The organism is Sphingopyxis sp. 10G20-10 (assembly GCF_057365075.1).
In genome coordinates this window covers 57,672-283,355 of sequence record NZ_CP195117.1, presented here as the reverse complement: position 1 = coordinate 283,355, position 225,684 = coordinate 57,672, and the positions used below count along the sequence as shown (strand labels likewise).

At 59.7% G+C, this 225,684-nt stretch carries 216 protein-coding genes, 4 tRNA genes and 4 pseudogenes (2 of these 224 running past the window's edge); 101 read left to right on the top strand and 123 right to left on the bottom strand.

Features of this window, described 5'->3' with window-relative positions; all coding sequences use genetic code 11:
- The 4 genes and pseudogenes from ACR3XE_RS01350 to ACR3XE_RS01335 all read right to left on the bottom strand — a co-directional run.
- A protein-coding gene (locus ACR3XE_RS01350) for a tyrosine-type recombinase/integrase (protein ID WP_486186038.1) crosses the window boundary here: on the bottom strand, positions 1-278 show its 5' portion. 652 nt of this gene lie to the left of the window's left edge; the window shows 278 of its 930 coding nt (coding positions 1-278); the start codon lies at positions 276-278; the stop codon falls past the left edge of the window.
- Positions 279-635: 357 nt separating this feature from the next.
- Entirely contained in the window at positions 636-1,109 is a 474-nt protein-coding gene (locus ACR3XE_RS01345; protein WP_473699363.1) for a hypothetical protein, read from the bottom strand.
- Positions 1,106-2,062, bottom strand: a complete 957-nt coding sequence (locus ACR3XE_RS01340; RefSeq protein ID WP_473699364.1) for an RHS repeat-associated core domain-containing protein — start codon at positions 2,060-2,062, stop codon at positions 1,106-1,108. The genes ACR3XE_RS01345 and ACR3XE_RS01340 overlap by 4 nt, the downstream gene beginning before the upstream one ends.
- Before the next feature lie 77 nt (positions 2,063-2,139).
- Positions 2,140-2,961: pseudogene (locus ACR3XE_RS01335) on the bottom strand (IS5 family transposase).
- 965 nt (positions 2,962-3,926) lie between these two features.
- On the opposite strand from ACR3XE_RS01335, the gene ACR3XE_RS01330 reads away from it, so the two are divergent.
- The gene (locus ACR3XE_RS01330) at positions 3,927-4,250 is read left to right on the top strand and encodes a DUF736 domain-containing protein (protein WP_473699365.1); all 324 of its coding nucleotides are present in this window, start codon (positions 3,927-3,929) and stop codon (positions 4,248-4,250) included.
- Positions 4,251-4,306: 56 nt separating this feature from the next.
- On the opposite strand, the gene ACR3XE_RS01325 is transcribed toward ACR3XE_RS01330, so the two are convergent.
- Positions 4,307-4,528, bottom strand: a complete 222-nt coding sequence (locus tag ACR3XE_RS01325) for a helix-turn-helix transcriptional regulator (RefSeq protein ID WP_473699366.1) — start codon at positions 4,526-4,528, stop codon at positions 4,307-4,309.
- Between the two features lie 373 nt (positions 4,529-4,901).
- Between ACR3XE_RS01325 and ACR3XE_RS01320 the strand changes: the two genes are divergently transcribed.
- Positions 4,902-5,822 carry a nucleotidyltransferase and HEPN domain-containing protein gene (locus tag ACR3XE_RS01320; protein WP_473699367.1) on the top strand — a complete coding sequence of 307 codons (921 nt, stop codon included), beginning with the start codon at positions 4,902-4,904 and terminating at the stop codon, positions 5,820-5,822.
- Positions 5,823-6,093: 271 nt separating this feature from the next.
- Here the strand turns inward: ACR3XE_RS01320 and ACR3XE_RS01315 are convergent, their stop codons facing one another.
- Positions 6,094-6,684 (bottom strand): hypothetical protein, encoded by a 591-nt coding sequence (locus ACR3XE_RS01315; protein WP_473699368.1) that lies wholly within the window; start codon positions 6,682-6,684, stop codon positions 6,094-6,096.
- 462 nt (positions 6,685-7,146) lie between these two features.
- Here ACR3XE_RS01315 and ACR3XE_RS01310 point away from each other — a divergent pair, with 462 nt between their 5' ends.
- From ACR3XE_RS01310 to ACR3XE_RS01300, 3 genes are read left to right on the top strand one after another with little or no spacing between them, the layout of a single operon-like run.
- A complete protein-coding gene (locus tag ACR3XE_RS01310; RefSeq protein WP_486185861.1) occupies positions 7,147-7,626 on the top strand; it encodes a hypothetical protein in 480 nt (159 codons plus the stop codon).
- Positions 7,623-8,132, top strand: a complete 510-nt coding sequence (locus ACR3XE_RS01305; protein WP_473699370.1) for a sigma-70 family RNA polymerase sigma factor — start codon at positions 7,623-7,625, stop codon at positions 8,130-8,132. The genes ACR3XE_RS01310 and ACR3XE_RS01305 overlap by 4 nt, the downstream gene beginning before the upstream one ends.
- Positions 8,129-8,395, top strand: a complete 267-nt coding sequence (locus ACR3XE_RS01300; RefSeq protein ID WP_473699371.1) for a sigma factor-like helix-turn-helix DNA-binding protein — start codon at positions 8,129-8,131, stop codon at positions 8,393-8,395. Before ACR3XE_RS01305 ends, ACR3XE_RS01300 begins: the two co-directional genes overlap by 4 nt.
- On the opposite strand, the gene ACR3XE_RS01295 is transcribed toward ACR3XE_RS01300, so the two are convergent.
- Both ACR3XE_RS01295 and ACR3XE_RS01290 read right to left on the bottom strand, forming a co-directional pair.
- Positions 8,392-8,628, bottom strand: a complete 237-nt coding sequence (locus tag ACR3XE_RS01295) for a conjugal transfer protein TraD (protein ID WP_473699372.1) — start codon at positions 8,626-8,628, stop codon at positions 8,392-8,394. The genes ACR3XE_RS01300 and ACR3XE_RS01295 overlap by 4 nt on opposite strands.
- 16 nt (positions 8,629-8,644) lie before the next feature.
- Positions 8,645-8,968, bottom strand: a complete 324-nt coding sequence (locus ACR3XE_RS01290) for a conjugal transfer protein TraD (protein ID WP_473699373.1) — start codon at positions 8,966-8,968, stop codon at positions 8,645-8,647.
- Between the two features lie 173 nt (positions 8,969-9,141).
- On the opposite strand from ACR3XE_RS01290, the gene traA reads away from it, so the two are divergent.
- Positions 9,142-12,117, top strand: a complete 2,976-nt coding sequence (traA, locus tag ACR3XE_RS01285) for a Ti-type conjugative transfer relaxase TraA (protein WP_473699374.1) — start codon at positions 9,142-9,144, stop codon at positions 12,115-12,117.
- Between the two features lie 10 nt (positions 12,118-12,127).
- The gene (locus ACR3XE_RS01280) at positions 12,128-12,589 is read left to right on the top strand and encodes a DUF6118 family protein (protein WP_473699375.1); all 462 of its coding nucleotides are present in this window, start codon (positions 12,128-12,130) and stop codon (positions 12,587-12,589) included.
- On the opposite strand, the gene ACR3XE_RS01275 is transcribed toward ACR3XE_RS01280, so the two are convergent.
- The 6 genes from ACR3XE_RS01275 to ACR3XE_RS01250 form a co-directional block, all read right to left on the bottom strand.
- The gene (locus ACR3XE_RS01275) at positions 12,586-13,809 is read right to left on the bottom strand and encodes a tyrosine-type recombinase/integrase (RefSeq protein WP_473699376.1); all 1,224 of its coding nucleotides are present in this window, start codon (positions 13,807-13,809) and stop codon (positions 12,586-12,588) included. The two genes, ACR3XE_RS01280 and ACR3XE_RS01275, sit on opposite strands and share 4 nt — an antisense overlap.
- A 163-nt stretch (positions 13,810-13,972) precedes the next feature.
- A tRNA-Glu gene (locus ACR3XE_RS01270) sits at positions 13,973-14,047 on the bottom strand.
- A gap of 90 nt (positions 14,048-14,137) precedes the next feature.
- A complete protein-coding gene (gene recJ / locus ACR3XE_RS01265; protein WP_486185860.1) occupies positions 14,138-15,907 on the bottom strand; it encodes a single-stranded-DNA-specific exonuclease RecJ in 1,770 nt (589 codons plus the stop codon).
- The gene (locus ACR3XE_RS01260) at positions 15,904-17,412 is read right to left on the bottom strand and encodes a PH domain-containing protein (RefSeq protein WP_486185859.1); all 1,509 of its coding nucleotides are present in this window, start codon (positions 17,410-17,412) and stop codon (positions 15,904-15,906) included. Before ACR3XE_RS01260 ends, recJ begins: the two co-directional genes overlap by 4 nt.
- Entirely contained in the window at positions 17,409-17,936 is a 528-nt protein-coding gene (locus tag ACR3XE_RS01255) for a PH domain-containing protein (protein ID WP_473699378.1), read from the bottom strand. Before ACR3XE_RS01255 ends, ACR3XE_RS01260 begins: the two co-directional genes overlap by 4 nt.
- Positions 17,937-17,976: 40 nt before the next feature.
- The gene (locus ACR3XE_RS01250; RefSeq protein WP_473699379.1) at positions 17,977-19,938 is read right to left on the bottom strand and encodes an alkyl/aryl-sulfatase; all 1,962 of its coding nucleotides are present in this window, start codon (positions 19,936-19,938) and stop codon (positions 17,977-17,979) included.
- 95 nt (positions 19,939-20,033) lie between these two features.
- Here ACR3XE_RS01250 and ACR3XE_RS01245 point away from each other — a divergent pair, with 95 nt between their 5' ends.
- Entirely contained in the window at positions 20,034-20,537 is a 504-nt protein-coding gene (locus ACR3XE_RS01245) for a flavodoxin family protein (RefSeq protein WP_473699380.1), read from the top strand.
- A 39-nt stretch (positions 20,538-20,576) separates the two neighbouring features.
- Here the strand turns inward: ACR3XE_RS01245 and ACR3XE_RS01240 are convergent, their stop codons facing one another.
- Complete coding sequence (locus ACR3XE_RS01240) at positions 20,577-21,272, bottom strand: cation efflux transmembrane domain-containing protein (protein ID WP_486185858.1); 696 nt, start codon at positions 21,270-21,272, stop codon at positions 20,577-20,579.
- A gap of 12 nt (positions 21,273-21,284) precedes the next feature.
- Positions 21,285-22,256 carry a class II fructose-bisphosphatase gene (gene glpX, locus ACR3XE_RS01235; RefSeq protein ID WP_473699383.1) on the bottom strand — a complete coding sequence of 324 codons (972 nt, stop codon included), beginning with the start codon at positions 22,254-22,256 and terminating at the stop codon, positions 21,285-21,287.
- Between the two features lie 84 nt (positions 22,257-22,340).
- Here glpX and ACR3XE_RS01230 point away from each other — a divergent pair, with 84 nt between their 5' ends.
- A complete protein-coding gene (locus tag ACR3XE_RS01230; protein WP_473699384.1) occupies positions 22,341-22,769 on the top strand; it encodes a hypothetical protein in 429 nt (142 codons plus the stop codon).
- A gap of 3 nt (positions 22,770-22,772) precedes the next feature.
- On the opposite strand, the gene ACR3XE_RS01225 is transcribed toward ACR3XE_RS01230, so the two are convergent.
- Entirely contained in the window at positions 22,773-24,092 is a 1,320-nt protein-coding gene (locus ACR3XE_RS01225; RefSeq protein WP_486185857.1) for a homoserine dehydrogenase, read from the bottom strand.
- A gap of 115 nt (positions 24,093-24,207) precedes the next feature.
- Positions 24,208-24,942, bottom strand: a complete 735-nt coding sequence (locus ACR3XE_RS01220; RefSeq protein WP_473699385.1) for a hypothetical protein — start codon at positions 24,940-24,942, stop codon at positions 24,208-24,210.
- Between the two features lie 423 nt (positions 24,943-25,365).
- Between ACR3XE_RS01220 and ACR3XE_RS01215 the strand changes: the two genes are divergently transcribed.
- The 6 genes from ACR3XE_RS01215 to ACR3XE_RS01190 all read left to right on the top strand — a co-directional run bounded on the left by ACR3XE_RS01215 (position 25,366) and on the right by ACR3XE_RS01190 (position 30,138).
- The gene (locus ACR3XE_RS01215) at positions 25,366-26,013 is read left to right on the top strand and encodes an energy transducer TonB (protein ID WP_473699386.1); all 648 of its coding nucleotides are present in this window, start codon (positions 25,366-25,368) and stop codon (positions 26,011-26,013) included.
- Between the two features lie 64 nt (positions 26,014-26,077).
- Positions 26,078-26,884: a MotA/TolQ/ExbB proton channel family protein gene (locus tag ACR3XE_RS01210; RefSeq protein WP_473699387.1), complete on the top strand. Its 807-nt coding sequence runs from the start codon at positions 26,078-26,080 to the stop codon at positions 26,882-26,884.
- Between the two features lie 146 nt (positions 26,885-27,030).
- Positions 27,031-27,549, top strand: a complete 519-nt coding sequence (locus ACR3XE_RS01205) for an ExbD/TolR family protein (RefSeq protein WP_473699388.1) — start codon at positions 27,031-27,033, stop codon at positions 27,547-27,549.
- Between the two features lie 34 nt (positions 27,550-27,583).
- Positions 27,584-28,009: an ExbD/TolR family protein gene (locus ACR3XE_RS01200; RefSeq protein WP_473699389.1), complete on the top strand. Its 426-nt coding sequence runs from the start codon at positions 27,584-27,586 to the stop codon at positions 28,007-28,009.
- A gap of 161 nt (positions 28,010-28,170) precedes the next feature.
- Positions 28,171-29,481, top strand: coding sequence for a UDP-glucose dehydrogenase family protein (locus tag ACR3XE_RS01195; RefSeq protein WP_486185856.1), 1,311 nt, complete (start codon positions 28,171-28,173; stop codon positions 29,479-29,481).
- A gap of 78 nt (positions 29,482-29,559) precedes the next feature.
- Complete coding sequence (locus ACR3XE_RS01190; protein ID WP_473699390.1) at positions 29,560-30,138, top strand: superoxide dismutase family protein; 579 nt, start codon at positions 29,560-29,562, stop codon at positions 30,136-30,138.
- 32 nt (positions 30,139-30,170) lie between these two features.
- On the opposite strand, the gene ACR3XE_RS01185 is transcribed toward ACR3XE_RS01190, so the two are convergent.
- Entirely contained in the window at positions 30,171-31,742 is a 1,572-nt protein-coding gene (locus ACR3XE_RS01185) for a spinster family MFS transporter (protein ID WP_486185855.1), read from the bottom strand.
- Positions 31,743-31,836: 94 nt separating this feature from the next.
- Between ACR3XE_RS01185 and ACR3XE_RS01180 the strand changes: the two genes are divergently transcribed.
- Positions 31,837-32,328 carry a low molecular weight protein-tyrosine-phosphatase gene (locus ACR3XE_RS01180; RefSeq protein ID WP_473699391.1) on the top strand — a complete coding sequence of 164 codons (492 nt, stop codon included), beginning with the start codon at positions 31,837-31,839 and terminating at the stop codon, positions 32,326-32,328.
- Here the strand turns inward: ACR3XE_RS01180 and thpR are convergent.
- Positions 32,214-32,783 (bottom strand): RNA 2',3'-cyclic phosphodiesterase, encoded by a 570-nt coding sequence (thpR, locus tag ACR3XE_RS01175; RefSeq protein ID WP_486186037.1) that lies wholly within the window; start codon positions 32,781-32,783, stop codon positions 32,214-32,216. The two genes, ACR3XE_RS01180 and thpR, sit on opposite strands and share 115 nt — an antisense overlap.
- A gap of 228 nt (positions 32,784-33,011) precedes the next feature.
- Here thpR and ACR3XE_RS01170 point away from each other — a divergent pair, with 228 nt between their 5' ends.
- Positions 33,012-33,740 carry a Bax inhibitor-1/YccA family protein gene (locus ACR3XE_RS01170; RefSeq protein ID WP_473699393.1) on the top strand — a complete coding sequence of 243 codons (729 nt, stop codon included), beginning with the start codon at positions 33,012-33,014 and terminating at the stop codon, positions 33,738-33,740.
- Between the two features lie 84 nt (positions 33,741-33,824).
- On the opposite strand, the gene ACR3XE_RS01165 is transcribed toward ACR3XE_RS01170, so the two are convergent.
- Positions 33,825-34,460 carry a glutathione S-transferase family protein gene (locus ACR3XE_RS01165; protein ID WP_473699394.1) on the bottom strand — a complete coding sequence of 212 codons (636 nt, stop codon included), beginning with the start codon at positions 34,458-34,460 and terminating at the stop codon, positions 33,825-33,827.
- A gap of 105 nt (positions 34,461-34,565) precedes the next feature.
- On the opposite strand from ACR3XE_RS01165, the gene ACR3XE_RS01160 reads away from it, so the two are divergent.
- Entirely contained in the window at positions 34,566-35,324 is a 759-nt protein-coding gene (locus tag ACR3XE_RS01160) for a competence/damage-inducible protein A (RefSeq protein WP_486185854.1), read from the top strand.
- Here ACR3XE_RS01160 and ACR3XE_RS01155 read toward each other — a convergent pair.
- Positions 35,300-36,544 carry an MFS transporter gene (locus ACR3XE_RS01155; RefSeq protein WP_473699395.1) on the bottom strand — a complete coding sequence of 415 codons (1,245 nt, stop codon included), beginning with the start codon at positions 36,542-36,544 and terminating at the stop codon, positions 35,300-35,302. The two genes, ACR3XE_RS01160 and ACR3XE_RS01155, sit on opposite strands and share 25 nt — an antisense overlap.
- A 274-nt stretch (positions 36,545-36,818) precedes the next feature.
- On the opposite strand from ACR3XE_RS01155, the pseudogene ACR3XE_RS01150 reads away from it, so the two are divergent.
- The 7 genes and pseudogenes from ACR3XE_RS01150 to ACR3XE_RS01120 all read left to right on the top strand — a co-directional run.
- Positions 36,819-37,385: pseudogene (locus ACR3XE_RS01150) on the top strand (integrase core domain-containing protein); the annotation flags it as partial.
- A gap of 234 nt (positions 37,386-37,619) precedes the next feature.
- Positions 37,620-38,336: an acetyltransferase gene (locus ACR3XE_RS01145; RefSeq protein ID WP_473699396.1), complete on the top strand. Its 717-nt coding sequence runs from the start codon at positions 37,620-37,622 to the stop codon at positions 38,334-38,336.
- Positions 38,337-38,567 carry an acyl carrier protein gene (locus tag ACR3XE_RS01140; RefSeq protein WP_473699397.1) on the top strand — a complete coding sequence of 77 codons (231 nt, stop codon included), beginning with the start codon at positions 38,337-38,339 and terminating at the stop codon, positions 38,565-38,567.
- Positions 38,560-39,318 (top strand): SDR family NAD(P)-dependent oxidoreductase, encoded by a 759-nt coding sequence (locus ACR3XE_RS01135; RefSeq protein WP_473699398.1) that lies wholly within the window; start codon positions 38,560-38,562, stop codon positions 39,316-39,318. Before ACR3XE_RS01140 ends, ACR3XE_RS01135 begins: the two co-directional genes overlap by 8 nt.
- 3 nt (positions 39,319-39,321) lie before the next feature.
- Positions 39,322-40,704, top strand: coding sequence for an AMP-binding protein (locus tag ACR3XE_RS01130; protein WP_473699399.1), 1,383 nt, complete (start codon positions 39,322-39,324; stop codon positions 40,702-40,704).
- Positions 40,701-41,780: a LuxE/PaaK family acyltransferase gene (locus ACR3XE_RS01125; protein WP_473699400.1), complete on the top strand. Its 1,080-nt coding sequence runs from the start codon at positions 40,701-40,703 to the stop codon at positions 41,778-41,780. Before ACR3XE_RS01130 ends, ACR3XE_RS01125 begins: the two co-directional genes overlap by 4 nt.
- On the top strand, positions 41,780-42,997 hold the full coding sequence (locus ACR3XE_RS01120; protein WP_473699401.1) for an acyl-CoA reductase: 1,218 nt from the start codon (positions 41,780-41,782) through the stop codon (positions 42,995-42,997). Before ACR3XE_RS01125 ends, ACR3XE_RS01120 begins: the two co-directional genes overlap by 1 nt.
- Positions 42,998-43,206: 209 nt before the next feature.
- On the opposite strand, the pseudogene ACR3XE_RS01115 reads toward ACR3XE_RS01120, so the two are convergent.
- The 7 genes and pseudogenes from ACR3XE_RS01115 to ACR3XE_RS01085 form a co-directional block, all read right to left on the bottom strand.
- Positions 43,207-43,841: pseudogene (locus tag ACR3XE_RS01115) on the bottom strand (IS630 family transposase); the annotation flags it as partial.
- A 336-nt stretch (positions 43,842-44,177) separates the two neighbouring features.
- Entirely contained in the window at positions 44,178-44,381 is a 204-nt protein-coding gene (locus tag ACR3XE_RS01110; protein ID WP_473699402.1) for an Arm DNA-binding domain-containing protein, read from the bottom strand.
- A 142-nt stretch (positions 44,382-44,523) separates the two neighbouring features.
- Positions 44,524-44,597 (bottom strand) — tRNA-Gly (locus ACR3XE_RS01105).
- Positions 44,598-44,618: 21 nt separating this feature from the next.
- Positions 44,619-45,728, bottom strand: a complete 1,110-nt coding sequence (locus ACR3XE_RS01100; protein ID WP_473699403.1) for a tyrosine-type recombinase/integrase — start codon at positions 45,726-45,728, stop codon at positions 44,619-44,621.
- A gap of 240 nt (positions 45,729-45,968) precedes the next feature.
- Positions 45,969-46,412, bottom strand: a complete 444-nt coding sequence (locus tag ACR3XE_RS01095; protein WP_473699404.1) for a hypothetical protein — start codon at positions 46,410-46,412, stop codon at positions 45,969-45,971.
- Positions 46,413-46,485: 73 nt separating this feature from the next.
- Positions 46,486-46,821: a hypothetical protein gene (locus ACR3XE_RS01090; protein WP_473699405.1), complete on the bottom strand. Its 336-nt coding sequence runs from the start codon at positions 46,819-46,821 to the stop codon at positions 46,486-46,488.
- A 417-nt stretch (positions 46,822-47,238) separates the two neighbouring features.
- A complete protein-coding gene (locus ACR3XE_RS01085; protein ID WP_473699406.1) occupies positions 47,239-49,374 on the bottom strand; it encodes a bifunctional DNA primase/polymerase in 2,136 nt (711 codons plus the stop codon).
- Positions 49,375-49,669: 295 nt separating this feature from the next.
- Here ACR3XE_RS01085 and ACR3XE_RS01080 point away from each other — a divergent pair, with 295 nt between their 5' ends.
- Positions 49,670-50,182 (top strand): hypothetical protein, encoded by a 513-nt coding sequence (locus tag ACR3XE_RS01080; protein WP_473699407.1) that lies wholly within the window; start codon positions 49,670-49,672, stop codon positions 50,180-50,182.
- A 457-nt stretch (positions 50,183-50,639) separates the two neighbouring features.
- Here ACR3XE_RS01080 and ACR3XE_RS01075 read toward each other — a convergent pair whose 3' ends face one another.
- Positions 50,640-50,915 carry a hypothetical protein gene (locus ACR3XE_RS01075; RefSeq protein ID WP_473699408.1) on the bottom strand — a complete coding sequence of 92 codons (276 nt, stop codon included), beginning with the start codon at positions 50,913-50,915 and terminating at the stop codon, positions 50,640-50,642.
- 127 nt (positions 50,916-51,042) lie between these two features.
- Between ACR3XE_RS01075 and ACR3XE_RS01070 the strand changes: the two genes are divergently transcribed.
- Genes ACR3XE_RS01070 through ACR3XE_RS01055 form a run of 4 tightly spaced genes read left to right on the top strand, consistent with a single transcriptional unit; the run spans position 51,043 to position 53,483 of the window.
- Positions 51,043-51,990: a CsgG/HfaB family protein gene (locus tag ACR3XE_RS01070; RefSeq protein ID WP_473699409.1), complete on the top strand. Its 948-nt coding sequence runs from the start codon at positions 51,043-51,045 to the stop codon at positions 51,988-51,990.
- Positions 51,991-52,009: 19 nt separating this feature from the next.
- Positions 52,010-52,327 carry a hypothetical protein gene (locus tag ACR3XE_RS01065; RefSeq protein WP_473699410.1) on the top strand — a complete coding sequence of 106 codons (318 nt, stop codon included), beginning with the start codon at positions 52,010-52,012 and terminating at the stop codon, positions 52,325-52,327.
- Positions 52,328-52,338: 11 nt separating this feature from the next.
- A complete protein-coding gene (locus tag ACR3XE_RS01060; protein ID WP_473699411.1) occupies positions 52,339-52,737 on the top strand; it encodes a DUF4810 domain-containing protein in 399 nt (132 codons plus the stop codon).
- Positions 52,734-53,483 (top strand): GNA1162 family protein, encoded by a 750-nt coding sequence (locus ACR3XE_RS01055; RefSeq protein ID WP_486185853.1) that lies wholly within the window; start codon positions 52,734-52,736, stop codon positions 53,481-53,483. The genes ACR3XE_RS01060 and ACR3XE_RS01055 overlap by 4 nt, the downstream gene beginning before the upstream one ends.
- 194 nt (positions 53,484-53,677) lie before the next feature.
- Here ACR3XE_RS01055 and ACR3XE_RS01050 read toward each other — a convergent pair whose 3' ends face one another.
- From ACR3XE_RS01050 to ACR3XE_RS01040, 3 genes are read right to left on the bottom strand one after another with little or no spacing between them, the layout of a single operon-like run.
- Positions 53,678-54,310, bottom strand: a complete 633-nt coding sequence (locus ACR3XE_RS01050; RefSeq protein ID WP_473700270.1) for an SOS response-associated peptidase — start codon at positions 54,308-54,310, stop codon at positions 53,678-53,680.
- 57 nt (positions 54,311-54,367) lie between these two features.
- Complete coding sequence (locus ACR3XE_RS01045) at positions 54,368-54,619, bottom strand: hypothetical protein (RefSeq protein WP_473699413.1); 252 nt, start codon at positions 54,617-54,619, stop codon at positions 54,368-54,370.
- Positions 54,616-55,860 (bottom strand): Y-family DNA polymerase, encoded by a 1,245-nt coding sequence (locus tag ACR3XE_RS01040; protein WP_473699414.1) that lies wholly within the window; start codon positions 55,858-55,860, stop codon positions 54,616-54,618. The genes ACR3XE_RS01045 and ACR3XE_RS01040 overlap by 4 nt, the downstream gene beginning before the upstream one ends.
- A 121-nt stretch (positions 55,861-55,981) precedes the next feature.
- Between ACR3XE_RS01040 and ACR3XE_RS01035 the strand changes: the two genes are divergently transcribed.
- Positions 55,982-56,599 carry an SOS response-associated peptidase gene (locus ACR3XE_RS01035; protein WP_473699415.1) on the top strand — a complete coding sequence of 206 codons (618 nt, stop codon included), beginning with the start codon at positions 55,982-55,984 and terminating at the stop codon, positions 56,597-56,599.
- A gap of 656 nt (positions 56,600-57,255) precedes the next feature.
- Positions 57,256-60,354, top strand: a complete 3,099-nt coding sequence (gene putA, locus ACR3XE_RS01030) for a bifunctional proline dehydrogenase/L-glutamate gamma-semialdehyde dehydrogenase PutA (RefSeq protein WP_486185852.1) — start codon at positions 57,256-57,258, stop codon at positions 60,352-60,354.
- On the opposite strand, the gene ACR3XE_RS01025 is transcribed toward putA, so the two are convergent.
- Positions 60,351-61,277, bottom strand: coding sequence for a tetratricopeptide repeat protein (locus ACR3XE_RS01025; RefSeq protein ID WP_486185851.1), 927 nt, complete (start codon positions 61,275-61,277; stop codon positions 60,351-60,353). The two genes, putA and ACR3XE_RS01025, sit on opposite strands and share 4 nt — an antisense overlap.
- A 159-nt stretch (positions 61,278-61,436) precedes the next feature.
- On the opposite strand from ACR3XE_RS01025, the gene gdhA reads away from it, so the two are divergent.
- From gdhA to ACR3XE_RS01000, 5 genes are read left to right on the top strand one after another with little or no spacing between them, the layout of a single operon-like run.
- The gene (gene gdhA, locus ACR3XE_RS01020; protein WP_486185850.1) at positions 61,437-62,792 is read left to right on the top strand and encodes an NADP-specific glutamate dehydrogenase; all 1,356 of its coding nucleotides are present in this window, start codon (positions 61,437-61,439) and stop codon (positions 62,790-62,792) included.
- A gap of 52 nt (positions 62,793-62,844) precedes the next feature.
- Entirely contained in the window at positions 62,845-64,284 is a 1,440-nt protein-coding gene (locus tag ACR3XE_RS01015) for a multiheme c-type cytochrome (protein ID WP_473699418.1), read from the top strand.
- Positions 64,285-64,286: 2 nt separating this feature from the next.
- On the top strand, positions 64,287-66,275 hold the full coding sequence (locus ACR3XE_RS01010) for a heme-binding protein (RefSeq protein WP_486185849.1): 1,989 nt from the start codon (positions 64,287-64,289) through the stop codon (positions 66,273-66,275).
- Entirely contained in the window at positions 66,275-68,233 is a 1,959-nt protein-coding gene (locus ACR3XE_RS01005; protein ID WP_473699420.1) for a hypothetical protein, read from the top strand. Before ACR3XE_RS01010 ends, ACR3XE_RS01005 begins: the two co-directional genes overlap by 1 nt.
- Complete coding sequence (locus tag ACR3XE_RS01000; RefSeq protein WP_473699421.1) at positions 68,233-72,501, top strand: LVIVD repeat-containing protein; 4,269 nt, start codon at positions 68,233-68,235, stop codon at positions 72,499-72,501. The genes ACR3XE_RS01005 and ACR3XE_RS01000 overlap by 1 nt, the downstream gene beginning before the upstream one ends.
- Before the next feature lie 107 nt (positions 72,502-72,608).
- Here ACR3XE_RS01000 and ACR3XE_RS00995 read toward each other — a convergent pair whose 3' ends face one another.
- On the bottom strand, positions 72,609-74,702 hold the full coding sequence (locus ACR3XE_RS00995) for a RelA/SpoT family protein (protein WP_473699422.1): 2,094 nt from the start codon (positions 74,700-74,702) through the stop codon (positions 72,609-72,611).
- Between the two features lie 176 nt (positions 74,703-74,878).
- Positions 74,879-75,217, bottom strand: a complete 339-nt coding sequence (locus ACR3XE_RS00990; protein ID WP_473699423.1) for a CC_3452 family protein — start codon at positions 75,215-75,217, stop codon at positions 74,879-74,881.
- A 126-nt stretch (positions 75,218-75,343) separates the two neighbouring features.
- Here ACR3XE_RS00990 and ACR3XE_RS00985 point away from each other — a divergent pair, with 126 nt between their 5' ends.
- From ACR3XE_RS00985 to ACR3XE_RS00975, 3 genes are read left to right on the top strand one after another with little or no spacing between them, the layout of a single operon-like run.
- The gene (locus ACR3XE_RS00985; RefSeq protein WP_473699424.1) at positions 75,344-75,865 is read left to right on the top strand and encodes a winged helix-turn-helix transcriptional regulator; all 522 of its coding nucleotides are present in this window, start codon (positions 75,344-75,346) and stop codon (positions 75,863-75,865) included.
- A 55-nt stretch (positions 75,866-75,920) separates the two neighbouring features.
- Positions 75,921-77,045 carry a sensor histidine kinase gene (locus ACR3XE_RS00980; RefSeq protein WP_486185848.1) on the top strand — a complete coding sequence of 375 codons (1,125 nt, stop codon included), beginning with the start codon at positions 75,921-75,923 and terminating at the stop codon, positions 77,043-77,045.
- On the top strand, positions 77,042-77,848 hold the full coding sequence (locus tag ACR3XE_RS00975) for a LytR/AlgR family response regulator transcription factor (protein WP_473699426.1): 807 nt from the start codon (positions 77,042-77,044) through the stop codon (positions 77,846-77,848). The genes ACR3XE_RS00980 and ACR3XE_RS00975 overlap by 4 nt, the downstream gene beginning before the upstream one ends.
- 115 nt (positions 77,849-77,963) lie before the next feature.
- Here ACR3XE_RS00975 and ribA read toward each other — a convergent pair whose 3' ends face one another.
- The 4 genes from ribA to ACR3XE_RS00955 all read right to left on the bottom strand — a co-directional run bounded on the left by ribA (position 77,964) and on the right by ACR3XE_RS00955 (position 83,248).
- Positions 77,964-79,019: a GTP cyclohydrolase II gene (gene ribA / locus ACR3XE_RS00970; protein ID WP_486186036.1), complete on the bottom strand. Its 1,056-nt coding sequence runs from the start codon at positions 79,017-79,019 to the stop codon at positions 77,964-77,966.
- A 5-nt stretch (positions 79,020-79,024) separates the two neighbouring features.
- Positions 79,025-79,816 carry an exodeoxyribonuclease III gene (locus ACR3XE_RS00965; protein ID WP_473699427.1) on the bottom strand — a complete coding sequence of 264 codons (792 nt, stop codon included), beginning with the start codon at positions 79,814-79,816 and terminating at the stop codon, positions 79,025-79,027.
- A gap of 322 nt (positions 79,817-80,138) precedes the next feature.
- The gene (locus tag ACR3XE_RS00960; RefSeq protein WP_486185847.1) at positions 80,139-80,813 is read right to left on the bottom strand and encodes a LolA family protein; all 675 of its coding nucleotides are present in this window, start codon (positions 80,811-80,813) and stop codon (positions 80,139-80,141) included.
- Positions 80,814-80,935: 122 nt separating this feature from the next.
- Positions 80,936-83,248 (bottom strand): FtsK/SpoIIIE family DNA translocase, encoded by a 2,313-nt coding sequence (locus tag ACR3XE_RS00955; RefSeq protein WP_486185846.1) that lies wholly within the window; start codon positions 83,246-83,248, stop codon positions 80,936-80,938.
- Positions 83,249-83,408: 160 nt separating this feature from the next.
- Here ACR3XE_RS00955 and ACR3XE_RS00950 point away from each other — a divergent pair, with 160 nt between their 5' ends.
- Complete coding sequence (locus ACR3XE_RS00950; protein WP_486185845.1) at positions 83,409-84,638, top strand: UbiH/UbiF/VisC/COQ6 family ubiquinone biosynthesis hydroxylase; 1,230 nt, start codon at positions 83,409-83,411, stop codon at positions 84,636-84,638.
- Between the two features lie 28 nt (positions 84,639-84,666).
- Here ACR3XE_RS00950 and ACR3XE_RS00945 read toward each other — a convergent pair whose 3' ends face one another.
- Both ACR3XE_RS00945 and ACR3XE_RS00940 read right to left on the bottom strand, forming a co-directional pair.
- On the bottom strand, positions 84,667-85,317 hold the full coding sequence (locus ACR3XE_RS00945; protein ID WP_473699430.1) for an LON peptidase substrate-binding domain-containing protein: 651 nt from the start codon (positions 85,315-85,317) through the stop codon (positions 84,667-84,669).
- The gene (locus tag ACR3XE_RS00940) at positions 85,317-86,228 is read right to left on the bottom strand and encodes a tetratricopeptide repeat protein (protein WP_473699431.1); all 912 of its coding nucleotides are present in this window, start codon (positions 86,226-86,228) and stop codon (positions 85,317-85,319) included. The genes ACR3XE_RS00945 and ACR3XE_RS00940 overlap by 1 nt, the downstream gene beginning before the upstream one ends.
- A 173-nt stretch (positions 86,229-86,401) precedes the next feature.
- On the opposite strand from ACR3XE_RS00940, the gene ACR3XE_RS00935 reads away from it, so the two are divergent.
- A tRNA-Gly gene (locus ACR3XE_RS00935) sits at positions 86,402-86,476 on the top strand.
- 39 nt (positions 86,477-86,515) lie between these two features.
- Here the strand turns inward: ACR3XE_RS00935 and ACR3XE_RS00930 are convergent.
- The 5 genes from ACR3XE_RS00930 to ACR3XE_RS00910 form a co-directional block, all read right to left on the bottom strand.
- A complete protein-coding gene (locus ACR3XE_RS00930) occupies positions 86,516-87,985 on the bottom strand; it encodes a S41 family peptidase (protein ID WP_473699432.1) in 1,470 nt (489 codons plus the stop codon).
- A gap of 97 nt (positions 87,986-88,082) precedes the next feature.
- A complete protein-coding gene (locus ACR3XE_RS00925; protein ID WP_473699433.1) occupies positions 88,083-88,448 on the bottom strand; it encodes a hypothetical protein in 366 nt (121 codons plus the stop codon).
- Complete coding sequence (locus ACR3XE_RS00920) at positions 88,438-89,130, bottom strand: RlmE family RNA methyltransferase (RefSeq protein WP_473699434.1); 693 nt, start codon at positions 89,128-89,130, stop codon at positions 88,438-88,440. The genes ACR3XE_RS00925 and ACR3XE_RS00920 overlap by 11 nt, the downstream gene beginning before the upstream one ends.
- Positions 89,127-90,218: a Ppx/GppA phosphatase family protein gene (locus tag ACR3XE_RS00915; protein WP_473699435.1), complete on the bottom strand. Its 1,092-nt coding sequence runs from the start codon at positions 90,216-90,218 to the stop codon at positions 89,127-89,129. The genes ACR3XE_RS00920 and ACR3XE_RS00915 overlap by 4 nt, the downstream gene beginning before the upstream one ends.
- Before the next feature lie 211 nt (positions 90,219-90,429).
- Positions 90,430-90,858 carry a glycine zipper 2TM domain-containing protein gene (locus tag ACR3XE_RS00910; protein ID WP_473699436.1) on the bottom strand — a complete coding sequence of 143 codons (429 nt, stop codon included), beginning with the start codon at positions 90,856-90,858 and terminating at the stop codon, positions 90,430-90,432.
- A 168-nt stretch (positions 90,859-91,026) separates the two neighbouring features.
- Between ACR3XE_RS00910 and ACR3XE_RS00905 the strand changes: the two genes are divergently transcribed.
- The gene (locus ACR3XE_RS00905; protein WP_486185844.1) at positions 91,027-92,043 is read left to right on the top strand and encodes an esterase-like activity of phytase family protein; all 1,017 of its coding nucleotides are present in this window, start codon (positions 91,027-91,029) and stop codon (positions 92,041-92,043) included.
- 23 nt (positions 92,044-92,066) lie between these two features.
- Here the strand turns inward: ACR3XE_RS00905 and rpmB are convergent, their stop codons facing one another.
- Positions 92,067-92,363: a 50S ribosomal protein L28 gene (gene rpmB / locus ACR3XE_RS00900; RefSeq protein WP_473699438.1), complete on the bottom strand. Its 297-nt coding sequence runs from the start codon at positions 92,361-92,363 to the stop codon at positions 92,067-92,069.
- 259 nt (positions 92,364-92,622) lie between these two features.
- Between rpmB and ACR3XE_RS00895 the strand changes: the two genes are divergently transcribed.
- The gene (locus ACR3XE_RS00895; protein ID WP_473699439.1) at positions 92,623-93,081 is read left to right on the top strand and encodes a nucleoside deaminase; all 459 of its coding nucleotides are present in this window, start codon (positions 92,623-92,625) and stop codon (positions 93,079-93,081) included.
- A gap of 114 nt (positions 93,082-93,195) precedes the next feature.
- On the opposite strand, the gene ACR3XE_RS00890 is transcribed toward ACR3XE_RS00895, so the two are convergent.
- Entirely contained in the window at positions 93,196-93,900 is a 705-nt protein-coding gene (locus tag ACR3XE_RS00890; protein ID WP_473699440.1) for an NAD-dependent deacylase, read from the bottom strand.
- A gap of 452 nt (positions 93,901-94,352) precedes the next feature.
- Here ACR3XE_RS00890 and dapB point away from each other — a divergent pair, with 452 nt between their 5' ends.
- The 5 genes from dapB to ACR3XE_RS00865 all read left to right on the top strand — a co-directional run bounded on the left by dapB (position 94,353) and on the right by ACR3XE_RS00865 (position 99,405).
- Positions 94,353-95,081 (top strand): 4-hydroxy-tetrahydrodipicolinate reductase, encoded by a 729-nt coding sequence (gene dapB, locus ACR3XE_RS00885; RefSeq protein WP_473699441.1) that lies wholly within the window; start codon positions 94,353-94,355, stop codon positions 95,079-95,081.
- Positions 95,082-95,139: 58 nt separating this feature from the next.
- On the top strand, positions 95,140-95,925 hold the full coding sequence (locus ACR3XE_RS00880) for an ion transporter (protein WP_473699442.1): 786 nt from the start codon (positions 95,140-95,142) through the stop codon (positions 95,923-95,925).
- A gap of 58 nt (positions 95,926-95,983) precedes the next feature.
- A complete protein-coding gene (locus ACR3XE_RS00875) occupies positions 95,984-97,168 on the top strand; it encodes a M48 family metallopeptidase (RefSeq protein ID WP_473699443.1) in 1,185 nt (394 codons plus the stop codon).
- 115 nt (positions 97,169-97,283) lie between these two features.
- Positions 97,284-97,946, top strand: a complete 663-nt coding sequence (gene nth, locus ACR3XE_RS00870) for an endonuclease III (protein WP_473699444.1) — start codon at positions 97,284-97,286, stop codon at positions 97,944-97,946.
- Between the two features lie 85 nt (positions 97,947-98,031).
- Positions 98,032-99,405, top strand: coding sequence for a M20/M25/M40 family metallo-hydrolase (locus ACR3XE_RS00865; protein WP_473699445.1), 1,374 nt, complete (start codon positions 98,032-98,034; stop codon positions 99,403-99,405).
- Between the two features lie 4 nt (positions 99,406-99,409).
- Here ACR3XE_RS00865 and ACR3XE_RS00860 read toward each other — a convergent pair whose 3' ends face one another.
- A complete protein-coding gene (locus ACR3XE_RS00860) occupies positions 99,410-100,006 on the bottom strand; it encodes a TetR family transcriptional regulator C-terminal domain-containing protein (protein WP_473699446.1) in 597 nt (198 codons plus the stop codon).
- 33 nt (positions 100,007-100,039) lie between these two features.
- Between ACR3XE_RS00860 and ACR3XE_RS00855 the strand changes: the two genes are divergently transcribed.
- The 3 genes from ACR3XE_RS00855 to ACR3XE_RS00845 are packed head-to-tail and all read left to right on the top strand — an operon-like array spanning position 100,040 to position 104,017.
- A complete protein-coding gene (locus ACR3XE_RS00855) occupies positions 100,040-101,212 on the top strand; it encodes an aromatic ring-hydroxylating oxygenase subunit alpha (protein WP_486185843.1) in 1,173 nt (390 codons plus the stop codon).
- Positions 101,205-102,416: an FAD-dependent oxidoreductase gene (locus tag ACR3XE_RS00850; RefSeq protein WP_473699447.1), complete on the top strand. Its 1,212-nt coding sequence runs from the start codon at positions 101,205-101,207 to the stop codon at positions 102,414-102,416. The genes ACR3XE_RS00855 and ACR3XE_RS00850 overlap by 8 nt, the downstream gene beginning before the upstream one ends.
- Complete coding sequence (locus tag ACR3XE_RS00845) at positions 102,413-104,017, top strand: phytoene desaturase family protein (protein ID WP_473699448.1); 1,605 nt, start codon at positions 102,413-102,415, stop codon at positions 104,015-104,017. The genes ACR3XE_RS00850 and ACR3XE_RS00845 overlap by 4 nt, the downstream gene beginning before the upstream one ends.
- 65 nt (positions 104,018-104,082) lie before the next feature.
- Here the strand turns inward: ACR3XE_RS00845 and ACR3XE_RS00840 are convergent, their stop codons facing one another.
- The 5 genes from ACR3XE_RS00840 to ACR3XE_RS00820 all read right to left on the bottom strand — a co-directional run bounded on the left by ACR3XE_RS00840 (position 104,083) and on the right by ACR3XE_RS00820 (position 114,256).
- Entirely contained in the window at positions 104,083-106,467 is a 2,385-nt protein-coding gene (locus ACR3XE_RS00840) for a TonB-dependent receptor (RefSeq protein WP_473699449.1), read from the bottom strand.
- 144 nt (positions 106,468-106,611) lie between these two features.
- Positions 106,612-108,201 (bottom strand): sulfotransferase family protein, encoded by a 1,590-nt coding sequence (locus ACR3XE_RS00835; RefSeq protein ID WP_486186035.1) that lies wholly within the window; start codon positions 108,199-108,201, stop codon positions 106,612-106,614.
- Between the two features lie 239 nt (positions 108,202-108,440).
- Entirely contained in the window at positions 108,441-110,060 is a 1,620-nt protein-coding gene (locus tag ACR3XE_RS00830; RefSeq protein ID WP_486185842.1) for a DsbA family protein, read from the bottom strand.
- 54 nt (positions 110,061-110,114) lie between these two features.
- The gene (locus tag ACR3XE_RS00825; protein ID WP_473700271.1) at positions 110,115-111,467 is read right to left on the bottom strand and encodes a M48 family metalloprotease; all 1,353 of its coding nucleotides are present in this window, start codon (positions 111,465-111,467) and stop codon (positions 110,115-110,117) included.
- A gap of 137 nt (positions 111,468-111,604) precedes the next feature.
- Positions 111,605-114,256, bottom strand: a complete 2,652-nt coding sequence (locus ACR3XE_RS00820; protein ID WP_473699451.1) for an Rne/Rng family ribonuclease — start codon at positions 114,254-114,256, stop codon at positions 111,605-111,607.
- 676 nt (positions 114,257-114,932) lie between these two features.
- On the opposite strand from ACR3XE_RS00820, the gene ACR3XE_RS00815 reads away from it, so the two are divergent.
- The 4 genes from ACR3XE_RS00815 to ACR3XE_RS00800 all read left to right on the top strand — a co-directional run bounded on the left by ACR3XE_RS00815 (position 114,933) and on the right by ACR3XE_RS00800 (position 120,660).
- Entirely contained in the window at positions 114,933-116,141 is a 1,209-nt protein-coding gene (locus ACR3XE_RS00815) for an N-acetylmuramoyl-L-alanine amidase (protein WP_486185841.1), read from the top strand.
- Positions 116,142-116,216: 75 nt separating this feature from the next.
- Complete coding sequence (locus tag ACR3XE_RS00810; RefSeq protein ID WP_473699453.1) at positions 116,217-118,730, top strand: penicillin-binding protein 1A; 2,514 nt, start codon at positions 116,217-116,219, stop codon at positions 118,728-118,730.
- Positions 118,731-118,804: 74 nt separating this feature from the next.
- The gene (prfB, locus tag ACR3XE_RS00805; protein WP_473699454.1) at positions 118,805-119,932 is read left to right on the top strand and encodes a peptide chain release factor 2; all 1,128 of its coding nucleotides are present in this window, start codon (positions 118,805-118,807) and stop codon (positions 119,930-119,932) included.
- Positions 119,932-120,660 carry a class I SAM-dependent methyltransferase gene (locus tag ACR3XE_RS00800; RefSeq protein ID WP_473699455.1) on the top strand — a complete coding sequence of 243 codons (729 nt, stop codon included), beginning with the start codon at positions 119,932-119,934 and terminating at the stop codon, positions 120,658-120,660. Before prfB ends, ACR3XE_RS00800 begins: the two co-directional genes overlap by 1 nt.
- Positions 120,661-120,669: 9 nt before the next feature.
- On the opposite strand, the gene ACR3XE_RS00795 is transcribed toward ACR3XE_RS00800, so the two are convergent.
- The 9 genes and pseudogenes from ACR3XE_RS00795 to ACR3XE_RS00755 form a co-directional block, all read right to left on the bottom strand.
- Positions 120,670-121,044 (bottom strand): DsrE family protein, encoded by a 375-nt coding sequence (locus ACR3XE_RS00795; RefSeq protein WP_486185840.1) that lies wholly within the window; start codon positions 121,042-121,044, stop codon positions 120,670-120,672.
- A complete protein-coding gene (locus tag ACR3XE_RS00790) occupies positions 121,023-121,784 on the bottom strand; it encodes a HesA/MoeB/ThiF family protein (protein WP_473699457.1) in 762 nt (253 codons plus the stop codon). Before ACR3XE_RS00790 ends, ACR3XE_RS00795 begins: the two co-directional genes overlap by 22 nt.
- Before the next feature lie 89 nt (positions 121,785-121,873).
- A pseudogene (gene dut, locus ACR3XE_RS00785) lies at positions 121,874-122,341 on the bottom strand (dUTP diphosphatase); the annotation flags it as partial.
- The gene (locus ACR3XE_RS00780) at positions 122,319-123,632 is read right to left on the bottom strand and encodes a bifunctional phosphopantothenoylcysteine decarboxylase/phosphopantothenate synthase (RefSeq protein ID WP_486186034.1); all 1,314 of its coding nucleotides are present in this window, start codon (positions 123,630-123,632) and stop codon (positions 122,319-122,321) included. The pseudogene dut and the gene ACR3XE_RS00780, both read right to left, overlap by 23 nt.
- Positions 123,633-123,634: 2 nt before the next feature.
- Positions 123,635-123,931, bottom strand: a complete 297-nt coding sequence (locus tag ACR3XE_RS00775; protein WP_473699458.1) for a CcdB family protein — start codon at positions 123,929-123,931, stop codon at positions 123,635-123,637.
- Positions 123,931-124,176, bottom strand: coding sequence for a type II toxin-antitoxin system CcdA family antitoxin (locus ACR3XE_RS00770; protein WP_473699459.1), 246 nt, complete (start codon positions 124,174-124,176; stop codon positions 123,931-123,933). The genes ACR3XE_RS00775 and ACR3XE_RS00770 overlap by 1 nt, the downstream gene beginning before the upstream one ends.
- A gap of 58 nt (positions 124,177-124,234) precedes the next feature.
- The gene (locus ACR3XE_RS00765; RefSeq protein WP_473699460.1) at positions 124,235-125,722 is read right to left on the bottom strand and encodes a SulP family inorganic anion transporter; all 1,488 of its coding nucleotides are present in this window, start codon (positions 125,720-125,722) and stop codon (positions 124,235-124,237) included.
- 83 nt (positions 125,723-125,805) lie between these two features.
- On the bottom strand, positions 125,806-127,362 hold the full coding sequence (ubiB, locus tag ACR3XE_RS00760; RefSeq protein ID WP_486185839.1) for a 2-polyprenylphenol 6-hydroxylase: 1,557 nt from the start codon (positions 127,360-127,362) through the stop codon (positions 125,806-125,808).
- A gap of 151 nt (positions 127,363-127,513) precedes the next feature.
- Positions 127,514-128,251: a class I SAM-dependent methyltransferase gene (locus ACR3XE_RS00755; protein WP_486185838.1), complete on the bottom strand. Its 738-nt coding sequence runs from the start codon at positions 128,249-128,251 to the stop codon at positions 127,514-127,516.
- A 94-nt stretch (positions 128,252-128,345) separates the two neighbouring features.
- Between ACR3XE_RS00755 and mutM the strand changes: the two genes are divergently transcribed.
- The 3 genes from mutM (at position 128,346) to dnaA (ending at position 131,486) form a co-directional block, all read left to right on the top strand.
- On the top strand, positions 128,346-129,158 hold the full coding sequence (gene mutM, locus ACR3XE_RS00750) for a bifunctional DNA-formamidopyrimidine glycosylase/DNA-(apurinic or apyrimidinic site) lyase (RefSeq protein ID WP_473700273.1): 813 nt from the start codon (positions 128,346-128,348) through the stop codon (positions 129,156-129,158).
- Between the two features lie 177 nt (positions 129,159-129,335).
- Complete coding sequence (rpsT, locus tag ACR3XE_RS00745; protein WP_473700274.1) at positions 129,336-129,599, top strand: 30S ribosomal protein S20; 264 nt, start codon at positions 129,336-129,338, stop codon at positions 129,597-129,599.
- Positions 129,600-130,127: 528 nt separating this feature from the next.
- Positions 130,128-131,486, top strand: coding sequence for a chromosomal replication initiator protein DnaA (gene dnaA, locus ACR3XE_RS00740; RefSeq protein ID WP_473699461.1), 1,359 nt, complete (start codon positions 130,128-130,130; stop codon positions 131,484-131,486).
- A 121-nt stretch (positions 131,487-131,607) separates the two neighbouring features.
- On the opposite strand, the gene ACR3XE_RS00735 is transcribed toward dnaA, so the two are convergent.
- The 4 genes from ACR3XE_RS00735 to secB all read right to left on the bottom strand — a co-directional run bounded on the left by ACR3XE_RS00735 (position 131,608) and on the right by secB (position 135,537).
- On the bottom strand, positions 131,608-132,297 hold the full coding sequence (locus ACR3XE_RS00735) for a DUF4136 domain-containing protein (protein WP_473699462.1): 690 nt from the start codon (positions 132,295-132,297) through the stop codon (positions 131,608-131,610).
- A 97-nt stretch (positions 132,298-132,394) separates the two neighbouring features.
- Positions 132,395-133,393, bottom strand: coding sequence for a tryptophan--tRNA ligase (trpS, locus tag ACR3XE_RS00730; RefSeq protein WP_473699463.1), 999 nt, complete (start codon positions 133,391-133,393; stop codon positions 132,395-132,397).
- Positions 133,394-133,396: 3 nt separating this feature from the next.
- A complete protein-coding gene (gene murJ, locus ACR3XE_RS00725) occupies positions 133,397-134,989 on the bottom strand; it encodes a murein biosynthesis integral membrane protein MurJ (protein ID WP_473699464.1) in 1,593 nt (530 codons plus the stop codon).
- Between the two features lie 23 nt (positions 134,990-135,012).
- Entirely contained in the window at positions 135,013-135,537 is a 525-nt protein-coding gene (gene secB / locus ACR3XE_RS00720) for a protein-export chaperone SecB (protein ID WP_473699465.1), read from the bottom strand.
- Positions 135,538-135,786: 249 nt separating this feature from the next.
- Here secB and ACR3XE_RS00715 point away from each other — a divergent pair, with 249 nt between their 5' ends.
- The 3 genes from ACR3XE_RS00715 to ACR3XE_RS00705 are packed head-to-tail and all read left to right on the top strand — an operon-like array spanning position 135,787 to position 138,375.
- Positions 135,787-136,455, top strand: a complete 669-nt coding sequence (locus ACR3XE_RS00715; protein WP_486185837.1) for a Tim44/TimA family putative adaptor protein — start codon at positions 135,787-135,789, stop codon at positions 136,453-136,455.
- A gap of 5 nt (positions 136,456-136,460) precedes the next feature.
- Positions 136,461-137,780: a murein transglycosylase A gene (gene mltA / locus ACR3XE_RS00710; RefSeq protein ID WP_473699466.1), complete on the top strand. Its 1,320-nt coding sequence runs from the start codon at positions 136,461-136,463 to the stop codon at positions 137,778-137,780.
- 7 nt (positions 137,781-137,787) lie between these two features.
- Positions 137,788-138,375: a Smr/MutS family protein gene (locus tag ACR3XE_RS00705; protein WP_473699467.1), complete on the top strand. Its 588-nt coding sequence runs from the start codon at positions 137,788-137,790 to the stop codon at positions 138,373-138,375.
- On the opposite strand, the gene dapE is transcribed toward ACR3XE_RS00705, so the two are convergent.
- On the bottom strand, positions 138,372-139,505 hold the full coding sequence (gene dapE / locus ACR3XE_RS00700; protein WP_486186033.1) for a succinyl-diaminopimelate desuccinylase: 1,134 nt from the start codon (positions 139,503-139,505) through the stop codon (positions 138,372-138,374). The genes ACR3XE_RS00705 and dapE overlap by 4 nt on opposite strands.
- Before the next feature lie 49 nt (positions 139,506-139,554).
- On the opposite strand from dapE, the gene ACR3XE_RS00695 reads away from it, so the two are divergent.
- Positions 139,555-140,025 carry a cupin domain-containing protein gene (locus ACR3XE_RS00695; RefSeq protein WP_473699468.1) on the top strand — a complete coding sequence of 157 codons (471 nt, stop codon included), beginning with the start codon at positions 139,555-139,557 and terminating at the stop codon, positions 140,023-140,025.
- Positions 140,026-140,075: 50 nt separating this feature from the next.
- Positions 140,076-140,591, top strand: coding sequence for a hypothetical protein (locus tag ACR3XE_RS00690; RefSeq protein ID WP_473699469.1), 516 nt, complete (start codon positions 140,076-140,078; stop codon positions 140,589-140,591).
- Positions 140,592-140,635: 44 nt separating this feature from the next.
- Here ACR3XE_RS00690 and ACR3XE_RS00685 read toward each other — a convergent pair whose 3' ends face one another.
- The 17 genes from ACR3XE_RS00685 to ACR3XE_RS00605 form a co-directional block, all read right to left on the bottom strand.
- A complete protein-coding gene (locus ACR3XE_RS00685; RefSeq protein ID WP_473699470.1) occupies positions 140,636-141,307 on the bottom strand; it encodes a glutathione S-transferase family protein in 672 nt (223 codons plus the stop codon).
- 157 nt (positions 141,308-141,464) lie between these two features.
- The gene (gene yihA / locus ACR3XE_RS00680) at positions 141,465-142,112 is read right to left on the bottom strand and encodes a ribosome biogenesis GTP-binding protein YihA/YsxC (RefSeq protein WP_473699471.1); all 648 of its coding nucleotides are present in this window, start codon (positions 142,110-142,112) and stop codon (positions 141,465-141,467) included.
- Positions 142,109-143,890 (bottom strand): membrane protein insertase YidC, encoded by a 1,782-nt coding sequence (gene yidC / locus ACR3XE_RS00675; RefSeq protein WP_486185836.1) that lies wholly within the window; start codon positions 143,888-143,890, stop codon positions 142,109-142,111. Before yidC ends, yihA begins: the two co-directional genes overlap by 4 nt.
- A gap of 45 nt (positions 143,891-143,935) precedes the next feature.
- Positions 143,936-144,148, bottom strand: a complete 213-nt coding sequence (gene yidD / locus ACR3XE_RS00670; protein ID WP_473699472.1) for a membrane protein insertion efficiency factor YidD — start codon at positions 144,146-144,148, stop codon at positions 143,936-143,938.
- Positions 144,145-144,492, bottom strand: a complete 348-nt coding sequence (gene rnpA, locus ACR3XE_RS00665; RefSeq protein WP_473699473.1) for a ribonuclease P protein component — start codon at positions 144,490-144,492, stop codon at positions 144,145-144,147. Before rnpA ends, yidD begins: the two co-directional genes overlap by 4 nt.
- 47 nt (positions 144,493-144,539) lie before the next feature.
- Positions 144,540-144,674 (bottom strand): 50S ribosomal protein L34, encoded by a 135-nt coding sequence (rpmH, locus tag ACR3XE_RS00660; RefSeq protein WP_473699474.1) that lies wholly within the window; start codon positions 144,672-144,674, stop codon positions 144,540-144,542.
- 101 nt (positions 144,675-144,775) lie between these two features.
- Entirely contained in the window at positions 144,776-145,126 is a 351-nt protein-coding gene (locus tag ACR3XE_RS00655; protein WP_473699475.1) for a PGPGW domain-containing protein, read from the bottom strand.
- 89 nt (positions 145,127-145,215) lie between these two features.
- A complete protein-coding gene (locus tag ACR3XE_RS00650) occupies positions 145,216-145,998 on the bottom strand; it encodes an alpha/beta hydrolase (RefSeq protein ID WP_473699476.1) in 783 nt (260 codons plus the stop codon).
- Positions 145,999-146,087: 89 nt separating this feature from the next.
- Positions 146,088-146,558, bottom strand: coding sequence for an SRPBCC domain-containing protein (locus ACR3XE_RS00645; RefSeq protein ID WP_486185835.1), 471 nt, complete (start codon positions 146,556-146,558; stop codon positions 146,088-146,090).
- A gap of 23 nt (positions 146,559-146,581) precedes the next feature.
- Complete coding sequence (locus ACR3XE_RS00640) at positions 146,582-147,235, bottom strand: glutathione S-transferase family protein (protein WP_486186032.1); 654 nt, start codon at positions 147,233-147,235, stop codon at positions 146,582-146,584.
- Positions 147,235-147,717, bottom strand: coding sequence for a VOC family protein (locus ACR3XE_RS00635; RefSeq protein ID WP_473699479.1), 483 nt, complete (start codon positions 147,715-147,717; stop codon positions 147,235-147,237). The genes ACR3XE_RS00640 and ACR3XE_RS00635 overlap by 1 nt, the downstream gene beginning before the upstream one ends.
- A 22-nt stretch (positions 147,718-147,739) precedes the next feature.
- Entirely contained in the window at positions 147,740-148,519 is a 780-nt protein-coding gene (locus ACR3XE_RS00630) for a VOC family protein (RefSeq protein WP_473699480.1), read from the bottom strand.
- A gap of 4 nt (positions 148,520-148,523) precedes the next feature.
- Positions 148,524-148,895 (bottom strand): DUF1428 domain-containing protein, encoded by a 372-nt coding sequence (locus ACR3XE_RS00625; RefSeq protein WP_473699481.1) that lies wholly within the window; start codon positions 148,893-148,895, stop codon positions 148,524-148,526.
- A gap of 20 nt (positions 148,896-148,915) precedes the next feature.
- Entirely contained in the window at positions 148,916-149,590 is a 675-nt protein-coding gene (locus ACR3XE_RS00620) for a glutathione S-transferase family protein (protein WP_486185834.1), read from the bottom strand.
- A 5-nt stretch (positions 149,591-149,595) separates the two neighbouring features.
- Positions 149,596-149,814, bottom strand: coding sequence for a DUF4287 domain-containing protein (locus ACR3XE_RS00615; protein WP_473699483.1), 219 nt, complete (start codon positions 149,812-149,814; stop codon positions 149,596-149,598).
- Positions 149,811-150,242: a VOC family protein gene (locus ACR3XE_RS00610; protein ID WP_473699484.1), complete on the bottom strand. Its 432-nt coding sequence runs from the start codon at positions 150,240-150,242 to the stop codon at positions 149,811-149,813. The genes ACR3XE_RS00615 and ACR3XE_RS00610 overlap by 4 nt, the downstream gene beginning before the upstream one ends.
- Positions 150,230-150,874, bottom strand: coding sequence for a TetR/AcrR family transcriptional regulator (locus ACR3XE_RS00605; RefSeq protein ID WP_473699485.1), 645 nt, complete (start codon positions 150,872-150,874; stop codon positions 150,230-150,232). The genes ACR3XE_RS00610 and ACR3XE_RS00605 overlap by 13 nt, the downstream gene beginning before the upstream one ends.
- Before the next feature lie 176 nt (positions 150,875-151,050).
- Between ACR3XE_RS00605 and ACR3XE_RS00600 the strand changes: the two genes are divergently transcribed.
- Positions 151,051-152,559, top strand: coding sequence for a YifB family Mg chelatase-like AAA ATPase (locus tag ACR3XE_RS00600; protein ID WP_473699486.1), 1,509 nt, complete (start codon positions 151,051-151,053; stop codon positions 152,557-152,559).
- Between the two features lie 48 nt (positions 152,560-152,607).
- On the opposite strand, the gene ACR3XE_RS00595 is transcribed toward ACR3XE_RS00600, so the two are convergent.
- On the bottom strand, positions 152,608-153,390 hold the full coding sequence (locus ACR3XE_RS00595; protein ID WP_486185833.1) for a helix-turn-helix transcriptional regulator: 783 nt from the start codon (positions 153,388-153,390) through the stop codon (positions 152,608-152,610).
- Positions 153,391-153,468: 78 nt separating this feature from the next.
- On the opposite strand from ACR3XE_RS00595, the gene ACR3XE_RS00590 reads away from it, so the two are divergent.
- On the top strand, positions 153,469-154,227 hold the full coding sequence (locus ACR3XE_RS00590) for a class I SAM-dependent methyltransferase (protein WP_473699488.1): 759 nt from the start codon (positions 153,469-153,471) through the stop codon (positions 154,225-154,227).
- Positions 154,228-154,230: 3 nt separating this feature from the next.
- Here the strand turns inward: ACR3XE_RS00590 and ACR3XE_RS00585 are convergent, their stop codons facing one another.
- Together ACR3XE_RS00585 and ACR3XE_RS00580 are read right to left on the bottom strand one after the other, a co-directional pair.
- A complete protein-coding gene (locus ACR3XE_RS00585; protein ID WP_473699489.1) occupies positions 154,231-154,641 on the bottom strand; it encodes a bactofilin family protein in 411 nt (136 codons plus the stop codon).
- A gap of 1 nt (position 154,642) precedes the next feature.
- Entirely contained in the window at positions 154,643-155,851 is a 1,209-nt protein-coding gene (locus tag ACR3XE_RS00580; RefSeq protein WP_473699490.1) for a peptidoglycan DD-metalloendopeptidase family protein, read from the bottom strand.
- Positions 155,852-156,118: 267 nt separating this feature from the next.
- On the opposite strand from ACR3XE_RS00580, the gene ACR3XE_RS00575 reads away from it, so the two are divergent.
- Positions 156,119-157,477 (top strand): methyltransferase family protein, encoded by a 1,359-nt coding sequence (locus ACR3XE_RS00575; RefSeq protein ID WP_473700276.1) that lies wholly within the window; start codon positions 156,119-156,121, stop codon positions 157,475-157,477.
- A gap of 33 nt (positions 157,478-157,510) precedes the next feature.
- Here ACR3XE_RS00575 and ACR3XE_RS00570 read toward each other — a convergent pair whose 3' ends face one another.
- The 3 genes from ACR3XE_RS00570 to ACR3XE_RS00560 all read right to left on the bottom strand — a co-directional run bounded on the left by ACR3XE_RS00570 (position 157,511) and on the right by ACR3XE_RS00560 (position 161,769).
- Positions 157,511-158,884 carry a glutamate--cysteine ligase gene (locus ACR3XE_RS00570; RefSeq protein WP_473699491.1) on the bottom strand — a complete coding sequence of 458 codons (1,374 nt, stop codon included), beginning with the start codon at positions 158,882-158,884 and terminating at the stop codon, positions 157,511-157,513.
- Between the two features lie 49 nt (positions 158,885-158,933).
- Positions 158,934-160,934: a proprotein convertase P-domain-containing protein gene (locus ACR3XE_RS00565; protein WP_486185832.1), complete on the bottom strand. Its 2,001-nt coding sequence runs from the start codon at positions 160,932-160,934 to the stop codon at positions 158,934-158,936.
- Positions 160,935-161,007: 73 nt separating this feature from the next.
- Positions 161,008-161,769: a 16S rRNA (uracil(1498)-N(3))-methyltransferase gene (locus ACR3XE_RS00560; RefSeq protein ID WP_486185831.1), complete on the bottom strand. Its 762-nt coding sequence runs from the start codon at positions 161,767-161,769 to the stop codon at positions 161,008-161,010.
- A 205-nt stretch (positions 161,770-161,974) separates the two neighbouring features.
- Between ACR3XE_RS00560 and ACR3XE_RS00555 the strand changes: the two genes are divergently transcribed.
- The 4 genes from ACR3XE_RS00555 (at position 161,975) to ubiA (ending at position 166,197) form a co-directional block, all read left to right on the top strand.
- Positions 161,975-163,954 (top strand): TadE/TadG family type IV pilus assembly protein, encoded by a 1,980-nt coding sequence (locus tag ACR3XE_RS00555; protein ID WP_473699493.1) that lies wholly within the window; start codon positions 161,975-161,977, stop codon positions 163,952-163,954.
- Positions 163,951-164,544, top strand: coding sequence for a TadE/TadG family type IV pilus assembly protein (locus ACR3XE_RS00550; RefSeq protein ID WP_473699494.1), 594 nt, complete (start codon positions 163,951-163,953; stop codon positions 164,542-164,544). The genes ACR3XE_RS00555 and ACR3XE_RS00550 overlap by 4 nt, the downstream gene beginning before the upstream one ends.
- Complete coding sequence (locus tag ACR3XE_RS00545; protein ID WP_473699495.1) at positions 164,535-165,206, top strand: TadE/TadG family type IV pilus assembly protein; 672 nt, start codon at positions 164,535-164,537, stop codon at positions 165,204-165,206. The genes ACR3XE_RS00550 and ACR3XE_RS00545 overlap by 10 nt, the downstream gene beginning before the upstream one ends.
- A gap of 82 nt (positions 165,207-165,288) precedes the next feature.
- A complete protein-coding gene (gene ubiA, locus ACR3XE_RS00540) occupies positions 165,289-166,197 on the top strand; it encodes a 4-hydroxybenzoate octaprenyltransferase (RefSeq protein ID WP_473699496.1) in 909 nt (302 codons plus the stop codon).
- A gap of 5 nt (positions 166,198-166,202) precedes the next feature.
- Here ubiA and smc read toward each other — a convergent pair whose 3' ends face one another.
- The 4 genes from smc to ACR3XE_RS00520 form a co-directional block, all read right to left on the bottom strand.
- Complete coding sequence (gene smc / locus ACR3XE_RS00535) at positions 166,203-169,646, bottom strand: chromosome segregation protein SMC (protein WP_486185830.1); 3,444 nt, start codon at positions 169,644-169,646, stop codon at positions 166,203-166,205.
- A 136-nt stretch (positions 169,647-169,782) separates the two neighbouring features.
- Positions 169,783-170,535: a thioredoxin domain-containing protein gene (locus ACR3XE_RS00530; RefSeq protein ID WP_473699497.1), complete on the bottom strand. Its 753-nt coding sequence runs from the start codon at positions 170,533-170,535 to the stop codon at positions 169,783-169,785.
- Positions 170,536-170,577: 42 nt separating this feature from the next.
- Positions 170,578-171,306 carry a thioredoxin domain-containing protein gene (locus ACR3XE_RS00525; RefSeq protein WP_473699498.1) on the bottom strand — a complete coding sequence of 243 codons (729 nt, stop codon included), beginning with the start codon at positions 171,304-171,306 and terminating at the stop codon, positions 170,578-170,580.
- A gap of 20 nt (positions 171,307-171,326) precedes the next feature.
- On the bottom strand, positions 171,327-171,908 hold the full coding sequence (locus ACR3XE_RS00520; protein WP_486185829.1) for a DUF721 domain-containing protein: 582 nt from the start codon (positions 171,906-171,908) through the stop codon (positions 171,327-171,329).
- Positions 171,909-171,979: 71 nt separating this feature from the next.
- On the opposite strand from ACR3XE_RS00520, the gene ACR3XE_RS00515 reads away from it, so the two are divergent.
- The 3 genes from ACR3XE_RS00515 to nudC are packed head-to-tail and all read left to right on the top strand — an operon-like array spanning position 171,980 to position 175,148.
- The gene (locus ACR3XE_RS00515; protein ID WP_473700277.1) at positions 171,980-172,993 is read left to right on the top strand and encodes an A/G-specific adenine glycosylase; all 1,014 of its coding nucleotides are present in this window, start codon (positions 171,980-171,982) and stop codon (positions 172,991-172,993) included.
- Positions 172,990-174,276, top strand: coding sequence for a serine hydrolase domain-containing protein (locus ACR3XE_RS00510; RefSeq protein ID WP_473699499.1), 1,287 nt, complete (start codon positions 172,990-172,992; stop codon positions 174,274-174,276). The genes ACR3XE_RS00515 and ACR3XE_RS00510 overlap by 4 nt, the downstream gene beginning before the upstream one ends.
- Positions 174,276-175,148: an NAD(+) diphosphatase gene (nudC, locus tag ACR3XE_RS00505; RefSeq protein WP_473699500.1), complete on the top strand. Its 873-nt coding sequence runs from the start codon at positions 174,276-174,278 to the stop codon at positions 175,146-175,148. Before ACR3XE_RS00510 ends, nudC begins: the two co-directional genes overlap by 1 nt.
- A gap of 30 nt (positions 175,149-175,178) precedes the next feature.
- Here the strand turns inward: nudC and ACR3XE_RS00500 are convergent, their stop codons facing one another.
- The 3 genes from ACR3XE_RS00500 to ACR3XE_RS00490 all read right to left on the bottom strand — a co-directional run bounded on the left by ACR3XE_RS00500 (position 175,179) and on the right by ACR3XE_RS00490 (position 177,890).
- The gene (locus ACR3XE_RS00500) at positions 175,179-175,619 is read right to left on the bottom strand and encodes a DUF2497 domain-containing protein (protein ID WP_473699501.1); all 441 of its coding nucleotides are present in this window, start codon (positions 175,617-175,619) and stop codon (positions 175,179-175,181) included.
- A gap of 76 nt (positions 175,620-175,695) precedes the next feature.
- Positions 175,696-177,192 (bottom strand): TolC family outer membrane protein, encoded by a 1,497-nt coding sequence (locus ACR3XE_RS00495; RefSeq protein WP_486185828.1) that lies wholly within the window; start codon positions 177,190-177,192, stop codon positions 175,696-175,698.
- Positions 177,193-177,227: 35 nt separating this feature from the next.
- Entirely contained in the window at positions 177,228-177,890 is a 663-nt protein-coding gene (locus ACR3XE_RS00490; RefSeq protein ID WP_473699503.1) for a protein-L-isoaspartate O-methyltransferase family protein, read from the bottom strand.
- A 255-nt stretch (positions 177,891-178,145) separates the two neighbouring features.
- On the opposite strand from ACR3XE_RS00490, the gene ACR3XE_RS00485 reads away from it, so the two are divergent.
- Positions 178,146-178,219, top strand: a tRNA-Cys gene (locus ACR3XE_RS00485).
- A gap of 334 nt (positions 178,220-178,553) precedes the next feature.
- Here the strand turns inward: ACR3XE_RS00485 and ACR3XE_RS00480 are convergent.
- Positions 178,554-178,814, bottom strand: coding sequence for a hypothetical protein (locus ACR3XE_RS00480; protein ID WP_473699504.1), 261 nt, complete (start codon positions 178,812-178,814; stop codon positions 178,554-178,556).
- Between the two features lie 196 nt (positions 178,815-179,010).
- On the opposite strand from ACR3XE_RS00480, the gene msrB reads away from it, so the two are divergent.
- Together msrB and msrA are read left to right on the top strand one after the other, a co-directional pair.
- Entirely contained in the window at positions 179,011-179,460 is a 450-nt protein-coding gene (gene msrB, locus ACR3XE_RS00475; RefSeq protein WP_473699505.1) for a peptide-methionine (R)-S-oxide reductase MsrB, read from the top strand.
- Positions 179,457-179,981 (top strand): peptide-methionine (S)-S-oxide reductase MsrA, encoded by a 525-nt coding sequence (gene msrA, locus ACR3XE_RS00470; protein WP_486185827.1) that lies wholly within the window; start codon positions 179,457-179,459, stop codon positions 179,979-179,981. The genes msrB and msrA overlap by 4 nt, the downstream gene beginning before the upstream one ends.
- A gap of 71 nt (positions 179,982-180,052) precedes the next feature.
- Here the strand turns inward: msrA and ACR3XE_RS00465 are convergent, their stop codons facing one another.
- The 3 genes from ACR3XE_RS00465 to ACR3XE_RS00455 all read right to left on the bottom strand — a co-directional run bounded on the left by ACR3XE_RS00465 (position 180,053) and on the right by ACR3XE_RS00455 (position 182,756).
- Positions 180,053-180,829 carry a putative bifunctional diguanylate cyclase/phosphodiesterase gene (locus ACR3XE_RS00465; protein ID WP_486185826.1) on the bottom strand — a complete coding sequence of 259 codons (777 nt, stop codon included), beginning with the start codon at positions 180,827-180,829 and terminating at the stop codon, positions 180,053-180,055.
- A gap of 37 nt (positions 180,830-180,866) precedes the next feature.
- The gene (locus tag ACR3XE_RS00460; protein WP_473699507.1) at positions 180,867-181,430 is read right to left on the bottom strand and encodes a carboxymuconolactone decarboxylase family protein; all 564 of its coding nucleotides are present in this window, start codon (positions 181,428-181,430) and stop codon (positions 180,867-180,869) included.
- A gap of 108 nt (positions 181,431-181,538) precedes the next feature.
- Entirely contained in the window at positions 181,539-182,756 is a 1,218-nt protein-coding gene (locus tag ACR3XE_RS00455) for a CaiB/BaiF CoA transferase family protein (protein WP_473699508.1), read from the bottom strand.
- Between the two features lie 101 nt (positions 182,757-182,857).
- Here ACR3XE_RS00455 and ACR3XE_RS00450 point away from each other — a divergent pair, with 101 nt between their 5' ends.
- Complete coding sequence (locus tag ACR3XE_RS00450; protein WP_486185825.1) at positions 182,858-183,589, top strand: ThuA domain-containing protein; 732 nt, start codon at positions 182,858-182,860, stop codon at positions 183,587-183,589.
- 6 nt (positions 183,590-183,595) lie between these two features.
- Here ACR3XE_RS00450 and ACR3XE_RS00445 read toward each other — a convergent pair whose 3' ends face one another.
- A complete protein-coding gene (locus tag ACR3XE_RS00445; protein WP_473699510.1) occupies positions 183,596-184,243 on the bottom strand; it encodes a TetR/AcrR family transcriptional regulator in 648 nt (215 codons plus the stop codon).
- 104 nt (positions 184,244-184,347) lie between these two features.
- Between ACR3XE_RS00445 and ACR3XE_RS00440 the strand changes: the two genes are divergently transcribed.
- The 6 genes from ACR3XE_RS00440 (at position 184,348) to ACR3XE_RS00415 (ending at position 190,846) form a co-directional block, all read left to right on the top strand.
- Positions 184,348-185,103 carry an SDR family oxidoreductase gene (locus ACR3XE_RS00440; RefSeq protein WP_473699511.1) on the top strand — a complete coding sequence of 252 codons (756 nt, stop codon included), beginning with the start codon at positions 184,348-184,350 and terminating at the stop codon, positions 185,101-185,103.
- 227 nt (positions 185,104-185,330) lie between these two features.
- The gene (locus ACR3XE_RS00435; protein WP_473699512.1) at positions 185,331-186,092 is read left to right on the top strand and encodes an SDR family NAD(P)-dependent oxidoreductase; all 762 of its coding nucleotides are present in this window, start codon (positions 185,331-185,333) and stop codon (positions 186,090-186,092) included.
- 13 nt (positions 186,093-186,105) lie between these two features.
- Positions 186,106-187,440 carry an aromatic ring-hydroxylating oxygenase subunit alpha gene (locus ACR3XE_RS00430; RefSeq protein ID WP_486185824.1) on the top strand — a complete coding sequence of 445 codons (1,335 nt, stop codon included), beginning with the start codon at positions 186,106-186,108 and terminating at the stop codon, positions 187,438-187,440.
- Positions 187,440-188,411, top strand: coding sequence for a thiamine pyrophosphate-dependent dehydrogenase E1 component subunit alpha (locus tag ACR3XE_RS00425; RefSeq protein ID WP_473700278.1), 972 nt, complete (start codon positions 187,440-187,442; stop codon positions 188,409-188,411). Before ACR3XE_RS00430 ends, ACR3XE_RS00425 begins: the two co-directional genes overlap by 1 nt.
- A gap of 11 nt (positions 188,412-188,422) precedes the next feature.
- A complete protein-coding gene (locus tag ACR3XE_RS00420; RefSeq protein ID WP_473699513.1) occupies positions 188,423-189,433 on the top strand; it encodes an alpha-ketoacid dehydrogenase subunit beta in 1,011 nt (336 codons plus the stop codon).
- Positions 189,434-189,436: 3 nt separating this feature from the next.
- Positions 189,437-190,846: a 2-oxo acid dehydrogenase subunit E2 gene (locus ACR3XE_RS00415; protein WP_473699514.1), complete on the top strand. Its 1,410-nt coding sequence runs from the start codon at positions 189,437-189,439 to the stop codon at positions 190,844-190,846.
- Between the two features lie 20 nt (positions 190,847-190,866).
- On the opposite strand, the gene ACR3XE_RS00410 is transcribed toward ACR3XE_RS00415, so the two are convergent.
- From ACR3XE_RS00410 to ACR3XE_RS00395, 4 genes are read right to left on the bottom strand one after another with little or no spacing between them, the layout of a single operon-like run.
- A complete protein-coding gene (locus ACR3XE_RS00410) occupies positions 190,867-191,406 on the bottom strand; it encodes a nuclear transport factor 2 family protein (protein WP_473699515.1) in 540 nt (179 codons plus the stop codon).
- A complete protein-coding gene (locus tag ACR3XE_RS00405; RefSeq protein WP_473699516.1) occupies positions 191,403-191,705 on the bottom strand; it encodes a putative quinol monooxygenase in 303 nt (100 codons plus the stop codon). The genes ACR3XE_RS00410 and ACR3XE_RS00405 overlap by 4 nt, the downstream gene beginning before the upstream one ends.
- Before the next feature lie 59 nt (positions 191,706-191,764).
- Positions 191,765-192,052 carry a putative quinol monooxygenase gene (locus ACR3XE_RS00400; protein WP_473699517.1) on the bottom strand — a complete coding sequence of 96 codons (288 nt, stop codon included), beginning with the start codon at positions 192,050-192,052 and terminating at the stop codon, positions 191,765-191,767.
- Positions 192,052-193,419, bottom strand: coding sequence for an aromatic ring-hydroxylating oxygenase subunit alpha (locus ACR3XE_RS00395; protein WP_486185823.1), 1,368 nt, complete (start codon positions 193,417-193,419; stop codon positions 192,052-192,054). Before ACR3XE_RS00395 ends, ACR3XE_RS00400 begins: the two co-directional genes overlap by 1 nt.
- 178 nt (positions 193,420-193,597) lie before the next feature.
- On the opposite strand from ACR3XE_RS00395, the gene ACR3XE_RS00390 reads away from it, so the two are divergent.
- The 5 genes from ACR3XE_RS00390 to ACR3XE_RS00370 are packed head-to-tail and all read left to right on the top strand — an operon-like array spanning position 193,598 to position 200,135.
- Positions 193,598-196,084 (top strand): TonB-dependent receptor, encoded by a 2,487-nt coding sequence (locus tag ACR3XE_RS00390; RefSeq protein WP_473699519.1) that lies wholly within the window; start codon positions 193,598-193,600, stop codon positions 196,082-196,084.
- Positions 196,084-197,988, top strand: a complete 1,905-nt coding sequence (locus ACR3XE_RS00385) for an outer membrane protein assembly factor BamB family protein (protein ID WP_486185822.1) — start codon at positions 196,084-196,086, stop codon at positions 197,986-197,988. Before ACR3XE_RS00390 ends, ACR3XE_RS00385 begins: the two co-directional genes overlap by 1 nt.
- A gap of 9 nt (positions 197,989-197,997) precedes the next feature.
- On the top strand, positions 197,998-199,158 hold the full coding sequence (locus ACR3XE_RS00380) for an acyl-CoA dehydrogenase family protein (protein WP_473699521.1): 1,161 nt from the start codon (positions 197,998-198,000) through the stop codon (positions 199,156-199,158).
- A gap of 1 nt (position 199,159) precedes the next feature.
- Positions 199,160-199,489, top strand: a complete 330-nt coding sequence (locus ACR3XE_RS00375; protein ID WP_473699522.1) for a Rieske (2Fe-2S) protein — start codon at positions 199,160-199,162, stop codon at positions 199,487-199,489.
- Positions 199,482-200,135, top strand: coding sequence for an FMN-dependent NADH-azoreductase (locus tag ACR3XE_RS00370; RefSeq protein WP_473699523.1), 654 nt, complete (start codon positions 199,482-199,484; stop codon positions 200,133-200,135). The genes ACR3XE_RS00375 and ACR3XE_RS00370 overlap by 8 nt, the downstream gene beginning before the upstream one ends.
- Here ACR3XE_RS00370 and ACR3XE_RS00365 read toward each other — a convergent pair.
- Positions 200,108-200,566, bottom strand: coding sequence for a MaoC/PaaZ C-terminal domain-containing protein (locus tag ACR3XE_RS00365; protein ID WP_473699524.1), 459 nt, complete (start codon positions 200,564-200,566; stop codon positions 200,108-200,110). The genes ACR3XE_RS00370 and ACR3XE_RS00365 overlap by 28 nt on opposite strands.
- Positions 200,567-200,747: 181 nt before the next feature.
- On the opposite strand from ACR3XE_RS00365, the gene ACR3XE_RS00360 reads away from it, so the two are divergent.
- The 3 genes from ACR3XE_RS00360 to ACR3XE_RS00350 all read left to right on the top strand — a co-directional run bounded on the left by ACR3XE_RS00360 (position 200,748) and on the right by ACR3XE_RS00350 (position 203,848).
- The gene (locus ACR3XE_RS00360; RefSeq protein WP_473699525.1) at positions 200,748-201,272 is read left to right on the top strand and encodes a VOC family protein; all 525 of its coding nucleotides are present in this window, start codon (positions 200,748-200,750) and stop codon (positions 201,270-201,272) included.
- Positions 201,273-201,398: 126 nt separating this feature from the next.
- Entirely contained in the window at positions 201,399-203,036 is a 1,638-nt protein-coding gene (locus ACR3XE_RS00355; protein ID WP_473699526.1) for a class I adenylate-forming enzyme family protein, read from the top strand.
- Between the two features lie 11 nt (positions 203,037-203,047).
- Positions 203,048-203,848, top strand: a complete 801-nt coding sequence (locus ACR3XE_RS00350) for an SDR family oxidoreductase (RefSeq protein ID WP_473699527.1) — start codon at positions 203,048-203,050, stop codon at positions 203,846-203,848.
- On the opposite strand, the gene ACR3XE_RS00345 is transcribed toward ACR3XE_RS00350, so the two are convergent.
- The 3 genes from ACR3XE_RS00345 to ACR3XE_RS00335 are packed head-to-tail and all read right to left on the bottom strand — an operon-like array spanning position 203,845 to position 206,517.
- Positions 203,845-204,375 carry a VOC family protein gene (locus ACR3XE_RS00345; protein WP_473699528.1) on the bottom strand — a complete coding sequence of 177 codons (531 nt, stop codon included), beginning with the start codon at positions 204,373-204,375 and terminating at the stop codon, positions 203,845-203,847. The genes ACR3XE_RS00350 and ACR3XE_RS00345 overlap by 4 nt on opposite strands.
- Positions 204,376-204,403: 28 nt before the next feature.
- Positions 204,404-205,309, bottom strand: a complete 906-nt coding sequence (locus ACR3XE_RS00340) for an SDR family oxidoreductase (protein ID WP_473699529.1) — start codon at positions 205,307-205,309, stop codon at positions 204,404-204,406.
- Positions 205,306-206,517, bottom strand: coding sequence for an aromatic ring-hydroxylating oxygenase subunit alpha (locus tag ACR3XE_RS00335; RefSeq protein WP_473699530.1), 1,212 nt, complete (start codon positions 206,515-206,517; stop codon positions 205,306-205,308). The genes ACR3XE_RS00340 and ACR3XE_RS00335 overlap by 4 nt, the downstream gene beginning before the upstream one ends.
- A gap of 255 nt (positions 206,518-206,772) precedes the next feature.
- On the opposite strand from ACR3XE_RS00335, the gene ACR3XE_RS00330 reads away from it, so the two are divergent.
- The gene (locus ACR3XE_RS00330) at positions 206,773-207,633 is read left to right on the top strand and encodes a sugar phosphate isomerase/epimerase family protein (RefSeq protein ID WP_473699531.1); all 861 of its coding nucleotides are present in this window, start codon (positions 206,773-206,775) and stop codon (positions 207,631-207,633) included.
- Positions 207,634-207,682: 49 nt separating this feature from the next.
- Here ACR3XE_RS00330 and ACR3XE_RS00325 read toward each other — a convergent pair whose 3' ends face one another.
- Both ACR3XE_RS00325 and ACR3XE_RS00320 read right to left on the bottom strand, forming a co-directional pair.
- A complete protein-coding gene (locus tag ACR3XE_RS00325; protein ID WP_473699532.1) occupies positions 207,683-208,063 on the bottom strand; it encodes a Zn-ribbon domain-containing OB-fold protein in 381 nt (126 codons plus the stop codon).
- Positions 208,064-208,102: 39 nt separating this feature from the next.
- Positions 208,103-208,870, bottom strand: a complete 768-nt coding sequence (locus ACR3XE_RS00320; protein ID WP_473699533.1) for an SDR family oxidoreductase — start codon at positions 208,868-208,870, stop codon at positions 208,103-208,105.
- A 74-nt stretch (positions 208,871-208,944) separates the two neighbouring features.
- On the opposite strand from ACR3XE_RS00320, the gene ACR3XE_RS00315 reads away from it, so the two are divergent.
- On the top strand, positions 208,945-210,090 hold the full coding sequence (locus ACR3XE_RS00315) for a thiolase (protein ID WP_473699534.1): 1,146 nt from the start codon (positions 208,945-208,947) through the stop codon (positions 210,088-210,090).
- 25 nt (positions 210,091-210,115) lie between these two features.
- Here ACR3XE_RS00315 and ACR3XE_RS00310 read toward each other — a convergent pair whose 3' ends face one another.
- From ACR3XE_RS00310 to ACR3XE_RS00300, 3 genes are read right to left on the bottom strand one after another with little or no spacing between them, the layout of a single operon-like run.
- A complete protein-coding gene (locus ACR3XE_RS00310) occupies positions 210,116-210,223 on the bottom strand; it encodes a DUF2474 family protein (protein ID WP_473699535.1) in 108 nt (35 codons plus the stop codon).
- On the bottom strand, positions 210,223-211,221 hold the full coding sequence (cydB, locus tag ACR3XE_RS00305) for a cytochrome d ubiquinol oxidase subunit II (protein ID WP_473699536.1): 999 nt from the start codon (positions 211,219-211,221) through the stop codon (positions 210,223-210,225). Before cydB ends, ACR3XE_RS00310 begins: the two co-directional genes overlap by 1 nt.
- A complete protein-coding gene (locus ACR3XE_RS00300) occupies positions 211,218-212,624 on the bottom strand; it encodes a cytochrome ubiquinol oxidase subunit I (protein ID WP_473699537.1) in 1,407 nt (468 codons plus the stop codon). The genes cydB and ACR3XE_RS00300 overlap by 4 nt, the downstream gene beginning before the upstream one ends.
- A gap of 367 nt (positions 212,625-212,991) precedes the next feature.
- Between ACR3XE_RS00300 and ACR3XE_RS00295 the strand changes: the two genes are divergently transcribed.
- Positions 212,992-213,567 carry a VOC family protein gene (locus ACR3XE_RS00295; RefSeq protein WP_473699538.1) on the top strand — a complete coding sequence of 192 codons (576 nt, stop codon included), beginning with the start codon at positions 212,992-212,994 and terminating at the stop codon, positions 213,565-213,567.
- Positions 213,568-213,637: 70 nt separating this feature from the next.
- On the opposite strand, the gene ACR3XE_RS00290 is transcribed toward ACR3XE_RS00295, so the two are convergent.
- The 6 genes from ACR3XE_RS00290 to ACR3XE_RS00265 all read right to left on the bottom strand — a co-directional run bounded on the left by ACR3XE_RS00290 (position 213,638) and on the right by ACR3XE_RS00265 (position 221,163).
- Positions 213,638-214,804, bottom strand: a complete 1,167-nt coding sequence (locus ACR3XE_RS00290) for an MlaA family lipoprotein (RefSeq protein ID WP_473699539.1) — start codon at positions 214,802-214,804, stop codon at positions 213,638-213,640.
- A 987-nt stretch (positions 214,805-215,791) separates the two neighbouring features.
- On the bottom strand, positions 215,792-217,126 hold the full coding sequence (locus ACR3XE_RS00285; RefSeq protein WP_473699540.1) for an MFS transporter: 1,335 nt from the start codon (positions 217,124-217,126) through the stop codon (positions 215,792-215,794).
- The gene (locus ACR3XE_RS00280) at positions 217,123-218,367 is read right to left on the bottom strand and encodes an acetyl-CoA hydrolase/transferase family protein (protein WP_473699541.1); all 1,245 of its coding nucleotides are present in this window, start codon (positions 218,365-218,367) and stop codon (positions 217,123-217,125) included. The genes ACR3XE_RS00285 and ACR3XE_RS00280 overlap by 4 nt, the downstream gene beginning before the upstream one ends.
- The gene (locus ACR3XE_RS00275; RefSeq protein WP_473699542.1) at positions 218,364-219,197 is read right to left on the bottom strand and encodes an HpcH/HpaI aldolase/citrate lyase family protein; all 834 of its coding nucleotides are present in this window, start codon (positions 219,195-219,197) and stop codon (positions 218,364-218,366) included. The genes ACR3XE_RS00280 and ACR3XE_RS00275 overlap by 4 nt, the downstream gene beginning before the upstream one ends.
- Positions 219,194-219,649 (bottom strand): MaoC family dehydratase, encoded by a 456-nt coding sequence (locus ACR3XE_RS00270; RefSeq protein ID WP_473699543.1) that lies wholly within the window; start codon positions 219,647-219,649, stop codon positions 219,194-219,196. Before ACR3XE_RS00270 ends, ACR3XE_RS00275 begins: the two co-directional genes overlap by 4 nt.
- Positions 219,646-221,163 carry an acyl-CoA dehydrogenase family protein gene (locus tag ACR3XE_RS00265; protein ID WP_473699544.1) on the bottom strand — a complete coding sequence of 506 codons (1,518 nt, stop codon included), beginning with the start codon at positions 221,161-221,163 and terminating at the stop codon, positions 219,646-219,648. Before ACR3XE_RS00265 ends, ACR3XE_RS00270 begins: the two co-directional genes overlap by 4 nt.
- Before the next feature lie 151 nt (positions 221,164-221,314).
- On the opposite strand from ACR3XE_RS00265, the gene ACR3XE_RS00260 reads away from it, so the two are divergent.
- From ACR3XE_RS00260 to ACR3XE_RS00235, 6 genes are all read left to right on the top strand, one after another.
- Positions 221,315-222,304, top strand: a complete 990-nt coding sequence (locus tag ACR3XE_RS00260) for a thiamine pyrophosphate-dependent dehydrogenase E1 component subunit alpha (protein ID WP_473699545.1) — start codon at positions 221,315-221,317, stop codon at positions 222,302-222,304.
- Entirely contained in the window at positions 222,301-223,320 is a 1,020-nt protein-coding gene (locus tag ACR3XE_RS00255) for an alpha-ketoacid dehydrogenase subunit beta (protein WP_473699546.1), read from the top strand. Before ACR3XE_RS00260 ends, ACR3XE_RS00255 begins: the two co-directional genes overlap by 4 nt.
- Complete coding sequence (locus tag ACR3XE_RS00250) at positions 223,317-223,559, top strand: biotin/lipoyl-containing protein (RefSeq protein ID WP_473699547.1); 243 nt, start codon at positions 223,317-223,319, stop codon at positions 223,557-223,559. The genes ACR3XE_RS00255 and ACR3XE_RS00250 overlap by 4 nt, the downstream gene beginning before the upstream one ends.
- Positions 223,556-224,257 (top strand): 2-oxo acid dehydrogenase subunit E2, encoded by a 702-nt coding sequence (locus ACR3XE_RS00245; RefSeq protein WP_473699548.1) that lies wholly within the window; start codon positions 223,556-223,558, stop codon positions 224,255-224,257. The genes ACR3XE_RS00250 and ACR3XE_RS00245 overlap by 4 nt, the downstream gene beginning before the upstream one ends.
- Positions 224,254-225,126 (top strand): SDR family NAD(P)-dependent oxidoreductase, encoded by an 873-nt coding sequence (locus ACR3XE_RS00240; RefSeq protein WP_473699549.1) that lies wholly within the window; start codon positions 224,254-224,256, stop codon positions 225,124-225,126. The genes ACR3XE_RS00245 and ACR3XE_RS00240 overlap by 4 nt, the downstream gene beginning before the upstream one ends.
- A gap of 84 nt (positions 225,127-225,210) precedes the next feature.
- A protein-coding gene (locus ACR3XE_RS00235) for an acyl-CoA dehydrogenase family protein (protein ID WP_473699550.1) crosses the window boundary here: on the top strand, positions 225,211-225,684 show its start. It continues 693 nt past the right edge of the window; the window shows 474 of its 1,167 coding nt (coding positions 1-474); it begins with the start codon at positions 225,211-225,213; the stop codon falls past the right edge of the window.

Below are 225,684 nucleotides of genomic sequence, written 5' to 3'. Positions count from 1 at the left end.
TCGGTCCAGAAGCGCTCGGCATAGTCGCGCATCAATGGCGATTGCTTTGCCTTGGACTTACCACCACTCTTGCGCGTCGGCAGGCCGTCCAACGCAACCTCGGCCAGTTTCTGTCGCGCCAGTCGCCGCGCCTCGAATGCCGTGATCTGCTTCGCTGTGCCGAGTGAGGTTCGCCGCTGCTTGCCACGCTGGCGGAACATTACGAACCATGTCCGCCTGCCCGAAGGATGCACCCGCAACCCGAAGCCGGGCAGCTCGTTATCCCAATACTCGATCATCTGCTTGCCGGGTGCGCGGCGAGCGATATTGCCGTTCAGTTTTACGTGCCTGTCGGTCCGTCCACCCCTTCTCTCGCGCGTACTCGAAACTGCAGTGACTGATTGATTCGGGCTTGATTTTTCTGGCAGCACATGGCCATTCGTATCCATCGATTTGCTCCTCGTTTCCGAGCAACAAAATCGCGCAAACTACTGGTTAATAATTACTTTCTGCAGCCAAGCTGCGTACGGTGCGCGCCCTAGCTTCCCACATTGCGAGGGCCGATCCGGTCACTGGGCCGGGTCGTTCAACGCAGACCTCTCGCCGATAGCCAGAAGTAGGTCCCCGACTTGCGATCAGATAACAAGCCTTGCGACCTAATCAAACAAATGAGGAAAGTCGGATTTAAATTTCTTGGAAAAGATGCCATCGCATGAAGACAGGGAATACTCCGCGCCGCCAACTTCAAAGTGCGTGACCTCGTCTGATTGCTCAGTTGCCGTAGCCCGGTTCGCGGATTTACGGGAAGGCAACGAAAGGTCGAGTTGAGTTGTTTTCACTCCGCCATCGGCATTTTCAAATCGTACAATTCTACCTGTTGGATCGCCGCCAGCGATCGTCCCTCGGTCCTTCAATGGACGTGACGTTTCCGACAAGAAGAACGTTTGCTCGTCATCCTTCGATTCAAGTGGGATTAGAGTTGCGAAGTACCGGTCCTCGCCGCTGCGAACCTCGTATTGATAGGGCAGAAGCGAGGAATCACACCCAGGTGCCACATCGGTATTTCCAGGGACGCAAGCCACAGCAGTGACGAAGAAATTGAGCGCGAATAACGTCGATAGCTCTTTCATCGCTTAGGCACCTTGATACCAAAAAGAATTTTAGCAGCGTTCTTGAAACTTCGCTGGTGCGCCGGATTAAATTCACGATCGTCCGATAGGCCAACAGCTCTGCCTATTCGTCCGAACATTCCCCCTCTGTCCTCGTAAGCACTGCGCAGCTCGCGATTAGCATCGGTGGTATGAGCACCTTCGTGGATGATCGTGCGAGCTAGCCCAGTGTCATTTTGCGCAACTCCGTTCCCATACAATGTGATGCTACCGCCATCGCGCGAAGTCGCGGCATTCCAACCATTGCCCCCATCGCTTTGTTGGTAGGTAACATCCGCATTTATGAGGCCATCGGCGATCTCACCTGCCGTCGTTGTCTGGGTAATCGTATTGCCATCGCCGTCGGTAGCCTGAAGCTCCACCTCTCGTGATGGATCGACCATTAGGCGATTGACCGCGCGGGTATATACCTGATTAGCTCGATCTAAATCCTTTCCCTTGAGTTCGCCTGGGTTATCGACTTTGCAAGTGTAGCCTTTCCCGTCTGAATTGCCTTCACAACTCAATCCCGTCGGATCGACCCCGTTGATCGGATCGTTTGCGACATAGGCATAGAGATTGACCTGATCCTTATACCCGATCGGATCGGTTTGCAAAAAGCGCCCGAGCGTCGGCGAGTAGATGCGCGCTTTGTAGTAGTACATGCCGAGCTCGGGGATCCAGGCCTGCCCGGTGTACTGGAACCGGCCCAGGTTGGTCGCCGCCGGGATGCCCCATTCGTCATAACTGTTGGCGTTGATCAGATTGCCCGCATTGTCGGCCACCGCGACGATGCTGCCCTGCCAGTTGGCGCGCAGACGGCGTAGCGCGCTTGTCGCGATGCCGCTGCCTTCATACCAGACCAGCGGGTCATCGACGCTCGCGCCATGGACATAGCGGCGCAGCCTGGTGCCGGTGCTGCTATATTCCGCCACCTGCTCGTCGCCATCATAGAGGAAGCGTATGGCGGTTTAAACCTTGAGAGTCAGATTCAAAATTAACTGCTGCCCTTTCATAATCTTGCGATGCGTCGAGTGAAGAGCTGGATCGAGGCGATGAAGAGCCATGCGGTTGCCGATGCGATGGTTTGTTCCCAGTCCTTGGCGAGGCGGCGGTTTCGACCCAGCCATGCGAAGGTGCGTTCGACGACCCATCGTAGGGGCAGTATCTCGAAGCCCTTGGCGGTGTCGGAGCGCTTGATGATTTCGATGGTCCATTTGTCGATCCGGCGTAGCGCCTGCCGGAGCTTCTCCCCGGCATAGCCGCCATCGGCGAAGACATGGCGCAGCCACGGGAAGCGGCGAATGATTTCGGCCAGCACCAGTGGCGCGCCGTCGCGATCCTGGATATCGGCGGTGTGGATCACGGCATGAACGAGGTTGCCATCGGTGTCGGTGAGGATGTGGCGCTTGCGTCCCTTGATCTTCTTGCCCGCGTCATAGCCGCGAGACCCGCCACTTTCGGTGATTTTCACGCTCTGACTGTCGATCACGCCAGCACTGGGCGATGCTTCGCGGCCCACAGCCTCGCGTCCGATCAGCAACAAGGCATGATTGACCGAGAGCCACAGGCCGTTGTCGCGCCACAAGTAGAACCAGCGCTGCACCGTTGAGACTGACGGAAAGCACGGTGGCAACATCCGTCATGGCAACCCGCCGCGCAGCAAATACAGGATCGCCTCAATGATCCGCCGCAGCGGCCATTTGCGTGGTCGACCCACGAACGAAGGCGGGGGAAAGAAGGGTTCCAGCACCGCCCATTCAGTATCTGTCAAATCACTTGGCAAAGTCAGTTCGTAACGGGCATATTGCGCCCGAGTGGCGTCGGTCCACATCGCTGATCTCCTTCGGTCTGTTGCAAAACCGCAGAATCAACGACTTGGGCGTCCGTCAAAGATAACCCGCTGACACCACTCAACTTAATTTCGGATCAGGCTCTAAGGCTATTGGCCTGAACTCAGGCGGTCTCGGTGCTGGGTCATACGGACGGCAGAACAACCGCAAGTGGCATATAGTCGCCATGCCCATATGGTGAATAATCCGGGGACCGGTCCCCCCCCCCTATATTGACGCGCCGTCCCTGCGGGCAGGGGCGGTGTTGTTTGTTTGCGCGCGTCGCTGTCTGACCTGTGGCGATATGGAAGGCCGAAAGAAGAAGGGCGGCGCGAAGTGTCCTTCGCGCCGCCCTTCAACGACGAATGTATCGCAAAACATCGCCCCCCTTCTGCCAAACGGTCATGCCGGGTCGCAATCAACACCCGTTCGGCAGAAGATTATGTTGTGCTTGCTATGCCGCTCGCCAGTCTGGCAAAATTGTACAAACCCGACAAAACAGGAGCAAGGCTCTGCAATTCATCGTATTTTCGAGAGGTGCCGGGCGTTCGACTCCGGAAGGCCACCATATTATGACAGGGTAGGGGCAGGGCTGATCTGGTCTGGCAGTGCCTCAGCCTCGCTGCTAGCTAATGGGCCTCCTGCCTGATCCATATTATCCCGCGATGCTGCCTTCGACCAAGGCGCTGCGCAACGTCTCCATCCCAGCAACCGATGACCATCCCCGGCGACGGGCGAGTTGACCTGGACCGGTGCCGCGCCCCGCTAAACCATCGGGGCTGCGATTATGTCCCCGCCTGCATTGCAGGCTCCTCGCGGACCGCTGCGCTTCACATAATAGCAGCCCCTCAAGTCCTCCGCTTGCGCTGCGGCCCTGTCGGGTTCGCGGGGATCGCCTCAAGCACCGGCCCTTGGTCCGCCCATGCCGCGGGAATGGTCTCGCGGGCAAACTTCAAGGAGACGAACAATGGCAGCTATCGGTTTAGTGAACGGCACCATCGAAGAAGGATTTGTGGGCCAGTTGAAGACGCTTTCGATCCGCGCAAGCATCGAGATCCGTCCGAACCGCAGCAAGACGGGCGATGTCCAGCCTGATTACCGCGTCACTTCCGAAGGCGTCGAGATCGGCGCCGGATGGATCCGCACCGGAGAAGCTTCGGGCAAAGACTATGTGTCGCTGAGCCTCGCCGCTCCCGAGTTCGGGCCGCGTCGGCTTTATGCCAATTTGGGCCGCGCTGCCGGGCACGACGGCGAGGACGGCTATGCGCTGATCTGGAACCCCGCCGACTGAGGCGGCGACCCCGCGCCACTTCGGCGGCGCGGGGCTTTTAGTGATCGAGCTTTCGGTCAGGCCGTTTCGCGCGGAAGATCGGCGAGGGTGAAGCTGATCGGATTGTGGAGCCACACCTTGACTTCGGACTCGCGCCAGCCGCAGCAGCGCTCGGCGAGCTTAACTTGCGCCGGGAAGGTTCCGGCCTGAATCTTCCGGTAGAGTGTCGCGCGGCTGAGCCCTGTGCGGTCGAGCACGGTGTTGAGCCTGAGGAAGCGATCGGGTGCTTGGGATGCCATGGTGATATTCTCCATTTGCTGACGTGGATTGTCGCCGCAGTGAATAAGAGAATGGGAAGCCTATCGCTGCCGTCAATCCCTTGAGAATTGGGGCTTTTGCGGAGCCTCGCGGTGTGGCGCGGTGTGGCGCGGTGTGGCGCATTTTGGCGCGCCGAAGCGTAGGCAATATTATTTTTCTCGCGCGTGCGTTTTTGTCTCAATCGCGCGAAGATGAGACCGTCTGCGACCGTCGCGCCCAGATTTCTGCACGCGGGCGGCGCGATCATCATTGGAGGAGCGGCTTCACTCGCTCCCCCAATATTTTACCCGATGCAAAACGCCGACCAATCTGTTCTTGCCAAAGCGAGCGAACTACCCGAAGATTCTCCGACACATGCGCACCGATCTCGATCCTTTACCTGCCGCGAAGCAGCGCGAGCTTGAGCGCGTCGTCGAAATATTGTTCGACGAGTTCGGCCAAGCGACCGAAAATGCGACCGGGCGCCGTAAGGGTGCCCGCATCCTGAAAATCATATTGTTCGGCAGTCATGCGCGCGGCGATTGGGTCGATGCACCGCTGTCGGCGAACCAGTATAAATCCGATTATGATATCCTTGTCATCGTCAGCCAGAAGGAACTGACCGACCGCGCCGCCTATTGGGGCAGGTGCGAGGAACGGCTGATCCGCGCTTATACGATCGAGAAGACGCTCCGCACCCCGGTCAACTTTATCGTTCATTCGCTGCACGAGGTGAACGACGGGCTGGCGCACGGACGCGTCTTCTTCATGGAGGTCGCGAAGGATGGGATCGCACTTTACGAAGCGGACGATCGCGAACTGGCCAAGCCCAAACCGAAAACGCCGCAGCAGGCACTGGAGGCGGCGAAGGAATACTTCGAAGAGTGGATGCCGCTAGCGACAAGCTCGCAGAAGATATTCCTCTTTTGTCGTTCTCAGGGTGAATATCGCGACGCGGCGTTCAATCTGCATCAGGCAACCGAGCGGCTGTATGCCTGTCTCCTGCTCACTCTGACCTATTACGTACCTTACAACCATAATATCGCCTTCTTACGCTCGCTCGCCGAAGGGCTCGACCGTCGCCTTCATGGCGTGTGGCCCGAGGCCAATCGCAGTGAACGCGCGATGTTCCAGAAATTGAAAGAGGCCTACACCAAGGCCAGATATTCAAAACATTATAATATCAGCGAGGAAGAACTGGCGTGGCTCGGCGCGCGCGTTGAGGAATTGGGTCGCGTCGTACATCAGGTCTGCACCGATAAAATCGCCGAGCTTGGAGATACGACGCACGTATAGGCGTTCGAGCGGGACAGGGGTATCCCCATGCGTCGCTATTGCGGTTCACTTTTCCGCGCTTTCCGCATTCGGGACATTCGAGGTCATTCGTGTTGAAGCCTTTGTCGTGGTCGATGAAGCCTGTAACGGTGCGCTGGAACCATTCGGTCGAAAAGGGCGCATCATTCTCCGCAGTGCGCAACATGCTTGTATGTCCACTGACGCAAAGCAGCAGCGTTTCTGTGCGGTGAGTCATTCTATTCCCCTCGAATTTCAGAGCGGCGTCAGACGTTTAAAATATTGGCATCGCGTCAGGGTGATCTTGGCCAACTCGTGTTGAAATGCTGACCCGCGTCACGTGTAGCCGGGGCGCATATCGCTTTTCTGCGAAATGTCGCGCCCACTCCTTTTCATCGTCGATTGGCGCAAGGTGTAACGACAATTCAACTGGCTTTTTTGCCAACAGGCCAGTTTGGATGGCACTTGTCAGCTTAAAGACCTCATGTTCGTAGCGCACGTAAACTGCGAAATCTACGAATGGGTGCTGCCTACACTCTACGTTCACATACCCGACGAAACCCGTGTCAATCTCTGATGTTTTGCCAGTCTCGATTACGCCTTCAGCGCGAATCCTCGGAACATAGACCATGCCATGTATATGCGCGCTGCTATCAATGAATTCCTTACGGACAAGATATGACTCTTGCTCAGGCGTCGGTTCAAACGCATCGCCATTAACTTGCACCGCCTGATTAACCCCCGTTATCAAGAAACTGAGGCGTGGATATTCTCCCGTAATGGACTGCAACATTACATCAAAATCTCGCTGCTTCCACGAATGAACCATTGGCTCTGTCTGCGCAGCCTCTTTCTTGCCCCACATCGACTCTATGCTCCTTGCCTGTCGTTTCAACAATGATACGGACAATAGCTTGCTGATGGGTTGATGACGGGCATTCGCATATTCGCCGCCATCGTTTGATGCAAAATTAGGTGGCTCGGACTTTTTCTGACCGTCCTCGGTATCGCATCGATCATGTTGGGATTGATCGAGTTAGGTCACGTCCTCATTTCTGCAATTGATCGATTTCGAACGAGCAACTTTCGGGTGAAGTCCCGTCAATCTGCAGAGCTTGTCGTGATACCCCGACTCTGGCATAACCCCGCTCACGGGATGGAGCGACTGGCGGCCATCCCGAGGATTATCCTGCCAGGCATCATGTAGGTCCGACCAAAGAGGCCGGGCAGTTGCTGAACGCCGTAACGGCGCCCCAGCGGACACCGCTTGCACATCCGCGCATTTATGCGCGGACCGCTGGTGTGCGAGCTTCCCATGACTACCCCAATGTACGACGTTTACGCGCGCGAGGTCGTGATGGCGCGCGTCGGCCATCTTATCCGCCGCAAACAGCGCGAGATCGAACGCATCACGCGGATCCTGCGTGCCTGCTTCGACCCAGAACAAGTGCAAGCCCCGAAGCCGGGGCGTATCAAGCTCATCATCCTGATCGGCCCCTATGCGCGGCGAAGTTGGTATGAAGACAAGCGGACGATCGGCTTTTCCGATTACGAGTTCTGGGTCGTCGTCAACCATACGCTGTTCACCGACGAGCGCTGCTGGAGTCGCGCCCGCGATGTCATCGGACGCGAGCTCGGCGACCGCTGCGCGGTCGATCTCGAAGTCTATGCCAAGTCCGACATCCGCATCGCTAAAGCCGGGCGCGACACCTTCATCCTCGACCGGATGGAGGCAGGCATCACCCTCTATCGCGCTTCGCGCGATGCCCCTTTGTCCCCGTGCGAACGCAAGGGCGCACGGTCATGAGCGCGCCGTCACCGTTCGCGGCGTTCGAGGAGGTCTATCGAGCCGAGCATAAGCGCCTGCTGCACAAGCTCAGAAGAAGGGTCGGCGCAGATGAGGCGCCAGACCTTGCGCAGGAGGTGTTCGCCCGCCTGCTCAGCAGTGGGGCATTGGACCGCATCGAAAATCCCCAAGCCTATTTGTCGCGGATTACCCGCAATCTGTTGATTGATCGCGTGCGCCGCAAACAGCGGGGCCAACCAATCGTCTTTCCACTCGACGAAGAACGCAACGCACCGACACCGCCGGAGCAGGCATGGCGGATCGAGGCGATGGATTTACAGCGCCTCTATCGGCACACCGTTCATGCGATGCCGCCCAAGACCCGGCGCGTGTTCGTGATGCATCGGATACAGCATCTGACCTACAAGGAAATCGCCGCCGAACTTGGCATCTGCATCCAGACCGTCGAATATCATATGATGCGCGCACTGACGTTGTGCCGCGCAGCGATAGCCGCGCAAGGATGATGCGGTGGCGCATTGGGCCGCGAGGCGACCGGCGGCGCAGTTGCGCTTGTTCGGCGGCACCCGACGATGCGCGCATCGCGCGCGCCGAGGAAGCTATCGCGCGGCTTCCTGAACGCACCCGCGCGGTGTTTTTCCTGCATCGCGTCGACGACCTAAGCTACGACCGCATCGCGCAGCGGCTCGATATGGGGGTCAAGGACGTCGAGGCGCATATCGCGGCCACGCTTCGTGCCTTGCGCTGCGCGCTCAAAGACTTGGACTAGCAGTGCGACACATCGCGAGGGCGCGCTGCCACGTCCATCTTGAAGGCGCGTGCCCCCCGCCTGCGCCAGAGCGCGGAGGCATGAGCGCCATCGTCGGCACGCAGCTTGTTGGCCATCCATAGGAACGCGCCATAAAGCATGGCACGGTCGTCGTCGGTCAGATCGACAAGACCTGCTTTCACAACGAGACCGCCGAGCTCAATCAGATGGCGCGTGCGTTCGCGCCGCTTCACTTGCCAGTCCTTCGTGTCATGCCGCGCCCGCTTCGCCTGAAGGCGATTGCGCGCTTGCACCGTCCGCCGCAGCGCCGCCCGAGTCGCGGCCAGTGCCTTTGCGAGCGCGGGCGCTGCTGCCGCGAAAGAAGGCCGCGCCGCTTTTGCGCCACGCCTCCTTTCGTCCAGCGTCCGCGCCAACGGCATCAAGCAGAGCACCGGCAAGTTGTTCGATCGACAAGGTATCGGCACCGGTAGCAAGAACGAGCTCACCGAGCTGGCTCTGCTTTCGCACCTTGAGTGCCTTTGCTTTGTCGGTGAGGGCCTGGAGTTCGGCGTCATAATCGCGGGGTTTGCGCATGGTATGTCCTTCCCGTTTGCGTGGACTGGACAGCTCAGGTATCGCGAGTCTCATTCCCGTTCAAGCGCTTGAAATCTCTTGCGACTTTGTGATCCCGATCGCGATGAAATCGTGGGAGGGCGCGCTTATACGTCGTGCCGACGTATGCTTTTTGCTGTAGATGGTATGCCGTCATGGCAATCTACCACTTCTCGGCAAAAGTCATCTCGCGAGCCGTAGGCTCGTCCGCTCTTGCGGCGGCGGCCTATCGCTCGGCATCGTGCCTGCACGACGAGCGGCTCGGGCGCAGCCACGACTTTTCGAACAAGGCGGGCGTTGTTCACAGCGAAGTGTTGCTGCCCGAGAATGCGCCCGAGGAATGGAGCGACCGCGAAAAGCTGTGGAATACCGTCGAGGCCGCCGAGATCCGCAAGGATGCGCAGCTCGCCCGCGAGATCGAGTTTGCGATCCCGCGCGAGATGACCCAGCAACAGGGCGTCGAGCTCGCGCGGGATTTTGTGGTTCGCGAGTTTGTCGACCGCGGGATGGTCGCCGATCTCAATGTCCATTGGGATATCGGCGCCGACGGTCTTGCGCGACCGCACGCGCACGTCATGTTGACGATGCGCGAAGTGGCGATCGGTGATGATGGCGAAGCCGGGTTCGGCGCCAAGGTCCGCGAGTGGAACCGCACTGAGCTGCTCACCCACTGGCGCGAGGCCTGGGCCGATCATGTCAACACCCGGCTGGCCGCGCTCGATATCGACGCCCGCGTCGATCACCGCACGCTAGAGGCGCAGGGGATCGAGCTTGAACCCCAGCACAAGATCGGGCCTGCGGCCTCGCGCATGGCCGAGCAGGGGTTCGAGGTCGATCGTGCCGAAGAGCATCTGGAGATTGCGCGGGCGAACGGCGAGAAGCTGATTGCCAATCCCGCGATCGCGTTCGAGGCGATCACGCACCATCAGGCCACATTTACCGAGCGCGACCTCGCGATGTTCGTTCACCGCCACAGTGCCGGTACCGATCAATATACCGAAGTGATGTCTGCGGTGAAAGCATCGCCCGAACTGATCGCGCTCGGCAAGGACGGGCGCGGTCACGATCGGTTCACATCGCGCGCGATGATCGACACCGAGCAGCGGCTCGAGCGTGCGACCGCGACGCTCGACGCCCGCCGCAATCACGGTGTTGCCGATCGACACCGCGAGCTTGCCTTGGAGCGCGCCAGCAGTCGCGGGCTCGATCTGTCGCCCGAGCAGCGCGGCGCGTTCGAGCATGTGACGAGCGCGCGCGGCATCAGCAATGTCATCGGCTATGCCGGGACGGGGAAGAGCGCGATGCTCGGTGTCGCGCGCGAGGCTTGGGAATCTGCCGGCTACCAGGTGCAGGGCGCGGCATTGTCGGGCATCGCGGCGGAAGGCCTCGAATATGGCTCGGGTATCGGATCGCGGACGATTGCCAGCCTCGAGCATCAGTGGGCGAATGACCGAGAGCGCGTGACCAGCAAACATATCCTCGTCATCGACGAGGCCGGGATGATCGGGACGCGCCAGCTGGAACGCGTCGTGACCGAAGCGGAGAAGCAGGGCGCCAAGGTCGTGCTGGTCGGCGACCCCGAGCAGCTCCAGGCGATCGAGGCGGGTGCCGCTTTCCGTGCCGCCGCCGAGCGCCACGGTGCCGTTGAGATCACCGAAATCCGGCGTCAGCATGAAAGCTGGCAGCGCGATGCAACGCGCGAGCTTGCCACCGGACGCACTGGTGCGGCGATCGGGCGTTACGCCGAGGCGGGCCATGTTCACGCTGCCGATACCCGCGAGGCAGCGCGCGCGGAGCTGGTTGATGCGTGGGATCGTGATCGGCAGGCGCTACCGAATGCCAGCCGGATCATCCTGACCCACACCAATGATGAGGTGCGGCAGCTCAATACCGATGTGCGCAGCCGCATGCGCGCCAGCGGTGCGCTTGGCGGGGATGTCGCGATCACCGCCGAGCGCGGCGAGCGGATGTTCGCCGACGGAGACCGAATCATGTTCCTCAAGAATGAACGCGGCATGGGGGTGAAGAATGGGTCGCTTGGGACGGTTCAGAATGCCAACCCGCAGCGCATGGCGGTCAAGCTCGACGACGGGCGCAGCGTCGCCTTTGATTTGAAGAACTATGCCCATATCGATCATGGCTATGCGGCGACGATCCACAAGGCGCAGGGCATGACGGTCGATCAGGTGAAGATGCTCGCGACACCGGGGGTAGACAGTCATTCGACATATGTCGCCCTGTCCAGGCATCGCGAGCATGTCGGCCTATATTATGGGCGCGATGACTTTGCCAATCAGAGCAAACTCGTGCGCGCCGCTTCGCGCGAGCGCGGCAAGGATATGGCCAGCGATTATCGGGTTCAGCAACTGGCGGAGCCGGCCCAGCCAAAACGCGGTATGTTCGACGGGCTGAAGCTCAGCGTTTCACGCAACAAGGTGCTCGGGGAGAATGCACATGTGAGACAGCTCCCGGTCAAACTTGCTGAGGTCCGCGTCAGCGCCCGTTCGCTTGATCCCACGTCTGCGCGTTCGCCGCTCGACAAGGCGGTCGAGCGCTTTGCGCGCGTGACGAAAGAGATTGTCGATGTGCGCCGCGCTGGCGGAAAGGAACTGCCGCACGAGCTCGATAGCTACCGCAAGGCCCGTCAGGACCTGGATGCCCTGCGCCCCGGTGGTGGGAGCGATCTGCGCGAGGCGTTCGGGAAGAGCTACAAGCTTGCCAGTGAGGCATCCCAGGGACGGACGGCGGGGGCGATCGCGGCGATGGAACGGCAGGACGCGGCGCGGACCGCCGAGCGGGTGGCGGCCGAACGTGCGGCGCGCGAGCGCGTGCACCTCACCGCCGAAACGAAGAGGCTCGCCGCCGAGACCGGGAAGCGCGCCGACCTGTTCGTCGCGACGTGGAAGGCCGAAAACACGCGGGTTCGCGAGGCGCCGACCTATGCAGTTCGCGACGAGGCGCGCGCCAACCTCACGAGCATGGCGAAGAGCCTTCACCGCGATCCGCAGCTCGAGTCGCTGCTCCGCAACCGGCGTGCCGAGCTGGGCCTGAAACCTTCTGCGACAGGATCGCTGTCTTACGACCTCCAGCAATGGCTCGGCCGCTCGCGCGGGATAGGGATATCGATGTAGCCGGGCAGGCATGACACTAGGACCAACGCGCTCCGCCCGACCGTCCCATGATGCTGCCGAAGCTTTTGAGGAGCTGCGACGGGAATCATCGCTGACGCGCATGGCTGTCGAGGGGTTGACCTCGGCCAAAGAAAAGATACCCGACTACGCGCCCACGCTCCGTGAAATACTCACTCGTCTCGATCACATCGATCAGGAAATCGAAAGTATCCACGACAAGCCCGCGATGCGGCTCACGCCGTTGACCCTTGCAGCCGAAAGTCACGAAGCATCGACATCCTACGGCGCTGAGGATCGCAAATCCGTCGGCGAGGCCCGGGAGGCGCTGGCAAGGTTACTCGGCCGCGTCGAAGGCATGATCAAGCAGCGCCGGTCGAACGATGAGCAGGACTGGTGGGTGACGTGGGCGGCCACCGGCGGATTTTTAGTCGGAACGTTGCTGGCGCTTATCGGTGTAGCGCTAACCGGTTAAAACGTTCTTCTAAAGTTGCCGTGCATCACTTTCGCGCCATCACGAAGAAAATCAAGATAGTCGGACCAGTGCTGCATCATGCGGACGCGTTCGTCCCAATATTCCCCTCGCGCATAGGCGCGTCGTACTGCGTTGTTGTCGCAATGGGCAAGTTGACGCTCAATCGCATCGGGATGCCAAAGACCCATCTCGTTAAGCAGTGTAGCAGCCGTCGCCCTGAATCCATGACCTGTCATCTCATTCTGAGCATAGCCCATGCGGCGAAGTGCGGCATTGATCGTATTCTCTGACATGGGTCGATCGACCGATCGCAGCGAAGGGAACAAATAGCTGCTATAATCAGCATCATGCTCAATCGTTTCAAGGATGGCGAGTGCCTGGCGCGATAGAGGAATGACATGCGGCCGTCGCATCTTGGTTTTGTGGCGAGGAATGGTCCACAGCGCTCTATCGAGATTGATGTCCGCCCATTCGGCGTGTCGAAGCTCGCTAGGGCGCACAAAGACGTGCGGAAGTAGTCGAAGGGCCACACATGTGCTCGGCAGACCGTCAAAAGCTTCTATAGCGCGGAGCAGTCCCCCTACGGCGCTGGCATCGGTAATTGCAGGGCGATGGACGGGTTGCGGCGCAATGAGCGCGCCGCGCAAGTCTGCCGCGACATCGCGATCAGCGCGCGCCGTGGCAATGGCATAGCGAAATATCTGGGAGCAGGTGCTGCGAAGCCGCTTGGCGGTTTCATAGCGTCCCCTGCTCTCCATCTTGCGCAGCATCACGAGAAGTTCCTGTGCGGTGATAGACGCAATAGGTCTTGTCCCGATTGCTGCCTTGATGAAATCGGTTAGCCACCGGAGCTTCTTCATCGTGACAGGAGAACGGCCTTCGCGCTCCATCTTCGCCAACCATTCGTCACAGACGGCCGTGAAGCTATTTGCCGCTGCCACGGAGGCCGCGATCCGATCAAGTTTCAGCTGCTCGCTTGGGTCACCACCTCGCGCGAGAAGTTTGCGGGCAGCGTCTCTCTGCTCTCGTGCATCAGCCAGACCAATGTCCGGCCAGACCCCGAAGGATAGTGTCTTTTGCTTGCCGAGATAGCGGTAGTTCATGCGCCAATAACGTGAACCGTTCGGCATCACGCTCAGGTAAAGCCCGTCAGTGTCGGCAAGTTTGTAGGGCTTGTCCCGACCCTTGGCGGATTTAATTGCAACGGCGGTTAAGGCCATGATGGTATCTCCCGAATCGGGAACGACTTTATACCAGCAGATATACCATCGGATTGTTGGTATGCAGTGGCATGTCGCCGCTCTGTCTGAGAATGCTATACCAGAAAAAGCCACCGAAAACAGCCGTTTATGAGACTGTTTGAAACCCTCTGCGAGAGAATTTTGGTGACCCCTACGGGAATCGAACCCGTGTTTCAGCCGTGAAAGGGCCGCGTCCTAACCGCTAGACGAAGGGGCCGTCGATCGGTGAAGCGGCGCATTAGACGGGGATGCCCTAGGGGTCAAGCCTTCGCATCTATCGACCGCAGAAAAGCTGGCCTGACCATGGCTATTCTGCCCAGGCCGCATCCTCCAGATGCAGTTCGGCGGCGGGGCGGCTGCCCCAATCGTCGCGCTTGGCACGTCCGGCGAGCCATAATTTGCGTCCGCCGCGTGCGTTGAGCAGGGTTTGCCCCAATTCGCTCGTCGCGTTGCGAAAGGCGATGGCCTTGAACCGCCCGCCATCATCGCCCGCAACGATCAGGCGGACATGGTCGGTGCCGACGATTCCCGATTCGATGATACGGACTGGACCCGTCGCAACGCGCGGTGCGGGCCAGCCCGAACCATAGGGGCCTGCCGACTCAATCGCTTCGCACCATAGCGGGCTGATCCCGCGCGGCGCGAGCACGGCGTCGATCAGCAAGGATTTTTCGCCGCTCGCCCGCTCGACATCGGCGGCGAGGCGGTCGTTGAGAAAAGCGCCGAGCGCGTCGATTTTGTCGCCCGCGACGGTCAGCCCCGCCGCCATGGCATGGCCGCCGCCCGCGATCAGCAGGCCGCTTTCCTTGGCGGCAAGAATCGCCGCGCCCAGATCGACGCCGCTGATCGAGCGACCCGACCCCTTGCCGGTGCCGTCTTCATCAAGCGCGATGACGATGGCGGGGCGGTGCAGTTTCTCTTTGAGTCGTCCGGCGACGATGCCGATGACACCGGGGTGCCAACCCGCGCCCGCGACAATCGCGACCGGCGCATTGGCGGTGCCGCCGCTCGCTTCCATTGCCTGTTCGAGCACGGCGGCTTCGATGGCCCGGCGTTCCTCGTTCAGGCGGTTGAGTTCCTGCGAAATGTCGGCGGCTTCCTGCGGGTCGGACGTGGTGAGCAGGCGGACGCCCAGATCCGATTTGCCGACGCGCCCTCCCGCGTTGATGCGCGGTCCGAGCGCAAAACCCATGTCGCTGGCCCCCGGTGGGCGGGTCAGCCGCGCCGCATCCATCAGGGCGGAGAGGCCGACATTGCCGCGCCGCGCCATGATTTTAAGGCCTTGGGTGACCAGCGCGCGATTGAAGCCGGTGAGCCGCGCCACGTCGGCGACGGTGCCGAGCGCCACAAGGTCGAGCAGGTCAATGAGCGCGGGTTCTTTGCGATCCCTGAAAAAGCCGCGTGCGCGCAAGGTGCGGAGCAGCGCCGCGCCGAGCAGAAAGGCGACGCCGACGGCGGCCAAATTGCCATGCGCGGCGGCCTCGGGAACTTCGTCGAGCCGGTTCGGATTGACCACTGCAAAGGCGTCGGGAAGTGTCGTCGCGCATTGGTGATGGTCGACGATGATCACCTCGACCCCCGCCGCCTTGGCCTCTGCAATCGCGTCGAACGCCTGCGCGCCGCAATCGACGGTGACGACCAGCCGCGACCCCGCTTCGCCAATCTTGACCAGCGCCGCGCCCGACGGGCCATAGCCTTCCATCAACCGGTCGGGGATATAGGCGCCGACGGGCAGACCCAGATCGCGGAGCAGGCGGACGAGCAGCGCGGCAGAGGTCGCGCCGTCGACGTCATAATCGCCGAAAATCGTCACCGCTTCACCCGCCACAACGGCATCGGCGAGCCGCGCGGCGGCGGCGTCCATATCCTGAAACAGCGCCGGATCGGGCATGAAGCCGCGCAGCGTCGGGTTACGCTGTCGCTCCAGATCATCGCGCGTGACCCCGCGCGCGAGCAATAATTGGGTGACCAGATCGTCGGGCGCCAGATTTTCCTGCGCCATGTCGGCGCTGGCCCGACGCCAATGCCAGGGCTGGCCGCTGATCGACCGGTCAATGCCCAGCGCGGTGTCGCTCATTTGTGTGTCTCCGTTCGTGCGCTTAGCATCTGATCGCGCAGCGCGACGGCTTGGGCATATGGCATGGCCTCGACCCTATGCGCGCCAAGGCCGCTGCCGCCGGGAACCCCGAACACCAAAGTTGCAAGGCCGAACGGGCGCAGGATGAAATTGCTTTTGAGGTCGATGCTTTGCACCGATGCGTGCGGCAACAGGGTCAGTTTGGGCGTCCAGAAACCGCGTCCGATGACCAGCTTGTCGGCTAGCTCCGCCCAGCGGTGATGCCGTATCTCGAACAGCGCGAATCCCAAAACCAGCGGCGCGGCAAACAGAGCGATCCAGCCGAAACCGGTGCCGAGCCATAGGGCAATCAGCCCGCCCATGGCCGTCATAATGGCGCCGATGATGCCGCCCAGTGCGATGATCGGATGGCTGTGGAACCATGTTGCGTCCGCCTGTGGCCGCGCGATTCCAATCTCGGCCAGCACCGCATCCATATCGGCAAGCTGGCCAAAGGGGACGACCTGATGATCCTTTTCCTTGGCACTGTCGCTCGCCAGACTTTGCAGCCGCAGTTCGTGCCAACCAAAACGCTTGCGCAGCCAGCCGGTGACCATGATCGCGGCCTGAACACGGCGCAGCGGGATGGCGACATCGGTGCGGGTGGTCAGCCCCCGCGTCCGGCGCAGCGCGCGTGGCTCGCGGGTCAGGCGAAAATCCCAATTGGTCAGAAATGTCGTCGCGATGCCGGTACCAAATCCGATCAGCAGTAACGAAATCAGCGCCCCCAGCGCGGCGATCCACTGATGCGCGATCACCCAATTCCCGAAACCATATTCCGCCGCGATATTGATCCAATCATAAGGATTGAAGAAATTAAACGGCAGCCAATTGTCGAAAAACTGCGCGCCAGCGGCGACGACGGCAAGCGCGGCGAGCGAGAAGTTGAAGAGTCCGGCGCGCAGCAACTGGCGCGGCCCCATCGCAAACAGCAACCGCTCTTCCATGGCGGGCGTTGCGGTCGTGCCTTGCCCGTCGGTTGCCGGGGTTGCGGCCAAATCGGTGCGGTGGGCGCGGATGACTGCGCGCAATTGCTGCGCCTCGGTCAGCCCGATGGCGTTGAGATTGGCATCATCGCCCTTGCCCTTGCTGCTGGCCCCCGTTTCGAACCCCACCTTTGCAATGCCCAGTGCGCGCGCGACAAGCCCTTGTTCGATGCTGACATCCTGAATGCGGTCAAAGGGGATGGTCCGATGCTGACGCGCAAAAATTCCGCTTTCGATCGCCATCTCGTCCGCGCCGATATAATAGCGAAACCGCACCCAGCGCAGCCAGGCAGTGACGAGCGACGCGAGCAGGAAAAACAGCAGCGCCGGAACGACGTAAATCCATTTACCCGCAATGCCGATCGCCGCCAGCGCCGGAATCATGTTGAGCGATTGCGGCCCCAACCGGACGATCGCCAGCGCCAGCGAGAGCGGGTGAAGTCGCTGCCATTTTGGGTCGCCGGCGATGGTGTCGGTCATGCAAAATCGGTCTGGATATGGTGGCGGATCGTCTCGCGCATCGCCGCCGCCAAATCGCCGTGCAGCCCAGGCAGGGTGACGGTGCTATTGTGCGTGCCCGATGTGTGGACGACAAGATGCGACAGGCCAAACAGGCGCTCGACCGGACCCTGGCCGACATCGATATGCTGAACGCGGACAAAGGGGACGATGGTGTCGGTGCGTACCAACCAGCCGCGCGCAACGCGAATCTGGTCGGAGGACATGTGAAAGCCCCAACGCTGCGCCCGGCGCGAGGGGATGGTCACAATGGCGATAATCGCCAACAGCCAGCCCAGCACGCTCAGCAGGCCAAAGGGGCCGCCTATCCGTTCAATTACCATATTGTCGAGCACGGTCGCCCCAATGGCCAGCGGGATCGCGTTGAGCGCGATATGGATGCGCAGCACATGGGCAAAGGCCGGATCGATAGGCTCCAGCCCTTCGGACGGCAAAAAGTCCGAAAGATCATGGGGGTCGGGGAAAGCCGGTGCGCTGTCTGTCATGCCTATCTGTTATGCCGAACCGGCCTTGGGAACAACCGGATTAGGGAACAACCACGTTAAACCGCGGGTCAACTGGCGGGTGTAGTGCAAACCATGACAGGAAAGCGGCCTTGTCGCCCTCGACCTTGATGGCGCCCGATTGCAACAGTGCCGGAAAACTCGCCGCGCCCAGCATAACATCGTCAAGCGTCGCGCGGTTGACGGTGATGACGGCGGTCGGTGCGGGGTCGCGCTGGCCATAGCGGGGGAATTCGACCCCGCCCTCGACCACCACCGCGACCTGCTCCTTGCTGTCGGGCAGCAGGAACTGGAAGGTGCCCGCAAGCTCCTTGCCCTTCGCCGCGTCAAAGCGCATGGCAAGCGCATCGAAGAAGGACGGGGTCGGAATGGCACTGATAAAGCTGCGGCTTTGCCCGTTGCGCGAAATATTCTGCGTCTCGGTGCCGCGCAGCGTGGCGGCGGCGGCGAGATAATAGTTGCGCCACGATCCCGATTCCGCCTGATAGCCCAACTGGTCATAGGCCGATGCCAGCGCCTCCCTTGCTGCGCTGTTGTCGGGCTGGGCAAAGACCAGCTTGTTCAATAATTCAGCGCCCCACCGATAATCCCCGCTGGCATTGGCGGCCCGTCCGGCGGCCAGCAATTTGTCGGCACCGCCTGCGAGTGCGACATATTTGACTGCGCTTTGCTCGGGGGGCAGCGGGTTGAAGGTGGCGGGATTGCCGTCCCACCAGCCGAAATAACGCTGATAGGTCGCCTTCATGTCGTGGTTGAGCGTGCCATAATAGCCGCGCGTTGAAAAATCATGGCCCTGCACCGGGGCTTCGGGGGTCTGGTCGGCCAGTTCGTGCAGGGTGGCCCCGCGATTTGCCGCGAACAGGGTCCGGTCGTGAACATAGCGATAGACATCGCGTTGGTCGGTGAGCAATTTTTTGACCGCCGCCTGTCCCCAGGTCGGCCAATGATGTGACCCCAGCGCCACCTCGGCCTTATCGCCCCAGCGCAGCAAAATGGCATCAATGACTTTGGACCAACGCAGCGCATCGCGGACCTGCGCGCCGCGCATGGTCAGGATATTGTGCAGATTATGGGTGACAACCTCGGTCGTGTGCAGCGTCTTATAGGCGGGAATATAAAACACCATTTCGGCGGGGGCTTCGGTCCCGCCCGCATCCATGACCTGAAACTCCAGCCCGTCGATAGTGAGATTGCCGCCGGTTGCAGGAACAGTCTCGGTCGGCTCCATATAACCGATGGTTCCGGCGGACAGGCGCGGCCCCAATCCGGTGTCGACCTGTCCGGTTGGTCCCGGGGGGATGATCGAACCGAACATATAGAGCGCGCGGCGGCTCATCGCATTGCCGGCGAGGACATTTTCGGCGATCGCTTCTTCGGAAAATCCGTGCGGGGCGATGATGCGGATATGCTCTTTCGCCACTTGCTCGGGCGTCACGATGCCGCCGACGCCGCCGAAATGATCGCTGTGGCTGTGCGAAAAGATGATGGCGCGGATCGGCCGCTTGGGGCCTGTGGGTTCGATGGTGCGCTCGAATAGCGCCCAGCTTGCCGCTGCCGTTTCCTCGCTCAGCAAGGGATCGACAATGATCCAGCCGGTCTTGCCGCGAATCACCGTCATTACCGACAGGTCATAGCCGCGCAATTCCCACACCTTGTCGGGCACCACTTCGAACAGGCCGTGGATGGCGTTGAGCCGCGCCTGTCGCCAGAGCGAGGGATTGACCGTCGCAGGCGCCTTCTCGGATTGCAGGAACGCATAGGGCCGTGAGTCCCACACAATCGCGCCGTCCTTGCCGGTGATCAGGCCATCGGGGATCTCGGCCAGCTTGCCACGCGATGCGTTGGCAAAATCTTGCGGATCGTCGAGCGCCAGTCGCGCCGCGACGGCGGCTTGCGAAGCCTTTGTGGCGTCGCTGGCGACGTCTTGGGCCAGTGCCGTTGTCGAAAGCAGCAGGGCTGGCAGCAGGGCCAAGGTGCGATACATGATAATCTCCCCAGTTATTTCGGCCAAGTCTGCGCCGTGACCTGATGTTTGGCAAGCGGCTCGACAGCGCGCGGCGGGCGTGCTGTTGTGTCGGCATGAGTAATGCGCCCCCCGTTCTGCTGATCATCTGGCACAGCCGCACAGGCGGCAGCCGCGCGCTGGCTGATGCGGCGACCAAGGGAGCCAACGACACCAGCGATGTTGAGGTGCAACAGGTCGCGGCACAGGATGTCACCCCCGATCATCTGATCGCTGCCGCCGCCTATCTGTTCGTCGGCCCCGAAAACCTCGCCGCGCTGTCGGGCGCGATGAAAGAGATGTTCGACCGCTGCTATTACCCCTGCCTCGGCCAGATCGAGGGACGCGCCTATGCCACGATTATCTGTGCAGGCTCCGACGGCGAAAATGCCCAACGCCAACTCGACCGCATCGCAACCGGCTGGCGACTCAAGCGCGTCGCTGATCCAATCATCGTCAACACCGACGCGCAAACGCCCGAAGCGATATTGGCAGACAAGGTGATTGCGAAGGACCGGCTGGCCGAGGCGCGTGACATGGGTGCAGCGCTGGCCGAAGGGATTAAGGCGGGGATATTCTGAGAGCAAGCGCTCGCGCGCGAAGGGCTGAGCGCGCTGCAGTTATGCCAAGCCGAAGCTGGGCAGCGACTGGCGAATGACGCGCACGGCTGATCTGAGGAACAGAGCAGCGATGATGCCGCCAACGATGATGTCAGGCCATGGCGATGCTGTCGCTGCAACCGCACCCGCCGCCATGAGCACGCCGACATTGGAAATCACGTCGTTTCGCGAACATTCAAATGTGCTGGACATGTTCACATCCTGCGCCCGGAAACGCCACAACAAGCGAAGGCAGGTCAAATTGGCGATCAAGGCAATTCCGCCGAATATCATCATGAGCGACGAAGAGGGGGGCACGCCTGTCTTCATCTTGATGGCGATATCAACAAGGATGCCGACCCCGAACGCCAGAATGAAAACACCCTTGGCGAGGGCCGCCCCACCTTTCCACCGATCACTGCGAGAAATGGCAAAAATGCTTAGGCCATAGACAAGGGCGTCACCCAGCATATCGACGCTGTCGGCAATCAGCGCCGTCGATCCGGCGATGATACCGGCGGAAAATTCTGCCACGAACATGACGGCATTAATCGCGAGCACAATCAAAAGAATGCGCCGCTGATCGGCTTGCCTGACAAGTCGTTCGAGTTCCCTGCCTTTACTGGCGCAACAATCGTCAGCCATGAATCCACTTATCTCTTCATTGCCGATGCCAGCAACTGGATCGTCGGCGATCACGTCGCTCGCGCGCTGCACGCAGCCTCCGCCTCATCCTAACCGGTGTTCGCCTTTGACCCAGCGCACGGTGCCGGACGAGGCGCGCATGACGACGCTTTCGGTGGTCATCATGCCGTCGCGGCGGATTTTGACGCCGTCGAGCAGGCTGCCGTCGGTGACGCCCGTCGCGGCGAAAATGACATCGCCCTTGGCCAGATCGTGCAGGTCGTAAACGCGGTTGAGGTCTTCGACCCCCCATTTGGCGGCGCGGCGGCGTTCGTCGTCGTTGCGAAAGATCAACCGGCCCTTGAATTGTCCGCCGACACAGCGCAAAGCCGCCGCCGCCAGCACGCCTTCTGGCGCGCCGCCGCTGCCCATGTAAATGTCGATATTGGTGTCGGGGTTGGTCGTCGCGATCACGCCTGCGACGTCGCCATCAGGGATTAGCGCAACGCCGCAGCCGATGGCGCGCAGCTCGGCAATCATCGCCTCGTGGCGCGGCCGGTCGAGGACGCACACCATGATGTCGGCGGGCGAGCAGCCGCGTTCCTTGGCGACGGCCTCGACATTCTCGCGGATGCTGTTGCCAAAATTGACGATGTCGGGCGAATAGCCCGGCCCGACCGCCAGCTTGTCCATATAGACGTCGGGGGCGTTGAGCAGGCATCCCTCTTCGGCAATCGCTAGTACGGCGAGCGCATTGGGGCCGGATTTGGCGGTGATCGTCGTGCCTTCCAGCGGGTCGAGCGCGATATCAATCTTGGGACCTTTGCCGGGCGCGTTGCCGACTTTCTCGCCAATATACAGCATCGGAGCTTCGTCGCGTTCGCCCTCACCGATGACGACGGTGCCGTCCATATACAGGTTGTTAAAGGCAGCGCGCATCGCTTCGACGGCGGCGGCATCGGCGGCTTTTTCATCGCCGCGACCGATCAGCTTGGCTGCGGCAATCGCTGCCGCTTCGGTTACGCGTACCATTTCCAGCACGAGCACCCGATCAAGGTTGCTATCGGTCTTCGCCATATTTGCTCTCCGTCTTTACTTACTGCGCCCGCTGGGCATGATGCGCGCCATATGGTTGTGCGCGTCACTTGTCGAGCGAGCTTGATGCCATTTGGTGCAAAGCTCGCAGCCTGCGTCATGCTGACGACACCGGCGTCAGCTGTTGTTGCCCAGACCGTTTCGCCTCCTGCACGGGATGCCGAAACGGCGATTGCACGAAGCCATCAACTGACCGATCCCGTCCGCCGATGTCAGCCCTCCAGCGACGGGGCCATTGTGGTGTGCGGGAACGATACAGATGAAAATCGGCTGTCGTCCGAACTGCGTGCGATTGCCGGTATTGGGCAATCGACCAAGGACAGCATCCCGCCAGCCCCGCCTGCTAACGCGGCCACACTTAGTAAATTACCGTTTAACTGGCACTCGATGGGTGGCCACTATGGCTCTCCGCCCGAATTTAATCCGCTTTTCGAACTGTCGAAAAAAATGACCGATCCCGACCGTGATGGGACGACGGAGCCCGATGAACGATAAGGTTTAGAGGGCCAATATCGGCATCTGCATCGGCGCGCCGATGACATGGTCTGATGCCGCGAGGGCGTCCAGCGCCGCCTGAACCGCGCGTGCCGGGCCTTCGTGGGTAACGAGGACGATGGCAACGCGGTCATCGTCGCCATTGCCCCGCTGGATAAAGCTTTCGATCGACACATTGGCGTCGCGCATGGCGGCGGCGATTTCGGCGAGCACCCCGATGCGATCTTCGACAATCAGGCGGACATAATGTTTGCCGACCCGCGCTCCGCCGTCGGCGGCGGGGGCCTGATCGAGCGAATCGACGGGCATGGCAAAGGCGGGACCATATTCGTCGCGCGCAATGTCGATGATGTCGGCAACGATGGCTGATGCCGTCGGCCCCGCGCCTGCACCTGCGCCCTCAAAGAACAGGCGACCGACGAAATTGCCCTCTGCCACCACGGCGTTGAGCGATCCGGGAACATAGGCCAGCGGATGATCGGCGGGGACGAGGCAGGGCTGAACATGCTGATAGAGCGCGTCGCCCATGCGTTCGGCCATGCCGATCAGGCGAACGCGATGGCCCAGCGCCTCGGCTTCACGAATATCGGCGGCAATCACTGCTTCGATTCCCGTTGTCGTCACCGCATGAAAATCGAGGCTGGTGCCAAAACAGAGCGCGGCCAGAATCGACAATTTGTGCGCGGCATCGATGCCGCCAATGTCGAAACTCGGGTCGGCTTCGGCAAAGCCTTCGGCCTGTGCGGCGGCCAGCGCGTCGTCGAAACTCGCCCCCTCGCGCTCCATCAGGGTCAGGACATAATTACAGGTGCCATTCAAAATGCCATAAACGCGCGCGATCTGATTGGCCGAGGCGCCTTCGCGAATCGCTTTGATGACCGGAATTCCGCCCGCGACAGCGGCTTCATATTTCAGGGGCGTGTCGGCCTGTTCGGCGATTCGCGCGAGATCGAGCCCGTGATGGGCGATCATCGCCTTGTTGGCCGTGACCAGCGCCTTGCCCGCGCTTAATGTCTGTCGCGCCAGATCGAGCGCTGCGCCATCGGCTCCGCCCATCATCTCGACCACAACATCGACGTCATCGGCGGCGACCAGCGCCGCCATATCATCTTCCCAGCGATAGGCGGACAGATCGATGCCGCGATCCTTGTGTCGGTCGCGCGCAGCCAGTGCGACAATTTCGATAGGCCGCCCGGCCCGCCGGGTAATCAAGGCGCGATTCGCCTCGAGCAGACGGACGACTCCGCCGCCGACAACGCCAACACCGGCCAGAGCTACGCGAAGCGGCGGGCGGGCAGGGGACGAGGGCGATTGGGGGGACATGTGGGCGCTCCGATGGTCAATTTCGCAGGCGACGGCCCGCGCTCCTCCGCGCCCCTATCGGCTTTTGGCACTGAAACAAGCCCGCAATGCGCCGAATCGTGATGGCGCACACCCGCTATTGGGCGGGTGGCGGGGTGCGGGTGCGTGGACAGTCGCCCAGCGCGGCGAGGACATAGCTATAGTCATCGGCGGCCTTGGCCCGGTCGGGCGCCGCCGTTCCCCCCAGTTTGGATAAGGGCAGCTTGCGCGGCAAACCGCAGGCGAGTCGATACCAGGCAAGCGTATTGCGTGCTGGTGCTGCGGCCGATTCGTCGACAATCTCGCCAAAGGCAGCGGTCCAGTGCCGCGAGCCGTTCGCCGCAGTCAAAATGGACAGCGACATGGGTTCGTTGGTCGCCGTGTTGAAGAATAATTGCGTCTCACCCTCGCCGGGCAAGGTGCCAGCGACATGAAAACCGTTGGCGATTCCTGTGATTGCTGGCGGCGCGCCCGGCTTGACCAACTCGGCCAATATAGCGCGTAGTCGCGCTTCGGTCGCCGGGTCCCAGATCAACTGGGCGTCAGGCGAAATCAGCCGCACCGCCCCGGTTGCGGCCGATCCGGGGCCGCTGGCGGGGGCAGGCCGGGCAAACAGCAATACGGGCTGCTTTTTCTTCAGCTTCGGGGGCTTTCCGTTCGGAAGGCGTGGCAGGTCCACCAGATAGGCAATCGAGGCGGCCAGCGGACCGCGTCCACGAATCAGGCTGATGACATCGGCCTCAATATAGAGCCTTGCGAGCGCTGGAGAGAGGCCAGGCGTTCTTTCAGGCTTCAACGCCACCGCCTTGCGGATGCGCGCGTGAATGGTCATCGGGGCTGCAGTCGCCAGGTCGGCGATGTCGGCATAACTATAGGGGCTGGCTGTTTCGGTCGCAAAGCTGGGGGCGGTTTGCGCAAAAGAAGGCGTTGAAAAACAAACGCCTAACCCAAGTGAGCAAGCCAGAACTACAGAGGGGAGCCGTCGCATCAAATACATACTTTCCTTATGGGGCGGCCGATATCGGCTCACAGACATGCTATCATGGGATAACCTACATTAACCAATGATAAAGGGTTTGCGAACTCGCCTCCACCGCGATAGGACGGCGTTAAGTGGTCGATCAGAATATAATCAAGTCGACCGCAAGCCGCCGGGTCTGCACAGAGCATCGGAAATTATCCGAGCCTGCTGGGCAACCTTTCCCGTCGGTTCGGATTGGTGACAGGATGATCTAGCAAGGAGCGTCGTCCCTGAATGGCTTATGGTGATACGACAGACCCTAAAAACAGGGTAGTGGCCATTGTCTTGGTTGGCTTGTTCACGGCAACATTGGGCTATGGCCTGGTGAACGGCCTGAACATCAGCATCGTCAAGAAAATTGCCGAAAAATTAGCTGTGGTGGATGTGGAAGAACCACCTCCACCCGAAGAGCCGCCGCCGCCGCCGCCGCCGGAGAACAAGCTGCCGCCGCCACCACCCGTGGTGACGCCGCCGCCCAAGTTCACGCCGCCGGTTAGTGCGCCAGCTATTCAGTCGATTCCGACGCCGCCACGCAATCCGCCGGTTTTTGTGCCGCCGGCTCCGCCTGCGCCGCCGGCTCCCGATCTGAGTCAGTCGGGTACCCCCAGGGGCAACCCGGGCCGCTGGGCGACCAATGACGATTATCCCGCCCGGGCTCAGCGCGAAGAGCGCGAAGGCACCACGGGATTCAGGGTGACCTATAATACGGATGGTCGTGTGACCTCTTGTACTGTGACCTCATCGAGCGGCCATTCCGACCTTGATGAAACCACATGCAAACTGATTACACGCCGCGCCCGCTTCAACCCGGGCAAGGATCGCAATGGCAATGAAACTGGTGGCACGTACAGCAACCGGATTCGTTGGCAAATTCCACGGTAATCAGGCGGTTTTTGGAATTTTATTGAATTTTTGTATTCAGAATTTTTGAGAGGGAATAGCTACAATGATGAATTTGATCGCAACCGCAGCCGCTGCTCACGGTGGCGAATCGGGCGGCCTCAGCCTTATTCCGTCAGCGATGTGTGTCGTGAAGGAAGGGGATAGCCCCTATGGTCTGGTTCCTGCGCTTTGTCAGGGCGGGATCGTGTCGCAGGTGACCTTCTTGGTCCTTCTGATCATGTTTGTTGGCACGCTCTACATCCTGTTCACCAAATTGTTCGAACAGAATAAGGTGATGAGCCAGGGCAAGGCCGTGGATGCCAATTTCTGGCGCGCCCCGACGCTCGCCGACGGCATGGCCAAACTCGAAAAGAACAGCGCCTATCGTCAGGTTGTCGAAGACGGCCTGCGTGCAAATACGGAACATGACAAGCTGACCAACCCGGTCGAAGCGCATGACTGGATGCACGGCACGCTCGAACGGTCACAGAACCACATCAATTCGAAACTCAATGGCGGACTGGCCTTCTTGGCAACCGTGGGTTCAACGGCTCCGTTCGTTGGTCTGTTCGGTACGGTTATCGGTATTCTGCGCGCCCTTGTGAAAATTGGTGCGTCGGGTCAGGCTTCGATCGATACCGTTGCTGGTCCGGTTGGTGAGGCGCTGATCATGACCGCTATTGGTCTGATCGTGGCGGTTCCCGCTGTGCTTGCCTTTAACTGGCTGCAAGGCCGCAACAAGGCGATTGCCCGTAACCTTTCGACCTTCTCGAACGATGTGCTCGGTTCGATCATGTCGAACGGTCAGGTCAAGCCTGTGACCACGGCTGCGCCTGCCAAGGCGCCTGCTGCGGCTCCGAAAAAGGCCTGATGACAGGCGCGGGGTCTGGCACGGCATCGCCCTTGACGGCGGTGACATGCCGGACTCCTGCCTGGTCAGACCGGACAAAGGAACAAATTCTTTGCCGGGAAGCGCAGGTGAAATGATGCAATTTTATGTGACAGGATGCTGATCCGATGGCGATGAGTGTAGGCGATAAGGGCGAAGATGCCCCGATGTCCGACATCAACACGACCCCGCTCGTGGATATTATGTTGGTGCTGTTGATCATCTTTCTCATCACGGTCCCCGTGGTGTTGAAGACGGTGCCATTGAAGCTGCCCGATGTGCAGTTCGAACCGACAACGACAAAGCCAGAGAATGTGCTGTTGTCCGTGCGGTCGGCCGATACCGATGGCGATGGCCAGCCCAATCCAGAGAGCACGGCGTGCGAAGTCTATTGGGGCGACACGCGTGTCGATTCCAAACAGCTGCTCAGCCGTGGCACGGCCAAGCTGGAACAGCTGGTCAAAGATGTTGGCGGGGCCGAGAATCTGACCGAGGATAATTTCCCTGAAGTGCATATTCGCGGCGATATTTACACGCCGTATCAGTGCATCGGCGGGGTGATTTATACCATGCAATTTGCGGGTTTCCAAAAGATCGGCTTTATTTCCGAACCGGCACCGGGTTCGGCAACGCTGGGCCGCATCTAAGGGCGCTGCCCGATTGAAATGAAGGAATATACTCATGTCCATGGCTGTAGGCACAACTGATCCTGACCAGCCGATGATGGAAATGAACACAACGCCGCTCATCGACGTGATGCTGGTGCTGTTGATCATGTTCATCATCACCTTGCCGGTGCAGACGCACGCGGTGAAGATTGATCTGCCTATCCCGACCGACAATCCGAACGATGTCGATCCAGAGAAGAATAAGGTGATGATCGACGACAATGGCGTCATCACCTGGAACGGCACGCCGGTGGATTATGCCCAGCTGGCCTCTAATCTTGAGGCTACAAAGGCTTTGCCGGTCGAACCGGAACTGCAGGTTCAACCGACGCCCTATGCGCGCTATTTCATCGTTGACCGCGTGATGGCAACGATCAAGCGGAGCGGAGTGGGCAAGTTGGGCTTTGTTGGTAACGAACAATATGCCCGCGCCTTCTGATCTTTGATTGGCGATTGCGTGAATAGAGGAAGGGCCGCGAGTGATTCGCGGCCCTTTCCCTTTGGGCTATTTCGCTCTAAATCCCCGGCCCGTTTGACAGAATCGTTGGACCCGCCCATGCGAGCGTCCACTCCTCCCCCTGCAAGAAAAGGTCTGCACAGATGAAAATCGCCATGATCGGAACAGGCTATGTCGGCTTGGTTTCCGGGGCCTGCTTTTCCGATTTTGGCCACGACGTCGTCTGCGTCGACAAGGATGCCTCAAAGATCGCGGCGCTGCACGCCGGTCAAATGCCGATTTTTGAACCAGGTCTCGATGCGTTGGTCGCTGCCAATGTCGCCGCTGGCCGCCTGTCTTTCACCACCGAACTGGCGCCGGCAGTCGCCGATGCCGATGCCGTGTTCATCGCGGTCGGAACGCCGTCGCGGCGCGGCGATGGCCATGCCGACCTGACCTATGTGTTTGGCGCGGCCCAGGAACTCGCTGAAACACTGGACCATGATTGTGTCATCGTCACAAAATCGACGGTCCCCGTCGGTACCGGCGACGAGGTTGAGCGCATTTTGCGCGAAGGCGCGCCTGACCGCTCACACCGGGTTGCCTCCAATCCCGAATTTCTGCGCGAAGGGGCGGCAATTGGTGACTTCAAACGCCCCGACCGCATCGTGCTTGGTGCAGAGGATGAGCGGGCAGAAGCGGTGCTCCGTGAGGTGTACCGTCCGCTTTTCCTTAACGAAGCGCCGATTGTCGTGACGCGCCGCCGCACGGCCGAAATGATCAAATATGCCGCCAATGCGTTCCTTGCGACCAAAATCACCTTCATCAATGAAATCGCCGATCTGTGCGAAGCCGTTGGTGCAGAGGTGCAGGATGTGGCGCGCGGTATCGGGCTTGATAACCGCATCGGCGGCAAATTCCTCCACGCTGGACCAGGCTATGGCGGAAGCTGTTTCCCCAAAGATACATTGGCCTTGCTCAAAACCGCGCAGGACAATGATGTGCCGCTGCGTCTGGTCGAGGCAACCGTTCTCGCCAATGACCTGCGTAAACGCGCGATGGGGCGAAAAATAGTTCAGGCACTAGGCGGAAACGCACGGGGTAAAAGCGTCGCGCTGCTCGGTCTGACCTTCAAACCCAACACCGATGACATGCGCGATTCGCCCAGCCTGGCGATTGTACAGACGCTACTCGACGCAGGGGCGACTGTGACCGCTTATGACCCCGAAGGCATGGAGACCGCTGCGCCGATGATGCCGCAGGTGGTGATGAAAGACAGCGCTTATGATGCGGCAGAGGGGGCCGACGCGGTCGCCATCGTCACCGAATGGGATGCTTTTCGCGCGCTTGATCTGGAACGGATTGGCGACAGCATGGCCGATCGCGTGCTCGTCGACCTGCGCAATATTTATCCACATGACGAAGTCATTCGTCATGGTTTCAAACATATCGCTATTGGAACCGCCGCCGATTAGGCGCATTCTTCTCCCTGCAATATCATCGCGTAGGGCGACGCCATCGCGATTCGCACGCCGTTATAAAAGGGGAGCCGCATGACCAGTTTTCATCATCTTTCGAACCGCCTGACTTTGGGCGGGATCGGCGTGGCCGCAGCGCTCGCGCTGTCCGGCTGTGCGGGCTTTGGCGGCGGACCCAAAACGAAACTGCCGGTCCCTGATGCCGTTGCTCAGCTTGTTGATGCACGCGGCGCGGATCGCGGTCATGTGGACATCTTCAAGGACAACAGCGGCCTGCGGGTCGAAGTCGTCGCGCGCGGCTTTGCTGCGGGCAGTTATGGTATGCACATTCACACCACCGGCCAATGCGTCGGCCCGACTTTCTCCAGCGCAGGTGGGCATTGGAACCCGACCGGTGCGCAGCATGGTCGCGACAACCCGCTTGGCGCCCATCATGGCGACCTCCCCAATCTGGAGATCGCTTCCAACACCATCGGCCGTGCATCATTCAGGCTGGTCGGCACGCCGCTTTCTGGTCCCGAAGGACTATTAGATGCCGACGGTGCCGCCATCGTCATCCACGCCGGTCCCGATGACATGAAGACCGACCCCAGCGGCAACAGCGGCGCGCGGGTGGCGTGCGGCGTGATCACTTTGCCGCCGGTAGACGGTTAGAGACCCTAACGCAGGCGCTCCGCGCAGAAACCCTAAATCTGCTCACCCGCGGCGCGGGCGCGTTCGACAACGCTTGATGCGGCTTTGGGGACCAAGCGATAGGCGGCCATCAACAAGACTGTCCCGATGGGGGCTGCGATCAATATCGACAAGACGCCGGTCGACAGGCTGCCGGTGGCGGCGGAAACCTGTCCCGCCAGATAGGGGCCAAGCGCCAGCCCGATGAGGGTTGTCGCGAGAAAGAAGGTGGCGGTCGCGATCCCGCGCATACGCGGCAGCACCAGATCCTGACTCGTCGCCGCCGCCGCCCCCAGCGCCGAGCTGGCGAATAGCGATATGAAGAAATTGAGAATGTAAAAGAGCAGCACATTGCTGGTCGTAAAGGCGATGACCAGCGGGATGACCGGCGCAAGCAGCCCGAACATCACCACCAGCAAGCGCCCCGCCTCGTTACGTTTGCGCAGCCTGTCGGCCAGCGCGCCGCCCATGATGACGCCCAGGAACCCGGCCAGCGCGCCCGGTCCGCCCAGAACAAAGCCTACCAGCGCGGGATCCTGTCCCAGCACGCGAATGGCATAGGGCGGTGCCCAGAAAGCGACCGAATAGGAAAGAAAGGCGACCATGCCATAGCCAAGGATAGTGGTCAGAAAGGCAGGGCTGCCCCAAATCAGGGCGAAGGCGGGGGGGTCGCGATGGCGCAGGCCGGTGGCCCAGCTGAAAATGGCATAATAGCCAATCCCGATGGCCGCCCATTGCTGGCCGTTTCCGGTCACGCGGTACAGCAGCCAGGCCAGAGCTGTTATGATGGCCGCCCCGCCGATATTGACCAGCAGTGCGCCAAAGCCACGCCGGGCCGCGCCGACGAAGGTAAAGGGCGGAATGATCGCGAATAATTCCTGCGCGAAACCGCGGAACGGGTCAGGTGAGGGCGGTGTAATCAGCCCTTCCGACTGGCCGCGGATGGGTTCGCGTAAGGTGAAAACCAGCACCGCCAACAGCAGTCCGGGCAGGCCGACCGCCATAAATGCCGCTTGCCAGCCGACGAGGCCTAATGGCCCTCCATCGGGGAAATGGCTGTTCCAGTTTTTGACGATCAGCCCGCCAATCGCGAGCGAAATACCGCCACCCAGATAAAGCCCCGACGAGTAAATGGCGAGCGCGGTGGCGCGCATACGCTTGGGAAACCAGTCCGAAATCAATGAATAAGCGGCAGGGCTGGCGGTCGCCTCGCCGATGCCGACGCCGATCCGCGCCACCGACATGGTCCCGAAACTGCGCGCAAAGCCCGACAAGGCGGTCATCGCCGACCAGATCGACAGGCCCAACGTCATCAACCGCACGCGATGCCAACTATCGGCGAGCTTGCCGAGCGGGATGCCGAACAGTGCGTAAAAGACCCCGAAGGCCGTGCCATAGAGAAAGCCAAGCTGGCTATCATCAAGGCCCAGATCAGCCTTTATATCCTCGGCAAGGATCGACAATATGTTGCGGTCAACGAAATTGAGCACATAGATGAGAACCAAAACCGACAGCACATACCACGCATAAGGCGACGCCTTTTCTATGGATTCGGAAGGCAGAATTTCTGTCGGTTGACTGGCCATCGGCAAACTTCTCCCTGTGCGGGCAACTGGCCCGGGCGGGCTGTCGCTTTCTGCCTGACCTTGCTAGCAGAGCAGTGCATGAAAGGAAGCCTTGATGCCCGCACCGGCCATTTTATTCGTCTGCCTTGGCAATATCTGTCGCTCGCCGATGGCCGAAGGCGCGGCGCGCGCGGTCTTTGCCGCTGCCGGTTTGAAGGCGCGACTTGATAGCGCCGGAACGGGAGACTGGCACATCGGCGATCCCCCGGACGAGCGGGCGCAGGCCGAAGCGCGGCGGCATGGCGTCGACATCTCCGCTTTGCGCGGGCGGCAGGTTGATCCTGATGATTTTCATCACTTTGACCTCATTTTGGCCGCCGATCATGAAAATCTGGACGATTTGCGCGCGCTACGCCCCGCCAAGGCCCCGGCAAAACTGATGCTGATGCTTGATGTGGTGCCGGGCCGCGAAGGAGAGCCGCTCGCCGATCCTTATTTTGGCGCTGCTGATGGATTTGCCGCGACCTGGGCCGATGTTTCCTCAGTCGCGGCGGCGCTGGTCAAAGACGAGCAAGCAGGCGCTTCACCCTCGGGATCGAGCGGATAGCGCGCGACCGGATGATAGCGCGACCCGCCATGCGCGAGCTCGCTTTCATACAGCGTCACATGGGAAAAGGCGAAGCTTGGGCTCGTCAGGTCGTTGTGAAGCGCAATGAACGGTGCGACCGGCCCCGATCCGCGATTGAGCCGCGCCAGCGTGATATGCGGCAGGAAGGCACGGGCATCGGGAGCCACACCGACCCGCCTCAATATCTGGTCAACCTTGCGGTGGAGCGCGGTCAGCGGCGCAAAAGGCTCGACTTTCGCCCACACCATATGCGGACGCCCGCGTCGCTCGAACATATCGACCCCGGCGATCTGCGCCGTGATAGCAGTCGAGTGGAGCGCGCCGAGCGCGGCGGCAATATCCTCGGCCTGATGATGGTCAACCTCGCCAATGAATCGCAGGGTCAGGTGCAATTGATCGTCATTCTGCCAGCGTCCGCCGGCAAGGCCGTGCATCGCGTCCAAAAGCAGTTGTCGAATCGCGCGCGGCGGGCGCAGGGCGACGAATAGGCGGTGGGTCGACATGACAGCGGCAGCATAATGGGTGCCACGTCAGATGTCATGGTCATGTGCCGTCGCGGGACGGGGAGAATCGAATTTGTCCGGTTTCGCTTGAAAGACGCGATGAAAATGCCGATATTGACCCTATGGTCGGTATGGGCCGACCCCTTTTGGAGACTTAACATGGCTAATTGGAACGATCCGCGCAATGCGGCATCCGGTTTTCCGACCAACGCAGGAGCGATGGACGCAGCCGTTGATGCCGGCCTGCGGTCGTACATGCTGTCGGTTTACAACTATATGGCGTCGGGCGTGCTGCTCACTGGCGTCGTGGCCTTGCTGGCATTCCGGTCCGGCTTTGCCACCTCGCTGATCGGCAGCCCGCTGATGTGGGTCGTGGCGTTGGCGCCGCTGGCCTTTGTCATGGTGCTCAGCTTTGGCATCAACAAACTGTCGACCCCGGCCGCTCAGGCGATTTTCTGGGGCTTTGCTGTGGTGATGGGCCTGTCGATGTCGACGATCTTCATCGTCTATACCAGCACCTCGATCGCGCAGACCTTCTTTGCGACCGCCGCAGCCTTCGCGGGGCTTAGCCTCTATGGCTATACGACCAAAAAGGATTTGTCGGGTTTCGGCACCTTCCTGATCATGGGCGTTGTCGGCATTTTGGTTGCGATGGTCATCAACATTTTCGTGCAGTCGAGCGCTCTGTCGCTGGGCATCAGCATATTGGGCGTGCTGATTTTTGCGGGTCTGACCGCCTATGACACGCAAAAGATCAAAAGCATGTATTTCCATGTTCGCGGCACCGATTTTGTCGGCAAGTCGGTGGTGATGGGGGCGCTCAACCTCTACCTCGACTTCATCAACATGTTCATGTTCCTGTTGCGCCTGTTCGGCAGCCGCAACTGATCGCACCCGCGATAATCACATTGGAAAGGCCCGGCGGAGCGATCCACCGGGTCTTTTCATTTGGGGAGGGGCAGACCCGCTCGCTTAAGCTGGTGCTGCTGCTTCCATTGCCGCGATCAGGCCATTGTCGATCTCCTTGGCGCGCTTATACGCCGCGCGCTCGCGCAACGGCGCGACATAGGCTTCAAATTCGGGGCGGCTGGGCATGGTGCCAAATTGCAGGCCCCAATCGATCTGGCTGCCGATATAGACATCGGCGGCGCTAAAGCGGTCGCCCGCGACAAAGGCTTTGCCGTCCACCGCGCCCGCCAGCGCATCAAGCGCGGCCTCGAGCGTGCCAAAGCCTGCCATCCGCTGTTGCTCGCCCTTGGGTTCCAGTCCGAAATGTTTCGACGTGACCGCTTGCTCGACCGGCCCCGCTGTAAAAAACAGCCAGCGATAATAATCGGCGCGATTGGCGGGGTCAGGGGCCAGACCGGCGGCGGGGAAGGCATCGGCCAGATAAGCACAGATCGCCGCACATTCGGTGACCACGCGCCCGTCATGGGCAATCGCGGGCACCTTGCCCATCGGATTGACCGCCAGATAAGCGGCGTCCTTCATCGTCGTGTCATAATCGAGCAGATGCTGCTCATAAGGCTCGCCGACCTCTTCGAGCATCCAGCGGACAATCTGGCCGCGCGACATGGGGTTGGTATAGAAAATCAGGTTGCTTGGCATGATGACGTCTCCTTGGTCACGAGTCGGATCGAACATAGCATGAACATTATTATGGGAGCCAGCCACGATACTTGTTTTGTTATCGCGGCGGGCTAAGGCAGGGGCATGACACAGGACCGCATCTGGACCGCCGCTCTGGTGGTGATCGGCGACGAGATTCTCTCGGGCCGCACGCAAGACAAAAATGTCGCTCAAATTGCCAGCTGGCTCAATGTGCAGGGCATCCGCCTTGCCGAAGTCCGCATCGTTCCCGATATCGAAAGCACGATTGTCGAGGCGGTGAACGCTCTGCGCGCGCGCAACGACTATCTGTTCACCACCGGCGGCATCGGCCCGACGCATGACGATATCACCGTCGATGCCATTGCGGCGGCGCTGGGTGTGGGTGTGGTGCATCACCCCGATGCGGTCGCGATGCTCGAACGCTATTATGCCACGCGCGGCGGCGCGACCGAGGCGCGGCTTCGCATGGCGCGCGTCCCAGAGGGCGCCGACCTCATTCCCAACCGCATGTCGGGCGCACCGGGGATTCAGATCGGCAAGATTTTTGTCATGGCGGGGGTGCCGCATATCACCGCGGGGATGCTCGATTCGCTGACCGGCAAGCTGGAGGGCGGACTGCCGCTCCATTCGGTGACCCTCGGCGGATGGGTCGCCGAAAGCGAAGTCGCGACACTGCTTGGCGAGATCGAACGCGCGCACGACGGCTGCTCGATCGGTAGCTATCCTTTTTTCCGCGAAGGCCGGGTGGGTGCAAATTTCGTCGTCCGCTCAACCAATCTGGCCGCCGCCGAAACCTGCGCCGAAGCGATTAGCGCCGGATTGGCGCTGGCGGGGATTCAGGTGACCGCAGGCGGCATCTGACCGGGGTCGTCGGCGCTGCGCGTGATGCGCGGCAAGCGGCGTAGCATCATGATGGCCAACAGGCCGAACAATGCTGAAACAATAAAGGCCGCGCCGGGGAATTGCACCGGTGCTCCGTCGCCGGTGAACCACGCCATCGTGCCCGTCAAAAGCAGCGGCGCGACAAGCGAGCCCAGCCCCATCGCCATCGCCGATATGCCTTGCACCTCGCCTTGCGTCTCGGCCTGCGCGCGCCGTGACATCAGCGCCATGATCGAAGGCTGGATCGCCGATTGCACGACGAAGGGCAATAGCAGCAAAAATGCACCCCAGGTTGTGGTGACAAATGCAAAACCAAGATAGGTTGCGACTGCGATAATGATACCAATGGTCGCTGTGTCGCGCTCGCCAAAATGCGCCACCATCGGCCCGACAACAAACATCTGCCCCACGACCATCATTATTCCGACAGCGGCCAGGCTGGCGCCGATCATCCCGGGCGTCCACCCCAGCTGTGCGATACAGTAAAAACTCCATGTCAGCGGATAAACCAGGCTGGCCATCTGCCACAGCAGCAACACCGTAGCGATGCCACCCATCCCCGGCAGGCCGCGCATTGTGCGCCACGCGCCGAGCGGATTGGCGCGGCGCCAGTCAAAGGTGCGCCGCCGCTCCAATGGCAGCGTTTCGGGAAAGATCATCAGGCCATAAAGCAGGTTGGCGGCCGCGAGAAGCGCCGCCGCAACAAAGGGCGCGCGTGGACCAACCTCGCCCAGAAAGCCACCAATGGCCGGACCAGCTATAAAGCCGACGCCAAAGGCCGCACCGACAAATCCGAAACTGCGCGCGCGTTCTGCCGGCAGGGTGATGTCGGCGATGGCGGCTTGAGCGGCGGCATAGCTGCCACCGAAAACGCCCGACAAGGCGCGGGCAATAAACAGCCATGGCAATGTGCCTACCACGGTCAGCAGCGCATAGTCGATCGTCAGCCCGCCCAGCGACAACAGCAACACCCGCCGCCGCCCGAAACGGTCGGATAAATTCCCCAGAACAGGCGAGGCAAAAAAGGTCGCAACCGCCATGACAAAGCCAATCCACGCCCCCACCGTAATCGCCCCCGGCAAATCAAGCGCGCCGACCTCCATTACCAGTTGCGGCAACACGGGCATGATGATCCCGAAACCGACCGCGTCGATAAAGATGGTGACAACGATAAAGGGGATGGTGCGCGAAGGGGTCACAGGTGTTCCGGCAGCTGGAGGGAACCAAAAATACTAATCAATTTATGATTTTGCTGGGACAAATAACATCAATGATCGATATGGCCCCAATGCGGCCCCCAAAGCGTGATACGAAGACAGAAAGTGAGGCAAAGTCGAAGCACGCCCAAACTACACCATTTGCAGTCAGTAGAGCGCCCGTAAGTTTTTCATACTGCGACATCGACTTCGCTGCCTTACCGAAACTGGGCCGGTGCACGAACCGCTTCGCGGAGAGGCGCAGGTGGCGAAGTTGAAGCACGGCAGGCTCTGGCTGAACGACGGATCGTGCATCCGGCTTCGACCGGAGTATCCCGGACACATGATGGGCGCAAGTATCGGATCCTATCGATCATGGACGAGGCGAGCCGGGAAAGTGTTGCGCTGCCGGTGGTCTGCAAGCTCAAGTGCGATGACGAGCTTGCGGCGTTAGCTGAACTGTAAGTCAGGCGCGGACCACTGGCATATATCCGGTCCGACAATAATGGCCCAGATTCTATCGCGGCCGCAGTGCAGGAATGGCTGGCGAGAGTCGGCGTGAAGACGCTCTACTTTACGCTGCGATGACCATGGGAGAATGGTTACTGCGCAAGCTTCAATCGAGCACTGCGTGATGCAATGCTCAACAGCGAGATATTCTTCTCGCTTTCCGAGACTCAGATCCTATCGAAGCTTGGCGGCGGCATTACAACATCGTCCGGTCGCCCAGCTCACTGGGTTCCAGCTACCGGTATCAGAAGATGCTCCATCGCCAGTGCCGCCCTCCGGTTCTGCTTCGCTCCACATACGGTCAGCACTATCGATGGACGTGCGAATGCATTAACAATCAATGCGGATCACTCGGTGGGGTGGACAGTCCCTTTAGTGGGAGACGGTTTGCAGGCGCCTCGCTTGCGTTAAATTTGCGGACATTTTATGAAACAAAGGATGAAATTTCGACAATACGGCCAGTCACTATGCAGAATGAACAGGCATATAACTTCTCTTTAATTCAATAATTTTATTACAATAAGAAAATTGGAATTTATAAATTTAGTTAGGAAAGATGTATTTATCTATGACGGTAAATTATGTTCTTTGTGGTGGAGGGGACTTTGCAGTAGAGGTTGCAACTTATCTAACAGAAATTGATTGTTGGAACCGACTCGCCATTCATGATGATGGGGTTTCTAAACCGCGCGTTAGTGACATATTGTCGACCAGTATTCCACGAGAGGAAGATTTTGTAAAAATATTATCTCATTTGCCGAAAATACACTCTTCTATAGATACTATCGAGGATATAGATAAGAAGATATTTCTGGTTTGTGTTGGTGACGCTGTGCTTAGGCACAAAATTTTTAACGACCTGAGAGACAAAGGCGTTCGCTTTGGCACTTTAGTTCATCCCACTGCCGTTGTCGCGAACACGGCGGTAATTGGAGCGGGCAGCATAATATGTCCGCTAGCATTTGTGGGTCCGTTCGCTTCAGTTGGTGAAAACAGCGCAATTAATGTAGGCGCCATAGTCGGGCACGATGCAGTCATAGGAGTTTCCGCCGTGTTGTCGCCCGGTGCGAAAGTAAATGGTCGGGCGAAAGTGGGTGAGGCCGCCTTTTTGGCATCTGGCGCTATTTTACACCCAGGAGCGGTGTTGGGTGCAATGAGCAAAATTTCGGCAGGTTCCGTCTTAAATGCATTGACCGGCGATGGCTTCCTTATGCATGGCAATCCGGCAAAAGGCCGCCAGATGTTCAAAATCGATAACTCCACTGAAAGCAGTTTAGGTAAATAAATGAGCGTAGAAGAAAAAGTCGATCAGGTGTTTTTGGCCGTTATCGGCCTTGATCCGTCGTCGAACAAAGACAAGTTGATATACAACGAGATTCCAGGTTGGGATTCTGTGGCGCATATGGCCTTGGTCGCTGGGTTGGAGGATGCGTTTGATTGCATGCTCGACATGGATGATATTCTGGATATGAGTTCATACGACAAAGCTATCGAAATCATGACAAAATATGCTTGATTATCTCGATCTTAGCGGTCGTGTTGCGGTTGTCACCGGAGCGTCGCGTGGGATCGGTTACAGCGTTGCCGAAACATTGGCTGCGCATGGTGCCGATCTTGTTTTGGGCGCCCACAAAGCCGCTGATGAACTGGCGGATGTCGCGCAAAAGCTTGCAGATATGCATGGGGTGAGGGTGCAATCATTAACCGGTGATATTGCCGATCCTCTAACGTCTGCAGCGCTGGTAAAGCTGGCATTTTCTACTCATAAACGGCTTGATATTTTCGTGAATAATGCTGGTATTTTGCGCGATGGTCTTATTGGTATGGTTTCGCCTGCCGATATCAATACTACGATCGGTATCAATCTTTCGGGTGTGCTGCATGGCATTCAGGCGTCGGCTCGGCTGATGGAGCGTGGCGGCGGTGGTTCGATCATAAACATGACTTCGATTATTGGCCGTTTCGGTAATCGCGGTCAGCTTGCCTATGGCGCTTCCAAAGCGGGTGTCATTGGCGCAACACTTTCCGCAGCCAAGGAACTGGCGCCAAAAAATGTCCGCGTCAATGCAATCGCGCCAGGCTTTATTGATACCGCTATGGTGCAGCAAATTCCACCTGCCATGTTCGAAGAGCGGATGCAGTCGATTGGAATGGGGCGCATCGGAATGCCGGAAGATATTGCACATACCGCGCTTTTTCTTGCATCAGATCTTTCCCGTTATGTGACAGGGCAGGTGATTGGCGTTGATGGCGGTATGGTTATCTGACCAATGGCAGGCCCGCGTGAAAATGTCCCTTTTCTGTATGGAATAGACAATGATCGGCTTGCATTGCAGGACGATGCCGGCGCTAGTTGGATTAACTATGGCGCACTGAAGGAGAGAGCGGAGGAGTGGGCCGACCGATTGGCTGGAGAGCGGGGGCTAGTCTTTTTATTTGCACGCAACGACGTAGAAACCGTGGCAAGTTTTTTTGGCGCGCTTGCTGGCAATCACGCCGTTGCATTGTTCGATCCGGCGCTGTCCGATGACATGCGCAAAGGGTTGGCAGATGTCTATCGCCCGCAATGGATCATCGACACAGCGGCTGAGCCTGCCGCTCAATCGTGCGTCAATAAATCAGAGAGTATCGACAAGAATCTTTCGGTACTGCTCTCGACATCGGGATCGACAGGGAGCCCGAAACTCGTCCGGCTGACACTGGATGCTGTTCAATGCAATGCGCGTGCGATCGGCGATGTATTGAGAATCGGCGCTGATGATGTCGCCTGCGGGCACCTGCCATTGCATTACTCTTTCGGACTGTCCGTGTTGACCAGTCATTTGCTGCGCGGTGCCGCTATTCGATTGACAGAGATGGGATTTACGGACCGGGCCTTCTGGCCTGCAATGCGTATGGCAGGCATTTCGCATTTGCCGGGCGTCCCGTTTCATTTCCAGATGTTGCAAAAGCTAAACTATCGACGATTGAATATCCCCTCGCTGAAGTGCTTGACTCAGGCGGGCGGTTTTCTGGATGTTGATGCTCGTCAGCAGGCTTATGATTTTATGGAATCTGTCGGTGGTCGCTTTTATGTAATGTATGGTCAAACAGAAGCATCACCGCGCATGACGACTTTAGCGCATGAAGATTTTCCGTTTGCGCCTAGATCTGTAGGCACTGCGCTGCCGGGCTGCGAAATATCTATTGTTGACCCTGATGATCAGGGCCGTGGAGAAGTTGAATTCAGCGGACCGAATGTCATGATGGGATACGCCGAAAGTCGCGCTGACCTTGCTCTTGGCGATGACTTGAAAGGTCGGTTGGTAACCGGTGATGTCGGGTCACTTGACCACAACAAAATTCTGACCTTGGTTGGCCGATCAAAACGGTTCAGCAAGATATACGGCTTTCGTGTCAATCACGACGAAATCGAGACTTTTGCCAATCAGTTTTGTAATGCGGCCGTCACTCAAGAGGGCGACAATCTTCTCATTCACACAGAACAGACATCGAACGCGCAGGCCGATGAGCAAACACGGTATAATTTGCTGGCAGCTTTAAAAGAGCGCTACACTCTTCCAGCTAGTTGTTATAAAATGGTTTCCTTGCCTGCTATCCCTAGAACGGAGCGTGGTAAAATTGATTACACCGCACTATCTAAGACGCTATGAATAGTGATCTAACTCAGGCCATTTCTGCCGTACCCTATTCTGTGAGTGTGACCGAAAGGGAGGATCTGCTCCTGCGCGGTCTCAACGGACTAACTGCCCATCACTATGAACATTGCGATGCCTATCGCCGTATCATTGACGGAGCATGGGATGGCAGAACAAGGTCAGACAGTCTTGCCGACGTGCCCTATCTGCCGGTTTCGCTTTTTAAGACACAAAAACTACTTTCCGTTGCGGACGCAGACGTGCGAGTAACGCTTACCTCCAGCGGCACCACGGGGCAGGCGGTTAGCCGGATTTTCCTCGACCGGGACGCATCTGCAAATCAACAGCGCGCCTTGGCCAATTCGTTGATGCACGTACTCGGAAAAAAGCGCCTGCCCATGCTGGTGATAGATACCGATGCGGTGTTCAAAGATCCGAAAATGATGAGTGCGCGAGGGGCAGGGGTCTTAGGAATAATGCGCTATGGCCGCGAACATTGCTTTGCTTTGGACAACGAACTTGCGCCTGATTTTTATGCAGTCGAGCAGTTTCTGACCAAATATGCAGGCCAGCCATTTTTCATTTTCGGTTTTACATTCATGGTCTGGATTAATTTTTACGAACAATTCAAGAATGCCGGTCTGGATTTATCGAACGCTGTTTTGATTCATTCCGGCGGATGGAAAAAAATGGTCGAGCGGTCGGTGGACAACGCTACATTTCGTGCCGCCTTGAAACAGGCCTTCGGTCTTGAGCGAGTCCATAATTTCTATGGCATGGTAGAGCAGATAGGTTCCATTTTTCTGGAGGGGCCGGGTGGGTTGCTCTATCCGCCGAATTTTGCAGACGTTATCATACGTGATCCGGTGACATGGAAGCCCATGGAGGTCGGCGGAACAGGCGTTATTCAAACGCTATCGTTGCTGCCCAGCAGTTACCCGGGGCACAGCCTGCTTACCGAAGACATCGGCTCGATTGAAATGATTGATCCCGGCACGGACGGCTGGATGGGCAAGGGGCTTCGCATCGACGGACGTGTTGCAAAGTCCGAGTTGCGGGGGTGCAGCGACGTGATTGCAACGGCCGCATAGTGGCGGGGATCTGGCAACCACATTGGGTGTTGTGTGAACCCGATGCGATAGTCGCGCGCGCGGCGGCCATGACCTATCGATCCCGTGAGCCGTTCTGCGATACGGCGCTTGCCTTGCTGGGCGATATTTCAAGGAAAATCCTCAAAGACCCGGCGTTTCGCCGTGCTCCTCAATATGTGGCGTTGGCCTATTGGCTCCGCACCGCTTCGCTCCAAAAGCTTCGCGAAACTTTTGCCAGTGATGGAATCGGCGAGGGGCGGCAAGTGGCGCGCGGAGTCGCATTGCACTTGCCTCCTACTAATGTCGACACGATCTTTGTCTATAGCTGGGCGCTGTCCGTGCTGGCCGGAAATTGCAATATTACGCGTCTTACCGAAACGCTGTCCCAGGACGCGCAATGCCTAGTGACTGTGATAGCGCAAACGGTGCTGGAACATGGCGATGCCGACAGACAGATTTTCTGCTCTTACCCCTATGGAAACGAAACAGAACAACAGCTGTCGGCCCATTGCGATCTGCGCATGATCTGGGGCGGTGATAAAAAGGTCGGCATTGTTTCGCGCACGCCGATCCGCCCTGATGGTTTGAGCATCGGATTTCCCGATCGCAAATCCCTCGCGATGGTTTCAACTGAAGCCTATAAAATGGCAAGTGTCGCGGTACGAGACGAATTGGCGTTGCGGTTTTTTAACGACATATTCTGGTTCGACCAAATGGGCTGCGGATCGCCGCGGCTCCTGATCTGGCTGGGTAAGAACGATGGTGTTTCCGATGATTTCTACGATCGCCTCGGCAAGGTGATTGTGAAGAAGAATATGACCGTGGATCCGGGAGTGGCGATCGCCAAACTGGCGTTGGGTAATGACATGCTGGCCGAGGGCGTGTCGCAGAAGCAGTCGGTGTATAGCAATGAATTCATCGTCAATCGCGCGATAGAACCGGACCGTGCTTTGCAACAATCGCAAGGTGGGGGCTTTCTTAGTGACTGGGTCATTAGTGGTATTGAAGAAATTTCGCCGGTAGTGACCCGTAATGTGCAGACAATTACCCATTTCGGCTTGGATGGCGATGATTTAGACCGGCTAACCTGCGCTATCGCTGGCAGAGGCGGATATCGTATTGTTCCGATTGGCCAAGCGTTGCAGTTTGAGCCGACTTGGGATGGGGTCTCTCTTTTTCAGCACATGACCCGAAGAATCGTAGTTCGACAAAATTGAAGACGGTCTGGGACCACTCAATTTTACGTGACGGGCAATAAGGAAAATCAAATTGAGACTTCAAACAAAACCGTTGTGTGCCCAGCCTGTCATCGCTTTAACTGTGAGGTAAAGGCAATACGCCCAAGCATCGAGGTTCACCAATGCCTTGATTGCGAGCTGGAATTCGTCCCCGTCATGGTTGAGGATGTTATACCAAGTCCCATTGATCAGAACTCATGTGTCCATGGACGGAGACCGATGGACATGATTTTCCAGGGTTGATCGACGAGTTTGTTCCAGGCGAAGCAGCAGTGATCGACGATATCGTCGTAGGATTTGAAGATGCGGTTGGAGAGCCAGTTGTCGCGCATGAACTGCCAGACATTCTCGACCGGGTTCAACTCGGGGCATCTGGGCGGCAGCGGCATGAGGGTGATGTTGGCGGGGACGACCAGTTCGGCCGAGCCATGCCACCCTGCCTGATCGAGTATCAAAACAGCATGCGCACCCGGCGCGACGTGGAAGGCGATCTCCTCGATATGCAGGCTCATCGCCTCACTGTTGCAGCGGGGCAAGACGATGCCAGCCCCCTTGCCCTCGGCGGGGCAGATCGCACCGAAGATCCAGGCCGAAGCTCTGCGTTGATCTTTGGGCGCTGAGGGCCGAGTTTTGCGCTTGGCCCAACGGCGGGTGAGCTTGGTCTGCTGACCGATCCGCGCCTCATCCTGCCACCACAACTCTATCGGTGTCCCTGGGGGGAGGCTTTTGCGGATTTGTGCCAAACGGGTGGGAAAGTCTTTTTAAAAGCGGCAATATCCTCAGGGCGCTGCCCCTGATGGCGTGGCCTGGCCGACAGCTTGCGACACTGAATCAGAAAATCAGCAAAATAGGAATCCCCTCAGCGAGTCAACATCAATGGGACTTGGTATAAGGCATCGTCAGCGACTGACTTCCCTTGCCTTCAATTTTACGGACCGCAGCCAGCACGTCGGTCGGTTCTCTCATTGATTGCAAGCTGTCCGATAGACCCGTTCAACAGCGACAAAAGATACTCGCTGCGGCTTGGGGTTGCCGGTGCCATGCTTTTTGTCCGTCGCGCCTCCGTTGGGCGCAATATTCAGCGGCAATGGCGGTGAAGCTATTTCCGGTATCGATTCGGACGCGCACCTTGTCACGCTGTTTCGCGCGCGAGGGGTCTTTACCGTTTCGCGCGCGAGGGGTCTTTACCAGCTGCAAGCAATTCGCGCGCTTCGTCGCGCCGCCTACGCACCTCGCTCAAGCTGACATCGGGATAGGTGCCAAAGCCCAGCTTTTTCTCGCGACACTCGATGCGATATTTTGGCCGCCATAATTTCCCGCCGGAAGGCTGGACCAACAGGAACAGGCTAGGGACATCGGCCAATTAATATGGTTCCGTCTTGGGCTTCGCATCCCGAATCGCAATATCAGCCAACACCAAGAGTTATGCCATTCCCGCTTGATATGTCCTCCACTGTGGCCACCAAAACAATGTCACATCACGCGAAAGTCAACGAACGGGGAAATGGAGCGGGTGAAGGGAATCGAACCCTCGTCGTAAGCTTGGGAAGCTTCTGCTCTGCCATTGAGCTACACCCGCATTTCAATGGCTTAGCCATTATCATGCGATTTGTTTTGCTTTTTGTTTTGCCGCGATGCGTTGGGCCAATGCCATGCGTGACCGAGACTCGTCAACATAGACCTTGCGGATTCCGCTGACGCGCTCTTTGGACCATGCCATTATTTCGGCTGCCTCCTCATCGGTGAGCGCACATTCTGTGAGCAGCATAGTGCAAAAAGTGCCACGGACATCGTGCAGATGTTTTGATCGGACCAGACCATCTTCATCGACATGGACGATATTAGCCAAATTTCGGATGCGATTAAATGAACCACCGAAACCACTTTCGCTCCATGGCCGACCGTAGCTATTTACAAGCACATTATTCACATCTTCACAGCGATAACGTCCGCGAAGCTCTTCCAACAATTCAGACAAAGCTGCTGTGATAGGAATTATTGCTCGCCGACGTCTGCCCCGACTTTTCTTCAGCGCAGTCTTGTTTATTGCGCATTCGTCGATGTGATCAAAGGTCAGTGTAACAAGATCTGCCAGCCTGAAGCCTGTAAGCGCAGCCAAACGGAGGCCATCTGCTATCCAAGGCTTCCCATCTGACGTGGCGACTTCAAGAAATCCATTCATGTCCTCGGGCAGCCAGATGATCTCCTGTCTGTTTCCGCCCCGGTAAAGATGTGGGATGCCTGATGCTACGTTGATCGATATGTCCTGGCCGTTGAGAATAGCCCATTTCAGAAGCGAAGAAAGCACTGTGATGCCAATGTCGGCAGCACGTGGAGTATCTTTGCGGCTGTTTCGCCACTTGACGATCTTTGCCTTCATGCGCGGGTCATTCCAGACGGCAATCGGGGCATTCCCCCATTTGGCTTCGATGAGGTCGAGGTGAGAGCGCCAGAGCTTTTTAGTCGATGCTGCGAGTTGACTCCATTCTGGGCTGGCTTGCCAGCTACGGATGACTGACAAAAACTTGCCAGTAGCGGGTGGATTTTCTCGCGCTGCCAGCGCCTCAGCGAGTTTTTTAGAAGCCATGGCGTCCAGAGATGGTTTTCTAGGCCCAATGTGTTTCATGATGCAGGGGCCGCCCTTGTAGGCATAGACATACCAACTGATCGGCTTTCCGTGTCTTGCTCGCTTTATGAATTGAGCAGCCATCAGAGCCGTTCTTCCCAACGATCAAAATCGTTCGCGATCTGGGCAGGCTCTCGGGCTTCCCAAACACGGATATTTCCTTCCGGAGATACTTCTATGCCACAAATGTCGAGGCCGCATTTCCGTGCAGCGTTTACCGTCTGCTCGATTTTTGCTTTGGTTGCATATTGTCGGTGTTTCATAGAGAAATTTAATCGCAACTATGGGGTGCAGCGTCGACAGCGTTTGGAACGAGTAACAATGTTACGGCTGCGGATTTCTCTGAAGTTCCTGCATGCAGGCGCGCTTTTCGATTTCCGCATCTAGTACGGAAATAGCCTCAGGCGGTAAGATCCGATGATCCAGGATGGTCCACTCAAAAGGCTGCTCGTCCTTGGTCCAGATCAAAGTATGCAACATTGATTGCACATGACCTGCAATGCGTGGGTTAGCGCCAGAGTGGTCATCGGGGTTGTCAATCAGGTTCGCGGTCCACGTCAATCGACAGGGGCTGCTGTGGCAATGGCCGAATGCTCCAACGGTCAGGTTGAAGTCGATCTCTCCGCTGTAAGTAAGCCGGCTGTGCAACTCGCGAGGTAAAGGCGGCAAAGGATCGGTAGGCTCGAGGCCGAATGCTCGCGCTAGTTCTTCGGCATTATCGAGTGGCAGTCGACGGACGAGTTCATTTATTATGTAATCTGGAAGCATGGGTGTTCCTTTACGCGTGCGCTGAGAAGCCGCCACAGATAGACGGGCTTCATTGCGACAAATGTGGGTGAGATCAGCGTGCGCTGAGTGTGACTTGGTCGGCGACCTCGGGTAAATATTCCAACGTGAGGTTTAGGACGCGCAAGTCGTCGATCAGCTGTCGTTTTTCTGATCCATCGCGATCAGGCTTTTCAAGATCAGCCTCGAACATAATCTCGAGCTTCTGGATCACGGCTGCGATTGTCGGAGCCTCAAGCTCCAGCAGTAGGTCCTGTTGATCGGCAATCTCGTGACGGATTGCATCGACTTCACTGGTCGGCGCTTGGGCCAGTTTCAGGTTCAAATTACAATATGTGTTGAAAGCAAATTCCCATGCACGGGCACGGGCGCTAAGGGGCTTGGTAGCCATCGACTCGATCCTCCTATGATCAGTTGGTGTGTTAGGGCTCGAGTGCAGTTGGCGCTGCATTCGGGTCCGTTACTTAGTTAGTTGGCGAGGAATCTTGAATCAAGTCCGCGCATCTTAAAAGCGGCTTGGTAACATTGTTATGCTGCATAAAAGGCCGCTAATACGGCAGAATTTCAGTGCACCATCGCATTTTGATCTAATTGTCTATCTACTAACTATTGATTGGAAAATATATATAAAAATGCAGATAGAAAACCAAGACGCTCCATCTTAATGGACCATCTTGGTGAGTTTTATAATAGACTATCTAGACAGTCAGACATTTTTATTCATTCGTGCTGAAATCATATTATCTTAGTTCATAAGTCATGCCAGTTAATGATATTTAATCACCTTTTCATATAGTATAATTATACATTAGTTATGTGTTGAAATTCTCATAGGCGAAACCCCTATGGTTGTTGGCAATAGAGGCAAATCCGCGAGCCAGCTCTTCTCCGCCAGATATTCCTCAACACGCTTATGTGGGGATACCGCTTGCCAAAATTCAACGTGGCGAATAGCCCACAAGCTTGGACGTTCGCTAGTTCCAACAAATCGAAAATGTCCAGTCAATCCTTGCCTGATGCGGTGTTGACCAAGATCAACAGCCCCAATTTTGCGCAAAGCACTCTGGACAGCATTGCGGTTCGTTTTCGGTAGGCGGCTATTTACCGCATCAATTACTTGCGCGAGTGACACCAAATCCACTGTGAACGGGGCCACGCGCTCATCAATCATGGCCAACAGCTCCTGAACAACTGGCGTACGGCTGCTTGCTATGAGTGCCGCCTTTGCGCCGGTCATTGGTGGGCGCGCGGACGCGTGGAAACCATCCAGATCAACCGTGTCCAGATATGACCGGATAACACCGAGATTTGCGCGCCACCATTCGCTAAACTCGCAGTAGTAGGAGGCGTCACGGGGTACAGCGTTGCTGTTAATAACGAAGAAGCGGCGGTCTTCATTATCGATGAGCAGCGGGACATCTAAGTTAGTAAGGAACACGAAGGTTGCCATGTTAGGGACTTCGCGAACATCTTGATACAAACGCCGGACGGGTGTGACAGGGGATGTGATCATATCCTTCATAGAATTATATGCCTTGCGGCCTACACCGAAGTTAATTTCTTCCACCAAAACAAGCAGCTTGCCTTCAATATAGGATTGGTAAGGGCCCTCAATCTCCTGCGTCGTTGCTTTACGACAATTGCTGGGTCCGATGAGATGGAACAGGATTTCCAGCAAAGTAGACTTTCCGATCCCATGAGCCTCGCTCCCGAAAAGAAGGGCGTGATTCAGCTTCACACCAGGCTTGCGAACGAGGTGAGTCATCATTTTGAGAAGATGACGCCGCTCATCGACATGGGGCACAAGATATTCGACGAATTCCTTAAAAGGCGTCGCGTCGCCCTCTTCGGCAACAACATCTGAGGGGTGATAAGTGTTTAACCAGCTGCGACCATCAGCAGTGAAAATCCCTGGCGGTTGAAGTGGATCGAAACCAACGTTCTGGATTTTATCGATATAGTTAAAATCAGTGAGGAATCGGGTGATATTCCCCTTCTTGAGTGGCAGCAGATGGTTAAACTCTGTACGAAAAGCTTGCTGGCTCAGCCACACGCCGCTTTCGAGGTGAAGAAACTGATCAGCCCCCGAAACGTAAATCCAGTCCTGCGCTAGTTTAATCCATAGTGTGGGCGTCTCTTTCCCGCTGTGCCAAGCACTCTCAAGTGTCGCTGCGATTTCTCCGTCATTCAAGCCAATCGCAATAGCTACGGTGGTGAGCTCTTGAGCATATGGAGCCCAATCCTCATTGGCTGCGGAGACGTCGCAGGCCAGGCATGCGGCGACTTTGAAGAGGCTGTCATTTCGCTCACCCTCCACTGCGGATCCTAGGTCGGCTTTTGCGGATTCTAAATGTGTTTTTATCCAACGCCCAAAGCGGGAGTTCGTCACGAAACCGGACTTCGAACGGACTCCCGTGTCCCGTATGTGGCGGGGCTTTTCGCTCGTAAGTAGTTTACGGAGCACTTCTGGCATCGGTGCGAATGGCGTCTCGACCGGGGACACGATCCATTCATAAGTCGTGCCGCCCGGGTGGATAGATCCAGCTCCGACGACATATCCTCGGTCGCCACGGACATCCAATTTTTTGCCTCCAACTTTCACGGCGTTGCGAAGACCAAATGCAGGTCGCTGGAAGTAGTAGTGGCGCCCGCGGTGAGTTCGGACGCAAGGTGTGGGAGGCAAGTCTAGAGTATCGACAAATTCCTGAGCCTCAAGGCTGTCTACATCCAGGACTACAACACCGCTCGGTTCGCCACAGGCGACGCCGATATTAAAATCGCTCGCATCCCATGCTGCTAACTCGTCAGCCGTGGGTTTGCGTTCGCAATATGCTGTCCAAGATTTTACCGCAGGAGTCTTGTCGCGAGATTTTACAGGAAAGACACGTAGGCCGTTAGAGTGCAGTTCGGTAAATCGTTTGTTGTCTAGGTTATTGGTATTCAACTTCTATATCCTCATAGTGTTTACAGAGGATGTCCATTTACTATTTACGCATGTAATATCCACATCACATTGGTAGTTAAACATTGTTATACTGTACTTCACTCCTCCCACACTTTTCTGCAATGTTTGGAGTACGGCGCGATTGGTCGATCCGGGGACAGATATCGACCGTAGGTCGTTTGCAATGCCGCGGGTCGAAAATCGATGTGTGTTAGTAGGTATCTTCCACGCAAAGACTGCGCCACAGGTCCATACTTCGGAGATGTTGCAGGCGTTAGCTGATCGGGAAATCCACATGCCCGCCCGTTTTGACAAGTACCAACTCGATATTGCGCTAAAGCAGACTGGTGATCTCCAGTCGTTGGGTCGGATGGTATGGACACACCGCGACGGCGAGGGATCGAGTGGCCGGGTTGATATCAGGCAAGCGGTAGTGGCCATCGTGAAGGATGCAGGCGCGCCGATTACGACATCGGAATTACGCCAACGGCTGATCGCGGTTCGTGGCATTAATGAGGGAATGCAATTCAGTGTGGTTGATCCACTAATCAAGCTTGATGCTCAAACTTGGGGGCTTAATAACAGGGACATAGATCTAAAGCGCACCGAACAGACAGAATTTCATGAAACCGTAGTTCAGGCACTGAGGGATCGAGCCGAACCCCTTGGATTTCAGGAAGTTGTCAACCTTTCTCCTAAGCCAGTGCCGGAAAGGGCGCTTCGCTGCCTTCTCTACCTTGACGATCGGTTGCGGATTGACGGTTCTAGGCAGGTCTCGCTGACTGAGTGGAACGAGTTAAGGACGTAGTAAGATCGATTAGGGTGGCGACCCACGGAATGTTTGACTGAAAATCCTCATCCTATCGATCTAATAAGGATTATTATGAAAACAATTCGCAAAAAATCTTTATAATTTGGCGGATTATTGAATTTTATGAAGCTGAATTATCTCACCTAGGGCTCGTGTGCCCGTTCTCCATTATCAGTGCTCCGAGTTGTCTAGCGACGAATGCATCGATCAGCCACCGCATCAGCCTGAGTCATTTTGCAGACTTTGGATCACTGAAAAAAGTCGGCTCAGAGGCTGTTTTAACTGCATTGAGAAGGGTACGACCCTTTAAAGACATTCTGGTTGGAGATGATGGATAACAGTTGCCGGCTTCTTCCATGAAAAATTTCGTGATTCTTACAAAACAAATCGAATTTTAATCAAAAAATCGCGCGTGAGCGTTCTTGCCGCGAACAAGGCTCTGATGCGTGTTGTCTCAAGGACCCGGACAGTGAACTGCTTCAGAAAGACTCACTCGTAGAAGCTGCTGGTGTCGACCTTCGCTCGAACGTCGTGAGCGGTCACCCTCAACGGATCGTTTACGCTCAGCTAAAATCACTTTCGATAACACGAGCACTTCGTCTACTTCAGTTCCCTCAATCCCAATTTTGCTATGGCCGAAATCAAAATCGAACAGCGCGAACTTATCCAACATAAAACCTTCAAGCATGGGCGTTTGCGTCACCGTATGTCCGCCGCGCCAAATCAACAAAATGAGAACTCCATAGCCCCGTCTGTTTCAAGGCATCACGTGTAATAAAATTTTTGACGGTGGACTCTAAATGACTTGCGATGTTTAGATTGTCTCGATACTGGGATAGAAACAACTTGGGGGTAATATGAAATACTTGGCTCGTTTGGCAGCATATCTTTTGCCGATGGCTTCTCTTGTTGGGCCTATCCCAACGGCTGATGCGCAAACCTCGGTGGCTCCAGTCGAAGTTGCAGTCAATCCAGCTTTGGAACAGGGGCACGCCAAGGCACTGAAGACTAAAATAGCGGTCGGCCGCTTCTCTAACGAGACCCGTTATGGCCAAACGCTACTTAGGGATTCCGACCTTGACCCGCTTGGGAAGCAAGCATCTGACATTTTGACGGCATATCTTATAAAAACTGGGAAGTTCCTAGTATTTGAGCGCCCAGACCTGTCGAAAATTGAGCGTGAACAACAGCGTGTTGGGGACGCAGACACCGTCGCAGCGGACACGTTGATTGTTGGTTCTATTGTAGAGTTTGGCAGAACCGAAGATGGCCAACGTGGGTTATTTAATAAAAAGCGTGTTCAACGTGCCCGAGCGAAGGTCGCCATTCGATTGGTCGATGTTCGAACCGGGCTTGCCTATTTTTCTGCCACTGGATCAGGTGAAGCGGATACTGAGAGTAAGACTACTCTCGGCCTCGGCAGCACATCCAAATATGATGGAACCTTAACTGATAAGGCCCTCTCCGCTGCTGTTGAGGACATGTTAGAAGAGCTGGTAAATCAACTTTCAGCTCGTGAATGGAAGACAGACATCTTATCAGTGCAAGATGGCCAAGTATTCATTGCCGGTGGGTTACATCAAGGATTGTCCGTAGGCGATCGGTTGAAGATTGTGTCTCCTGGCAAGACTGTGAGGAGTAGTCAGACCGGCTTCGACATACAACTGCCATCCACTACGGTTGGAGAGCTCGTAGTGACTTCCCTGTTCGGTAATTCAGAAACCAATGAGGGAGCAGTCACGAGAGTCGTAAGCGGATCGATCGCAGACATTGATCCTAAGAATCTGCTGGTTGTAGCCGAATAAAAAATTTACGGGGGCGATAATGTTAAAATTCATACGTGTGCCGATTGTGGCGTCTGCGATGATTGTATTGATGGGTTGTGGCGCGATGCCGCATCATTCTGTCGTTAGAGCAGATGCGCCATCATCGCTGTCATTCTCGGATGTGCCGTCTGGCGCCGCTGTTGTTATAGATGGACGTGATCCAATCTTCCTTTCAGAACAGAACTCATCACTCATAGTGACAGATGGAGTTCACGACGTGATGGTGACGGTGGGGACGCAGTCGATTTATCATCAGAAAGTCTTCGTTCAAGACGGGACCAAAAAAATCATCAATCTAGACGATACAACGCCGTAAATGGGGGCATTATGAAATTTTCTATACTACTATGTCTAGCTACGGTGACATTATCTGGCTGTGCGACCAATCATACAATGTATGAATGGGGAGACTATACTCATTCCTTGCTCAGCTATTACAAAACCCCTGCTCAGGAGCTGCAATTCTCTCAGAAGTTAAAAGCTGACATCGATAAAGCCGAAAAAGATAAAAAGGTTCCACCTGGTCTCTACGCGGAATATGGATACACACTCTACGATCTCCAAAAGCCAGAGGAGGCATTGGTTTATTTCCAGAAGGAGCATGATGCTTGGCCCGAGTCACGCTTCCTGATGGAGAAACTGATCCATCGTATTAGCAATCAGCCACCGGCGGAAACTATCACCGATACAGCGATATCCGCAGAAACCTCAGGGGATGGGAAATGAAAAAGTGCATTTTGTTGGCCCCTCTAGTCATTCTAATGTCGGCATGCGCCACCATTCACGTTCCTCCGAAAGATTACACAGCGTTTGAAGCAGCGGCCCCACGTTCAATTTTGATTGTCCCGGTAATCAATCACTCCAATGAGACGCAAGCTGCTGATCTTTTTTTAACAACCTTGGCAGCTCCCTTGGCTGAAAGGGGATATTACGTCTTTCCGACCAATATGTCGAAACAGTTGATTGAGGGGGAGGGCTTGGCGGATCCGGGATTAGTGCATGCTGCCCCGACGCCAGCCATGGCGTCCTTGTTCGGAGCCGACAGCGTTCTCTATGTAGAAATTCTTAATTGGGAAGCGGACTATAAAGTAATATCTTCATCAACAAAAGTAAAATTCCTTTATACATTAAAGGAAGGTCACACCGGAGCATTGTTATGGCAAGATGAACAAGAATATATTTACGATGCATCCGCAAAATCTGGAAATATACTTGCCAATCTGATCGCAAACGCCATCACTTCTATGGTGAACAATGGGCGGTCTGATTATACTCCTGTAGCTATTCAGGCAAATTCTTTAGCTCTATTTCCTGCTGAGCAAGGCATTCCTTTTGGTCCATACTCACCAAACATAAAGCAAAACCGCAAACTCTTTCCTGAAACAGGGTCAGGGAAAGTTTCGAATGCCGAAGATGTGGCAGTGTCTTATCCAGTGCAGGCATCCAGTTCTGAAGGTGGTGATGGGAAGTAGTCACATTTTTGAATTACCAGTGGATTACTACTGATAAAATTGCCTCTCTATGAGTTCGTTCATAGAGCACTGTGCAACTCTGCCTAAAGCCTCATTTTGCGTTACGAGGGGTCTCTACGGGCATGTTAGGGGCTATCGGGATTTTAGCTATCTCAGCATGTTACGGGCGAACCTGAACCCGAGAATCTTTGGCTTCACCTCCAAAGAGCAGTTGTGCGATCAACCTCCAGTTGCGTAGCCGGATATTGTCGAACCAAGGCCATGGCGTCGTCGGCAGGCGCATGCAGCCATGCGTCCTGATCAGCAGCATGAAGTATAACCGGCATACGGTCATGCATGTCCCTAAGCTCCTTGGTCGCATCGACCATGACGCCGGTGAAGCAATCGCCCCATTCATCTGATGGACGCCATAACCCCGCCCATGCAGGTAGCTCCTGATCGGCCACGCTGATCCATGTGCGGGTCATCCGGCCCTTCTCCCCTTCGGCCTCGGCAAAAGCGGTAAAAGGGATGAGGCAACGCTGCGCAGGCGTCTCAAACCAATGTTTCCACATGCCGGTGCGCAACTTGTCATCGCGGGCGTTGTTGACGGGTCGCGGCTTGGCAACCTTCCCCTTCGCCTCGGCGCGTATACGCGCCTCTGCCAGAACCAGCGGAAATCCCCAGGTCATTTGTTGCACGATGCGCTCGCCGTCTTGCTCCCTGACCACCAAGCCGGGGTATTGGGGATAGACCTCAGCAGGCGCGTTTATGCCAGACGCGACCTTGGCGCGGAATGTCTTCGCCACTTCTGCGGCGCTGCGGTCGGCCAGATAGAGATTGCACATCAAGCAATGATGCGCGCTCACCCAAGAGAGTCAATCGTGACCAATCGATTAGCCCCCTCAGGCAATGCCGCCAACGAAGCCTGCCGTGTCATGATCGGCCGGCATGGCCATGCGCATGGTGCCATTGCACCCGCGCTGACGGCAGCGTGCGCGCCGTTCGACATCGCCGAGCGTGAGCCGCAGCGACCGTTTGCGTGCCAGAAGTTCCTCTCCGGTCAGCCAACGCAGATGGCCGCATTTCCGACAGGTCAGTTCGATGCGCTCACCCGGTTCAAGGTCGAGTATCTGGATATTGGTCCGCCAGTTCACCAGAAGTCCTCCCCGCTCGGAATACGGGTGAAGCTGATTTTGCCGCCGACATTGCCTCCCGGCGGCGGTTGCCAGAAGCCGACGCTGGCGACGGTCTTGCCATATTTTATATTCAGCCGGTCGAGCGCCATCCCCAGCCGCTCCCATCGTTGCCGTTCGCTGTCGTCATCCAATAGAAAATCTAGCTGGCGTGCATTGGCGGGGGTCAGATCACCTAGCGTGACGCCTACCCTCATGACCTTGGTCTTGCCGCTGGTTTTCGCCATCACACGGTCCCACAGCGTCATCAACGCACGCAGCACCGCCTGATCGTCGTTCACCTGCGGCAAGGTAATAATCTCGAACCAGCTGCGATCGAATCCTTGCAGCCAGAGTGACAGCGAGGCGCAATAATAGCCCGCACGACGCACCCGCCTTGCCGCCTTGACCAGCAACAGCCGCGATATGGTGCGGGCATCGCTTAGCGTCCGGGCATCGGGCGGCAACACGCGGGCATGACCAAACATGCCGCGCTCGGTTGGTGGGGCCTCTATGTCATAGCCATGCAGCGCATACCAAAGCCGCTCGCCGGTCACATTGCGCCAAAGCGCGCGGGCATGTTTGGGCTGCATGGCCAGAAACGCCGCCGTGTCGGTTATCCCCGCACGTATCAGCCGCTTTTCCATCCTGCGACCAATGCCCGGTATATCCTCCAGCGGAACGCGCAGCAGCGGCCCCGGCATATCGCCCGGTCGCCAGATCGTGAGGCCGTCGGGCTTTTGCGTGCCGCCCGCTATCTTGGCGAGGTGGCGGTTTGCGGCAAAGCCAATAGAACAGGTCACGGCAGCGCCGATATTATAGCGGATCGCGCGCTTGATCGCCGCTCCTATCGCCGCAGGGTCGGCGCGCTGATCCTCATCCAGTCGGCAAGACAGTTCATCAATCGACTTCACCTGATCGACCGGAACAACGGCGTTGATTTCCGACACCAGCGCATTGTGGGCGCGCCGGTATAGGTCGGGCTTTTGCGGAACCAGCACGATGTCGCGGCATATCCGCTGCGCTTCATCGACCATCATAATATTCTTCACGCCGCGCGCTTTGGCCTCGCGCGAACAGGCGATGATACAGCTTCGCCCGCCGACATAGGGCACGACGCCAACAGGCCGCCCGCGCAATGACGGGTCGCGCAACTGCTCGACCGACGCAAAGAAACCGTCAAAGTCCAAATAGAGGTGCTCAATGGTGGCTGGCTGTCGCATGGCTCGATTCGCAAAGGGAGCCTCTAAGTGGAACATAAGAGGAACATTGGTCAAGCGTCATGCGACAAGCGAATGGCGGCAGGTGCGTTGACAGACGAGCCAAGCGCGTCATCATCGCTGCATGTGCAATCTTTACGCCAACAAGAATAGCGCGCAGGAAATCGCCGATCATTTTCGGGCAAGCGTGCCGACCGGCATCAACGCCCCCGGCGAAACCTACCCCCAATATCCCGGCTTGGTCGTGCGCGAAGCAGACGGAAAACGCATCTTGCAGCAAATGACCTGGGGTTTCCCATTGCGCCTCAAATCGATGAAGCCGGACAGCAAGCCGAAGCCGGTCAACAATGCCCGCGATGACAAGCTGCGAAGCGGGATGTGGCGGCATTGGTTCGAGACACCGGCCCAGCGTTGCCTCATCCCCTTTTCCGCTTTTGCCGAAGCCGAAGGCCCAAAGGGCAAGATGACGCGCACGTGGATCAGCGTTGTTGATCAGGAAATAGTAGCTTGGGCCGGACTTTGGCGACCGACCGACGTGTGGGGCGATTGCTATACCGGCGTCATGGTCGATGCGACCAAAGAGCTATGGGATATTCACGACCGAATGCCGGTCATTTTGCACACCGACGATCACGATATATGGCTCAATGCGTCCGCTGATGAGGCGATGGCGCTCGTCACTCAATATCCCGCCGATAGATTGGCCGTCGAACGCACCAGCGAGGCGTGGCGGCGAGTTTAGAGCAGCGATCAGCTTGAGATGTCTATACCGCCTCTTGGGCCAGGAGGAAACTGTCCGGTATGCGGATCCGGCACAGTTATTCCGGCCATTCAGCAAACGACCCAATTGCTGTCATCGCGTTCGAACTATTCGATACACTCGCGACAAGCCGTCCAAGCGCGAATGACCGACATGAGGCGTGAAGCAATTATAGATGTGTTGCCGATTTAAAGAGTCCGGACCCAGTTTGCCGATCTTAATTTTCTGACATCCGTTTTGCGAGCGAAGCTCACAAAACGCTCTGATCGACATATATCCTGCGAATTTTGGACAAGCGCATCGAACATGGTCATGTCTTGCCTCCAGTTCCAATAAGTTTTGCCCTAAATACACAACCCATTGAAACAATTTGGAAGTTTCAGTATCAGTTTTGCTGAGAAAACGTTGAAAACCAGCCAATTACAGAAGCTTGGGAAGCTTCTGCTCTGCCATTGAGCTACACCCGCGCGGGAAGGGCGCATGGCATAGGGGTTGCGGGGGGTCAATTACCAAAGCACGGTCTGACGAACACAATGTCCTGACCAAGCAATATTGTTACCCGAATCCGCTAGCCGGGCTCTGCTGCAGTTGCTATGGAAAGGAGCCTTTATGGCCCTCCCTCTTCGAAAGCTTGCGCTATGTCCGATTTCGCCACTGATCGTGCGGCTATCCGCGCCCTTGCCCGTCGCAGCGAGGAGGTGATTGTTGCCGATCTGCGCGCCACATTAACGCGCGTTCCGGCATCGGTTGATGCGGTGACGCGGCGCGGGCTGGCGTTGATCCGCCATGCCAAGGCTGATGGTGAGCGCGAGACGCTCGTCGCCTCTCTGATGAATCGCTATCGGCTGTCGACCGAAGAGGGCGTGGTGCTGATGTGCCTCGCAGAGGCGCTGTTGCGGGTTCCAGACAATGCCACCGCCAACGCGCTGATCCGTGACAAAATTGCGGGGCGGGATTGGGCCGAAGAGGATGGCGCCGAAAGCCCGCTGATCGTGTCCCTGTCGTCGCGCGGGCTGTCGCTGGGATCGGCGACGCTGATGCTCGATGCGATCGGCAGCAAGGCCAAGCCGCTGACGCTGCTGAAAGCGATGGTCCGCCGCTCGGGCGAGCCGGTAATCCGTCAGGCGGCGCTCGCCGCGATGCGGCTTTTGGGTCAGCAATTTGTGATGGGCGAAACGATCGAGGCCGCGGTCAAGCGCGCCGAAAAGAACAAACAGGAACTCGCCAGCTTTGATATGTTGGGAGAGGCGGCGCGGACCTCGGCCGATGCGGCGCGCTATCATGCCGCCTATACCGCCGCCATCGCGCGCATCGGGCGCGATGCCAAGCGCGGTGACCCGCAAGTGAATCACGGCATTTCGATCAAGCTGTCGGCGCTTCATCCGCGCTATGAATATCTTCAGTCGGCCCGGATCATGAGCGAACTGGTGCCGAGCGTGCTGACACTGGCGCGCGCCGCGCGCGCCGCGAACATCCCGATGATGATCGATGCCGAGGAAAGCGACCGGCTGGAACCGCATATGGATGTGTTTGCCGCGTTGATCGACGCCGGGATTGCCGATGGTTGGGATGGGCTGGGCATCGTCGTCCAGGCCTATCAGAAACGCGCCCCCGCCGTGGTCGAATGGGTGATCGCGCACGCGCGCCGCCGCAAGGTTAAGGTTGCACTGCGGCTCGTCAAAGGGGCCTATTGGGACACTGAAATCAAGCGCGCGCAAGTGCTGGGGCTCGATGATTTCCCGGTGTTCACCGCCAAGACGCACACCGACCTCAATTATCTCGCCTGCGCCGCGCTGCTCCGCGATGCGCAGGATTCTATCTTCCCCGCCTTTGCCAGCCATAACGCGATGACGTTGGCATTCGTGGCCGAGCTGTTTGCCGGTGCCGATTATGAACTGCAACGGCTGCACGGCATGGGCGAGGGCGCGCATGACGCCTTTGTCGCTTTGTCGCCGCCGCCGCGTCCGGTTCGCGCCTATGCGCCCGTTGGAACCCATCGCGACCTGCTCGCCTATCTCGTCCGTCGTCTGCTCGAAAATGGCGCGAACAGCAGCTTCGTGCATCAATTTTCCGACCCCGATGTGACCGCCGAGGAACTGGCGATCGATCCGCGCAATGTTGCAAGTCCTGCCAAGCCGGTGATCGCGACCGGAGCGGAGCTGTTCAATCCCCATCGGCGCAATTCTCGCGGCTATGATTTGGGCGAACCGGGCATTGCCGAAGCGTTGATGGCCACCATCGCTGCCGCACGCGACACCACGCGCGTTGCGACCCCGATTGTGTCGGGGCGGGCGTGGCCGGGCATTGTTGAACCTGTGCTCAACCCCGCGACCGGCGCGCTGGTCGGTGCTTTTGAAGAAAGCGACATGGAGGCGATCGATACAGCGGTCGCCGCTGCGCGTGCGGCACAACCTGATTGGAGCCTTGCCGGCGGAGCCTTTCGCGCCGAGCGGCTGGAACGCGCCGCCGACCTGCTAGAGGAACGCGACACATTGTTCCTTGGCCTTGCGATTGACGAGGCGGGCAAGACGCTGGCCGATGCGGTCGCCGAAGTGCGCGAAGCGGTCGATTTTCTGCGCTATTATGCCGCACAGGCGCGCGCCGATTTCACCCATCCGGTCCTGCTTCCGGGTCCGACGGGCGAACGCAACGAGCTGATTTTAGAAGGCAAGGGCGTGTTCACCTGCATCAGCCCTTGGAACTTCCCGCTCGCCATTTTCATCGGTCAGGTTGCCGCAGCACTGGCGGCGGGTAACAGCGTTCTCGCCAAGCCCGCCGAACAGACCCCGTTGATCGCCCACGCCGCGACGCAATTGCTCCACGAAGCGGGCGTGCCCGGCGACGTGCTGCACTTCCTGCCGGGACGCGGTGAGACTGTGGGTGTGGCCTTGACCAGCCAGGTCGATGTCATCGGCATTGCTTTCACCGGCTCCACCGATGTCGCCAAGGCGATCAATCGCGGCATCGCGATGCGCGAAGGGCCGATTGGCACGCTGATCGCCGAAACCGGCGGCGCCAATGTGATGATCGTCGATTCAACCGCGCTGCCCGAACAGGTGGCGCGCGATGCGGTGGCCGGGGCGTTCCAGTCGGCAGGCCAGCGCTGTTCGGCGCTACGCTTGCTGTGCGTACAGGAAGACGTCGCCGACGCGATGATAGAGATGGTTGCGGGCGCGATGGCCGAATTGAACGTCGGCGATCCGTCCAAATTGTCGACCGATGTCGGACCGATCATCGACGGCGAGGCGCAGGCGACTATTGCGGCCTATGTGGATATCGCACGGGCAACAGGCCGCCTGATGGTCGAGGCCGAACGCTGCGAGCTGCCGGGCGGTGGGCGCTTCATCCCGCCGGCGGTGATCCGGTTGGAGGCCGTTACCGATATGCGCCGCGAAATTTTCGGCCCGGTTCTGCATATTGCGACATGGAAGGCCGGCGAGCTTGACGACCTGATCGATGCGATCAACACGTCGGGCTTTGGCCTGACGCTGGGCGTCCACACCCGCATCGACAGCATCGCCGCGCATATTGCGGCGCGCGCCGATGTCGGCAACGTCTATGTCAACCGCAACCAGATCGGCGCCATCGTCGGTTCGCAACCCTTTGGCGGGCGCGGCCTTTCGGGCACGGGGCCAAAAGCGGGCGGTCCGCATTATCTGTACCGCTTCGCCGACGAAAAGACGATCTCGACCGATATTACGGCGGCGGGCGGCAATGCGGCGTTGATGGCGGGTTAGGCCCCCGGCACGCCCAGCATTTTCGCCTGCGCCTGCAATCGCGCTGACGCCTCAGGATTCGCGGCAACCGCATCTTTCAGCGCCTTCGCCGCCTTGCCCGATTCGCCCAGCGTCATGCGGCTGCGCATCAGCATGATCCAGCGGTCGACATTGGCGGGGTCGGCCTTCAGCTTGGTTTCCAGACCGTCGACCATGCCCGCGATCATCGCGTCCTGCTGACCTTTGGGAAGCTGCGATGCGGCCTCCATGTCACTGCGCGAGGGGCCGGGGATGGCGCGCGCGGCGACGGGCAATTCCTCGGGTTTCAAGGCGCGTTGCTTCGTTCCCGCCAGCTTGTTTGCGACCTCGATCTTGTGGATCTGTCCGACCTGTTCGATGGTGCGGCGCAGGTCCGGTTCCCACGGCGCGCCTTGCGGCGTATCGGCCAGCAGCGCCAGCCAGTCGTTGATCGCGCCCTGATGATCGCCGTCGACATCTTTTTTGACCGCAAGGAAGTAACGTGCACGCGGATCCTTGGCATTCAGACCCTTGGCCTTGTTGAAATCGGCGAGCGCTGCGGGCGGCATCGGGTCGCGTTTGCTGTCCATCACGCGCGCTTCGCCCAGCGCCGACCACAGCCCCGCCGACTTTGGGGCTAGGCTTGTTGCCTTTTCATAGGCGGTGACGGCACCGGCATAATCGCTCATGTCAAACCGCGCCGCGCCCAGCGCCTGCCACGCGGCGGCGCTGTCGGGTTCAGCGCGGGTGCGCGCCTCTAATGTGGCAAGCTGGCCCGAGGGGCTGGGCGGCGTTTCGGCGATGACCGGAGCCGGTGATTCAGCGGAATCGCGCCAGACCGCATAGCCTATCGCACCGATCAACAGGATCAGGGCCGCGATTAAAATAGTGCTGTTGGTCCGCGTCATGCTATTGGCGTCGCTCATTTTTGTCCTTTCGGGTCGGGATAGAAAAAATCCCGGTGTCGGGCACTGCCCGCTTGCCTTTGTTCGTCGATGGTGTAGCCTTTAAGGGGCAAGGTCGGTCAACGATTAATTACAAATAGGGTCGCACCGGCTTTCCCATAAAAACCAGGGGAGGGGTGCATGGCAGTATCAGATCACGTCGATTTCGCGACGTTCATGGAAGGCGTTCAAAAGCGCAATCCGGGGCAAACAGAGTTTGTCCAGGCGGTTCAGGAGGTGTCGGAAGATATTTTCGACTTCATCGCCGACAAAGAAGAATATCATTCGCAACAGATTTTGCGCCGCATCGCCGAACCCGATCGGGTGGTGTCTTTCCGCGTTTGCTGGGAAGATGACAATGGCAATGTCCGCGTTCAGCGCGGCTGGCGGGTCCAGAACAATAATGCCATTGGCCCCTATAAGGGTGGCATCCGCTTTCACCCCTCGGTAACCGAGAGTGTGCTCAAATTCCTCGCCTTTGAACAGACGTTCAAAAATGCCCTCACCGGCCTGCCGATGGGCGGCGGCAAGGGCGGCTCGAACTTCAACCCCAAGGGCAAGAGCGTGCGCGAGATCATGCGCTTTTGCCAAAGCTTCATGACCGAACTTTATCGTCACATTGGCGCGAACGTCGATGTGCCGGCGGGTGATATCGGGGTTGGCGGACGCGAAATCGGGTTCATGTTCGGCCAGTATAAGCGGATTACCAATGAATTTACCGGCGTGTTGACCGGCAAAGGTCTTGAATGGGGCGGGTCGCTGATCCGCACCGAGGCGACGGGCTATGGCGCGGTTTATTTCCTCGCCAATATGCTGGCTGCCAAGGATCAGGATCTCGTTGGCAAGACCGCCGTCATCTCTGGCTCTGGCAATGTCGCGACCCATGCGGCGGAAAAGATCACCCAGCTTGGCGGTAAGGTGCTGACCCTGTCCGATTCGGGCGGGTTTATCCATGACCCCGACGGCATTAATCAGGAGAAAATCGATTGGGTCAAAGCGCATAAAACCCATCGGCGCGGCCGGATCGAGGATTATGTCAACGAGTTTAAGGGCGCGAAATTCGTCGCTGGCAAAACGCCGTGGGGTGTCGAATGTGACGTGGCCTTGCCATGCGCGACCCAGAATGAGCTGCTGGGCGAAGATGCGCGGACGCTGATCAAAAACGGCTGCATTGCGGTTAGCGAAGGCGCCAATATGCCAACCGATCTGGAAGGCGCCCACGCGTTCCGGGCCGCGAAAATCATGTTCGCGCCGGGCAAGGCGGCCAACGCCGGCGGCGTTGCCGTGTCGGGTCTCGAAATGAGCCAGAACAGCGAACGGCGCAGCTGGAAAGAAGGCGAGCTGCAACAAATGTTGAAGGACATCATGGATGGCATCCACGCCAGTTGCCTGACTTATGGTGATCAGGGCGGCGGTCATATCGACTATGTGAAAGGCGCGAACATCGCGGGCTTCAAGAAAGTGGCCGATGCGATGCTGGCGTTCGGAGTGGTCTAAAAGGCTTGGCTTGCGACCCGTAACGATAGGCCGGGCATGAAGGGGTACAGGGATGACGACGCACGCTGGGGATGAGCGCGGCGATCGATCGTGGACAGCGGCAGGAGCGCTGGCGTTGATGCTGGCGATGCTCCTCGCCGCTGTGCTCGTCATCGCGCCGCCCGCTCGCTCACAGGACAAAGAGGGTGGACGCTTTTTGGGCGTTGCCTCTTGTGCCGGTTCGACCTGTCATGGCCGGATGGAGGGCGATGGCACCATCGTGCGTCAGGACGAACTGATGAAATGGCAGGAGCCGTCGACCCCCGGCGGTGCCCACAGCCGCGCTTGGGCGGTGCTCGGCAACAGCCGCAGCCAGTTTATCGCCCGCAATCTGGGGATTGGTGATCCGGCAAAGGCGACTATGTGCCTTGGCTGCCACAGCAGCACGGTCGCCAGCCGCGGCACCGCGCCGCTCGACGATGGGGTCAGCTGCGAGGCGTGTCATGGCCCGGCGGGCGGCTGGATCGCCAGCCATTATGCCGGGATCGGCACCAACGCCAATCCCGGTGCCGAAATGCGCGCCAAGCATCAATCGAACCTCAACGACGGGCTGCGGAAGCTGGAGGATCCGGTGGTTCGCGCCGGGGTCTGCGTCGATTGCCACTTTGGCTCGGCGGGCGAAGGCCAGTTCGTGACCCACAAGATCATGGCGGCGGGGCATCCGCGTATCAGCTTTGAGCTGGATCTCTTTTCGTCGCTGCAGGCGCATCATCACGAAGATGAGGATTATGGCTGGCGCAAATTCGGCGCTCCAACGGCGCGCACCGACCATATTCAGATGTGGGCGGTGGGACAGGCGACCGCACTCGAACGCAGCCTGTCGCTGTTCCAGACCAAGCGCGGGACAGAGGGCATGTTCCCCGAATTTTATTTCCTCGACTGCCACAGCTGCCACCGCCGCATTTATGATCAGGCCAAGCCGGTGAAGACCAGCATGGACAATCCGGGCCGCGCCGCGCTGCCCGAAGGGATGCCGCCCTATAATGACGAAAATCTGATCATGCTGGCCGCCGCCGCGCGCATCGCCGCGCCGGGGCTCGCCGACCAGCTTTCGGCGCGCACGGCGGCTTTCCATCGCGCCATCACCATCGACCGCAGCAACGCGGTCGCGGCGGCGGCGCAGTTGGGACAGACGGTCGCCGCGCTCAAAAACGCCTTTGCCTCGCGCCACTTTGCCAGCACCGACGGCTTTGCGCTGGTCGATGCGATTTCCGCAAAAGCGATCAGCGACCGCCTGACCGATTATTCGGGATCGCAACAGGCGGTGATGGGGGTTGATACGATGTTGAATGCGATGGTGTCGTCGGGCCGTATCACGGTCGGCGCGGCGGCGGGTATCCGCGGCGACATTGATCGGGCTTATGCAGCAGTCAAAGACCCCAACGCCTATCGTCCCGGCGATTTTCAGGCCTCGTTGGGTAGCGCCGTGCGCTCCATCCGGGCGCTGCGTTAAGGATGCGTAGCCGGTCCGCCTTGTTTCGTTCTGCGGCGCTGTCAGCCATCGGCGCGCTTGTTCTGGCGTCCTGCGGCGGCGGCGGTAGCGGCGGAGGCGGCGGCAATGCCCCGGCGCCCTCTCCGGCTCCCGTTCCGACGCCGACACCGGCGGGCAGCGCCTTTGTTACACCGGGCAATGAATCGCTGAGTATCGCCGATGTGCAAAAGGTGATGGCGCAAGCGATTGCCGAGGCGCAGGCTCAGGGGCTGCCGTCGGTGATTGCGGTGACCGACCGGTCGGGCAATGTGCTGGGTGTGTTCCGCATGAACGGCGCGCGCGCGACCGCGACCACGGCGGCTGCGCCCAATGGCATGAATATCGACGCGCAAAATGTGACATTTCCTGCGGAAGGCGGCGCGATCGCCAAGGCTATTACCGGCGCTTATCTGTCGAGCGCGGGCAACGCCTTTACCACCCGCACTGCCAGCCAGATTGTGCAGGAACATTTCCCGCCCTCTCCGACCACCTCCGGCCTTGAAAGCGGCCCCTTGTTCGGGGTGCAGTTCAGCCAGCTTCCCTGTTCGGACATGAGCGCACAATTCGGCGCACCGGGCGGCGCGGCGCTGATCGGCCCCAAACGCTCACCATTGGGATTGTCGGCGGATCCCGGCGGCATCCCGCTCTATAAAAACGGCACGCTCGTCGGCGGCATCGGGGTGATGGGCGATGGTGTCTATGGCAGCGACCCCAACATCCTCGACACCGACAATGATGCCGAGGAGAATATCGCGCTGGCTGGCACGCGCGGTTTCGAGGCACCGAGCGCGATTACCGCCGACAAGATTGCCATCGACGGCACGACGTTGCGCTTTTCGGACGCCACCTATGGCGGATTGAAGTCGGCAGCGGGAGCGAGTTTTGCCAGCTTTAACGGCAGCGCGGGCAATCTGGTTGCGGTTATCGGCTATGCCAATGCCGCGATCATCGCAGGCACCATCTATGGCACCGAAGCTTCGGGGATGCGGCCTTCGACCCCTGTCGAATTTTCCAATCCCGATGCCTATGTCCTCACCGATGGCAGCGGAACCAATCGCTTTCCGGTGCGCGGTGGAACCGACGCTGCGACCAACAGCGCGCCTTTGACTCAGGCCGAAGTGCGCGCGGTGATGGAAGAGGCCTTTACCGTGGTCAGCCGCGCGCGCGGCCAGATTCGCCGCCCGCTCGACAGCCGCGCCGAAGTGTCGATCAGCGTCGTCGACACCAATGGCGCGATCCTCGGCATCATCCGCGCGCCCGACGCCCCGATTTTCGGCACCGATGTCAGCTTGCAAAAGGCACGCACCGCGACCTTCTTCTCGGGCGCGCAGGCGGGCGCGCAATTGAGCGCGAACAGCAGCGCCGATATTCGCGCCTTTGTGCCCAAGGTCCGCACCTTCCTGAATGATCCGACCGCGCTCACCGGCACCTTTGCCTTTGCCGACCGGTCGGGCGGCAATTTGTCGCGCCCTTATTTTCCCGACGGCGAAGTCGGACGCCCGAACGGTCCGCTGTCGCGCCCCATCGCTCAGTTCAACCCCTTTTCCACCGGACTGCAATCGGCGCTGATTATCAGCAATCTGGGCCAGCATCTCGCCTTTGTGTCGGGGGCATCGGCGACCGACACGCCGCAGCGTTGCACCACGCTTCCTGATGTCGCGGCGGGGCAGAACCGGTTGCAAAACGGCATCCAGATTTTCCCCGGCTCGGTTCCGCTTTATCGCGGCAATCAATTGGTGGGCGGCATCGGCGTATCGGGCGACGGCATCGATCAGGATGATATGATCAGCTTCCTCGGCGCGCATAATGGCGGCGCACGGGTCGGCACCATCGGCAATGCTCCGCCCGCCATTCGGGCCGACCGCATCGTCGTGACCCTTGCGGATAATACAAAGGTGCGGCTGCGTTATATCAGCTGTCCCTTTGCGCCTTTCCTCGACACGAATATGCAAAATGTCTGCGACGGGCTGTAGTGAGCGCGCTGGGGACCAGTCTTTGGCCGATTATCGCCAGCCTCGCCGCGCAGGGCGCGCCCGATGCTGCCGCGCCAGACGCCGATGCGACCATAGCCCCCGAACCGCAAGTGGCCCCCGACGCCCAGCCGACGGCAGAAACCAAACCCGCCACTGATCCAGCGCTCGACACGCTTGTCCCGCCACCACCGCCGGTCGACTGGCAAGATATGCTCAAGGATGATCTGGTCACCCAGATTATCGAGGGCCGCCGCCGACCGGGCTATCGCCCCGACCTGCCCGACCAGCTGACACAGGATAATGAAGGCGCGCTGCGTCCGCCGCCGCCCGAAGCGTTTCCGGGGATGCAGGACCAATTGCCGATCCCTGACCGCTGGCGGCTGGTCGAAAGCCTGGGGGTGGTCAAGGAACGCTGGTTCGATCCCTATCACCAGAATACATTAAAGGGTGATCGCCCGATCGACCGCGCCAAAGTGCCTTGGTTGCCGATCAAGGGCGATGACTGGTTTTTTGTCGCCAATGCGGTGTCCGACACGGTGATCGAACCGCGCACCTTTCCGATTCCGGTGGGGGTGCAGACGACCGAACGCCCGGGCAGCCTTGATGTGTTTGGCAAGAACCGAAGTTTGGTGCTCTCGCAAACCTTTATCGGCGGCGTGGCGCTGATCAAGGGATCGACGGCGTTCAAGCCGCCCGACGTCGAATATCGCGTCACGCTCGCCTATAATCTCAACTATGTCGACGTGCCCGAACGGCGCGTCCTCGACGTGCGCCCGTCCAAGGCGAGCCACCGCTTTGACCATTTTGTCGGCGTGCAGGAATTGTTCGTCGACAAGCATCTGGGCAACGACAGCGACCGCTATGATTTCCACTCGATCCGTATCGGTATCCAGCCGTTTCAGTCGGACTTCCGTGGTTTTCTGTTCAACGACAGCCAGCTCGGCATCCGTTATTTCGGCAACCGCGACAACAACCGCTTCCAATATAATCTCGCGGCCTTTTGGCGGCTGGAAAAGGACACCAATTCGGGGCTGAACGACATCACCCAGACGCCGCGCAGCGACTGGTTATTTGTTGCCAATCTCTATCGTCAGGATCTGCCCGTTGTCGGGCTGACCAGCCAGATTACCGTCGCCTATAATATGAACCGCGAGCGCGATGATATTCAGATCGACCATAACGGCTTTCCGGTGCGTCCGGCGCTGCTCGGCGATTTGCGCGGGCGCGCTTATGATGTCGTTTATCTGGGCTATAATGCCGATGGCCGCATCGGTCGGCTCAACCTGACCGCCAGCCTTTATGCGGCAATTGGCGAAGACCGGAACAGCATTTTCACCAGCAAACCGGCGAAGATTCGCGCGGGCTTTGCCGCTGCCGAACTCAGCTATGATCAGGACTGGATGCGCTTTCGCCTGTCGGGTCTTTATGCCACCGGTGACGGTGATCCCTATAACAACACCGAAGGCGGCTTTGACGCGGTGTTCGAAAATCCGATCTTTGGCGGGGCCGACACCAGTTACTGGATTCGCCAGACCATCCCCTTTGCCGGCGGCGGGCGGGCGATTGCGATTAACGGACGTAACGGCATATTGAATTCGCTGCGCTCGTCGAAAGAGGAAGGCCAGTCGAACTTCAACAATCCGGGGACGGTATTCATTGGACTGGGCGGCGATTTCGACCTGTCTCCCGAAACGCGCGTCAGCACCAATTTCAACCATCTGTGGTTTGCCGACACGTCGGGGCTGCAAGTGCTGCGCAGCGAAGGCTCTATCCCCAAGGATCTGGGCTGGGACCTGTCGGTTGCGGGCATCTGGCGGCCCAAGGCAACACAGAATATCGTCGTTCGCCTCAGCGGAGCGGCTTTCCTGCCGGGGAGCGGCTTCAAGGATTTGTTCGAGAATAAGACCCGGCAAAACGCCTATTATTCGATTCTGGCCAATGTGATTTTGAGTTATTGATGATGATACGCAGGTTCTTCGCCTTCTTCGCTTTCCTTTTGATGTGCGCCAGTTTTGGCGGCGTCGTCGGCCATGCGAGCGAGGGGGAAAAGCCGGTCAAGGTCGATTATCGTTTCACCCCGCCCGCGCCGCGTGAGCAAAGCGTGGCCGATGTCGCGGCGAAATCGGATGGCTGTTACAGCTGCCACACGCGTACCGACGAACCGTCGATGCACAAAAGCCCGGCGGTGCGGCTGGGCTGCACCGATTGTCACGGCGGCGATGCGACGGTCATGGGCGATGCCAAGCTCGGCTATCAGGACCCCGCCAACCGCGCCGCGATGGCGCGCGCGCATCCGCAACCGACGCTGCCCGGCGAATGGCATGACAGCTCGGCAAACCCCAAACGCAGCTATACCTTGCTCAACCGCGAGGCGCCCGAATATATCCGCTTCGTCAATCCCAGCGACTATCGCGTCGCGCGCGAAGCGTGCGGCTCTTGTCACCTCGAAGTGATCGAGGCGGCGGAACGGTCGCTGATGTCCACCGCCGCGATGTTCTGGGGCGGGGGCGCCTATAACAACGGCATCCTTCCCTATAAAAATTACATCATGGGAGAGGCCTATACGCGTGCCGGCGATCCGGCGTGCATCTTGTCGCCGACGACGACGCTGTCCGCCGAGGAATATAAGAAGGCGTGCGACCCCAAATTCGGTTTCGACAAGATTTTGTCGGATAAAGAGAAAAAGCGCGGCGCGCTGTCCAAACTCTATCCGCTACCGGCCTGGAACGTCATGCCGCCGACTGATGTTTTCCGCGTCTTTGAACGCGGCGGGCGCACCATCAACACGCAATTTTCCGAAATCGGCCTGCCCAACCCGACCGGCAGCATTCAGCGGCTCGAAGAACCGGGGCGCCCCGACCTCAAACAGTCAAACCGTGGCCCGGGCACCGGTCTGCGCATCGCCATCGCGGTGCTCAACCTGCACAAAACGCGCCTCAACGATCCCTATATGTGGTTCATGGGCACCAACGACCAGCCGGGCGATTATCGCCAGTCGGGCTGTGCGGGCTGCCATGTCATCTATGCCAATGACCGCGAACCGCGCCACAGCCTGACCTATGCGAAATATGGCCGCGACGGACAGACGGCGACCGTCGACCCGACGATTGCCGAAAAGATGGAAGCTGTCGGTGGCGAACATGGTGGGGGTCATGGCGGGTTGATTGATCCGGCGCACGCCGACGATGCCCATGCCGCTGACGATCATGGCGCGGCGACCGACAAAAATATCCGCAAGGAATCGGGTCACCCGATCAGCCACAGCTTCACCCGCGCCATCCCGACCGCCCAGTGCATGAACTGCCACATGCACCAGCCCAATATCTTCCTGAACAGCTTCCTTGGCTACACCATGTGGGACTATGAATCGGATGCGCCGCAAATGTGGCCGGGGCCGGAGAACACGCGCCCCAAACCGCCGGGGATGAGCGACGCGGAGTATCAAAAAACCTATAAGCAACAGCATTATCCGACCGCCAAAGAGGTGCACGAGACACTTGAGCGTAATCCCGAAGGCGCGGCGCCCAAGGGGCTATGGTCCGACGTCGAATTTTTGCGCGATGTTTATGACGTCAACGAAAGCAACAAGGACACCCAGTTCGCCGATTATCACGGCCATGGCTGGAACTTCCGCGGCGTTTTCAAGCGCGACCGTGACGGCAATTTGCTCGATGCCGATGGCAATATGTCGACCTATGGCACCGACAAGGCGCATATCGTCGATCCCAAGGACCCCGACAAATGGCGCAAAAGCTGTTCAAGCTATAAAGATGCCAAACAGCGCGAATTATGCCTGACCACCGCGACCCCCGATGGCCGCGAGGGCAAATTTGTGCCCGCCGGACTCAACCCGGGCAAATCGGTGCATATGATGGACATCCATGCCGAAAAGGGGATGCAATGCGCCGACTGTCACTTTGCCCAGGACAGCCACGGCAACGGCTATATTCAGGGCGAAGTCGCCAATGCGGTCGAGATCGGGTGCAAGGATTGTCATGGCACCGCCGACGCGCTGCCCAATCTGCTGACCTCTAATGTCGCGGCGCGGCCGCAGGGCACCAATTTGGCGCTGCTGCGCAATCCCGACGGCAAACGCCGGTTCGAATTTCAATATGATGATGACGGCAAGGTGACGGGACTTATCCAGCGTTCGATTGTCGATCCCAAATTGCAGTGGCAGGTCAGCCTCGTCAAACAGAGCGTCACCAAAGGCCCGCATTTCAACGCCCGCGCCGCGCGCGCCAAGCTGATGTCCCGGTCGGGGGCAGAGGATGGCAGCTATGCCTGGGGTCCGGGCATAGCCAAGAAAGATCGCGCCCACGGCGAAAACACAATGACCTGCTTCACCTGCCATTTGTCATGGACGACAAGTTGCGGCGGCTGTCATTTGCCGATCGAGGCAAACTGGAAAACCAACTCGCACCATTTCGAAGGCGAGGAATCGCGCAACTTTGCGACCTATAATCCACAAGTGGCGCGCGACGAGATGTTCCAGTTGGGCCGTCATATGCTGACCAAGCCGGGTGAGCCCGATGCGGAGGGCAACCCGCGCGGGATTATCACGCCGGTCCGATCAACCTCGGCGCTGGTCCTGTCATCGACCAATATCAACCGCGAACGCATCTATATTCAGCAGCCACCGATTTCGGCGGCGGGCTTTTCCAGTCAGGCCTTTGCTCCGCATTTCCCGCACACAGTGCGAAAGCAGGAAACCAAGCAATGCAGTGATTGTCATATCTCTGACGCCGACGACAATAATGCCATCATGTCGCAACTGATGTTGCTCGGTACCAATTTCGTCAATTTCGTCGGGCTGAATGTCTGGTCAGGGATGGACGAAGGCTTTCAGGCCACTCGTGTCACCGAATGGGACGAGCCGCAGGCGGTGATCGGCAGCTATCTGCAAAAATATGCCTATCCCGACTATTATCGCCTGCACGTCGAACAAAATGGCCGCGAGCTTAAAAATTGGGTGCGCGGCAAGACGTTCGACAAAAAGGGATCGGGTGAAACCCACGCGCTCGAAGAATTCGCCAACATTGTTCAGGACACCAGCGGCCAGGTCAATTGCCTGCAACAGCGCGGCGAATATATGTTCGTTGCCGAGGGCAAGGGCGGTTTCCGCGTCTATGATGTGTCGTCGATCGGCAACAAGGGCTTTTCCGAACGCATCACCCGCGCGCCCTTCTCTCCGCTCGGCCATGACACGCATGTCAAAACCACCAATGCGACCTGTATGGCGATTGGCACCGATCAGCCGATCAGCATGAAACGCAACGAAGATATCCGCGCCAACTTCCCCGAAAATCTGGAACAGGAACTGCACCCCATCTACCGCTATGCGGTGATCACCGACAGCGTCGAAGGGCTGATTTTGGTCGATATCGACACGATGGCCGATGGCGAGTTCCGCAATAACAAGCTGAGCCGTGCGCTGACTTGGAACCCGGACAATGTCCTTGCCGGTGCGCGCCACATCACGCTGGCGGGCAATTATGCCTATATCACCACCGATGCGGGGCTTGTCGTCGTCGACCTGACGGTGCCGCTCCAGCCCAAGGTCACGGCGCAGCTGCCGCTTACCGATGCGCGCGCCAGTGCGCTGCAATTCCGTTACTTGTGGGTGACCGATGCAGACGGGGTCAAATTGTTCGACGTCACCCATATGGCGCAGCCGGTTCCGGTGCCATCGGGAACAGTGCATCTGGCGAACGCCCGCAAACTCTATGTCGCGCGCACCTACATGTATGTTGCGGCCAAAAATGACGGGCTGGTCATTGTCGATGTGACCAAACCACGGGCGCCTATCGCATGGCCGGGCATGACCTTTGATGGCAAATTGACCGATGCAGAGGATGTCATCGTCGCGTCGACCAATGCCTCCTTGTTCGCCTATGTTGCCGACGGTCGCCAAGGCATCAAAGTGCTGCAATTGACCAGCCCGAAAAATGCCGGTTTGTACGGATTCTCACCCAAACCGACGCCCGAACTGATCGCCTGGGCCAAGACGCCATCGCCCGCGCTTTCGTTGTCCAAGGGGCTGGACCGTGATCGGGCGGTTGATGAGACGGGCGGCCAGATTGCGGTCTTCGGCCGCCTCGGCTCGCGTCCCTTTACCCGGCCAGAGATGGAGAAGCTGTTCCTTACCAGCAAGGGCGCCGTGTTCAAGGTCAGCGACGAGGTTGATGAATCGGCATGGCGTCCGCCGCTCAAGCGGGACAACTAGCCCGTTTTCCGGTCGTGTCGAGCGCAGTCGAGACACCCATCACAGCTGCGCCATGCCGAGGGGCATCTCGACTACGCTCGATGAGAACGGGTTTTAGGAAGGCTGGCCTAAAGCCGCTCGGCCTGCACCACCTGGTCGGACGCGCGCAGCGCCGATAACAGCCGCATGACATGGTGGACGTCGCGGACTTCGACGACAATATTATAGGTGTGGAATCCGCCTTCGCGATTGGTCAGGCGCAAATTGGTGATATTCGCCGAATTGGCGGCAAGGATGCCGGACATTTCGGCGAGCGTTCCCGCTTCATTGACCAGGACAACGCACAGGCGCGCATTGCCGCCCTCGCTATCTTCTTGCCAACGCAGGTCGATCCAGTCAGCGTCAACCCCGTCGGCCAGCGCGGGACAATCGATGACATGGACCACGATCCCCTGTCCCTCTCGCGCCAGCCCGACGATACGGTCGCCGGGGACCGGATGACAGCAATCGGCAAGTTGAAAGGCGACGCCGGGGGTCAGCCCTTCGATCGACACGGCGCTGCCCTGATTAAGCTTTCCGGGCTTTGATTTCATTTCGGCGGAGATGCCGGGGACCAGCGCTTCGAGCACCGCATCGTCCGAAAGCTGGCGCTTGCCGATGGCGACATAAAGTGCGCTGTCATCCTCCAGTTTCAGCCGCTTGATCGCCGCCTTGCGCGCCTTGTCGCCAATCGTGCCGGGCAAGCGCGCGATAATCTCGTCGTAAATTTTAACGCCCAGTGCGGCGATATCGACCTTTTCCTTGGACCGCACATGGCGCCGGATCGCTGACCGCGCCTTGCCGGTAACGGCAAAGCCCAACCAAGCGGGTTGCGGGACCTGTTTGTCCGACACCAATATTTCGACCGTGTCGCCGTTAACGAGCTGGGTGCGCAGCGGCACCAGCCGCCCGTTGACCTTTGCCCCGACCGTCCGGTCGCCCAGTCCGGTGTGGACGGCATAGGCAAAATCGACCGGCGTTGCGCCTTTGGGCAGCTGATAGAGAGCGCCCTTGGGCGAGAAAGCGAAAATCCGGTCCTGATACATCGCGATCCGGGTGTTTTCCAACAACTCGTCGGGATCATGTGTCTGTTCGAGGATTTCGATGAGGTCGCGAATCCATCCGGCCTGCCCGTCCGGCCCCTCGCCCTTTTGCTTATACGCCCAGTGCGCGGCATAGCCGAATTCGGATTGCTGATGCATTCCCAGACTCCGGATCTGGATTTCAATCCGCATATTTTGTTGGTGCATGATGGTGGTATGGAGCGAGCGATAGCCGTTGCGTTTGGGCGTCGAGACATAATCCTTGAACCGGCCCGGAACCATTTTCCACTTGCGATGGATCAGCCCCAGTGCGGCATAGCAATCGGCATCGGTCGGCGTAATGATGCGAAACGCGATGATGTCGGTGACTTGTTCGAAACTGACATGCCGCTCCTGCATCTTGCGCCAGATCGAATAGGGATGCTTTTCGCGCCCCGAAATATCGGCCTCTATGCCCGCGCTGGCCAGCAAGTCCTTAAACTCGCGGGTGATGGTCGATACCTTGTCCTTGCCGCCCGCCGCCAGCTTTTCCAGCCGACCGGTGATCGTCGCATAGGCCTCCGGCTCCAACTCGCGAAAGGCGAGCAACTGCATCTCGCGCATATATTCATACATGCCAATCCGCTCGGCCAGCGGGGCATAAATATCCATGGTTTCCTTGGCGATACGCCGCCTTTTGTCCTCATTCTTGATGAAGTGCAGCGTGCGCATATTGTGCAACCGGTCGGCCAGTTTGACCAGCAGCACCCGAATATCATCCGACATGGCGAGCAGAAATTTGCGCAAATTCTCTGCGGCCCGCTCATTTTCGGTCTGGGCTTCGATCTTGGACAATTTGGTGACGCCGTCGACGAGCCGACCGACATCGGCACCAAACAGGCGCTCAATCTCCTCGGCGGTGGTCAGCGTGTCCTCCAGCGTATCGTGGAGCAGTGCAGTGACGATGGTTTCGGTGTCGAGATGCAATTCGGTCAATATGCCGGCAACCTCGACCGGATGGCTGAAATAAGGGTCGCCCGACGCGCGTTTCTGGCTGCCATGTTTCTGGACCGAAAAGACATAGGCGCGGTTGATCATCGCCTCGTCGGCGTCGGGGTCATAGGCGCGGACCCGTTCCAAAAGTTCATATTGGCGCAGCATCGCCCTCAATGTCGTGCAAAGTCGCGTAAATGCAATGCGAATCTTGCGAAAGCGGCGACGCATGACCCGCCTGAACAAATGGCCGCGCCGTCCCGTCGAGGGGCGGCGCGGCGGATGCGGCCCTGTGCGGACCTGGGCGGACGGCCTAGAGAGGGGAGGATGCCGTCCGCCTTTGTTTATGCCTTGCCGTTGCAGGTCGCGAGGTCAGCGGCGTCGAGTGCCTTGTCGCCGGCGACAAAATTCGTCACCGGACCAAGTTTGCGGACAATCGCCGCACAGATGATGACCGGCCGGCTTGTGCCTTTGCCAGCGACACAGGTGGAATCGGTGCATTTCCACACGATGTCGCGCGCTACAAATCGGGTCTGCGCAGGGGGATTGGCAAGATCGGCGCGGTAATAAATACCTCCGGTGGCGGCGGTCGCGGTGGTCGCCCAAAAGGTAAGGACGCCGATCAGCACGGCAAAGGTCATCGAGGCAAGATGGGTGAGGGGAGAAAGTTTGAGATCGGGCATGATGAGCTCCTGTTTTTACACAACAAAGTAAGTTGCAAACAGAAATCTAATCAGTAAGTTGCAAAATGCAACGTGGCGCCCCATATTTTTTTGGCACAGGGCCAATTTTTGCGTTAGGTTGAGCATATGGGAGAATTACGCGAAGCATTAAATGATCTGGAGGGCGGCAATTGTGCGCTCCCGATCGCGTTGGAAGCGATGGGTGAACGCTGGTCGTTCATGATCCTGCGCGCGGCCTTTAACGGCGTCCATCATTTCGAGGATTTCCAGCAAGCGCTGGGGATTGCCCGCAACATCTTGTCCAACCGGCTGTCCCGGCTCGTCGACCATGGCATCATGGAACGCGAAGTGATGGCCGAGGATCGACGCAAGGTGCGCTATCAACTGACCGAAAAAGGGTTGGAATTGCTCCCGGCGATGATTGCGCTCCGGCAATGGGGCGAAAAATGGGGCGCCGGGGTGCCCTCGACGCCGGTTCTGGTCGATATTCGCGATGAGCAACCCATTGGTCCGGTGACGATCACCGCGCATGACGGGCGCCCGATCGGCTATAAACAATTGGTGTGGAAACACCGGGCAGAGCTGCAGCCCATGGGTCAGCCGCGCGCGCGGACCGCCGAATCCCTCGCCCCCGTCGCGGCTGAATGATCATGCGCTCCGGCCGGTTCGTGCTTTGGCCCTGACCCCCAAGATCGATCGCCCCATGCCCCTGTTCGGACTGTCATCCCCCGGCCCATTTTTCGACAACAAGGTGCGGGCCTTTTGGAATCTTCAGCTTTTGGGCTGGCTCGGGTGGCTTGGCCTGCGCGGGGCTTCGGGTCTCGCCTTTGGCCAGTCGCTCGCCTTCCTGATACCACAGACCCTGTCGGCGATTACCGGCTTTTCGCTCTCGCTGATCCTGTCGGTCTGTTACCGCCGTTTGATCAACAGCCGCCCGGTCGTCATGTGGGGGGTCAGTTTTGGCCTCACCATCATTGCGGTCGCGCTCTGGGCCTTCATCGATGCCTGGGTGTTGCAGATTCAGAATCCGAACAGCGAGACGGGGTTCACGGGGCTGCTCCTTGGCTCCATTTACATCGCAGCAACGTCGCTCGGTGCTTGGTCGGCGCTCTATTATGCGATCAACTATTTCCTGAAGCTGGAGGAACAGAATGACCGCATGATCCGGCTGGAGGCGCAGGCCGCCTCGGCTCAGCTTGCGATGTTGCGCTATCAGCTTAATCCGCATTTCCTGTTCAATACGCTCAACAGCATTTCGACCCTGGTGCTGTTGAAACAGACCGAACCGGCGAACGCCATGCTGTCGCGGCTATCGGCCTTTTTGCGCTATACGCTGGCCAATGAACCAACGGCGCAGGTGACTTTGGCGCAAGAGATTGAGACGTTGAAGCTTTATCTCGAGATCGAAAAAATGCGCTTCGAAGAGCGGTTGCGCCCCCATTTTGCCATCGACCCCGCAGTGTCGCGCGTGCGTTTGCCCTCGCTTTTGCTACAGCCGCTCATCGAAAATGCCATAAAATATGCGGTTACGCCGCAAGAAGATGGTGCTGATATCACGCTGTCGGCGCAACTGGCCGGTCAAAATGTTCGGATTACCGTATCCGATACCGGTGCGGGATTGTCAGCCGACCAAGGCGCGTCCACCTTGGCGCGTGCAACGGAATCGACCGGCGTGGGTTTAGCCAATATAAGGGATCGCCTTGCGCAAGCCTTTGGCGACCAGCATCGCCTTGAGGCGCGACAAAGTGATGAGGGCGGATTTACCGTAACGATCGAATTTCCGTTCGTTCAGGACACAGATACAATGATTGGAACCCAGGCCGCATGACGATCAGAGCCATATTGGTGGACGATGAGAAACTGGCGATTCAGGGGCTGCAACTGCGGCTGGAACCGCACGGCGATGTAGAAATTGTCGATACGGCGCAAAATGGCCGCGAAGCGATACGCAAAATCAAGACGCACAAACCTGATCTGGTGTTTCTGGACATCCAGATGCCGGGCTTTGACGGCTTTTCGGTCATTCAGGGGTTGATGGAGATCGAACCGCCGCTGGTCGTCTTTGTGACCGCCTATTCGGACCATGCCATTCGCGCGTTCGAGGCACAGGCGATCGACTATCTGGTCAAACCTGTGGAGCCTGAGCGGCTGGCCGATGCGCTCGAACGGGTGCGCCAGCGGCTCACCGAAAAGCGCGGCGTTGCAGAGGTCGAGCGCTTGAAGGGCGTGCTGGCCGAAGTCGCCCCCGATGCGGCCGGTAATTATGACAGCGAAGCGCAGGGCGAAACCCACGCCGCCGACCGCTATGAAAAGATGATCAATATCAAGGATCGTGGCCAGATTTTTCGCGTCGATGTCGATACCATCGAACGCATCGACGCGGCGGGCGATTATATGTGCATCTATACCGCCGACAACAGCCTGATCCTGCGCGAAACGATGAAGGATCTGGAAAAGCGCCTCGACCCCAGAAACTTCCAGCGCGTCCATCGTTCGACCATCGTCAACCTCAGCCAGGTCAAACAGGTCAAGCCGCACACCAATGGCGAATGTTTCCTTGTCCTCGGGTCGGGAACGCAGGTCAAGGTCAGCCGCAGCTATCGCGACGTCGTCGCGCGGTTCGTGCACTGAGGCGCGCCAACCGGCCCCGCCAACACTCCGCCATTGCGAACGTAGCGAAGCAATCTAGAGCTGCATAACCTGCCCTAGATTGCCGCGTCGCTTCGCTCCTCGCAATGACGAGCCGCTAAAGCTGATGCCCGGTTCGGTCGCGCTTGGTCGCCAGATATTGTTCGTTGTGCGGATTTTTCGGCAGCGTCAGCGGAAGCCGTTCGACCACTTCGACGCCTTCGCTTTCCAGCCGCGCGACCTTTTCCGGGTTGTTGGTCATCAACCGGATACGCGGGATATGGAGCTGCGCCAGCATATGCGCGGCAATCGCAAAATCGCGCGCTTCGACCGGAAAGCCGAGGCGCAAATTGGCGTCGACCGTGTCAAATCCCTGATCTTGAAGGGCATAGGCGCGTAGCTTGTTGACCAACCCGATGCCCCGCCCTTCCTGCCTCAGATAGAGCAAGACCCCCCACGACGCCCCGGCCATGGCGTCGAGCGCGGCGTGAAGCTGTGGCCCGCAATCGCATTTCAGGCTGCCCAGCACATCGCCGGTCAGGCATTCGCTGTGCAGACGGACCACCGGCGGCGTCGCGTCGCGCTGGCCGACGACCAGCGCAATATGGTCCGATGCTTCTTCGGGAGACCGAAAAGCGATGATCTCGGCACTCTCGCTCGCCGCGACGGGCAGGCGCGCGCGCGCCGCAATGATCAACCGTCGCGGATCGAGCAGCATCGCCACATCCTCGGCCTCGCACATTGTCTCGGCTTCGACGCTGGCGGCGCGCACGAAAAAGGCGGGCAGCAGCCCGGCATGGCGCGCCATTGTCATCGCGGCTTCGGCAGCGCGATCACCGCCGGTTGCGATGCTTTGAAACGGACCTTTCAACGGGTTGGCAAGGTCAAGCGCGGGGTCTGCGATGGCCAGCGCCGCCGAAACCTTATTCGCCGCACCGCGCAGCCGCACTGGCCCCGGTGTCGCGGCGGGACGCTGGTTGGTGAGCTTCAACGTCACCGCCCGCTCGCCTGAAATCAAGAGATCGGCGGGTTCGTCTGCAGCAAAATCGGTTAGTTCTGCATCGCTGGCGCTTTCGACAGCCAACAGGTCGATTGCCCCGTCAGTCCCGCTCACGCATACGGGCCAGCCGCGCCGCAGCGCGTCAATGGCGCGCGCCGCGCGGCGGGCGCCGATATCGCTCAAAAGGCAAAGTCCGTGACCAGCGGGATATGATCCGAGGGCTTTTCCCAACTGCGCGCCGGCTGGACCACGCGGTGGGTCTTTGCTGTATCGACCAGATCGGGCGTGACCCACATATGGTCGAGGCGGCGGCCGCGGTTCGACGCCAGCCAGTCCTTGGCGCGATAACTCCACCAGGTGAACAAGGGTTCGGGTGCGGCGATGAATTGGCGGCCCAGATCGGTCCAGTTCGATGCCGCCTGCAACCGCGCCAAAGTTTCGACCTCGATCGGCGTATGGCTGACCACATCCAGCAGCGCCTTATGGTTCCACACATCGCTTTCCAGCGGTGCAATGTTGAAATCACCGGTCAATATGGTCGGCACGTCCAACGCCCCCGACCAGTCGATCATCCGGCCCAGAAAGTCGAGTTTCTGTCCGAATTTCGGATTGACCGCACGGTCGGCCACATCGCCGCCGGCGGGGATGTAGACATTATCGAGCCGCGCCCCTGACGGCAGCGTGACACCGACATGGCGGGCTTCGCCATTCGCCTGCCAGTCATATTTGCGCACATCGTCCAGCGGCACGCGGCTGACGATCGCCACGCCATGGTGCATCTTTTGCCCGTTGGTGACGATGTGGCGATACCCCAGATCCTCGAACATCGCTTTGGGGAAAATGTGGCATTCGACCTTGGTCTCTTGCAGGCACAAAATGTCGGGTGCTTCCTCACGCAGGAATTTCTCAACGATGCCGATGCGCGCACGCACGCTGTTGATGTTCCAAGAGGCGATGCTGATATTTGTCATGGCTGCGGCTCTATCGACGCAGCGCGCGCTTCGCAATCATGTTGCGGCACCAGCCGCGTAGCCGCAGAAAAAAGCGAAGCCTGCGAATCATAAACCCCCGCTCCAGGGGCGGTGGAACGGGGGCTCAAGGTCAGCGTTCGTCACGCTCTTGAAAGAAGACACCGGACAATCCGGAAGGGGCAACAGGGGGAAACCCAAATACCGGAAGTCAAATGGCGTCTTCAAGGACCGAAATAATGTCCCTTCCCTGTCGCCAAGCTGAACGAAATGGGCGGGGGTGAGAGGGGAAGTGGTTTTTCGTCGGCGAACCGATATTTTGTCCCTACCGCTTATTGCGTCGCGGTCGTGGGTCGGTCCAGCGAAAGGCCGAATCGGCGACCGGCACGTTGAACTTCTGATTCTCCAGGTCGATCCGCGTGCGGTTGTTCTGCGCATCCAGCGCGACCCATCCGCGCAGGCGCAGTCCTGCTGGCGCGCTGGCATCGCGGGTGAACACCATCGTGATCGTCCCATATTCGGGGCGCTTGCTATCTTTGACCTCGACGCTCAGCACATTGTCGCTGCCGGTCGGCACAACCTTGGCATAGCGGGTGAGGTCGCGTTCGGGGTCGAGCAGCGCACCGAGCGGCGAATTTTTCACCGGCCAGCGTTGCACCTGTTTGACCTCATAATCGATCATGGTCAGCGACTTGCCATCGCCGACGATCAGCAACGGCACGCCCTTTTGATATTGAAAACGGATCTTGCCCGGGCGCTTGAGGGTCAGCTTTCCGGTCACGCGTTGGCCGTTGCGGTCGGTCTGGGTGAAATCGGCAACCATCGAACTGGTGGCGCGCAAATGTGCCTGCACCGACGCCAAGGTGCTCGATGCGGACTGGGCGGTGGCCGGAGCGCTCATCATGACAACAGCACCCGCGATGGGAGCAAGCGCCAAAGCGGCGGCGCGGCCAAGCGAAAGGCGGCGGCCAAAAGACAGAGGGGGGAGCTTCAACGTCATAATGATCTCATTTTTTGAAAATCGATACGGTCCGATATGGCGGCTCGGCATTGAACCCGCGCTGAACCCGTCCGTTAGACCTCATTCAAGTCCCCGCAGCGTCTTTGGTTCCCGCCCGCGCTTCAACGCGGCTGGCCATATTGGTCGGACATCACGTCGCGGCGACCGACATGGTTGGGCGGGCTGACCAGCCCTTCCTCCTCCATACGCTCGATCAGCCGCGCCGCGCTATTATACCCGATACGCAATTGCCGTTGCAGCCAGCTCGTCGAGGCTTTCTGGCTTTCGACGACGATCTGGCACGCCTTGGCATACATGCGATCCTCGGCGCTGTCGCCGCCAACCGGCGCACCTTCCATCGCAAAGCCGCCGTCCTCGGGGTCTTCGGTGACGCTTTCAATATAGTCGGGTTGGCCCTGCGTGCGCCAATGGTCGGCGACCGCGCGGACTTCGTCGTCCGAGACAAAGGGGCCGTGGATGCGGGTGATCTGTTTGCCGCCGGGGACATACAGCATGTCGCCCTTGCCCAGCAATTGCTCGGCCCCCGCTTCGCCCAAAATGGTGCGGCTGTCGATCTTGCTGGTGACGTGAAAGCTGATTCGCGTCGGCAAATTGGCTTTGATGACGCCGGTGATGACATCGACCGAGGGGCGCTGGGTCGCCAATATCAGGTGGATGCCCGCGGCGCGCGCCTTTTGGGCCAGCCGCTGGATCAGGAATTCGACCTCTTTGCCCGCCGTCATCATCAGGTCGGCCAGCTCGTCGACCACCACCACAATCTGGGGCAGCGGCGCATAATCCAGCGTTTCTTCTTCATAGACCGGCTGGCCGGTTTCGGGGTCATAGCCGGTCTGGACCCGCCGACCGAGCGACTTGCCCTTGGCCAGTGCGGCGCGGACCTTGTCATTGTAACTCGCAAGGTTGCGAACCGACAGCGACGACATCATCCGATAGCGGTCCTCCATCTGTTCGACCGCCCATTTGAGCGCCCGAATCGCCTTTTTGGGTTCGGTGACCACCGGTGACAACAGGTGCGGAATGCCGTCATAGACGCTGAGCTCCAGCATCTTGGGATCGATCAGGATCAATCGGCACTGGTCGGGACCCATTCGATAGAGAAGCGACAGGATCATCGCGTTCAGCCCGACCGACTTGCCCGACCCCGTGGTGCCCGCGATCAACAGGTGCGGCATGGGTGCCAGGTCGGCGATGACTGCATCACCGCTGATATTCTTGCCGAGGATGATGGGGAGCGCGCCGGTCTGTTCCTGAAACAGCGCACTGCCGATCATTTCGTGCAGCACGACCGCGTCGCGTTTGGCATTGGGCAGTTCGATGCCGATGACAGTGCGCCCCGGTATGGGGGCGATACGCGCCGACAACGCCGACATGTTGCGTGCAATATCGTCGGCGAGGTTCGATACGCGGCTCGCCTTGGTGCCCGGGGCCGGTTCCAGTTCGTACATGGTGACCACCGGTCCGGGGCGCACGGCGGTGATCTCTCCTTTGACCTGAAAATCCTCCAGCACCGATTCGAGCAGCCGTGCGTTGCGCTCCAGCCCCGCCTTGTCGATCTGTCCGGGCGGGCTCGGTGGCGGCGGTGCCAGCAGGTCGATCGATGGCAACTGATAGTTTGTGAACAGCTCGCTCTGCGGTTTGGCCTTGGGCTTCGAAGGCGTGCTGCGCGCGGCGGGATCGGTAATCTCTGGCGGGGCACGGTCGCTGGGTTCGGCCCGCGCGCGCGGGCGAATGACGCGCGACACCAGATTGGGCGCTTTTTCCGATTCGAGCGCAACGCCTTCCGGTTCGGCCACTGTCGACCCTTCGGCCGCGGGCAAATGAAAGCGCGACCACCAGTCCTTTTCCAACCGCAAGGCGCGCCAGCCCAGCCACAGGCCGGAAATGGCCAGAACCAAGATCGTCGCGAAACGGATCAGCGCCGCAGCCGGATCGCCTGCCTGAGCAAATAGCGGTGCCACCGAAGAGCCAACTATCAACGCAATGATTCCCCCCCATCCGGCCGGCAACGGGGCGTTGCTGTCGGACGCCCACAGCTGCGCCGCCAGCCCGGTTAACAGGATGGCGACAAAGGCAAAGGCCAGTTGGCGTTTCCAATAAGGTTGCGGCGTTCCGGTCCACATCCGCCACGCGAGCAGGCCGAGCAACGGCAACAGCAGGGCAATCGGCGCTCCGCCTATGAACAGACCCATATCGGCAACCCACGCCCCGGCGTGCCCCATCCAGTTGGCGGCGTCGCCTCCTGCTGCGGTGTTGATCGACGAGTCGTTGCTGTTGTGGGTCAAAAGCGCGAGCGTCAGGAACAGCGTAAAGGCACCCAGCACCGCCGCCGCCGCAATCACCAGCGACCGTGCGATGCTTTGCCGGAAAACGGTGCGCCAATCGGCTTTCTTTGTCGCGGCCTTGCGGCTTGCCATGCTCTTCCTGTCCCCCACAAAATGTCTCCTCCCGATATGCACATGCGGGCGAGTCGCCGTCAAGCGTGGCCCGGCGGCGGCGCGGCAATTATCCCGCATTTCGCGGTCATCGGCTGCTGGCTGCTTTTCATCCGATGCGTGAGCCGCTACGGCCAGTTGGATGAGCAATGTTCAGCACAGCGATGTCCTGATTTCGGGCGGCGGGCTCGTCGGACAGGCGTTGGCGCTCGCGCTCGCGCACCATGGTCTTTCCAGCCATATTGTCGACCCCGCCGATCCGCTGACGGCCATCGCGCCGGGCTTTGATGGCCGCGCCTCGGCGATTGCCAGCGCTACCTGGCAGATGTTCGAAGTCATCGGGCTGGCCCAGCGCCTCGCGGGTCATGGTTGCCCGATCCGCGCGATCAAGGTCAGCGACGGCGGGCAACAGGGCGAGCTTGATTTTGTCACCGGCGACGCCGATGCACCGCTCGGCACGATGGTCGAAAATCGCCAGCTTCGAATCGCGCTTGCCGCCGCCGTGCTGGACCAGCCGCTGATTCAGCGATCAATGCCCGCGCAAGTGACCGACCGGGATATCGGCCCGCATGGCGTTGCGCTGACCTTGGCCGATGGCACCCAATTACAGGCGCCGTTGCTGATCGTGGCCGAGGGGCGGCGCTCACCGACCCGCGATGCGGCGGGGCTGGTGATTGCCAATTGGTCCTATCATCATCATGCGCTGATCGGCGCGGTCGCGCACAGCAAGCCGCATGATCGCGTCGCGCACGAGATTTTCTTTCCCTCCGGGCCTTTCGCCCTGTTGCCACTGGTCGATGATGAGCAGGGACGGCACCGTTCGGCCTTTGTCTGGACGGTGGCGGAAAAAGATGGTCCGGCGCTCGCCAAGCTGGGGGAGCGCGGTTTCGTTGCCGAACTGGCCAAGCGCGCGGGCGGGCTTCTTGGCGAGATGGAGCTGGTCGCGCCGCGCATGACCTATCCGCTCGGGTTTCACCACAGCGCGCAGATTGTCGCTGATCGGCTCGTGCTTGTCGGTGATGCGGCGCATGGGATTCACCCCATCGCGGGACAGGGGCTCAACCTTGGCCTGCGCGATGTCGCGGCGCTGACCGAAGTTTTGGTCGAGGGGTCGCGGCTCGGTCTGGATCTTGGTGATGCGGCGCTGCTCGCGCGGTATCAGCGCTGGCGCGGGCTCGACAATCTGATGGTCAGCCTCGCGACCGATGGACTGACCCGCCTGTTCGGGATCCCGGGTCGCACCGCATCGGCGGTACGCCGCGCGGGCCTCAGCGCCGTGCAGCGCCTGCCGATGCTCAAACGCTTTTTCATGGACGAAGCGCGCGGCGAAGCGGGCGATCTGCCGAAATTACTGGCTGGCACAGAGGTTTAGGGGCGTCCGGCTGCTGGGGTGAACGGGGTTATTGCAACGTAACGCGCCCGTCGTCGCCATCGAACCGGCCAAAAAATTGCATCAGCTGGATCACCAATTCGGCGCGTTCGTCGAGCGCTATGGTTTCCAGCAGCGCCTGTTTGGCTGCGGCATCAAAGGGCGCGACCTGCGCGATGCCATTGACCAAAGTTGTATCGTCCAGCTGCCCGACCGCGTCCCAATCGACGACATAGCCCTGCGCCTCGGCATAGCGTTTGGCTTCGCGTTCCAGCCCTGCGCGTTCGATACTCGACAGCGCCGCCATCTCTCCGGCCTCGGCCTCAATCTCGGCCTCGACCTGCCGGAATGGTGTGGTGACGTCGAGCTCGCGGCGCATATGAAAGCGTGCGACACCTTCCAGCACCAGATTAAAGCGCCCTTCGTCCAGTGCTTCGACATCGATAATCCGCCCGACGCATCCGACATCATAAAGCGCGGGCGGTTCGCGATCTTCTTCGCCGGCAAACTGGCGCGGCTGGATCATCCCGATCTGCCGGTCGCGCGCCAGCACCTCTTGCACCATCGCTGAATAACGCGGTTCAAAGATGTGCAGCGGCAGGTGCAATCCGGGGAACAGCACCGCACCGGGAAGCGGAAAGATGGCAATCCGCTGAATGGTCAAGGGCGCAGCTTCGGTCATCAGCCGAACAGGATCAATGACAGACGGCGGCGTTGCGCGGCGACCCACGGATCTTCCAAACCCACGGCTTCGAACAGCGACAGCAGCTTGGTGCGGGCCGCGCCCTCCTGCCATTCGGTGTCGGCGGCGATGATGTGGAGCAAATTATCGGCGGCTGCATCGCGCTGTCCGCCACCAATTTGCGCCGTTGCCAGATCGAACCGGGCTTGATGATCGTCGGGACTCGCCGCAACCGCCGCTTCCAACGCTATGGTCTCGCTGGCGTCGGGCGCATCTTTGACCAGCGCCAGCGCGCTACGCGCCTGGGCTATGGCGCCATCTTCGGCCAGCTCGGCGGGCACCGCATCCAGCGCCGCCTGCGCCGCGTCCAACTCGCCTATTTGCACCAGCGCGCGGATCAATCCGCCATGCGCTGCGCCATTGTCGGGCGCCATTTCGACAATCTGTGTGAAGATTCCCAACGCCCGCTCGGCGTCTCCTTCGGCAAGCACGGTTTCGCCCATTTCGATCAGCGGCGCGATCTCGACCTCGCGGTCGCCCGCTTCGCTCTGGATCGGCAATTGCTTGAGCAGTTGGTCGAGCATCGTCTTAAGCTGGCTTTCGGTCCGCGCATTGGTCAGATTGGCGACCGGCTGACCCTGAAAAATGGCATAGACGGTCGGGATCGACTGAACCTGAAACTGGCCGGCGATAAAACGATTCGCATCGACGTCGATTTTGATGAGCAGGACGCCCTTGTCGGCATAATCGGCGGCAACCTTTTCAAGGATCGGACCGAGCTGTTTGCAGGGACCGCACCATTCGGCCCAGAAATCCAGGATAACCAGCTTGGACATCGAAGGTTCGACGACATCGCGGCGAAAAGCCTCGACGGCGTCCTTGTCGGCGGGGTTCATGCCCAATGTGGCCACGGCTATGCTGCTCCTTGTTGAATTGGTTCACCGCTTATGTGGCATCTCTTGCCGCAAAGCCAACCCCCGTGACGAATTGGCGCAAGCTTTGTCGTTCAGGGCTTGCCGAGCAAGAAAGCCGATGCTAAGCGCCCGCCTCACCCGTCCGGAATTACCCGGACCAAGGCGCCAGAGCGGGCGTAGCTCAGGGGTAGAGCACAACCTTGCCAAGGTTGGGGTCGAGGGTTCGAATCCCTTCGCCCGCTCCAGTTTTTCCAATATATCACCGGTTTGACCGGCCCGGACTGTCAGAACAGACCGGGCATCTGACGTTGGGCGGCCGTGGGGTCGGCGGGTTCCAGCATCTGTATTTCGGGGATTTTGCGCACCGGGGTGGCCTGTGCCGAACTTGCGCCCACTTCGGCGCTGGCAATCCGCGATGTGGCGCAGGCGCGACCGGCCAGAAAGTCGATCGCTGCCTTGATCGACGTCTCGCGCGCGTCGCCGAGAGGAAAAGCCAGATCATCGTCTGCGGCGCAGCTGTTGCTGATCTTGGGGGCCAGTCCGTCAAAATAATCGCCAGCGGTCAATGCATTGCCGGTGGAAAAGGCAATGATGCGCATACGGTCGTCACATTCGGCCTTGTCGAGCGCGATCTGGCCCACCGGTTTGCCGAATGTATTGCCGCCAACCAGCGTCATATTGGTGCCAAGATAAGGCAGCATCCCGTTGATCACCAGCTCGCTGGCCGATGCCGTCGCGCCGGTGCCGATAAAGGCGATGTGCGTCGGCGCGATTGATTCGGGTTGGGTCTGAAAGAAATGCCGATCATTATTCACTGATTTTTCCGCACGAAAGTTGGTCTGCGAAAAAAGATCGCTTGCCGAGCGGTTGCGGCCGAGCAAATCGCCGAACAATTCCGCCGTCGAAACCAGCCCGCCGCCATTATAGCGCAGGTCGATGATGATGTCGGTGATACCCTGATTGCGAAAACCCAGCATCGCGGTGCGCAATTGCGGGTCAGCCGACGATATGAAGGTGCGCAGGTTGATATAGCCATAGGTTTTGCCGCCATCGCTGATCGTCGTGGCGCCATAACGGTCCGATACCGGGTCCAGATCATAGGCTGCCTTGGTCACCGTCACATTGCGCGTGCCGCTGGCGTCGGTGATCCGCAGCACCCGCTGGATGCCCGCGTCGTTGGGGCCAAGAGCGTTGGTGACGCCTGCAGTGCCCTCGCTGGCGATAATGCTGCTGACGGTACGCAAATTGCTGGCACTGGTGCCAATGGCGATGATTTCGGTTCCGCGATCTATCCCGGCGGCAAGGGCTGGCGCGCCTTCATAGGCTTCGGCAATCAGGATGCGCCCGGATGCGGCGTCATAGGCCAGACGCACCCCGAAACCGGCGCTCGACCCGCTGGTGAAAAAAGCATCCTCGGCAGCGATTGAGGTCAGATAGGTGAAAAACCTGTCCTTGCCTTTGGCGCGGGCTGGCGCGACCAGCGCGTCGATATAGGATTGCACCGTCGAATAGTTCGCCGGATTGACGTTTGTCGCGACATCATTCGGGAACAAATACCATTCGTCGATCACCGATTTGACAAAGCTTTGGCGCGCCGACAGCGCACAGTTGGCAGACGATGGCGTCGGCGAAGGTGTCGGGGTAACCGCTACGGGAGGCGCTGCGCCCCCGCCGTTGCCCCCGCCGCCGCAACTTGCAAGCGCAAAGGCGGACAGCGTGACACAAGCGACAGATTTGCGAAGAGTGCGGCGCATCGAATTCCCCCCCGATACCAAGCTGACTGACACGAGGGCATGTCGGTCATGTCGGGGCTATCATAGCCATGCTGTCTGGGCGATGAAAGTGGTTCGGTTATTGCGGTTTGCCGATGCTCGCGGTCCGACTGCTCGATTTGTCAGACGATATGCGGTCGGACGGTTCCAGATAGTCGGGATTGCCAAAGCCGGTCGTCAAGGGATCTTTGACGACATGGCCGACGGTCCAGTCGGCATCGCCCTCCCAGATCATCCAGTCCGCCAGCGAATCGCGCCAGTCTTTGGCTCTGCCCTGCTTTTCCGCCTTTTGCGCTTTGTGTGGCGGCGGTTGGGGAATGGGCGGCGGAGGGGGCGGCATGGGCGGGGGAGGCTGTGGTGCCGATTGCGCCTGCGCCATACTGCCCATCATCAATCCCAGCGCGGCGGTTGCAATGATCAGGCCGCACGCGCGGCTAATCTGCATCGCTGCGTCCCTTGAATCCCTGCGCCACAACATAAAGCTCGGGCGATCCTTTGCGGCTGGCGGGGGGTTTGGCGTGCTTGACCGTGGTGAAATTCTTTTTGAGCAGCATCAGCAGCGCATGATCGGCACCGCCGGCGAAAACTTTGGTCACAAATGTGCCGCCGGGCGTTAAAGTGCGGATGGCAAAATCGAGGGCCGTTTCGGCAAGACCCATGGTACGCAGATGGTCGGTTTGCTGATGCCCGACGGTGTTGGCGGCCATGTCGGACATGACAAGATCGGGCGCGCTGTCCAGCGCCTTCAGCAGGGCATCGGGCGCGGCATCGTCCATAAAATCCATCTCAAGGATCTCGACGCCTTCAATGGGTTCGCAAGCCAGCAAGTCGATTCCCACCACCCGCGCCCGTGGGTTGACCTTGCGCGTAACCTGCGACCAGCCGCCCGGTGTGATGCCAAGATCGACAACGGCGCGCGCTTTTTTGAGGAAGGAAAATTTCTCGTCGAGCTCGATCAATTTATAGGCGGCACGGGATCGATAGCCCTCGGCCTGCGCGCGATGAACATAGGGGTCGTTCAGTTGCCGTTCCAACCATCGGGTCGAGGATGCCGACCGCCGCTTCGCCGTTTTGACGCGCTGATGAAGTGCTCCGCGGGCTTTGCCGCTCCCTCCGCCGGCGCTCATTGGCGCGGCCCCGGGCGGGTGACGGGAATATTGCCGCCCTGCGCCGCCAGCGTGCGCAAAATGCCTTCGCGGATACCACGGTCGGCGACCCCGACGCGTTCGGCGGGCCACAGGTCGAAAATACTCTCCAAAATCGCACAACCCGCGACCACCAGATCGGCCCGTTCGCGCCCGATACAGGCGATGGTCGACCGCTCGTCGATGCTGGCATCAGCCAGCCGCTGGCTGATGTCGCGCATCGCGTCGCTGGGGACGATCAGGCCATCGACCGCCCGCCGGTCATAGCGCGGCAGGTCAAGAAACACGCTGGCGAGTGTGGTCACTGTTCCACTGGTCCCGAGCAGGCGCAGCGGTTGACCCGCCATCGCCTGCGCGCGCGCTGCAAAGGCGGCAAAAGCCTCGGCAGTGACGCTACGCATTTGGGCATAGCTGGTCTGACGCGCGCTCAATGTATCGGCGTCGACTGGCACATGTTCGGTCAGCGATACGACGCCCCATGGCACGCTGATCCAATCGTGAATCCGGACATCGTCGTCCGACAGATCGATATGCATCAATTCGGTCGATCCGCCGCCAATATCGAAAATCAGCGCCGGACCATCGCCGGGTTCGAGCAAATTATGGCATCCGAGCACAGCGAGTCGGGCCTCTTCCTCGGATGAAATGACGTCAAGTACGATACCCGTTTCCAGACGCACCCGTTCGGTCAGCACCGCGCCATTGGTGGCGCGGCGACAGGCCTCTGTCGCGACGGCACGCGACAGGCTGACATGACGGCGACGCAATTTGTCGGCGCAGATTGACAGCGCGGCCACGGCGCGATCCATGGCCTCATCGCTGATTTTTCCGCTGCTATGCAGTCCTTCGCCCAGTCGCACAATGCGCGAAAAGGCGTCGATAACGACAAGTTCGCCGTCCTGCGGACGCGCGATCAGCAAGCGGCAATTATTGGTTCCAAGGTCGATTGCGGCAAAATTACGCGGGCGCGGCGCATAGCTGGAACGGGAAGCGGTTCCCGCTTTTCCGCGTTCGACCGCTGGCGCATGGCGCCGCACCGGTCGCCCTGATGGCGCTGCCATTTGTCGCATGGCTATTACTTACCCGTCTTTGTTCACAGGACCGCAAAAGGGCGACCTGCACTTGGTGCCAGATTAGGCGGGTCGCGCGGGATTGGCAAGTTATGCGGGTGAAGCGGCCTATGCCGCTGCCTTCGCCCTTTGTGCGATGCAAAGCGTAAAAATCCCCGCCCGGTCATCGACCAGGCGGGGTTCAAGAGCGACGGGGGTTGGGAGCGGCTGTCTAGCGACGGCAGCCGTCATTTCCCTTGTCGATGGCGCGGCCGGCGATGGCGCCTACGGCACCGCCTAGGATGGTGCCGACGGTGCGGTCACCGCGACCGGCGATTTCATGGCCGGCAAGGCCGCCGGCAATCGCGCCGATAATGGTGCCGCCGGTGCCATTGTCGCACTGGCGTCCGCGATAGTTGCGCTGGCCGCGATAATCACGCTGATCGCGATAGTTGCGGTTGCGATAGTCGCGGTTATGGCGACGCTCGTAACGACGCTCGTAACGACGCTCGTAACGACGGTCGTTACGGTCATAGCCGCTATAGTGGCTGCTATAGCCGTCGCGGTCGTAATAGCCGTGTTGAGCAGCGGCGGGAGTGGCGATGCCCAGCGTCGCAGTCGACATCAGGGCGGCGAGGGAAAGGGTGATAGTCTTGTTCATTGTCTTTCTCCATGTCCGTGTCAGGCCCTTGCTGGGGCGGTGGGTCGGTTTGCCTCTTTTGGACCCGTTCGATTGAGCCAAGCCTGAATGGGCTTGTTGGCTGCGGTTCAGAATTGCGGTGGCGTTGGTGCTTGCACTGTGGGCGTCTTGCTGCCTAACGCAGTGGCAATGCGCCGCCTTTCCCTTGCCTTTCTGCTCTTTGTGACGCTTGGCCCACTGCCCGGTCGTGCGGTGCGTTATGCCGTCGAGCGCGACGATCAGGTGGCGCGCGCCATTCCGGTTCATTTTTACGGAGGGCAAGCGGGCGCGATGCGATTCGTGCGCGGATGGCATCTGGTCAGCCCCAACACCCGCTTTGGCGGCTTTTCGGCGCTGGCCCGAATCGCGCCGGGGCGGTTTCAACTGGTCGGCGACAATGGGGTCTGGACGCGCATGACACTGGCCGATGACGGCGCGATCAGCCAGCTTGCCATCCATCCCTTACCGCGGCCCTTCCATTATCCGACGGGAAAATTTTATCGCGATTCCGAATCGCTGATTTTTGACCCCAAAGGCGGCAAGAGCTGGATCGGGCTGGAAGGCATCAACCAGATCTGGCGGTTGAACGCTAACATGACGCGTGTCGAATCGCGGTCGCGCCCGAAACCCATGGCGCGCTGGCCATCGAACAGCGGGCCAGAGGCGATGGCGCGGCTTGCCGATGGGCGCACCATCATCTTTTCGGAAAAGGCCGACGCCGATCCGCGCGGAACCGAGGCGCTGCTTTATCACAGCGATCCGGCGGTTCCCGGCGAAACGCCTCTGCGCTTTTTCTATGATGCACAGGGGAAGGGGCTGGTCAGCGATGCCGCCCCGTTGCCCGATGGCCGCATTTTGATTGTTCACCGCCGCCTGGGACTCAATCCCTTTTTCACGACGATCATTGCTATTGCCGACCCTGCCGAAATTCAATCTGACGGCGTTCTGCGTTCACGCCCTATCGGACGCGTGCCGTTGGCGCTGGCCGACAATTTTGAAGGGGCGGCAGTCGCGGCCAAAGGTGGCCGGACCTATCTTTGGCTGGTCTCGGACAATAATTTCAATGTCTGGCAGCGCAGCCTGTTGCTGCAATATGAACTCGTCGGCCTGCCGCCGCGAAAAAGGACGGACAGCAAAAAGGCGGCGCCGTTACCGGGCCGCCCCTAAGCGATTCGAAAGACGCGACGCGATTAAGCGGCGGCGGGTGTCGCCAGCTTCTTCGCCACTTCTTTTTTCAATTTGCGGGCGTTGGCCGACAGCTGGTCGTCGCCAGCCTTCATCAACCAATTGTCGAGACCGCCATTATGCTCGACCGAGCGCAGCCCGTGCGTCGAAACGCGCAGCTTTACGCCCTTGCCGAGCGCATCCGACAACAAGGTCACATTCTGCAGATTGGGCAGGAAAGTGCGCTTGGTCTTGTTGTTGGCGTGGCTGACGTTGTTGCCAACCATGCGACCCTTGCCGGTCAGCTCGCAAATGCGCGACATGATGTTCGTCCTCGTATTAAAATAACAGGTCGGCGTCCGGGCTCTCCCCGTAAAACGGGCAAGGCAGGTCCGGATGGGCCGGGAAAGGCGCGCGCTTATCGGCTTGCCGCGGATTCGTCAAGGGACTAGAGCTGTTTTCCACTGACGTGGAACGGCACCAGCCCGCTCCCCCACCCGGCCTCCCTAAGGCTATTATCGTCTGGGAGGCCGGGTGGGGGAGCGGGCTGGTGCCGCACGTTTCCGCCGATCGGAAACAAATATGCCCTCACAATTTCCACTTCCCGCCCCCATGCGCCGCGCGCTGGATCTGGCCAAAACCGCCGCTTTGGCGGGCGAAGTGCCCGTTGGCGCGGTCGTCGTCAAGGATGGCGTCATTATCGGCGAAGGGCATAACCAGCCGCGCACCACAAACGACCCGACCGCACATGCCGAGGTGGTGGCGATTCGCAATGCGGCGCGCGCGTTGGGCAGCGACCGGCTGGAGGGGTGCGATCTTTATGTGACGCTGGAGCCTTGCGCGATGTGCGCGGGCGCAATCGCCCATGCCCGCATCGCCCGCCTCTATTATGGTGCCGATGATGCCAAGGGCGGCGGCGTCGTTCATGGCCCCCGCTTTTTTGCGCAAGAGACCTGCCACCACCGGCCGGAAATTTACGAAGGCATGGGTGCGGGCGAGGCAGCCGGGATGCTCAAGGCGTTTTTCGCGGCGCGGCGTTAGCCCGTGCCCCCTGCGAAGGCAGCGGGTCCATCATCGAAACTATCGGCCTGACATCACCCTGTCTGAAAATGTGACGGCAGGTGATAGGCCCTGCCTTCGCAGGGGCGCGGCTTTTTATAGGTGCAAAATTTCCTCCACCCATGCGGGAACGACCTCGGTCGCGGGGCCATGCCGTGTCGCGTCGAACCAGTGTGACCCCTGACTCGGCTCCATGTTCAGCTCCAGCGTTGCTATGCCCTGTTCGCGCGCTTCGCGGACCAGCCCCGCCGCCGGATAGACCGCGCCCGATGTGCCGATGCTGACGAACAGGTCGGCGCGGTTGAGCGCGGCGTATATCTTGTCCATGCCATAGGGCATTTCGCCGAACCAGACGACATCGGGGCGCATCTGTCCGGTCGCGCCACATGCGGGGCAGTCGGGGCGGTCGATCAACGGGCCGTTCCACATGTTGCGGCCATCGCAGGCGGTGCACCACGCTTTCAGATGTTCGCCGTGCATATGGAGCAAGCGCGTCGCTCCGGCGCGTTCGTGCAGATCATCGACATTCTGGGTGACGATTAACAAGTCGCCCGGCCATTCGGCATCGAGCCGCGCCAGCGCGGCATGGGCCGCATTGGGCTGCGCCTTCTGGATCGATTCGCGCCGCATGTCATAAAATCGCAGCACCAGATCGGGGTCGCGGGCAAAGGCCTCTGGCGTCGCGACATCCTCGACCTTGTGCTGTTCCCACAATCCGCCGGCATCGCGAAAGGTGCCGATCCCGCTCTCGGCGCTGATCCCCGCGCCGGTCAGGATGACGATGTTGTGGAGTGGGGACATGCGCTCTTTTATCCGCCTGCATCGAGCCAAGCCAGTCCTGAGCTTTGTCGAAGGTCGATTTTCTTTGTGCCTTCGCGCGAAAAGCCTGTCCTACATTATCGCGTTATGCTTCATCCTGTCCGATGAAACCCGGCTACCCCTTTTGTCCAATCCGCTGCCCGCTGCGCCGCTGCGCTTTGCCCGTGCGAAGAGGCGAAACAAGGGGGGACCTAGTGTGACCTTTGTGACCTTTCGACGAAATTTCGGGGACATGATCAGAGCATCGCGAAACATGCCGGTGCCTATCGACGCTCCTTCCCGCGCGGGTCAGGAAATGATGGTGTGGATGGGAGCCAATTCCGGATTTCCGTTCGCCCCATGCTTGTCGAAGGACCGTCATTGCTCCTATTGGTGGCTGGGACACAAGGGCAGTCCATCGACACGCTCTGGGCGAACGGGGTAATTGGCAAGTCATGACCAGGATCGGCATTATCGGCAGCAAGGGGCGTATGGGCAATGCGCTCGTCCTCGCCATATCGGACGCGGGGCAGGTCAATGCCGGCGGCGTCGACAAGGATGGCGATGTGGCGCCGCTGGCCGCGACGAGCGATGTGCTGGTCGATTTTTCCGCCCCTGCCGCGCTGGAGGCGACACTCGATGCCTGTATCGCGGCAAAGACGCCGATTGTGATCGGCACGACGGGGCTGGAGGAACGGCATCATTATCTGATCGACAATGCCGCGCAGGATATTGCGGTGCTGCAAACGGGCAATACCTCTCTCGGCATCACCATGCTCGCCCATCTGGTTCAGGATGCGGCCTCGCGCTTGGGCAGCGACTGGGACATTGAAATCGTCGAGATGCACCACCGGCACAAGGTCGATGCCCCCAGCGGCACGGCGCTGCTGTTGGGCCAAGCCGCTGCCGAGGGGCGCGGCATTGACCTTGATATGTGCAGCGAAAGGGCGCGCGACGGCACCACCGGCCCGCGCAAACATGGCGTGATCGGCTTTGCCTCGCTGCGCGGCGGCAGCGTTGCGGGCGATCATGATGTGCTGTTCGCGGGTGAAGAGGAAATTCTGACCCTCTCGCACCGCGCCGAAAACCGCATGATCTTTGCGCGCGGAGCGGTGCGCGCGGCGCTGTGGCTGACGCGGGCACAGCCGGGGCGCTATGACATGAACGCGGTGCTGGGGATTTAACCAGTTCCTTTTGGCGTTTGGCGTCAATCGGATTACATTGTCGCGCAAGGGGATGGATATGGCCACGCGCGCGACATGGGGGCAGCGACTTTATCATCAGCTCGATCCGCTGGATTGGCCCAGAAACGGCCTGTCGCCGATAAACTGGACAATCATTATCCTGATCATCGTCGGGACGATCATTTCGATCCTGTCGACCGAACCCGCGATCGAACAGCGCTGGCACGGTGCGATCCGTGCTTTTGATGACCTGTTGTTTGCCGTGTTTGCCGTCGAATATTCCGCACGGCTCTATGCGGCGGGCTTTGCCGAAGGCCCTGAATCGACCGCGACCAAGCGATTGCGTTTCGTCGTGACGCCTTGGGCCATCGTCGATTTTCTGGTGTTGATGGCGGCGGCGTCGACGCTGTTCGGGGGCGATGTGGTGATTTTTCGCCTGCTCCGTTTGGCGCGCATCATGGCGCTGGCCAAGCTGGGCCGCATGTCGGTTGCATTGCACCATCTGATGTCGGCGCTGGGGACCCGTAAATATGAATTGCTGATTGCCGCCGTTCTCGCGGGTATATTGCTGCTGTTCGGGGCCACCGCGCTCTATTGGGTGGAGGGCGAGATCCAGCCCGAACAATTCGGCAGCATTCCGCGCGCGTTGTGGTGGGCGATCATCACGCTGACCGCGGTCGGATATGGCGATGTCGCGCCGATCACGCCGCTGGGTAAGGTCTTTGGCGGGATTGTTGCGATTGCCGGGGTGGCGATGGTGGCGATGCCGACCGGCATTATGGCGGCGGCCTTCAGCGATGCGATGAAGCGCCATCGCGCCGCCCAAGAGGATTGCGAAGACTGATATTGCATCATCACTGCAAAACTGTATCACCAAAGCAATACACATAAGAGGGGGTCTGATGTTTAATCCAGCCGAAGCGACGGCCACATATATCAACAGTCTGGGTCCGGTGGCGCTCGAAAAGGCCGCCGCCTATACAACAGGCAATCATTGGCTCCAGCTGTGGGGGCTGCTCGTCGCGGCGCTTGTCACCGTCATTTTCGTGCGGTTGAAAATCCTCGACCGACTCGATGCGCGGCTGGCGAAGCGAAGCTGGGCGTTGCGGACGTTTCTGTTGTGCGCGGGGTTTCTGTTGCTGTCGGCGATCCTGACCCTGCCGTGGGATGTCTATACCGGCTGGTGGCGCGAGACGCTTTATGGCCGCACAAGTCAGCCGCTCGGTGACTATCTGGGCCAATCGGCGCTCGATGTGGTGTTAACCGCGCTGCTTGGCGGGCTTTTCTTCTTTGGCATTTATGCGTTGATCCGGCGGGCCGGCACGCGCTGGTGGCTGTGGTCGGGCGGGCTCGCCGCCGCCGCCATTTCATTCTTTTTACTGATTTCGCCGATCCTTATCGAGCCGCTGTTCAACGATTATCAGCCGGTTCCCGCGGGACCGGTCGATGACGCACTGATTGCGATGGCCAAGACTGCCAATATCCCGACCGACCATATTTTCATGTATGACGGGTCGCGCCAGTCGAATAATTTCACCGCCAATGTGTCGGGCATTGGTTCATCGGCCCGCATCGCCATTTCGGACGTCGCCATGGACAAGGCCTCGCTTGACGAGGTGAAGGCGGTGACAGGGCATGAAATCGGCCATTATGTGCTGGGTCATATCTGGCTTGGCGTGTTCCTATTCTCCGTCCTGGCGATCCTGCTCTTCTTTCTCGCCGACCGGCTGTTCGCTCGGCTCGCCCGGATGTTCGGCAGCGACGCCACGGTTGGCGATCCGCGCGGTTTTCCGGTGATGATCTTCTTCCTGTCGCTGTTCGGTCTGCTCGCCCAGCCGATTACCAACAGCCTTAGCCGCTATGACGAGGCACAGGCCGACGCCTATTCGATGAAGACCCAGAACCTGCCCGATGCCATGGCCGCCGCGCTGGTCAAGACCGCCGAATATCGCAATCCGCGACCCGGCAAACTCGAAGAGATGATCTTTTACTCACACCCTTCGGTCGAGCGGCGCGTGCGCGCGGCCATGGATTGGAAGGCCGTGCATCCGGCGGGGCCTCCCAGCAAGGACAAGGGCTATCAATAATCGCGACGGACGGGGCTTTTCGCGCCATGGAGTCAATTGAAGTGGCGGGTTCATCGCTGGACGCGGCGGGCTGTGTCCGGCAAGTCTGATCGGGCTGACGACAGAGGAGTTTGGCGTGAAACGGGCCGATATTTTTGAATTCTATAGTCGGCTGGCCGAGGCCAATCCTGCCCCCGAAACTGAGCTGCAATTTGGCAATCATTATCAGTTGCTTGTCGCAGTCGTCCTGTCGGCGCAGGCGACCGATGTCGGGGTGAACAAGGCGACGCGGCGGCTGTTCGCCGAGGTGGAAACGCCGCAGCAGATGGTGGAACTGGGCGAAGAGGGGCTGAAACAGCATATCAAGACGATTGGCCTGTTCAATGCCAAGGCGAAAAATGTCATCGCGCTATCGGACATATTGGTGCGCGATTTCGGCGGCGAAGTCCCCGCCGATCGTGACGCACTCGTCGAGCTTCCCGGCGTCGGGCGCAAGACAGCCAATGTCGTGATGAACTGCGCCTTTGGCGCCGAAACCTTCGCGGTCGACACCCATATCTTTCGCGTCGGCAACCGCACCGGTCTCGCACCGGGCAAGACGGTGCTCGCGGTCGAAAGGGCGCTGGAGAAAGGAACGCCCACGCCGTTCCGCGTCGGTGCGCATCACTGGCTGATCCTGCACGGCCGCTATATCTGCAAGGCGCGCACCCCCGAATGTTGGCGCTGTCCGGTGGCTGATCTGTGTCGCTTCAAGCCCAAGACGGCGGCGCCAAAAGCCAAGGCGAAGGAACCGGTTTAGCCAAAGCCGCGCCCTCCGCGTCCCTGCGCGAATCCCGTTTTGCTTTTAGTCTTGCGAAGCCAAACGAACGCGGCATAGTCCTGCCATGCGTTTCACGACTGCCCCGCTCGCTCTCGCCGCCGCCATGTTCGCCGTCGCGCCCGTCCACGCCAAGCCCGCCGACAGCGACGTGGCAAAGACGATCCTCAAGGATAGTGTTGCGATCCCGACTGTCGCGGGGCGCGGAAAGGTGCCCGAACTCGCGGCTTATTATGCGGGCGTGCTTAAAGCGGCAGGCTATGCCGACAGCGACATCGTCATCACGCCGATGGGCGAAACCGCAACCTTCGCCGCGACTCTTGCGGGAACGACCAAAGTCAAGCCGATCCTGCTGCTCGGCCATATGGATGTGGTCGAGGCCGACCCCAAGGACTGGACGCGCGATCCCTTCACTCCGATCGAGGAGGATGGCTATATTTTCGGGCGCGGGTCAGAGGATAACAAGTTCGACGTTGCGATGATGGTTGCGACGCTGGCGCGGCTCAAAAAAGACGGCTTCAAACCCAAACGCTCGATCATCCTGCTGCTTTCGGGCGACGAGGAAACATCGATGGTCACGACACAGGCGCTCGCCGCCAAATATAAGGGCGCCGAAATGGCGCTGAACGGCGACGGCGGTGGCGGGCTGATCGGTGAGGATGGCAAGCCGCAATATTATGGGCTGCAAGCGGGCGAGAAAACCTATGCCGACTTCGTTCTCGAAGTCACCAATCCCGGCGGTCACAGTTCGCGCCCGTCGCCGGTCAATGCGATTGTCCAGCTGTCGACCGCGCTCACCAAGATCGGTGCCTATCATTTCGCGCCACAGCAAAATGAACTGACCAAGGTTGGAATACCGATTGTTGCCGATCAGGTCGGCGGCGAGATTGGCGCGGCGCTCAAGGCTTTCGCAGCTAATCCCACCGACAAGGATGCGGCAGCACAGATCATGGCCGATCCCGAATATGTCGGGCAGATCGGCACCACCTGCGTCCCGACGCTGGTGTCAGGTGGACACGCCGAAAATGCGCTGCCACAGCGCGCCACCGCCAACATCAATTGCCGCATCTTCCCCGGTGTCGCCGTAGAGGCGGTGCGCGCCGAACTCGAACGCATCATTGCCGATCCCGCAATCAAGGTGAACGATGACCCTGACGCCACCGCCAGTGATGCCTCACCGCTGCGCGCCGATGTCATGGCGGCGGTGAGCAAAGCGGTTCATGCGCGCGCGCCCGGTCTGCCGATTATCCCCTCGATGAGCGCCGGTGCGACGGATAGCGTCCACTTCCGCGCTGTTGGGGTGCCAAGCTATGGTGTCGCAGGTCTGTTCAGCAAAGCGAGCGACAGCTTTGCCCATGGTCTTAACGAACGCATCCCCGTTTCCGCGATCGCCCCGGCGCTCGCGCATTGGGACAGTTTGCTGCGCGATTTGTCCAAATAGAATTTTAGACGAGCGCTGCTACGGCCTGCTCAACCATCGCTATGGCCGCTTCGGCGCCAAAGCTTGCGTCGTCGAGTGACAGTTCGAGCCACAGACCGTCGACCATTGCGGTCAGCATCACCGCCAGTCGTTCCGCTTTGATGGCAGAGGCACCGCACGCGAGCAGCAATGCGCCCAGCCGCACGCGATAGCCTGCGTAGCTTTCGGTATGAATCTGCGCCATCCGCGCATCGCTGCGCGCCAGCGCCCAAAAGGCTGTCCAGGCACCCAATAGCTGGGGGTCAGTGACGGGGGGACGGAAACTGGCGGTGAGATAAGCGAGCAAGCGCGCGCGCGGATCGACCGCTGCTCCAGCCACTGCGGCGGCAAATATCGCGTCCATTCGCTCGCTTGTCGCTTCATATGTGGCGGCGATCAGATCGTCGATGCCCGCGAAATAATGCCGTAGCAATCCCGGCGAGACACCCGCGCGCTGGCAAATGGCCCGAACATTGGTGCCCGCCAGCCCCTGTTCGGCGAGGCAGGCAGCTGTCGCGTCGATCAGGGCGGCGCGGCGGGCATCGGCGCTTTCGCGCGTAAAGGCTTGGCGAGTGGCTTTCATATTGCTATACAGATGTATAACAAGGATGCAGATATGGCAACAGCGCTGGATACTGATTCGCACCGCGACCCGCAGGATGGCTGGAGCCTTCCCGCGTGGACCTATAGCGATCCCGACTTTTTCACTGCCGAACAGGCGCGCATTTTCCGCCCGAGCTGGCAGGTCGTCTGCCATGTCAGCGACATGCCGAACCGCGGTGACTGGCACAGCATTGATTATTGCGGAGAGAGCGTCATCGTCGTGCGCGATGAGGACGAGCATCTGCGCGCCTTTACCAATGTCTGTCGCCACCGTGGGTCGCGCTTGCTCGATGGGGCGAGTGGTTGTGCAAAAAAGCTGGTCTGTCCTTATCATGCCTGGACCTATGCCCTCGACGGGCGCCTGACCGGGGTGCCTGACAGCGCCAGCTATCCGACACTGAACCGCGCAAAATCGGGATTGGTGCCGGTCGATCTGGAGCTATGGCGCGGTTTTATCTTTGTGCGGCTGAGCGTTGATGGCGGTCCGTCGGTGGCCGATATGATGACGCCCTATGAACCCCAGATCGCCCCCTATCGGTTCGAGGAGCTTCGCGCGCTGGGCCGCGTCACGCTGCGTCCGCGCGACGTGAACTGGAAAAATGTCGGCGACAATTATTCGGATGGTCTCCACATTCCGGTTGCCCATCCCGGGCTGACCCGTTTGTTCGGAAAAAGCTATGGCGTCGAGGCCGAGGATCGGGTCGACCGCATGTGGGGCGATTTGATCGATCGCCCGTCGCTCAACTGGTCAGAGCGCATGTATCAGCGCCTGTTGCCCCCGGTCCCGCACCTGCCCGAGGCGAACCAGCGTCACTGGCTCTATTTCAAACTGTGGCCCAATGTCGCCTTTGACATCTATCCCGATCAGGTCGACTTCATGCAGTGGTTGCCGGTCAGTCCGACCGAATGTCTGATCCGCGAAATCAGCTATGTCCTGCCGGATGACCGCCGCGAAATGCGCGCGGCGCGTTATCTCAACTGGCGCATCAACCGTCAGGTCAATGCCGAGGACACAATGCTGATCACCCGCGTCCAGCAGGGCATGGCCTCGCAAAGCTTCACCATGGGGCCGCTCAGCGACAAGGAAGTGTGCCTCAAGCATTTCTGCAAGCGGATGCGTGACCTGATCCCAGAAGCGCGACAGGAGATGGCACCGCCAATGGGGTGGAGCAAGGCACGTGGATGATGTGGTCATCGTTGGCGGCGGCCCCGCCGGAATGGTCGTCGGTTTGTTGTTTGCGCGCGCCGGAGTGGCGGTGACGGTGCTGGAAAAACATGCCGATTTCCTGCGCGATTTTCGCGGCGACACGGTGCATCCATCGACGCTGGAGATATTTCACGACATTGGATTGCTCGACGCATTGCTAAAGGTTCCGCACGCGCGCGTTGATACGGCGACGCTTGACCTGCTTGGTTGGCGCTTCACCATCGCTACGCTCAAACATTTGCCGGTCGCCGCTCCCTATATTGCGATGATGCCACAATGGGATTTGCTCGATTTCATAGCCGCGCAAGCCAAGCGTTTCCCAACCTTCACGCTGCGTATGTCGACCGAGGCGACAGGACTATCCTATGATGATGCAGGCCGAGCCAATGGCGTGATTCTGGCCAGCGGCGAAACGCTGCCCGCTCGGCTGGTCATCGCCGCCGATGGTCGCCGGTCTGTGTTGCGCGATGCCGCCGAATTGCCGCTCGAAGATTTGGGCGCGCCGATGGATGTGCTCTGGTTCCGTATCCCGATGCCCGATGGGGAGGAGACTATGGATGTCCCACTGGGCAGCATCGACAAAAAGGGCATGGTCGTTGCCATCCCGCGCAGCGGATATTGGCAATGCGCGCGGATCATCGAAAAGGGCGCGTTTCCGGCCATCGAGGCCAAGGGCATTGCGGCGTTTCGCGACGATGTGGTCGCGCTTGCGCCAGGTCTGCGGGCGCAGATCAACGCCGTCGCCAGCTTTGGCGATGTGAAGTTGCTGACCGTTGCGTTGGACCGGTTGACGCGCTGGCACCGGCCGGGACTGCTTGCCATTGGTGATGCAGCCCATGCTATGTCGCCTGTCGGTGGTGTCGGCATCAACCTGGCGGTGCAGGACGCGGTGGCTGCCGCCAATGTTCTAGCTGCGCCACTTGCCGCTGGCGCTGATCCGGACCCGTTGCTGGCCCAAGTGCAGGCGCGGCGCTGGACACCGACACGGCGGATGCAGGCGTTGCAGCGTGCGGCACATCTGCGGGTGATCGAACCGATGCTGCGCGGTAAGGTCGACCATGTTCCCTTTGCCATCCGCCTGCTCAACCGCGTTCCGTTGCTCCGCCGCATCCCGGGCCGCATCATCGGTCTCGGCTTTGGCCGACAGCATGTTGAATCTCCGCTTGCCAAGGAATTTTTATGACCAAAAGCTATGACGCCCTGATCATCGGGGCGGGGCATAATGGCCTCGTCTGCGCCTTTTATCTGGCGCGTGCCGGGCTGAAGGTCCGCATTGTCGAGCGGCGTGATGTCGTCGGCGGAGCCGCGGTGACCGAGGAGTTTGCCCCGGGATTCAAAAATTCGGTGGCGAGCTATACGGTCAGCCTGCTCCAGCCCAAGGTCATCGCCGATATGCGGCTCGCCGATCATGGCTATCGCGTAATCGAGCGGCCGATCAGCAATTTCCTGCCGCAAGAAGATGGCGGCTATCTCAAGCTCGGCGGCGGCCTGGAACGCACACAGGCGGAGTTCCGCAAATTTTCGGACCATGATGCCGATGTGCTGCCCGCTTATTATGCTGCGCTCGAAAATGTTGCCGAAGTGTTGCGCGATCTGGCGTTGCGGGTTCCGCCAAATATGGGAGAGGGCCTGCGGACGCTGGTCGATGCGGCGCGGCAGGGGCGGAGGATGGCGGGGCTCAGCGTCGAACAGCAGCGCGATGTGCTCGACCTGTTCACCAAATCGGCGCGCACCATGCTCGATAGCTGGTTTGAAAGCGAAGCGGTCAAGGCGGCCTTTGGTTTTGACGCGGTTGTCGGCAATTATGCCAGCCCTGACACGCCGGGCAGCGCTTATGTCCTACTCCACCACGTCTTTGGCGAAGTGAACGGCAAGAAGGGCGCGTGGGGCCATAGCATCGGCGGCATGGGTAAAATCACCGATATCATGGCCAAAGTCTGCCGCGATCTGGGCGTCGAGATCAGCCTCGAAGCGCCGGTCGACAAGGTGCTTGTCGACGGCGGGAAGGCGGTTGGGGTCAGGCTGGAAAGCGGCGAGGAAATCGCGGCAGCGCGCGTCATTGCCAATGTCGGGCCCAAACTGTTGTACGAGCGGATGATGGACGCCACCGATCTGCCCTCCGACTTTCAGCGCCGGATCAAGGGCTTCAAGGCGGGCAGCGGCACGTTCCGGATGAATGTCGCGCTGTCCGAATTGCCGCGCTTTACCTGTTTGCCAGAACCCGGCGAGCATCATCAATCGGGGATCATCCTCGCCCCGACGCTTGATTATATGGACCGCGCGTTTCTGGATGCGAAGCAGTATGGCTGGTCGAAGGCACCGATTGTCGAGATGCTCATCCCCTCGACCGTCGATGACAGCCTGGCGCCCTCCGGTCAGCATGTGGCGAGCCTGTTTTGCCAGCAATTCGCGCCCAAGCTGCCTGATGGTCGCGACTGGGACGATGAAGAGGAAGCCGCCGCCGATTGCATCATCGACACGGTCGAACGCCACGCACCCGGCTTTCGCGCCAGCATCGTCGGCCAGACGCGGCTCAGCCCCAAGGAGCTTGAGCGCAAATTCGGGCTTGTTGGCGGCGACATCATGCACGGCAATATGACGCTCGACCAACTATGGTCGGCGCGGCCCGTGCTCGGCCATGGCGGTTATCGCGGGCCGGTGAAGGGTCTGTATATGTGCGGGGCGGGAACGCATCCAGGCGGCGGCGTGACCGGCGCGCCGGGGCATAATGCGGCAGAGGTTGTACTGCGCGACCGGCGATGGTTTGCCCCCAAATGGCAATAGGCGCATGAAAAAGGGACCGGACGTTTCCGCCAAGCCCCTCATTTACATGTTGTCGTGTCGGTCGATCAGAATTCGCGACTGACCTTGACCCCGATCAGCCGCGGGCGGATGACATTGTCATAAAAGACGCCGCCGGTGCCACTGACATTGCCGGGGTCGCCACAGATGGACTCGCCGCACTGGACGGCGCTGTTGATCACCCCATTACTGTCGAACAGGTTGGTGGCAAAAACCTCACCCTTCCAGCCTTCGCCTTTGACCCCGATGCTGAGGTCGACCGAATTATAGGCGCCGAAACTGCCGACGATGCCATTTTCAAAGATACGCAAATCCGACCGCCGCTTGCCGACACGATTGCCAGCGAGTTGGATATGGCCCTGCATCGTGCCGATGGGGAATTCATAGCGCGCGACCGCATTGCCCTTGAACTTCGCGGTGACGGGCAGGTCCGTGCCGGCGGGGGCTAGCAGCGAATTGGTCTGCCCCGGCGGGTTGATCGTGCAATCAAATTGCGGATTGGCAATGGCGCAGAAATCGCGACGGATCGTGGCGTCATTATAGCTGCCGCCGACATTGAGCGAGAAGCCACCCTGCCGGAAACCGACATCGAATTCGATGCCTCGGATGCGGGCGATACCCGCATTGCGAATTTCGGTCAGACCGTTGGCTCCCAGGAAGGAAAGCTGGATATTGTTCCAATCCTCCTGATAAACGGCGCCGTTGAACCGCACCGGACCAAAATTGGTTTTCCAGCCAAATTCATAATTGTCGAGCGTGTCGGGGCCATAGGGCGGCAGCGATCCGCGCCGGTTAATCCCGCCCGGACGGAATCCGCGCGACCAGGTGGCATAGATCAGCGCGTCGTCGTTGATCTTATAGGTCAGGTTCAGCTTGTGGATGAAGCCGGTGTCCTTGGTCCGCTTGTCGAGGTTGGTGCAGGGTGATCCCGCCACTTGCGCAGGGCCGAAACAGGCGGCTTCGCCTGTCCCGCTGCTGAAGCCAGCCGAATAGCCGAAAAAGCCGACAAGGCTGTTGTCGAATTTATACAAGCGCCCACCGCCGGTCAGTGTCAGCTGGTCGGTGATATCAAAGCTGAGTTCGCCAAAGGCCGCATAATCGCGGTCGACGCGCTTTTGCTTGGTCAGCCAGATATTGCTGTCGGTTCCGGTCACGGTGATCGAGTCGGCGATATTGTCGACGATGTAATTTTGTTCGATTAGGTGCGACTGACGCTGATAAAACAGCCCGCCAATGAAACGAATGCGGGCATCAGAAGGCGATGCAATCCGCGCCTCGGCGAAGTTGCGGCGATAGGTGTCCTGCCCGTCAATATATTGGTTGGGCGAAACCAGCGTGCCGTTATTGTCGTAAAAATAGGCACCATAGCCATAGATCGCATCATAGAAAAAGGCATAGTCCGAATAATCGAGCTGGGTTTCATCATGGCGCCGCAAATGGCCGCCGGTGACGGTCAGGTCCCAACTTCCGATCTTGCCCTCGATGGTCAGCGCCGCCTGTAGCCAGGCATCTTTGCTAGTTTCGGGGTTATATTGGACGGTCTGCAGTTTGCCGTTGACCGCGCTCGACCGTTCCTGAGCGAAACTGCCATCGGCCTTTTGAATTTGCCCCATCAAGGTCGGGCGCAGTGTCCAATTGTCATCAAGCTCGATCCCCAGAGCGAGGCGCGCGCCATAGGTGTCGACCTCATTATAATTTTTCTCGACAAAGGCGTCGTTATTCTGGGTTATGCCCGATGTCGGATAGGTCCGTGACCCCGCAACATTGTCGATAAAGCCCGCGTCATGGCGATACCAGCCGACCAAGCGGAGCGCCGCGCGCTCGCCCAGCGGGGCGTTGATAAAGCCTTCGGCCACGCCGCCAATGCCGCCATGGGCGACGCTGTTGAGTTCCAGCCCCATCTCGCCATAGGTGCTGCTGTAATCGGGCTTGTTGGTGATCAGCTTGAGCGTACCCGCCATCGAACTGGCGCCATAAAGCGTGCCCTGCGGTCCGGCGAGTGCCTCGACGCGCGCCATGTCATAGGTGTGAATGTCGAGCGCGCCCTGAATCGTCGTGATCGGCATTTCGTCAAGATAGGTGCCGACGGTCGGCAGCGAGGCCGAGTGGTTGGCATTCTCTCCCGATGCAACGCCGCGGAAATAAATCTGGGAAAAACCAGGGGAAATTGTCTGGATCGTCACCGACGGCAGGAATTTGACGACGTCGGAAAACTCGTTGACTTGTAACTGGCTCAGCTTTTCATTGCCGATGGCGGTGATGGCCAAAGGCACATCCTGCAAATTCTGTTCGCGCTTGCTTGCGGTGACGACGATGTCCTGATCATCCTTGGCCGCCGATGACTGTGCCAGCGCCGTGCCGGATGTGCACAATATCGTGCTTCCCAGCAATATCGTACCGGTGCGTGCCGCTATGTGCCTGAAGTTTCGCATGAGCCCCTCTCCTATATATCTTTATAAGAGCATCTTGCCGTGCTGTCGGACAAGAACAAGCTATGTTCGCCGATAGGAGAGGCTGTTAGTCGAAAATTTCGCCCGCTGTTGCCAAAAAGCAACGAAATTCGAAGAATATGATCCTTAAAGACCTGCCGGAACGACCGGATAGGCGTTGAGTACCGGCCCCAACGCGGCGCATAGCGGGCTAAGCCAGTCCTCATAGGGCTGCCACTGGCCGACGCCATCGCGATTGATCGGGCGGCGCACCTGTTCGCTTGATGCGGTGCGTACCGCGCGTTCATTGGCGTAAAAGCTAAGGCAGGCTTCCTCGAACGGCTGGTCCAGATAGGCCAGCATCGCCCGCACTTCGGCTTCGGGGTCGTCGAGCAGCGCTTCGTGGATGACGCGGTGTATCCGCCCGGGCTGCACCGCATCGACATGCGCCATCAGGCGGACATAGTCGCGATAATAGCGCCCCATATCCTCCAGCCGGTAACTGAATGCCTGTCCCTTGGCATAATGCTGGCGGAAATTGGAAAAGCAGCAATCGAGGGGATGGCGGCGCGCGTCGATGATTTTTGCATTGGGCAGGATTAACCGGATGAGTGGCACATAGAGCCAGTTGTTGGGCAGTTTATCGAGATAAAAGGGCTTGTCTGTCTTGCGCTGCACCTGCGTCCGGCGAAGAAAGGCCGCGCCCATTTCTGCGAGCCTTTCGGGGGGAGCTTCGGCAATCGCTGCGACCCAGTTGCGTCCATGGCCCTGTGTTTCGCGGCCCAACCCCAGCGCAATCGCAGGGATATCGGGCAACTCCATCGTCCCCTCTATCGCCGAATGGCTCGCCAATATTTGCTCGACCAGCGTCGACCCTGCGCGCGGCATACCGAGGATGAAGATGGGATCGGGCGTCGGATTGCCCTGGTTCACGCGGTCTGCAAAAAAGGCGGCGTCGGCGGTTGCAATGACCTGATCGACCTGTGCGCTGGTGTCGTCAGCGCGATAGTCGAGCTGGCGGGCGCGGATGGCATTGCCTGCGGCATAATGATCGAAAGACGCGGCATGTTCGCCGGCATTGCCGAACGCCTTGCCGAGTGCGAAATGCAGGTGCAGCCGATCCTCATCGCGAGCGCTGTCATCGCTGTCGATCTTGTCCAGCGCCTCAAGCATCGCTGCGCGGTCAGACTCGTCAAAACGGATCGTCTTCAGATTGGCGAGGCTCCACCACAATTCACCAAGACCGGGCTCGTTTGCTAGCGCGTGGCGATAGGCGGCGATGCTGTCATCAAGGCGGCCCACGGTTTTGAGCATATGGCCATAACTCATCCACAACTTGGCATGATCGGGGAAGCGTTGGGTCAGTTCGGCATAGAGCGCAATTGCTTCGTCATAGCCGCCAATGCGGCCCAGCGCGGCGGCTTTCAGATTGGCGTGCGCGGGGTTGTCGGGATCATCGCCCAGCACCTGATCCAGCGTTTCCACGGCTTCTGCATGGCGGTTTTGCTTATAATATACCGTCGCCAGATTGGCGCGTGCGGCACCGAATCCGGGTGCCAGTTCCAGCGCGCGACCGAGCAGCTTTTCGGCGTCGCCATAGCGCCCGATGCGCCCCGCGACTTCGGCGAGCATACGGATAGCGGCGACATCGGTCGCGTCGCTTTTTAGCCGCGCACGCAGCGCCGCCTCGGCATCTGGGATGCGGTTTTCGGCCAGCGCGAGTGCGGCAGCGATCATGTCTTCATCATAAATGGCGGCGCTGACAGCGGCCAGTGAGGCGGCCTGTGCTTCTCTTTCACGCCCCAGCTTGCGTAGCGCGTGCGCCGCCAGCCGATGCGCCTCGGCCAGCGTCGGGAGCGTTTCGATAATCGCTTGCGCTTGTGCCAGCGCGGCGGCGGGCTGATCTGCCGACAAGCGGCGCGTATTGCTCAGCGCAGCGTCGGGTGTGACACCCGCGTTCGCAGCGTTCGTGTCGTTCACCCTTTCGCCCGCGCTTTGGCGACGGCATCGCGCAATCCGGCATAGCCCAACTGGCCTTGCATCAGTTGATCACCGATGATCCAGGTCGGCGTGGCATTGAGCTGCAACTGCTGGGCGATGGCGATATTGCTGTCGAGTTCGCGTTGCAGCAGCGCTCGATTGCCGGTGGCATCGGCGCTGCCGTCGGTCACTACGCCCACCTTGGCGGCTACCGCCTTGATCGCGGCGCTATCAAGCGACGGACTTGCGAACATGGCATGGTGAAAGGCATCATATTTGCCCTGTCGTGCTGCCGCCAGCGCCATCAACGCGGCATCGCGGCTTTGCGGCGCGATGATCGGTAGTTCGCGGAAGATGACTTTAACGCGCTTATCCTCGCGCAGCAGCCGGTCGATATCGGGGACGCTAGCGCGGCAGAATACGCAGGCATAGTCGGTAAACACGACGACATTTACATCGCCATTGATGTTACCCGCCCACGCCCCGGCATAGGGCTTTTCGAGCGCTGGACGAATGGCGTCGATTGCCTTGGCTACTTGATTGGCCTGATGTGCCTCAAGCGCCTGCGGAATAATTTCGGGGTGATCATGAATATAGCTGGCCACGATCGTCTCGACCTCGCCGCGGTTCATTCCTCCACCAAAGCGGCCCCCGAGCCAGAAAGAGCCGGCGATCAGAACCAGCATCCCGACAATCGTGGCGGTCCAGCGCAACGCCGACATTTGCGGGATTGTAAATGTCGCAGATCCTGTGATGGCGGGCTGTGCAGCGGCATGACTGGCCACAGCAGCACGTTTCGCAGATGGCGGCGCGGCTTTCACCGTCTCGGGTTCCGAAACCGTTTTGGCGGTGGATTTTGCCGCCGGTGTAGACGGGATGCCACTCTCACGCGTGAACAGCGGCAGGTCCGGCGCAGCGGGTTTGGTAGTGGCTGAGGCTTGCTCGCGTTCCAGAAGTTGATCGAGTCCCGATTGCGGGGGTGTCGGTTCTGCCGGGCGTAACTTGCTTGCCGCTTCTTCCAAATTACTCTTGCCTGCCTCGGCGAGTGTGCCAATCCCGGTGCGTGTCTTGTCCGCGACGGCACCCATGCCACGACCAAGCCCGCGTTTTGTGTCCCCCGCAACCTTTGCAACCTTGTCGCCCAGCGCCATTTTCTGCCACAGACTTCTGCTTGCCGCCCCAATGCTACGCCCCCCCCGCGCTGTCATGCGCCCAAGGGTGACGGCGGTTTCTTTGGTCAGCGCAGCGCTCCGCTGAGCCACGACGCCAGTGCGGCGGGGAATTTCCAGCGCGGCCACACGGCCGGGCACATCAGCGCGATCACCGATGCGGATCGTCCAGTCGGCAAAAGCACTGCTGATTTGGCGCAGATTCTGCCACAGGCTTTTCGCTCCCGATTTCAGCTTCTCTGGCGAAGGCGGGCGCGGCTTGGTTGTCGCTTCATCGGCGGGATAGCGCGAGACATCGATGCCGATCGGTGGCTGGTCATCAGGCTTGGCCAGGCCTTCGCCAGGCTTGGCGTCGCTTGCCGTCCCTTTTTTGGGTGCAACCGGATGCGATGCGGAGTCGGGATCGCGCAACCATGGCTGGTAATATTCGTCGCTCTTGTCGTTCACTGTTGCCCTCGCACGTCGCCCGCAATGCAATGCGGATCGAAACATGCATCGACTCTACCGCCGTTTGCGTTCCTGTTCCACCTCGGTGCGGGCGACCATGGAAATATCCTGTGCACGGATCCAGTCGGGAGAGCCTTCGGGTAAGCCGCGCATAGCCATATCTGCATTGCGCAGCGCCAACGACGCCTGTCCACCCTCCAGTTGGTAGCGTTCAGCCGAAGCGAGCGCCGCGCGCGGTTGATCGCCCTGTTGGGCATAGACGATGCCCAATTGATACCAGGCAAAGGGATTTTCATTGTCGAGCGCGACGGCGGTTTTCAGCACCCGTCCCGCTTCAGCGAAGTTGGCGGGGTCTTCGGTCGCGATCAGCGCATGGCCCAGCAGGGCACTAATCAGCGGCTGCGAGTGCGAATTGGCGACCGCCTTGCGCAAAGGTGCGATGGCGTCCTTTGGACGTCCCGATTCGAGCAGGACCTGACCGTCAAGCTCCAGAAAATAAGGGTCTTCGGGGTCAATCGCGATCAGCGCATTGACCTCATCAAGCGCCTTCTGCGGGTACGCGCTTTTGTGCCAGGCATAGGCGCGGGCATAATGCGCGGGCACGCTCTGGTCGCTTTCGGGATAGGTCCGCAATGTCTTGGCGGGCTCTGCAACAAAGCCGACCAGCTTGGCTTTGACACGTTGAAACCGCTTTTCCAGTGCTGGGTCACTTGGTTTGTCCCATGCCGGATCGACGACATAAACCTCGCGCAGCGCCTGAATGCGGTCGCCCGATAGGGGATGAGTCCGGCTATAGGTCTCGTCATCATCCTGTTTCACCGCATAGCGGAATTCCAGATTTTGCAGTTTTTTGAAGAAGGCGAGGCTGCCTTTGCCGCTGATTCCAGCTTTGGAAAGATATTGTGCCCCGGCGGCGTCGGCGGTGGCCTCTTGCACTCGTGTAAAGGCCAGAAACTTGCCCATCGCTGCCTGTTGCCCCGCCATCATGATGCCCATCCCGGCTTCACCTGCGCCTGCTGCGGCGGCGGCGGCACCAAGTAGCAAACTGAGCAGGGATATGCCGGTGGCCTTTTTGGCACCCTCGTTCACACGAATGGCATGGCCACCCATGATATGACCGAGCTCGTGCGCCAAAACGCCTTGCACTTCATTGGCGCTGTCCGCGGCCTCGATCAGACCGCTGTGAACATAGATATCTTGGCTGCCAGCGACAAAGGCGTTGATACTGGGGTCGGCAAGCAGATGGACGCGGACCTGTCCGGCACGCAGTCCCGCAGCCACCGTTATCGGGTCCATCATGTCCTGGAATAGCGCTTCGGTCTCTGCATCGCGCAGGATGGATTGCGCCATCACCGGGCGTGCCGCCAAGGCAAACACGGCAAGGACCATCAATATCATGCGCGACATCAGGCGCCAGCCGCCGGTCTGAACGACAGTATGCGAAGAGGTTAATCTCATGGGCTGATATGTGGTGCCGTGCGCCTGAACCGCAAGTGAAGCAGCAATGAAGCTTGCAGGGTCAGGCACACGGCATCGCGCATCACTTAATCGCCAAAGGTTCGCTGCCACCAGCCACGTCGGGGTGACCCATCGCTGTCGGCTTCGTCGCCGTTGGCATCGCTGGCTACGGTTTCGGCCTTGCGCTTCGGTGCGCGAGCGGCCTTCGCTTTGGTTGGTGCGGATGGAGCGGTTTCGGTCGCCGGTTCGGCTTTAGCCATGGTCTCGGCTTCTGGTTCGGCGACCTTGCGGCTCCGGCTTGCGCGCTTGCGCGGAGCGGGTTTAGCCTTCGCTTCAGCCACATCGTCCGCAGGGACCTCGGCCTCAGCGGTAGGACTGGCTTCGGCCTTCGCTTCGGCGGCGGCATCCTCGGTACTTGCCTTGGCCTTGCGCGGCGCGCGGCGGCGCTTTGGCTTTTCCTCGGCGGCCGGAGCGTCGGCCTCTGTCGTTGCTTCGGTTGAAGCGTCAGCAGGGGTGACGGGCTCGCTTGCTTCGGGTGCGTTTTCGCTTTCACCCTCTGCAGCGGCCATGCTCTCGCCTCTTGGCTTGCGACCGCGGCCACCACGGCGGCGGCGCGGCTTGGCGGGCGCTTCGGCTTCGTCGCCGTCGGTCGTGCCGTCGACGCCATCGGACTTGGCGGGCGCCTCGGCTTGTTCCCCGGACCGGCCATCTTCGCCAGCCTCATCGGTGCCGCTTGCTTCGCCATCGCGGCGGCCACGGCGCCCGCGCCGACGGCGCTTGCGCCGTTTGCGACCGTCGCCTTCACCGTCACTATCATCGCCGTCCTTGCGTCCGGAACGCTCTGTCGCCTCTTCTTCTTCCTCATCATCGACGATATCGTCATCATCATCGTCTTCTAGGGCAACGATAGGGGCAAAGTTACGGGCGGCCACAGGTGGGGGACCCGACACTTCGACAGCCATCCGGGCACCTTCGATCTCGCCATCGGGCAAGATTTCGACGATCACACCATAAAGATCTTCAATCTCGCGCAATTCGCGGCGCTTTTCATTGAGAAGATAGAAGGTCGCTTCCTGGCTGGCGCGCAATGTGATGCGGCTGCCCTTGCCGCGTGCGGCCTCTTCCTCGATCAGGCGCAGCGCCGACAGACCTGCCGAAGAGGCGGTGCGGACAAGTCCAGTGCCTTCGCAATGCGGGCAGGGCCGGGTCGATGCTTCGAGCACGCCGGTGCGTAGGCGCTGACGGCTCATTTCCATCAGACCAAAGCCAGATATGCGACCGATCTGGATGCGCGCGCGATCATTTTTCAGCGCGTCTTTCATCGCCCGTTCGACTTTGCGGACGTTCGAGCCATGATCCATGTCGATGAAATCGATCACGACCAGTCCGGCCATATCGCGCAGGCGTAATTGACGGGCGATTTCGTGCGCGGCTTCCAAATTGGTATTGAGCGCGGTCTGTTCGATATTATGTTCGCGCGTCGACCGGCCCGAGTTGATGTCGATCGAGACCAAGGCTTCGGTCGGGTTGATCACCAGATAGCCGCCCGATTTTAGCTGGACGACCGGATTGAGCATCGCGGCCAGTTGGTCTTCGACGCCATAGCGTTGATAGAGTGACACCGGATCGGCATATTGTTTGACCCGCCGCGCGTGGCTCGGCATCAGCAATTTCATGAACTGCTTGGCAGCGCGATAGCCATCTTCGCCTTCGACCAGCACTTCTTCGATCTCGCGGTGGTAAATATCGCGGATCGCACGTTTGACCAGATCGCTATCGGTATGGATCAGGGCAGGCGCGCTCGACCCCAGCGTATTATCGCGAATCTCGTCCCATAGTCGCGCCAGATAGTCGAAATCGCGTTTGATTTCGGTCTTGGTGCGCGACATGCCGGCGGTGCGGACAATACAGCCCATCGTTGGCGGCAGATTCATCTCGTCGATCATTGCTTTCAGCTTGCGACGATCGGCGCCATTGGAAATCTTGCGACTGATGCCGCCACCATGCATTGTGTTGGGCATCAAGACGCAATAGCGTCCGGCGAGGCTCAGATAGGTGGTCAGCGCCGCGCCCTTGTTCCCGCGTTCTTCCTTGACGACCTGCACCAGCATCACCTGACGGCGGCGGATCACATCCTGAATCTTGTAGCGGCGGCGCAGCGACATGCGATTGTCGCTGTTTTCATCGTCGCGGCGTCCGCGCCCGCGGCCGCCCTTGCGCCCGTTGCGCTGGCCACGGCGACGGCGTCCGCCGCGCTCGCCCTTATTGTCTTCTGTTGCGCTGTCTTCGGACGATTCTTCGTCACCGTCATCGCTGCCATTGGTTTCGGCGTCGCCATTGTCATCGCTGTCACCATGATCGTCATCGTCATGATCATGGCCTTGCACATCCTCGACATCGCCTTCCAGCTCGTCGAGGTCATCTTCGGCGCGCATCGCGGCTTCGGCCGCATGTTCGGCCTCTTCGCGCAGCAAAGCGTCGCGATCCTCCTTGGGAATCTGGTAATAGTCCGGGTGAATTTCGCTGAATGCCAGAAATCCGTGGCGATTGCCGCCATATTCGACGAACGCCGCTTGCAGCGACGGTTCGACGCGCGTGACTTTGGCCAGATAGATATTGCCCTTGAGCTGCTTTCGCTCAGCGGACTCGAAATCAAACTCCTCGATGCGGTTTCCTTTGATGACGGCAACGCGGGTTTCTTCCCGGTGCCGCGCATCGATCAACATGCGCGTGCTCATTATGATAACTCCTAGCGCGCCCTGGCGCGCCAATTAAACGAGCCGCAGCCGTCCCGAACGGAAGGCTGCGGTCAAATGTGGTGAATCGAAAAAATGCGTTATTACCGCGCAAAGACTGCCCCCGACGACGCTGATATGCGTCTGAATCTCGGGCGCGCATACGGTCTTCTGTCACAGCGACCATGTGGGCAAAGCTGCCCGCGTCGCGGAATGAAGAGAGCATGGCAAGCCTCATGCGGCATCAACCTGTTACGGGGTGACCGGACTGCAACAGAGCCCCTGAATCGGAAATCTCTGCCGCACCCGATCATCCGGGTGGGCTGGCGGCAGGTTGCCATTTCCATCTGTCCGGCACCAAGGCTGTCGCATATCCCACGTGGATTTGGCGACTGTCCCCTCAAAAGGCCGGCGCAGCATCAAACGACACCGTCAGCGATGTGGTGCTAGCATCGGCAAGGTCAGACGGCAACTAAAACAACCGCATGACGCCGTCAGTATGGATGCACAGGCAGTCGGTGCCGGTCTAATATGGTGAATCTTTCTTTAACCACGCCGATTGACGGGCGTTTGATACCCGATGGCTAACAGCATGTTCACCGCATTTTTTCGCGTTGGAGCCTGCATGTTTGCGAATCTTTACTGGACCAGTCGCTGTATTTCTCGGCATAAAGGCCTCATGACCGGGCTTTTGTTCCTGCTGTTGTCACTGCTGTCACCTTCGGCTGCGCTTGCCGGCAACATCGGCGCCATCGAAGTGCGCGATTCGAAAGTCATTGTGCACTTTGATGATCTTGTGGCGGGCGCGTCGGCGATCATGCTGGCTGGGCCTAACCGGGTTGCGGTTGATATTTCGGGGGCGCGCAAGGGGCCTTCGCCGATCGCTGGCGGACTTGTTCGTGCGGTTCGTCAGGGGCAGCGCGATCACGATACCGCGCGCGTGGTCCTCGACCTTGACCGGCCCGCCGTTATTTCGGACGGACATTTTGCCGCCGACGGGCGCAGTTTGACGCTGTCGTTACGCGAAGTGTCGGCGGACGAGTTTCAGCGCGCGGCGCGCACCCCCCGCCTGGAATTGCAGCCTCCGGCGCAGTTTCGTGCCAAGCCACCCGCTAAACATTATAGCGTAACGGTCCCGATCGGAGCGCCCAAGTCGGCGTTACCACTGCCGCCGATCCAGGGGCCGGACAACAGCCGCTTGCCACTGGTGGTCATTGATGCCGGGCATGGCGGGCATGATCCGGGGGCAATCTCGCCGCAAAGCGGCCGGCAGGAAAAGAATATCACCCTCGCCATTGCGCGCGCGATTCGCGACGACTTGCTCGCTTCCGGTCGGGTGCGTGTTGCGCTCACCCGCTCCGATGATCGCTATTTGGTGCTCGAGGAACGATTCGGGATCGCCCGCCGGTTAAAGGCGGATCTGTTCATTTCGATCCATGCTGATTCCGCCGAGAATCTGGATGCCCGGGGCGCTTCGGTTTATACTTTGTCCGAAGTTGCCTCTGACCGTGAAGCCGCAAAACTCGCGTCGCGAGAGAATAAGGCGAATATTATCAATGGGGTCGATCTGGGCGCGCACAGCAGTGACGTGTCATCGATTCTGCTCGACCTTACCCAGCGCGAAACCATGAATGTGTCATCCGATTTCGCCCGACTGCTTCAGCGCAAAGCGGGTTCGGCGGTGCATTTCAGGACCGACGGACACCGTTTTGCGTCCTTCGTTGTTCTCAAATCGCCCGACACGCCGTCCGTCCTGTTTGAAACCGGCTTTATCTCCAACGTCGACGACGCCGACTTTCTGGCATCGCGCGCGGGGCAGAAAAAGGTGGCGCGCGGGGTCAGTGATGCCGTGCAAGCTCATTTCGCGAGACAGATAGCCGGACGGTAACCTGTCGCGCTTCACCGCACTGCTTGTGATCCGACGCTTCCCTTTCCCATAGACAGGCTTTAGAGGCGGGCAACTATGGTCGCCGATACCCCGACATATTTTCGATTGCGCCTGCGCCGCGATGGCACGGCGGTGCGCCATTGGTTCGCCGACAGCTGGGCGAAGCGCTGGTTCCGCTGGATCGTCTGGCTGGCGCTCGCGGGGCTGCTCTGTTTGGCCCTTCTGTGGCTGATTTTTGCCCGCGACCTGCCGTCGGTCGATCAATTGCGCACCTATGAGCCGCCGCTGCCGACGATGGTGCGCGATGCCACCGGTGTACCTGTCCACAGCTATGCGCGCGAACGTCGCGTCCAGCTGGAATATAGCGAATATCCGCAATTGCTTGTCCGCGCCTATCTGGCTGCCGAGGACCGCACTTTTTTTGAACATGGCGGGATCGACTATCCGGGCATTGCCAGCGCGATCTGGAGCAATTTGCGCAACGATGGCCGCCCGATCGGGGCATCGACCATCACCCAGCAAGTCGCCAAAAACCTGCTGCTGACCAACGAGGTCAGCTATACCCGCAAGATCAAGGAAGCGATTCTCGCCAAGCGGATCGAGGCGGCGTTGAGCAAGGAGCAGATCCTTGAGCTTTACCTCAACGAGATTCCTCTTGGTCGCCGCAGCTTTGGCGTTCAGGCGGCCTCGCGCGCCTATTTCAACAAGGATGTCGATCAGCTGAAGCTGCACGAAATGGCGTTTCTGGCCATTTTGCCCAAGGCGCCCGAAACCTATGGCCGGTCGCGCAACGCTGCCAAAGCCATGACACGGCGCAATTTTGTTCTGAACGAGATGTTCCGCAACGGGTGGATTACGAAGGCACAGCGCGATGCCGCCCAAGCGCAGCCGCTAGGCCTGTCAGAGAGCGGCAATCGCGCAGTGGCACAGGTTGGCGGCTATTATATGGAAGCGGTGCGGCGTCAGTTGATCGCCGACTTTGGCGAAACCGCCGCCGATGGGCCGCACAGCGTTTATGCCGGCGGGCTTTGGGTGCGCACCCCTTATGATGGCAAGATGCAAAAGGCAGCGGCCAATGCCCTGCGCCGCGGCCTGATCGGTTACGACCGGGGCAAAGGTTGGTCTGGACCGATCGCGACGATCGAGGCCGATGACAAATGGCAAAGCCGTCTCGCCTCCAGCTATATCGGGGTCGATTATGACGGCTGGCGGATCGCCGCTGTTCTGTCGAAAACCGGCAGCGACGCGCGCATCGGATTTTCCGATGGCAGCATCGGTCGTCTGCCCGCGAGCGCCGCAACCATGGGCTATCGCAAGCGCGGCACCAGCGCCTTTGTTGCGATGAAGCCCGGCGACCTGATTGCGGTCAAGGCGATCGGCAAGGGCGTTTATGCGCTGCGTAACATTCCCGAAGTGTCGGGCGGGATGATGGTCGAAAGCCCCCATTCGGGCCGCGTCTATGCGATGCAGGGCGGATTCGACGTGCGCCTGTCATCATTCAACCGCGCCGTGCAGGCAGAGCGCCAGCCGGGATCGACGATCAAGCCTTTTGTTTATGCGACCGCGCTCGACAATGGCATGACCCCCGCGACGTTGATCGTCGATGGACCCTTTTGCGTCTATCAGGGCGCAAGTTTGGGCAATAAATGTTTCAAGAATTTCGGCGGCGCGCGCGGAACCGGTGAACATACGATGCGCTGGGGCCTCGAACAGTCGCGCAACCTGATGACGGTCAAAGCCGCCAGCCAGATCGGCATGGAACCCATCGTCAACACGATTCGGACCATGGGAATCGGCGAGCATCCGCCCTATTTGTCGACCGCGTTGGGTGCCGGATCGACGACAGTCGAGCGGCTGGTCAACGCTTATGCGATGCTCGCCAACCATGGCCGCGAGCTCAAACCGCGGATTATCGATTATGTTCAGGACCGGCGCGGCAAGGTGATTTTGCCAGCCAATTGGAAGCCTTGTGAAGGGTGCAACAGCGAAGATTGGGATGGTCGTCCGATGCCGCGCTTTACGCCTAGCGGCAAACAGCTGATGGATCCGATGACCGCTTACCAAGTCATCCATATGCTCGAAGGCGTGGTGAAACGCGGGACGGCGCAGCGCCTGCGTGACCTGAATGTCCCGCTGTTCGGCAAGACCGGCACGACCTCTGGGCCAAAGGATGTCTGGTTCATGGGCGGCACGCCCGATGTCGTCGCCGGTGTCTATGTCGGATATGATACGCCGCGCAATATGGGCGGCTATGCCCAAGGCGGCAGCCTCGCCGCCCCGATTTTCAAGCAATTTTTCCTCGATGCGCTGGCCGACCGTCAGCCGATTCCCTTTACCGCACCGCGTGGTATCCGCATGGTCCGCATCGATCGCCAGTCGGGCCGCCGCGTGTATGGCAGCTGGCCGAGTGACGAACCCAAGGCTGCGATTATCTGGGAAGCTTTCAAGCCCGAAAGCGAACCGCGCCGCACGATCCGCGAAGATGAAATCAAGGATCGCAAGCCTGCCAAGGAGGAAGGGCCGGCGAAGAAAGGCCCCGCACGGCGCAGCGACAGCGAGTTCCTGGAAGACCGGGGCGGCATCATCTGATTGCCGACCCAGCGCTTTCCCTTCGTGCCGTCAGGCTTTAGGGACGGACTCAAGTAATTTTAGGAGCATCCAACATGCGCGCCGAAGCGCAGGAAAGCATTGACAAGATTGGCGCCGCACTGGCGCTGCTGCGCCGGTTTCTCGATTGGGATCGCGCGGTGCGGCGGCTCGACGAGCTGAATGCCAAGGTCGAAGACCCGACGCTGTGGGATGATCCGCGCGCGGCGCAAGAGGTGATGCGCGAACGCCGCCGTCTCGACGAAGCCATCACCTCGACGCGGGCCATCGAGCAGGAATGCGGTGACATCAGCGAGCTGATCGAACTGGCCGAGATGGAAGAAGATACGGCCTTGGTAGACGAAGCGGTTGCATCGTTGGCCAAGCTGTCCGAGCGGGCCGAGGAAGACAAGGTTCGCGCGCTGCTGGCGGGCGAGGCCGACGGCAATGATTGCTATGTCGAAGTCCATGCCGGCGCGGGCGGAACCGAAAGCCAGGACTGGGCCGAAATGCTGCTTCGCATGTATCAGCGCTGGGCCGAACGGCGCGGGATGAAGGTCGAGCTTGTCGATCATCATGCGGGCGAACAAGCCGGAATCAAATCGGCGACGCTGATGCTGAAAGGCGAAAATGCCTATGGCTATGCCAAGACCGAAAGCGGGGTCCACCGGCTGGTGCGGATCAGCCCGTATGACAGCTCGGCGCGCCGCCACACCAGTTTCTCGAGCATCTGGGTGTTCCCGGTCATCGACGACAATATCGCGATAGAGGTCAATGACAGCGATCTGAAGATTGATACCTATCGTGCATCTGGCGCTGGCGGCCAGCACATCAACACCACCGACAGCGCGGTCCGCATCACTCACATGCCCTCGGGCATTGTCGTCGCCTGTCAGAACCAGCGCTCGCAGCACAAGAATAAGGCCGAGGCGATGAACATGCTCAAGGCCCGGCTGTACGAGGCCGAGCTGCAAAAACGCGAGGCCGAAGCGACCGGCGAATATCAGGCCAAGACTGAAATCGGGTGGGGCCACCAGATCCGGTCTTATGTCTTGCAACCCTATCAGTTGGTGAAGGATTTGCGGACCGGCGTGACATCAACGGCACCACAGGATGTGCTCGACGGCGCGCTTGATCCGTTTATGGCGGCGGCCTTGTCGCAAAAGGTGACCGGCGAGACGGTCGAGGTGGAGGATATCGACTGATGCGGCGGGTGGTGCCATTGGCGGTGGCCACCGCCTTGTTGATGCCGATGCTTGGCGGTTGCGATAAATTATTCTCTTCCGATGATGACCGGATAGAAACCGCCCGGAAATTTCCGCCTGCCGACCGTCCCGTTGCCCCGACTGTTTCGACCAAATGGTCCACCGAAGAGGCGCGCGACCGGCTGAAAGAAGCCAAGGGCGTGATGGACACGGCCGATGTGGCGCCGGGCATGACCGTTGCCGATATTGGTGCGGGTGATGGCTATTACACCGTCCGTCTGGCCCAGCGTGTGGGATTGCGCGGACGGGTGCTGGCGCAGGATATCCAGCCGCAGGTGATCGAGCGGCTGGCTGATCGTGTGTCGCGCGAACGGCTCGATAATGTCTCGCTCAAGCTGGGCGCGGTCGATGATCCCAGACTGCCCGCCGACAGTTTCGACCGCGTTTTCATGGTCCATATGTATCATGAGATTGGCGAGCCTTACGCCTTTTTGTGGCGGCTGCGTCCGGCGTTGCGCGCGGACGGTCAGGTTGTGGTTGTCGACGGTGACCGCCCGATTGCCCAGCACGGCACCCCCTTTCGTTTGCTCGTCTGTGAATTTGAGGCGGTGGGATATAAGCTGGTTGCGTTTAACGATGAAGAGACTGCAGGCGGTTATCTTGCGCGCTTTGCGCCCAAGGGCAAACGCCCCGCACCCAATGCGATCACGGTATGCAAGAATCCTTAGGCGAAGAGGCTAAAAAACAATCACTTCATCGCTCGGCGCAACCTCCGCCAGAAAGCTGACGAGGCCTATCGTCTTGACGCGGGCATCAATATCTTTCGCGGTCATGCCGACCATCGCCATGCCGGTCTGGCACGCCGCCAAGGTCACATCCATCGCGCCCGCTTCCTCGATCATCCACGCCAGATCGGGTTGGCCCGCCGCCTTGCGCGCGTCATCCCCGGCGTAATGGATGGGTTCGCGGAGCAGCGCCACCGCTTCGCCTTGCAGAAAGATGCGCGCCGTCCGGCCAAGCGCTGCCCAGGCAATCGCCGCCTCCAGCGCGGCATAGAAGCGCCGTCCGTCGGCGGTCGCAACGATGATGTTCACAACCGACATATCGCGCATCCCGGATCCTTTGCGACACTGACCTCGCGCCAGCGCCGGTCCATCATATCGACCAACGTCAAATGCCCCGTCAACGGATTTCCCCAGCTAGTGAGCGCCCGAACCGCCTCGAGCGCCGCCATGGTGCCGACCATCCCCGCGAGCGCGCCCATCACGCCAGCTTCGGCACAGTTCATCCCCTCTTGGTTGGGGTCATTGCCGACGAGGCAGGCATAGCAGGGGGCGTCGGCGCGCCAGCCTTCGTAGAGCGCGACCTGTCCTTCAAACGCGCCAATCGCGGCGCTCAGCAACGGAATGTGCAGTGCAACCGCAGCGGTGTTGACGGCAAGGCGGGTGGCGAAATTGTCGCAGCCGTCGAGGATTAGATCGGCTCCATCGAGCAGCACGGCCGCATTGTCGCTGGTCAGTCTTTCGACTTTGGCCAAGCTTTCGACATGCGGATTGATCCGTTGCAAGACTCGCGCTGCGATTTTGGCCTTGGGTGCGCCCACGTCGGCATCAGAAAACAGCGGCTGGCGGTGGAGGTTCGACAGCTCGACAACATCATCATCGATGATCGTCAGCTTGCCCACGCCAGCGGCGGCCAAATAGGTCAGCGCCGGACACCCAATCCCGCCAGCCCCGATGACGGCAATATGCGCGGATTTCAGTTTAGCCTGACCCGCACCGCCGAATTGCGGCAGGATGATCTGGCGCGCGTAGCGATCAAGCTCGGCATCGGACAGCGATGCGCGGGCCATAATTATTCGCCCGGCCGCCGCATCTTCATGCCAGACAAAGAGGCAAGCTTTGCAGTGCTTGCTATGTCTTCGGGGCTTTCGCTCTCGACACCGGTCGAGCCGAAACCGCCCGCACCGCGCGCCGTGTCGTCCAACGCATCCACTTCGGCAAAACTGGCGCGTTGGACAGCGGCGGGCACCAATTGCGCAATGCGATCGCCACGATTCACCGGAAAGGCTTCGTCGGACAGGTTGGCGAGGATGACTTTCACTTCGCCGCGATAGTCGCTGTCGATGGTGCCGGGGGTGTTGAGGCAGGTGATGCCATGTTTGAGCGCGAGGCCCGAACGAGGGCGAACCTGCACCTCATATCCGGGTGGAATCGCCATCGCAAAGCCGGTGGCAATCGCGTGGCGGGTGCCAGGGCGCAGCGTGATGGTTTCGGCCGCGACCACGTCCATCCCCGCTGCGCCGCTACTGGCATAAGCGGGCAAAGGCAGGCCACCGCCATTGGGCAGCCGCTGGATGGCGATGCTGATGTCTGCCAAAGGATGATCAGTCACGGGTTGCGAGCTCATTCGCGATTTTCTCCACCAATTTGCGGGCGACGGCGTCTTTCGACAGTCTTTCCCAACTGTCTACGGCGTCTTTGCTAATAATATGTACGCGATTGTCGTCGCCGCCCATCTTGTCGACCGCGACGTCATTGGCGACGATCCAGTCGCACGCCTTGCGCGCCAGCTTGGCCTTTGCATGGGCGATGACATCGTTGGTTTCGGCAGCAAAGCCGATGAGGAGTGCGGGGCGGCGCGGGTCGGTGGCCAGTCCTGCCAATATGTCCGGATTTTCGGCGAGCTCCAGCGGCGCGGGTTTGCCCTTGCCGTCCTTTTTGATCTTGCGGTCGGCGGTATCGGCGGCGCGCCAGTCGGCGACGGCGGCGACCATGATCGCGGCGTCGACGGGCAAGCCCTGTTGGACCTCGTCGGCCATTTCGCGCGCGGTTTCAACATCGACGCGGATCACCCCCGGCGGGGTGGGCAGCGCCACCGGCCCAGCGATCAGCAGCACCTCTGCACCTGCGGCGGCGGTGGCGGCGGCAATGGCAAAGCCCTGCTTTCCGCTCGACCGGTTGGCGATATAGCGCACCGGATCAATCGGCTCATGCGTTGGACCGGCGGTGATGAGGATGCGTTTGCCGTAAAGCGGGCGGTGGTGTGTCGGTGCGAAGGCGGGTTGGGCACTCAAGTCCCCCTCCCGCTTGCGGGAGGAGCTGTCACCAAGGTTGGAGCTAACAAGCCCTCCCCCGACCCTTTCCGCATGCGGGAGGGGAGAAGAAAGCGCCGTATCAATCGCCGCTTTGATCGCCGTTGGTTCGGGCAAGCGCCCCGGCCCATATTCGCCGCACGCCATCTCGCCCTCGTCGGGATTGATCACCGTCACGCCGTCGCCGCGTAGCGTGGCGACATTGCGCTGGGTCGCGGCGTGCAGCCACATGCGGACATTCATCGCGGGCACAGCGAGCACCGGCTTGTCGGTGGCGAGCAGCAGTGTCGTCGCCAGATCATCGGCGATTCCTGCCGCCATTTTGGCTAGCAAATTAGCGGTCGCGGGACAGGCAACGACAAGATCAGCCTCGCGGCTGAGCTGGATATGCCCCATCTCGACCTCATCCTTCAGGTCGAACAAGTTGGTGTGGACGATATTTTCCGACAAGGCGGCGAGCGTCAACGGGGTGACGAACTGGCTGCCGCTTTGGGTCAGCACACATCGCACCACCATCCCACTTTTGCGCAGCAGGCGAATGAGCTCGATGCTCTTATAGGCCGCAATGCCACCGCCGATGATCAGCAGGATTCGGGGTGCGGTCATCATCAGACGCCCGTCAGCAACACGTCGAGCGCGTTCATAATCTCAAAACTGCGGTCTTCTAACGTCATGACCTTCTCGCCAATCTGGTTGACCGGAATCGCCGATGCGAACTGCGTGTACATCACATGTTGAACGCCATCGACCATGAAAAGCGGATTGAGGCGCCCCGCGACGACCTCGAATTGATCGGATGTGAGCAGGGGGACCACGACCCTCGTGTTGAGATGGTCGAGAAGCTCCGATTGGCAATCGATCACCAGATCGCCATCGGCGGTGCGACACACATCAAATTGCGCCATCAAAATTGGCGATATTTGGCAAGCGGCAGTCCGTTATTGCGGACATAGTCGTTCGAGGCTTCGATCGCCGCGCGATTCTCTTCCTTCCATGCCGCTTCACGTGCTTTCTTGACCTCGACAGCGAGTCCCGACTGGCAAGCCTCACTGACGTTGATCCCCAGGCTTTTGGCCTCATCGACAAGACTGGCGCTGAGCGACACATTGGTTGCCTTTTTCGGGCTGTCGATTCGTGACGGACGGTTCACCACCCTCTCCTTTGCGCATATGTTATGCGCATTCAGGGTGCCGGTCAATCGCCGCCGATCAATGCCCCACCATGCCCAGACTTGCGAACGGCTTTTGATGCTCGCCATATTTGTCGACGAGGGTTGAGCTGGCTTCGTTCAATCCGATAATTTCGACCGTCTTGCCCTCGGCGCGCAGCCGCAGCACGATCTTGTCGAGCATCCCGGTCGCCGAAATATCCCAGAAATGGGCATCATGGACGTCGATAATGACAGAATCGATACCGGCTTCGTTAAACTCCATCGCCTCATAAAGCATGTCGACCGAACCAAAGAATATCTGTCCGGCAAAGACATAATGATGCGTCGTGCCCTCGACCCGATCGCTGAGGGCGACCAATTGGCGCACCTTCCAGGCGAAGAAAATGCCCGACAGCAGCACGCCGGTTAGCACGCCAATCGACAGATCATGCGTCGCGACGACCATCGCCACGGTGGCGATCATCACCACGTTCGACGGCCAGGGATGATGCAGCGTTTCAACAAAGCTTTTCCAGCGGAAGGTGCTGATCGAAACAAAGATCATCACCGCGACCAGTGCCGGCATCGGGATTTGCGCGACCCATTTGCCCAGCGCGACAATCAGGATCAACAGCGACACACCCGCGACAAAGGTCGATAAACGTCGCCGTCCGCCCGATTTGATGTTTATAACCGACTGGCCGATCATTGCGCAGCCGCCCATGCCGCCGATAAAGCCGGTGACGAAATTGGCGATGCCCTGACCATAGGTTTCGCGCTTCTTGTCGCTGCGCGTTTCGGTCATGTCATCGACGATCGACGCGGTCAGCAGGCTTTCGAGCAGGCCGACCGCCGCCATGGCGAGCGAGAAGGGCGCGATGATACGCAGCGTTTCCCACGTGATCGGGATTTGCGGGATGTGCAGCCACGGCAGGCTGTCGGGTAATTTCCCCATATCACCGACAGTGAACACGTCGATGCGGAAATATATGGAGACGGCTGCGATCAGGGTGATGGCGACCAGCGGTGCCGGAACGGCGGTGGTCAGGCGCGGTAGGCCGTAAATGATCGCGAGGCCAGCGGCGACCATCGCATAAGTCGCCAGTGTCATCGCCTCGCCGGTTAGTTGCGGCAATTGCGCCATGAAGATCAGGATCGCGAGCGCGTTGACGAAGCCGGTAATCACCGAGCGCGAGACAAAGCGCATGAGGAGGTCGAGCCGCAGCAGCGCGGCGATGGCTTGGAATATTCCCATAAGGATCGTCGCCGCGAACAGATATTCAACGCCATGATCGCGCACCAGCGGCACCACCAGCACAGCAATCGCGGCGGTCGCGGCGCTGATCATCCCCGGTCGTCCACCGACCATCGAAATGATCACAGCAATCGAAAAGCTGGCGTAAAGCCCGACGCGCGGATCGACCCCGGCGATGATTGAAAAGCCGATGGCCTCTGGAATCAGCGCCAGCGCGACGACCAACCCCGACAGAAATTCGGTACGCGGGTTCGCCAGCCAGTCGCGGCGAAAATCATTATGCAGGGCCATATCGGGATCAATCTCTGTTGGCGCTTGACCCGATAAAGCCGGTCAAGCGACGCATGGTGTTTCGTATCGCGTAGGTGCGACGCCTAGGGATGTGCGAGAGGAAGCCAGAACATGGCCGCGCCGCCCGCGGCCGCCCCTATAAGCGCGACCAGCGCATAACGCCACCAGTGCGAGCTTTTGCCGCTTTCCCACATGATCGGCACGTCGGTCAGTGGTGGGGCAGGCGGCGCGGCTCCCTTGCGCGGGAGTTGTTCGTCAAGGCGGCGGATGATGTTGGGAATCAGCGCCAGCGTTTTGCCTTGTTCGCGCAAACCATCGGCCAGCGCGGCTTCGGGGCCAAGCTCGTCGCGAATCCATTCCTTCACAAACGGTCCCGACACGTCCCACATATTGATCTTGGGATTCAGCATGGTCGCCACACCCTCGACCATCACCATGGTCTTTTGCAGCAGCAACAGGTGCGGCTGGGTTTGCATGTCGAAATCGCGGGTGATGGCGAACAATCCGTCGAGCATCTGCCCGACGCTGAGTTCGGCCACCGGCTTGCCGCGCATCGGTTCGCCGACCGCGCGCAGCGCCGTCGCGAATTCCTCCATGCTGTGATAATCGGGGACATATTGCGCCTCGAAATGAATCTCGGCGACGCGGCGATAATTGCCGGTGGTGAGGCCGTACAGGATTTCGGCGAGCCAGAATCGCGCCTTGCGGTTGATCCGTCCCATGATGCCGAAGTCCACCGCTGCGATGGTCCCGTCGGCCTTCACGAACAAATTGCCCTGATGCATGTCGGCGTGGAAGAAACCCTCGGCAATCGCCTGGCGCAGAAACGCCAGAACCAGATTATTGGCCAGCGCCTCCATGTCGTGGCCGGCAGCGATCAGCTGGTCGCGGTGCGAGATTTTGATGCCGTCGATCCAGTCGAGCGTCATCACGCGGCTGGTGGTGCGGTCCCAGTCGATCGCGGGCACCTGAAACGTCGGCACGCCGGTCATCGCATCGGCAAGCTCGGACGCCGAGGCGGCTTCGCGGCGTAGGTCGAGTTCGCGCAGCGTCCAGCGTTTGAAGTTGGCGATCACCTCGCGCGGGCGCAGCCGGCTGGCTTCGCCGCCCAGCGCCTCCAGATGCGCGGCGGCCCATTCATAGGTTTCGATGTCGCGGGCAAATTGCTTGTCGATGCCGGGGCGGCGAACCTTGACCGCGACCTCGCGCCCCTCGGTGGTGCGGGCGTGGTGAACCTGTGCGATGGAGGCCGAGCCGACAGGTTCGGGGTCAAATTCGGAAAATATGGTTTCGAGCGGGGCTTCAAAGGCGTGCTCGATAACCTGACGAATCGCGTCAACGCCGACGGGGGGCAGCGCGTCCTGCAGGGTCAGCAGGTTATGCGCAGCCTCTCCGCCGACCAAATCGGGACGGGTGGCCAGCGTTTGGCCCAGCTTGACCGCGGCCGGACCAATCGCCTGAAACGCCGCTGCATAGTCGGGACTACGCGGTTGAATAGTCCCCAGCCGTGCGATCCGGCACAGGCGCTTGACCCCCGGCGGCGTTTCGCGCGCTGCCTCTATCCCGCGCAGCGCTCCATGGCGCGCGAGGATGCGGCCCCAGCGTAGCAGGCGGAAAATATGGGTGGCGGGACGGGTCAATTTATGCCCCTCCCCTTCAGGGGAGGGGTTGGGGTGGGGGGTGCCGATCTTGCGCAAGGCCGATGCCCCCAACCCGCTGCGACTAGCCAGCAAGCTGGCAAGTCTCGCGGCCCTCCCCTGAAGGAGAGGGGCTTGATTGAAGCGTGCATCCTCACGCCTTCCACCCGCTGTGAATCGCGACCAGTCCGCCCATGATCGGTTCGACCTTGACCGAGGCGAAACCGGCGGCGCGAATCATCGCGGCAAATTCGGGCATCGGCGGAAAGCGGCGGATCGATTCGATGAGGTAGCGATAGCTGTCTTCATCCTGCGCAATCAGCTTGCCCAATTTGGGGACCAGATGATGCGAATAGGCGTCATAAGCCTGCGCGAATCCCGGCCATTCATTGGTCGAAAACTCCAGACAGAAAAAGCGTCCACCATAACGCAATACCCGATGCGCCTCGGCGAGCGCCTGATCGATATGGGTGACGTTGCGGATGCCGAACGCGATAGTGTAGGCATCGAAGAAATGATCCGGAAAGTTCAGTTTTTCGGCATTTTGTTCGCTCCATACCAGCGAATCGACGCCGCGCTCTGCGGCGCGCTCCATGCCGACGCCCAGCATGTCGGGGTTGATGTCGGCAACGGTGATGCTGGCCCCCGACGGCTCCATGCGAAAGGCGATGTCGCCGGTGCCGCCCGCCATATCGAGGATCGCTTCGCCGTCGCGCGGTTTCACGCGGCGCACAAACCGGTCTTTCCAGCAGCGGTGCAGGCCCGCCGACATGGCATCGTTCATCACGTCATATTTGCGCGCGACGCGGCTGAACACTTCGCCGACCTTGGCCGTCTTCTCGGCTGCGGGCACTTGTTCATAGCCAAAGCTGGCGGTTTCGGTCGGGGTCATGGACAATGCGCCTTTGCGGGGGATGCGAGGATATGCCACGGCCTTTAGCCAAGGCTTGTTGCAGGCGCAAATGGCGCGTAGCACCACAGCCACTATGCCAGAGCTTCCCGAAGTCGAAACCACCGTGCGCGGGTTGGCCCCGCATCTGACCGGACAGCAGCTTGTCCGCGTCACGACGATGCGCCCCGATCTGCGCCGCCCGTTCCCGGTGGACCTGGCGCAGCGGTTGACCGGCGCGACCGTCACCGCGCTGTCGCGGCGCGCCAAATATGGCATTATCGCCACGGATCGCGGTGATGCGATGATCTTTCACCTTGGTATGTCGGGAAGCTGGCGGATTGCGGACGGCGAGCCCGGCAAGCATGACCATTTGTTGATCGATACCGCCGCGGGTCAGCGCTTGTTCCTTCACGATCCGCGCCGCTTTGGCTCGGTCGATCTGGTTGCGGGCGATCCGTTGACGGCGTTCGCTCCCTTTGTGGCACTGGGTCCCGAACCTTTGTCAGATGCCTTTGACGCGGCCTATCTGGCGGCAGCGCTCAAGGCCCGCCGCGCGCCGATCAAGGCGATGCTGCTCGATCAGAGCGTCGTGGCGGGGCTGGGTAACATCTATGTGTGCGAGGCGCTCAATATGGCGCGCATCGCCCCGACGCGCAGCGCAGCCGATGTGTCACGCGCCAAGCTGGCGGCGCTGGTGCCCGCGATCAAGCAAGTGCTGGAAGCGGCGATACGGGTCGGCGGATCGACACTGCGCGATTATAAACAGCCCGACGGCGAGCTCGGCTATTTCGCCAAGGATTGGCGCGTCTATGGTCGCGAGGGCGAAGCCTGCCCGTGCGGCGGCACCATCGCGCGGATCGTCCAGAGCGGTCGATCAACTTTTTTGTGCCCGCGCTGCCAGCGCTAAACTGGCAAAAACCATTGACCTTGGGTGACACTCTGGCTATGCGCGCACCCTTCGAGCAGGGTCCGGCGTGTCCGGCCCAGCCTCACCCGGACATTGATTCGCCATTTCGCGCGATTCGGCTGCTCCGGTGCTGCTGCGCTCGCAATTGATTTGAGCATTTGGAAAACCGAGGAATTTATGGCCAATACGCCGCAGGCAAAAAAGCGCATCCGCCGCAACCAGGCACGCACGATTGTGAACAAGAATCGCGTTTCGCGGATTCGCACGCTGGTAAAGCGTGTTGAACTGGCGGTTGCCGCCGGTGACAAAGACGGTGCGTCGGCAGCATTGAAGGCTGCTCAGCCTGAAATGGCACGCGGCGTTGCCAAGGGCGTGCTCCACAAAAACACAGTTGCCCGCAAATATTCGCGTCTGACCAAGAGCGTCAACTCCATCGCCTAAACGGGTCCGATACGGACCTATCAATCAAGGCCTGCCGGTTGTGACCGGCGGGCCTTTTTGTTGCATGTCGGAGACAGTTTTGTTGCAGCGCGGTAAGTGATTATATTTCCGCGATTCGTTCAGAAGATATGCCCGGAAACACCATAAGCATTTGAAATATAACTATAAAAACTAGCATCCTCGGAATCCCGAGGGCTAGGGTGAGTCAAGAATTTTATTTCAGATTATTTACGACCCCAACCCTTGATAGACACTCGCTGACCTGACTAGACAGGGGTGTCACAGGCCTTCGCCAGTGGCCGCCACATTGACATGATTCGCTCCGCTTTCGGACCCTTCGTCTGGAAAAGGGGACTTGCGTCCTGACGCAGGTGAAGAATTGGCAGGAGGGTCGGCGCTGGCGGTTTTGGGGGATTGGCCCGGGCGGCTTTGGAAAGCGAAGCCACTCGTCTGTGGTTGGGGGTTAAAGGGGCAATCGGCGTGGAATCGAGCGGGAAGCGGCATGACCAAAGCGACAAGGGGAGTCATGTGATCAGCGACGCTGCGTCATTGTGGTCCTGTGTCGCCGAAGGGCTGCGCCGCGATCTGGGCGCGCGCACCTTTGACCACTGGCTCAAGCCCGTGGGCTTTGTTGATTATTGCGCCATGTCGGGTGTCGTCACGCTCGAAACCGCCAGTCGCTTTTCGGCGAACTGGATCAACGAGCGTTTCGGGGACCGGCTTGAACTGGCCTGGCGCCAGCACCTACCTGCGGTGCGCTCGGTTGTCGTGCGCGGCGGGGCCGCCGCGACCGACAGCAAGGCGATTCTCTCGACGCCGCCGCTTCAGAGCTTTGACCCGCCGGTACCGACAAAAAATGCCGCGCACCCATCCTTTGACCCCAAACTCAACTTTGATCGCTTCGTTATCGCGCGCAGCAATATATTGGCGGCCAATGCGGCGCGGCGGATGGCGATGGACGAGGTACCGCAATTTAATCCACTCTATCTGTGTTCGGGAACCGGACAGGGTAAAACGCATCTGTTGCACGCCATCGGCCAAGCCTATGCCGAGATAAGGCCTGACGCTTCGATCATCCTGATGTCGGCTGAAAAATTCATGCTGGAATTTGTCGGGGCGATGCGCGGCGGCGACATGATGGCGTTCAAGGCGCGGCTGCGCGCCGCCGACCTGTTGCTGCTCGACGATCTGCAGTTCGTGATCGGCAAAAATTCGACGCAGGAAGAATTGCTGCACACGGTCGATGACCTGATGTGCGCGGGCAAGCGGCTGGTGTTCACCGCCGACCGGCCGCCAGCCATGCTCGACAGGGTCGAGGCACGACTTTTGTCGCGGCTTTCCGGCGGGCTGGTCGCCGATATCGAAGCGCCCGAGGATGATCTGCGCGAACGCATCATCCGCCAACGGCTGGCCGCGATGCCGATGGTCGAGGTACCCGACACGGTCGTCGCCTATCTGGTCAAGCATTTCACCCGCAATATTCGCGAGCTGGAGGGCGCACTCAACAAATTGCTCGCTTATGCCGCCCTCACCGGCGTCCAGATCGATCTTGCGCTCGCCGAAGACCGGCTGGCGGAAAATGTTCGCAGCGCGCGTCCGCGCATCACCATCGACGAGATCCAGCGCGCGGTTTGCTCGCATTATCGGCTCGATAAGTCAGAGATGGCGTCAAAGCGCCGGGTTCGCGCCATCGCTCGTCCGCGGCAGGTTGCGATGTATCTGGCCAAAGAGCTGACCCCGCGCTCTTACCCCGAGATCGGGCGTCGATTTGGCGGACGCGACCATTCGACGGTCATCCACGCGGTGCGGACGGTCGAGGCATTGCGGATCAACGACAGCGAACTCGACGCCGAAATCGCCGCGATCCGCCGCAACCTCAACAATTAGCCCAGAGTCATTGTTGTAAAAGGGCTGGCGGCTGCTGCCGCGACATTCCTGATCCGACAATCAAAAACGGGCCGCCCACAAATTTGTGAGCAGCCCGTTTTTTTGTCGGTTCTGGCGGTTGTTATTTGCTGGGCGGAGCCACGGTAATCCGCACCCGTTCGCCCGAATTTCCGGGGAAGCCGGTGAACATCGCTTCGACCAGATTGGGGACGATCGCTTGCAGGTCATTGTCGCGTGATCGCGCAGCGGCATGGCCTTCGAACAGGCGGGTGCCGTCGGCGGCGCGGTCGATCTTGAGGTCGAGACCGCTGGTGTAGACGGTGTAGCTTTCGACATCATTATAGCCACCAAAGCCCCCACCATATCCGCCCCACAGGAACGGGTCGCTCCAGCCGTAAAGATAGCGGCGGCCATGGCGTCCCGATACGATCACCGGGCGATAAAAGCCGCGGCCATAATAGCTGCCGTACCAAGGGTCAGCAAATCCGGGGCTCGACCGGATCCGCTCTTTGCCCTTGTCGATGTCATAGGACATGCCGACGACCAGATCCGCCTGTTCGCCGGGCGCGGCGGGGCGATAGCCATAACGGGTCAGTTCGCCCGCAACGAGGCTGGCATATTGGCCAAATTCGATGCCACCAGCGAGCGCCGGATTGTCGGCCTCTATGCGGAAACTCTGGCCTTGCGGTACCGGCAATTGAGTTTGGAAACGCGCGACATCGGCGCGGAATGGCGTGGCACAGCCGGACAAGGCTAACGCAGCGCCTGCCATGGCGGCGAGGCCCATATTCCTAAAGAAAGTTTTCGTCATCACGATTCTCCATGATTCGTTCGCCGCCCTGAAAGGCAGCATTATAGCATAGATAGCTTTTTTCCGCTTAACCTGCGTTGAACCCGCTTTGTCGCAGCTAGCGGCATAGGCCGAGCGCGGCATAGGCCGCGTCAAGCGTCGGCCGGGCAATGGCGGTTGCCCGCGCGGCCCCGTCGTCGAGCGCCTTGTCGATCGCTGCATGGTCCTGCTTCAGATCGGCGAGGCGGGTCGCAATGGGTTGCAGCGTTTCGACCAGCAACTCTCCCAGCGCCGGTTTGAAGGCGCCAAAGCCCTGTCCGGCATGGCGCGCCAGCACGCTATCGACGCTTTCGTCGGCGAGGGCGGCATAGATACCGACCAGATTGCGCGCCTCGGGCCGCTCGGTCAGTCCGGCGGCTTCGGATGGCAAAGGTTCGGCGTCGGTTTTGGCTTTGCGGATTTTTTGCATGATCGTGTCGGCATCATCGACCAGATTGATGCGGCTTGCATCGCTGGGGTCCGATTTGGACATTTTGGCGCTGCCATCGCGCAGGCTCATGATTCGGGCCGCAGCCGGCGGGATGATCGGGTCGGGTGAGGTGAAGGTTTCGGTTCCCGTGTCGAGGTTGAACTTGGCCGCGACATCGCGGGCCAGCTCCAGATGCTGTTTCTGGTCATCACCGACGGGGACGTGCGTCGCCTGATAGAGCAGCACATCGGCGGCTTGAAGCACCGGATAGGCGAACAGGCCGACGCTCGCGCCTTCGCGGTTTTTGCCCGACTTTTCCTTGAACTGGGTCATCCGGTTCAACCAGCCGATACGCGCGGTGCAAAACAATAACCACGCCAGCTCTGCATGGGCTGGGACGCGAGCCTGATTGAAGAGGATAGATTTGGCGGGATTGATCCCGCTTGCCATCAGTGCCGCCGCCATTTCGCGCGTGTTGGCGGTTTGCTCGGTGGCCGGTTTGTGGATGGTGATCGCGTGCAGATCGGCGAGGAAATACAGCTTATCGCCGGGCATATCGTCCTGCATCCGCACCCAGTTGCGAATCGCGCCCAGATAATTGCCCAAATGCAAATTTCCGGTGGGCTGGATGCCCGATACGACACGCATGTTTTACTCCTCGGATGGCGCCGGTTTGGCGCGCCGCCGCGTCAGCATGGCAATCAGATCTTTGTCAAGCGCCCCGACCAGCGCTGCCGTGGCAAAAAAAGTTGTGGCACCGATCAGGACGAGTGCCGTGAGCGACCAGATACGCTCGAACACCGATCCGGCATAATGCGCGCTCCACAGCGGTGTCAGCCACCACAATAGCGCGCCCATCGCTGCCACGGCGATCAATTGCCGAACGATACGTCCCGCAAGCTGAGCCGTGAATCGGAACCAGCGGCGCCGATGCAAAAAATAATAGAGCAGGAGGCAATTGAAGCTCGCTGATACCGCTGTGGCGGCGGCAAGGCCGACGATGCCATAGCGCGAAACGACATAGAGATTGATCGCGATATTGACGATCAGCGCGGCCAGTGCTGTCCAGACCGGGGTCTTCATATCTTCGCGGGCGAAAAAGCCGGGGTTCAATATTTTGATGATGACATAGGCGGGAAGCCCCGCGACCAGCGCCATGACAATATGTGCCATGATCGCGCCATCGGCATCAGTGAACTTCCCGCCAACGAAGAAAGCGGTGACAAAGGCCGGAGCACAAATCGCCAATGCGGCGGCGGCGGGCAGCGTGAGCAAGGTGGCCATTTCAAACGCATTGCTTTGCAGGCGCTGGGCCTCGCTCGCGTCACCGGTTTGAATATGGCGCGCCAGCATCGGCAATATGGCGGTGCCCAGCGCAATGCCAACAATGCCGAGTGGCATCTGGTTGAGCCGGTCGCCCAGTTTGAGCAGGGTCAGCGACCCTTGCGGGAGCGAGGTGGCGAAGAATGTGTCGACGAACTGGCTGACTTGATAAATACCCGCGCCAAAGGTGGCGGGCAGGATCAACAGGCCCAGACGTTTCACTTGGGGTGTTATTTTGGGGAAGCGGATGGCGAGTCGCAGCCCTTCACGCCGCACCGCCCACCATAGATAGAATAGCTGTGCCGCGCCCGCGAGACTGACTGAAACCGCCAGAATCTCTGCGACGATACGGTCGTCATCACCGGTGCCACGCAACCACCAGCCGATGAGAATGCCGCTGATCAGTGTGATGTTCAGCAACACCGGGGCAAAGGCCCCCGGCGCAAAGCGTGATCGCGCATTGAGCAGCCCCGACAGCATCGCGACGAGGCTGATCAGCGCCAGATAGGGGAAGGTGACGCGGCTTAGAAAGACCGCAAGCTCGAACTTGCCGGGGACATCCTGATAATCGCGCGCGAGCAGCCAGACGATGCCCGGCATAGCGATCATCGCCAGCGCCGAAAAGGCGAGCAGCACCCACAGAAACACCGACAAGACATCGTCGGCGAATTTCGCTGCCGCTTCCTCTCCGCTCTCGCCGTGCAGCGCGCGCGTATACATCGGGACAAAGGCCACCGAAAACGCGCCCTCAGCGAACAGGCGGCGAAAAGTGTTGGGCAGGATGAAGGCGAGCTGAAACGCATCGGCCGCCATTCCCGCGCCCAAAACGCGAGCGAGCAGCATGTCGCGGACAAAGCCGAACACGCGGCTGACCATGGTCAGGCCACCGATCGTGCTGACATTTTTGATCAGGCTGCTCATCTAGGGCTAGCCCGACGTCGCGGTTAGGCTTCGCCGACCGGCGCTGCTTCACCCGGAAGCTCGCCGCCTTCGCCCTGCGCCTGTTGCTGCTGTTGCAGGAACAGGCCGTGGAAATCGATGGGTTCCAAAAGCAGCGGCTGAAAACCGCCGTCGCGCACGGCATCGGCGATGACGCGGCGGGCAAAGGGGAACAGAATGCGCGGCGCTTCAGCCAAAAAGAAGGGCTGAAGCTGGTCTTCGGGGACATTGCGGACGCCGAACAGACCCGCATAGCTGAGGTCCACGATAAAGCCTGCGCCCTCTGTGGAAGAGGATTTGACATCGATTTTCAGCACGACTTCGTGCAGATCATCGCCGACCGACTGCGCGCCAATGTTGAACTGGACATCGACCTGCGGGGCCGACTGCCATTGATAGACCGCCGGAGCGTTCGGATTCTCGAACGACAGATCTTTCACATATTGCGAGATCAGGCCGATCGCCGGGCTCGTGTCTTCGCCATTGGGCTGTGGGGCGGGGTTGAAATCGGCGCTGGTGTCATCAGCCATGGGATCAAGCTTTCATCATGGGTTTATCGAGATTGAAATTTGGCCGACCGTCGGATGGTCCAGGCGGGCGAACAAAGGTTCGCGGGGGCGCTTAGCAGTGGCGGTGCGCCAGCACAATGGGCCAGCTCTGGTTCCGACACTGGTCTTTACATCGCGAGCGGTATGGATGGGTTGGCATTTGAAACATGTCCACTGATAGCCTATGTGTGGTGTAACACCTCCTCTCCCGCTTTGCATTGGAATGCCCTTGTGACTGCCCTTTCCATCGTCCTGCTTGCAATGATCGCAGCCTTTCTGGGCCTGCGCCTCTATTCTGTGCTCGGAAAGCGTACCGGCCACGAACAGGAACCGGTGCTGCCGCGCGCCGACGACCGTCCGACTGCGTTGCCTACACGCACGGACGACGCCAACGGCATGGCCGCCCCGCGCGATGGCGTGCTTCCGGTCACTGGCCTGGTCTATGAACCCGAAGCCGAAGCGGGCGTCCGCGAGCTGCTTTCCGCCGACCGCAGCTTTGACGCCGGTCGCTTCATGGAGGGCGCAGAAGCCGCTTATCGCATGATATTGGAGGCGTTCTGGGTCGGCGACCGCGACGCGCTGCGCGATTTGAGTGATGACGACAGCTATCAAGCCTTTGACGCCGCCATCAAGGCGCGCGAAGAACGCGGAGAGAAGTTGGAAAATCGTCTCGTGCGCATCGAATCGTCACGAATCGCGCGCGCAGAACTGTCGGGAAATCTGGCCCGTGTGACGGTGCGTTATCGCGCCGACATTGTGGCGATCACACGCGATGCCGAGGATAAGATGATCGCTGGCTCACTGAGCGATGCGTCGGAAATCAATGATCTGTGGACGTTCAGCCGCACCATCGGCAGCAATGATCCCAATTGGCTGCTCGACGAAACCGAAGCGAACTGATCGCCATGGCCCGCATTTTACGCCGTCCAGCGCCGGGTCTTGCCGCGCTGGCGATGATGGCGTTACTTCCCGCTTTGTCGGCCTGTTCCTCGATCATTCCGGATGCCGGTGGACCAGTCAGCAGCGCCCCGCCGCCTCCTGCCACCAGCAGCACGCGTCCCACAGCCTCACGCCCGGTAAGCCGCCCCAATGCGGCGGCCGCTCAGCCGATACCGGCGGTTCCCAATCCATCGCTGGCCGCCGCGCCCGCCGACGCCAATGCGACGACAGCAGCGCAAAGCGGGGTTGTTGCCGGACCGGAGGTGTCTAGCTTGGGCCTGTCCGCCAGCAAGGCGGCGACCGCGCTATCCGCTTTTCGTCTCAGCTGCCCCTCGGTGCAGCGCCGCGCCGACAGCAGCGGGCTGACGCAAAATAGCGATTGGGCCGAACCCTGCCGCGCCGCTGCCAGCTGGTCGTCCAGCGATGCTCCGGCTTTCTTTGCCCGCTATTTCGGGACGGTCCAGATCGGTGCGGGCAGTGCTTTTGTCACGGGCTATTATGAACCCGAAATCGCCGGTTCGCGCGAGAAGCGGCCGGGCTATGACATCCCCATCTATCGCCGCCCCGCCGACCTTGTCGATGTCGATCTCGGCCTGTTTTCGGATGATATGAAGGGCAAGAAGATTCGCGGGCGGGTCGATGGCAAAGCCTTTGTCCCCTATTATGACCGCGCGACCATAGAGCGCGGAGCGCTGGCCGGACGCGGGTTGGAGATTGCCTGGGCTGCCGATGCTGCCGAGTTTTTCTTTCTGCAAATTCAGGGCTCTGGACGCCTCCGCCTGCCCGACGGTGGGGTGATGCGGATCGGATATGACAGCCAGAATGGCCGCGATTATGTCGGCATAGGCAAGCTGTTGCTCGACCGCGGAGACCTCGCCCCCGGGCAGGCCTCTATGCAGGGTATCCTCGCCTATTTGCACGCTGATCCGGTGCGCGGCGCGGCGGTAATGAATGAGAATCCCAGCTGGGTCTTTTTCCGCGAAATTACCGGCCCCGGTCCGCTCGGCGCGCTGGGCGTTCCGGTGACCGAACGTGCCAGCGTTGCCGCCGACCCCAAATTTGTTCCCCTCGGTGCGCCCGTTTTCCTGTCGCTCGACCGCGCCGAACCCAATGGACTGTGGATCGCGCAGGATACTGGCGGCGCGATCAAGGGTGCCAACCGTTTTGACAGCTTCTGGGGCGCGGGCGAGAGCGCGCGCGCGATTGCCGGCGGTATGGCGGCGAAAGGGTCCGCGCTCATCCTGCTTCCGCGCACCAGTATCGCGCGGCTCATTCCGCCGCGCTGAGGCGGTGATGGCGGGGCGACGGCTCGATCCCAAGGAACAGGCGCTCTGGAATAAAGTGGCGGCGAGCGTGCGACCGCTCCCCGCGCCGGTGCCGCCGTTGGAGCCGAAGGCCCCGCCGACGGTGAAGCGGCCCAAAGCGCTACCGCTCCCTACCGCGACAGCGCAGCATCCGATCAAACGCGGCACACCCGCTTCGCCGCCAAAGCCGCGCCGCACCTTTCATCAGGCTGCTACCCTCGACGGACATTGGGACCGGCGGTTGCGCAAGGGATTGGTGCGCCCCGATCTCAGCATCGATCTACATGGGCACAGCCTCGCGTCTGCCGAGGCTTTGCTGGACGAGGCGATTGGTCGGGCGCTGATGCGCGGGGCGCGGGTGTTGCTGGTGGTGGCCGGGCGCTTGCGCCCCGGTGCCGACCGTCTGCCGCAAATGCAGGGCTTGCCGCGTCCACGCGGCGCCATCCGCGCCTCGCTTCCCGACTGGCTCGTTGCCTCGCCCTATTCCGATCAGATCGTCGCTCTGCGTCCCGCGCATGTCAGCCACGGCGGCGCGGGCGCGGTCTATGTCATTTTGCGGCGATCGCGCGAGGATTAGGCAAAGGCTGCCGTCAGAATCCGGCGGTAAATCGCACTCAGCCGGTGCAAGTCGGCTACCGCCACCGCTTCGTCCAGCTTGTGCATCGTCGCATTGGTCAGGCCGAATTCGACCACAGGGCACAGCAAATGAAGGAAGCGGGCATCAGACGTGCCGCCAGTCGTCGACATGGCGGCCTCGATCCCCGTTTCGGCGCGAATCGCATCGGCGACAAGTGTCGACAATTCTCCCGGTGGGGTGAGGAAGGCCTCGCCCGATATTTTACCCAACACCTTGGCCTCGGGTTCGACCTCATGCGCAATCCGTTCGATCATCGCGATCAGATCAGCCCCGCGATGCTGATCATTGAAACGGATCGACATGCGCGCACGCGCCGAGGCGGGGATGACATTGGTGGCGCCATTGCCAACTTCTATGTCGGTGAATTCCATATTCGACGGCTGGAACCAGTCGGTCCCCTCATCAAGCGTCACTGCTTCGATCGCCGCCAAAATCCGCACCAGCTTGGGGATCGGATTGTCGGCGAGTTGCGGATAGGCGACATGGCCCTGCGTTCCCGGCACGTCGATCCAGATATTGACCGACCCGCGCCGCCCAATCTTGACCATATCACCGAGCGCGTTGACCGAGGTTGGTTCGCCGACGAGGATCATGTCGGGCGCAAGGCCGCGTCCTTCCATATGTCCCATCAGGGCGCGGGTCCCGAAAATGGCGGGGCCTTCTTCGTCGCCGGTGATGATCAGACTGATTGTTCCGGCATCTACGGGCGTTTCGGCGACCGCCGCGACAAAGGCGGCAATCGCCCCCTTCATGTCGACCGCGCCGCGCCCATAGAGGAGGTCGCCGCGAATCTGCGGATCAAAGGCATCGCTGGCCCAGCCGACGCCTGCCGGAACAACGTCCAGATGACCGGCAAAGCCAAAGTGGCGTGGTCCGGTTCCCTCGCGCACGGCGAGCAGATTTTCGACTGGCCCGTCGGGTTCGACCCCGTCGATAAAGCGCTCGACGCGGAAACCCAGCGGCACCAGCGCCGCCTCCAGCACATCGAACACTGCGCCGGTTGCGGGGGTAATGCTAGGCGCGGCGATGAGCGATTGTGTCAGCGCGACGGGATCAATTGTCGTGGTCATGTCGCTGGCGTAGAAGCGCGGTGTCATTTTGCCAACAAGGGAAATTGCCATGCCCAAAGTCGATCTGGACGCCATTCCACAGGTCAATACCACCGGCTATCCTCCGCCGTTCAATCAACCGGTCCAGGGGCGCTGGTACCGCCGTCTTGCTCCGCCCACCGGAATCAGCGATTTTGCGGCAAGCCATGTGACGCTTAAACCCGGTGCCTGGTCGTCACAGCGACACTGGCATGATGGCGAGGATGAAATGCTGGTGATGATAGCGGGCGAAGCGGTGCTGGTTGAGGATGATGATGGCCGCACGATCATGCGCGCGGGCGACATGGCCGTTTGGCCCAAGGGCAACACCAACGGCCACCATCTGATCAACGAAAGCAACAGCGATTGCGTGTTCGTGGCGCTGGGCGGCGGCAAGAAATATGACACCGGCGGCGGCTATTCGGACATCGACATGCTGTTCACGCCTGACGGCTATACGCACAAGGACGGCACACCCTATCCGGCGACGCGGATTCCCTAGGCGACCGATACCGTTTATTAGAGCAGACTTTCAAACGGGAGACGGGTGCAATGTTTCAAACTGATGCCGACTTTGCGCGCGCCGATTGGACGCTTGTCCGAGATGGTGCTGTGACCCTGTTTTGGCGTCTGGCTATATTTGCAGAGGCGTGTGAGTCGCTCGAGAAAATTGGATATGAAGTTGCTAGAATCAATTGCCGAAACGGCTTGGCTAGTTTTCATGAGCAAGTCTCCGACACCCTGCGTTGGCAAGACCAATTCGGATATGAGCCGTGGAATGGTGATTTAAGCGCCCTTGTCGACGGCTTTCGGAAATTTCCGCTCGGGCAAAACGGGCGCATTGCTCTGGCTTTTGAGGGATTCCATATTCTTACCATGCAAGGCGCTGAATATGCACATGCCCTTCTCGACATCATCGAGTCGGCGGCAAGAGATCAACTGCTATTTGGCAAAATTCTAATCGGTTTGGTGCAGACCGACGATAATGAATATAGCTGTGCGTCTATCGGTGGCCGGTCTGCTCGGTGGAATGGTGCAGAATGGCTGAACTGCAATCGCGGCCTTTAAACGACCGCGACCGTCTTTGCCCGTCACATTATGTGGCCATAATTTTATTGTTGCACCGCGCTCTCGAATTTCTCGATCACCCAATCCTCGGCCTGCGCGCCGCCGATCCATTCCTGCATACAGGGGTGGCTGATCACCGCCTGACAATAGGGCAGGGCAAAGCGCGGGAGCGGGATGGAGTAAGTGATGAAGCGGGTGACCACCGGCGCGAACATCATGTCGACGGCGGACCAATTGCCGAACAAAAAGTCACCTTCGCCGCCAAAGCGCGCGCGGGCTTCGGCCCACAGCTGGACGATGCGCGTGACATCGGCCTGCACCTCGGGCGCGAGGTCGGCAGCGGGGAAGATGCGGCGGATGTTCATGCTGTGTCCACGACGCAGAGCGGCATAGCTGGAGTGCATTTCGGCGGCCATTGACCGCGCCATGGCGCGCGCGGGCAGGTTGTCGGGCCAATAGGCACGCTCGCCGCCTGTTTTCTCGTCGAGATAGTCGATGATCGCAAGGCTGTCCCACACAACAATATCGTCGCCGTCCCACAGGATCGGCACCTTGCCGCCCGACGGCGCAAATTCGTCCCCTTCGCGCCGCTGCGTCCAGGCTTCGTCATACAGAGGAACAGTGATCTCTTCGAATGGCAGTCCGCTATGCTTGGCGGCGAGCCAGCCGCGCAGGCTCCAGCTTGAGTAGGCCTTGTTGCCGATGAAGAGTTTCATGGTCGGTCCTTCTGTTCCCCTCCCGCTTGCGGGAGGGGTTAGGGGTGGGCGCAAGCGGAGCGAGCGTCTGACGCAGAATAGCCCACCCCACTGCGACTAGCGAACATAGTTCGCAAGTCTCATTGCCCCTCCCGCTTGCGGGAGGGGAGCGCCATGGTCAAATCTCAACGGCTTCCAGCACGGCCGTCCGCAATTCGGCAATCCCCATTCCCTTTTCGGACGATGTTACGATCACCTCGGGATGGGCGGCGGGATGTTTGCGGGCTTCGGCGATGGTTTCGGCATGGACAGCCTCCAGCGCGCTGGCCTTGATCTTGTCGCCCTTGGTCAACACCATGTGATAGCTCACCGCAGCGGTATCGAGCATGGCCAGCACATCGCGGTCGACGTCTTTGATGCCGTGGCGGCTGTCGATCAGCACCAATGTGCGTTTCAGAACCTGCCGTCCGCGCAGATAGTCATTGATCAGAAAGCGCCATTTTTTGACCACATCCTTGGGCGCTTTGGCAAAGCCGTAGCCGGGCATGTCGACCAGCCGGAACAGCAGCGGCTCGCCAACCTCAAAATAGTTGAGCTCCTGCGTTCGCCCCGGCGTCACCGAGGTTCGCGCTAACCCATTCCGGTTGGTCAGCGCGTTGAGCAGCGAGGATTTGCCGACGTTCGAGCGCCCCGCAAAAGCGATTTCGGGCACCGTCGGCACCGGCAGATGTTCGAGTGCCGGGGCCGACTTCAGGAAAGAAATCGGCCCGGAGAACAGTTTGCGGGCGCGCTTTGCACGCTCAGTATCTGCGCTGTCGTCCGTCACTTCGCCGTCGCGTTCTTCAGCGCCGGATATTTGCTGTACAGCCACCGCTGCTGGGCAATGGTCAGGATGTTGCTGGTAATCCAGTAAACAAGCAGACCGGCGGCGAACGGCGCCATGATGAACATCATCATCCACGGCATGATCGAGAACACCTGTTTCTGTACCGGATCGGTCGGCGCGGGGTTCAGCCGGAATTGCAGGAACATGGTGACACCCAACAGCATCGCCAGCACCCCGATGCCCAGAAATGCGGGCGGAGTGAAATCGAGCAGGCCAAACAGGTTGAGCACATGCAAAGGATCGGGCGCGGACAAATCCTTGATCCACAGCACAAACGGCTGATGCCGCATTTCGATGGTCAGCATCAGCACCTTGTAGAGCGCGTAAAAGATGGGGATCTGCAGCACCATAGGCAGGCAGCCCATCAGCGGATTGATCTTCTCATCCTTATAGAGCTTCATCAATTCCTGCTGCTGTCGTGGTTTGTCGTCCTTATGCTTTTCCTGCAGCGCCTTCATTTTGGGCTGCATCACGCGCATTTGCGCCATCGAGTGAAACTGTTTTTGCGCAATCGGGAACATCGCACCGCGAATGATGAGTGTTAGCACCATGATCGCGAGGCCGAAGTTGCCGATCTGCCGGAACAGCCAGTCGAGCAGGCGGAATATCGGCTTTTCGAAAAATTCAAACCAGCCCCAATCAATCGCCTTGCTGAAATGGGTAATCTGGAACTTGTCCTGATATTCGGCGAGCAAATTGGTTTCTTTTGCACCGGCAAAAATCTGGCTGACTTCGGTGGCGGTTCCGCCCGCTGCGACAATCGTCGCGTCGCGGGTGAAATTGGTCTGGTATAGGTCGCCGTCACCATGCTTGATTTCGGCACTGGCCTTGGCCTTGCCTTCGGGAATGATCGCGGCGAGCCAATATTTGTCGGTAAAGCCGAGCCAGCGCGCATTGGCGAGTTTCACCAACTGACCGGGCGCCTTGGCGACATCGTCATAGTCCCAGTCATAATTGGCTTTGCCGTCGAACACGCCCATCGGGCCATTATGGTTGGTCCAACTGCTCTTTTCATGCGGGTCGGTCGGCGCGCCGAGGCGGTTGATATAGGCATAGGTGCCAATCTGGACCGGCGCCTCGCCGCCATTGCTCACCGATTGCTTGGCGGTGATCATATAATGTTCGTCGATGCTGTAATCGATGCGAAAGGTCTGGCCGGTCGGGTTGGTCCAGGTCAGCGCGACCGGCGTTTTTGGGGTCAGGGCCGGGCCACTGGCGGTCCAGAGTGTTTTGGTGTCGGGAACCGCAATGTCGCGGCCGGTCCAGCCAACAGCGGCGAAATAGGCCGACTTGGTGCCGCCGGGCGCGAACAGGCGCACGGGCGGCGAATCCTTGGCGATGGTCTGGCGATATTGGGTCAGCGTGATATCGTCGATTCGCGCGCCGATCAGGTTGATCGACCCTTCGACTTTGGGCGTGTCGATCGTGACCCGGTTGCCCTCGGCCAGCACGGCGGCGACGCTTTGGGTCGACTGTGCTTTGATGGCGGGCACGGCAGGCGCAGCGTCATTGCTGGCAGCAGTGGGCGGCGGCAGGCTGGTATCGCCGGTCGCGTTGGGTGCCGGAGCATTGGTCGCGGAGTCGCTCGCCCCGGCAACACTCTTCGTCACGTCGGGCTTATCAGGTGTAGGAAAATATCGCTCCGACAGGAAATTCCAGCTGAGCAATATGGCCACCGACAGCAAAATTGCGGCGATCAGGTTACGCTTGTCGTCCACGCTATTATGTCTCTCTTCACGTCAAATTTTGGGGATATATCGTGGCTAAGGCACCGGATCATGGCCATGCCCACCCCATGGGTGGCAGCGCAATAGCCGCTTTGTCGCCATCCAGCCACCCTTGATCGCGCCATATCGCTGGACCGCTGTAATCGCATAAGCACTGCACGAGGGTGAATAGCGGCAGCTGGGGGGCAGGATGCGCGATGGACCCCATTGCCAAGCGCGCGCGACCCATATCATCAGTTTCGCTATCATGGCGTTGCCGCAGCCTTTTGGGCGACCTTGCGCTGCGCCTTTGCCAGCGCTGTATCCAGCTGTTGGGCCAGGTCGGCAAAGACAATGTCATTGCCGCCCACGCGCCCGATGAGGACATGGTCGGCGCCGGCGATTCCCGAATCGGGCAGCGCGGCGCGGACCAGGGCGCGCAGGCGTCGTTTCATGCGGTTGCGGGCGACGGCGTTGCCGACCTTCTTGCTGACCGTATAGCCGATTCGCAGCATGTCATCGTCATCACCACGCGGGCGGACGAGCAGGACAAAGCCGGGCATGGGAAAACGCAGGCCGCGATTCGCAGCCAGAAAGTCGCTTCTTTTCGTCAAAATGCGCGGCGGCTGGGCCATTGCTGGCACCGGCACGCGCAGGGGCGTCAGGCTGACAGCTTCTGGCGGCCACGCGCACGGCGGTTGGCCAGAACCTTGCGGCCGCCAACGGTTGCCTTGCGGGCGCGGAAGCCGTGACGACGCTTGCGCACCAGGCGGCTCGGTTGAAAGGTACGCTTCATCGCGGTATCCCCAAATTCTCTTTAATCGTGACAACGAAAAAGGGCCGCCAATCGTCGGCGACCACCAATTGGGGCGCGAATAAGCGAGGCGCGGGCCAAAGTCAATCATCATCGGGGCTCCGATCCGCCGGATTTTTGCCCGTGGGATTGTTGGTCGTGGACGCCAGCGCCTCGCGCTCGCGCCGCCGCGCCGCACTGTTGCGCCGCATAATTCGATCGGTCCAGTCGGCATAGCGCGGGTAACGACGCTTGAGCCGCGCATAGCGGCGTTTGGCCCATTTGCTGTTCTGTAGGCAAAGCGCCATTCCTGCGGGGAAAAGAATGATAAAACCGGGGCCAGGCAAGGGTCCGACAATCGGCGCGAGAATCATCAGAAGCACCCCCAGCGCAAACAGCGCCGTCCGCATATGTGCGGATTGACGAAGGCGTTGGTATAGGCCGGGTTTTGCCATAGCCCCTCATGTGGGGACAGATGAGGCGTGTCGCAAGCATAAGGCAGCTTGATGGGTCAAACTTTGCGGTCGCGCGCCGATGAAAGCGATTAGTTGAGTGTCACGAATCGCGCCATATCATCGCGGCTGAGATAGCGAACATCATCAAAGGGGGTGCTGTTGGTCAGCGCGTAAAAGGCCTGCGCCTTTGCGGGGTCGAGGCCCATCTCCTGATAATAGCTCAGATATTCGGTATGGACGGGGTCGTTTGCGGGATAATCATTGGCTTCATAGCCATTTTCATCCTGCCAGCTGTGGACCCCGAATTCGGCGTCGGAGGCGGCGCTGCGTTTGACCCCAGCGAGGAACAGCTCGACCGCACCCGAGCGGACCGATCCGCCCTGCGGCACCACGGTTTCCATGCCCGCACGGCGAATCGCGCGCGCAAGAATCAGATTCGCCTCTTCGTCGAGGCTGCCGGGGCAATCGACCATCTCGATCCGGTGAAGATGCGGATAGGCGGCAAGCATCGCGGCAAAGGCGCGCGGGGTTGACCCGTCGACATCGCCCGCCATTCGAACCGTCTGGTCATCGATCACCGCAAAAGGCCCGAATCGCGCCTTGGCCCTGCCCAGCGTCGCCAGCGACGCACTCGGCGCATAGCGGCGAGTTGCCGCGAGGTCCGTGTCCTCTTCTGCCAATGTTGCGTCGTCGAGCAAGGCCTCATTATCGAAATCGGTAACGTCACCGCCGTCATCCTCGACCCAGCTGACCGTCGTCGTGACGGTGATGCTGGTGACGACAGGCTGCTCGGCGCGCGCGGGCGCGAACGCCAGCGTTGCCGCGATCAACGCGACACATAGCGAGCGGAGGAGAGCAAAAGGCTGCACCATGCCCCCGCCCTGACGCGCGCGCGCCTTTCAAATCGCAAAGAGGCAGCGTCAGCGCGGCGTTAACCGCAATATGGGACATCGCAAGGCGGTCAGCTTTCGCACAAGGCTTTCAGTTGCTCGGCAACTGCCGCCCAACCGTCATTAAAGCCCATTTGCTCATGCTGTTCGCGGGCTTCGTCCGTCCAGTGGCGCGCCCAGCCAGTGTAGCGGGTGCCATCATCCTCGGCCGCAATCTCCCAGCCGCCGATCATGAACGCTGTGCTGGGTAGGAGCGAACCATCACCGCCGCGCATCACTGCATCGGTCGAGACAAAGCGAACGCCGGGCGTGACCTCCAGGAAAATACCATCGCTGGGATGCGATTCGCCGTCGGGGCCGTGCATCGTCATCGCGCAGCGCCCGCCGGTACGCCAATCCTGAGCGACAATTTCGGTCGTCCATGGTTTGGGACACCACCATTCGGTGATCCGTGTCGTCATCACCTCCCACACTTTGGCGGGCGGTGCAGCGATGTGGATACTGACCTTCAACTCGCGAGGGTCTGGGGAGGGGGTCGTCATAGCTTTTTTCCTATTGATGCTATTCAATCGCGGTCGGGTGCGCCCAGCGGGAACAGGGCGCGATAGGGGCGGGCTTCTTCGATGCAGCGGGCAACCGATGGCCGTGCCAATAATCGAGCGCGATAGGCGCGCAGAGTGGCATGGTCTGGCGCTATGCGGTGCACCCAGTCGGCATAGAAAAGCGACGGAGCGGCGGCGCAATCGGCTAGCGAGAAACCCGTCGGTGCGGCCCACTCGCGTCCTTCCAATTCCGTATTGAGCCAGCCATAGATGGTCTCAAGTGCGGCTTTGGCTTGCTCGACAATGGCTGCGACATGGCCGTCGGGACCCCGAATTGCGTCGACCACCACAGCCTGCACTGGCGTCATAACATGATTGTCGAATATCCGGTCCCAGTGGCGCACCGCCAGCGCCGCATCTGGATCCGCCGAAATCAGGCGCGGCTCTTGCGGATAGTGCAGATTCAAATATTCGATAATGCTCGTTGATTCGAACACGGCCTTTTCGCCATCGATCAGCAGTGGAAATTTGCCGATGGGCCAATGAGCATGCAGCTGCTCGCCATTGTCGGGATGGTCGGGATCAAGAATGCGGTCTTCGAAAGCGAGCCGTTTTTCATAGAACGCGATCTTTGCCTTCCACGTGTAGGAGGAAAAGGGGTGGCCATAGAGCAACATCATATGTCCCCCCGCCGTGCCGCTTCGATGGCGGCGATGTCGATTTTGCGCATGGTCATCATGGCATCAAAGGCGCGTTTACGGACGGCCGGATCGGGATCGGCCATCGCTTCGGTGAGTGCGCGCGGTGTGATCTGCCACGACAGACCCCATTTATCCTTGCACCAACCGCACGCGCTTTCTTCGCCGCCATGGCCGACTATGGCGTCCCAGTAGCGATCTGTTTCCTCTTGGGTGTCGGTGTGGACCTGAAAGGAAAAGGCCTCGCTATGCGGAAAGGCTGGCCCACCGTTGAGGCCGAGGCAGGCATGGCCTAGCACGGTGAATTCCACGGTCAGCACATCACCCTTTTTGCCCGAAGGGAAATCGCCTGGTGCGCGCTGGACCGTGCCGACCGCGCTGTCGGGGAAGGTGGCGGCATAGAAGGTCGCGGCCTCCTCGGCGGTGCCGTCATACCAAAGGCAAAGCGTCGCGGCGGTCATCAGCCTTCTCCTTTTCGGCTTGCTATTTGCGCGGGCCGACGAGCGCGAAGGCGGCGCCTTGCGGGTCCATCGCATTGACCGAAAACTCGCCGCCGGGGATCTCGTCGGGACCGCGCAAGACCTGTCCGCCTTCGGCCTTGACCGTTGCGATGGCGACGTCGATGTCGGGGACCCGGGCGTAGTAGGACCATAAGGATACCGGAATTTCGGGCGGTTTGGGCATGACCGCGCCAATCATGCCCGGACCATGATGGAAAAAGCGATATTTGCCTATCGGACCCATGTCCATGTCGCCTTCCTGCCTCCATCCGAACAGGCCGGTGTAAAAGGCGATAGCAGAGTCTGGGTCTGACGTTGCCAGCTCATTCCACGCCCAATGCCCGTCCTTGGGCTCGGTGGCGGCAAAGGCTGTGCTGTCTTGGTCGGACGCGCCGCGCATCACATAAAAGGGCGCACCTTGGGCGTCGGTGACCATCGCGATCCGCCCCACGCCTGGGATGTCACTTGCGGGCATCTGTTCGGCGCCGCCTGCTTTGACGATGGCCGCAACGCTTTCGTCGACATCATCGACACCGATATAGCCGAGCCAGATTGGCCGCGCGCCGGCAGTCGCCATGTCGGCGCTAATCGGCATCATCCCGCCCACGCCCTCGCTGTCGGCATTGATGATGCGGTAATCCATGCCCGGCTGGCCGCTGTCGCTAAAGGACCAGCCGACGACCTTACCATAAAATGCCTGCGCGGCATCGGCGTCGCTGGTCAGCAATTCGTACCAGATGAAACTTCCATGGGGGTTGGCCATTGCCTTATCCTTTCAATTCGACGACCGGGGCAAAGCCGCCGTAAATCATCCGCTTGCCATCGAACGGCATCGGGTTTTTGGCCGGGTCCATGCGCGGATCGGGGTTTTCGGGGTCCATCATTTTGGCCATTCCAGCATCACGTGTCGCCTTGTCGGGCCATTCGATCCAGCTGAATACGACGGTTTCATCATCCTTGGCTGCGACTGCCTTTCGGAAATCTGTGACGTTGCCATCGGGGACATCATCGGCCCAGCATTCCAGCACACGCGTCGCGCCATAGTCGATAAACATGCCATCGCTGGCATTGGCATGGTCGATGAATTTCTGTTTGTTCGCGGTGGGCACCGCGATGACGAATCCGTCAATATAGCTCATCGTCTCTCTCCTTTTGATGGTCAGGCCGTTTTCGGCTCGTTTTCGGCATAGGTCGCCATTTGCGTGGCCAATGCGCGCTGGAACGCCGGTCGCTCTTCACAACGCGCGACATAGGCGGCGAGTGCCGGACGACTGGGGATTAAATCGGTGGAACGGGGGATTCGCAGGATTGTCGCCATGGCGATGTCGGCGATGCTGAAATCATCGACCAGATAGTCGCGGTCACCCAGCGCATTGACCAAGCGGTCGAGCCTTTGTCCGGCAAATTCCAGCAAGCTGGCGCGGCGCAGCTTGGCCCATTCTTCATCCTTCGCGAAGATGTCGATGGTCGCGAATTGCATCATCATGGGTTCAATGCTGTTGAACGCGCCGAGCAGCCAACTGGTAACGCGCAGCCGCGCCTGTTCGTCGGTCGGAAGCAGCCTCGCATCCTTGCCTCCAAGGTGCAGCAGGATCGCGCCGCTTTCAAAGATATGCAGGTCGCCATCGGTCATAACCGGCACCTGGCCCCAGGGCTGTTCGCGATAATAGGTGTCGGGACGCGGATCGAGCGCGCTGAATAATCGCTCGCGATAGGGCAGGCCCAGCTCTTCGAGCGCCCAGCGCGGGCGCAGGTCGCGGACCTGTCCTTTCGCAAAGTCGGGCACCCATTTGAAACCGGTGACTTCGATGGTGGCGGCGGGATCAACAGGCATGGGCGTTACTCCTTTTTCCCTTTGAGCATGGCGACAATGGCCATGGCGTGACCATGACCGAGGTCGAAATCGGACTTGAGCCAGTCGATGACCTGTCCGGCCTTGACGCCCGGCGCGAGCCCCGATGGGTCTGTCAGGCCCTTTGTTTCAGCCATCACTTTGAAATCGGCAGGCGATTTTCCCGTCTTGGTTTCTATGTTGTCGAGATAGGCCTGAAAGCTCATGCCGCGATCTCGGGCGCTTCAGTGTCGCCGTTCGCAACGGCGGGGTCCATCCAGAATGATTCCCAGACATGGCCGTCGGGATCGGCAAAGCTGCGGCTCATCATAAAGCCATGATCCTGAGCCGGATTAATGTCAGCGGTGCCACCGTTCGCGCCCGCAATGTCTGTCATTGTGTCGACCGCGTCGCGGTTGTCGCATGTCACCGCCAACATAACCTCACTTGATCCCGTATCGGGGATGGGGCGCTGGGTGAAACTTGCCCATTTGTCGTGAGTCAGCAGCATGACGAAGATCGAATCGGTGAGTATCATGCAGGCGGCGGTATCATCGGTGAAGCGCGGTTCATTGGTGAAGCCGAGGGCGCTGTAAAAAGCCATGGCGCGCGGCAGGTCGGTGACGGGCAGGTTGACAAAAATCATACGGGACATGGCGCGGGCTCCTGTGCTTGCGCGTTGAATAAAAGGGTGAAGTAACGTTTCAGATGCGCGACGCTGGTCTTGGCAGCCGCCGCCCCCCCGCCCATTTTGGCGAGGATGAAGCTGCCCTGCAGCACCGCCTGGATGTGCAGCGACAGACCGGCAGGGTCGATGTCGTCGCGCCCGGCTTCGGCGAGTGCTTCGGCTATGTCGGCGGTGAGTTTGGACGCGTTACCGCTGATGCTCGCTTCGCAGGCGGCGCGGATGGCTTCGCTGGTCTGAAACGCCTCTTGGACCATCGTGCCCGCGACACAGCTGAATTGCTGTGGCTCGCCGGCAAGGAGAGCGTGGCGCAGGTCAATATAGCCGAGCACGCGCTCGCGCGCTGTGGGAAGCTGGCGATAGGGGGCATCGTCGAAAAAGCTGCCGGTGCAGCTTGTCCAATAATCGGCGGCGGCAACGCCGAGCGCCTCTTTGCTAGCGAAATGATGAAAGAAGGCGCCCTTGGTCACACCCGCTTCGGCGCACAATGCGTCGACCGAGGTGCCAGCAAAACCCTGCGCGCGGACCAGCTTTACGGCGGCTTCGAGCAATTTGTCGCGAGCCGTGACCGGAGTTGGGCGAAAGGGGCGATTCGGGATCATGAGAGCCAACATACCGACTAGTTGGTATGTTGGCAAGTAAGGCCTTTAGCATTGGTGCGGGCCGCTGACGAACGCGTCCGGAAAAAGACTCGACCTTTCACGCACTTGGTGGCTAAAGGGAAGTGGAACAAAGCAGGCACAAGCTGCAAAGCCTGCGAAAGCATGTGGGGGCATTCATGGTCGCGATCGTTTCCAGTGTCGCTTATCTCGGGCTCGAAGCGCGCGGGATCGAGGTGCAATGCCAGATTGCGCCCGGTATGCCGCACTTCACCGTCGTCGGCCTGCCCGACAAGGCGGTCGGCGAAAGTCGCGAGCGGGTGCGCGCAGCGCTGGCGGCGATTGGCTTGTCGCTGCCGCCCAAACGCATCACCGTCAACCTGTCGCCCGCCGACTTGCCCAAGGAAGGCTCGCATTATGACCTTCCCATCGCGCTCGCGCTGCTCGGTGCGATGGGGGTGGTCGATGCCGAAACGCTGGCGAGCTATGTCGTGGTGGGCGAACTGGGCCTCGATGGCCGCGTCGCGCCTTCACCCGGCGTGCTGCTCGCCGCGCTCCATGCCGGTAGTCAGGATTGCGGACTCGTCTGTCCGGTCGCGCAGGGGCCAGAGGCGGCGTGGGCGGGCAATGTCGAAGTGCTCGCTGCGCCCGACCTTTTGTCGTTGCTCAATCATTTCAAGGGGACGGCGCTGTTGGCACCGCCCAAACCCGGCGAGGTCGAAGAATCGCGCCGCATGGCCGATCTGTCGCAGGTGAAAGGGCAGGAGGTCGCCAAGCGCGCGCTGGAGATTGCGGCGGCCGGCGGACATAATCTGTTGATGGTCGGGCCACCGGGCGCGGGCAAGTCGCTGATGGCCGCGTGCCTTCCGGGCATACTCCCCGATTTGAATCCGGGCGAGGCGCTGGAGGTGTCGATGATCGCTTCGGTGGCGGGACAGTTGGAGGGCGGACGGCTGGTCCGCGCCCGACCGTTCCGTTCACCCCACCATTCGGCGTCGATGCCCGCGCTCGTCGGCGGCGGTCTGCGGGTGCGGCCGGGCGAAGTCAGCCTTGCCCATCTCGGTGTATTGTTTCTCGACGAACTCCCCGAATTTCAACGCACCGTGCTCGACAGCCTGCGCCAGCCGCTGGAGACCGGAGAGGTCAGTGTCGCGCGCGCCAACGCGCATGTCACTTTCCCCGCGCGGGTCCAGATGATCGCGGCGATGAATCCGTGCCGATGCGGCCATCTGGGCGATCCCGCGCTGGCGTGCAGCCGCGCCCCGCGCTGTGCCGCCGATTATCAGGCCAAGGTTTCGGGCCCGCTGCTCGACCGTATCGACCTTCATGTCGAAGTCGAGGCGGTGAGCGCCGCCGACCTCATTCTCCCGCCCCCCGCCGAGGGCAGCGCCGAGGTTGCCGCGCGCGTGGCGGCAGCACGCGACCGTCAGACCGCGCGATACGCTGACCACAAGGCCCGGACCAATGCCGAGATCGATGGCGAACTGTTAGAGGCAGTCGCCACACCCGATGAGGCAGGGCGTAAATTGCTCACGCAGGCCGCCGAAGCGATGAGGCTATCGGCGCGCGGCTACACGCGGATATTGCGGGTGGCGCGGACGATTGCTGACCTCGCAGGTGCAGACGCCATCACCCGCATCCACTTGGCGGAAGCACTTAGCTATCGGAGGCAAGCGCCGCGGAATTGACGCCATAAAAATATGGGTGACAGGCTGCTGCTATGGCCGATTATGCGTCTAGTTCGGCTTGAGGAATATTAGTCTGAAATCATCACGCTCTACTTCGGCAAGGCTGTGCTGGGTGAAGGTTAGTTGGCCGTCATCGGGATGGTTGAATCTCCGCACGCCTCCCTCTGGGGCGACCACCGACTGGCGCTCCCAGCCAGTACGGAACAGCACACTATGTTCGCGCAACCACTCGACACCGGCTTTTACCCGCGGGTCGGCCAATGCGCGGCTATAATCGCGGCGAAATTCGGCAAGCAGGCGCAAGGCACGGGTTTCCCAGTCCGGCAAAAGTGTCTGAGCTGAGGGGTGGGTGAAGGTGTAAACCAGAAGATTGGGAGTGGTATCATCGCCCGTTTCCCCATCGAACAGACCGGCAAATAAATGGCGCGCCGCCTTGTTGGCGCAACATATTGTCCACGCCGGATCAAGCCCATATGCGGGCCAAGGCAAGGCATCGACAATCGCAGCGATTGCATCGGGGGCGTGGTGTGTGGCTGATGCGAACGGATCAGCCGGATCATGACGTCCAGCGAGCCGGAACAAATAGACGCGTTCGGCCCGCGTGAGGCACAGGCCGTTGGCGAGACGAGCCAAGGTTTCAGCTGACGGGTGGACCTCGCGCCCCTGTTCGATCCACGCCACCCACGTCGTACCGATACCAGCGCGGGATGCGAGTTCTTCGCGCCGCAAGCCTGGGGTGCGACGGCGGCGACCCGGCGTATCGGGCGTGATGCTCTCACGGCGCGCCCGCACAAATGCACCCAGCATATTACGTTGTTCGTCATCCTGCATAGGCAAGCTTATAACAGGATAAGTTTATCCATTGTAATAGGGTAAATAATGGCAAAGATTGCGGGTAAGGAGATTGCCATGACCAACAATCACGACCAGTTGGTGCAACGCCAGTTCGGTGCCACCGCCGCCGATTATGTCACCAGCGCCGTTCATGCTGCGGGTGCGGATTTGGACCAGATTGCGGTCCTCGCAAAATCTGCCCAGCCTGCTCATGCGCTGGATCTGGGCGCGGGAGGCGGTCATGTCAGCTATGCAATCGCACCCTTCGCTCAACACGTAACCGCTTGTGACCTGTCGCCCGACATGCTGACGGCGATTGCGGGCGAAGCCGAACAGCGCGGCATTCCCAATATAGCGACCTGCGCTGGAGCGGCTGAAGCGCTGCCGTTCGACGCCGACAGCTTCGATTTTCTGGCCTGCCGTTTTTCCGCGCACCACTGGCGCGATGTGGAATCGGGGCTGCGCGAGGCGCGGCGAGTGTTGCGCGCCGGTTCACCAGCAATTTTTGTTGATGTTGTCGCTCCACATGACGCAGCCGCTGATACACATCTGCAAACGGTGGAATTGCTGCGCGATCCTTCGCATGTCCGCGACTATACGCCGCAGGAATGGATGGCGATGCTAGAGCGGTCCGGCTTTGCCGTTCAGGGCGTTACGCGGGCAAGACTGCGCATGGATTTTGCCATCTGGACGGCGCGGATGCGGACACCCGCAGAGCATAGGGTGGCCATCCGGTCGTTGCAGACCATGGCTCAATCAGAAGTGGCGCAGCATTTCGCAATTGAGGCGGACGGTTCTTTCACCATCGACACATTAGTTATCGAGGCAGGGTAGCGGTCAGACCCCCAGCGACGTCGTTTTGACTGCTACCGGTTCGGGGCCGCCCGTCTGCGCGACCAGTTTGGGGCCGCCAGCGCCGTGGCGACGGTGGGTGAGTTTGCCTTCGACCTTGGCACCATTTTCGATGGTGATATTTTCATAGGCGACATCGCCGGTGATCCGCGCGCTGGTGTGGATGATCAGCGTTTTGGCGTCGATGGATCCGTCGACGAGGCCCGCCATCTTGGCGCTTTCGGCGACGACGGCACCCTTGATCTCGCTGGCTTCACCCTGCACCAGATTGGCGCATTTCAGGTCGCCTTCGATCTTGCCATCGACGTGCAGATCGACGGTGGCGACGATGTTGCCGGTGACGACAACGTCCGATCCGAGGATCGAAAAAGTGGTATGGCGGGCGCCCGTAGCCATTTTAGCGGGCGGCTGCGAGGGCGAGGGCGCCGACTCGTTGGCGGGCGACGGCTTTGACTTTGAGAACATCAGCTTTAGCCTCCAAAAAGCGGCGCGGGTTTACCGGTACGCCGTTCAAACGAACTTCAAAATGCAGGTGACTGCCAGTCGAGCGACCCGTCGACCCCATTTTGGCGATCTGTTCACCCGCAGCAACCTTGCTGCCGACCTTTGTCGTGAAGCCGGACAAGTGAGCATAGCGGGTCAATATGCCCTGCCCATGATCAACCTCGACAACATTGCCATAGCCCGAACGCTGGCCGACAAAGACGACTTTGCCGGGCGCCGCCGCAAGGATGGGGGTGCCGATGGGGCCGCGAAAATCGATTCCCGCATGCATCGCGAGGCGTCCGTTAAACGGGTCGCGGCGAAAACCAAAGTTCGATGTCTTCATCAGCACATTGGCGGGGTTGCCTGACGGAATGGCGACCAATGTGCGTTCGAGCGCTTCCATACGGAATAGCGCCTTTTCAAGCGCACTGAAGGTCGGAGGCATCACCGTGCTGGCATCGCGGCGACCGCGATAAGGGATGAAGGGGCCACCTCGACCGCTCGCGGCATTGGCAACGATTTTGCCCGGATCGAACCCCAGCTTGGCGACCGCCTGTTCGGCCTTGCTCGCACGGGCATTGACGGCGACGAGTAGGCGGCGGGCAAAGCTTTCCTGCTGCACTTCCAGTTGCGCCAATTTACGGGCTTCGACTGGCAGCCCAGAGGTTGTGCTGGCGTCGCTGACGACCTTTTCCGAGGTGGATCTGTCGGCGGCGGTTGTTTTTTTTGCCGGGTCAGCCACGACAGCATTAACCGGGACCAGATGTTCGCCGACCATTTCCTCCAGCTGCGCTTGCCGCGCGGCGAGGTCAGCGGCGGTTTCTGCGATGCGACCGCGATATTTGGCGACATTGGCTTCGGATTTGGCGACGGCGGCCTGTTGGCGGGTGAGTTCGATACGTTCGCCAGCGGTCAGCGCCTGATTGACCAGCATCGCAGCTGTTACGGCGGCCCACGCCAGCACAACCGCGCCGACGATCATCGCAACGCGCTTTTGCCACACAGCGCTAACGTGCAGGAAACGGACCTGTCCGTGCGTGCGAACAAAGATTTCATGATCCTGAAACAGGGCGCCAATACGATCGCGCCACTGGCTCAGGCCAGTCGATTCGGATGGCAATTTACGACCCCATATGTTTTTTTGCTGGAGCCTCTCCGCCCCGGATGAACGCCATGTATCAGGGCTTTTGTCAGGCGGCGAATCTTTGCGCCGCGAGTCGGGGTGAATCGAAGGCAGGATGCGGTGAAACGTGGAACCTCACCAAAATGGGCCTTATTTGCGCGCGAATCACTGTTTATCGTTGACGGCTTGCTTACCATTTCTTGCTAGCGACAGGGCGTGAACCATGTGCCCAAACTTGCGCTGTCACCGACGGCCAATCTCGCTCTGCCAACCGATAGTCAATTCGGCGCGCGACCCCGCTCGGCGGTCAGTGCCGGCGTTGGTATCGTCGGACTATTGGGCCTGGTCAGCTATTTGCTGATAGCCCGTTATGTACCTGAAATTGCTTCTTTTCTGGGCATTGACTGGGGCAATCGTGGTCCAATGAACGGACCCAATTCGGCCATCGCCAGCGTGCTGGCCTGCGGCGTGCCGATGGTGTTGTGGTCGGTATTTGTCGACAAGGTGCATCGCAATCCGTCGACCGGAATTGACTGGTCGCTGCGGCGGTCTTGGCGCGAAACCATCGACATCAGCCTTGTTAAGCTCACTGGTTTGTGGACAACTTGGGGCCTGATCGCGCTGACCTATGCGATTATGCGCTATTATTGGACGGGCAATTACGCCTTTTCGATGACGCTGCTTGAACGGGTGGTGCCGTGGCTGTTGTTGGTGTCGGTGCCCTATATGCTGTGGGTTGACCGCCGGATGGTGAACCCGCGCGACGGCTGTCACGCCTTTGGCAGCTGGCTGATCGGGCCGCGCGATCAGGCCGACAAGCGCGCCATTGCCCATCATATGCGCGCCTGGGCGGTGAAGGGATTCTACACCGCGTTCATGCTGTCGATCGTGCCGGGAAATTTCGGCTCGCTCGTCACCGTGCCGATGAGCGAAGTCCTCGCCAATCCCTATATGACGGGGTGGTGGGCGATTAGTTTTTGCTATTTGATCGACGTCCATATCGCGACCGTTGGCTATATTATGACACTCAAGCCGCTCGATTCGCATATTCGCACTGCAAATCCTTATGGCATGGCGTGGGTCGCGGCGCTGATCTGCTATCCGCCCTTCATCCTGATGAGCGGGGGTCCGCTCGATTATCAGGTGGGCGGTTCGGACTGGGGCTATTGGTTGGCCGGGCATGACAATCTGATGATTATCTGGGGCATTGTGCTCGTCAGCCTGACCGCGGTTTACAGCTGGGCGACGATGGCGTTCGGTATCCGCTTTTCCAACCTGACCCATCGCGGTGTCATCACCCACGGCCCTTACAGTTTTACGCGCCACCCGGCCTATCTTGCGAAAAACATAACCTGGTGGATTGGGTCCTTGCCGTTCCTTGTCACCGCTGGCGGCTGGACAGAGGGCGCGCGCAATGTCGTCATATTGGGGCTGGTCAGCAGCGTCTATTATTGGCGCGCCAAGACCGAAGAAAAGCATCTGCTCGCCGATCCGGCGTATCAGGCCTATTGGAACTGGGCGCAGGAAAAGGCGGTTATACCGCGCCTGTTCGCGCGCCTCACCGGTCGCACCCGCCCGTTGATCCGGCTGGAGCCCGACCCGCGCGTCGGCCCGGTGGCATAGGGTTTCTCTGTTTCAAGGCTTCTGTGGAAAAACCTAAAAGCTCAATTCATTATAGAGGTGCGATAGATCGCCTGCCCATGGGCCGTTGAACCGATCGAGCAGGTCATGGGCCGGGGATATGCCGCTCGCGGCGATACGGCGCAGCGGTTCCAGAAAGCCCACTTCATTGTCGCCCATCGAATTCACCTCGCCGCGTGCCGCAAGGCCGGCTGCAGCAATGTCGAGGATACGTGTCGTGAGGTCGCGGACGGTTCCGCCGCCCGGCGCGATGGCACATAGCCCTTCGCGCGGCACCGCATCGCGCAGCGCTTGCTGTTCTTCGATGCTCCAGTCCTTGACCACATCCCAGGCCGCATCGAGCGCGCCTTGATCATAGAGCAGCCCGACCCACAGCGCGGGCAGCGCACAAATGCGGTTCCATGGGCCGCCGTCGGCTCCGCGCATTTCCAGAAAGCTTTTCAGCCGAACTTCGGGAAAAGCGGTCGACAGATGATCGGTCCAATCGGACAGGCTCGGCAATTCGCCCGGCAAGGCGGGCAGCTCACCCTTCATAAAGTCGCGGAAACTCTGGCCCGCGGCGTCGATATAACGGCCATCGCGAAACACGAAATACATCGGGACGTCGAGCATATAGTCGACATAACGGTCATAGCCGAACCCATCCTCGAACACGAAGGGCAACATGCCCGTGCGCGCGGGGTCGGTGTCGGTCCAGATATGGCTGCGATAGGACAACATGCCGTTGGGCTTACCCTCTGTGAAGGGCGAGTTGGCAAAGAGCGCTGTCGCGAGCGGCTGAAGCGCCAGTGACACGCGGAATTTCTGCACCATGTCAGCTTCTGATTCATAGTCGAGATTGGTCTGGATGGTGCAAGTGCGCAGCATCATGTCGAGCCCCATCGTGCCAACGCGGGGCATATGGTCGAGCATGATTTTATAGCGGCCCTTGGGCATGATCGGTAGCTCGGCGCGGGTCTTGTCGGGCCACATGCCGGCCCCCAGAAAACCGAGCCCCAGTTCGGCACCAACCTCTTTGACCTGTTTCAGATGGCGGCCGGTTTCGGCGCAGGTCTGATGTAGATTTTCCAGCGGCGCGCCGGATAATTCCAGTTGGCCTGCGGGTTCGAGGCTGACCGCTCCGTCGCTGCCAGAGAGGGCAATCACTTGGCCGCCCTCGATCACCGGTTCCCATCCATATTGCGTCAGCGCCATCAACAGGTCGCGGATGCCCCCCTTTTCGTCATAGGAAGGGGCCGAATAGTCGCTGGTGCGATAGACGAATTTTTCATGCTCGGTGCCGATACGCCACTGATCTTTGGGCTTTTCGCCCTTGATCATGGGGGCAGCCAGTTGATCCCGATGGGTGATGACGGGATCGTTGGGGTCGGAAGCGGTGCGCGTACTCATTTGAGGTCTTTAAGCGGCGCAGTGACGTCTGACCAGCCCCAGCGAAGTGTCAGTTGACGGTGGCGTCAAAGACAATGGCAAAGGCGGCGCCGGGGGCAAGCGACGGCGCGGTCGCACTGAGCGCGGCCCCACTGATCGCCGCGCCAAAGGGGTCGCTTTCGTCGGCTCCGCTGGCGTTGTCATCCTCTGCTGTCGTCGCACCGGCACAGCTGGTCCCGCTTTTTATCGAGCCTGCGACATAGCTGGTGAGGGCTGGCAGATTGTCGTTGACGTTTATGATGGTGGCGGTGCCGCTGCCGGCGTTCGACACCAAGATGCAATAGCGCATGGTCGCGCCCGGAATGGCTTTGGGATCGGTTGTGCCATTGGTCAGGTCGCTGATGACGCTGCTGGTCTTGCTGATCGTCAAATTGGTCGTGGGCCGACAAAATGTGATGTCGTGGATGGCCATCGCTTGCCCGTCTGGATTGGACGGCGCGGTGGTATGATTGCCATAGCCGATGACAATCCGGTCGATCGGGCTGGAGAAGGTGATAACGACATTGCCGTCGGCGGAGGTGTTGCCCGCCCCGACATCGCCGATGGCGACATTGCCGGTCACATAGTTGGCGACGCCATTGGTTAGCGTGGGATAGACGGGAGTCGCGCCGAAATAGCCGGTGACGATAATCTTGTCGGCAAAGTCGTTGTTCGCATAATCGATGTCGAAAATGCGGAATTGTGCTCCCGGAACGGCGGTCGGCAAAGTGATGGTGGTGGTCGCCACCTGCGACGGAGTGGCGAAGTCGATGTAAAGATGCAGGGCGCTTTCGGTCGATGCAAAGCCGCCGTCATTGGCGCTGCTGTTGACGGCGCGGCTGGCATTGGTCGGGCTAAGTCCTCCGAAGCTGGCGTCGTTGACGAAGGTTGCGGGATTGCTGATTGCAAAGTTGATCGTCCCGATATTCGCCTGCGTATAATTATTGTTGGTGCTGCCTGCGGCCCAACTGATAGTGTTCCAGTCGAACAGCGATGTGCCAGCGGGACAAGTCAGCACGGGAGGCGTTCCCGCCACTCGGGTGCCCGCCACCGTAAAGCTGCGGCTGGCATAATCATCTTCGTTTGTGGCCCCGTTGTTGGGTGTGGAATCGACATCGATGATTGACGATGCCGTCACCTCGGCGCTGTTGGTGACGGTTGCCCCTGCGGTGGCATTGACCGTGCCGTTGATGGTCAGGCTGCGCGTTACGCCAGGAGGAACAGAGCCCACACTCCAAACACCGGTGCCGCTATTATAGCTGCCAAAACCTGACGCGCTGACAAAGGTGAAACCGGCGGGCAGATTGTCCGTGACGGTGACGCCGTTGGCGGTTTGCGGCGACACGCTCGAATTGGTGACGTTCAACGTATAGCTGATGGCGGTGCCGTTGGCGGGTGATGCATTGCTGACGGTCTTGGTCAGTGACAGGTCGGCGTAATTGCCGGAAATGCCGGTCAAATAGAGGTCGGAGCGATAGTAGGTGCCCGAATCCTGATTATATTGGTCACAGATTTCAAGTCGCCACGTCCCGATCATGGCTTCGCCGTCGAAGGCTGACAGGGCGTTCGACGGACGAAAATTGCGTTGATAGGGCGGTGCGCTCGCGGCGCTGTTTGCCGTATCATTTGATGTGTGCGTCGACAGTGTCGACCCGGCGCTGTCATCCAACAGGACATTGAAGTTGTTCGCGCCATTGCCGACGCCGGAATTGATGACCACGCGTGTGCCCGAAGGCGACTGCAGCGTCATGATCAGATCGCCGCGATAGGTGTGGGCGATGACCACGCCGATGTTGACGTCGGTCGTTATAAGATTGGACGTGACCGTAAAGTTCCGCACCAGCGGATTGTTGCAAGGGGTCACATTCTCATTGACCGAAGCCTGCGTGGTGTTGGAATAGCTGCTGCTCGTCTGAGCAGCCGCAGCGCTCGACCACAGCATAGCTAACGCCGCGGCAATCAGACTGAACAGTCTCAGCAGCGATGTTAGGCGCGCAGCTAGGCTGGCAATAGGACGAAATGCAGACACCATATCAGCCCGTCATTGCCCAATCATAGCTAATAGCCGGTTAATATCGGCCCGGTCGGCGTCAAAACATGTTTCATCATGGCACGGGGCTTGGTGTCCCCTGCCAGTCGCCATGCGCTTCCATCCACAGGCTGATCGCCGCAACGACCGCCGTTTCGGCGCGCAAAATACGTGGCCCAAGCCCCAGGTGAAGCGTCGCGGGGCAGGCGAGTAGCAGGGCGCGCTCGCGATCGGTAAAACCGCCTTCGGGTCCGATTAAGATGGCGGCGGGTGGCGATGCATTGATCCGCGACATGGCGGTGCCACCCGCTTCGTCTGCGAACAGCAGCGCGCGTTCGGCGGGCCAGTTGTCCAATAAGGACGTCAGCTTGACCGGTTCGGCAAGCGACGGGATGCTGGTTCGCCCGCATTGCTCGCACGCCTCGATCATCTGGGCGCGCAGCCGATCACTTTTGACCCGGTCGACGATCGTGCGTTCGGTGATGACGGGTTGCAGCCTCGCGACGCCGAGTTCGGTGGCCTTTTCGACGATCCAGTCCAGCCGCGCCTTTTTCACCGGAGCAAAGCACAGCCACAGATCGGGGGCAGATTCAATACCGCGAGTCTGCCGCTCTACTGCAACGCGCAATGATCGCTTGGCTGTCGTTTCCACTTGGGCAAGCCATTCGCCGCTGCGATTGTCGAATAGCAAAAGCGGATCGCCGACCTTCATTCGCATCACATGCAACAGATAATGAGCCGATGGCCCCGATATTTCTGTCGTGCAGGACGGGCCGATCTCAGAATCGACGAACAAGCGAGGGGTGCTGGCGGGGGGCCAGGCGGGGGTGGCAGCCATGACCAAGGCCTATAGCAGACCGCATTTTATCGGCGCACCCCCGAAATGCGTGGAACCGAGTTGTCTCAATACGGGTCAGAATCGCCGCAATTCCGCGCCCTGCCACAGCCGGACATTAGCAATTTGGTAAGCAATCTCGACTTAGGTGCAACATTCCATGCGTCCATTTTGAACAGACTGCAGCGGACAAGGGAGGTACGTGGGGATGGATCGGACGATATTCAGACGGTCTTTACAAGGCGCCAAAGCACTGCTGCGCGACCAGCGCGGCAACTCGCTATTCCTGGTTGCTGCAGCAACGATTCCGCTCATGGGGCTTGTCGGTTCAGGGGTTGATATAGGCCGCGCCTATATGGCCGGACAGCGCTTGCAACAGGCGTGCGACGCCGGCGTTCTGGCCGGTCGGCGCGCTATGGCGAGCAGCACTTATAATGCCAGTGCTAAAGCTGAAGCTGACAAAATGTTCAACTATAACTATCCGACTGACACCTATGGCAGCCAGAGCATAAATTTCTCTTCTGTGGCGCAGGGGACATCGGATGTGGTCGGCACCGCCACCGCGACTCTGCCCACCGCGATCATGAAGATTTTCAACTATAACCAGTTCAATCTTTCGGTGAGCTGCACGGCAAAACTGGAAATCTCGAATGCCGACGTGATGCTGGTGCTCGACGTCACCGGATCGATGGACACAACCAATAGCGGGGATTCGGTCAACCGCATCACCGCGCTCAAAAATGCGACGATGGATTTCTTTGACACTTTGACCACCGCCGATGTTGGCGATGGCCGCTTGCGCTTTGGCGTTGTGCCTTACAGCTCATCGGTCAATGTCGGCTCGATTCTCTATGCCAAGAACCCGTCATGGTTGTCGGACAGCGTATTGCTGCCGTCGCGCTCACCGGTTTACCGGGTCGAATATAGTTCAGGTACGACGACCTATTCGGATCCGGTGGACGGCAACACCGAATATTCGGGCTGGTCCAACAAGGGCAAGGTCAATGGTCAGAACAGCAGTAGCTGCTCCAATCTGACCCCGCCTTCGGATTCGTCACCGTCACCGAGCGGACAGCCGCAATCCAATCAGACCGGTCAATATGTCAACAGTGATGGTGATCGCGTCACCACGCGCGATAATAATCAGACCTATGCTTATTATAATTACCGATACAACTGGACCAGAAACAAGTGCAGACTCCAGCGGCGGACGGTGACTTACACGCGCACGACCACCTCCACGACCACCGAAACGCCGACGCAGGTGTTCGATGATAAATACACCTATGAGGATCGCGTGTTCGATGTCAGCCAGGCCAAGGCAGGATCGGCGATTGTGACCGATACCGGCGATAATGGTGCCAATGACACCAACACTTGGGGTGGCTGCATCATCGAACGCGCCACGTCGCCTTTTGCTTCGAACCAGACGGCACCGTCGGATGCCGAGGATATGGATGTCGATACAGCACCGACCAGCGATGATGACAGCAAATGGAAAGTCCTGATCCCCCAGATCGCCTTTCCGCGTGCCAGCTATCCGTCGAATACGCCGTCCAGCCAAGGCGCGATTACGGTCAATAAGAACAGTGTAACCAGCAACAGCAGTTCGAACGGCAGCTGGCAGAATTACTCAAAATATTGGGCCAATGGCTGGGGCGTATGCCCGGCGGCCGCGATGAAGCTGACGACACAAACCGCCAGCGACCGGTCCAGCTTTCAGACCTATATCAACTCGCTCCAACCGCTGGGTGGTACCTATCATGACTCGGGTATGGTGTGGGGTGTACGCCTGCTGTCGCCGGACGGAATGTTCGCCGATGAAAATGCGGTTGCGCCGAACAATCGCCCGATCAGCCGCCACATCGTTTTCATGACCGACGGCGACATGGCCCCCAACATGGGCAACCTGACGTTTCAGGGGTATGAGCATTTGATGCACCGGGTGGGCGGCACCAGCAACACTGACTTGACGAATCGGCATAACAACCGCTTTCAACAGCTTTGTTCGGCCGCCAAGGCCAAGAATATCACGGTCTGGGTTATCGGCTTTGGCACGGCGCTCAACAGTTCGTTGACGTCCTGTGCCAGCGCGAACAAGGCCTATCAGGCCGCCAATGCGTCACAGCTCAACGATAATTTCCAGGCGATTGCCCGGCAGATTTCGAAACTGAGGCTGTCGCAATGATGGGTCGTCGCTTCTTTCACCGGCTGGCGCGGGACAATCGCGGCAATGCGATCACCGAATTTGCCCTCACGGCACCGCTGTTCCTGCTCGTCCTGATGGGAATCTTTGATTTCTCTTGGCAGCTTTATGCCAAGGAAGTCCTGTCGGGCGCCGTCGCCAAAGTCGGGCGCGCCTCGACGATGGAGGGTGTTGCGAACAGCCAAGCCGCGCTCGACGCACAGGTTAGCGCGCAGGTGCAGAGAGTGTTCAAGGATGCCAATGTCACCTTTTCGCGCGTATCATACGACAGCTATGACGATATCGGGAATCCGGAAAGCTACACCGATGATAATGGCAATGGCCAATATGACAGCGGTGAATGTTTTGAGGACGTCAACGGCAATGGCAGCTGGGACGCCGACCGCGGTGCCGCCGGCAATGGCGGCGCGGATGATGTGGTGCTCTACACCGCAACGATGACGATCACCCGTATTCTTCCGGTCTGGAAGATGCTGGGCCAGCCGCAGACCAAATCGATTAGCGCTAAAACCATCTTGCGCAACCAGCCCTATAACACCAGCACAACCACGAGTACGGTCATATGCACTTAATCTCTATCTTGCACCGCCGCCTGCGCGCGGGTCGTTGGTTGCGCCTTGTTCGCGACAGCCGGGCTGTGGTGATGATCGAAATGGCCTTCACGATTCCATTCATGATTCTCATCGGCTTTGCCGGGATGGAAATCGCCAGTCTTACGCTCACGACTACTCGGGTCAGCAACATTGCGCTTAGTGCGGCAGACAATGCCTCGCGTATCGCCTTTGGTAGCAATCTGTCCCAGCCCCGCATTCGCGAACTCGACATCAATGAGGTGTTTACGGGCGTGAATGAACAGGCCGGCGATCTGGATTTCAAAAGCCATGGCCGGATCATCCTGTCGAGCCTTGAGCGCAATAGCGACGGCGGCCAATGGATCCATTGGCAGCGCTGTTTTGGCGATCTGACGGCGGCTTCCAGCTATGGTGTGGCGGGTGCTGGGTCCAGCGGAACAGGTTTTCCGGGTATGGGGCCGACGGGCAAGGAAGTGACGGCAGCGGCCGGAACCGCCGTCATGTTTGTCGAAGTTTATTATCAATATCAGCCGTTGCTCTATGGCAAATGGCTTGGTCCCAAAACGATCCGCACCTCTGCGGCGTTCAATATTCGCGAATCTCGCGACTTGTCGCAGGTCTTTAATCCGGCCCCGACGGCGACAGCTTCGAACTGTAGCTAAGCGACGTTTAATACTGGGTCGCGTCCGTTATCGCCAGAAAATAGACTTGCAATTCGGCTGTTAGGGGGAACAGGGGTGGTCCATGACGACCACGCTTCCCCCCGACACCCAATTGAGCGGGCTTGCCGCATGGCTGCCCGCGCGTCTTCGCCCCTATATTCTGCTTGCACGTCTGGACCGGCCGATTGGCTGGTGGCTGCTCTATTGGCCGTGCGCCTGGGGATTGGCGCTGGCGGGGGGCGCGCGGCAGTTCTGGCCCCTGTTCCTATGGCTGCTGCTCGGTGCAGTGGCGATGCGTGGCGCCGGCTGCGTCTATAATGATATTGTCGATCGCGACCTTGATGCAAAGGTCGCCCGAACTGCGGTGCGCCCGGTGGCCAGCGGCGCGGTATCGGTGCGGGCGGCGGCGCTGTGGGCTGCGCTGCTGTCGCTCATTGGGCTGGCGGTGCTGTTTCAGCTCCGCCGCGAGGCGCAAATTGTGGCCTTGTTCAGCCTGGCTCTGGTGGCCGCCTATCCGTTTATGAAGCGCATTACATGGTGGCCGCAGGTCTGGCTGGGTCTGGTGTTCAGCTGGGGCGCGCTTGTCGGCTGGATTTCCGTCGACGGGACAGGCAACCATGCGATGATATTGCTCTATATCGGGTCAATCGCGTGGGTGGTGGGATATGACACCATCTATGCCCTGCAAGATATCGAGGATGATGCGCTGATCGGGGTCAAATCCAGTGCGCGGGCGATGGGGTCGCGCGTGCGCGTCGGCGTGGCGCTTTGCTATATGACCGCGCTTGCCTTTTGGGCTGGTGCCTTGTGGCAGGTGCGTCCCGATCCACTGGTGTTCGTCGCGCTGCTTCCGGCGGCGCTCCATTTGACGGGACAGTTGGTGACGCTTGATCGCCATGACGGGCGCGACGCGCTCACCAAATTTCGCAGCAACCGTTTTGCCGGTCTGCTGGTGTTTGCGGCGATGCTGGTGGTGGGCAGCGCGCCCTGACCCTACTATTCGGCGGCGAGCAATTCTTCTGCCCCGCCAAGGTCGACCGATACCAGCCGTGACACGCCCTTTTCGATCATTGTCACACCGAACAACCGGTGCATTCGCGCCATGGTGACGGCGTTATGGGTGACGATCAGATAGCGGGTGTTGGTTTCGCGGGTCATGCGGTCGAGCAAATCGCAAAACCGCTCGATATTCGCATCGTCAAGCGGGGCATCGACTTCGTCGAGGACACAAATCGGGGCGGGATTGGTCAGGAACAGGCCAAAGATTAGCGCGATGGCGGTCAGCGCCTGTTCGCCCCCTGACAACAGAGTCAGCGTGCCGAGCCGCTTGCCCGGCGGCTGCGCCATAATCTCCAGCCCCGCCTCGAGCGGGTCATCCGAATCGACCAGCTCCAGATGCGCCTGACCACCATTGAACAAGGTGCTGAACAATCGCTGGAAATGTTCGTTCACCGTTTCGAACGCGGCGAGCAGGCGCACCCGCCCTTCGCGGTTGAGATTGCCGATCGATCCCCGCAGGCGATGGACAGCTTGGGTCAATTCCTCAATCTCGGCGGCGCTTTTCTCGCGCGCTTCGTCCAGTTCGGCGAGTTCGTCGGCGGCGACCAGATTGACCGGACCCAGTCGGTCGCGGTCACTGATAAGCCGGTCATGCTGCGTCGATTCCTGCCCGGCTTCACCGACAGAATCGCCTTCAAATCCTGCCGTTTTGGGCAGCAAGGGCGGCGGACATTCAAAGCGTTCGCCCGACAGTCGCCCCATTTCGATGCGCCGCAGTTCAGCATTTTCCGACCGCGCCGTCGCTCCGGCGCGCGCCTCGCGGGCTGTGGCCAGGCTCTCACGGATGGTCGCCAGCTTGGCGTCGGTTTCGCGCAGGGCGGCTTCGGCTTCGCGCTCTTGCGCCTCGGCCAAGGCGACGCTGTCGCGCAGCGCAGCTTGTTGTGCTTCCGCCGCAGCGACCTCCTTGGCAAGTCGGGCAGGCAGATCGGCGAGCTTGGTGCTTTCGGCGCTGAGCGCATCGGCGCGCTTGTCCATATCGGTCACGCGGCGCGCCGCTTCTCCTGCGCGGGCCTTCCAGCTTTTGATCTCCGAACCGACCACCGCCTGACGTTCGCTGAGCGAGGCCAGCAAACGGTCATGTTCTGTCAACGCGTCGCGTGCGGTTGCGGCATCGGCGCGCGCGCGTTCGGCCGTCTGCTCCTGTGTATCCAGCGCTGTGCGCGCGAGGCTGTCGTCGGGCAGCACCGCCAGCGCCGCCACTTGCGCGGCCAATTGGTCTCCGGCCTCGGCTGAGGCGGCGGCAATTTCACCTTTGCGCCGGTCGAACAAGCCCGATGCTTCGCGATGCCGGTCGCAGGCGCTTTGGGCTTGGTCAACGGCGCGTAGGGCTGTTCTGCGGGTTTCGTCGGCGATGGAAAGCTGTTTTCGGGCTTCGGCGACTGAATCGGTCAGCACCGCCAATTGGTTGGCTGCTGCATCGCGCTTGTCGCTGAGCTGCATCACCCCCAATTCAACCCGTGGCCGTTGCGCCGAAATCGCATCGAGGCGGTTCTGCCGGACCAGCCGTTCGGTCGCGGTGGCGCCATCGCCACGCGCAATAAATCCGTCCCAGCGCCGCATCACGCCTTCTTTGGTGACCAGCCGCTGACCGACGGCGAGCCTCTGGCCTGCATCCTTTTCCACCACGGTAACTTGCGTCAGGCGCCGCGTAAGTGCGTCCGGGCCTTTGACGAAATCACCCAGCGACGGGCAGTCTTTTGGCAGCGGTGGATCCGAATCCTGACTCTTGGCCCCCTGCCAGCTGCGGTCGGCCCCGGCGTCGACCCCTGCGTCCAAATCATCGCCCAGTGCCGCGGCCAGTGCTGATTCATAACCGGGCGTCACCCGCACCGCTTCCAGTACCGGATGAGCGTCGGATTTGGCGGCGGCGAGCGCGCGGGTCAGTGTCGTAGCCTCCCCTTCCAGCGCGGCAAAGGCGGCGCGGGCTTCGGCCAGTCCGGTGTCGATATCGGCAATTTTTGCGGCGGCGACCTCGCGCTCCGATTCGGCATTGGCCAACGCGCGTTCGCCATCACCAATTGCCGCCTCGGCTTGTGCTGCCGACTTCCTGCTTTCGTCCAGTTGCGCGGCAAGCCCCGCGCTGTCACCCAGCGCCGCAATTTCGGCGTCTATACGCTGCTGCTCATCCTTGAGCCGTTGTACCGCTGCTTCGGCTGCATCGCGCGCTGACACCGCGATCCGTCGGTCCGCCGCTTCGCTTGCCGCCTGTGCGCGCGCTTGGGCCAGAAAGACTTCGGCGTCGCGCAGCAAGGATTGGGCAGTTTGATGGGCCTCGACCAGAGCGGCTTTGCCCGCGCCATGCTGCGCCAGCTCTTGCGACAGTCTTTTGGCCTCGGTGTCCAGCCCGGTCAGCGCGCCATGCGCTTCACGCGCAAATTCACCTTCGCGCGCGCGATCGTCGGCTAGCCGCACTTGTTGAGCCGCCAGATCGTCGAGCCGTTGCTGCGCGGCCCGTTCTTCACTGGCGAGGCGGACCTGCGTTGCGGTCGCGTGGCCCAACTGATCGCGTTGCGATTGGGCGGTGCTGCGGGCGGTGGCCACGCGTGTCGCCACCTCGGTTTGCGCCTTGGCGATGGTGTCGAGTTCGGCCTGCGCCTGCTTGACGGCGGCTTCGGCTGAATCGGAATCGCGCCGTGCCTGGTCGGCGGCAGCGGCGGCATCGCGCCAGCGCGCATAGATCATTCGCGCTTCGGCCAGTTTAATCTCGTCGGTTAGACGCTTGTATTTCTCCGCCGCGCGCGCCTGCCGCCGCAGCGCATTGGCGCGGCTTTCCATATCGGCGGTGATTTCGGACAGGCGGGTGAGATTGGTTTCGGTGGCGCGCAGTTTCTGTTCGGCATCTTTGCGACGAACATGCAAACCGGCGATTCCGGCGGCTTCCTCCAGCATCGCGCGGCGGTCGGTCGGTTTTGCGGCGATGACATTGGCGATCTTGCCCTGACTGACCAGTGCCGGGCTGTGCGCGCCAGTGGCGGCATCGGCAAAGATCAGCGCGACATCCTTGGCCCTGACGTCGCGGCCATTGGCGCGATAAGCCGATCCAGTGCCGCGTTCGATGCGGCGGATAACCTCTAGCTCGTGGCCGTCGCTGGCGTCGGAAAGCCCGGCGACTGTCGCGCCCTCGCTATCGCAATGGATCGCCACTTCGGCAAAATCGCGCGCCGGGCGCGACGATGTGCCCGCGAAGATGACATCTTCCATCCCGCCACCGCGCAGCGATTTGGGGGAGGATTCGCCCATCACCCAACGAATGGCCTCCAGCAAATTGGATTTGCCGCAGCCATTGGGGCCAACGACCCCGGTCAGCCCCGGCTCAATCCGCAGCTCGGTGGGTTCGACAAAGGATTTGAAACCGGTGAGGCGCAGCCTTTTTATCTGCACGGAGCCTCCCCGTGCAAAATGCTGGATCCCGATGATCGCAACCTTGGTGTCACATGTCCCCCTTGGCCCCTGTCATGCCGTGCCAAGAGGGGAGTCGCAAGGGGGTAGCACAGCCTCTTGGACAGGCTGGACGCGCTTAGCGAACGCCCATCGTGCGAAGCCTGTCACGCAGTGGCCCCCAACTGGCGACGCCTTCGACGACGGCACCGTTTATCAAGAATGTCGGGGTGCCTTGCACTTGATATTTCTTGATCGCGTCATTGGTGGTCTTTTCCAGCTGTTCGATATTACCAATATCGGACAGGCAGGCGTTAAGCTGTTGCGTTGTCACACCGCGTTCCTGGAAAAAAGTGTCCAGTTTCCATGCCTTGGCCAGAGCAGGGAAACGGGCGGCCGGGGCCAGCGCCATGGCCGCTTCGCCGCCCTTGGGATTGGCTTGCGCGCCCGAGAAAAGTTCCTCCTGCGAGGCAAAGACATTCTGAGCGAGCGGGAAAAAGCGGTCGGTGGGTGCGCAATGAAGAACCGCCGCCGCCGTCGCGTCGAGCGGATCGCGGATGAAGTTGCGCAATTCCAGGCTGACCCGACCTGTGTCGATATAATCGCGCTGCAGCTCTTCATGGCTTTCATTCGAGAATGCGGCGCAGTGCGAACAGGTCAGTGATCCAAATTCGACCACCTTAATCGGCGCATCGGGATTGCCCATCACATAGCCGCCGTCGGCTGTTTTGCTGACCGTGTCGGACCAGCTCGTTCCGGCGGGTGCCGCAACCTTGGCTACGACGGCTTGCTCCTTGCTGCCATCCGCGGCGGCTTCATTCCCTCCGCAACCGGCCAAAGCCAAGGCACCGAGCGAACTCAACAAAATCAGGGGCAAACGGGGCGTGGTCATATCAAATCTCATTTCAGTGTCTTGGAATAAGGAAGAGGGGTTTTAGGATGGCTTTATCGCGGCGTCGAGCCGCGTTTTCAGCGCGGGCCAAGCATGGACTTCGTCGAGCAGCTTGCCGTTGATCATGAAACTGGGGGTGGCGGTGATATGATCGGCATTGGTCCCGATATTGGTCATCGCCGTCAATTCGCTTAGCGCCACACCATCGTTCAGGCAGGCGGTGATCTGGTTAGCGGTATAGCCGCGCGACTTCATAAAATTATCGAGTCCCGCGTCAGCGGCAATCCGCGCCGCGCGCTGCCCCAGATCGCCGACATACCAAGTCTTTTGATGTTCGGGGGTCAGCTTCATCAATTTGCCCAGCCAGACCGACTGTGTGGCAAATATGGCCTGATGATTGCCAGCGAAAGTCTTGGCATCGCCGCAATGGGCCAACAGTGCCGCCGTCATGTCGACGGGATCGCGCACCATGTTGCGATATTCAACGACAACCAGCCCTTTATCGACATATTGAGTCTTGAGCGCCGTCGCAGACTCGCTCGCGAAATGGGCGCAATGGGGGCAGGTGTAGCTGTAATATTCGACCAACCGCACCTTTGCGGCTGGGTTGCCGATGACATGGGCGCCGATGGCGCTGGTCGTGACATGGGTCGACCAGGCTTTTGCGACCGGTTTGGCGGGGGCTGCGCCGACCAGCAATGTCAGCGACGCCAGCGCAAGGCCGACCGAGGCCAGACGACGGGACATGGGACGGGAAAGGGTCTTGGTCATGGGCAAGGCGTCTCTTTATCTTAACGGATGCGGGGCAATTTCGGGGGAGCCGCCAAACCGGATGCCATGCGTTCCAGCACGGTACGCAATTCCGGATCGCCGATGTCCCGCAGACTATCCCCCAATTCTGCCGGTACCGGTTTCAGCATTGCCGGTGGCTGAACGGGCTTGGCGGGGGTTATCTGCCCATGCGTCATCCGCACTTGCGCGATGGCGGCATAGCCAAAGAAGCGATTGACCGATGTGATGATGTCGGGCGTGACATGCTGCAACATCGGGGCATGGGCGCCGCTGATCGTCAGGTGCAGCGTCCCGCCCGCCTTTGCCCCGACAGGAAAGCGAATCATCGCGGGCTGGGTCACATCGGCCAGCCGGTCGCCGACAATTTCGCGCCAGCGGCTGACCACCGACGATTGGATAAAGCCGAATTTGCGAAAGGCGGCGCGCCCGATGCTGGGGACAAGGTCTGAAATCGCGCGCGCTTCGCCGCCGCGCGGGCGTTCATAGGCGCGCACGGGGGCTTTGGCGGCGGCCTTATTCTTGGCACCCGCCTTGGCCTTGGGGGGCTTGTCGCCGCCATCCTTGCTGCCTGCTTTCGTCATGCCCGGTGTCATGGCATAGGCAGGGGGTGAGCGTCCAGACTTCCCATCGTGCCGCGACGGCCCCCGATACTTTGCAAGCCCCCGGCGATTTCGCGGCGCGGCTGCTCGCATGGTATGATCGGTCGGCGCGTGTGCTGCCGTGGCGGACCGCGCCGGGGGACCGGACGCCGCCCGATCCCTATCGTGTCTGGCTGGCAGAGGTCATGCTTCAGCAAACAACAGTGGCGGCAGTTTCCGAATATTTCCATGAGTTCACAAGGCGTTGGCCGACGGTGGAGACGCTAGCGGCGGCCAATGATGCCGATGTCATGGCGGCATGGGCAGGCCTTGGTTATTATGCCCGCGCCCGTAATCTGATCGCCTGCGCGCGCGCCGTGGTGTGTGACCATGGCGGGTGCTTTCCCCATGAAGTGGCGGCGCTGCGCGTGCTGCCCGGGATTGGGGACTATACGGCGGCGGCGGTCGCCGCGATTGCCTTTGGCCGTCCGGCGGTGGTGATCGACACCAATGTCGAACGCGTGATGGCGCGTCATCGCCACATCACCACCGCCTTGCCAGCCGCAAAGAAACCGATCCGCCAAGCACTGGCGCCGCTCGTCCCAACCGCCCGTGCGGGTGACTTTGCTCAAGCGATGATGGATTTGGGTGCGACCATCTGCACGTCGCGCAGCCCCACCTGCGACTTATGTCCGGTGCGTTCGGATTGTGCCGGACGCGGGCGAGCCGATCTTGAGCGTCTGCCTGTCAAACCGGCGAAGAAGGTTAAGCCCCGGCGTCACGGCATTGCGTATTGGATAGAGCGGGATGGGGACGTCTGGCTGGTCCGTCGCCCCGATAAAGGCATGTTGGGCGGGATGCGTGCACTGCCCGGTGGGGAATGGCAAGATGCGCCTTTCGAAGAGTCGGGGCTGGTGATGGTGGAGCATAGTTTCACCCATTTCGATTTGAATCTGTCGCTCCTGCGCCGCGCAAGCCCCGATTCCGCAGCGGAAGGCGAGTGGTGGCCGGTTTCCGCCCTTGACGCGGCGGGGTTGCCGACGCTCTATCGCAAACTGGTGGAAAAAATGCTGGAGAAAATCGCATGAATATGATGGTTTCGCGACGGGCGTTGCTCGGCGGGCTCGCCCTTGGGGGCAGCGCCGCGCTGATGGCACCGCACGCGGCATTTGCTTTTGCCGAAGAGGCCAATCTTTATCCCGCGACGCATGATTTCATCAAAGGCTTTGTCGACCGGCGCGAACTGGCTGGTACGCTGGCCGCCATCGGCAAGGGACAGGGCGCACTCCTGACCTTTGGCACAGGCACCCAGGCGATGGATTCGGACAAACCGGTCGATGCCAATACGTTGTGGCGGCTTTATTCGCAGACCAAGCCGGTGACCGGCATGGCGGCGATGATGTTGATCGAAGCCGGCAAGATGAGCCTTGATCAACCGCTGGCGGATATATTGCCTGCCTTTGCCAATATGCAGGTGCAGGTCACCCCCGATGGATCGATTACCGATCTGAAACCCGCCACATCGCCGATTACGATTCGCCGCTTGCTTACCCACTCGGCGGGGCTTGGCTATAACATCATTCAAAAAGGCCCGATCAAAGACGCCTATGTCGAGGCGGGGATTCTACCAGGACAAGTTAGCCGTTTGCCGATTCCGGGGGTCCCTATTGGCAAGAAGCTGCACAGCCTGGCAGAGTTTGCCGACAATCTGGCCAAGCTGCCGCTTGTCTATGAACCGGGGACGCAATGGAGCTATTCGGTGGCGCTCGACCTGATGGGGCGGGTGATCGAAGTCGTTTCGGGTCAGCCGTTCGACGCCTTTTTGCAGGACAAGATATTTGACCCGCTGGACATGAGCAGCACATGGTTCCGCGTTCCCGCAAGCGAGGTCGGGCGGTTGTCCACCAACTATGCACCATTTAGCGGTGCGTTGCTTCCGATCGATCCGGCGAAAAGCTCGATCTATCTGGATGAACCGCCGTTCCCGATGGGCGGTGCCGGACTGGTCAGCAGCGCGCGCGATTATGACCGTTTCCTTGCCATGCTGCTCGGCGAAGGCGAATTGGACGGGGTTCGGATTATGAAGGCCGAGACTGCTAGGCTGGGCATGTCGAACCTGCTGGAGGATAAAGTCGCGCGCAAAGGTAGTATGATCGACGGGCAGGGATTTGGCGCGGGTGGGCGCGTATCGCTTGCCGATTCGGTGACAGGCGAAGGCGTTTATGGCTGGGGCGGTGCCGCCGGCACGATCGGCTTTGTTGATCGCAAACGCGGTTATCGCGTTGGCGGCTATACACAATATATGCCCTCCGACGCGCTGCCATTTCAAAGCAAGTTCGGCGAAGCCTTTTACAAGGATGTCCTGCGCTGATGCGGTCACCACTCGGTTTTACTGGCGCGACGCTTGACCGGGCGGACCCGCTGCGGAGCGATAGCGAAGGTTTCGCCGCGGCCAAGGCAGATCCGCGCGCCCGTTGTCTGGTGCTGGACGGGATTGATCCGGTTCCCGGTGACGGCGGGGGGCTGAGCTGGGAAGCGATTGATCCGGCAGATCCGCGCGAATTATTGCTCGTCGGTCTTGACGGTGCTGGTATCCCGCATTTTGTGCGCGAAGCGCCTGTCGACGCGCGCGTCGATGCGCGATCACGCACCCTGATGCGGCTTTTGCCCCTATTATCGCGTGAGGAAGCGGCGCTTTATGGTGGCGCGCGCAGTTTGGTCGACTGGCATGCGCGCCACCGTTTCTGCGCGGTGTGCGGGACCCCGACCAAAGTGCATCGCGCCGGATGGGGGCGCAATTGCTCTCAGTGCAAGGCCGAACATTTTCCGCGCGTCGACCCGGTTGTGATCATGCTCGCCGAACATGATGGCCGCGTGCTTGTTGCGCGTCAGCCAGGCTTTCCGCCGGGCTTTTTCTCTGCGCTGGCCGGATTTGTCGAACCGGGCGAATCGCTCGAAGAAGCGGTGGCGCGCGAATTGTTCGAGGAATCGGGTATCCGCGTGTCGAATGTAACCTATTTGGCCAGCCAGCCCTGGCCCTTCCCCTCATCATTGATGATCGGCTGTTTCGCGACCGCCGAAGATGACCAGATTACGCTCGATACCAATGAACTGGAAGCGGCGATGTGGGTCGACCGCGACGATGTTCGCGCCGCACTTTCGGGTGATATGGGCGCCCCGTTCATGGGGCCGCCGCCGCTCGCCATTGCGCGCTATCTGCTGGAAGATTGGGTGGAGCGTTAGCTTCGATTTCGTGCCGAAACGAATCAGCGTTTAGAATCGGCGCCCGGTAATCCGGCTGATCTCTTTCGCTACCATCGCTTCGACCATTTCGGGCAGATTGGCGTCGAGCCATTGTTTGAGCATCGGGCGCATCGCCTCGATCACCACATCTTCCATCGAGCGCCCGCCGGACGGCGTCGAGGGCGTGGCAACAGGAGCGGGGTCGGGCGTGATGACGGCGTTCAACGCTTCGAGTGATTGACGCGCTGCATCCGCACTAGCGTTGGAAACAAGCTCCTCCGCCGATTCCGCGACATCGCCTGTCGCTGCAGCTTCGGGCGCATCGCCATCTTCTTCCTGTAACTCCAGCACATCATGCGATGCGCCAGCCTTGGATTCACGGATTGACTGAGGACTTTCGTCGCGCGCGATGACGCGACGGATCGATGACAAAATATCTTCCATCGATGGTTCTCGCGACAAATCGCCCATACAGGCCCCCTTTTGGCTGGCCCGCGTTCCGGACCCTTGCCGCTTCTTACCGGTCGAGGATGGGGGTTGCCAAGCCTTATTGTCCCGGAATGGGATTCGCGCCCGGATCAACCGAGGCATCGGCGGCGGGGATATTGCGTGTATCGGTCGCCTCTTGCTTTGGCTTTGGACCATCGGCCCAGTCAAAAATCTGGCCCTTCACCTTGTTATAATGGACGTCGGGATCGTACAGCGCACCGCCCTCGATCCCCAGATCGCGCGCTTCGGCCTTGCCCATGGCGGCGAGCAGCGAAAAGGCGGCGACATAGCTGTTGCGCTTGGCCGAAACATATTGGACCTGCGTGTTCAGATATTCTTGCTCAGCATTCAAAATGTCGAGGATCGAGCGGGTTCCGACGCTGTTTTCGGCGCGTACACCCTCCAGCGACAAGGCATTGGCGTTGGTCGCCTGCTGCGTCGCTTCGATAATCCGCTCATTGGCCTGCCACGCAGCATAGGCACCGCGCGTCTGGGCAATCACGCTACGTTCGGTCGCGATATAGGTCTCGATCGCCTGGCTGCTGCGCGACTGAGCCTGACGGACACGGGCCGACGGACGACCGCCCTGGAATATGGGGACCGTGAGCGACAGGCCCGCCTGTGCGCTGGTCGTCGATTGCGAAAAGCTGACCCCCGGGACATTGCCGCCGAGCGAGCCGAGAAAATTATTATAGCTTCCGCCGACGGTGGCCGACAATTTGGGCAGGCGCGATGCCCGCGCCGCGCCGATATCCGCGCGCGAGGCATCGATGGCCAGATTCGCCGATTTGATGTCGGGGTTATTGTCCAGGGCGACCGCGACGGCGTCGTCAGCGCTGTTCGGCATGTTGGGCAGCGTCGGCGGAGCCTGTAAATCCACGGGGGCTTCACCAACCAGACGGATATAGGCTTCGCGGCTGCCGATCAGATTGGATTCGGCGGTGCGCAACTGCCCTTCGGCCAGCGCCAGTCGTGCGTCCGATTGGGCCACGTCAGTGCGTGTCAGGTCGCCAATCTCGAAACGGTCCTTCGTCGCTTCCAGATTGGTTCGCAGCACTGCGACATTATTGTTGTTGAGGCTGACGATCGCGCTGTCACGGATGACGTCCATATAGGCACCGACAACCTGGGCGAAAATGCTTGCTTCGGTCGCGCGCAAATCGGCCTGACCCGATTCGACGCGAATTTTGGCGGCGCGCACGGCGTTACGTACAGCCCCGCCCTGATAAATGGGGACTGACAGTTGCGCACTGCCGTTGGCAATCCGCACCGGCGAGGAAAAGCTGTTGCCGGGTATGATCAGGTTTTCCTGATACCCGCCGGAAACACCCGCATCGGGGAGGCCCGACGCTTTTTGAATCGGAACATTCTCGTCATTGGCGCGCTGTCCGGCGCGCGTCGCGGTCAGCGTCGGGTTGTTCACATAGGCCTTGGCGAGCGCACCTTGCAGCGTTTCTGCTCCCGCAGAGGTCGACAATAGCAAGACGCCAGTCGCCAACCCGGCGAGCCATCGGCTCCGGTGGCGTAAGGAAGGGGAAATTCGTGCTTCGACCATTATTTTCAGCCTGAAAGGGGAGGGAGAGAGAAGCGTCAGAATTGGAATCCGGCCGCGCGGTCAAATCCGGGCAGCGCAACCGCATCCATGTCTGCAAAGGAACGCAGTGCAATCGACCCACCGGCCTTGATGCCCTGAACCAGTCGCGTGACCGCGCCTTCGCGCTTGGCCGCGACCAGTCGGCCGCCTTCGCCAAGCTGTTCGACCAATGCTGATGGCAGCGTTTCAATCGCGCCGTCGATCAGGATGCAGTCAAAGGGAGCTTGGTCGGGCGCACCGGCGTTGAGCGGCCCGTCGACCCACTCGACGTCAGAGTTGGCGGTCAATGCGCGAGCGGTGGCCATCAGGTCGGCTTGCTCTTCCACGGCATGAACCTTGGCACCCAATTTCGCCAGCAGCGCCGCGCAATATCCCGTTGCGCCGCCGATCAGCAAAACGCGCTGGCCGGGACGAATCGCTGCGGCGACCAACAGGCGGCCGGTGACGAGCGGCGCATTAAGCGCGCGTCCGTGGCCCAGCGTCACCGGGCGGTCGATATAGGCTATGCTCGCCAAAGCGGCGGGAACAAATTGTTCGCGCGGTATCGCGCCCATCGCGCCGACAACCGCCGGGTCGATGACGTCGTTGGTTCGCAACTGGGTATCGATCATCGTGGCGCGCATGTCGGCAGTGCTGATGTCGCTCAATTTCGTGGCCATCCCATTCATCCGTCGTTGTTATGACTATCCAGATCGGGCCTGTAGTAACCGATGCTATGCTGTATTGCAATGATAATACAGCATAGCGGCTTGCCCGTTGCCGCGCATAGCCGCCCGCATTGTCGCCGCCAACCCTTGATGGCTTTTGAAAGGACACTCACTGCGCCGAATCCTTGACATGAGCGGCAAATCCCATCACTAGCGCTGCCGACCAAACCCCGGTTCGCCGCTGCGGCAAATCGGCAATCGGCATGAGGCCCGATGGCGGAGTGGTTACGTAGAGGACTGCAAATCCTCGCACGCCGGTTCGATTCCGGCTCGGGCCTCCACCGAGCTTACTCAATCTCCAGATAGACATTTGTCATGGTGAAACGCTGCAATGGCTTAGGCTGTGAGGAATCGCTTGCGTATCGACTTTGCTTCATTTCAGGCACTTTTGTGCGATAAGCCGTCACCCTAGAATTTTTTGACCGAGAGATAAGGTGCGCACCAGACTTAGCATTTGCGCAAAGAAGCTTTCGTATCGGTCGGAGGAGGAGGCGCTTGTTGTCGTTCAGCGCTCCGGGATGCTGCTTCGGACATACCGCTGCGATCGCTGCCGCTTGTTTCACCTCACGAGCCGCACAAAGGGCAAGCGCCTCCCGCGGCCGGTCGAATAGGTGCTTAATCCTCGTCAGAGGCTGCGAGCAGGTCCATCATATCCCGTGCCGCTTCGCGATCGGCCTCTTCTTTGAAGGCGACGTCGAGATCCGGCGCAGCGCCGAGCATGTAAAGGAGAGACCACAAGGCGAAGCGTCGCGCCCGATCTTGCTCGAGACCGAAGTCGACACGCAGTCGATCTAGGCCAGCAGCTTGGACCGCAGGCGACGCCTCCATAATATCTGAGGTGCCAAAATAGCGCTGCAACAGGTCGTCCAAATCCATGAAGGTTTGCTAGCGGATTATGCGCTCCAAGGAAATGGACTGACGTCCTCGCCATTTGGCTCCGTCGAAGGTTTAGGCATTGGCCGCGCGGCATAGATGTAGCTGGCATAAGTGCCGACAGGGAACAAACTCCCTCTTTAAAAACGCCGCTCGCCCACCCATCTTGTCGACATCACAAGATCAACGGAGAATGATAATGGCAAATTATCGTAAAACCGACGAGGCCGTTGCCCAGCTCTCGCCGGAGCAGCACCATGTTACCCAGGAAAATGGCACGGAGCGGCCTGGTACAGGCGAGTATCTGGATAACAAGGAGCCCGGAATTTACGTCGATATCGTTTCCGGTGAGCCACTTTTTGCCTCGTCCGACAAATTTGAATCAGGCTGCGGATGGCCCAGTTTCACCAAGCCGATTACGCCCGCCCACATCAATGAGCTGCGCGATGCGACGCATGGCATGGTGAGAACGGAAATTCGATCGACGCATGGCGACAGTCATCTCGGCCATGTTTTTCCGGATGGTCCGCAAGATCGTGGTGGCTTGCGCTATTGCATCAATTCGGCCTCGCTTCGTTTCATCCATCGCGATGATATGGAGGCTGAGGGATATGGAGATTTTGTTGATCAGGTGGAGGATGTTGCATGATCTTTGACACGAACACGCACGAACGGGCCGTCTTGGCCGGTGGCTGTTTCTGGGGAATGCAGGATTTGATCCGCAAATATGATGGGGTCATTGCAACGCGCGTTGGATACACAGGCGGTGACGTTCCCAACGCGACCTATCGCAATCATGGCACCCATGCCGAAGCGATAGAAATCATCTATGATCCGTCGGCGATCAGCTTTCGAGACTTGTTGGAATTTTTTTTCCAGATTCATGATCCTTCAACGCCAAACCGCCAGGGCGGCGATCGCGGGGCCAGCTATCGGTCGGCCATATTCTATACCTCGGACGAGCAGAAACTTATTGCCGAGGATACCATCGCCGATGTCAATGCTTCCAATCTTTGGCCAGGCAAGGTCGTGACCGAACTAACGCCGGCAGGTGATTTCTGGGAGGCGGAGCCAGAGCATCAGGATTATCTGGAGCGCATTCCGCACGGATACACCTGCCATTTCATCCGTCCCGAATGGAAATTGCCGCGCCGGGCGGAGGCGGTATAGGAAAGCCACGCCAGACAATCTGCGAAAACCGACCGCTTCGACAATCGGCACAATCCTGCGTGCTCGATGTTCTATGCGGTTTGCCGCAAAGCATCGGATGCTGACGCCATATCCATGATAAAATTGTGCACCGCATGAGCCTCTATTGGCCTGCTGAGCAAATAGCCCTGGATCTGTCGACAGCCTTCGCGGCGCAGGATTTCGGCTTGCGCCTTGTCCTCTACGCCTTCGGCGACTGTTTCCATGCCCAGCGCATCGGCCAAGGTCGTGATGGTGCGGATCACAGCGCCAGAATTGCCGCCATCGGCGAGGTCGCGGACAAAACTTTGGTCGATCTTCAGCGTGTCGAACGGAAAGCATCGTAAATAGCTGAAAGAGGAATATCCCGTACCAAAATCGTCGAGCGCGATACGGACGCCCAGCGTTCGCAAGCCATGCAGGGCGTGTAACGTTTCTTCGACATTGGCGATCAGGATGCTCTCGGTAATCTCGAGTTCGAGCCGGTTTGCAGACAGGCCCGATGATGCCAGTGCCGACAATATAATGTTCGCCAGATTGGGGCTTACTAGCTGTTTGGGAGAAATGTTCACTGCGACCGAGATGTCTCTTGGCCAGGACACAGCTTGGCGACAGGCTTCGCGGATCACCCATTCGCCAATCGGGGTGATCAGGCCGCACTCCTCAGCCAGCGGAATAAAATCGGCGGGGCAGATCATGAGATTGGCGGGGTGCTGCCACCGGATGAGCGCCTCGAACGTCTTCAGTCGTTCTTTGTGGATGCTATAGATCGGCTGAAAATATAGTTTGAACTCGCCGTTGCGGATGGCGTGGCGCAGATCGAGTTCCATCTCGCGGTGGGCGCCTCCTGGGTGCATGTTATACCCGTCAGGACGCGGCAAGCGCTGTCGGCATACAAACGCCATCAAGTTCGAGCACATGGGTAAGTCGGCCCAAGGCGATCCACGATCCAATTGAAAAAGTCATATCAACGATTTCGGCATCGCTGAAATGAGCGTGCATTCTGGCCCAGAAATCCTCATCCTCTTCCATCGACTGGGGGGCGTCGCCCATGCGCTCGGCATATTCGATGATAATCCGCTCACGAGGCGAAAAGCAGTCCGCATCGCGCCATCGCTCGACGGCGGCGTAAAATTCCTCGCCGGGCGCCGGGTTCCCACGGGCAGAGACCGCGCGCTCGGGGTGGCCGCCCGATCGTTCGAGATGTCCTTCAAGGTCGCGCGCCGCGCGCATCCCGATGCAAAGTTTGCACCCGTTGATTTGCGCGGTGCGCATCCGCGCGGCTTCCATCTCGCGCAGCGTCATCGTCGAACTTTCATAGACGGCGCGCGAATAGCTTCCGGCTGCGGCGGCTATTTCGGGGGCATAGTGCGACCATACAAAAGCCGAAGGGTCGTCTGCGTGTGAATCGGGAACATGGACGCGTGGCACAAACGCTCTCCTTCAGGGCGGCTTTCAGAGCATTAAGAAACAAGCATGATTGTTTATATAATGCAAGTCAATCAGTGGTCGGTGCTTTTGATCAGTGCCCGAGCAGGCTCATTCGGTGTCGCTGATGGTGAGGATGTTCGCTGCGATCAGCGCCTGAATTTCGTCATCGCTCATGCCTGCGTCGCGCAAAATGTCGGCGCTATCGGCGCCAAGGTCGGGTCCGGGATCGCCGATGGCTCCGGGGGTGTCCGAAAAATCGACCGGGATGCCCGGCATACGAATTGTGCCTTCGGGCGTTTCGCGCTGATGCCAAAATTCGGTCGCTTGCAAATGCGGATCGGACAACAGGTCTTCCAAGCTGGCGATCGGCATGGCCGGGCATTGCGCTTGCTTGAAAAGCGTCATCCATTCATCGGTCGTGCGCTCGGCCAGCACCTTGGAAACATGGTCCAAAACAGTGCTGATATTCTCTGTGCGGTTGCGCAGAGAGGCAAACATCGGCTGTTTGGACCAGCCCGGATTGCCGATAGCGTCGAAGAAATTTTTCCAGTGGCGATCATTATAGATCATCACGGCAATATAGCCGTCACTTGTCCGATAGGGGCGGCGGTTCGGCGATGTGACACGCGGATATTCGGGCTTGCCAATGGGCGGATCGTACAGCGAACCGCACAGATGTTCGATCATCGAAAATGAAACGAGCGTTTCGAACATCGGTACTTCGATTTCCTGCCCCCGCCCGCTTTTCTCTCGCGCATAAAGCGCCGCGATGACGGCGTAGGTGGCACTGAGGCCGGCGACCTTGTCGGCGACTACGGTCGCAAGATAAGTCGGGACGCCGTCTGACAAGGACGCCTGCAGTGATACAATCCCCGATGCGGCCTGCACGATGTCGTCATAGGCGGGGTAATCGGCATAGGGGCCTTTGCGACCGAAGCCATAAAGATTGGCGTAAATGATGCGCGGGTTCACTTTTTTCACCGCTTCATAGGCAAGGTCGAGGCGCAGAATTGCCTGCGCGCGCATCGAATGAATAAACACGTCGGCCCGTTCACAGATTTTGAGCAGCGCGGCGCGTCCGGCGGGGGTTTTGAGATCGAGCGCAATGCTGCGCTTGCCGCGGTTCACGTTCATAAACATGGCCCCGCGATCGGTCTTCTTGCCCGGGGGAATATGGCGGGTGGTGTCGCCGTCGGGGCTTTCCACCTTGATCACGTCGGCCCCCAAATCGGCAAAGATTTGCGTGGCATAGGGACCCATGAGAACACTGGTGAGGTCGACCACCTTGACGCCTTTGAGTGGGCCAATTCCCCGTCCTGCCATCATATTTTCCCATATAAAATTACAAACAACTCTGATTGTTTTTGCTTGTCATGGACGGGAAATGCAATAGCCTATTGGACGATGACGACGGAAAGGGACCCTGAATGACGCGTGCGCACCTGATTGCTGCGGGAAAGTTTCATGATATTGATTTTGCCCGGCTCGAGCTGTTGAAGCTGCTCGCCGAACAGCCCGAAATACGGACCACGGTCGCGACCGATTACAGCGATGCGGCGCTGATTCGGGACAGCCGCTTGCTGATAACCTATACCTGCGACGTTGTGCCGCCGCCTGAACAGGTCGCCGCGTTGCGCGAATTTCTGGAAGCGGGCGGCCGTTGGCTGGCGCTGCACGGCACCAACTCGCTGCTTCGCTTTGCCGATGACGGCACCGTTGAAACGCCCGACGAGGCCCCCGAATTCATGGATTTGCTGGGCTCGCAGTTCGAAGGCCATCCGCCCGTCGGTCCGTTCAAGGTGCGGATCAGCAACGCCGATCACCCGGTGACTCAGGGGCTGCGCGACTTCAACGTTCATGACGAACTGTATCTCAGCCAGCGTAGGGGCGAGATTGACGTGCTGATGCACACCGAATTTGCGGGTGGCTGCGCCGATTATGGCGACCGGGTCTGGGACGAAAGCGAGGTTCCGGTGTTGTACGAGCGGCAAGTCGGCAAGGGCGCGATTCTCTATCTCACGCTCGGCCATTGTCGCGGACATTATGATCTGGCGCCGATCCGGCCCTTTTACCCGCATCCCGATCGCTGCGCCTGGAACTATCCGGTCTATTACGAACTCCTGCGCCGCAGCATCCGATGGGGAATCACTGCGGCATAAGAGGGGTCAGTCGGACGGGCGGAGCGTCAGAATATCCTTTTCCAAATTGGTGAGAACCGCGTCGATCATCGCTTCATCGACGCCATGCGTCATGCGGTTGATCGCCAGCCCCTCGAGCAGATTCTGGCACAGCGCCAACGCCAGATTGAATTTTTCCAGATCGCGCTGCCATTCGGGGAACAGCTGGATGGCAAGTTCGTACCAGCGTTCGCGAAATTCGATGCGCACCGGTTCGAGAATCGCGAGCAACTCCTTGTCGGTGCGCGCGGCGATCGCCAGCTCCTGAAACGCGATGAAATTGGGTCGAAGCAACTGACCCCAATAAGCGCGGACCAGCGTGTGGACATTATGGTCCTTGGTTTCTGCAGCGCGGCGAAAGGCGCGCAACTGCTTGTGGTGCAATTCGACGATGGTGGCTTGCATCAGCTGTCGGCCACCTTCGAAATGATGGAGCATGGCGCCGCGTGACAAGCCGGCTTCGTCCGCAACCTTGGGCGTGGTGGTGCGTGAATAGCCATATTTGACTAGGCAGCGAATGGTCGCTTCGACCAGACGAGCCTTGGTTTGTGCGCTTTTCAGGGCTTGATGCGATGGTTCATCCTTTTTCCCCGATGGCGAAAGTGATGCAGTTGAACGACTCGTTGCACGCGCCATCAGATTGTTGCCCCCGGTCTATTTAAAACAATCATGATTGTTTGCCTTTGACAAATCAAGCACAAGCTGAAACTCTTGGCCGGATTGATGGCAAGGGAGATAGCATGGCACGTCTTGAGGGAAAAGTCGCATTGGTAACCGGTGGTGCATCGGGACTCGGCAAGGCCGATTGCACCCGCTTCATCGCCGAGGGCGCAATCGTGTTCGTTTCGGATATCAATGCAGAGGCGGCACAGGAATTGGCCGCGTCGCTGGGCGCGAACGCCATTGCGGTCACGCAAGACGTCGGCTCCGAAGCCGACTGGAAACGCGTTTATGCCGACATTGATGCGCGCTATGGGCGGCTCGACATCCTTGTGAATAACGCCGGGATCGTGGTCGTTGCCGATCCCGAAGAAACGACACTCGACCAATATGAGCGTGTGATGCGGGTGATGGCGACCAGTGTGTTTCTGGGCTGCAAACTTGGCCTTCCCTTGCTCGCCAAGTCGCGCTCGGCCTCGATCATCAACATGTCGTCGATCGCTAGCCACATTGGTTATCCGCCTTTCTTTGCCTATTCTGCGGCAAAAGGAGCGGTACGCTCGATGAGCAAGTCGATTGCAGTTCATTGTCAGGACAAGGGCTATCCGATTCGGGTCAACACCCTGCACCCTTCCTCTATCGAAACCCCGATGGTGCAAAATGCCGAAGGACGTGCTGGGCAGGAGCAGCCGGTGTCGGACGGGGTGTTGCCAGCGGGTGCGACGGGCGCGCCAGAGGATGTCGCCAACCTGATCCTGTTCCTCGTCAGCGACGAAGCGCGCTTCCTGACCGGCGGTGAATATATCGTAGACAATGGCATGACCATTCGCCCTTGAGGCTCCGACCGCACTGCACAAAAAAGTCAGACATGACTTTTTTATCTTGAGTCTCGACCCGCATGGGTTAATGATGCGGCTATGCGCGAGGCTACACATGTTGCGGAAGCGATCACGCTATCCAGCGCCGATTGCGCCGCAACAGGAAAGACTATGTAGCTGTCCGTTGTCGCGCTGCGCAGACCTGTGCCGCGCTTGAACGAAATTGGAAATGCCAGGAGGATGCCATGGATTTAGGACTGTCGGGAAAGAAGGCGATCATCGTCGGCGGGGCACGCGGAATTGGCTTTGCCATCGCCGAGGTGCTGGCGCGCGAAGGCTGCGACATTGCCATCACCGCCCGTTCCGAAGATGCGGTGAAAGAAGCAATCGCCAATCTGCGCAAATATGGCACCAAGGTCATTGGCTCGGCGGTCGATGTGCAAAAGGCTGACCCCTATAAGAAATGGCTCGAAGAGACGGTCGAGGCCATGGAGGGTGTCGATATCCTCATCCCGATCAGCTCGGCAGGCGGCGGCATGGGCAGCGAGAAATATTGGACGCGCGCGTTCGATATCGACGTCATGGGTCCGGTTCGCGCGGTTGAGGCAGTCTTGCCCGACATGATCGAACGCGAAACCGGTTCGATCATCCTGTTGGCGACGACATCAGCCAGCGAGGCGATGGGCGGCCCGCAGGCCTATAATGCCATGAAGGCATCGCTCATCACCTGGGGCAAGCAACTGGGCCTCGCCTATGGTGACAAGGGTATCCGCGTGAACATCATCTCCCCCGGGCCGATCGAATTCGAAGGCGGAAACTGGGAAATGATCAAGGGAACGATGGAGAAATTCTATAAATCGCAATTGCGCCAGCAACCGCTGGGGCGGTTCGGAAAGCCCGAAGAGATCGCCCGCGCCGTTGCGTTTCTGGCCAGCCCGGCCGCGAGTTGGTGCAACGGATCGCATCTGGTCGTCGACGGCGGTTTCACCAACCGGACTCAGTTCTAGGAGCCCCCTCGCGATGGACGTGAAGCGCAAAGTGGATGTGTTGCGGGTCGATCCCGAAGCCTGGCCGAACGGAACACCTGCGGCAAAAGCGCCCGCGCCCGGTCTGGGCGACGCGATGATTCCGGCAGAGCGCTACACGTCCAAAGACTTCATGGGCAAAGAATGGGACCGCATCTGGACCAAAGTCTGGCTATTGGCGGGGCGCTCTGACGACATGGCAGAGCCGGGCGATTATATCTGCACCGATATCGGCAAGGAATCGGTCATTCTGGTGCGGCAGTCGGACGGTTCGGTTCGTGGCTTTTACAATGTTTGCCTGCATCGCGGTAACAAGCTGCGGCCCGAAGGTTTGGGCGCGGCGGAAGAGATGTTCCAGTGCAAGTACCACCACTGGACCTATGACTGGACAGGCAAGATTGTCCGCATCCCCGACCTCGACACTTTTCCGCAAGGCGGGCCACCGTGCGGGGCAATTCCGGAGGTCAAGTGCGGCGAGTGGGGCAGCTTTGTCTGGTTCACGCTCAATCCCGACCCCGAACCGCTCGAAGAGTTTCTGGACCCGATTCCGCAGCATCTTGACCCGTATCACTTCGACCGCATGGCATGGACCCGCGACGTCACGGTCGAATGGGACTGCAACTGGAAGGCGAGCGTCGATGCGTTCAACGAAAGTTATCATGTGCAGGGGATCCACCCGCAGCTTCAATGGTATCTCGATGATGTCAACATCCAGATCGATTGTTATGATCGACACAACCGCTATCTGATCCCGTTTGCCACGATCAGCCCGCGCGTTTCGATGCCGAGCCAGGTGCCGCCTGCCATTGCGGGAATCCTTCGCGCGGCAGAGATGGACCCGGCCGATTATGAAGGGCGTGTTGGCGATGTCCGGCGCGCCGTCCAGCTGCACAAACGCAAACATGGCAAGGCGCAGGGCAAGGACTATTCGGATCTCAACGACGATCAGCTGACCGACGACTATCATTATATGATTTTCCCCAACGTCTCGCTGAACGTTCATGCCGACGACGTGATGATGTTCCGGCAAAGACCGCATCCAACCGATCCGGACAAGATGTTCTATGACATCTGGATATTCGAACTGGTTCCAGAGGGTGAGGAGTGGCCGGATCGTCCGCGACACCAGCATTTCAAACATGGTGACAGATCGATTGGACAAGTTCTCGATCAGGATGCGTTCAACCTGCCAACCGTGCAAAAAGGCATGCACTCCAGCGCGTTTCCCGGATTGTGGATCGGCGAACAGGAACTGCGAATCCGGCATTTTCACGATGTCATCAGCCAATATATCTATGGCCACAATGGCCCCGGAGAGGGAGACATTTGATGCAATTGTCGCGCGAAGATCTGCTCGGCGCCTATCGCCGTATGGCAACGATCCGGCAGTTCGAGGAACGGCTGCACGAAGAAATCAAGTCGGGCGAAATTCCGGGCTTCACGCATCTTTATTGTGGGCAAGAGGCGGCGGCTGTCGGTGTATGCTCGCATCTCGACTACGAAGATATGATCGTCTCAACCCATCGCGGTCACGGCCATTGCATCGCCAAAGGGTGCGATGTGACGGGTATGATGAAAGAGATTTACGGCAAGCGCGACGGGCTTTGTAAAGGGCGTGGCGGATCGATGCACATTGCCGACACGTCGATTGGTATGTTGGGCGCAAACGGTATCGTCGGGGCGGGCGCGCCGCAGGCCGTGGGTGCGGCCATCGCGGCCAAACTCGACGGCAAGGGCAAGGTCGCCATTGCTTTTTCGGGCGACGGTGCCTGCAATCAGGGCACGACCTTTGAAGCGATGAACATGGCCGCGGTGCTAAAAGTTCCGGCGATCTTTGTGTTCGAGAATAATCACTATTCCGAACATACCGGTTATGAATATGCGGTCGGCACATCAACCGACATCGCCGGCCGCGCCGAAGCGTTCGGGATGAAAGTCTGGCGCGCCAACGGATCGGACTTCTTCAAAACCTATGAAGCGATGGGCGAGTTGCTGGATTATGTCCGCGGCGGCGGTGGTCCAGCGGCTATCGAGCTAGATACCGAGCGTTTCTATGGCCATTTTGAAGGCGATCCGCAGCGCTATCGGGCCAAGGGTGAGCTTGAACGCATCCGTGACGAACGCGACTGCCTCAAGGCTTTCCGGGCTTCCACCATCGACGCCGCGCTGCTTACAGCGGCTGATCTCGACGCGATCGATGTCGAGGTTGCCCAGCTGATTGGCGACGCAGTGACGGCGTCGCGCGAAGCGCCCGTGTCGCAACCAGAAGACGTCCTCGAAGACGTCTACGCGGAATATTGAGGAATACCGACATGGCGATCATGACAATCAGAGACGCGATCAACCAGACGTTGCACGACGAAATGGAGCGCGACCCCAATATCATCATCATGGGTGAGGATATCGCCGGCGGTGCGGGCACGGCGGGCGGGCAGGAAGCCATCGGCGGGATCTGGGGCACAACCGGCGGGCTGATCGGTAAATTCGGTGCGGACCGCGTGATCGATACCCCGATCTCCGAAAGCGCCATCATCGGTGCCGCCGCTGGAGCGGCGCTCGCGGGTAAGCGGCCCGTCGCGGAATTGATGTTTGCCGACTTCATTGGCGTGTGCGCCGATCAGCTGATCAATCAGATTGCCAAGTTCCGCTATATGTTCGGCGGCAACACCAAATGCCCCGTCGTGGTTCGGCTCATCTATGGCGCAGGCATGAACGCGGCGGCTCAGCACAGTCAGGCATTTTATAATTTCCTCACCGCCGTGCCCGGATTGAAGGTGGCGTTGCCGACGACGCCAGCCGACGCCAAAGGCTTGCTGTCGCAGGCGCTGCGCGGCGACGATCCCGTCATGTTCTTTGAGCATAAGTCGCTGTTCGGAAAAAAGGGCGAAGTCCCCGAAGGCGAGCATCTGGTCCCGTTCGGCCATGCCCGCATGGTGCGCGAAGGCGGCGACGTGACGATTGTTGCTTTTGGCAGGATGGTCAGCTTTGCAGAGAAAGCAGCGGACGCGCTCGCCGAAAAGGGCATCGGCTGCGACATCATCGATCCGCGCACGACCAGTCCGCTCGACGAAGAGGCGATCCTCGACAGCGTCGAACAGACCGGGCGTTTGGTCGTGGTTGACGAAAGCCCGCCGCGCTGTTCGATGGCGACCGATATTGCTGCGCTGGTTGCCGAAAAGGCCTTCACCAGCCTGAAAGCACCGCCGCGCATGGTCACCGCGCCGCATACCCCGATTCCGTTTGCGCGCGAGCTGGAACGGGCCTGGCTCCCTTCGCCCGGTCAGATCGTCACGGCGGTCGATGACGTGCTGGGTTGGGGCTGAACGATGGCGAGCCTTAAGGCCTTCACCATGCCCAAATGGGGCATCGAAATGTCGGAGGGGACCGTGGCCGAATGGTTGGTCACCGAGGGTAAACCCTATGCCAAGGGAGAGCTTCTCGCGCTCATCGAAACCGACAAGATCACCAACGAGGTTGAGGCTGAGGCCGATGGCTGCTTCGTCCGGCTGGTGGCGTCGGCGGGCGAAACCTTGCCGGTCGGCGCTCTGCTTGGCGTGTTGGGTCCGCCCGATGCGTCGGCTGGGGATATCGATGCCTTTGTGGCCGGATTCAAACCCATCGACGCGAGTATGCCGGGTGGTGACGAGGCGCCCGCGGCGAAGCCAAGCGAACCCGCCGAGAGTAAAACAGCGCCAAAGTCCGACCCTGCGCCGCAAAAAATCACCATTGCGAAGGATGTGGCGATCAGTCCTGCCGCCCGGATCAAGGCGGAATCAGCTGGACTTGCGGTTGATTCAATCGTCGCGACGGGACGCGAGGGCCGCATCACGTTGCAAGATGTCGACAAGGCCATTCTCGGCAAACGGTCAGCCGGACTTAAAGGGCCGATCAAAGTGGAAGGGCAAGAAGAGGTTTTCGCTTCGCCCCTCGCGCGGCGACTGGCGGTGCAAAACCGCATCGACCTTGCCAAAGTAAAGGGGACCGGACCGCGCGGCCGCATCTGCAAGGCCGATGTGCTGGCGCTGATCCAGACGAGCACGCCGCCTACCAAGACGGTGGTCGCGGCGGCGGATGGCGATGTCGAGATTCTTTCCATGTCATCGATGCGCCGCACCATTGCGGCCCGTTTGACCGAGGCCAAAACCACGATCCCGCATTTCTATCTGCGCCGCCGTGTGCGCGCGGACCGGCTGATCGCGTTGCGCGAAGGCTTGGGTAAAAAGGCCAGCATCAACGACTATCTGGTCCGTGCGGTTGCGCTGGCGCTGCGCGAAGTTCCGGCGGTCAATATTCAGGTGCATGGTAATGACATCCACCGCTTTACGCACGCCGATATCGCCATTGCGGTGGCGACGTCGCGCGGGCTTATCACGCCCATTTTAACCTCCGCCGATCTGTTGTCGGTAGAAGAGATTGCGGGGCGCACTGCCGATCTCGCCCAACGCGCTCGGGCTGGAAAGCTGCGGCCAGAGGAGTTTCAAGGCGGTAGTTTTTCGGTCTCTAATCTTGGTATGTTCGGGGTCGAGCAATTTGATGCCATCATCAATCCGCCGCAGGGGGCAATCCTTGCCGTGGGCAAGGCGCGGTCGGAGCCGGTCGACGATAATGGCGCGATCCGGATCGTTCCGGTGCTTCACTTCTCGTTGAGCTGCGACCATCGCGCGATTGACGGCGCCGATGGTGGGGCTTTTCTGGAGGCGCTGGCAGCTTTGGTCGAGGCGCCCGAACAGCTTTAGGGTCGGTTGCTGCTGCGAGCCTATCCCGTTCCAAATGTTGAGATGCCTTCGGGCAGGTCAGCGGATCGTGCATCGCCATAGGCCCGCATCCGCTCGCGCGTCGGCAAGGCGGCGCAATAGTCTTTGACCGGCAGATAATAAAAGAAATGCAACAACCGGTCGGCGAACCGCCAGGAGCCGTCTTCGCGCACATAAACATCGTGATAGCGCATAGCAGTCACCATTGGCTCGCCGTTGCGAACAACTTCGGCGTGCGAGGAAACAATGCCTGTGGCGTGATCTGGGTCGTCCTCGGACAGGGTGATGAGATGGTCGTGGGTGACATGAAATCCGAATTTGAGCGCCGCGAACCGATCACGATATTGGGCGCAAATCGCCTCGCGGCCAACCGCATCCATCACGCCATCGGCCGACCGGAACCGCCCGTTGCGCGCAAATAATGGGCCGACGATATCGAGGTCATGATTGTCGATATAAATTGTGTAGCGCGCCTGAAGCTCGGCGATCGCTATCCGGTCTTCGACCCGCCGCAATCGTGCGTCGAGGCTGTCGTCGGTCACTGATGCGACTTGAAGAAGGCCAGCTGCATGTCCTCGGCTAGACAGTCGATGATGGGCGGAACCAGCCGGTCGTGAAAGTCGATGCCCATGTGATGATCAAAAGCCGTTTCATCGCGAAATGTCGCCACGCAATAAAAAAGGTCGGCGTCCTCGTCCGATTGCAGCAGCTCATAGACCCAAACATCCGGCTCTTGCGCTTTGACTAGCGATTTTAGTTCGGTCTGCAGGGCGATGAAGTCGTCGCGCTTTTCGGACTTTACGCGCAGCGTCGCGATAAAGGATTTCGCCGGTGCCGTCATGAATTGCTCTCCACAGTTTTAATTATATGTGATTTTGACCGCTGGAAACGGCGCTAGTGTCAGGCGATATCGTGCAGATATTCGCGCGTATAGGTGCCATCCATGCAGGCCAGAATGTCGTCAATCAGCGCGACATTCTCTGGATTTTCCTGATGTTTCTTGTCGCCGCTTTCGTCGGTAAAGCTCTCGATCACGGCAAACATCTGCGGTTCGTCGAGGCGATAGAAGCGATAGAGCAATGTATAGGGTTCTTTGATGCTGATCGCCTCGATCTTCGGGATAAGAGCCAGAAAGTCCGCTTCCTTTTCGGACTTGATCTTGAAGCGCGCGAGGAAGGTGCAGGGCATTAATTTTTCTCCAGCTTGGTGTCGTCGGAAAGATAGCGATCGAGCTCGACATGGAAATGGCGCAGACGTGCTTCCTGTTCGCTCCATAATGGCCCGCGAAAACCACGTGACCGTGCGCCCTTTTGCACGATCGGCAGCAATTCGCTGTCCTGATCGAGCACTTCACCCAGATGTGGCGGCTCGCCTAGCGGAATATGGACGATATCTGGCCGCACCAGTCCGCTCGTGTCCGTGCCATCTTCCAATCCCATCCATGCGGGCGCTCCATAGCCAGGGATATCCTCATGCTTGAACAAGATTATCGTATCATAAGTGAACTGACCCGGATCCTGCGGGTGGGGTAAGAAGCGATGGAGGAAAACCGCTTCGGGATGACAGCCGATCTGTACATTGGGGAAAACGCCATAAATGGTCGAATCGGACAATTGGGTGTCGCTGAATTTTTCATAACCCAGATTATATTTGTCCGATCGTGCGCGCTTTGCTTGTTGGATGGCGGCACGGCTTTCCTGCGCCGTACCGGTATATTTATCCGGGTCAATTCCTGCATCAGCCAGCATCATCTTGATGCCTTCATTGACAGAAATCTGGTCGGGGAAGCGCGGCGATGGCTGTGCGAACGGAACGAACTGGCGGCTCATGCCATTGGGATAGAGATCGATTTGCGTGCGATCATCCATGACGCCTTGGGTCTGGGGATGGACACTGTGGAGGTGATAAATTTCATAAAAGGCGTCAACGCCGCCTTTCCAATTTGCCGCCCAGTCGGATTGCTTGTGCTGGATGACATGCATCTGATCAATGTCATAAAGCTCCAGATGGTCGGCGAGGGTGCCCAGATATTCGCGCAATGTCGGCACATCGGGATTCATGGAAATGAAGATAAGCCCCGCGACTTGCTCGCAACGCACCGATGTCATGTTGGTGTCGTGGCACAGCACGTCGGGGTTGAAAGTTTCTTTGTCTGTAATTTTCGCGTTGCTGCCGTCTAGGTTGAAGCGCCAGCTGTGGAAGGGGCAGGTGAACTGGTCGACCGAGCCAAAGGCATCGAGCGCGATCTGGCTGCCGCGATGCGGGCAGACATTATAGTGCGCCCTGATTTCATTTTCTTTGTCGCGCACGATGATGAAGGATTCGGTCCCGATATCGAATCGGAGAAAATCGCCAGCTTCGGGAATGTCGCTCACCACACCGGCCAATAGCCAGGTACGCGTAAACACCTTGTCCCATTCGCGGTTCAGCCACGCCGGATCAAAATATCGCTCGGGCGTTGGCCGTGCTGTGCCATTGTCGGGGCGCGGCACTTCGGCGTTGAAGGGGTGAGGTGACCCTACGTGAATCGCCCAATTCCTGAAATCAAAGTTCATTATTTTCTCCCGGCCTTTGCCACGACTCCTGTCCAACTTGCACGGGACAATAGCACGCTCTCAAAAAAAACAAACATGATTGATTGTTGAGCGATGCTGTGGCAGCATGTCCCCGACGAGTTGAAGAGTTGCGTATCGGCCGGCAGCGCCGAACGTTTTTTGAGGGGAGTGAACGGCAATGAGAATGCTTCTTGGTACGACGTCCGCGCTTGCGGCAGCGGTCTGCCTTTCGACGCCAGCTTTGGCGCAAGACAATAGTGGTGCACAGCCAGAAGCCGCGCAGGACGGTCAGACTGGTAACGCACAAGTTACCGGCGTCAGCGATATCATCGTGACGGCAACCCGGCGCGACTCCAATTTGCAGACCACGCCGGTTGCCGTCTCGGCCATCGACCAATCACTGATCCAACAGGCAAGTCCGCGCGATCTGGGTGATCTCGCCACCTTCGTTCCCAACTTCTCTGCGGCCACCATTACCGGTTTCAACGCAGCGTCCTTCTCGATTCGCGGCGTCGGCCAGAACAGCATCATCGTTTATTTCGAACCGCCGGTTTCGGTTCTGGTCGATGACTTTGTGGTGCCCAGCGTTCAAACGCAATTGCTCGATACGTTCGACATTGCCCAGGTTGAAGTGTTGCGCGGGCCGCAAGGCACTTTGTTCGGCAAGAATACGACGGGCGGGGCTGTCACGGTGCGGACCAAGCGTCCCGAGCTCAATCGCATTGGCCTCGACGGGCAACTTCTGGTCGGCAGTTTTGGGACGCTCAACCTAAAAGGGGCGGCCAATATTCCCATCTCGGATACTTTGGCTCTGAGGACCGTAATCGGCCACTCAAATTCGCACGGCTATTACAAAAATGGGGCCTGTTATGGCCCGGTCACTCCCTTTGCGGCGTCCAAATTTGCCGGCGCACAGGGCTGTGGTGACGGCGCCAACGTCGGCGGAGTGGACGTGTGGAACGGCCGTGTCAAACTGTTGTGGGAACCCTCTGACTCGGTCAGCGCCTTGCTCCAATATGAAATCTTGCGCGATCGTTCGGACAGCATCCCGACGGTGAGCGAAACACCGAATAGCCCGGCCTTTGTGTTTGATACATTGGGAGTGGGTGCCTCCAATCCGGCATCAAGCGATCCGCTCGACAATGCCGGCATATCCAATCGGCAGGGTGCATTGATCAAGATGCCACTTGGGCAACGGATTAACGTCGACGGGCTTTATATGAACGTCGATATTTCGACGAGCATCGGCACGATTACGTCGGTGAGCGGTATTCGCTGGCAGGATTCGCGCCTGCCCAACACCTATACCGGTCAGGCCCCTGTTGCAGCGGATGGTGACGTTTTGTCATTGTTCGACGCCAACCGTTCAGATGATCGCCGGACATGGCAGCAAGAATTGCGCTTCGCCTCTGATCTGGGCGGCCCCTTCGACTTTGTCGCGGGCGCCTTTTATCAAAACGACCGCACCAGTTTTTGCGTCGCGCAAGCCTTGGGGTTTTTGGACCTGACAGGCGGGCCACTGCCATTTGGCCCGTGGAACGACAATCCATATCTGCTTTGCAACGCGCAAAAAGCCCGGTCGACAGCCGTGTTTGCGGAGGGAACATTCAAGATCACGCCGACCGTGACTTTTACAGCTGGGGCTCGTTACACATGGGAACGCAAAACCTGGTTTGGTCGTCAACAGGTGTTCACGCAGCAGCTTAATGGCGGCTTTGATCCCACGATCAGCATCAGCGATGCGATCGACGCCAATGTTTTTGACTATCCTGCCGGTGTTATCAGCGTGCAATCTAAAGCCAATGAACCGACATGGCGAGCCAGCCTCAGTTGGCAGGCTGCGCCGGAAGTCTATCTCTATGGAACCTATTCGCGCGGATTTAAGAGCGGTGGTTTCAATGATCAGATCGGCAGTTTTCATCCGTTCGTCAACGCGGATGGCAGCGACAATCAGGCGGCCTTTGCCCAAGCTGCATCGGCGACTAATCCCGAAAAAGCCGACAGCTATGAAGTCGGCATAAAGACCCAAGCATGGGACAATCGGCTTCGGTTCAATCTGACCGGTTTTTATGTGGACTATAGCGATCTGCAAAAGCAGATTGTTGTGCCGCTGGTCGTCGGCGGACAGCAGTTTCAGGTAACGCGCTTTTTCAACGCTGCCTCGGCTACTGTGAAGGGGATTGAGGCCGAAGCGACATTGGTGCCGGTCGATGGTTTTACGTTGCGCGGTGTGCTGGGTTATCAGGACGGCAAATATAACCAATATGTCACGCCAATTCCGGCGGGTTATGATCTGTCGACCTCACCGCTTGATCGACTGCCCAAATGGCAATGGTCGGCCAATGCCACCTATGAAGTTCCGGTTGGGGATTATAAGCTGACGTTCAATGGCGACGTCAGCCACACCAGCCGCAACTTGTTTACCCAATCGATTAGCAGCCCGGCCGAGAATACATTTCTCAACGCGCGGACTTTGGTGAATGCGTCGATCACCTTGGCCGATGCCGACGACCGCTATTACATCCGCGCAATCGGTCGGAACCTGACCAACAAGCGCTACCGCACGGCATCACAGGTCGTCGGCGGTTTGTGGGCAAACAGCCAGTTCGGGCCGCCTCGTTTCTATGGCGTGGAACTGGGCGTGAAGCTGGGTCAGACTCGGTAATGGGAAAGGGTGCGGGGCTGCGTTTCGTTTCTGGAGTCATCCTGCTGGCAATGGCCGCCTGTTCGAAGGGGGGCGACCAGGCGGCGAATGATGCAGCCCCCGCCCGCATGAAATCCACCGATGAACTGGTCAGCCGGTCAGGCGACGCGATTGATCCCGACAATCATCCCGGCAAAGCTCTTTTCGCGGAAAATTGTGCCGGTTGTCACGAAGGTGGCGTGCCAAAGGCTCCGGCGGTCGTCTGGCTAGAGATGATGGCGCCCGACGCCATTTTGGGTGCGATGCAAGGCGGCGTCATGTCGCGCGAAGCGTCGCACCTTACCAAAAAGCAGCAAGTCGAAGTCGCGGAATATCTGACCCGCATCCGACTCGCCGACTACAAGCCGCCCGCGCCGCCCAAGCAATGTGTGGGCGCTGCCCTGAAATTCGCTGGTGATCCGCCCGCGAATATTGGCTGGGGCCATGACAATCGCCGTTTCGTTCCGGCTTCGGTCGGCGGAGTTACGGCAGGCGATGTTGCGGGGCTCAAGCTGAAGTGGGCCTTTGCCTATCCAGCTGCTGTTCGGGCGCGGTCGCAGCCGGCGATTGGCTGGAATAGCGTCTTTGTCGGCAGCCAGAACGGCACCGTTTACGCATTTGACCTCGCCACCGGCTGCGCCAAATGGACTTACCGGGCCAGCGCCGAAGTGCGGACCGCCATTGTCGCCGATGTCGCGAGCAAGCGGCTCTATTTCGGAGACATATTGGGCCGCGTCTATGCCATTGATGCGATAACCGGAAAGCAGATCTGGCGCGTAAAGATCGACTCTCACCCCAACGCGACGATCACCGGATCGCCCAGTCTTGGCGGCGACAGCCTGTTCGTCCCTGTCTCGTCGCTCGAAGTCACATCGGCTGCCGATCCCAAATATGCCTGTTGTACGTTTCGCGGCTCGGTCGCGGCACTCAATCCGGCGACGGGCAAGATTAAATGGAAGACTTATGTCATCCCGGATGCCCCGAAAAAACATGCGAAGACGCCGGACGGAACCGATATCCTCGGCCCTTCGGGTGCGCCGGTCTGGGGCAGCCCGACTTATGATGCCGCGCGGAACCGTGTCTATTTCGGGACGGGCGAAAATTACTCGTCGCCCGCCGACGGCAACAGCGACGCCATATTTGCGGTGGATGCGCGGACAGGCAAAATGATTTGGCAGCGTCAGTTGACCAAGGGCGACGCGTGGAATGTCGGTTGTATGGTCGGCAACGACAATTGCCCCAAGGAGCGCGGCCCCGACCTCGACCTGGCGGCCTCGCCGCTTCTGGTGTCCATCGGGAACGGAAAGGACATGCTGGTTCTGGGGCAGAAATCGGGCAAGACCTATGGTGTCGACCCCGATAACGGCAAGCTCGTCTGGGAGCAGCGTCTCGGCCACGGCGGAACGCAGGGCGGGGTCCATTTCGGCATGTCGGCGCAAGGGACGACGGTCTATGTCCCGATTGCCGATCTGGCCGACACCCATGACGGCCGCACCTATGACACACAACTCAACGGCGCGGGTATCCATGCGATTGACGCGGCGACGGGCAAGATATTGTGGCGACACAAGGCGGATAATGTTTGCGGCACGCGCCAATATTGCGATCCGGGCGTTTCGGCGGCATCCACGGCGATCCCGGGCGCGGTGCTGGCCGGCCATCTCGACGGTCGCTTCCGCGCCTATGCCCAAAAGGATGGCAAGCTGCTCTGGTCGTTCGATACGACCAAGCCGGTGAAAACAATCTCTGGCGTGATGGCAACCGGCGGCGCGATGAGCGGGTCGGGACCGGCGGTTTATAACGGCTATGTCGTGATCAACAGCGGCTACGGCCTTTACTATCACATGCCCGGCAATCTTCTGCTTGTGTTCGAGAAGAGCCGATAAGGAACGGACATGAAATTTACTCTGAGTGACGACCAGCGTCAGCTTCAGGAAGCGGCGCGGGATTTCGCGACGGCTGAATTGCCCGCCATCGCGACACGGCTTGAAATCGAGAATGTTCCCCCCGACCGTGCGCTGATCAAACGCTTTGCAGAGCTTGGCTTTCTGGGCGTCAATGTCCCTGAATCGCTTGGCGGGCTGGGCCTCGGCAATTTGGAAGCGCTCATCGTGTTAGAAGAGTTCGCGATGATCTCTTCCGCCGTGGCTTTCCCGATCTTTGAATCCTGTGTCGGTCCGGTGCGGGCGATCGAGCGCTTTGGGTCGGAGACGCTGAAACAACGCATCGTTCCGGCTGTGTGCAGCGGCGACATTGTGGTTGCGGTTTCTATGTCAGAGCCTGACGCAGGATCAGCGCTCACCGACCTGAAAACGCGCGCGACGGTGCGCGGAGATCGCATTGTCCTGAACGGCACAAAGCGCTGGTGCTCGGGCGGTGGCCATGCCGATGGCTATCTGGTCTATTGCCGCTTGTCCGACGACCCCGGCGCGAAGGGTATTGGAGCCGTCTATGTTGAGGGCGATGCACCGGGGCTCAGCTTTGGTCCGAATGAACATCTGATGGGCTTTCGCGGCATCCCGTCGTCGGATCTGAATTTTGACGATTGCGACGTGCCGCTCGACAATGTCGTCGTGCCCGCAGGGGGCTTTCGCAAGCTGATGGAAGCCTTTGATCTGGAGCGGTGCGGCAATGCGACCATGTCGATGGCGCAGGCGTCGGGAGCGCTTCGGGACGTGATCGGCTATGTCCAGGAGCGCGAGCAGTTCGGCAAGGCGATCGTCGACTTCCAGGCAGTGCAACTCAAACTCGCCGATATGCAGATGAAGGTTGAAGCGGCGCGGCTGCTGATCTGGCGCGCAGCGGCGAATGCCGAGGACGGGATGCCGTCAGTGCTCGAAAGTTCGGTCGCCAAATGCTTTGCCAACACCATCGCGCGCGAAGTGACCGGCGACGCGGTGCAACTCATGGGTGCTTATGGCTATAGCCGCGAGTTCCCGATGGAGCGGCGCCTGCGCGATACATGGGGCTGGGGAATAGCGGGCGGCGCGATTGACATTCAAAAAACCAATATTGCCAGCGCGATGGTCGGTCGCCGCTTTGACCAACGGCGCTGATATGACGTTGATTGCGGTCGCAAAGCTGGACGATGTGCCCGAAAACGGGGTCCTCGCACTCGCGGTCGAAGGGCATGACCTGTTGCTGGTCCGCACTGTTGCGGGCGTGTTCGCGATCGAGAATATGTGCAGCCACGCCTATTCGCGGCTTGATGAAGGGCGGTTGCGCGGGGTGCATCTCTTTTGTCCGCTGCATGGGCTTCGCATCGATGTGCGCGACGGTTGTCCGTCGGGGAAGCTCACTGACAAATCGGTCAAGGCGTGGCACGCAGAGGTCGATGCGGAAATGGTGATGGTGGATTTTACGCGGCGCAAAGACGCCGGTGCCTGAACGGCTGCTCCATATCGATGCCAGCCCGCGTGGTGAGCGGTCGCGGTCGCGCGACATCGCGGCCCATTATCTGGAGATATTGACGACGGCCCGGCCCGGCATAGAGGTTGAGCAGCTCGATTTGTGGGCGACCGATCTTCCCGATTTGGGTGATGGTATGATCGAGGGGCGCTATGCGCTCATCATGGGCGATGAGGTCGCGCCGGACATTGCGGACGCGTGGGACGTGGTCGGGCAACATGCGGCGCATTTCCTGAATTTCGATAGCTATCTGATTTCGACGCCGATGTGGAATTTCGGCATCCCCTATCGGCTCAAACATTTTGTCGATGTGGTGACCCAACCGGGCATGGTCTTTACCAACGATGCCGAAGGCCATGTCATCGGCCATGGCGCGGGCAAGCGCGCAACGATCATTGCGGCGAGCGCGATGGATATTCGACCCGATGGTCCGTTGGCCGCCTTTGACTTTCAGCTCGACTATCTTGTGACCTGGCTGCGTTTCATTGGGCTTGACGCCATTGCGACTCTGCGCGTGGCGCCGACCTATGGCTCCGCCGAAACGGTAGAGGCGGCAATGGACAAAGGACGGCGCGATGCCGCCCGTCTCGCGCTGGATCAGGCGTCCGATGCGGCGCGGGTGTAAACCAGATTGATGCTGCGGAACGAAATTACCTCCTCATCGCGCTGGTTCAGAACCGCGCAGTCGGTGATCGCTGTTCCGCGTGCCTTGCCGCTTTGCGAGGGCTTTAATTCCACGATCCGGGATGTGGCGCGCAATATATCGCCTGCACGCACTGCCTGTTTCATCCGTACCTCGTCCCACCCGACGCCGCAGACGAAATCAATGTCATGATTGATCTGATGATCCAGCTGCCGCCAGATCGCGAGGATATGGATACCGCTCGCGACCACTTCGCCAAAGTGCGATCCCCGCGCCGCGTCGGGGTCGGTATGAAACCATTGCGGGTCATATTGCCGCGCGAAGTCAACAATGTCGGCGGCACTGACGGTCTTTGCAGAGGATATCCGGCATTCCTCGACCTTCAGATCTTCGAATTTGCGTAGGGGGCGCATCACTTGGTCTCCTCAGCATCGCAATAGGCCGGAAGTGGCTGAACTTTCAAACCAAAAAACAATCACCACTGTATGTTTACTAAATCGGGATCGGGTCTATGATGAGTGAAACCGCACGAAAACTGGTGAAGGAGACCCGGCAAGGGTCGCTAATCCATCGACAGGCAAAGGGCGTCGAAACATGATTCCCGAAGACCATAGCATCATGCAATTCTCGTGGGTCGTGCGCGACCTGGAAGAGGCGGCGCGTCGCTGGCACCGAACTATGGGCATTGGCCCGTTCATCGTCAGCCGCCATCTCGCCATCTCGGGTGCGCGATATCGCGGCCAGCCGGTCACGACCGACTTTTCAACCGCCATCGCCCAAGCCGGATCCGTGCAGATTGAGCTGGTCGAACAGCATGACGACACGCCGTCTTGCTATCGCGATACCGTTGCCGCAGGGGCAGAGGCGATGCATCATGTCGCGTTGATTGCTGGCGATTACAACAGCGCCGTGCGGCATTACACCGATCGCGGGTTTGCAATCGCCAGCGACGGTCGCTTTGGCGATGTGCGTTTTTGCTATGTCGATACGTCGAAAATGATCGGCCATATGGTCGAGATATTGGAAGACAAGCGGGCCATTCGCGGGTTTTTCGCGGCCATCGTGCGCGCCGCTGAAACATGGGATGGCGACGACGCAACCTTGCTGCGCGAATTGTGAGAGTCAAAAGGCACTTGCAAAAAACAATCATGCCTGCTTTTTATTGGCGATTATTTTCTGAAGCGAACCCCGCTCGCGAAGACGGGTGCCTAGGGCGCTCGCAGTGACAATCGAAAGGACAGCCGGATGACGCAGGCAATCTACACCATGGGCGCCATGCTCCGCGAGAGTGCGGCCCGCCACGGTGATGCGGATGCGCTGGTCTTTCCCGAAACACGCCTGACGCACGACGGGTTGAACGCAGCGGCGCGGCGCTGGGCCAAGGCGCTGGTCGCCATGGGTGTGCAGCCGGGCGACAATGTCGGAATTTTTCTGTCGACCTGCCCGGATTTTGTCGAGATCATGTTCGGCGCGATGATGGCGGGCGCGGTTGCTGTGCCTATTAATGCCCGCTACCAATCGAATGAACTCGCCTATCTGGTGAAGGACGCCGATCTGGTCGTGTTGATTACGACGGGCCGCGTGGCGGACTCGCTCGATTTCGGGGAACGGGTGCGTGCGGCCTTGCCCAGTCTGGAACACATTGAAAACCGCCGGAAATTGGTACTTCCCGAAGCGCCCAAGCTGCGGCAAATTATCTGCCTTGATGCACCGCGCGCCGCCCATCTGATTGACGCACCATCGGCGCTGGAGCGCGGCGACGACGTCGGGGAGTCGGAGATTGATCGCCGCATCGATCATGTCGATCCGCAACAGACCTGTCTGATCCTCTATACGTCGGGAACGACCGCCAATCCGAAGGGCTGTATGATTAGTCATCGCGGCATGGTCGGGAACAGCCGCAATCTGGGCAAACGCTATCAGGTGAGCGTGGAAGATCGCGTCTGGTCGCCGCTGCCGATTTTCCACATCGCCGGCATTTTGCCGATGACGATGATCGTCGATGTTGGCGGTGCCTATCTGACGGTCCCGCATTTTGACCCCGGCGTGGCGCTCAAGATGCTGCAGGATGAAAAGGCGACCGTCGCCTATCCCAGCTTCGTGACGATCATGCAGGATTTAATCAGTCATCCGACCTTCCAGGATACCGACCTCAGTTCGATGCGGTTGATGAACAGCAATTTTGCGGTCCAGCCAGCGTGGATCAAGGACGCGATGGTGAAGGCCATGCCCAAGATCATCCATGTCGGCACCTATGGGCTGACAGAGGCGGCAGGCACTGTCTGCACCAGCCGGATAGAGGATAGTTTCGATTTGCGGACGGGCCGTCTGGGTGTGCCGCTCGACGAGTGGGAGGTACGGATCGTCGATCCCGAAACGGGCGAAGAATGCGCGTCTGGCGAGCATGGCGAAATCTGTGCGCGCAGCCCGAATATGCTGAAAGGCTATTACAACGCGCCCGACAAAACCGCCGAATCGCTTCGCGACGGCTGGTTGCACACCGGCGACATCGGCTCGATCGACGATAGCGGGCACATCATGTTCCATGGCCGGACCAAGGACATGCTGAAAGTGGGCGGAGAAAATGTTGCGGCGGCAGAGATAGAAGCGCTGCTGCAATCACACCCTGCTGTAAAGCTGGCGCAAGTCGTCGGCATCCCCGATGAGCGCTATGTCGAGATTCCTGCTGCTTTCATCGAATTGGCCGCCAATACGACGGCTTGTGAGGATGATCTGAAGGCGCATTGTGCGGGCAAGATCGCCAAGTTCAAACAGCCGCGTCACGTCCGCTTTGTCAGCGAATGGCCGATGTCGACCTCCAAGATCCAGAAATTCAAACTGCGCACGCAATTGATCGAGGAACTGGGCCTGTCAGGCACCTGAAAGGACATCCTATGGGGAAACTAACCGGCAAAGTTGCCGTCGTGATGGGAGCGGCCGGTCGCGATAATATGGCGCAGACCATCGCCCGCCGCTTCATGGACGAGGGTGCCTCTGTCGTCGTGGGAGGGCGTCATGAGGAGGAGTTGCAGCGTTTTTCCTACGAAACCGGCGCCGGCTTCGCGCTGTGCGATCTGACCAGAGAAGGCGATCTGGCCGCGATGATGGACCATATTGCCACGGTACATGGTGGAATAGACATTGCTGTCAACGCCACCGGCTGGGGCCTGCTCAAGCCGTTTCTGGACACCACGCGCGAGGAACTCGACCGGATCGTCGAGCTGCAGTTTACTGGCAGCTTTCTCTTTTATCAGGCGGCGCTGCGGGTGATGCGCGATGGGGGATCGATCCTTCAGATCAGCTCGGCAACCGCAACGATCATGCTGGAGGATCACGCCGCCTATATGGGAACCAAGGCGGGCGCGGATCATGTCATCCGCTGCATCGCCAATGAATTCGGGTCGCGCGGTATACGGGCCAACAGCATTGCGCCGGGGTTCACAGAAACGCCGATGACCGCGCGCGCCGCCGCCAATCCCGCCGTGGTCGGGGCGTTCGAAAAAGAATATCCTCTTGGACGGGTCAACACCAAGGAGGATATCGCGAATGCTGCGGTATGGGTCGCCTCGGACGAATGCTTTATGACCGGCCAGACATTTCAGGTGAACGGCGGGCTGACGCTGCGCCGCAACCCGCGCAATGCGGAAATTGTGGCGTCGGTGAAGGCCGCGGCTCAGGAAATCGTCGAACGCTAAAATTCGCGCAAGGGGTCGCTGCCATCCCAACCGACAGAGGCCTGCGCGATCTGATCGAACAGTTCAATCATCGCCGGTTGCGGTTCGATCAGTTCGACCATGGTGCCCGCATAATCAGTGTCGGTGCGCAAATAGGCGAAGCGCGAAAGCGGAAGAATTCCTTCCATTGCCACGTCGATTCCGGCTTTGCGGGCCTCATCCATTTGCCGGTCATAGTCGGTCGCATACATGCCGACATGCTGAAGCCCCTGACGCCCGCTATCGAGGAAGTCACGATAGGGCGATGCGGCGCTTCCCGGCACCAGAATTTCGATTTGCACGGGGCCATTTTGGGCGAGGGCTGCGCCGCTCAAAATATCATGATCGTCAACGCGCTGCCCGTCGAGTTCAAGCCAGTCGAGCGTGAGTGGGAGCGGAAAGTTGAAAAAGGGGCCAACGCCAAGCGTTCGTGTCCAATGATCGACCGCCGCCTCAAGATCTGGGACGACATAGGCCAGCTGAAAAATCTCGCCCTTGATGACACCCATGTTTGCGCTCCTTTGGCGGTTGGATTTGCTAGACTCGGTTCGGTGCGACCCCGCCGAAATAATCAGGCCTTCCTGCGGGCCAGACCGTGCCGTTCTGCGCTTGCCCGCCATCGACGACCAGCAATTCGCCGGTGATGAACTTGCCCGACGGCGCAGCAAGATAAACCGCGGCTTCGGCAACATCCCAGACGTCGCCGCGACGCTTCATTGGATTGGCGTCGTGAAATCGCTTCAGCGCCTCTTCGGGATAGACATGGAAGCCTTCGCTTTCGACCACGCCGGGCGCGATGCAGTTGACGCGAATGTTGAGAGGAGCCCATTCGGTGGCGACCGTTTTGCTGAGGTAGATTACTCCAGCGCGCGCGGCGCAGGTATGGGCGGCTTGCGGCATTCCGCGTTCGACATTGGCGACAATGCTGATGATGTTTCCCGATTCAACGCGCGCGCGCCAGCGTTGCGCCGCGGCCTGCATCATCCACCATGTGCCGTTTAAATTAAGGTCGATGACCGATTGCCAACCCTTGCGGCTGAAATCCATCGCATCCTGCGGGAATTGTCCCCCGGCATTGTTCACAAGATGATCGAGTCGGCCATATTCGTCGAAAATCCGGTCGAGCGTTGCATCGACGGCATCCGGATCACGGATCGTCATCGGCAGTGTCATCGGCCGGTTTCCGGTCAGCCGTTCCATTGCGTCCGCAGCGGTGTTCAGTTTTTCGCGGCGTCGACCACAAATTACGACCTTGGCCTTCAGGCGCGCCGCCAGAAAAGCAATGCCCTTGCCGATGCCGCTACCCCCGCCGGTGACGAGTATGACCTGATCCTTGAGCAGGTCGTCGCGATAGACGGTCGGCAGGACCGCCAACTCTTCGTCGGAGTAGCCGAATTTGGGGCGCGCATCTCCAGCCGCGCCCGGCTTGGCGGCGCCGCTCAAGTTTCGATCCAAGAGGCTAGAACCGGCTCGACCGCGAGTTCGGGTGGCACCTGATTGAGACCGATCCGCCGGTCCAGTTCCTCGTGCCAATGATAGAGGCGGCGTTCCTGATAATTCAACGGGATACCCTGAAATCCGGGCGATTCCAACGATTCCTGAATCTGCGGCGCAAATTGCAGATCTTCATAAAGGATACGCTCCCAATTGTTGGTTCGCGCCTCCCATAGGGGATGCGGATTCGCTGCGTCATAGTCTGGCGCGATCCACGTCGATACGACCCGGCATGTCGTGTCCGACGTCGGCCAGAATTGCAGCAAGGGGATGCCCGAGTCAGACGGCGGCATGACGAAATTGGGGTAGATTAGATAGCTGACATTATTGTCGCGCGGCACTTCGCTGACGCTATCGATCTTGGGCATTCCGACAGTTCCCGGATCTTTCCAGTCTGGTCGGCGATTGGGTGTGATCATGCGCGAATGACCGTTGCTCCACAGGCTGATTGTCATGCCGCGATGATCAAGGAAGCGATCGACGGTTTTCTGGTGGATCGATTTGAGGTGATAAACCTCTAGAAAGGCATCGAGCAGCACCTTTACATTGCTGCCAACTTCATAGGATCGGGTCTCGACAAAATTGAGCCGATCAAGCTGATATTGGTCAAGCTCGTCCGCCATCGGTCCCAGATGGGCGCGTAGCGGTTCGGCTTCGGGATCTTCATTGATAAAGATCAGCTTGCCCAGCGTTTCGCACCGCACCGACTTCATGCCGTGGCATGAAAAGTCCAGATCGACGAAATCGCGCTTGTCGCGCACTGCAGTCAATTTGCCTTCGAGCGTGTAGCTCCACCCGTGATAGCCACAGACAAAACCTCTCGACTGCCCGCTCGCTTCCTTGACCAGCGGTGCGCCGCGATGTTGGCACGTGTTGTAAAAGGCGCGAAATTCGCCTTTTAGATCGCGCAGAATGATGATCGGCGCGCCGGTATCGCGGTTGAGCATCCAGCTGCCGGGATCGGGAATCTGATCCGCATGACCGGAGTAAAGCCAGGCGCGTTTCCACATCCGATTCTGTTCCAGCGTCAGAAATTCGGAGTCGACATAGCGTCCCGCCGGGATTTCCGGAAAAGGCGGAAACCCGTCAGGTGGAGCCTTGCGCTCGGTTTCATAGGCCATACGGGCCTTCAGATCTGTTGCCGTGGCTGCATCCATTGCCATGCGTCCTATTGAATAACTGATTGGACATTATCAGCATCGAGATATAAAACAATCACGAATGTCTTTTTTATGCTCTCGACATAAGAATTGCGGTGAACGCGCGGCAAAGGGATGCGCGCGCCTCCCGCTCGGCGGCGGGTGCGAGGGCGCTTGGCCGCAAGTGCGGAAACGCCGATGGGCATTTCGTGGAGCATCCGGGGATGGTACCCCATTATATCAAAGATTTGGGCAATTAGGTCAGGCGTGCGAATGACGCGCGCTGTTGCAAAGAACTGGCGCCTGTCGCTGCACCATTTGACGATAATGGATGTCTCGGCCACCGATCTCGTGCGTCTGGCGGCGGCCACCAATTGCGAACATGTGTGCCTTTTTACCTATCTCCCCGGTGATGTTGCCAAGAATTATCCGCTGGTTCAGGCAGGCGATGTCGGCGGTTTGACCAAGGCCATGACCGACACTGGAGTCTCGCTCCATAATATCGAAGTTTTCCCAATTTCGCCCGATACGGATTTTTCGGCGATGGAAGCGGGGTTGGCACTGGGCGCGCGGCTTGGTGCGCGCCACGCGACGGCGCATATCCATGAACAGGATCGCGGCACGGCGTGCCAAATGCTGCAGCATTTGTGCGACATTGCGGCCCGCCATCATGTCCATATCGGTGTCGAGTATAATCCATTCTCTGCTATCAAAGCTCCGGCGGAGGCCGCATCGCTGGTGCAGGCGTGCGGTCGTGACAATCTTGGCATCATTGCCGATTTTCTGCATACGATGCGCTCTGGCGCAGGCCCCGAAGCCCTGGCCTCGATCTCGCCTATGATCAGCTGCGCGCAAATCTGCGACGGGCCGCGCGATGTGCCAGAGCAAGGCGCGTGGCGCGAAGCCTTGTCGGAACGTCAGTTGCCGGGCGCAGGCGCGTTCCCGCTGTCAGCCCTTTTGTCGGCGCTGCCGGACAATATTGTGATCGATATCGAAGTGCCGCGTCGGACGGCGATGCTCGCTGGTATGTCGGCGGCGCAGCGCGTGACCGAGGCGGCACAAGCCGCGCGCGATTGCTTAAACACCGCCCAAGATTTCGACTCGCAAAGCGCGGATAGCAGCGATGATGAATAATGTTGTTACCTGCATACAGCGGCAGGTTTGCGCCCCGCGCTCGCGTCCGTCAGCTTTGCTGCACCGGGTGGAACAGCACGGCCGGCTGATCGCCGCTGTCGTCGATTCGCGCCTGCACCCTTTGGCCGATGCTGACATGGTCGGCGGAAAGGCCTTCTACCCGGCTCATCATCCGCGGTCCTTCGTCAAGGTCGACGAGAACGACATTATAGGGTTCGGTCGGCGGCTTGGGCCGGATGACGGTGACGGCATAGACAGTGCCAAAGCCGCTCGCTTCGACCCAATCAAGATCGTCCGGGTGCCCGTCGGGATTCGACACCCGCGGTGGAAAGACATGCGCACCATCGCTTTTGCTGCGCTGAATCATGAAATGGCCTTGCGCCAGCGCGTCGTGCCATTGTTGGACGGGTCCGGTATCTGTTTTGGTCATGCCATAAGCCTATTGAGGACACAGGCGGCGGTCAATGTGCTAAGCACTGATGTGGAATCCGCCGTTGACCGACAAGGTTTGACCGGTGACGTAGGACGCCGCCGCCGACAGCAGGAACAGCGCCGGCATGGCAACTTCCTCGGCTGGCGCAAAGCGGCCGAGCGGGATTTGCGCGAGATAGGTGTCGCGGAACTTGTCTTCCCGAATTGCCTCGGTCATCGGGGTCTCGACGACGCCGAAACTGACCGCATTGACGCGAATGCCATGCCGCGCCCATTCGCGCGCCGCGCTCATCGTCATACCGATAACGCCCGCCTTGGCGCTTCCGTAATTGATCTGGCCGATGGTTCCCCGGCGTCCGGCGTCAGAGGCGACATTGACGATCGCCCGTTCGCCCGGCTGGCCCGCCTTGGCGCATTCCAGCATATGGCGCCCGACCGCCTGCAGCATCAAAAAACTACCGGTCAGATTGACGTCGATCACCGATTGCCAGACCTCCAGCTCCATCTTCGCCGTCATGGAGGGCCGCGATATGCCGGCATTGTTGACCAGTCCGTCGACCGCTCCAGACGACCAGTCGATGGCGCGCCCAACGGCATCCTCGACCGCCGCCGCATCGGAAACGTCGCACGCAATCGCCAACTGATCGTCCGCCGCCTCGATCATCTCAACCGTGCGGTCTATCGCCACAACCCGGCCGCCAAGCTCGCGTATCTTGTCGGCAATGGCGCGACCGATTCCTTGCGCTGCGCCGGTGACGATCACCGTTCGGCCTGCCATATTCATCGGGTTGACGATGTCGCCCATCTTCACGGTCTCCAATCTCGGTATCGGGTAATCGGCAGGCTAGAGCACGGCAACAGGTAAAAGGACAAAATGTGATGGCAGATGAATTTCCCACCGGCAAAGCGGCTATCGCTGGCGCGGCGACCTTCGGGATCGGGGAGGCACCAGGTTGGAGCTCGATGGAGCTTGCCGCCAAGGCCGCGCATCTCGCCGCTGCCGACGCGGGCATCGCCATGTCAGATGTTGATGGCCTGTTCATCTGTACGCCCGATGATTTTCTCTCCGGTCTCAGCTTTGCCGAAGCGTTGGGGATTCGCCCGCGTTTTACCGACAATAATCGCACCGGCGGTTCCGCCTTTATGAGCCATGTCACGGTTGCCGCGCTGGCTTTGGAAGCGGGCTATTGCGATACCGTGCTGATTGCCCATGGATCGAACCAGCGTACCGGCGCGGGGGGCAAGCTTGTCTCGGCGGCGCGAAGTTCGGAATGGGAGGCGCCCTATCGCCCGCTGTTTCCGATCAGCAGCTATGCGCTCGCCGCGTCGCGGCACATGCACGAATATGGCACCACGCGCGAACATCTGGCGGCGGTTGCGGTGGCGGCGCGACAGTGGGCGAACCGCAATCCGGAAGCCTTTGCGAAAGGGCCACTCACAATTGAGAATTGTCTGAAAGGGCGCATGATTTCCGACCCGCTCAGCCTCCGCGATTGCTGTCTGGTGACCGACGGAGCGGCGGCAATTATCATGACACGCGCCGACCGCGCGCGCGATCTCCAGCAACCGGCGGTAAGCGTGCTCGGCGCAGCGGCGGCGACATGGCACAGCCAGATTTCCTCCGCCCCCGACCTCACCGTGACGGCGGCGCGTGAATCGGGTGCGCGCGCGCTTGCGATGGCCGGGATTACGCCGTCCGACATTGACGTGGTGCAGCTTTATGACGCCTTCACCATCAACACGATCTTGTTCCTCGAAGATCTTGGTTTTTGTCCCAAAGGCGAGGGTGGTCGCTTCGTTGCGGATGGAAATATCGCGCCCGGCGGCGCATTGCCGGTGAACACCAATGGCGGCGGCCTGTCCTATGCCCATCCGGGAATGTACGGGCTGCTGGCGATAGTCGAGGCTGTGCGCCAATTGCGCGGCGATGCGGCCTCGCCGATTGCAGGCGCTCAACATGCGCTGGCGCATGGCAATGGCGGCACCTTGTCCAGTCAGGCGACGGTCGTTCTCGGCAAGAGCTAGAAACGTGGCCGCCGTTTTGCTCAGATCAGGGTTTGATCACTGACCGGATGACAAAACCGACAAGGCCCAGCGCCGCGACGCTCATCGCCCAAATGGTGACGAACCAGCCGATCTGTTTGAGCGTTTTTGGCATCAATGATAACCGTCGTGGCCGACCTTGCCGCGAAACACCCAATAGGACCAGACGGTATAGGCCAATATGATCGGGACGAGCAGAACCGCGCCGTACAGCATGAACAATTGGCTGCGATAGGGGGCGGCTGCTTCCCAGATTGAAACCCGCGCCGGGATGACATCGGGCCAGATCGAAATACCCAGACCGACGAGGCAGAGGCCGAACAGCGCCAGCGCCCAGAAAAAGGGCTGCGCCTCTCGTTTTTTCTTCAGGCTGCGATAGAAAAGGGCGGTGACGATCAGCGTCGCTAACGGGATTTGTGCAGTCGCCAACACACCCGGATAGGCGAGCCAGCGGCTATAATAGCTGGGCTCGAGCGTCAGCGTCATCAGGCTGACCACGCCGATAACCAGCAGCAGCGCCGCCCCCAGCTTGCCCGCATAGCCCGCCACCTGACTTTGTAACGCGCCCTCGGTTTTCCAGTTGAGCCAGCAGGCCCCCAGCAAGGCATAGCCGACCATCAGCCCGACGCCGGTCAACAGCGAAAAGGGCGACAACCATTCCCACCAGCCGCCCGCATAGGCGCGGTCTTCGATCGTAATCCCCTGAAGCAACGCACCGAGCGTCACGCCTTGGGCAAAGGTTGCGGTCGCCGAGCCCAGCGTGAAGGCAAAGTCCCACAAGCTGCGATGTTCGGGGTCGCGCCAGCGAAATTCAAAGGCGACGCCGCGCAGCACCAGCCCCAGCAGCATCGCAATCAGCGGCGCATAGAGCGCGGGCAGGATGATCGAATAAGCGAGTGGAAAGGCCGCGAGTAGGCCGCCGCCGCCGAGCACCAGCCAGGTTTCATTGCCGTCCCATACCGGCGCGATGCTGTTCATCGCTGTGTTGCGTTCTTTGCCCACTTTGAACAGCGGGAACAATAGGCCGATGCCAAGGTCAAAGCCGTCCATGATGACATAGGCGACAATGGCGAAACCGATGATGCCAGCCCAGATGACGGTGAGATCGATCATGCCCCGTCTCCTGTGCGTATTGCCTGAGCGGGAGTCAGCCCGGCCGATCGGATCGGGCTGCCGTCGAGCATCGATTCATGCGCCTCGGGAGGTTTTTTCATCAGGTGAAGCAAATACCAGATGCCCATGCCAAAGACGCTGAAATAAACGATGACAAAGGCCGCCAGCGAAATGGCGACCGCTGGGGCGTCGAGCGGCGAATGGCTTTGTGCTGTGCGTAACAGACCATAGACGGTGAAAGGCTGACGCCCGACCTCGGTCACGGCCCAGCCTGCCAGCACGGCGACAAAGCCGGACGGCCCCATCACCAGCGCGGCGCGGTGCATCCAGCGCCAGTCGTACAGTCGCTTGCGCCAGCGCGCGATCAGGCTCCACATGCCCAGCCCCATCATCGCAAAGCCGATCCCGACCATGACACGAAAGGCCCAGAATACGACACCGACAGGCGGCTGGTCGCGTTCGGGCACGGTATCGAGTCCGGCTAGTGGTGCGTTCAGGTCATGTTTGAGGATCAGCGACGACGCCTTGGGGATCTCAATGGCATAATCGACGCGTTTTTCCTTGCTGTTGGGGATGCCGAACAGGATCAGCGGCGCGCCGTGCGGATGGCTTTGATAATGGCCTTCCATCGCCATCACCTTGACCGGTTGATGCTCCAGTGTGTTGAGTCCGTGCTCGTCGCCGGCGAAAATCTGAACGGGTGCGACCAGCGCCGCCATCCACATCGCCATAGAGAACATTTTGCGCGCGCCGGGATTGGCGCGATCTTTCAGCAGATGCCACGCGCCGACCCCGCCCACGGCAAAGGCGGTGGTCAAAAAAGCAGCAAGCACGGTGTGGACAAGGCGATAGGGAAAGCTGGGGTTAAAGATGATCGCGGCCCAGCTTGGGCCGGGGACAAATTGGCCGTTGGCAGCGATTTCATAGCCCGTCGGGGTATGCATCCAGCTATTGGCCGAAAGGATCCAGAAGGCGGACAGCAGCGTGCCGACGGCGACGGCGCATGTCGCGGCGAAATGCAGTCGCCGCCCGACCTTGTTGATGCCGAACAGCATGACTCCCAGAAAGCCCGCTTCCAGAAAGAAAGCGGTGAGCACTTCATACGCCATCAACGGTCCGATGATTGGCCCCGCCTTGTCCGAAAAGACCGACCAGTTGGTGCCGATCTGATACGACATGACGATGCCCGACACGACGCCCATCGCAAACACGACCGCGAAAATCTTGACCCAATAGCGATAGAGATTGGCGTAAACGCCGCGCCCTGTTTTAAGCCACAGCCCTTCCAGAACGGCAAGGAAGCTGGCCAGTCCGATAGTGAAAGCGGGAAAGAGAAAATGGAAACTGATCGTGAAGGCAAATTGTGCCCGCGCGAGCAATACGGCCCAATCCTGTTCGATCATTGCGGTACCCCGAAACGCTGAAACATGGTCGCTCTCCGCCCCTTTGCCTGCGCTTGTGTGGCGGCGCAATGTCAACCACCGTTAGCGGGATTGCAGATAATGCAACCCATAGGCTTTGGTCGGCTGCTGTGCAAATCGCTCCGCTTGAGCATGCAACATTCCACGGTTTGCCAGCCTTGGCATTTTTGTTACAAAGTTTGCGGGTGCGAGGGGGTTTGCTGACATGACGAGCAGGCTATGCAATCGTCGCAATGGGGTCAAAACCTCCTGCGGCTCTGCGGGCCGTCCGACCAACTGCGGCACCTCGCTCCCCTTCGGTTCACAGGTAAAAGCTTATAAATTCGCTCCTCACTGAGAAGGAAATACAATGCCAAAGGCGCCCATTAATCTTGCGCATGTCGTGTATCGAACCCGGCGATTTCAGGAGATGCTGGATTGGTATAAAAAGGTGTTTGGTGCTCACATCCAATATCAAAATCCGGCACTCGCCTTTCTGACATTCGATGACGAACACCATCGTTTTGCCTTTGCCGATCTGGGCGTGATCCGGCCGGACGAAAATGACAAGGATGATCGCGGGATGATCGGGGTCGACCATGTCGCTTGGGAATATGGCACGCTGGCCGATCTGCTGGAAAATTATGCCGAATTAAAGGAGGTTGGAATTACACCTTATTGGTGCGTCAACCACGGGATGAGCGCCTCGCTTTATTACGCCGACCCCGATGGCAATCAGTTGGAATTGTCCGTCGACTGCTTTCCCACCAAGGCAGAAGCCTATGCCTATTTTAGCGGACCAGAAATAGGCGAGAATCCGGTGGGTGTAGAATATGATCCTGACGATTGGCTCGCCCGGTTGCGCGGCGGCGCATCTGCGGCGGAACTTCTCGCCTACGACTCCAACGCCGCCGTGTCGCCGATCCGCGGCGCCATGACAGCTTGACCAATGTGCGCGATCGGTCGCGTCTTTACGATCCGGTCTCCACCATTGCGCGGCGGACAGGACTGGGGCGTCACCGACCGGACGACATCGAACCTGTTTCTTTTGTTGTTGCGCTCTTCGCTGCCTTAGGATTGATGGTTTCTGAGGACTGGTCGGTCTCGGCCTGAACTGTGTCAGAAGGTTCAACGGTCACAGGCGCAGTGCCGTCCGCGCCGGGTGCCGCGACCGGATCGGCAACGGGGGCCACCGGAGCGACAGCGGAGCTTTCCAGATTGGGCATTGGCGGTATTACATGCGGGCTGATACCGCGCAGTTCGTTGATCTCGGACTGACGTTGCTCCAGATAATATTCGCGCATCGCCGCATAGGGATCGTCCGCGTCGCGAATTTCCTCCAGCTTGTCGTCAAACTCGATACGGTCGTCGAGCGCGTTCAGCGATCCGGCGGGCAGGGTATAGCGTATATCATTAAAAGGCTTGCCGACTGCCAGAGGCAGAAACATCAGGTCCATCACCCGGCCCGTCAAATCGCGCACCGTCGTCGGCCCGATCAGCGGCAGATATAGATAGGGGCCGGTGTCGATGCCATAATAACCCATCGTATAGGCAAAGCCGTTCGGTCGATGCGGCAGATTGATCGGCGGATCTTTTGCAACGTCAAAAATACCGGCCACACCAATGGTCGAATTGATCGCGAACCGTCCCAGTGTTTCCGCTGCTTTGCCAATTTTAAGCTGCAGCAGAAAATTGACGAACACGACCGGCTCGCCCAGATTATAGAGGAAATTATGCAATCCCTTGCGGATGGGCCGAGGCACCGCATCCTTATAGGCGACCGATATCGGCCCTACCAAAGCCGTGTCGATCGACTGGGCAATTTTAAAGGTCTGGGCGTTAAGATCCTGCATGGGGTCGCCCGGCGTGTCGGGTCTGGCCGTGACGATGATAATGTCCGACATGTCTTCGGGGCCGGCTTCGGTCTCGCTGCTGTCATCGGGCGACGGCGCGGCCACGGGTGACGAAGCCGCAGCGTCGGCTGTGGGCGATGCTGCCGAGTCAAGTGGATCGGCGGCAAGGGCTTCGTCGATCGATAGCAAGGCCGTTCCGTCGATTGGGAGCGGCATTTGGTGGAGCGCAATGACGCTCACCTCTGGCGCCACCGACACAGTCGGAGGCGATTCCATGGGCACCGGCGCACTCGCCAGCAAGATAGCCCCTGTTAAAATCTCTACGCTCAATCTTAGTCTGCCCCTTGAAACTGGAATATGGTCTAGACGCTGCAAATGATACGGGATTCAAACGCAGCAGGTTACACATTGGATGCAAGACTTAGAGCCTGTGGCGGGCAATTGGGTTTCACGGGCCGCAAAATCATTGCGCCGCTACACGGGTCATCATGACCTTTGAGCCGTCCCGCCAAATAGCCTGAATGCAGACGAGAGAAGGCGAGCAGGAACAGCTAAGGCATTGCTATATTTGTTAGGTTTTCGGGGGGTGGTGCGAACCTTGACCCGCTTTCGCGAGCAGGCTGGTGGTGCCGCTTAGAGGCATAGAACACACGGTCTAAATTTCTGATATACTTCTGGATTTATGATTCACCGTTAGCGTTGCCTCCAGATTTGCCCCCAAAATAGTTGTAAGACTCTGATTTCAAGAGTGTTTGAGTCCCATTTTTAGGACGTTTTGGCATTATAGCCGTTTGCCGTGAGTGAATTTTGAGGAATTAAATGCTCGCACAGAAGGACGGAAATACAATCCGCGCGCTTGAGCTCGCAAACGTGCCGGATCGCTATTGCGCATAGCCTGCGCTCAATCATACGATGCGGCCGATCGTTGACCGAATGGGCCAGATAATAGGTCCAGTCTGGGAAACGAATGGGGTAGGTTACTACAAAGGCAGCACCCTAAGCTGTTAGCTATCTCGAAATTGCGTAACCGAGAGCTTTGAGCCCCGCATCGGTGTTTGCAGGCTACGTTCGACTTAGTCGTCGAACTTTTTGTTGGGCCAACATTGCCACTGTCCAGCACCCAGCCCACCTACCGTCATGAGCTCGGCATGCTTCAGATAAATCTGACTTTGCGCCCGCATGAAGCCCACCCATTCGTGATTGAAGCCACAAGTATCATGCTCGGTCGATCGAAAATCCGCGGGTATGGGAACTTTGCAAAACTCCTGGCCTGAGGATGTATGATAGGCCAACTTGCGCACCTCTATGGGAAGCTTGTCAGGCCTGTTCAGGTGTCTTGCCGATTGATCGCGCCGCGATGAAGAAAAGTAACGCAGCGCTGGGCGCGCAGATGGCAACGAGCACCACCAGAGACCAGCGCAGCTGATCCCCTCCGAAGACGTAGTCCGAGAGCAGTGCGACGCTCAGCGGACCGAGGGTCATCCCAACCATTCCAATCAATAGATAATAGATTGCGGCGGCCATGCCCCGGTGCTTGGCCGGAATGGCGGACTGGAACGCTGCGATACCCAGTCCCGAAGGTACAGTATAGGCAAGCAGACCGGCCGCCAGCCATGCGAGCGCGGCGAAGGCAGTGCCGCTCGCGAACCCGACCGACATCAGTGGGGCGACCAGAGCGGCGGCCCCCGCACACACGACGAGCGAGGGCATGCCCCAGCGCGAGGGGATGCGCCCCGCGACCCATGCACCCACGAGGCCGCCCGCCCCGCCGAACACCAGCAGGACAATACCATATTGAACGCCAACCGCGCTTGCTTCCATGCCGTAGGTTCGGATGAAGAATGCCGGGATCCACCCCAGCAGTCCGTAAGCAATGACGCCGTACAGTGTCATCGCGGTCAGCAGAGGTAGAAAGGTCGAGCGATAGGTCCACATATGTGTTCGGAGCGAACAATCGGCGTCCGCTTCTGCAGCCTTGCGTTTCTCCCGCTTAGGTTCGGTCATTGTCATCGCGGCAATTGTCACGATGAAGCCCGCCATCCCGAAATAGATGAAAACCGCCTTCCACGAGGATATCTCGCCAACGAGGGGCATATCGTAAGTCGAGCTAGAGGCGACCAGCGCGACGACCACACCGCCAAGCACCAGCGAGGCTCCGGCACCAATGCTTGATGCCGCGGTATAGACACTCATCGCGAGCGGTCGCTGGCGGGGGGTAAAGGAATCGGAGATCAGCGAGACGGCCGATGGAGGCAGAGCTGCCTCCCCCGCCCCAACGCCAAGCCGCGCAACCAGTAACTGCAAAAACGTTTGGGAAAGACCGCAGAAGACCGTGGCGGTGCACCAGACCGCGCTACCCGTCGCGACCAGCCATTTGCGGGAGACGCGGTCTGCCAGCCAGCCGAATGGAATGCCAAGGACGGTATATAGCACAGCAAAGGCCGCCCCTTGCAGCAGTGAGAACTGGGTGTCGGTCAGGTTCAGGTCGGCTTGGATGGGCTCGACGAGCAAACCGATCAGCACGCGATCCACGAAAGAAACGAGATAGGCGATAAAAAGCACAGCCACCGTCCACCATGCAATGACGGGGGAAGGATAAGCTTTTGCGTTGGGCTCGACTGCGGCCAGCGGATCAGTCAGTGTTTGCGTCATATCAGGCCTCTCTCAAGCGCCTCGCGGTGCCGGGGATCGGCGATCGAAATCAGCAGTTTGCGCCGCTCTTTCTCGGTCCGCCCGGTCAGGTGCGCTGCGCCGAATTGCGTGGCGACAACGTCCACATCGGTTCGAGGTGTGGTAACGCAGGGGAGCGTGCGCGCAGTGAGCGCACTCGTGCTGCCATCGCCGGGACTGGCGTTGAGCAGGATGATGCTGCATCCGCCGGGCGAATGATGCGCGGCGCGGGCAAAGTCGGGCTGGCCGCCGATGGCTCCCAACCGCCGCCCGCCCGCATATTCGCCGTTTACCTGCCCCAGCAGGTCCACGGAAAGCGCGCCGTTCACTGCGACGAAGTTATCGATATGCGCTGCACCCAGGTGGGTTTCCGCCACCCCCGCCAATTCGAGGCGGCGATTGTTCTTTGCCCAGCGGTACAGCGTGGCGTCACCCATCACCGATCCGATCGTAGCAATGCCGCGCTTGCTGTTCTTACGCGCGCCGGTTGCTATGCCCTGGTCGATCAGACTGGCGAGCCCTGGGCTCAGCAAGCCACTATGGATGCCTATGTCCTTCCGGTCGGCAAGCAAGGGCGCAATGGCCTCGGGCGCGCCGCCCACACCAATCTGCAACACCGCGCCGTCGCTAATGAAGGGCGCAGCATTTTTGGCGATGGCGTTCGCCACCCCATCCGCCTTTATCGACGGAAGTTCTGGAGGTGCGCGATCGGTTCGCACCTCAAGGTCAATCTCTTCGGAACCGATTGAGATACCGGGCAGCGAAGGGATATCCTCGCAAATTTCCGCAATTACCAGTCGCGCGTGACGGATGGCTGACTGAAGATAGAGCGCGGTCAGGCCGAGCGAATGACGTCCGTCGCGGTCCGCAGGCGGCAGCGCTATCGTCACTACGTCGAAGCGGAGCGCCCCTGCGCGCAGGAGCCCTGGGATACTGCCCATGCTGACCGGCAGAATCTCCAGCTTATCGGCCGCAGCTAGTTTGCGGGTGGTCCCCAGTGCACCATAACTTCGAAAGCGAAGCGTATCGGAATGCTCTGGCGTGAAGCTGCTTGCGAACCCCATGCCGAGAAACACGGAAATGGCATTGAGAGAATGGCGCTGGGCGACAAAGCTTTCGGCCAGCGAAAGCGGTTCCGCGCCGCACTCTGCGAAAAGCACGGTCTCGCCCGGCTTGACCAGCGTCGACCAATCGAGCTGCTCGAGCGACACCATGCGACTCATGCTGCGGCTGCCGCAAGGATCGTACGCGCCTGCCGTACTAGTGGTTCGTCGATCATGCGACCGTCGACTACACAGGTGGCCCAGCCTTCAGTCATGGCACGCTTGTGACCTTCGATGATCCGGCGGGCGGATTCTATCGCTTCCTCGTCCGGGCGGAATACAGCATTGACCAGCGAGACCTGTCGGGGGTGAATGCACATCTTCCCGCTATAGCCCTGCGCCTTCCCCTCGATCGTGTCGGCGGCGCAGCGATCATCATCGCGCACATCTACGGTCACAAAATCCAGCGCCTCAACTCCGGCGCGGCGGCCGGCAATGGCTACGGCGGCGCGGGGATAGGCGATTTCAGCGCTCGACAGGGTGCGAACGCCACCGAGCTCGGCGATGAAATCCTCTGCGCCGAAGAATACCCCCGCGCTGGCCGCTGCGCAGATCGGATCGATGGCATAGAGACCTTCGATAGATTCGATTCCGGCCATGACCGGCAGACTGCAGCGATCTGCGGTCATTTCCACCGCGCGCCGGCTTTCCGCTTTGGGTAGCAATATGCCGTCCCATGCCGAAGCGGCGACGGCGCGGCAGTCGTCAGCGTAGTCCGCCGTGTCCGATGCATTGATCCGCAGAAAAAGCCGCGCCTCGACGGGCGCCTGGCGCCGCGCCAAGTCGAGGATGTCGCCCAGCCTTTCGCGCACTGCTGGCCGTTCCGCCGGTGGCAGGCCATCCTCTAGATCCACTGCAAAGGCATCGGCTGGTATTTCCCCGAACTTGGCCAGAAACTCGACTCGGTTAGCTGGTGCGAACATCAACGACCGGACGGGGGCATCGCTCATTCTGTAGGCTTCCGATGCATCAGTGCGGCACGTTCGCAAGCCGCAACGCAGTCATCATTCTGGTTGTAGGCCTCGTGCAGGAAAGTGATGATGCCTTGTTTCGGGCGAGAGGAGCTGTCGCGCTTATCCTTCACGGTGGTCACCACACGGATCGTGTCGCCGTGGAAGGCCGGCTTGGGAAAACGAACGTCCGACATGCCCAGGTTGGCCACTGTGGTACCCAGTGTCGTGTCGTTGACCGTCATCCCAATCATTAGGCCCAGCGTGAACAGCGAGTTGACCAGTGGCTTGCCGAATTCGGTGCTTTTGGCGAACTCGAAATCGATATGCAGCGGTTGTACGTTCATCGTCAGGTTCGAAAACAGCATGTTGTCATATTCGGTCACGGTTCGCCGCCACTCATGGTCGAACTGTTGACCGACCTCGAATTCCTCGAACCACAGCCCGCTCATACCATGTCCTCCGCGATGCGCAGGGCGAGCTGATCTTCCGCCATCGGGCAGGCAGCGACAGCTTCATTGAGCGCATCTGTTCGAACCGCAAGGCCCGTCCGCTGGATGTCGCCCAGCAGGGTCCGCGCCGCAGCCAGCGCCAGCAAGTCGCGCTTGTCGCCATCAGCCACGGTCTCGGCCGCTTCCAGCGCCATGACGCTTTCCGCGAGGCGCATCTGGAAGGCGGGTTCGTCGGCCGGCCCCTTGATCGCTTCGCTTAACCAGGCCTCATAGGTGGCACGCGTTTCGCGCAACAGGTTGCCGATGGGCGTGTCGGAGAGGTTGTTTGGCCCGCGCGGATTCCCCGCACGTGCGCGCTTTGCTTCGGCGCGACCGATAATGGTCCGCTGCACCTCCGAAGCGCCCTCGTAGATGGTCGTAGGGCGAGCCGCTCTGCCCAGCGCCTCGATCTCGTAGCCCACGATCACGCCGCGCCCACCATGGATCTGCTGCGAGTCGTGGATCACCTCCAGCGCCGCTTCGGTCGCATAGGCCTTGGCCGCCGCGCCTTCGAGCATGATGCGATCGCCATTATCGCACATCGTCGCCGCACGCTCGACCAGCGCTGCGCCGCCTGCGGTGATTGCCGCCATCCGCCCCAGTTTGAGGCGGATGCCGGGAAGCGCGGAGAGCGGATTGCCGAATGCGTGGCGCTCACGCGTGACGTTTAGCGCGAGGTCGATCGCGCGTCGCGCCATCCCGACCGTGGCCGAACCAACAGACGGGCGGAATATCTCCAACGTCCCCAGCGAAGCACGGAGTCCCTCGCCCGGCTCGCCAAGCCGCTGCTTGTCGGAAATCCGGCAATTGTCGAAATCAAGGTAGCCGATCGCGTGAGGGGCCTGAAGGTCGATCCCGCCGCGCGCGGTGAAACCCGTGGTTCCGGCCTCGACGAGGAATGCGGTGATCGCGCGATTGTTTCCTTCCTCACCGGTCTTCGCGAAGGTGATATAGACATCCGCGTCGGGCGCGCCTGAGATGAACATCTTGGACCCGTTGACTACCCACTCGTCACCATCGCGACGCGCGCGGGTCTTCATGCCCAGCACGTCGGATCCGCTGTGCGGTTCGGTGAGCGCAAAGGAGAAGAGCGTCTTGCCCGAGGTCAACCCCGGTAAGTAGCGGCTATGCTGATCATCAGTGCCCATCCGCAGGATCGCGCTGGTGCCGAGGCCCTGGACCGCGAAATGCGTGTCGATCAGCGGGTCGTGATATCCGAACCGCTCGCGCAGCAGGCACAACAGGTGCGAATACCGGTCGAGCTGCCCCGCCCCACCATACGCTTCAGGCAGGGCAAGGCCGAACAGATTTTCCTGTGCAAGCGCTTCGATCAGCGCACGACAGGTGCGATCATGCTCTGGCCATGCATGCACGATCGGCAGCAGGGTCTCCGTACAAAGCGCGTCGACACGTGCCCTGAGCGCACTGTCGTCCGTCAGGTCGGTACTCGCAATTGCCGATTTAGAATTCATCATCTTCCCCTCGAATTTCGTCCAGGAAGGGCCGAGTGCAGCCCCTTGCTTGACAACGACTACCTACACATACTACTCGGTAGGTCAATGAAATTGTCAGTCCGTGGATGCGCCACCTTCGCGGGAAGGTTATAAGACGGCAGGCAAGACGAGGATGAACGCACGCATGGCTGGAATGTCTAAAAATCAACTGCTTCACGCTTACCGGATCATGCAACGATCGATCCTGTTGGAGCAGGTCGTGCTGCGCCTGATCGAGGACGGCACGGCGCGCATCCTGCTACATTCCGGGCGTGGACAGGAAGCGATCGGCACCGGGGCCTGCGCCGCCCTGCGCGACGACGACATGTTGTTCTACAGCCATCGTGGCGTGACGCAGATCCTCGCCAAGGGAATGCCGGTCGCTCCCTTGCTCGGCGATTTCCTTGGTCGCACGGATGGAGCGACCAAGGGGCTCGGCGCAGGCATTGTCCATGCGGTCGACCAGTCGCTCGGCATCATGGGATCAAGTGGCACGCTTGGCGGAGGTTTCGTACTCTCGGCAGGCGCCGCCCTTGGTGCACGCAAACTCAAAGACGATCGCGTCTCGGTACACATCTTCGGCGAAGGCTCGGCCAATCGCGGCACCTTCCACGAGGCCGCCAATGCTGCCGCGCTTTGGAAGCTTCCGATGGTCTGGCTGTGCGAGAACAATGGCTATTCGGTCTCCGTCGCGCATCGCGAGGCGACCTCAGTGGAAGATGTGGCCGACCGTGCGAAGGCCTACGGCATGCCCAGCCGGATCGTCGACGGGCAAGATGTCGAGGCGGTGCATAATGCGATGGCAGAAGCGGTGGAACGTGCCCGCGCGGGGGAAGGGCCGACGCTGATCGAGGCGAAAACGCTCCGCTTCCGCGGCCATTTCGAGGGCGACCCGCAGACCTATCGCGACAAAAACTATCTCGACTCGATGCGGGAGCGTGACCCCCAGAAGATCGTCGCCGAAAAACTGACGACTATGGGCGTTGATGAAGACGCTCTCGCTGCAATCCGTGACGAAGAATCTCATAATCTGGAAAGCGCGGTGGAGCAGGCGCTGACATCAGCCAAGCCCGGCCCCGAGCGTATCTACGAAGGCCTGCTTGCTGAAGGAGGTGCGGCATGAGCGAACCGAAAACCGATACCACGCGCACGCTCAGCTATCGCGCGGCGCTTCGCGAAGCCCTGATCGAAGAGATGGAGCGTGACGAGCGTGTCTTCATGATGGGCCAGGATGCCGGTCGCTTCGGCGGCGTATTCGGCGTCTCAAAGGGGCTGACCGAAATGTTCGGTGAGGATCGCGTGTTCGACACCCCGATCTCCGAAGCCTTCATCGTCGGCGGTGGCGTGGGCGCCGCGCTGGCGGGAGCGCGGCCGGTAGTCGAACTGCAATATGCCGACTTCGCGCTGATCTCGATGGACGAGATCGTCAACAAGGCGGCCAAGTGGCGCTACATGCACGGCGGCGGGCAGTCCGTGCCGCTAGTGATCCGTGCGCCGGAAGGCGTCGTCGGTGGGCTCGGGCCCGAACATTCCCAGTCGCTCGCACAGTATTTCTGGCACAGCTTCGGCCTCAAGGTCGCCATGCCCGCCACCCCGGCAGATGCGAAGGGGATGCTGAAGTCCGCTATCCGGGACGAAGATCCTGTCCTTTTCCTCGAGAACAAGTCGCTCTACAACCGGCGCGGCCCGGTACCAGAGGGCGAGTATCTCGTCCCGTTGGGCGTCGCCGCACAACTGCGCGACGGCGATGCGGTAACGCTGGTCGCATGGTCGCGGATGACAACGATCGCGATGAAGGCAGCGGACGAGCTCGCTGAAAAAGGTATTAACTGCGAGGTAATCGACCCACGCGGCATCCGCCCGTTCGATCTCGCTACGGTGCTCCGCTCGGTCGAAAAGACCGGGCGGCTGGTCGTCGTTCACGAAGGCCCCGTGACTGGCGGCCTTGCGGGCGAATTGATCACGCAGGTTGTTGAGCGCGCCTTTGCCTCACTGCAAGCCGCTCCCATGCGTGTCGCGGGCAAAGACTCATACGTTCCGCAGAACCTCGACCTTGAAGGCCTGCTGACGCCTGATGCCAACGCAGTAGTAAAAGCCGTCGAAGCGGTCATGGCCGCGTCCCCTACGAAGGATTTATGATGTTCGAGATCAAGCTCACCAAACTTGGCCAGACGATGGAAGAAGGCATCATCACGGCTTGGATGAAAAAGGTTGGAGAAACCTTCGAACAGGGCGATATTCTATATGAATGTGAGACCGAGAAGGCCGTGAACGAGGTGGAAGCCACCCGGGCCGGGACCCTGCGCGAGATCGTGGTCCAAGAAGGCGAAACTGTCGATGTGGGCACGGTCATCGCCACGGCGGACGAACCTGCATGAGTCCAAATGCCGAAACCCTGACGGGCGTTCACAAGGCGATGGCCAATGCCATGGCCGCGAGCTGGAGCGAGATCCCGCATTTCGCCGAGATTGTGCAGGTAGACGCCACTGCGCTGAAGGAACGCTTGCGGACCGAACGTAAAGCGGCAGCTGTTGATGAGAATGCCCCCCGCATCTCGATCAATGACCTGGTGGTCCATGCTGCGGTCGAAGCGTTGGGCAAGGAGCCTGCGCTCAACGGCGTATTCATCGATGGCAAGATCGAGCGGCCCGCTGACATTTCGGTATCCGTTGCAATTGCGACCGAACACGGGTTGATGACGCCGGTGCTGCGTGACGCCGGATCACTCTCGCTGAAAGACATCTCCTCTTCCATCGTCGCACTGCGAAAGGCTGCCGACAGGCGTCGTCTCGGCTCCGAGGCCTTCGAAGGCGCGGTGATGACCATTTCCAACCTCGGCGCTTTTGGCGTCGACACCGGCTTCCCGACCATAAACCGGGGGCAGAGTGCACTGCTGTTCATCGGTTCGCTGGCGGACCGCCCGGTGGTGATCGACGGCGAAGTGGTCGCGCGGCCCACGATGTATCTGACGCTCGCCTGCGACCATCGCGTCGTCGATGGGCTTGCGGCAGCCCGCTACCTCGGCGCGCTGCGTGCCATTATCGAAGACACTGGCATCAAAGGCCCTGGCGAATGACGGGCAAGCTCAAAGGACGCGTCGCGATCGTCACCGGTGCGGGACAAGGCCTGGGCCGCAGCTACGCGCTTGGCCTCGCCGCACAGGGGGCCAAGATTATCGTCAACGACATCGGCAGAGATCAAACAGGCAAATGGACGGCTGAATCCGTTGTCGAGGAAATACTCGAATCTGGCGGCGATGCCGTCGCCAACATCGACAGCGTGGCAACTGCGCAAGGCGGACAGTCAATCGTCCAGACAGCGATCGACCACTTCGGGTCAGTCGACATCCTGATTTCCAACGCCGGAATCGAGCGGAACAAGTCCTATGCAAAGTCGGACGAGAGTCACTGGGACCCGGTGATCGATGTGCATCTAAACGGTACGCATAACCTTTGCCATGCGGCATGGCCGCATATGAAGGAACGCGGCCACGGGCGCGTAGTCCTCGTCACCTCGCCGTCCGGTCTGTGGGGCAATTTCTCGCAAGCATCCTACGCGGCGGCCAAGATGGGCATCATCGGGCTGGCTAATGTACTGGCGATCGAGGGCAAACGTTACGGCATCCTCGTGAACAGCCTCGCCCCAATCGCGACCACGCCGATGTCGGCGCACACCCTGCCCCCCGGCCTCGGCGAGAAACTGTCGCCCGACCTTGTCACGCCCGCCATCGTCAAGCTGGCGTCGGACGATCTAGACGTGACGGGCGCGATCCTGGTGGCGGGCGGAGGCTGGTTCACCAGCGCGCATATTGCCATCGCGCCGGGTGTACACCTGAAGCCGTGCGAACAGCTCGACGACTACTGGAATGCGGTCCTTGATGGCAGCACCATTGAACCGGGCACGCCGCTCGACCCGGACACGCTCAACGCCATGTTCAGCGACTGAGCACCGAATGGCGGCGGCACGGCTGACGCGCGATCTAGTACAAACTGCCGGGTAGCTTCCGGCTACGAACATGGATGGAAACGCATGAATTTCGAGCTCAATGAAACCCAGCAAGAAGTACAGCAGGCGGTTCGCAACCTCGCCAATACTTTCGACGATGCATACTGGCGCGAGCGTGACAGCAAGCACGAATTCCCGTGGGAATTCTACAATGCCTTTGCCGAGAACGGCTGGCTTGGCATCGCTATTCCGGAGGAATATGGCGGCAGCGGGCTCGGAATTACCGAGGCATCGCTGCTGTTGCAGGAAGTCGCTGCTTCGGGTGCGGCCATGAACGGGTGCAGCCCGATGCACCTCAGCATCTTCGGTGTGAACGTGGTGGCCAAGCATGGTTCGGAAGAACTGCGTCAGTCGCTCCTTCCCCGCGTCGCCAGCGGCGATTGCCACGTCTGCTTCGCGGTGACTGAGGCCGATGCCGGGACCGACACGACCCGAATCCGCACTTTCGCTAAGCGGACAGAAAATGGCTACGTTATCAACGGGCGCAAGATTTGGATC

Bases quoted from the DNA above. Each gene is read 5' to 3' on its own strand.
- ACR3XE_RS01345 (WP_473699363.1), bottom strand. From the start codon at position 1,109: ATGAAAGAGCTATCGACGTTATTCGCGCTCAATTTCTTCGTCACTGCT.
- ACR3XE_RS01330 (WP_473699365.1), top strand. From the start codon at position 3,927: ATGGCAGCTATCGGTTTAGTGAACGGCACCATCGAAGAAGGATTTGTG.
- ACR3XE_RS01325 (WP_473699366.1), bottom strand. From the start codon at position 4,528: ATGGCATCCCAAGCACCCGATCGCTTCCTCAGGCTCAACACCGTGCTC.
- ACR3XE_RS01320 (WP_473699367.1), top strand. From the start codon at position 4,902: ATGCGCACCGATCTCGATCCTTTACCTGCCGCGAAGCAGCGCGAGCTT.
- ACR3XE_RS01315 (WP_473699368.1), bottom strand. From the start codon at position 6,684: ATGTGGGGCAAGAAAGAGGCTGCGCAGACAGAGCCAATGGTTCATTCG.
- ACR3XE_RS01310 (WP_486185861.1), top strand. From the start codon at position 7,147: ATGTACGACGTTTACGCGCGCGAGGTCGTGATGGCGCGCGTCGGCCAT.
- ACR3XE_RS01305 (WP_473699370.1), top strand. From the start codon at position 7,623: ATGAGCGCGCCGTCACCGTTCGCGGCGTTCGAGGAGGTCTATCGAGCC.
- ACR3XE_RS01300 (WP_473699371.1), top strand. From the start codon at position 8,129: ATGATGCGGTGGCGCATTGGGCCGCGAGGCGACCGGCGGCGCAGTTGC.
- ACR3XE_RS01290 (WP_473699373.1), bottom strand. From the start codon at position 8,968: ATGCGCAAACCCCGCGATTATGACGCCGAACTCCAGGCCCTCACCGAC.
- traA (WP_473699374.1), top strand. From the start codon at position 9,142: ATGGCAATCTACCACTTCTCGGCAAAAGTCATCTCGCGAGCCGTAGGC.
- ACR3XE_RS01280 (WP_473699375.1), top strand. From the start codon at position 12,128: ATGACACTAGGACCAACGCGCTCCGCCCGACCGTCCCATGATGCTGCC.
- ACR3XE_RS01275 (WP_473699376.1), bottom strand. From the start codon at position 13,809: ATGGCCTTAACCGCCGTTGCAATTAAATCCGCCAAGGGTCGGGACAAG.
- recJ (WP_486185860.1), bottom strand. From the start codon at position 15,907: ATGAGCGACACCGCGCTGGGCATTGACCGGTCGATCAGCGGCCAGCCC.
- ACR3XE_RS01260 (WP_486185859.1), bottom strand. From the start codon at position 17,412: ATGACCGACACCATCGCCGGCGACCCAAAATGGCAGCGACTTCACCCG.
- ACR3XE_RS01255 (WP_473699378.1), bottom strand. From the start codon at position 17,936: ATGACAGACAGCGCACCGGCTTTCCCCGACCCCCATGATCTTTCGGAC.
- ACR3XE_RS01250 (WP_473699379.1), bottom strand. From the start codon at position 19,938: ATGTATCGCACCTTGGCCCTGCTGCCAGCCCTGCTGCTTTCGACAACG.
- ACR3XE_RS01245 (WP_473699380.1), top strand. From the start codon at position 20,034: ATGAGTAATGCGCCCCCCGTTCTGCTGATCATCTGGCACAGCCGCACA.
- glpX (WP_473699383.1), bottom strand. From the start codon at position 22,256: ATGGCGAAGACCGATAGCAACCTTGATCGGGTGCTCGTGCTGGAAATG.
- ACR3XE_RS01230 (WP_473699384.1), top strand. From the start codon at position 22,341: ATGCCATTTGGTGCAAAGCTCGCAGCCTGCGTCATGCTGACGACACCG.
- ACR3XE_RS01225 (WP_486185857.1), bottom strand. From the start codon at position 24,092: ATGTCCCCCCAATCGCCCTCGTCCCCTGCCCGCCCGCCGCTTCGCGTA.
- ACR3XE_RS01220 (WP_473699385.1), bottom strand. From the start codon at position 24,942: ATGACCATTCACGCGCGCATCCGCAAGGCGGTGGCGTTGAAGCCTGAA.
- ACR3XE_RS01215 (WP_473699386.1), top strand. From the start codon at position 25,366: ATGGCTTATGGTGATACGACAGACCCTAAAAACAGGGTAGTGGCCATT.
- ACR3XE_RS01210 (WP_473699387.1), top strand. From the start codon at position 26,078: ATGATGAATTTGATCGCAACCGCAGCCGCTGCTCACGGTGGCGAATCG.
- ACR3XE_RS01205 (WP_473699388.1), top strand. From the start codon at position 27,031: ATGGCGATGAGTGTAGGCGATAAGGGCGAAGATGCCCCGATGTCCGAC.
- ACR3XE_RS01200 (WP_473699389.1), top strand. From the start codon at position 27,584: ATGTCCATGGCTGTAGGCACAACTGATCCTGACCAGCCGATGATGGAA.
- ACR3XE_RS01195 (WP_486185856.1), top strand. From the start codon at position 28,171: ATGAAAATCGCCATGATCGGAACAGGCTATGTCGGCTTGGTTTCCGGG.
- ACR3XE_RS01190 (WP_473699390.1), top strand. From the start codon at position 29,560: ATGACCAGTTTTCATCATCTTTCGAACCGCCTGACTTTGGGCGGGATC.
- ACR3XE_RS01185 (WP_486185855.1), bottom strand. From the start codon at position 31,742: ATGGCCAGTCAACCGACAGAAATTCTGCCTTCCGAATCCATAGAAAAG.
- ACR3XE_RS01180 (WP_473699391.1), top strand. From the start codon at position 31,837: ATGCCCGCACCGGCCATTTTATTCGTCTGCCTTGGCAATATCTGTCGC.
- thpR (WP_486186037.1), bottom strand. From the start codon at position 32,783: ATGCACGGCCTTGCCGGCGGACGCTGGCAGAATGACGATCAATTGCAC.
- ACR3XE_RS01170 (WP_473699393.1), top strand. From the start codon at position 33,012: ATGGCTAATTGGAACGATCCGCGCAATGCGGCATCCGGTTTTCCGACC.
- ACR3XE_RS01165 (WP_473699394.1), bottom strand. From the start codon at position 34,460: ATGCCAAGCAACCTGATTTTCTATACCAACCCCATGTCGCGCGGCCAG.
- ACR3XE_RS01160 (WP_486185854.1), top strand. From the start codon at position 34,566: ATGACACAGGACCGCATCTGGACCGCCGCTCTGGTGGTGATCGGCGAC.
- ACR3XE_RS01145 (WP_473699396.1), top strand. From the start codon at position 37,620: ATGACGGTAAATTATGTTCTTTGTGGTGGAGGGGACTTTGCAGTAGAG.
- ACR3XE_RS01140 (WP_473699397.1), top strand. From the start codon at position 38,337: ATGAGCGTAGAAGAAAAAGTCGATCAGGTGTTTTTGGCCGTTATCGGC.
- ACR3XE_RS01135 (WP_473699398.1), top strand. From the start codon at position 38,560: ATGCTTGATTATCTCGATCTTAGCGGTCGTGTTGCGGTTGTCACCGGA.
- ACR3XE_RS01130 (WP_473699399.1), top strand. From the start codon at position 39,322: ATGGCAGGCCCGCGTGAAAATGTCCCTTTTCTGTATGGAATAGACAAT.
- ACR3XE_RS01125 (WP_473699400.1), top strand. From the start codon at position 40,701: ATGAATAGTGATCTAACTCAGGCCATTTCTGCCGTACCCTATTCTGTG.
- ACR3XE_RS01100 (WP_473699403.1), bottom strand. From the start codon at position 45,728: ATGGCTGCTCAATTCATAAAGCGAGCAAGACACGGAAAGCCGATCAGT.
- ACR3XE_RS01095 (WP_473699404.1), bottom strand. From the start codon at position 46,412: ATGCTTCCAGATTACATAATAAATGAACTCGTCCGTCGACTGCCACTC.
- ACR3XE_RS01090 (WP_473699405.1), bottom strand. From the start codon at position 46,821: ATGGCTACCAAGCCCCTTAGCGCCCGTGCCCGTGCATGGGAATTTGCT.
- ACR3XE_RS01080 (WP_473699407.1), top strand. From the start codon at position 49,670: ATGCCCGCCCGTTTTGACAAGTACCAACTCGATATTGCGCTAAAGCAG.
- ACR3XE_RS01070 (WP_473699409.1), top strand. From the start codon at position 51,043: ATGAAATACTTGGCTCGTTTGGCAGCATATCTTTTGCCGATGGCTTCT.
- ACR3XE_RS01065 (WP_473699410.1), top strand. From the start codon at position 52,010: ATGTTAAAATTCATACGTGTGCCGATTGTGGCGTCTGCGATGATTGTA.
- ACR3XE_RS01060 (WP_473699411.1), top strand. From the start codon at position 52,339: ATGAAATTTTCTATACTACTATGTCTAGCTACGGTGACATTATCTGGC.
- ACR3XE_RS01055 (WP_486185853.1), top strand. From the start codon at position 52,734: ATGAAAAAGTGCATTTTGTTGGCCCCTCTAGTCATTCTAATGTCGGCA.
- ACR3XE_RS01050 (WP_473700270.1), bottom strand. From the start codon at position 54,310: ATGTGCAATCTCTATCTGGCCGACCGCAGCGCCGCAGAAGTGGCGAAG.
- ACR3XE_RS01040 (WP_473699414.1), bottom strand. From the start codon at position 55,860: ATGCGACAGCCAGCCACCATTGAGCACCTCTATTTGGACTTTGACGGT.
- ACR3XE_RS01035 (WP_473699415.1), top strand. From the start codon at position 55,982: ATGTGCAATCTTTACGCCAACAAGAATAGCGCGCAGGAAATCGCCGAT.
- putA (WP_486185852.1), top strand. From the start codon at position 57,256: ATGTCCGATTTCGCCACTGATCGTGCGGCTATCCGCGCCCTTGCCCGT.
- ACR3XE_RS01025 (WP_486185851.1), bottom strand. From the start codon at position 61,277: ATGAGCGACGCCAATAGCATGACGCGGACCAACAGCACTATTTTAATC.
- gdhA (WP_486185850.1), top strand. From the start codon at position 61,437: ATGGCAGTATCAGATCACGTCGATTTCGCGACGTTCATGGAAGGCGTT.
- ACR3XE_RS01015 (WP_473699418.1), top strand. From the start codon at position 62,845: ATGACGACGCACGCTGGGGATGAGCGCGGCGATCGATCGTGGACAGCG.
- ACR3XE_RS01010 (WP_486185849.1), top strand. From the start codon at position 64,287: ATGCGTAGCCGGTCCGCCTTGTTTCGTTCTGCGGCGCTGTCAGCCATC.
- ACR3XE_RS01000 (WP_473699421.1), top strand. From the start codon at position 68,233: ATGATGATACGCAGGTTCTTCGCCTTCTTCGCTTTCCTTTTGATGTGC.
- ACR3XE_RS00995 (WP_473699422.1), bottom strand. From the start codon at position 74,702: ATGCTGCGCCAATATGAACTTTTGGAACGGGTCCGCGCCTATGACCCC.
- ACR3XE_RS00990 (WP_473699423.1), bottom strand. From the start codon at position 75,217: ATGCCCGATCTCAAACTTTCTCCCCTCACCCATCTTGCCTCGATGACC.
- ACR3XE_RS00985 (WP_473699424.1), top strand. From the start codon at position 75,344: ATGGGAGAATTACGCGAAGCATTAAATGATCTGGAGGGCGGCAATTGT.
- ACR3XE_RS00980 (WP_486185848.1), top strand. From the start codon at position 75,921: ATGCCCCTGTTCGGACTGTCATCCCCCGGCCCATTTTTCGACAACAAG.
- ACR3XE_RS00975 (WP_473699426.1), top strand. From the start codon at position 77,042: ATGACGATCAGAGCCATATTGGTGGACGATGAGAAACTGGCGATTCAG.
- ACR3XE_RS00965 (WP_473699427.1), bottom strand. From the start codon at position 79,816: ATGACAAATATCAGCATCGCCTCTTGGAACATCAACAGCGTGCGTGCG.
- ACR3XE_RS00960 (WP_486185847.1), bottom strand. From the start codon at position 80,813: ATGACGTTGAAGCTCCCCCCTCTGTCTTTTGGCCGCCGCCTTTCGCTT.
- ACR3XE_RS00955 (WP_486185846.1), bottom strand. From the start codon at position 83,248: ATGGCAAGCCGCAAGGCCGCGACAAAGAAAGCCGATTGGCGCACCGTT.
- ACR3XE_RS00950 (WP_486185845.1), top strand. From the start codon at position 83,409: ATGAGCAATGTTCAGCACAGCGATGTCCTGATTTCGGGCGGCGGGCTC.
- ACR3XE_RS00945 (WP_473699430.1), bottom strand. From the start codon at position 85,317: ATGACCGAAGCTGCGCCCTTGACCATTCAGCGGATTGCCATCTTTCCG.
- ACR3XE_RS00930 (WP_473699432.1), bottom strand. From the start codon at position 87,985: ATGCGCCGCACTCTTCGCAAATCTGTCGCTTGTGTCACGCTGTCCGCC.
- ACR3XE_RS00925 (WP_473699433.1), bottom strand. From the start codon at position 88,448: ATGCAGATTAGCCGCGCGTGCGGCCTGATCATTGCAACCGCCGCGCTG.
- ACR3XE_RS00920 (WP_473699434.1), bottom strand. From the start codon at position 89,130: ATGAGCGCCGGCGGAGGGAGCGGCAAAGCCCGCGGAGCACTTCATCAG.
- ACR3XE_RS00915 (WP_473699435.1), bottom strand. From the start codon at position 90,218: ATGCGACAAATGGCAGCGCCATCAGGGCGACCGGTGCGGCGCCATGCG.
- ACR3XE_RS00910 (WP_473699436.1), bottom strand. From the start codon at position 90,858: ATGAACAAGACTATCACCCTTTCCCTCGCCGCCCTGATGTCGACTGCG.
- ACR3XE_RS00905 (WP_486185844.1), top strand. From the start codon at position 91,027: ATGCGCCGCCTTTCCCTTGCCTTTCTGCTCTTTGTGACGCTTGGCCCA.
- rpmB (WP_473699438.1), bottom strand. From the start codon at position 92,363: ATGTCGCGCATTTGCGAGCTGACCGGCAAGGGTCGCATGGTTGGCAAC.
- ACR3XE_RS00895 (WP_473699439.1), top strand. From the start codon at position 92,623: ATGCCCTCACAATTTCCACTTCCCGCCCCCATGCGCCGCGCGCTGGAT.
- ACR3XE_RS00890 (WP_473699440.1), bottom strand. From the start codon at position 93,900: ATGTCCCCACTCCACAACATCGTCATCCTGACCGGCGCGGGGATCAGC.
- dapB (WP_473699441.1), top strand. From the start codon at position 94,353: ATGACCAGGATCGGCATTATCGGCAGCAAGGGGCGTATGGGCAATGCG.
- ACR3XE_RS00880 (WP_473699442.1), top strand. From the start codon at position 95,140: ATGGCCACGCGCGCGACATGGGGGCAGCGACTTTATCATCAGCTCGAT.
- ACR3XE_RS00875 (WP_473699443.1), top strand. From the start codon at position 95,984: ATGTTTAATCCAGCCGAAGCGACGGCCACATATATCAACAGTCTGGGT.
- ACR3XE_RS00865 (WP_473699445.1), top strand. From the start codon at position 98,032: ATGCGTTTCACGACTGCCCCGCTCGCTCTCGCCGCCGCCATGTTCGCC.
- ACR3XE_RS00860 (WP_473699446.1), bottom strand. From the start codon at position 100,006: ATGAAAGCCACTCGCCAAGCCTTTACGCGCGAAAGCGCCGATGCCCGC.
- ACR3XE_RS00855 (WP_486185843.1), top strand. From the start codon at position 100,040: ATGGCAACAGCGCTGGATACTGATTCGCACCGCGACCCGCAGGATGGC.
- ACR3XE_RS00845 (WP_473699448.1), top strand. From the start codon at position 102,413: ATGACCAAAAGCTATGACGCCCTGATCATCGGGGCGGGGCATAATGGC.
- ACR3XE_RS00840 (WP_473699449.1), bottom strand. From the start codon at position 106,467: ATGCGAAACTTCAGGCACATAGCGGCACGCACCGGTACGATATTGCTG.
- ACR3XE_RS00835 (WP_486186035.1), bottom strand. From the start codon at position 108,201: ATGATCGCTGCCGCACTCGCGCTGGCCGAAAACCGCATCCCAGATGCC.
- ACR3XE_RS00825 (WP_473700271.1), bottom strand. From the start codon at position 111,467: ATGTCGCGCATGATATTGATGGTCCTTGCCGTGTTTGCCTTGGCGGCA.
- ACR3XE_RS00820 (WP_473699451.1), bottom strand. From the start codon at position 114,256: ATGAGCACGCGCATGTTGATCGATGCGCGGCACCGGGAAGAAACCCGC.
- ACR3XE_RS00815 (WP_486185841.1), top strand. From the start codon at position 114,933: ATGACCGGGCTTTTGTTCCTGCTGTTGTCACTGCTGTCACCTTCGGCT.
- ACR3XE_RS00810 (WP_473699453.1), top strand. From the start codon at position 116,217: ATGGTCGCCGATACCCCGACATATTTTCGATTGCGCCTGCGCCGCGAT.
- prfB (WP_473699454.1), top strand. From the start codon at position 118,805: ATGCGCGCCGAAGCGCAGGAAAGCATTGACAAGATTGGCGCCGCACTG.
- ACR3XE_RS00800 (WP_473699455.1), top strand. From the start codon at position 119,932: ATGCGGCGGGTGGTGCCATTGGCGGTGGCCACCGCCTTGTTGATGCCG.
- ACR3XE_RS00795 (WP_486185840.1), bottom strand. From the start codon at position 121,044: ATGCGCGATATGTCGGTTGTGAACATCATCGTTGCGACCGCCGACGGA.
- ACR3XE_RS00790 (WP_473699457.1), bottom strand. From the start codon at position 121,784: ATGGCCCGCGCATCGCTGTCCGATGCCGAGCTTGATCGCTACGCGCGC.
- ACR3XE_RS00780 (WP_486186034.1), bottom strand. From the start codon at position 123,632: ATGACCGCACCCCGAATCCTGCTGATCATCGGCGGTGGCATTGCGGCC.
- ACR3XE_RS00775 (WP_473699458.1), bottom strand. From the start codon at position 123,931: ATGGCGCAATTTGATGTGTGTCGCACCGCCGATGGCGATCTGGTGATC.
- ACR3XE_RS00765 (WP_473699460.1), bottom strand. From the start codon at position 125,722: ATGGCCCTGCATAATGATTTTCGCCGCGACTGGCTGGCGAACCCGCGT.
- ACR3XE_RS00755 (WP_486185838.1), bottom strand. From the start codon at position 128,251: ATGACCCCGACCGAAACCGCCAGCTTTGGCTATGAACAAGTGCCCGCA.
- mutM (WP_473700273.1), top strand. From the start codon at position 128,346: ATGCCAGAGCTTCCCGAAGTCGAAACCACCGTGCGCGGGTTGGCCCCG.
- rpsT (WP_473700274.1), top strand. From the start codon at position 129,336: ATGGCCAATACGCCGCAGGCAAAAAAGCGCATCCGCCGCAACCAGGCA.
- ACR3XE_RS00735 (WP_473699462.1), bottom strand. From the start codon at position 132,297: ATGACGAAAACTTTCTTTAGGAATATGGGCCTCGCCGCCATGGCAGGC.
- trpS (WP_473699463.1), bottom strand. From the start codon at position 133,393: ATGCGTGTCGTATCGGGCATCCAGCCCACCGGAAATTTGCATTTGGGC.
- murJ (WP_473699464.1), bottom strand. From the start codon at position 134,989: ATGAGCAGCCTGATCAAAAATGTCAGCACGATCGGTGGCCTGACCATG.
- secB (WP_473699465.1), bottom strand. From the start codon at position 135,537: ATGGCTGATGACACCAGCGCCGATTTCAACCCCGCCCCACAGCCCAAT.
- mltA (WP_473699466.1), top strand. From the start codon at position 136,461: ATGGCCCGCATTTTACGCCGTCCAGCGCCGGGTCTTGCCGCGCTGGCG.
- ACR3XE_RS00705 (WP_473699467.1), top strand. From the start codon at position 137,788: ATGGCGGGGCGACGGCTCGATCCCAAGGAACAGGCGCTCTGGAATAAA.
- dapE (WP_486186033.1), bottom strand. From the start codon at position 139,505: ATGACCACGACAATTGATCCCGTCGCGCTGACACAATCGCTCATCGCC.
- ACR3XE_RS00695 (WP_473699468.1), top strand. From the start codon at position 139,555: ATGCCCAAAGTCGATCTGGACGCCATTCCACAGGTCAATACCACCGGC.
- ACR3XE_RS00690 (WP_473699469.1), top strand. From the start codon at position 140,076: ATGTTTCAAACTGATGCCGACTTTGCGCGCGCCGATTGGACGCTTGTC.
- ACR3XE_RS00685 (WP_473699470.1), bottom strand. From the start codon at position 141,307: ATGAAACTCTTCATCGGCAACAAGGCCTACTCAAGCTGGAGCCTGCGC.
- yidD (WP_473699472.1), bottom strand. From the start codon at position 144,148: ATGATAGCGAAACTGATGATATGGGTCGCGCGCGCTTGGCAATGGGGT.
- rpmH (WP_473699474.1), bottom strand. From the start codon at position 144,674: ATGAAGCGTACCTTTCAACCGAGCCGCCTGGTGCGCAAGCGTCGTCAC.
- ACR3XE_RS00655 (WP_473699475.1), bottom strand. From the start codon at position 145,126: ATGGCAAAACCCGGCCTATACCAACGCCTTCGTCAATCCGCACATATG.
- ACR3XE_RS00650 (WP_473699476.1), bottom strand. From the start codon at position 145,998: ATGGTGCAGCCTTTTGCTCTCCTCCGCTCGCTATGTGTCGCGTTGATC.
- ACR3XE_RS00645 (WP_486185835.1), bottom strand. From the start codon at position 146,558: ATGACGACCCCCTCCCCAGACCCTCGCGAGTTGAAGGTCAGTATCCAC.
- ACR3XE_RS00640 (WP_486186032.1), bottom strand. From the start codon at position 147,235: ATGTTGCTCTATGGCCACCCCTTTTCCTCCTACACGTGGAAGGCAAAG.
- ACR3XE_RS00635 (WP_473699479.1), bottom strand. From the start codon at position 147,717: ATGACCGCCGCGACGCTTTGCCTTTGGTATGACGGCACCGCCGAGGAG.
- ACR3XE_RS00630 (WP_473699480.1), bottom strand. From the start codon at position 148,519: ATGGCCAACCCCCATGGAAGTTTCATCTGGTACGAATTGCTGACCAGC.
- ACR3XE_RS00625 (WP_473699481.1), bottom strand. From the start codon at position 148,895: ATGAGCTATATTGACGGATTCGTCATCGCGGTGCCCACCGCGAACAAA.
- ACR3XE_RS00620 (WP_486185834.1), bottom strand. From the start codon at position 149,590: ATGCCTGTTGATCCCGCCGCCACCATCGAAGTCACCGGTTTCAAATGG.
- ACR3XE_RS00615 (WP_473699483.1), bottom strand. From the start codon at position 149,814: ATGAGCTTTCAGGCCTATCTCGACAACATAGAAACCAAGACGGGAAAA.
- ACR3XE_RS00610 (WP_473699484.1), bottom strand. From the start codon at position 150,242: ATGTCCCGTATGATTTTTGTCAACCTGCCCGTCACCGACCTGCCGCGC.
- ACR3XE_RS00605 (WP_473699485.1), bottom strand. From the start codon at position 150,874: ATGATCCCGAATCGCCCCTTTCGCCCAACTCCGGTCACGGCTCGCGAC.
- ACR3XE_RS00600 (WP_473699486.1), top strand. From the start codon at position 151,051: ATGGTCGCGATCGTTTCCAGTGTCGCTTATCTCGGGCTCGAAGCGCGC.
- ACR3XE_RS00595 (WP_486185833.1), bottom strand. From the start codon at position 153,390: ATGCAGGATGACGAACAACGTAATATGCTGGGTGCATTTGTGCGGGCG.
- ACR3XE_RS00590 (WP_473699488.1), top strand. From the start codon at position 153,469: ATGACCAACAATCACGACCAGTTGGTGCAACGCCAGTTCGGTGCCACC.
- ACR3XE_RS00585 (WP_473699489.1), bottom strand. From the start codon at position 154,641: ATGGCTACGGGCGCCCGCCATACCACTTTTTCGATCCTCGGATCGGAC.
- ACR3XE_RS00570 (WP_473699491.1), bottom strand. From the start codon at position 158,884: ATGAGTACGCGCACCGCTTCCGACCCCAACGATCCCGTCATCACCCAT.
- ACR3XE_RS00565 (WP_486185832.1), bottom strand. From the start codon at position 160,934: ATGGTGTCTGCATTTCGTCCTATTGCCAGCCTAGCTGCGCGCCTAACA.
- ACR3XE_RS00560 (WP_486185831.1), bottom strand. From the start codon at position 161,769: ATGGCTGCCACCCCCGCCTGGCCCCCCGCCAGCACCCCTCGCTTGTTC.
- ACR3XE_RS00555 (WP_473699493.1), top strand. From the start codon at position 161,975: ATGGATCGGACGATATTCAGACGGTCTTTACAAGGCGCCAAAGCACTG.
- ACR3XE_RS00550 (WP_473699494.1), top strand. From the start codon at position 163,951: ATGATGGGTCGTCGCTTCTTTCACCGGCTGGCGCGGGACAATCGCGGC.
- ACR3XE_RS00545 (WP_473699495.1), top strand. From the start codon at position 164,535: ATGCACTTAATCTCTATCTTGCACCGCCGCCTGCGCGCGGGTCGTTGG.
- ubiA (WP_473699496.1), top strand. From the start codon at position 165,289: ATGACGACCACGCTTCCCCCCGACACCCAATTGAGCGGGCTTGCCGCA.
- ACR3XE_RS00530 (WP_473699497.1), bottom strand. From the start codon at position 170,535: ATGACCACGCCCCGTTTGCCCCTGATTTTGTTGAGTTCGCTCGGTGCC.
- ACR3XE_RS00525 (WP_473699498.1), bottom strand. From the start codon at position 171,306: ATGACCAAGACCCTTTCCCGTCCCATGTCCCGTCGTCTGGCCTCGGTC.
- ACR3XE_RS00520 (WP_486185829.1), bottom strand. From the start codon at position 171,908: ATGACGAAAGCAGGCAGCAAGGATGGCGGCGACAAGCCCCCCAAGGCC.
- ACR3XE_RS00510 (WP_473699499.1), top strand. From the start codon at position 172,990: ATGAATATGATGGTTTCGCGACGGGCGTTGCTCGGCGGGCTCGCCCTT.
- nudC (WP_473699500.1), top strand. From the start codon at position 174,276: ATGCGGTCACCACTCGGTTTTACTGGCGCGACGCTTGACCGGGCGGAC.
- ACR3XE_RS00500 (WP_473699501.1), bottom strand. From the start codon at position 175,619: ATGGGCGATTTGTCGCGAGAACCATCGATGGAAGATATTTTGTCATCG.
- ACR3XE_RS00495 (WP_486185828.1), bottom strand. From the start codon at position 177,192: ATGGTCGAAGCACGAATTTCCCCTTCCTTACGCCACCGGAGCCGATGG.
- ACR3XE_RS00490 (WP_473699503.1), bottom strand. From the start codon at position 177,890: ATGGCCACGAAATTGAGCGACATCAGCACTGCCGACATGCGCGCCACG.
- ACR3XE_RS00480 (WP_473699504.1), bottom strand. From the start codon at position 178,814: ATGGATTTGGACGACCTGTTGCAGCGCTATTTTGGCACCTCAGATATT.
- msrB (WP_473699505.1), top strand. From the start codon at position 179,011: ATGGCAAATTATCGTAAAACCGACGAGGCCGTTGCCCAGCTCTCGCCG.
- msrA (WP_486185827.1), top strand. From the start codon at position 179,457: ATGATCTTTGACACGAACACGCACGAACGGGCCGTCTTGGCCGGTGGC.
- ACR3XE_RS00465 (WP_486185826.1), bottom strand. From the start codon at position 180,829: ATGGAACTCGATCTGCGCCACGCCATCCGCAACGGCGAGTTCAAACTA.
- ACR3XE_RS00455 (WP_473699508.1), bottom strand. From the start codon at position 182,756: ATGATGGCAGGACGGGGAATTGGCCCACTCAAAGGCGTCAAGGTGGTC.
- ACR3XE_RS00450 (WP_486185825.1), top strand. From the start codon at position 182,858: ATGACGCGTGCGCACCTGATTGCTGCGGGAAAGTTTCATGATATTGAT.
- ACR3XE_RS00445 (WP_473699510.1), bottom strand. From the start codon at position 184,243: ATGGCGCGTGCAACGAGTCGTTCAACTGCATCACTTTCGCCATCGGGG.
- ACR3XE_RS00440 (WP_473699511.1), top strand. From the start codon at position 184,348: ATGGCACGTCTTGAGGGAAAAGTCGCATTGGTAACCGGTGGTGCATCG.
- ACR3XE_RS00435 (WP_473699512.1), top strand. From the start codon at position 185,331: ATGGATTTAGGACTGTCGGGAAAGAAGGCGATCATCGTCGGCGGGGCA.
- ACR3XE_RS00430 (WP_486185824.1), top strand. From the start codon at position 186,106: ATGGACGTGAAGCGCAAAGTGGATGTGTTGCGGGTCGATCCCGAAGCC.
- ACR3XE_RS00425 (WP_473700278.1), top strand. From the start codon at position 187,440: ATGCAATTGTCGCGCGAAGATCTGCTCGGCGCCTATCGCCGTATGGCA.
- ACR3XE_RS00420 (WP_473699513.1), top strand. From the start codon at position 188,423: ATGGCGATCATGACAATCAGAGACGCGATCAACCAGACGTTGCACGAC.
- ACR3XE_RS00415 (WP_473699514.1), top strand. From the start codon at position 189,437: ATGGCGAGCCTTAAGGCCTTCACCATGCCCAAATGGGGCATCGAAATG.
- ACR3XE_RS00405 (WP_473699516.1), bottom strand. From the start codon at position 191,705: ATGACGGCACCGGCGAAATCCTTTATCGCGACGCTGCGCGTAAAGTCC.
- ACR3XE_RS00400 (WP_473699517.1), bottom strand. From the start codon at position 192,052: ATGCCCTGCACCTTCCTCGCGCGCTTCAAGATCAAGTCCGAAAAGGAA.
- ACR3XE_RS00395 (WP_486185823.1), bottom strand. From the start codon at position 193,419: ATGAACTTTGATTTCAGGAATTGGGCGATTCACGTAGGGTCACCTCAC.
- ACR3XE_RS00390 (WP_473699519.1), top strand. From the start codon at position 193,598: ATGAGAATGCTTCTTGGTACGACGTCCGCGCTTGCGGCAGCGGTCTGC.
- ACR3XE_RS00385 (WP_486185822.1), top strand. From the start codon at position 196,084: ATGGGAAAGGGTGCGGGGCTGCGTTTCGTTTCTGGAGTCATCCTGCTG.
- ACR3XE_RS00380 (WP_473699521.1), top strand. From the start codon at position 197,998: ATGAAATTTACTCTGAGTGACGACCAGCGTCAGCTTCAGGAAGCGGCG.
- ACR3XE_RS00375 (WP_473699522.1), top strand. From the start codon at position 199,160: ATGACGTTGATTGCGGTCGCAAAGCTGGACGATGTGCCCGAAAACGGG.
- ACR3XE_RS00365 (WP_473699524.1), bottom strand. From the start codon at position 200,566: ATGCGCCCCCTACGCAAATTCGAAGATCTGAAGGTCGAGGAATGCCGG.
- ACR3XE_RS00360 (WP_473699525.1), top strand. From the start codon at position 200,748: ATGATTCCCGAAGACCATAGCATCATGCAATTCTCGTGGGTCGTGCGC.
- ACR3XE_RS00355 (WP_473699526.1), top strand. From the start codon at position 201,399: ATGACGCAGGCAATCTACACCATGGGCGCCATGCTCCGCGAGAGTGCG.
- ACR3XE_RS00350 (WP_473699527.1), top strand. From the start codon at position 203,048: ATGGGGAAACTAACCGGCAAAGTTGCCGTCGTGATGGGAGCGGCCGGT.
- ACR3XE_RS00345 (WP_473699528.1), bottom strand. From the start codon at position 204,375: ATGGGTGTCATCAAGGGCGAGATTTTTCAGCTGGCCTATGTCGTCCCA.
- ACR3XE_RS00335 (WP_473699530.1), bottom strand. From the start codon at position 206,517: ATGGATGCAGCCACGGCAACAGATCTGAAGGCCCGTATGGCCTATGAA.
- ACR3XE_RS00330 (WP_473699531.1), top strand. From the start codon at position 206,773: ATGACGCGCGCTGTTGCAAAGAACTGGCGCCTGTCGCTGCACCATTTG.
- ACR3XE_RS00325 (WP_473699532.1), bottom strand. From the start codon at position 208,063: ATGACCAAAACAGATACCGGACCCGTCCAACAATGGCACGACGCGCTG.
- ACR3XE_RS00320 (WP_473699533.1), bottom strand. From the start codon at position 208,870: ATGGGCGACATCGTCAACCCGATGAATATGGCAGGCCGAACGGTGATC.
- ACR3XE_RS00315 (WP_473699534.1), top strand. From the start codon at position 208,945: ATGGCAGATGAATTTCCCACCGGCAAAGCGGCTATCGCTGGCGCGGCG.
- ACR3XE_RS00310 (WP_473699535.1), bottom strand. From the start codon at position 210,223: ATGCCAAAAACGCTCAAACAGATCGGCTGGTTCGTCACCATTTGGGCG.
- cydB (WP_473699536.1), bottom strand. From the start codon at position 211,221: ATGATCGATCTCACCGTCATCTGGGCTGGCATCATCGGTTTCGCCATT.
- ACR3XE_RS00300 (WP_473699537.1), bottom strand. From the start codon at position 212,624: ATGATCGAACAGGATTGGGCCGTATTGCTCGCGCGGGCACAATTTGCC.
- ACR3XE_RS00295 (WP_473699538.1), top strand. From the start codon at position 212,992: ATGCCAAAGGCGCCCATTAATCTTGCGCATGTCGTGTATCGAACCCGG.
- ACR3XE_RS00285 (WP_473699540.1), bottom strand. From the start codon at position 217,126: ATGACGCAAACACTGACTGATCCGCTGGCCGCAGTCGAGCCCAACGCA.
- ACR3XE_RS00280 (WP_473699541.1), bottom strand. From the start codon at position 218,367: ATGAGTCGCATGGTGTCGCTCGAGCAGCTCGATTGGTCGACGCTGGTC.
- ACR3XE_RS00275 (WP_473699542.1), bottom strand. From the start codon at position 219,197: ATGAGCGATGCCCCCGTCCGGTCGTTGATGTTCGCACCAGCTAACCGA.
- ACR3XE_RS00270 (WP_473699543.1), bottom strand. From the start codon at position 219,649: ATGAGCGGGCTGTGGTTCGAGGAATTCGAGGTCGGTCAACAGTTCGAC.
- ACR3XE_RS00265 (WP_473699544.1), bottom strand. From the start codon at position 221,163: ATGATGAATTCTAAATCGGCAATTGCGAGTACCGACCTGACGGACGAC.
- ACR3XE_RS00260 (WP_473699545.1), top strand. From the start codon at position 221,315: ATGAACGCACGCATGGCTGGAATGTCTAAAAATCAACTGCTTCACGCT.
- ACR3XE_RS00255 (WP_473699546.1), top strand. From the start codon at position 222,301: ATGAGCGAACCGAAAACCGATACCACGCGCACGCTCAGCTATCGCGCG.
- ACR3XE_RS00250 (WP_473699547.1), top strand. From the start codon at position 223,317: ATGATGTTCGAGATCAAGCTCACCAAACTTGGCCAGACGATGGAAGAA.
- ACR3XE_RS00245 (WP_473699548.1), top strand. From the start codon at position 223,556: ATGAGTCCAAATGCCGAAACCCTGACGGGCGTTCACAAGGCGATGGCC.
- ACR3XE_RS00240 (WP_473699549.1), top strand. From the start codon at position 224,254: ATGACGGGCAAGCTCAAAGGACGCGTCGCGATCGTCACCGGTGCGGGA.